Origin of the sequence: Pseudomonas sp. Z4-7 (assembly GCF_051131965.1) — a bacterium.
GTDB lineage: Bacteria > Pseudomonadota > Gammaproteobacteria > Pseudomonadales > Pseudomonadaceae > Aquipseudomonas.
On sequence record NZ_CP071642.1, the window covers coordinates 5,175,511 to 5,406,196 of the forward strand.

A 230,686-nucleotide genomic window follows, 5' to 3' on the forward strand; every position below is an offset into this window, starting at 1 on the left:
TATCCATAACTGCTAAACTCCCGCGCCTCATTTCCTTAAGGCGCGCCCGGCATGTCTTCCTTGAATCTGGCGCTGCGCGCCGCCCTCGACCAGCGTCAGGACCTGCTTGGCCAACTGCATCAGCAGGGCACCGATTGCTATCGCCTGTTCCACGGCAGCCAGGAAGGCGCTCCCGGCCTGACGGTCGACCGCTACGGCCCGCAGCTGCTGGTGCAGAGTTTTCATCAGTCACTGGAGCGCGAGGCCCTGTTGCAACTGCACGGCATCGTCAATCAACACTTGGGGCTGGATACCCTGCTGGTCTACAACGACCGCGCCCGGGGCAACTCGCGCATCGACCGCCAGGACAGCATTTATCAGCCTGACGAGGCTGCCTTGCAAGACCTGGTTGGCCATGAGTGGGGGTTGAATTACCGGGTTCGCGGACGTCACGCCGGGCAGGATCCGTTGCTGTTTCTCGATCTGCGCAACGCCCGGGGCTGGGTCAAGGACCACAGCCGGAACAAAAGCGTGCTGAACCTGTTCGCCTATACCTGCGGCGTCGGCCTGAGCGCCGCGGCGGGCGGAGCGCGCGAGGTGTGCAACCTGGACTTCGCCGAGGGCAACCTGGCGGTGGGCCGCGAGAACGGCCTGCTCAATCCCGACCTGCCGACGATGGAATTCGTCCAGTCGGATTATTTCCCGGCGATTCGCCAACTCGCCGGCCTGCCAATCAGTCAACGCCGCGGGCAGAAGCTGCCCGCTTACGTGCGTCTGGAGCAACGCCAATATGACCTGGTGCTGCTCGACCCGCCGGCCTGGGCCAAGAGCGCTTTCGGCACAGTCGACCTGTTGCGCGATTACCAAAGCCTGCTCAAGCCGGCACTGCTCACCACCGCCGAAAATGGCGTGCTCATCTGCTGCAACAACCTGGCGAAGGTGTCCATGGACGACTGGCGCGAGCAGGTATTGCGCTGTGCGGAAAAAGCCGGCCGCCCGGTTCGCGAGTGGAGCGTGCTGACACCTGGCAGCGATTTTCCCTCGCAGGATCAACAACCGCCGCTCAAGACGTTGATCCTCCAGCTCTGAGCCCCCATGAATTCCCACGAATAAAACGGACAATTCTCATAAAACACAGTGGCTTCGGAACCGTAATCACATGCCATACTCCAAGGCACTCCGATTCACACCAGATGAAGCCACACATGCCCAAAGGATTGATTCGCGCTTTCGGCGCCCTGTTGACCGCACTGGCCCTCTACAGTCTGTTGGGTTTTCTGATACTGCCGGGCATTGCCCTGCGGATCGCCAATCAGCAACTGGCCGCCCATGCGACGGTGCCGGCGCAAATCCAGCGCATCGAGCTCAATCCTTTCAGCCTTGAAGTGACCTTGTGGGGGCTGGTGATCGGCGAGCCTGGCAAGGAACAGGTCGGTTTCGAACGGCTCTATGCCAACCTGCAACTCGACAGTCTGTGGTCCGGCGCCCTGCACCTGGCCGACGTCGAGCTGGACAAGCCCAGGACCGAGATCGCGTTCGCCAAGGACGGCCAGCTGAATCTGCTGGGCCTGTTCAAGCTGCCGCCCAGCGAACCGACTCCGGCGGATCCCGACGCCAAGCCGTTTCCCTTGCGAGTCGAGCGGATCAAACTGGCCAGCGGCTACGTGCACTTCCAGGACCTGCGCCCCAGCGAACCCATCGAGTTCCTGTATGACACCCTCGACTTCGAGCTGAAGAACCTCAGCACCCTGCCCGACGACAGCGCCGACATGACCCTGGTGGCCGTCGGTCCCGAGGGTGGGCAGATCGACTGGACCGGTAATTTCAGCCTCGCGCCGATCGCCTCCGAGGGCACGCTCAAGGTGACCGGGGGCCAGATGAAAGCCTGGTGGCCCTACGTGCGAGACGCAGTGCCGCTCGTTCTGGAAAACGGCGTGCTGAACCTCAGCACCGAGTACAAGCTCAACCTCGCCAAGGGCACGGAACTGCTGCTCAATAACGCGTCGGTCAGCGTCGCGCCCTTCGCCATCAAGGCGCCCGACGGCCGTCCGCTGGCAAGGCTGGAGCGCCTGGACGTCAGCGAAACCTCGCTGGACCTGGGCAAGCAGCAGGTCATCGTGGGCAAGATCCGCAGCCACAAACTCGAGACCTGGGCCGCTCGGGAAGCCGACGGGCAGTTGGACTGGCAGAAGCTCTTCGCCAGCCAGGCAGCCAGACCCAAGGTCAAGGCCGAACCGGCCTCGGCCCCGGCCGCCGCCGACTCGCCCAAGCCTGAGCCGACAACACCGCGCAAGCCTTGGCAGGTGATGCTGAAGGACGTGCAACTGCGCGATTACCAGGTACACCTGGCCGACCGCCAGGCGCAGCCGGCCGTGGCGCTGGACCTCGGCCCGCTGAACCTCGACCTGCAGAACTACGACACACTCAACGGCTCGCCTTTCAAACTCAAGCTGGACACCGGGCTGGGCAAACAAGGCAAGCTGCTCGCCGATGGCGAGGTCAATCTGAACCCGGTTGCCGCGAAGCTCAACGTCAAGACCCAGGACATCGACCTGCGGGTCGCCCAGGCCTACATCAACCCGTTCATCCGCCTGGAGCTACGCTCCGGGATGCTCGGCAGCGATCTGGCGGTGGACCTGAAAAGTACCGAACCGCTGGCGTTCGCCGTGACCGGCCGCGCCCAGGTCGATCAGTTGCATACCCTCGACACGCTCAAGACCCGTGACTTCCTCAAATGGCAGCGCCTGGTACTCCAGGGGCTCAATTACCAGCATGGCGACAGCCTGTCGATCGACAAGGTCAACCTGTTCCAGCCCTATGCACGCTTCATGATCAACGATGATCGCACCACCAACGTCGACGACCTGCTGATTCCTCAACCCGCCGACGCCCCGGCCAGAAACACCGCGGCCAAACCGGCACCCAAGGAAAAACCGCTGGGCATTCATGTCGGCGGAATCGCCATCAATGACGGTTCGGCCAATTTCGCCGACTTCAGCCTGACGCCGAACTTCGCCACAGCCGTCCAGCAGCTCAACGGCGAGATCGGCACCATCGACAGCCGCCAGGCCAAGCCCGCCACAGTTGATGTGAAAGGCAAGGTCGATCGCTACGCGCCTGTCACGATCAAGGGCGCGGTCAACCCCTTCGACCCGATGGCCAGCCTCGACATCGCCACCAGTTTCAAACGGGTCGAGCTGACCACCCTGACGCCGTACTCCGGCAAGTTCGCCGGCTATCGCATCCGCAAGGGCCGGCTCAATCTCGACCTGCATTACCGGATCACCAAGGGCCAGCTCCAGGCCGACAACAAAGTCGTGGTCGAACAACTGCAACTGGGGGAAAAGGTCGACAGCCCGGACGCCGTGAGCCTGCCGCTCAAGCTCGCCGTCGCCTTGCTGAAAGATTCCGAGGGCAGGATCTCCATCGAGCTGCCGGTTTCCGGCAACCTCAACGATCCGCAGTTCAGCGTCATGCCGATTGTCTGGCAAACCCTGCGCAACCTGGTGGTTCGCGCGGCACAAGCGCCGTTCAAGCTGATCGGCGGGCTGGTGGCCGGCGGCGGCTCGGAAGACCTGGGCAGCGTGGCGTTCGCGCCGGGCTCCAGTGACCTGAGCAAGGAAAACGAAAACGCTCTGCTCAAGTTGTCCGAAGCCCTGGGCAAACGGCCAGAGTTGAAGCTGGAGATCGAAGGCACCGCCGCCGAAAGCAGCGACGGCCCGCTGCTCGCCGCCCAGCGCCTGGAACGCGAATACCAGTACAACTACTACAAGATGCTGCAGCGCAGGGGCGACAAGGTCCCGGCCAAAGCTTCGTTGCTGGAAGTACCGGAAGACGAAAAAGCCCCGCTGCTTGAAGGCATCTATCGCACTCGCCTGAAGACTCAACCACCGGCCGAATGGACACAACTGGATAAACAGGCCCGCATCGAAAAACTCCGTGAAGGGGTCATCAGGTTTTGGAGCGGCAGTGACCTGCTGTTGCGCGAACTGGGGCAGGAGCGGGCCAGCAGCATCAAGGATTTCCTGGTGGACAAGGGCAAGCTGGCCGATGACCGCGTGTACTTCATCGACGCCAGCCTCGGTCAGGCCGAAAGCGACGGTAGCGTCATTACCCCTATGCATCTGGATGCCGAATGAAAATGAAGTGTCTGTCTGGAATCGGCCTGGTCCTGCTGCTTGCGACCGGCCATGCATCAGCCGCCGAGACCCTGCGCTGCGGCAGCCAATTGATCAGCGTCGGTGATCGCTCCAGCGAGGTGCGGCAGAAGTGTGGCGAGCCCACGGCGCGCGATGACCTGGGCTACCAACGCAGCGCCAATCGCCGGGAAGAGTACCCGGTGGAGGAATGGACCTACGGGCCCAACAACGGCATGTACCAATACTTGCGCTTCGTGGGGAATCGGCTGGTGGAGATCACCAGCAAGCGTGGGCGGTGATTGTGCCTCTGGGACAGGCATTTCTCATGCATAGCGCCGACGCCTTCGCGAGCAGGCTCGCTCCCACGTTTGACTGCATTTTTGCCTGACGAAACTCGGTCCAGTGTGGGAGCGAGCCTGCTCGCGAAAAGAACAACCCGGTTTCCTGGCCGTACACCAGGTTTTCTCCCCAGAATAGAACAGGCCCCCGGCACGAATGCCGGGGGCCTGTAATGGCCACGTCCCTGTGGCCTTTCGCATGAACTCCAAAGCAACGGCATACGTATATCTCAGCCCGCGTGCCGTGCCTTCTCCCGTTCAGGCGAGAAGCCTAGCCTTACTCGGCTTTCAGACCGTCAGCCGATACGGCTTTGACGCCTTTGATTTTCTTGGTGATTGCCACAGCGGTGTCTTTTTGTGCCTCAGTAACCTTGGTCATAGAAGACAGGGACACAACGCCTTTGTTGGTTTCAACCTTGATGTCGGAGCCTGGAATGCCTTTCTCGGTGACCAGGTCAGCTTTGACCTTGGTGGTGATCCAGGTGTCGGAAACGTCTTCCTTAGCCTCTGTCACTTCGCCAGCAGCCAGCATCATCGGTGCCTGAGTCGCTTGAGTGGTCTCGGCAAATGCGTTAGCCATGGTCAGGGTCAGTGCAGTGGCAGCAGCGGCAGTGATAGCGAACTTCTTCATACGAGTAACTCCTGTTTTTCTCAGAAACTGCCGAAAGTGCATCGCGGCAGGTTGTCAGGAGTAGTGCGAAGGCTGTGCCAGTTTTGAAACAATCAGATTTCCCTTTAAATTCATATAGTTAAGCGAAGCGGCATTTTTCACAATCATGCAATTTGCATGACCGGATGATTTGGTACATGCAAGTTGCGGGTTTTGGCCCGGTTGCTAACTCCATGAATTGCGTAAACATTTCTCACCCAATAAAAAGCCCCGCTATAAAAGCGGGGCCAAGTCATACGGCATGGTCTATGCCCCGTCACAACCTGCTGGCAAGAATTCTTGAGCAGCGGTTGAAGTACAGGTCCAGACCCCTGTAGCCGCCCGACTGAGCGTAATAGTCCTGCCGAGTACAGGAGCAGGTGCGTTAACAAGAGTGCAAACGATCGCGCCTACTCCAGTGTTAGCCACGCCTTCCGCCGTAATAGTGCAGTTGCTGGTAGGGGATGTGCCGCCAATGTTGGCCAGCGTGGGGGCCGTTCCTTGATTCATGACATCTTCGAACGCCACCCTCAAGGTAGAAATTTCCGCCAAGCCCGCTGTCGCCTTTGCCCGCGCCTGGTACCTCGAATACTGCGGCAACGCAAACGTCGCCAGGATGCCGATGATCGCCACCACAATCAGCAGCTCGATCAAGGTGAAACCCTTTTGCCTGTTCATAGTCATCTCCCTTGTATGAGTCGGATCTCATGCGATGACACGAGCATTGCACGGCACATGCCAACCACCGCGGCCCCGCCAGCCGAAGCTTTTCCAGCGACATACGAGCAAGGTCCTACCCCAACAACCGCACTATCTGACGCTTTTTGTCACCTCTGCTCGCTGGTGAGGCACCGATGCTTGACTAGGCTATAAATCATGAACAGTCCGCCACCGGTATTCCCATGAATGACATCGCCCTCAGCGGCCTGGCCAAGCAACTGGTGCTGGCCGAACTGATCACTGAACAAAGCGCGCAGCAGGCCTACCAACAGGCGCAGCGCAATCGCACGCCCCTGGTCAGCTATCTGGTGCAGAACAAACTCGTCCAGAGCCGCCAGGTGGCGGAAATCGCCTCGGAGCATTTTGGTATCGCCCTGCTGGACCTCAACAGCCTCGACAAGGACAACCAGCCCGCTGGCCTGGTCAGCGAGAAACTCGTGCGCCAGCATCACGCCCTGCCCCTGTGGCGGCGTGGCAACAAGCTGTACGTGGGCATTTCCGATCCGACTAATCACCAGGCCATCAACGACATACAGTTCAGCACCGGCCTGACCACCGAAGCCATACTGGTGGAGGACGACAAGCTCAGCGATGCCATCGAGAAGTTCTTCGAGTCCAGCAGCACGGGCCTGGAAGGCATGGCCGACGTCGACCTCGACGGCCTCGACATCGAGTCGATCGATGACCGCAAGCAGGATGCCATCGCCGGCCAGGACGGCGACGATGCGCCGGTGGTGCGCTTCGTCAACAAGATGTTGCTGGACGCGATCAAGGGCGGCTCTTCCGACCTGCACTTCGAACCCTATGAAAAGACCTATCGGGTACGCGTGCGCACCGACGGTATGCTGCGGGAAGTCGCAAAGCCGCCCATCCAACTGGCCAACCGCATTGCCGCGCGCCTCAAGGTGATGGCGAGCCTGGACATTTCCGAACGACGCAAGCCCCAGGACGGACGGCTGAAGATGCGCCTGTCAAAGACCAAGTCCATCGATTTCCGGGTCAACACCCTCCCCACGCTTTGGGGAGAAAAGGTGGTGATCCGGATCCTCGATCCCTCCAGCGCGCAAATGGGCATCGACGCCCTGGGCTACGAACCGGAACAGAAAGACCTGTACATGGTGGCCCTCAAGCAACCCCAGGGGCTGATTCTGGTAACCGGGCCGACCGGCTCGGGCAAGACCGTGTCGCTGTATACCGGCTTGAACATTCTCAACACCGTGGACATCAATATTTCCACCGCCGAGGACCCGGTGGAAATCAACATGGAAGGCATCAACCAGGTCAACGTGAATCCGCGCCAGGGGCTGGATTTCGCCCATGCACTGCGCTCGTTCCTGCGCCAGGACCCGGATGTGATCATGGTCGGCGAGATCCGCGACCTGGAAACCGCCGAGATCGCCATCAAGGCGGCCCAGACCGGACACCTGGTGCTGTCCACGCTGCACACCAACAGCGCCGCCGAAACCCTGATCCGGCTACAGAACATGGGCATCCCAGGTTTCAACATCGCCACGGCAGTGCACCTGATCATCGCCCAGCGCCTGGCGCGCAAGTTGTGCATGCACTGCCGCAGAGCCATCGAGATTCCCGAGGAAACCCTGCTCAAGGAGGGCTTCCCGCGGGAACGCATCGGCTCATTCACGATCTATGAGCCGGTCGGTTGCGAACAGTGCAACAACGGCTACAAGGGTCGCGTGGGGGTCTACGAAGTGGTCAAGAACACGCCGGAGCTGCAGCGGCTGATCATGGCCGAAGGCAACTCCCTGGAAATCGACCTGCAAATGCGCAAGGACGGCTTCAATGACTTGCGCACCTCGGGGCTGGTCAAAGTGATGCAAGGCGTCACCAGTCTCGAAGAAATCAACCGGGTCACCAAGGATTGAGCATGGCGGTCAAGGCAGCAAAAACCGACGTCTACACGTGGGAAGGCAAGGACCGCAAAGGCACAAAAATGTCCGGCGAACTGACCGGCCAGAGCCCGGCATTGGTCAAGGCGCAGCTGCGCAAGCAAGGGATCAACCCGGGCAAGGTACGCAAGAAGTCCACTTCGATATTCAGCAAGGGCAAACGCATCAAGCCGCTGGATATCGCGCTCTTCACCCGTCAGATGGCGACGATGCTCAAGGCCGGCGTTCCTCTGCTGCAGGCATTCGACATCATCGGCGAAGGCTTCGACAACGCCAACATGCGCAAGCTGGTGGACGAAGTGAAGCAGGAAGTCGCCGCCGGCAACAGCTTCGCCGCCTCGCTGCGCAAATGCCCGCAGTATTTCGACGAGTTGTACTGCAACCTGGTCGATGCCGGTGAGCAGGCCGGTGCCCTGGACACGCTGCTGGACCGAGTCGCGACCTACAAGGAAAAGAGCGAAGCCCTGAAGGCAAAGATCAAGAAAGCCATGACCTACCCCGCAGCGGTGATCGCCGTCGCGGCGGTGGTCACCAGCATCTTGCTGATCAAGGTCGTGCCGCAGTTCGAGTCGGTATTTTCCGGCTTTGGCGCGAAGCTGCCGGCCTTCACGCTAATGGTCATCGGCTTGTCGGAGTTCCTGCAAGACTGGTGGTGGGTGCTGCTTGGCGGAGTGGTGGGCGGATTTTTCGGGGTGAAATATGCCCTCAAGCGCTCCCAGGCGTTTCGTGACTGGCGAGACAAGTGGCTGCTCAAGCTGCCCTTGGTCGGCACCTTGATGTACAAGTCCGCCGTGGCGCGTTACGCGCGCACGCTCTCGACCACGTTCGCCGCCGGCGTGCCGCTGGTCGAAGCCCTCGACTCCGTCTCGGGCGCCACCGGCAACGTGGTATTCAAGCGTGCCGTGCAGCGGATCAAGCAGGACGTCTCGACCGGCATGCAGTTGAACTTCTCCATGCGCACCTCAGGCATTTTTCCGAACCTGGCGATCCAGATGACCGCCATTGGCGAAGAGTCCGGTGCGCTGGATGACATGCTCGACAAAGTGGCGAGTTTTTATGAGGCCGAAGTGGATAATCTGGTGGACAACCTCACCAGCCTGATGGAACCCTTCATCATGGTGATCCTGGGGGTGGTCGTCGGCGGCCTGGTGGTTGCCATGTACATGCCCATCTTCCAACTCGGCTCTGCGATCTGACATGCCCCTGAGCGAATTTTTCGTGCTTTACCCGCTGGCCTTCGTACTGACAGCGCTGCTGCTCGGGTTGATCATTGGCAGCTTTCTCAACGTGCTGGTGTGGCGCCTGCCGAAGATGCTCGATCGCGAGTGGCGCCTGCAAGCCCAGGACTTGCTCGGCCTGCAGGCCGACGCCCCCGGTCCGGTCTACAACCTGATGCTGCCCCACTCCCAGTGTCCCCATTGTGGCCATCGCATCCGCGCCTGGGAAAATATTCCGCTGTTGAGCTACCTGATGTTGCGCGGCCGCTGTTCCAGCTGCGCCGTGCCCATCGGCAAGCGCTACCCGCTAACCGAACTGGCCTGTGGCGTCCTGTCGGCATTCATTGCCTGGCATTTCGGCTTCGGCTGGCAGGCCGCCATGGCGATGCTGCTGAGCTGGGGCCTGCTGTCCATGAGCCTGATCGACGCCGAGCACCAGTTGCTGCCCGACTCCCTGGTGCTGCCATTGTTATGGCTGGGCTTGATCGTCAACAGCTTCGGGCTGTTCGTCTCGCTGAACCAGGCTTTGTGGGGGGCGGTAGCCGGCTATCTGGCGCTGTGGTCGGTGTTCTGGCTATTCAAGCTGCTGACCGGAAAAGAAGGCATGGGCTACGGCGACTTCAAGCTGCTGGCGATGCTCGGTGCCTGGGGCGGCTGGCAGATTCTGCCGCTGACGCTGCTTTTGTCGTCGCTGGTGGGCGCCATTATCGGCGTCATTGTGCTGCGCACGCGCGGCGCGCCGACGTCGACCCAGATCCCGTTCGGACCTTATCTGGCCATTGCCGGCTGGATTGCCTTGCTCTGGGGTGGTCAAATAACCGACTTCTATTGGCAGTCAGTCGGTTTCTAATGAACAGCTCTGCGAAAAAACCCTGGATCCTCGGCCTGACCGGTGGCATCGGCAGCGGCAAGAGTGCGGCGGCCGAGCACTTCATCGACCTGGGTGTGCACGTCATCGACGCCGACCATGCGGCGCGCTGGGTCGTTGAGCCCGGGCGCCCGGCGCTGGCAAAAATCAGCGAACACTTCGGCCCTGGTGTATTGCAGGCAGACGGTACGCTCGATCGGGCAGCGCTGCGCAGGCTCATCTTCGAAAATGCCGAGGAACGCCGCTGGCTGGAGGCATTGCTGCATCCGCTGATCGCCGAAGAAATCGTCCATCACCTGGGCCAGGCGCAATCGCCGTACGCGATTCTGGTATCGCCACTGCTGATCGAATCCGGGCAGTACGCGATGACCCAGCGGATCCTGGTGATCGACGCTCCGGAACAATTGCAGATCGAACGCACCTTGCAGCGCGACCAGACCAGCGAACAGCAAGTCCAGGCGATCCTCAAAGCCCAATCCAGTCGCCAGGACCGTCTGATCCATGCCGACGATGTGGTGGTCAACGACCGCGACCTCGCCTGGCTGCACAGCGAGGTCGAACGCCTGCATCACTTCTACCTTACTTTGCGTGGAGGCCAACCATGAGCCAAACCCCAACCGTTGATTGCCCAACCTGCGGCGCCCCTGTCGAATGGACCCCGGAAAGCAAATTCCGGCCGTTCTGCTCCGATCGCTGCAAGCTGATCGACCTGGGCGCCTGGGCGTCGGAAGAACACAAGATCCCGGTCGCACCGGATGCCGAGGATGAATTGTTCAGCGAAGACTTCAACCCTCGCTCCCATCACTAGGTTTTCCATGGCATGAGGGCCTGAAGGCGGTGCAGCCTAGAAGTGAATCAAGGCTTGTCGTCATCGTTCCAGGGGGCCGACAGGTAGCGCGTACGGTTGAAGGTTTCCAGCCATTCGGGGCTGAACACCACCAGCGCGCTGACCACCATGCCGTTGATGAAGGCCTCGGGAAAGATCATCAGCCAGAGATAGCCGATGAAATCCTCCAGCCAATAAGGCATCGCGAAGATGCCGTCATACCACAGCAGGCCAAGCCCCAGCAGTAGGCACGCCAAAGCCGACAATGCGGCGGCGAGGAATCCCGAACAGAAGATATACACGAACAGATTGCGCGGCTGGGCACGCTCCACCAGGATCGCGCAGCATTCGGTCACCAGTACCGGCAGGAGAACCAGCAGCGCGCCATTGGCCCCGATGGCCATCATGTCCTGGCGCCCCAACAGCACCAGCGCAAGCTGGGCAAATAACCCGCCAAGGATCGCCAGCGGCCAGTCCAGCAACAAGGTGACGGCGGTCAGGCCAATGAAGTGGTACGAGACCCCCGTATCGAAATCCCGTCGCACCATCCACAACAGGATCAGCGCGAATACCGTGCCGAACAAGAGATGCTGGCGGCGACTATCTGTAAACAGCTCGACCCACGGTGCCTTTGCCACCGCCCAGGCCAACACCGGTACGTAGATCAACCAGCCGACCGCCAGGGTCTGCGAGGAGAGCAACTCGGCACCGATCATCGACGTACTCCTTTGGCGTGCCCCTGCATCAGAGACCCCATGATCGCCCTGAGATTCAAGCCGGCAGTCTACACCCCCGCCCGACCGCGATTAATCAACGCAACGCTTTCGGCTTGTCGTAATTGAACGCTAAGCTTGGGCTCATGGATGATTCCGATTATTTACGCTTGTTGACCATCGCGGCCGAACAAGCCAACGCCTTCCTCTCCAATGCCCGCAAATGGGAGCGTGAGCGTTGGGTCTGCCAGCGCCTGCTGCAAGGGCTCAACGTGCCCTATCGCGCCGATGAGTTCGCGCCCGCCGGGGAGCCGCCGGACGTGTTGTTTCGCGACGCCAATTTCGAAGTGTTTTTTGTCCTCGATGAAGGCCGTCGCCTCAACGATGAATGGCGCGACGAACTGCAACGCCGCCGTAGCGCCTTTTCCCTGAGCCAACTGGTGCGTCGCGAGGCCAAGCCAAGACGGATTCCGGCCAACGAGTTCCTGATGAGACTGGCCCCGACCCTGCGCAAGAAAGCCCATAACTACACCGAGCGCGGCATGGACCTGGGGGAGCTGGATATCATCGCTTTCGCCAGCCTCAAGCGCGAAGTCCTCGACCTCAACAGCCACTTCCCGCCGCCCACCGAGTACCTGCGCCAAGGGTGGCGCTCGTTGTCGCTGGTGGGCCCGACCTTTGCCCGCGTGCTGTTCGCCCATCCCGATGCACCCGACTTCCTGCGGGGCAACCTGGGCCGCAGCATCGTCTTCGATGTGGGGATCAGCCTCTGAGCCCGTTACAGGAACTGATCGCCGCCGTGCCGCAGCGGGGCCGGGTACGCTGGATCGGCGTGCGCCCCGCAGGGCATGCACCGATGATCGAGCTGGACGCCGTCGAGGCACGACTGGAAGCCGGCCTGACCGGCGATCACGCTCGCCCCGGCGTGCGCAATGCGCGGCAAGTGACGTTGATCCAATGGGAACACCTGGCCGTGATCAGCTCGCTGATGGGCCGTCCCGAAGAACAACCGGTGCGTCCCGAGGAGCTGCGCCGCAACATTGTGGTCAGCGGCATCAACCTGTTCAGCCTCAAGGGTCGGCGTTTTCGCATCGGCCAGGCGATCTTCGAAACCACCGGCTGGTGCCAACCCTGCGCGCGACTTGAGCGAAATCTTGGCGAAGGCACGTTCCAGGCCGTACGCGGCCATGGCGGAATCACCGCCCGGGTGTTAAAAAGTGGAATCATTCGCCTGGACGACAGCCTGATCGTCGAGCCCGTCCCGGCAACCGGCTACGCTGCTTTTAACGCCGGATAGCCGGACGCTGTAACGTCTGCACCTTTCGCAACGTCTACCTGACGAGGCCTTTATGACCAGTCGCCTGAACCCAGAAGACCAGAAGCATGTCGAAGAGTACCTGCAACTGTCCCAGCACCGAGTCGAGCGCCGGCCTTTCCGGCCGTGGATGCTCCTGGTGGTGGTACTGGCCATCACGATTGGCCTGGGCCTGTTGAGCCGATTGATCAGTTACCTGACGCTATGAGCCGATTGATGCTCGCGCGGGTAACGGCACCAAATTCCTTTAGCCTTGCGAGATATCCCCATGACTCATCGTATTGTCATCGTTGGCGGCGGCGCCGGCGGTCTGGAGTTGGCTACCCGTCTGGGTAAGACTCTTGGCAAGCGTGGCACGGCCAGTGTGATGCTGGTCGACGCGAACCTGACCCACATCTGGAAACCCTTGCTGCACGAAGTGGCCGCCGGTTCCCTGAATTCTTCCGAAGACGAACTCAACTATGTCGCCCAGGCGAAATGGAACCACTTCGAGTTCCAGCTCGGGCGCATGAGCGGCCTGGACCGTGAGCGCAAGCGCATCCAGTTGGCCGCCACCTACGACGAAGCAGGCCTGGAGTTGTTGCCGGCCCGCGAGCTGGGCTATGACACGCTGGTGATCGCGGTCGGTAGCACCACCAATGATTTTGGCACCGAGGGCGCGGCGCAGCATTGCCTGTTCCTCGACACTCGCAAACAGGCCGAGCGCTTCCATCAGCAGTTGCTGCACCACTATCTGCGCGCCCATGCCGGGCAGACTGACGTGGTCGAGCGCATCAGCGTCGCGATTGTCGGCGCGGGCGCCACCGGTGTCGAACTGGCAGCCGAGCTGCATAATGCCGCCCATGAATTGCACGCCTATGGACTGGACCGGATCAAACCGGAAAACATGCACATCACTCTGATCGAGGCCGGTCCACGGGTCTTGCCGGCGCTGCCGGAGCGGATCGGCGGGCCAGTGCACAGGACTCTGGAAAAACTCGGGGTCAAGGTCATGACCAACGCGGCCGTCAGTCAGGTGACTGCCGACAGTCTGATCACCGCAGATGGCAAAGTGATCGACGCGAGCCTGAAAGTCTGGGCCGCCGGGATTCGCGCGCCGGAGTTCCTCAAGGACATCGACGGCCTGGAAACCAACCGGATCAATCAGTTGCAGGTGCTGCCTACACTCCAGACCACCCGCGACGAGAATATCTTCGCCTTTGGCGACTGCGCCGCCTGCCCGCAACCGGACAGCGACCGCAACGTTCCGCCCCGTGCCCAGGCCGCGCACCAGCAGGCCTCGCTGTTGGCGAAATCGCTGAAGCTGCGGATCGAAGGCAAGGCCCTGCCTGACTACAAATACACCGACTACGGCTCGCTGATCTCGCTGTCGCGCTTCTCGGCGGTCGGCAACCTGATGGGCAACCTCACCGGCAGCGTGATGCTTGAGGGCTGGCTGGCGCGGATGTTCTACGTGTCGCTGTACCGCATGCATCAGATGGCGCTTTACGGCATGTTCCGCACGGCGATGCTGATGCTGGGCAGCAAGATAGGGCGTGGGACCGAGCCTCGGTTGAAGTTGCATTGAGGCCTTACTGACGATTGTGCTGGATCAGCAGTATTAGTGCTGACTGATCCACCGTCATCGCGAGCAAGCTCGCTCCCACAGTTGATCGCGGTCATCCTGTGGGAGCGAGCTTGCTCGCGATGAGGGCGGTACAGTCAGTACTTAATCTCGATCAAACCTGAAACCGCTGCACCATCGTGCGCAGCGAGTTCGCCAACTGCGAAAGTTCATGGCTGGACGCGCTGGTCTGGTCGGCCCCAGTGGCCGAGCGCACGGACAAATCACGGATATTGACCAGGTTGCGATCCACCTCGCGGGCCACTTGTGCCTGCTCTTCGGCGGCGCTGGCGATCACCAGGTTACGCTCGTGGATCTGATGCACCGACGCAGTAATGGTTTGCAGCGCCTCCCCCGCGCGCTCGGCCATTGCCAGGGTACTGGCCGCACGGCTGGAGCTGGCCTGCATGGAATCCAGGGCCTGGGTGGCACCGCTGCGCATGCCTTGGACCATCTGCTCGATTTCCTGGGTCGATTGCTGCGTGCGATAGGCCAATGCCCGGACTTCGTCGGCGACCACGGCAAAACCACGGCCGCTCTCTCCCGCCCGCGCCGCTTCGATGGCCGCGTTGAGCGCCAACAGGTTGGTCTGCTCGGCAATGGCCCGGATCACATCCAGCACCTTGCCGATGTCCTGGGACTGGCTGGCCAGGGATTGCACCAGGCCGCCGGTGATTTGCACATCGCTGGCGAGGGCGCTGATCGCGTTGACGGTATCGCTGACCCGCTCCTGGCCCAACATCGCCGACTCGCTGGATTGGCGTGTCGCATCGGAGGTGGATACCGCGTTGCGCGCGACCTCTTCCACGGCGGTAGTCATTTCGGTGACCGCAGTGGCGGCCTGCTCGATTTCGTTGTTCTGCTGTTGCAGGCTTTGAGTGCTATCGAGCGTGACGGCGTTCAATTCATCGGCAGCGGTCGCCAGTTGCGTCGCCGAGCCGCTGATGCCCTGCAGGGTTTGCCGAAGGTTCTGCTGCATGGTGGCCAACGCCTTGAGCAGGCGACTCACTTCATCATTGCCATGGGTCTCGATCGGCCGGGTCAGGTCACCGCGGGCCACACTCTCCGCGGCAGTCAGCGCCTCGCCCAGCGGCTTGACGATACTGCGGGTCAGCAACATTGCCAGGACCACCGTGGCCAGAGCCGCCAGCACCACGAACAGACTGACGATCATCCGCGAGTTGACGTAGTGCTCCTGGGATTTCTGGCTCTCGATGGACACCTGCTTGGAGAACAGTTGCGCAAGGTCGTTGAGCTGCTTGCCCGAGCCATCCACCACGGTTTTCATGTCCACCAGCAACAACTTGATCAATTCATCCCGCCGCCCCTGCTCCGCCAGGGTGAATGACTGGGCGATCCCCGCGCGGTAGGCGGTGAAGGTCTGCTTGAACTGTTCGTAGAGCGCCTTGCCTTCCGGTGTCACCACAAGCTTGTCGTAACTGGCGATTTTCTCGCTGAGTTCCTTGTCGCGGGTATCCATCTGCCCGCGATACACCGGGATGTTCTTCGGGTCTTCATCCAGGGCCATGCGCAGGGAAATGGTGCGAATGCGCAACATCAATTCGCGGATCTCGTCGCCGCCCCGGATACTCGGCAGCCATTGGGTTTCCACCGCGACCTCGCTGTCGCGAATACTCGACATCTGCCCCAGCGCAAATACGCCGAGCAGCGCCACCAGCACGGCGATCAAGGCGAAACCCAGCGCGGCGCGGGGGGCGATATTCAACTGACGAAGAAACATAACGGGCGCCTTTTCTTGTTATCGGCCTGAAGAGAGGGCGATCGTTCATGCCCCTGTCGGCGGGTTATCGGCAAGTTGTATGATGACTTGAAGGGAAGAGGCTTTCCGGCGGGCAAAAAAAAATCCCCGTATCTTTCGATACGAGGATTTTTAATATGGTCGGGGTAAGGGGATTCGAACTCCTGACATCCTGCTCCCAAAGCAGGCGCGCTACCGGACTGCGCTATACCCCGGTAAAAAAAAGGCGACCTTCGCAAGTCGCCTTCCTCGATCAGCGCTTTTGGCCTCTGATCTTAAGATTCGATTCCAGCGAACTGGTTTCAAAAATGGTGGGTCGTGTGGGATTCGAACCTACGACCAATTGGTTAAAAGCCAACTGCTCTACCAACTGAGCTAACGACCCAAATATGGTCGGGGTAAGGGGATTCGAACTCCTGACATCCTGCTCCCAAAGCAGGCGCGCTACCGGACTGCGCTATACCCCGATTGAAATGGCTCCGTGACCAGGACTCGAACCTGGGACCCAATGATTAACAGTCATTTGCTCTACCGACTGAGCTATCACGGAACTGATATTTCAAGTTACTGCTATTTACCGCTACAGCGTTGAAGCTTGCTGCAACCTCTTCGACCCGTTTGCATCGCTGCGTTCGTGTGTCTGAGGCGCGCTATTCTACAATCTTCAAAACCTCTGTCAACCCCTTAAATTGCTTTCAAGACAATGATTTGCAACTTATTTTGGATTCCTTCTCAGTGAGAAGTCGCCCTCGGGGTGACGTACTGCGGGGCGCACTTTACAAGCCTTTTCCTTTGAGTTCAACGGCCTGATGAAAAAAATGGCCTCGCCAGGCGAGGCCATTTCAATCACCGGCTGTTGCGGCTTTCAGTTGAAGACGATCTCGTCGTTTTCCACGGTGCCGATCACGGTTTCGCCGGGCATGAAGCGACCGGACAGAATCAACTGCGCCAACGGGTTTTCGATCCAGCGCTGGATGGCCCGTTTCAGCGGCCGTGCGCCATAGACCGGGTCGTAACCCACCGCGATCAGCTTGTCCAACGCCTCGTCGCTCAGTTGCAGCTTCAGCTCACGCTCGGTGAGACGGCTGCGCAGGCGACCCAGCTGGATCTCGGTAATACCGGCGATCTGATCACGGGCCAGCGGCTCGAAGATCACCACTTCGTCCACCCGGTTGATGAACTCGGGACGGAAGTGCGTGGAAATCGCGTCCATCACCGCAGCGCGTTGCGCCTCGCGATCGCCGACCAGTTCCTGGATCTGCGTCGAGCCCAGGTTGGAGGTCATCACGATCACCGTGTTGCGAAAATCCACCGTACGGCCGTGGCTGTCAGTCAGGCGACCGTCCTCAAGCACCTGCAAGAGAATGTTGAACACGTCCGGGTGGGCCTTCTCGACCTCATCGAGCAGGATCACCGAGTAGGGTTTACGCCGCACGGCCTCGGTCAGGTAACCGCCCTCTTCGTAGCCGACATAGCCTGGCGGCGCACCGATCAAGCGGGCCACGGAATGTTTCTCCATGAACTCGGACATGTCGATGCGCACCATGGCCTCTTCGGTGTCGAAGAGGAATTCAGCCAGCGCCTTGCACAGCTCGGTCTTGCCCACGCCGGTCGGGCCGAGGAACATGAACGAGCCGCTCGGACGGTTAGGGTCCGACAACCCGGCACGGGACCGACGCACGGCGTTGGAGACCGCCACCACGGCTTCTTCCTGGCCGATCACGCGCTGGTGCAACAGGCTTTCCATCTTCAGCAGCTTGTCGCGCTCGCCTTCAAGCATTTTCGACACGGGAATGCCGGTCCACTTGGAAACCACCTCGGCGATTTCCTCTTCGGTGACCTTGCTACGTAGCAGCTGGTTTTCGCTCTTGCCGTGCTGGTCGACCATCTGCAAGCTGCGCTCAAGGTCCGGGATCACCCCGTATTGCAGCTCGGCCATGCGGTTGAGATCGCCCTTGCGGCGGGCCGCTTCCAGTTCCTGGCGAGACTGCTCGATCTTCTGCTGGATCTGCGCCGAGCCCTGGACTTCGGCTTTCTCCGAATTCCAGATTTCTTCGAGATCGGAATACTCGCGCTCGTGCCGGACAATTTCTTCCTGCAATCTTTCCAGGCGTTTCTTCGCGGCCTCGTCGCTCTCTTTTTTCAGGGCCTGGGACTCGACCTTGAGCTGAATCAAGCGCCGCTCCAGACGATCCAGTACCTCAGGCTTGGAATCGATTTCCATGCGGATGCGGCTGGCGGCCTCGTCAATCAGGTCGATGGCCTTGTCCGGCAATTGCCGGTCAGTGATATAGCGGTGGCTGAGCTTCGCTGCCGCGATGATCGCGCCGTCGGTGATCGCCACCTTGTGGTGAACCTCGTAGCGCTCCTTCAGGCCGCGCAAGATCGCGATGGTGTCTTCTTCGCTCGGCTCCTCCACCAGCACCTTCTGGAAGCGCCGTTCCAGAGCCGCATCCTTCTCGATGTACTGGCGGTATTCGTTGAGCGTGGTCGCGCCAACGCAATGCAACTCGCCACGGGCCAGCGCAGGCTTGAGCATGTTGCCGGCGTCCATCGAGCCCTCGCCCTTGCCGGCCCCAACCATGGTGTGCAATTCGTCGATGAACAGGATGATCTGCCCTTCCTGCTTCGACAGTTCATTGAGCAAGGCCTTGAGCCGCTCCTCGAATTCGCCGCGGTACTTGGCGCCAGCGATCAGCGCCCCCATGTCGAGGGACAGCAAGCGCTTGCCCCGCAGGCCGTCGGGCACTTCGCCATTGATGATGCGCTGGGCCAGGCCCTCGGCGATGGCGGTCTTGCCCACGCCAGGTTCACCGATCAGCACCGGGTTGTTCTTGGTGCGACGCTGCAGGACCTGGATGGTGCGGCGAATCTCATCGTCACGGCCGATCACCGGGTCAAGCTTGCCTTCCTCTGCGCGCTTGGTCAGGTCGACGGTGTACTTGTCCAGCGCCTGGCGCGCTTCCTCGTGGTTGGGGTCGTTGACCGCATCGCCACCACGCAGGTTGTTGATGGCATTTTCCAGGGCTTTCTTGCTCACGCCCTGGCCGAGCAGCAACTTGCCCAGCTTGCTGTTCTCGTCCATCGCGGCGAGCAGCACCAGTTCGCTGGAAATGAACTGGTCGCCCTTCTGTTGGGCCAGGCGATCGGCCTGGTTGAGCAGCCGCGCCAGGTCCTGGGACATGTTCACGTCACCGGTCGGATTCTGGATCTTGGGCAGTTGGTCGAGTTCTTTGGCCAACTCTTTGCGCAGGCTATTGACGTCAAAGCCCACCTGCATCAGTAGTGGCTTGATGGAGCCGCCTTGCTGTTCGAGCATGGCCTGCATCAAGTGCGCCGGTTCGATACCGGGATGGTCCAGGCCGACGGCCAGGGACTGGGCATCGGACAAGGCCAATTGCAGTTTGCTGGTTAAACGATCAATACGCATGGGTCACCTTCCTAATGAGCAGGCCGGACCTGGAAAAACATCCTGAATGAAGAAACCTGCCAGATACCGCTATAGATGTGGCCGATTCTGGAAGATTCAAGCAGTGCGCGGTTGATACAGATCAGCAGAGTCTAGCGTTCAAGCCAGATCAGGGAAGCGAAGCGACCGGTGCGGGCGCTGCGACGGTAGGAAAAGAAGCGCGGATCGGTCACGGTGCACAGGCCGCCACCGTACACGGCGGTGACGCCGCGAGCCGCGAGACGCAGCCGCGCCAGCGCATAGATATCCGCCAGGAACTTCCCGGCATTGTGGCTGGGCATGAAGGCTTGTTGCGACTCGGGCAGTTGCGCAACAAAAACCTCACGCACCTCCGGCCCCACTTCGAACGCTTGCGGGCCGATGGCCGGGCCGAGCCAGGCGAGGATTTCTTCGGCCGGTACTTGCAGACGATCGAGGGCGGCTTCCAGGACTCCGTTGACCAACCCGCGCCAACCGGCATGGGCTGCCGCGACGCGGGTGCCGGCGCGGTTACAGAACAATACAGGCAGGCAGTCGGCCGTCATTGCCGCGCAGGCGATGCCTGGCGTGGCGGTCCAGCTGGCATCGGCGACAGCCACCTCGGCCGGGTCAGCTTCGACCACCTCAATACCGTGGACCTGCTGCAACCAGGCCGGACGCATGGCGAAACGATCGGTGAGGCGACGACGGTTTTCGGCGACGGCCGCAGGCTCATCGCCGACATGGTCGCCAAGATTGAGGCTGTCGAACGGCGCCAGGCTGACGCCGCCCTCGCGGGTGGTGACACAGGCCTTGACCCGGGCCGGCGCGGGCCAGTCGGGTATCAGCCAGTCACTCATCCGATGAACGCCTCGCGATCCTGCTTGAGCAGCGTCAGCAGCCAGACGAAGTCATCCGGCAACGGCGATTCCCAGCTCATGCGCTTACCGGTCGTCGGGTGGTCCAGCTCCAGGAAGCGCGCGTGCAGCGCCTGGCGCGGGAAGTTTTTCAACGATTCGACCATGGTCTGGCTCGCGGCCGGCGGAATGCGGAAGCGACCGCCATAGGCCGGGTCGCCCACCAGCGGGAAGTTGATATGGGCCATGTGCACGCGAATCTGGTGGGTCCGGCCGGTTTCCAGCTTGACCCGAACATGCGTGTGCGAACGAAAACGCTCCAGCACGCGGTAATGGCTGACCGCCTGCTTGCCACCTTCCATCACCGCCATGCGCTGGCGCTGCTGGCCGTGACGGCCGATCGGTGCGTTGATCTTGCCACCGGCGGTGACCACGCCGATTACGATGCATTCATAGATGCGGCTGACGCTGCGGCTTTGCAGCTGTGTGACCAGCTGTGTCTGCGCCTGGATGGTCTTGGCGACCACCATCAGGCCGGTGGTGTCCTTGTCCAGGCGGTGCACGATCCCGGCGCGGGGCACATTGATGATGTCCGGCACATGGTGCAGCAAGGCGTTGAGCAGGGTGCCATCGGCGTGACCGGCCGCCGGGTGGACCACCAGGCCCGCGGGCTTGTTGATCACCAGGATGTCGTCGTCTTCGTAGACGATGTCCAGGGCAATGTCCTGGGCGACCCATTCTCCCTGGGCCTCCTGCTCGGCGGTCAGTTCGAGGATGGCGCCACCATGGACGATGTCGCGCGGACGGATCACCGCCCCGTCCACTGTCAGGCGACCGTCCTTGATCCAGGCGGAAAGGCGCGAGCGCGAGTGCTCGGCGAAGAGTTGGGCGGCGACTTGATCGAGGCGTTGGCCGCCCAATTCGGACGGCACCTCTGCGCGAAGTTCTATTTTATCGGACATGCTCGGACTGGGCGTCGGCACAGCCTTTGGTTTCGGCTGCGCGCTTGTGGTTAAATACGGCGTCTTTTGCCCCGAGGCTTTCAACGGGGCGCTCATCATAACAGGACGGCCCCGCCCAAGACAGCGGCCGTCATAGGGACGCAAGCCGCCATGCAAGTGAAACACCTGCTGCTGATCGCCATCCTCGCATTGACTGCTGCTTGCTCGTCGAAGGAAGTCGTAGACGAAAACCTGAGCGAAGTCGAACTGTACCAACAGGCGCAGAACGACCTGGATAACAACAGCTATACCAGCGCCACCGCCAAGCTCAAGGCGTTGGAGTCGCGGTATCCGTTCGGTCGCTACGCCGACCAGGCGCAGCTGGAGCTGATCTACGCCAACTACAAGAACGCCGAGCCGGAAGCTGCCAAGTCCGCCGCCGAGCGTTTCATTCGTCTGCACCCGCAGCACCCGAACGTCGATTACGCTTACTACCTCAAGGGCCTGACCTCCTTCGACCAGGACGTCGGCCTGCTGGCGCGCTTCCTGCCGCTGGACATGACCAAGCGTGACCCGGGCGCCGCGCGCGACTCCTACAACGAGTTCGCCCAGCTGACCAGCCGCTTCCCCAACAGCCGCTATTCGCCTGATGCCAAGCAGCGCATGATCTACCTGCGCAACCTGCTGGCGTCCTACGAAATCCACGTGGCTGACTACTACCTGACCCGCCAGGCCTACGTCGCCGCTGCCAACCGTGGCCGCTACGTGGTGGAAAACTTCCAGGAAACCCCATCGGTTGGCGACGGCCTGGCTGTCATGACCGAAGCCTACCAGCGCCTGCACCTGGATGACCTCGCGGCCACCAGCCTGGAAACGCTGAAGCTGAACTACCCCGATCACCCATCGCTGGTCGATGGCCAGTTCACCCCGCGGGTCGATGAAGCCGACAACCGTTCGTGGCTGAGCAAGGCGACCCTCGGCCTGATCGAATCCCGTCCGCCGCTGCCGCCGGGAGAAACCCGCGCCAACCAGGACGTCCAGCGCCAGTTCCAGGACGCCAAGGAAGCCATTCCGAACGAGCTCAAGCCCAAGGACGAAAATGGCGACGTGATCGAAGAAGAAGAGCCGGAAAGCGAATCCAGCGATCGCTCCTGGTTCAGCTACATGACCTTCGGCATGTTCGACTGAAAGCCAAGGCACCATAAAAAGGGAGACCCTGGGTCTCCCTTTTTCATGCCTGCATTTTATTGCGCTGTGCGCCGTTCCTGTCCTTGGCTAAACTGCCTGATCTCTAGCCAAAAAGCCGCCCATCATGCTTCGTTTACTGTTCTGGATCGCCCTGATTGCCGCCGCGATATGGTTGTGGCGCAAGTTCAAGGCAACCTCCGCCACATCGAACACCTCGCGTGACCATGACGCGCGCCCCATGGTGCGTTGCGCCCAGTGCGGGGTGCACCTGCCGCGCGACCGGGCGCTGGCCCTCGACCAACAATGGTATTGCAGCCAGGCTCACCTCGAGCAAGGCCCGGGTACTCGTGATCGCTGAGGCCTCGCGTCCCCGCGTCAAACAGGCGCAGCGTCTGCTGCGCCTCTATCACCTGTACCGCCTGAGCATCGGCATCACCCTGGTGCTGCTGATCACCAGCAACATGGACAACCGGCTGCTGGAGTTCGCCAACGACGACCTGCTGCGCAGCGGCAGCTGGTTGTATCTGGTGCTGAACATCCTGCTGGTGGTGTTCCTTGAAAATACGCGTCGCCCAGCCCGGCTGTTCGGGCTGGCGCTCACCGACGTATTGCTGCTGTCGTGGCTGTTCTTCGTCGCGGGTGGCGCCCCCAGCGCCATCGGCAACCTGATCATTGTCTCGGTAGCCATCGGCAACACCTTGCTGAAGGGGCGCATCGGCCTGCTGATCGCTGCCGTCGCCACCCTTGGCATCGTCGGCTCGACATTTGTCCTCGGCCTCAGCGACGCGAGCCGCCCCAGCAGCTATCTACAGGCAGGCACCCTGGGCGCCTTGTGTTTTGCCGCCGCTTTGCTGGTGCAAGGCCTGACCCGACGCCTGGAAGCCAGCGAAACCCTGGCCGAGCAACGGGCCAGCGAAGTGCTCAGCCTCGAAGCCCTCAACGCCTTGATCCTGCAACGCATGCGCACCGGCATCCTGGTGCTTGATCACCAGCACCGGGTGCGACTGGCCAACGAAAGCGCCTTGAACCTGCTGGGCATGCACGACCTGGTCGGCCAGCAGATAGACGATTATTCCAGCGCCCTGGTCGAACGGCTGCAATCGTGGCGGAACAACCCCAGCCTGCGCGCGCAAAGCCTGACCATCAGCGGCACCGGCCTGACGCTGCAACCCAGCTTCATCGCCCTCGGCCCTCTGGATCAGCAGCAGATCCTGGTATTTCTCGAAGACCTGGCCCAAGTGGCCCAACATGCCCAGCAACTGAAACTCGCCTCCCTCGGGCGCCTCACCGCGGGTATTTCCCATGAAATCCGCAACCCTCTGGGCGCCATCAGCCACGCCGCGCAATTGCTCGGTGAATCCGAGGAACTGAACAACGCCGACCGACGTCTGACGCAGATTATTCAAGACCACTCCCTACGAATGAATCGCATCATCGAAAACGTCCTGCAGCTGTCCCGCCGCCAGCAAACCGCGCCGCAACGCCTGGATTTACGCACATGGCTGGAGCAATTCGTCCGGCAGACCCGGGAAAACGCGGCCGAACCCCAGCGATTGCACCTGAGCATCGACCCGGGCGACTACATCACACTCATGGACCCCGACCAACTGGCCCAGGTGCTCGACAATCTGCTGCGCAACGCCTGGCGTCATAGCGCAATGGTCCATGAACAGGCCGAGGCCTGGTTGAAGCTGTTTGTCGACCCGCACAGTCAACTGGCCACGCTGGACATCATCGACAACGGCCCTGGCGTAACGCCGGAGCAGCAGGCGCACTTGTTCGAACCCTTCTTCACCACCAGCAGCCAGGGCACCGGCCTCGGGCTCTATCTGTCCCGTGAGCTGTGCGAAAGCAACCAGGCCCGCCTAGACTTCAAATCACGCCAAGGCGGCGGTTGCTTTCGCATCACCTTTGCTCACGGACGGAAACAGATTTGAATACACGCTCACGGCAACGAATCCTGATCGTCGATGACGAACCGGACATCCGCGAACTCCTGGAAATCACCCTGGGAAGGATGAAACTCGACACCCGCAGCGCCAAGAACCTCGCCGAGGCCCAAGCCCTGCTGGCAGGTGAAACCTTCGACCTGTGCCTGACCGACATGCGCCTGCCCGATGGTACCGGCCTGGAACTGGTGCAACACATCCAGCAACGCGTTCCTCAACTGCCGGTGGCGATGATCACCGCCTATGGCAGCCTGGAAGTCGCTATCGACGCGCTCAAGGCCGGCGCCTTCGACTTCCTGACCAAACCGGTCGACCTGGGGCGGCTGCGGGAGCTGATTGGCAGCGCCTTGCGCCTGTCGCCGGGTGCTGCGCCGAGTACGACCGTCGAGCGCTGCCTGTTGGGCGACTCGCCACCCATGCGCAGCGTGCGGCGACAGATTGAAAAACTCGCCCGCAGCCAGGCGCCGGTCTACATCAGCGGCGAATCAGGCTGCGGCAAGGAACTGGTGGCGCGCCTGATTCATGAACAAGGCCCTCGCTACAGCCAGGGGTTTGTGCCGGTCAATTGTGGGGCCATTCCAACGGAGTTGATGGAAAGCGAGTTTTTCGGCCATCGAAAAGGCAGCTTCACCGGCGCCATCGAAGACAAGCCCGGCCTGTTCCAGGCGGCTCACGGCGGAACTCTGTTCCTCGATGAAGTCGCCGACCTGCCACTGGCGATGCAGGTCAAGCTGTTGCGTGCCATCCAGGAAAAAGCCGTGCGCGCGGTGGGCGGGCAACAGGAAGAAGTGGTGGACGTGCGAATCCTCTGCGCCACCCACAAGGACCTCGGCGCAGAAGTCGCCGCTGGTCGCTTTCGCCAGGACTTGTATTACCGGCTGAATGTCATCGAACTGCGCGTCCCGCCCTTGCGTGAACGCCGGGAAGACATCGAGCTGCTGGCCAACCACATGCTCCAGCGCCTGGCCACCTACGCCGGCAGCCCAGTGGCGACGCTCCATCCGCAAGCCCTCAAAGCGCTGCAGAACTACCGCTTCCCGGGCAACGTGCGAGAACTGGAGAACATGCTCGAACGGGCCTACACCCTGTGCGAGCACCAGCAGATCGAGGCCGATGACTTGCGTCTCGCCGAACACAACGGGGCTGGCGAGGCGGGCAATCCTGATCTGATGCAGGTCGACAATCTGGAGGACTACCTGGAAGACGTCGAACGCAAGGTCATCCTCCAGGCCCTGGAGGAAACCCGCTGGAACCGCACCGCAGCGGCGCAGAGATTGAAGTTGTCGTTTCGGTCGATGCGGTATCGGTTGAAGAAGTTGGGGCTGGATTGAAGCCAGCGCTCATCCCGTGGCGAGGGAGCTTGCTCCCGCTCGGCTGCGCAGCAGTCGTAAAAACATCCTGCTGTTTCCCAGATGCACCTTGCTGAATGATTTTGGGTCTGCTGCGCAGCCCAGCGGGAGCAAGCTCCCTCGCCACGGGATTTTTGGTTGCTGCCGCAGCTGCGCTCCCACAGGAAAAGCCGAACCTACAGCCGCCCTGCCGGGGCATACGGCGCAGGATCAATCACCGGCTCACGCCCCAGCATCACGTCGACGAACAACCGGCACGAAGCCGGCGCCAGCACCAGGCCATTGCGGTAATGCCCGCAGTTCAGCCACAGTCCCGCAAACCCCGGCACTTCGCCAATGTAGGGAATACCCTCCGGCGATCCTGGGCGCAACCCGGCCCAATGCCCCACCAACTCGGCGTCGGCCAACGCCGGGATCAACTCCAGAGCCGAAGTCTTGAGGCTTTCCAGCGCCGCATCGGTCGGCGTCTTGTCGAAGCCTTCATGCTCCAGCGTACTGCCGATCAAGATGTGCCCGTCACGACGCGGAATCGCATAACGGCCCTTGGCCAGGACCATGCTCGGCAAGAAATCGGACACGCACTTGTACAGGATCATCTGGCCCTTCACCGGCTCGACCGGCAACTCCAGCCCCAGCGTTCCAAGCAACTCGCCGCTCCAGGCCCCCGCAGCGAGAACCACTTGATCACCGCGTATCTCCCCCGCTGAGCTCTTCACGCCACTGACACGCTCACCGTCGCGAATGAACCCGCTGACTTCGCAATGCTCATGAAGCGTGACATTCGGCATCGTCTGCAACGCTGCCTTGAGCGACTTCACCAGCCGCGGATTACGCACGTTCGCCACATCGGCCATATGGATCGCCCGGGAAAAGCCCGAGCCCAATACCGGAACCGCATCATGGACCGCGGAGATATCCACAGCCCGCAGCGGGCGCCCTTCCCGCTCGGCCCAGGCCAGTGCTTCGGCCTGATCGTCGAGGTCCAGCCAATACAGGCCGGTGATATGCACTTGCGGATCGATCCCGGTCGCGGCAAACAAGGACTCGCCCAGCTGTGGATAAAAATCCTGCGACCAGTGGGCCAGCGCGGTGACCGCCGGGCTATAGCGCCATGGGTACAGCGGCGAAACAATACCGCCGCCGGCCCAGGATGATTCCTGGCCAACGCCGGAGCGGTCCAGCAGCACCACCCGCTGGCCTTCGGAGGCGAGATTGAATGCCGTCAGCAGGCCGATGACTCCGCCGCCGACTATCACCACTTGCTGTTGCCTGGTCATGTTCTGTTTCGACTCACAAGACAGAGGGCGCTCGTCCGCACCCGGATAAAAAACTCAACGACCCCAGCAATCCTTGGTGGTCACGCCGGCAGCGAAGTTGATATTGGCCCGCTTGCCCGTGTTGTCGATCGTAAAATCACCGCACTTGTCCGTCGCCATGGACGAGCCACTTCTGCGTAGTGCGGTCAGGGTAAAGCTCTGCTCCGTCGGCGTCAGGTTAATAGTGTAGAAATCGTTGCCACTGCTCAGGCCAGTCGCGTTGGTATAGACGTTGGTCTTCGAATAGTGGCGCTCGAGGATTTGCGCCTGTTCCGACAGTAGCCCGGCGATTTCGGCCCGCCGTCCCTTCTTCATGTATTCGGTCAGGCTGGGATAGCCGATGGTGATCACGATACCGATGATCGCGATGACAATCATGATTTCGATCAAGGTGAAACCCCGGTTGGATTTGCGCATGCCTTACCTCACTGTATTTGCCGCCACATGATACGACGGCTGCCACCGACGGACTTGGTCAGCAGGTCGGTGATTCCACCACCGGAGTCATTCACCACCATATTGGTTGCTCCATTGGCGCTGACAACGGCACTCAAGGTCGGGATCCCCCCCGTGAACACCACGCCAGCGGAAATCGTGTCGAGGGTATTGATCGAACCATCGTTGTTGGTATCGAGCACCGCGTAGTTGAGCATCTTACCGTTGAACGCATCCACTTCGATCAGCTTGCCGGTACCGAAGCTCGCGCATGGGTCAGTGGTATCAACGGCGGCGGTCGTGAAGACAACACGCCCAAGTACCAGGCTGGCCGGGTTGATCACCCGCTCCCCGGTCAGCGCGTTGTTGTATATCAGCGGTAGATACCAGCCTTTTTGCGTGGGATAGGCCACGTTGTTCTGGCTGGTGGTCACGAATTGCCCGGTAGTACCGGAAAAAATGCTGGTGATCGACTGGGCCTGCAGGTTCGCCACGGTAATCTGCCCGGCGCCACCGCTAGCGTCCCAGATCGAATAGAACCCTTGCAGGTCCTTGTTGAGCTTGTCCGCCGATTCATTGAACTTGCCCGTGCCGAAAAATACCTGGATGCCGCCCTGGGGGTTCTCCGCCAGCAGCGGTTGCGCGGTGATCGGCTGTGTCGCCCCACCTGGAGCGGTGAACAACGGCTGGCCGGCAAACGCCAGGCCCCAGGTATTCGGCGAAGTTGCGCTGAGGTCGAATTTCCACATCCGTCCTTTCAGGTCGCCGCCATAGGCCGCCTGCACAACGTTCTGGGCGTTGACCCGCAGTTTGACCGACGAAAGGCCATTATTGGTGTCGGGGCTGTTGACGACTATCTTGCGAATCAGCGAACCGTCGCGAACGTCCACCACGTACAGCGCCGCCACGCCGGTATTACTGCCATAACCATTGGCGATGAACGCCGCCCAGCGACCGTCCGCAAGGCGTGCGACTTCAGGGCGCGCGTAGGCGTAGCCCAGGTCATTGAAGGCATTGGCTGCGTTGGCGATGGTCGGCGCGCTGATCTCCCACAGTGCCCGGATCGCGTTGCCTGCCGCTGCGTCGAACAGTTGCACCGCGTAAAACGCCCGGCCGCCCGCGCCGGTGCCACCCAGGGCCAGCGTTTTCCAGACGCTGCCCAGTTGCGCATCGAATACGGCAACCTGTCCGTCCACCAGGAATTTATGACTCACGCCATTGATGTAGCCGGGATCAGCGATGAGCTGCAATGAGGGAAGCACGGTCGACGGCATATATGCGTAACGGCGGGTTCCGTTGGCGCTGTTGATGACACTAAAGAAACCATCATTGCCATTCACCACCAGGCTGCTGCTCATGTTTGCCGCCTTGGTCGTCAGGTAATTGCTGTAACTGGTGTCGTTCAGCAGGTCCGAGGCGGTCTGGTCAGTGGGCGAGGCCAGGACCAGCGGCGAATTGATAATGTCCCCCAGCAGGACGCTGCGCACCTTGAGCCCGGTCCTGTTGACGCCCTTGCTCCATTCCACCAGATCGCTGCCGGTGATCCCCGTGGGCAGGCCCTGGCTCAGGCTGGTTTGCTGGGCCGGCGAAAAGTTGCCATAGGCCAGGGTCACCGGCACGTTGGTCGCGGTGTTCCAGGACTGGTAGATCGGCGGTGTGGCACCGGGAACGATAGCGGTGTCAGTGGTCCACTGCGCTGCTGCGGTGTTCACCGTTCCAGTGGAATTGAAGCCGAATGCCTTGATGGTGCCGCGCCAGTCCCTGGGGTCGTAGGTGGTCTGGTAAAAACTGGAAGTGCTGGAGAGCGTCGCGCCATTGCTGGTGCCGCCGCCTCCGGAACCGGCCTTGGAGGTGATGTCGCTCAGGGCCGACGACAGGGCCGAGTTCAGGCCTTCACTGTCGGTGGCCGGATAATATTTGCCCGCACCGTAGCGAGCGGCGTCGGAAAGCATCTGGTTGGTGACAGCAAAACCCACAGTATAAGTATTGAGGTACTGCCGGCGGAATTCGGCTCCATCCCAGCTTTTCCCGGTGACGTCGGTGCCGGTGGAACGCATGTCGGTGTCGAAGGCGAATTTGGCGATGTCATCCAGATACAGCGTGTCACCCTCTCCGTCCCCCCTGGGATCGGCGCCATCGTTGGCGCTGATGCCATCCCAGTTTGGCAAGCGGCTTCCCCCGGACGGATCATCGGTAGGAAACGTTCGGTCAAAAGTGGGCAAACCATCAGTGATCACCACGCCAAAATTTTTCTGGCATCGGTACTGAATCGGACTGGTATAGGTACTTGGGGTGCTGTTGTAATAAGGCGCCATACCTCTGAAATAACGAGTGACTTCGTAGTAACTCTCAGCCAGCGGCGTATTGGCGACGGCGCCTAGAGCGTTTATGGCGCTGATCAAGGCGCTGTAGTTAGTATTCGCCTGCGTCTGGGTGACACTGCCACTTACCGGCGACAGATCGCTGATCGCACGAGCAATATAGCCGCCAGGGCCGGAATTGAAGCTGTTGGGCGAATTGAAAGTGGCAAGGCCGATGCGCAGGGAGCGATTGTTGCCGACCAGATCAGTCGAAACATTCCTTGCTACGTTTATTCGATAGTCTCTCGGGATTGAGCCGTTGGTGAAGTCCCGGCTTGAACCGTTGGCAAGGGTGACTAGATAAGATAAGTACTTAGCTGTGTAGCGAGTATTCTCGCCGCCAACCGGATCGGGTAACCGCAGGCAAACCTGACCAAAGCCAGTTCGGTAGAAGCCATACCAGCCATTTAAACAATCGCCGCGGAACAGACTCGCAAGCAAGACGTTCCCGTCGTTTGCCGCAAGCAGCGCCCTATTGCTGCTGCTACAACTTCTGTCGTCAGTGCATATAGAAATCGGTGGTTGCGTTGCCGCCGGATCAAACCCCGCCGCCCAGATAATGTTGTTCATGCTCCCCGAATCATCGATCAGCAGCATCACGTTGGGCGTCACCGCCGCCGCACTCAACAGCGGTGATTCCGACGGTGTGAAGCCATAGACCGGGGCCGTCAGGTAAAGGCTGAGCAACATCCCCCACAACGCCTGGCGCCAGCCCCGAGGCACTCTAATATTTCGCATAGATGCTCTCCACCACGCTGCGCTGGTTGTTGCCCACCACCGCCACCGCCGTGATCCGGTACAGCGTCGCCGAGGTATTGAGCGGCACGTTGACTGCCGTAAGGGTTGTGCCGATATTCTGCACGCCGTAAAACCCACCGGCGGCGGCCACCCAGAGCACCCCCGACGAGGAATAACGCCCCGCCACCGTCACTGTTGCCGACTCAGGCGGTGGCGCGCATTGGGCGGCGGTACAAACCGGCAACGAATAACTTTCTGCCTGCACCGCGCTTTCTCCGATCCTCAGCGCCGCCTCGGCCATCTGGAACGACTGGTTGCGCTGCATGACGCTGCTGGTCATCTTTTCCTGGAGCGTGGCGCTCTGCATCGATGACAAACCAATCAGTGTCAGCAGCAGCAAAAAGACCAGGCTGACCAGCAAGGCCATGCCACGCTGGCGATACCCGAAACCTGTCGACCTCATCAGTCGCCCCCTCATAGCAGCCGGTTGCGCAAGGCAGCAACCACGTTGAAGGTCTGCTCGCGCACGGTATTTTTCGGGTCGTACAGCGTCAGCGTCAGGCGCACGCTGCGGATCAGCGCCGGGTCGCTCGGGTTGCCGCTGTAGCTGGTGGCCGCGATGTCCGTCGCGCTGCCGGCCACGCCGAAGGTCACGTCGAATGCCCGCACGTTATCCACCAGCACCGCCATGGTCGGGTTGCCAGCGCCGCTCCCCAGCAATAACTGATTGTTGTTGAAACCATAGATCAGCCGCCGGACCGGAAAGGCCATCTGCCCGCTCGCGGGTGCTCGCGTTCCGGTGTAGGCGGTGGCCGTATTGCGGCAATCGGAAACGATGGTCCAGGTCGGCGCACTGCCGCTATTGCCGATATCCGCCGTGACCAGGGTCAACCTGCGGGTGGCGTTGTCCCAGCGAATCGGGGTGATCTGGCTGGCGGCGAAATCATTGTTCGAAGACGCATCGGTGACCGTCGCCAGGCAGCCGAACATGCCCACCATGCGAATTTCCTGAACCATTTTGCTCAAGGCAAACCGTGCATCTTCTTGCATTACCGCGGCGGCACTCTGGCTTACGTAAGTATTTTTCGCGGCGATGAAAATCTGCACGACGCCCAGCACGACGATCAGGCTGATGACCAGCGCGATCATCAATTCGATCAGCCCGAAACCTCGGCTATGCCGGTTCATGGCGTCGTCGCCAATGGATCGACAGCGACCCGGCTGGTCAGCACAAAGCTGCGTCGCGCCTCGGCCGCGTTGGTCGTGTTGGCAGCCCGGGCGTCGTCCCAGGAAATGGTGATGGTGTAGACCCGCTGGTTCAGCGCAACCGTACCGGTGGCCGTGGCGCCGCCGAAAGCGACGATGTTGGTCTTGAAGTCATAAAGATCCTGGTCCCGGGCCACGTTGAGGTTCGGCGAGCTCGGCGGCGTGATGGTGTAGTCGGCACCGGAATTGGCCCGGATGCGGTCCAACAGGTCGTAGGCGATGAAGCTGGCCTGGCTGGTCATACGCGAGCTGTCGGTGTATTTGAGGGCATTGAGCTGGACCATCGCCGCGCCCAGCAAACCCACGCCAAGAATCAGCATCGCCACCAGCACCTCGATGAGCGTCATGCCCTCCTGCGCCGTTTTACTGCAATCCTTCATCCGCAATTTCCACCCAATACGATTCGTCCATTGAGGCAGACATTGAGCGTCCTGCTCTGCGCCCCTCTCACGTAATTGAAGCCCACCGGCGTGGTCGGTGCCGATAACCCGCCCAGGTTGTTGAAATCAATGTTGGTCACTTCAGAGGTTAGCGTCAGAGTCACGCCGCCGCCCATTGCTGGAACAACCCGCAATACATTGGTCGGATTGGCCGGGTTGCCCGTGTTGTCATACACCATCAATTCACCGCTCCAGGCACCGCCCTGCGTGGTGGGACGAATCCGCGTGGTGATGCCACGGTTGATCGCTTCCATTCGCGCGAAATTCAAGGCTCGGCGCAGGTCGTCGATCTCGGTATCGGCCTTGGTATTTTGCAGCGAGCCGGTGAATGACGGCACCGCCATGGTGATCAGGATCAGCAGCACGCCGAGGGCCACCAACACCTCGATCAGCGTGAAACCTTTTGTACGAAGATCCATCGATGCCCTCCGTTGCCGTCGGCTATACCTGCTTCTACACGCTAGAACAAACCGTCGCCGTATGCGAAGTGCCACAACGATTCATAAGCCTTAAATCCGCTTCACGCTCTCCAGGGAGGAGACGTCATGCATCAACAGGGCTTCAGCCTGATCGAACTGCTCATGGGACTGGCGATTGCCGCAATTGTTCTGCCGTGGGCCGGTGCAAGCTACAAAGAGCTGATCGAGTCCATCGAACGCGAGGATACCGCCCGGTTGCTGATCAGCGGGTTGCGTTTTGCCCGCAGCGAAGCCATCACGCGCAACCGCCGCATCTTGATCCAGGGAATCGACAATGATTGGGGCAAGGGCTGGCGAATCACGCTGGACAACAAGGAGCAAACCTTGCTGAGGGAGCGCAGCGGTCATGCTCGAGTGGTTGGCAACTCACCAGTGAAACGCCGGGTGAGGTTCGGCGGCCAGGGAGAAGCCCTGCACCCCGACGGCGCGTTCCAGGCAGGCACGCTGCATGTCTGCGCCAGACGCGGGCCGGTCAGCCATCACCAAGTGATCCTGGCGCCCTCCGGCCGCGTCCGCCTGGAAAGTGTCAAGGCCGAGCAGGCCCTCTGTGAAAAAGGACTCAAAGCAGGGAGCGGACCCGCAGCTCTTTCGGCATCGAGAACGTAATGTTTTCCTCGCGACCCGCCAGCTCGTCAGCGCCCGTTGCGCCCCAGGCCTGCAATTGCTCGATCACCCCGCGTACGAGGACTTCCGGCGCGGAGGCGCCGGCGGTGATGCCGATCCGCTCGACACCGTCGAACCAGCTGCGCTGCATGTCCTCGGCACCGTCGATCAGGTAGGCCGGGGTCGACATGCGTTCGGCCAGCTCGCGCAAGCGGTTGGAGTTGGAGCTGTTCGGGCTGCCGACCACCAGGACCACATCGCACTCGTTGGCCAGTTGCTTGACCGCGTCCTGACGGTTCTGGGTCGCGTAGCAGATGTCGTCCTTGCGCGGCCCGCCGATGGCCGGGAAGCGCGCGCGCAGGGCGTCGATCACCCGGCTGGTGTCGTCCATGGACAAGGTAGTCTGCGTAACGAAAGCCAGCTTTTCCGGGTTGCGAACCTGCAAGGCCGCGACGTCTTCTTCGTCTTCGACCAGGTAGATCGCCCCGCCATTGCTGGCGTCGTACTGACCCATGGTGCCTTCAACTTCCGGGTGGCCTTCATGGCCGATCAGGATGCATTCGCGACCGTCACGGCTGTAGCGCGCCACCTCGATGTGGACCTTGGTAACCAGTGGGCATGTGGCATCGAACACTTTCAGGCCACGGCCAGCCGCTTCGGTACGCACCGCCTGGGAAACGCCGTGGGCGCTGAAGATCACGATCACGTCGTCCGGTACCTGGTCCAGTTCTTCGACGAAGATGGCCCCACGGCTGCGCAGGTCCTCGACGACGAACTTGTTGTGGACCACTTCATGGCGCACATAGATCGGCGGTCCGAAGACTTCCAGGGCGCGGTTGACGATTTCGATCGCCCGGTCCACGCCAGCGCAGAAGCCACGGGGGTTGGCGAGTTTGATTTGCATTCTGTGCCTCGTGTCTGTGGGAGCGAGCCTGCTCGCGATGCGGTGGTTCAGTCAACTCGGTGGCGACCGTGACGCAGCCTTCGCGAGCAGGCTCGCTCCCACAGGTATTGTGGGTGCGGTAATTGCTGTTAAACGTTAAACCGCCTTCACTTCAAGGATTTCCACCTCGAAGCTCAAGGTCTTGCCCGCCAGTGGGTGGTTGAAGTCCACGGTCACCTCGGCATCGTCAAAAGCTTTCACCACACCCGGCAGCTCGGCGTTGGCCGCGTCGTTGAAGATCACCAGCAGCCCCTCGGACAGCTCCATGTCCTGGAACTGCGAGCGTGGCATGGTCTGCACGTTTTGCGGGTTGGGCTGACCAAAGGCATGTTCCGGCGCAACCACCACGGTGCGCTTGTCGCCGGCCTTGAAACCGAAGATCGCCGCTTCAAAACCCGGCAGCAGGTTGCCGTCGCCGACCTTGAACACCGCCGGCGCCTTGTCGAACGTGCTGTCGACGGTGTCGCCGTTTTCCAGGTGCAGGGCGAAGTGAAGCTTCACTTCGGTGTTTTGAGCGATACGCTGCTCAGTCATGGACGGCTTCTCCGGTTTTCTTGCTCTTGAACATATCCAGGGCGAGCATCACGGCGCCCACGCTGATAGCACTGTCGGCAATATTGAACGCCGGGAAGTACCAGCGGTTCTGCCAATGCACCAGGATGAAATCGATCACATGGCCCAAGGCAATCCGGTCGTACAGGTTGCCCAGCGCGCCACCCAGGACCAGCGCCAGCGCCACGGCCAGCCAGGTCTCGTCACGCCCCAGGCGCTTGAGCCAGACCACCAGCACGGCGCTGACCACGACGGCAATAAGGGCGAACAGCCAACGCTGCCAGCCCGAACTGTCGGCCAGGAAGCTGAATGCCGCGCCGGTGTTGTAGGCCAGCGTCCAGCTGAAGTAATCGGGGATGACCACGATCTGCTGGTACATGGTCAACGAACTCTCGAAGTAGTACTTGCTGGCCTGGTCGATGACCAGTACCAGCACACTCAACCAGAGCCAGCCCAGCCGTCCGAAACGGCCCGCTGCGTTGGGCGCCAAATCAGGCATAGTGGCGAACCTCGCCCGAACCGCTGAAGTTGTCGACGCAACGACCACAGATTTCCGGATGCTCCGGGTTCACGCCGACGTCTTCGCGGCAGTGCCAGCAACGGGCGCACTTGACGAAGCTCGACTTGACCACCTTGAGCTTCAGGCCGCTAACCTCGGTGACCACCGCATCGGCCGGCGCCTGCACCAGCGGCGCGACGCTGGCGGTAGAGGTGATCAGCACGAAGCGCAGCTCGTTGCCCAGCTTGGCCAGATCGGCGCCCAGCGCCTCTTCGGCGTAAAGGGTCACTTCAGCCTGCAGGTTGCCGCCGACAGCCTTGGCCGCCCGCTGGATTTCCATTTCCTTGTTGACCGCCGCCTTGACCGCCATGATCCGGTCCCAATACGCACGGTCCAGCTCGAAGCCCTGCGGCAGTTCGGTCAGGCCTTCGTACCAGGTGTTGAGCATCACCGATTCGTTGCGCTCGCCCGGCAGGTATTCCCACAGCTCATCGGCGGTGAACGCCAGGATCGGCGCGATCCAGCGCACCAGCGCCTCGCTGATGTGGAACAGCGCGGTCTGGCACGAACGGCGCGCCTTGCTGTTGGCGCCGGTGGTGTACTGGCGGTCCTTGATGATGTCGAGGTAGAAACCCCCAAGCTCCTGCACGCAGAAGTTATGGATCTTCGAGTAGACGTTCCAGAAACGGTATTCACCGTAGTGTTCCTGCAATTCGCGTTGCAGCAACAGGGTGCGGTCCACGGCCCAGCGGTCCAGCGCAAGCATGTCTTCGGCCGGCAGCAGGTCGGTGGCCGGGTTGAAACCGGTCAGGTTCGAGAGCAGGAAACGCGCGGTGTTGCGGATCCGCCGGTAGGCGTCCGCGCTGCGCTGCAGGATCTGCTCGGAAACGGCCATCTCGCCGGAATAATCGGTGGACGCGACCCACAGGCGCATGATGTCGGCGCCAAGGGTGTCGTTGACTTTCTGCGGCGCGATCACGTTGCCCAGGGACTTGGACATCTTGCGGCCGGCCTCATCAACGGTGAAACCGTGGGTCAGCAGCTCGCGGTACGGCGCGTGGTTGTCGATGGCGCAACCGGTCAGCAAGGACGAGTGGAACCAGCCACGGTGCTGGTCCGAACCTTCCAGGTACAGGTCGGCGCGCGGGCCGTTCTCGTGGCCCATCGGATGCGAGCCGCGCAACACGTGCCAATGAGTGGTGCCGGAATCGAACCAGACGTCGAGGGTGTCGCTGATCTTGTCGTACAGCGGCGCTTCGTCGCCGAGCAGCTCGGCGGCATCGAGCTTGAACCAGGCTTCGATGCCTTCGGCTTCAACGCGCTTGGCCACTTCTTCCATCAGTTCGACGGTGCGCGGGTGCAGCTCGCCGCTTTCCTTGTTCAGGAAGAACGGGATCGGCACGCCCCAGTTGCGCTGGCGGGAGATGCACCAGTCCGGACGGTTGGCGATCATCGAGTGCAGGCGCGCCTGACCCCAGGCCGGAACGAATTGGGTCTCTTCGATGGCCTTGAGCGAACGCTGGCGCAGGGTGTCGCCGCTGGTTGGCTGCTTGTCCATGCCGATGAACCACTGCGCGGTCGCGCGGTAGATCAGCGGAGTCTTGTGGCGCCAGCAATGCATGTAGCTGTGTTCGATGACGGTGGTGTGCAGCAGCGCGCCGACTTCGGTCAGTTTGTCGACGATGGCCGGGTTGGCTTTCCAGATGAACTGGCCGCCAAAGAATTCCAGCGACGGCACGTAGACGCCATTGCTCTGCACCGGATTGAGGATGTCATCGTTGACCATGCCGTATTTCTTGCAGGTCACGAAGTCGTCGACGCCATAGGCCGGCGCGGAGTGAACCACGCCAGTGCCGGCGCCCAGCTCCACGTAGTCGGCCAGATACACCGGCGACAGGCGGTCATAGAACGGATGACGGAAGTTGATCAGCTCCAGCGCCGAACCTGGCGCGGTGGCAATCACCGAACCTTCCAGGCTGTAGCGAGCCAGGCAGGATTCGACCAGCTCTTCGGCCAGCACCAGCAGTCTGTCGCCGACGTCGACCAGGGCGTAGTTGAATTCCGGATGGACGTTCAGCGCCTGGTTGGCCGGGATGGTCCACGGGGTGGTGGTCCAGATCACGATGGCGGCCGGCTTGGCCAGCTTGCCCAGGCCGAAAGCGGCGGCAAGCTTGTCTTCATCGGCGATCGGGAACGCGACATCGATGGTCGAGGACTTCTTGTTCTCGTACTCGACTTCCGCCTCGGCCAAGGCCGAACCACAGTCGAAGCACCAGTTGACCGGTTTCAGGCCCTTGAACACGAAGCCGCCCTCGACGATTTTCGCCAGGGCACGGATCTCGCCGGCTTCGTTCGCAAAGTCCATGGTCTTGTACGGGTTGGCGAAGTCGCCCAGCACGCCGAGACGGATGAATTCGGACTTCTGCCCTTCGATCTGCTCGGTGGCGTAGGCACGGCACAGCTCGCGGGTCTTGTCGGCGCCCAGGTTCTTGCCGTGGGTGACTTCAACCTTGTGCTCGATCGGCAGGCCGTGGCAGTCCCAGCCCGGGACATACGGCGCGTCAAAACCCGACAGGGTCTTGGAGCGGATGATCATGTCCTTGAGAATCTTGTTCAGCGCGTGACCGATGTGGATGGTGCCGTTGGCGTACGGAGGGCCGTCGTGCAGGACGAACTTCGGACGATCCTTGCCAATTTCGCGCAACTTTCCGTACAGGCCAATGCTGTCCCAACGCTGCAGAATCTGTGGTTCGCGCTGAGGCAGGCCGGCCTTCATTGGGAAGGCGGTGTCCGGAAGGTTTAGCGTGGCTTTATAGTCGGTCATTTAAGGCTCTTCATTAGCGATTGGCGCTGGTTGCGACAAGGGCACGGGCGGCGGCGATATCTGCATGGATCGCCGTCTTGAGCGCCTCCAGAGAGGCAAAACGCTGCTCTTCACGCAGCTTCTGGTGGAAAACCACCGTCAAACGCCGGTCATACAGATCGCCGGCAAAATCCAGAATGTGTACTTCGAGATGGGCCTTGCCATCCCCCTGCACCGTGGGACGTACGCCGATATTGGCGACGCCGGGCCAGGTCTTGCCGTCAATGTCGACACTCACCAGGAACACCCCGGTCAACGGCACACGACGGCGCTTGAGTTGCACGTTGGCCGTCGGTGTGCCCAATTGGCGCGCCAGTTTCTGCCCGTGCAGGATCCGCCCGGCAATCCGGTACGGCCGGCCGAGCAAGCGCTCGGCCAATTCGAAATCCGCCGCCGCCAGGGCATTGCGGACCTGGGTGCTGCTGACGCGCAGACCGTCCATTTCGACGGTCTGTGCCGCTTCGACGGTGAATCCCTGGGCGATGCCGGCCTGTTGCAGGTAATCGAAATCCCCTGCCCGGTCGCAGCCGAAACGGAAATCGTCGCCGACTTCCAGATGCTTTACGTCGAGACCGTCCACCAGGATGGTATCGACGAACTCGGCGGCGCTGAGCTGGCTCAGGCGCTGGTTGAAAGCCAGGCAGAGGACCCGATCGACGCCTTCGGCGGCCAGCAGTTGCAGTTTGTCACGCAACCGGGCCAGACGCGCCGGAGCGGTGTCCGGGGCAAAGAACTCCCGGGGCTGCGGCTCGAAGATCACCACGCAGCTGGGCAGGCCCAACTCCAGCGCACGCTCGCGTAGCCGCGCCAGGATAGCCTGGTGGCCACGGTGAACACCGTCGAAGTTGCCAATAGTGGCGACACAGCCCCGATGCCGGGGACGCAGGTTGTGGAGGCCTCGAACCAGCTGCATAACGCGCTTCTTGCTCATAAAGTGGCCGATTATAACCACACCCGGCGGTCGGCGACAGGCAACACCGTAACCCAAAGTGATCGAACCGACAAAACCGCCGTCCGGCCCGGGATTATCGAAGGCAACCGTTCAGCTCAAGGCCTTGCGATTGAAGTCGCGCAGACGGAATCCCATTAGCAGCAACATACCGAAATAAGCCACCACGCCGGCCACGACCAGCACGCCCAGGCGCAGGAAGCGCTCAAGCATCTGCCCTTCGCCCCAGGCCGGCATGAAATGCATCCCCGCCAGCAACACCGCCGACATCACCGCCACGGCGACCAGCAGCTTGAGGCCGAACCTGGCCCAGCCGGGCTGCGGCTGATACATCTTCTGTTTGCGCAACTGGTAGAACAGCAGCCCGGCGTTGAGGCAGGCACCAGCGCTGATCGCCAGGGCCAGGCCGGCATGGGCCAGGGGTCCGATGAGCAGCAGGTTGAACAGCTGGGTCATCACCAGGGTAAAAATCGCGATCTTCACTGGCGTGCGGATGTTCTGCTGGGCGTAGAAGCCCGGCGCCAGGACCTTGATCACGATGATTCCAAGCAAGCCCACCGAATAGGCGATCAGCGCGCGCTGGGTCATCAAGGCATCAAACGCATTGAACTGCCCATACTGGAACAGCGAAACCGTCAGCGGCTCGGCAAGGATCCCCAGCGCCAGCGCACAAGGCAGGACCAGCACGAAGCACAGGCGCAGGCCCCAGTCGAGGATGCGCGAGTATTCATGACGGTCCTGGCTGGCGTAGGTCTTGGCCAGGGTAGGCAGCAGAATCGTGCCCAGCGCCACGCCCAGTACGCCGGAAGGCAGCTCCATCAAGCGGTCGGCGTAGTACATCCACGAGACCGAACCGGCCACCAGGAACGAGGCGAAGATAGTGTTGATGATCAGGGAAATCTGGCTCACCGATACCCCGAGAATGGCCGGCAACATTTGCTTCATGACGCGCCACACGCCACTGTCGCGCAAGTTCAGGCGCGGCAGTACCAGCATGCCGATTTTTTTCAGGTGGGGCAGTTGATAGAGCAATTGCGCCAGGCCGCCGACCAGCACCGCCCAACCCAGGGCCATCACCGGCGGATCGAAATACGGCGTCAGGAACAGCGCGAACACGATCATGCTGACATTGAGCAGCGTCGGCACGAAGGCCGGCACCGAGAAGCGGTTCCAGGTATTGAGGATCGCCCCGGCCAGCGATGACAGGGAAATCAGCAATATATAAGGAAAGGTCACCCGCAACAGGTCGGAGGTGAGCTGGAATTTTTCCGGCGTGTCGGTGAAACCTGGCGCGGTGGCCCAGATCACCCAAGGCGCGGCGAGCATGCCGGCCGCGGTGACCAGCGCCAGCACCAGCGTGAGCAAACCGGTCACATAAGCGATGAAAGTGCGGGTCGCCTCGTCGCCCTTCTGGCTTTTGTATTCAGCCAGGATCGGCACGAAGGCCTGGGAAAAGGCCCCTTCGGCGAAGATCCGCCGCAGCAGGTTTGGCAGCTTGAAGGCGATGAAGAAGGCGTCGGTGGCCATTCCGGCACCGAATATCCGCGCGATCAGCGTATCGCGAACGAATCCCAGAACCCGGGAAAGCATCGTGATAGAGCTGACGGCAGCCAACGATTTGAGCAGATTCATGAAAAGAGTTTGTGCCTGTCGATAAACAGCAGGCGAACAACGCGCCCACTTGTGCGATACTTCGCGCCGCTAAACAGCACAGCGCCAAAGCCCGCGAGTTTACAGGTCGCACGCCGGAAAGAAATCATTCGGTGCGCCGCACCTGCCATTCAGCGGAACGTGTCACCCGCCCTTGACAACACGTCAACTCATCGGCATGATTCGCGGCCTATTTTGTTTGCTATTTCCTAAAAAGTCTTTCGAGGAGCTCGACGGTGGCCAACTCACCTTCCGCCAAAAAACGTGCAAAACAGGCTGAGAAGCGTCGCAGCCACAACGCCAGCCTGCGTTCCATGGTCCGTACCTACATCAAAAACGTAGTCAAGGCCATCGACGCAAAAGACGCTGAAAAAGCACAAGCTGCTTACGTTCTGGCTGTGCCAGTTATCGACCGCATGGCCGATAAAGGCATCATCCACAAGAACAAGGCTGCTCGCCATAAGAGCCGCCTGAATGGCCACGTAAAGGCCTTGAACGTTGCCGCTGCTGCCTAAGCGACGCGCTCGTTAAAAAACCGACCCCAGGGTCGGTTTTTTATTGCCTGGGATTTGTCAGGCGCACCACAAGCAAGAAATGTGGGAGCGAGCCTGCTCGCGAATACGGTGTGCCAGACAGCATCAATGTCACTGGCAGACCGCATTCGCGAGCAGGCTCGCTCCCACAGTGGTTTTTGCGTGGTTATTGAGCCTTGGCCCACGGCAGGATCGGAATCGCCGTCACCGCATTCTGCGGGCTACCCTCGATCACACGGTCGCTGTAGACCAGGTACACCAGCGTATTGCGCTTCTTGTCGAGAAAACGCACCACCTGCATGGTCTTGAACACCAGCGAGGTGCGCTCCCTGAAGACCTCCTCGCCATCCTTGAGCTCGCCCTTGAAGCTGATCGGCCCGACCTGGCGGCAGGCGATGGACGCCTCGGCGCGATCTTCGGCCAGCCCCAGGCCACCTTTTACGCCGCCGGTCTTGGCCCGCGACAGATAGCAGGTCACGCCATCGACCCTGGGATCATCGAACGCCTCGACCACGATCCGGTCGTTTGGCCCGACAAACTTGAACACCGTGGACACCTGCCCGATTTCCTCGGCAGAGGCCAGCAGCGGCAGCGCCACCAGCAAGCCGATCAATCCTTTTGCCAAACCCATGATTTTTCCTTAGACGAGGATCAGGTTGTCACGGTGAACCAGCTCAGGCTCAGCCATGTAACCCAGCAGACCAACAATCGCATCAGACGATTGGCCGATGATTTTCTGTGCTTCCAGCGCGCTGTAGTTGGCCAGGCCCCGGGCAATCTCTCGACCATCCGGCGCTACGCAAACGACCATTTCGCCGCGGCGGAAGCTGCCCTGGACCAGCTTCACGCCTACCGGCAGCAGGCTTTTGTTACCTTGGGACAGCGCCGACACGGCACCGGCGTCCAGCACCAGCGTGCCCCGGGTTTGCAGATGCCCGGCCAGCCACTGTTTGCGCGCCGCCAGCATGCCGCGCTCAGGCGACAACAGCGTGCCGATGCGCTCCCCGGCCTTGAGGCGATCCAACACCCGCTCCAAACGACCACCGACGATGATGGTATGAGCACCGGAACGTGCCGCCAGACGCGCCGCGCGCAGCTTGGTCTGCATGCCGCCGCGCCCCAGGGCTCCGCCAGTGCCACCCGCCACCGCATCCAGCGCGGGATCGTCGGCTCGAGCTTCGTAGATCAGCTTGGCATCAGGGTTATTGCGCGGATCGGCGTCGAACATGCCGTCGCGATCCGTGAGAATCACCAGCAGGTCGGCTTCCACGAGGTTGGCTACCAGCGCCGCGAGCGTGTCGTTGTCGCCGAAACGGATCTCATCGGTGACCACCGTGTCGTTCTCGTTGATCACCGGGATGACTTTCAGCTCCACCAACGCTCGCAGCGTGCTACGGGCATTGAGGTAACGCTTGCGGTCGGACAGGTCGTCGTGGGTCAGCAGGATCTGCGCCGTGTGGCGATCATGCTCGGCAAAGCTCGACTCCCACGCCTGCACCAGACCCATCTGGCCAATGGCGGCAGCGGCCTGCAGTTCGTGCATCGCGCTGGGTCGCGACGTCCAGCCCAAACGGCTCATGCCGGCCGCCACAGCACCCGAGGAGACCAGTACCAGCTCGACGCCCGCCTCATGCAGGGCCACCATCTGCTCGACCCACACCGCCATCGCCTGGCGATCCAGGCCCTTGCCATCCGCCGTCAGCAGTGCGCTGCCGATCTTCACGACCCAGCGTTGCGCACCCGTCACCTTGCTCCGCATTTTCTTCAACCTTTGCCAGCGAACAGCGCGACCCAGCGCCACTCATGGGATTATTCGTATTTGCGTTTTTCAGATACCAAAACGCCGCTCGAATGAGCGGCGCCTTGAAAACCGGCCGACTGCGATGATAACACCGCGCCGAAACACTTGAACCTGCTCCCCATGCCAGCTACCCGAGAAACCTTGTGGGAGCGAGCCTGCTCGCGATGGCATAGGGTCAGCGGCATGAATGCAAAATGACACACCGCCTTCGCGAGCAGGCTCGCTCCCACAGGTTCTGATCTCAAGCGGCCTGCATCAGCACCAGATCAGTCGCGAACGTAGATGATTTCCGGACCGTCTTCGTCATCCACATCCTCTTCGTCCCAATCGTCATCACCGATGTCATGGACCGACTTGACGCCGCTGCGGCGCAGGGCACGCTGATCATCCAGCGCCTGCAACTGGGCGCGCGCCTCGTCTTCGATGCGCTGGTCGAGCTCGGCCAGTTCTTCCTTGTAGGCCGGATCATTGGCCAGGCGATCAGCACGATCTTCCAGGTAGCGCATGATGTCGTGGCAAAGGCGCTCGGTGCCTTCCTTGGCAATGGCCGAGATCACGTAGACCGGACCTTCCCACTCCAGGCGATCAACGATTTCCTTGACCCGCTCTTCGTGCTCTTCCTCGAGGATCTGGTCGCACTTGTTCAGCACCAGCCAACGGTCGCGCTCGGCCAGGGCCGGGCTGAATTTGGTCAGCTCGTTGACGATGACCTCGGCGGCATCGGCGGCATCGGTTTCATCCAGCGGCGCCATGTCGACGAGGTGCAGCAACAGACGGGTACGGGACAAATGCTTGAGGAAACGAATCCCCAGGCCAGCACCTTCGGAGGCACCTTCGATCAACCCCGGAATGTCGGCGATCACGAAGCTTTTCCAGCGATCGACACTGACCACGCCCAGGTTCGGCACCAGGGTGGTGAACGGGTAATCGGCGACTTTCGGCTTGGCCGCCGACACCGAGCGAATGAACGTACTCTTACCCGCGTTCGGCAGGCCCAGCAGACCCACGTCGGCCAGTACTTTCATTTCCAGCTTCAGGTCACGCTGCTCGCCTGGCTTGCCCGGCGTAGTCTGGCGCGGCGCGCGGTTGGTACTGGACTTGAAGCGGGTGTTACCCAGACCGTGCCAGCCGCCATGAGCCACCAGCAGGCGCTGGCCGGCCTTGGTCAGGTCGCCGATGACTTCCTGGGTGGCGGAGTCGATCACTGTGGTACCGACCGGCACACGCAGGATCAGGTCTTCGCCCTTCTTGCCGGTGCAGTCGGTGCTGCCGCCGTTGGAACCACGCTCGGCATCGAAATGCCGGGTGTAACGGTAATCCACCAAGGTGTTGAGGTTTTCATCGGCGAGCATGTAGATCGAGCCGCCATCGCCCCCGTCACCACCGTTCGGACCACCGTTTTCAATGAATTTTTCCCGACGGAAACTCATGCAACCATTGCCGCCGTCGCCAGCCTTTACTCGAATCGATACTTCATCAACAAACTTCATGACACACGCCTCTCGCCGTACGGACGAGCCAAAAAAACAAGACATAAGACTCTTGCAAAAATGAGCGCAGCGACCTGAAAACACGCCCCAACCGCAGCGCCGACAGCCCATACAAACAGTTTTGCAAGAGACTCACCCCACAAACGAAAAAGCCCCGTCGCAAGACAGGGCTTTTCCAGCGGTCTCGCAATTAAGCTGCGATAACGCTTACGTAACGACGACCGAAGGCGCCTTTTACTTCGAACTTGATCACGCCTTCGACTTTAGCGAAGAGGGTGTGATCCTTGCCCATGCCAACGCCGTAGCCAGCGTGGAATTGGGTGCCGCGCTGACGCACGATGATGTTGCCCGCTTTGATAGCCTGGCCGCCATACATCTTCACGCCAAGGCGTTTGGCTTCTGAGTCGCGACCGTTACGGGTACTACCACCAGCTTTTTTGTGTGCCATGAGTTCAATTCTCCTAGTGAGGAATTAGGCTGGAATTAAGCCTGAATACCGGTGATTTTGATCTCGGTGTACCACTGGCGGTGGCCCATACGCTTCATGTGGTGCTTACGACGACGGAACTTGATGATGCGGACTTTATCGTGACGACCTTGGGAGATCACTTCAGCCACAACGGTAGCGCCAGCAACGACTGGAGCGCCGATATTCACGTCGTCGCCATTGGCGACCAACAGAACGCGATCAAAAGTCACGGATTCGCCGGTAGCGATTTCCAGTTTTTCGATCTTCAGGTATTCACCTGGGGCGACCTTGTATTGCTTGCCACCAGTAACAATTACTGCGTACGACATGGTATTTCTCCGATAATCCTGCTCACCCAGCGCTTTATAAGAAGAGGTATTGGCTGGCATGGCTGCATGGGCTGGAAGGCCCGGATGCAATTGCGTAAGGCAGGTGCTGCCCAGGAAGTTCAGGGTGCGCGATTGTACGCAAGCCGGTCGAGCCTTGCAAGTGGCCGTCTATCGCGCCTTGACAGGCCTGGACGTGGGTCCTAGCATGCCGCGCAACCCTTCTGGAGCGCCTGTCGCTGATGCAACCCCAAGCTTTCTACCGCGCTGTGGCGGACGATTTTAGCGCCGTCGACGGTATCATCAAGAAGCAGCTGACTTCCCGAGTGCCGCTGGTATCTAAAATCGGCGACTACATCACTTCGGCCGGGGGCAAGCGCCTGCGTCCTCTGTTGGTGCTTTTGTGCGGCAAGGCCCTGGGTCGCGAAGGCGACGACATGCGCCTGCTGGCCGCCACCATCGAATTTTTGCACACCGCGACGCTGCTGCATGACGACGTGGTCGACATGTCCGGCATGCGCCGTGGCCGCTCGACTGCCAACGCGATGTGGGGCAACGCCCCAAGCGTACTGGTCGGCGATTTCCTGTATTCGCGCTCGTTCGAAATGATGGTCGAACTGGGCTCGATGCCGGTGATGAAGATTCTGTCCCAGGCCACGCGCATCATCGCCGAAGGCGAAGTGTTGCAGTTGTCCAAGGTCCGCGACGCCAGCACCACTGAAGAAACCTATATGGAAGTCATCCGCGGCAAGACCGCGATGCTCTTCGAAGCCTCGACTCACAGCGCCGCCGCCCTGGCCGGCGCCACCGCCGAGCAGAGCGAAGCCCTGCGCACCTTCGGCGATCACTTGGGCGTGGCGTTCCAACTGGTAGACGACCTGCTGGACTACAAGGGCGACGCCGACACCCTGGGCAAGAACGTCGGTGACGACCTGGCCGAAGGCAAGCCAACCCTGCCGCTGATCTACACCATGCGCGAAGGCACGCCGGAACAGGCCGCGCTGGTCCGCCAGGCGATCCAGAAAGGCGGGATCGAAGATCTGGAAAGCATTCGTGCGGCGGTTGAAGCCTCCGGCTCGCTGGACTACACCGCCACCCTGGCCCGGGACTACGTTGCCCGTGCGATCAAGTGCCTTGACGCCCTGCCGGCCAGCGAATACCGCGACGCGCTGGTGGAACTGAGCGAGTTTGCGGTTGCCCGCACCCATTGATTGCATGAAAACGGCGAGCTTTAGTGGCGAGGGAGCTTGCTCCCGCTCGGCGGCGCAGCCGGCGTAAAACCGGCTGACGCGATCCGCCTGAATGATCGCAGCAATCCAATCGGGGCTGCTTCGCAACCCAGCGGGAGCAAGCTCCCTTGCCACAAAAGCCCCATATCACCCTCCTTGCGACAAAACCCTATACAATGTGCGCCCTTTTGACCTCCTGATACCCAAGGAACCTTAGTGAGCACGTTGCCTCCCTGCCCGAAATGCAATTCCGAATACACCTATGAAGACGGTACTCAACTGGTCTGCCCGGAGTGTGCCCACGAATGGTCCGCCAGCGGCGAAGCTGAAGCGCCGTCCGACGATACGGTGAAAAAAGATTCGGTCGGCAACGTCCTGCAGGACGGCGATACCATCACCGTGATCAAGGACCTCAAGGTCAAGGGCACTTCGCTGGTGGTCAAGGTCGGCACCAAGGTGAAGAATATCCGCCTGTGCGATGGCGACCACGACATCGACTGCAAGATCGACGGCATCGGCCCGATGAAGCTCAAATCCGAGTTCGTCAGAAAGGTCTGAACCTGTCACACGCCCATCCCGCGTCACGCGCGGGATGCTGCTTGGCCCCCTCCGTTTCGCCAGGCCCGCCAGTTGCGGATGACCTGAGCCATCCCAACCCATCGTCAGAAAAACCAGCGTTGCGCCAATAGAGACTTGCTATTTAGCGAATAAGAATTATTCTCATCGAACCCCATCAAGGAGATGAGAACCATGACTTATTTGATCGATGCCTGGCTGGACCGCCCACATCCCTACCTCAGGATCCTGCATCGGGAAACCGGCGAAGTCTGTGCGGTGCTTGAAGAAGAAGCCTTGAACGAGCTGCAGGACCAAGGCGACCTGGACCTCAACAGCCTCAATTCCAGTGAGCCGCTGGTGCTCAAGGAGCTGGTGCGTAACCTGTTCCTGTTCTGCTACGCCCGGGCGTTGCGCCCGACCGGTGATTTCAGTGGCAGGTTCCATGGATGAAGCAGCAAACCCTGTGGGAGCGAGCCGGCTCGCGAAGACGGTAGGTCAGTCGATATCAATGTTCGATGACACACCGCTTCGCAAGCAGGCTCGCTCCCACAAAAGGCAGTTGCCTTACAGAACGTCCAACAGCTCGACGTCAAACACCAGCACGCTGTGCGGTGGAATGCTGCCAACGCCCTGGGCGCCGTAGGCCAGTTCGCTCGGCACGTACAGGCGCCATTTGCTGCCGGCGTTCATCAGTTGCAGCGCTTCGGTCCAGCCCGGGATCACGCCACCTACCGGGAATTCGGCTGGCTGGCCACGATCGTAGGAGCTGTCGAACACAGTGCCGTCGATCAGGGTGCCATGGTAGTGAGTACGCACCTGGTCTTCGCGAGTCGGCTTGGCGCCTTCGCCCTGGGTCAGCACTTCGAACTGCAGGCCGGACGCCAGGGTGGTGATGCCTTCGCGCTTGGCGTTTTCGGCCAGGAATGCACGGCCTTCGCCAGCAGCGGCTTCAGCCTTGGCGGCAGCTTCGGCCTGCATGATTTCGCGGATCACCTTGAAGCTTGCGGACATCTCGTCCTGGCCCACGCGGCTCGGCTTGCCGGCGAAAGCGTCGGTCAGGCCGGCGAGGATCGCGTCCAGGCTGACGCCCGGCGGCGGGTTGTCGCGCAGTTGGTCGCCCAACTGACGGCCGATGCCGTAGCTGACGCGGGTTTCGTCGGTGGACAGGTTAACTTCGGACATGATGCTGCTCCGCTGTGCGGACGGCTCGGGAACGTGCCGTGCGTGACACAGCGCCTCCCGGAGCGCCCGGAACCAAAAGGGCGAGCAGACTAGCACAGATGCCGCCGCCCGTGACGAACCTCAATGCTTGGTCAGTTTGTCCAGATAGCCCATGGCGAATGCCGAGACCACGAACGTCATGTGGATGATCACGTACCACATCAGGTGCTCGGGATCGACGTTCTTGGCGTCCATGAAAATACGCAGCAAGTGGATGGACGAAATGGCAACGATCGACGCCGCGACTTTCATCTTCAGCGACGAGGAATCCATGGTGCCCAGCCAGTTGAGCTTTTCCTTGTCGGAGTCGATGTCCAGTTGCGAGACGAAGTTCTCGTAGCCGGAAATCATCACCATCACCAGCAGGCCGCCTACCAGCGCCATGTCGATCAGCGACAACAGCACCAGGATCAGCTCGGACTCGGCCATGGCAAATACGTTGGGAATGATATGAAAGACTTCCTGGAAGAATTTCAGTGCCAGGGCCAGCAAGCCCAGGGACAGCCCGAAGTAGATCGGCGCCAGTAGCCAACGGGAGGCATACATTGCATTTTCGATAAAGCGTTCCATTGAGTCTCACACCTGGGCTGAAAAATCGCGGCGAGTATATCAGCCACGACCCGCCCCACAAACGCCGCCCCCTTCCTGGGGCCCGACGCTTGTGTCAAGACTTTACCGCGCAGAAGGCTCAATGCAGCGGGCGATATTCGACGCCGCCGACGTTGCGACACCGGCCTCCGTTGATTTCCCGTAGCTGTGCCTGCATGTGCAGCGACCAGATCTGCGGATCATCAGCCAGCTCATAACCGTGCAATGTCAGGTTCTGGACGATGGTGTCGAGGAGGGTTTCAGCGGCAGTCGGGCCAGGGAACGGCCCTTGGGCCTTGATCGCGGTAGGTTGCTCGCCGGCCATTCCGGCGGCGAACAGTACAGTCCACATGCCGGTGTCGCCAGCGAGCGGACGAACGGCGCATTCGATACGGGTCACCAGACCCAGGCAGTGGCGAGTAAGACAAAGGTTGCGCGACATGGCGGCGCCCCTCGGTAGATCCGGTATTCAGCCTGGGAAGGCTGTTTCGATCCAATGATGGCTCTCGTTATCCTTGAACTGAGGATAGGAGAAAAGTTCCGGCCGCAAGGGATTTCGAGACCAGAATGCGCTGAGCGGTCATAGTGTGAATATTGACGCCAAACTGGTGACGCAACACCCAGATTGACCAAACAATGTGGGAGCGAGCCTGCTCGCGAAGACGGTGTGTCAGCCAACAACAATACTGGCCGACAGTCCGCTTTCGCGAGCAGGCTCGCTCCCACAAGGGTACCTGCGACACTCAGGAAAACATCAGGCCGGCTTCGCCTCCGCCAGGGCCTGCTGGGCCATTTCCTTTTCCGCTTCCTTGATGTCGTCTTCGCTGATCATTTCCGCGATCACCCGCAGCCGCTCCACCACGCGAGCGTTGACGCTGCCCTCCGGGAACTCGCCATTTTCATCCGGCTCACCGGCAGGCTCGCCCACCAGCAGGCTCAATGCCTCGTCGGCCTGGCGCACGGCATAGACGTGGAACTGCCCCGCTCGCACCGCGGCCAGCACCTTCTCGTCGAGCATCAGGGTCGCAACGTTGGCCTGGGGGATGATCGCACCCTGCTCTCCCGTCAGCCCGCGGGCTTCGCAGAGGCGGAAGAACCCTTCGATCTTCTCGTTGACCCCGCCGACCGCCTGCACTTCGCCGAACTGGTTGATCGAACCGGTGATGGCGAAGCACTGCTTCAACGGCGTCTTCGACAGGGCCGAGATCAACGTGCAAGCCTCGCCCAGGGAGGCGCTGTCACCGTCCACATAACCGTAGGATTGCTCCAGGGCGATGCTGGCCGAAATCGCCAGGGGGAACTCCTGGGCATAACGGCTGCCCAGGTACCCGGTAAGGATCATCACACCCTTGGAGTGGATCGGCTGGCCGAGGTTGACCTCACGCTCGATGTCGACGATACCGCTGCCGCCGGGGTACACCGTGGCGGAAATCCGCGCCGGCACGCCAAACGCCGAATCCCCCACTTCCAGCACGGTCAGCCCGTTGCACTTGCCCACGGCCGCGCCGTCGGTATCGATCAGGATGATCCCGGCCAGCATGTCGTCGAGGATCCGCGCCGAAACCCGTCCGGTGCGAGTCGCCTTGGCCTTGAGGGCGCGCTCGATGTGGCCGGCATCGGTCATGTCATCGCCGGCCAACTGCCGGATGAAGTCCGCTTCGCTGACCAATTGGAACAGATCACCGATCCGCGCCGACAGGCGCCCCTGGTGCTCCGCCAGGCGCGCGCTGTAAGTGGCCAGGCGCGCCACCGCATCGGCGGTCAGCGGGGCCATGCCCTCCTCCGAGGTTCGGGTCTTGAGCAACTGGGCAAACTGTTCCAGGCTCTCGTCGCCCATCGGGATGTCTTCGTCGAAGTCCACCAGCACGCGAAACATTTCCTGGAAGTCCGAATCCAGGTCCTGCAACGCGTAGTAAAGCTGGCGGGCGCCGATGATCACCACCTTGACCTGCAACGGAATATGTTGCGGCGTCAGGGTGACCGTCGCCAGCCGCCCCAGCTCACCCAACGGCGACTCCATCTTCAGCTTGCGCGATTGCAGGGCGCGCTTGAGCGCATCCCACACGAACGGCTCGCCAAGCATCTTTTCCGCCTCAAGAATCAGGAACCCGCCGTTGGCTCGGTGCAAGGCACCCGGGCGCAACTGCCGATACGTGGTGTAGAGCGCGCCCTGATCAGTGCTGTACTCGATGCGCCCGAACAGGTTGTCGTAGGTCGGGTGCGGTTCGAACACCACCGGCGCGCCACCGCTCGCCGGATGCCCGACCACCAGGCTCGGCGCGTATTGCTCCTCGAGCAATTTGCGGGCGACGGCGTCGGTCTTGCTGTCGTCGACCAATTGCTCGACCACGGTCTTGAGCAGGTAGACCTGCATGGCCTGCAGGTAGCCGCAGACGGCGGCATTCTCGGCGTATTTTTCCGAGAGCGGCGCGAGCAACGGCTGCAAGGCCAGGGTGATGGTTTCTTCGTTGAGCTGGCGCAGCTGGTTGTTGGATTCGCGTTTCCACTGCGGCAGGCTGGCGAGCTCTTCGTTCAGACGCTCCTCCAGACTGGAAATGTCCTCATGGAAGCGCTCGCGATCGGCCTCCGGCAACTGGGCGAACTCCGCTTCATCCAGGGCCTTGCCTTCGCTCATCGGCGTGAAGGCGATGTTGCTGCTGTCACGGTACAGCGCGACATCCTTTTCCAACGCCAGGCGCTCGATCACATCGAGGGCGCGGTCGTAGCGCTGATTGAAGGCGCGGTCGATCGCGCTTTTTTTCTGTTGGTAGGATGGATGCTCGAACACCGCCGGGAAAGTCGCCAGCAGATTGTCGATCAGGCCATTGATGTCGGCGATGAAAGCCCCGGCCGTGCCCGACGGCAATTCCAGGGCACGCGGTTCGCGAGGCTCGTCGAAGTTATTGACGTAGACCCAGTCCGCCGGGGTCTGCATGCGCTTGCCCTCGGCCTTGAGGTAGCGTTTGACGAACGAGAACCGACCGGTGCCGGGCTCGCCCATGACAAAGACGTTGTAACCGGGGCGTGGCATCGCCACACCGAACTGCAAGGCTTCGACCGCGCGTTCCTGGCCAAGCACACCGCGAAAGGGCTCCAGATCATTGGTGGTAGAGAAGCTGAACTGTTCAGCGGAAAACGGACGGGTCAGCGCTTCGGGCGCTAGACGCAAGCTGGCAGCAACAGGATCAGGCATCGGGCTTCCTTACATCAGGCGGGGCAGATAGCGGCATTCTGGCGCTGCCCATGCCTGACTGGCAAGGAGCGCCTCAGGCCGAAGCATAGTCGACGGCCCCACCACCGGCAGAAGCCCGTAAACAGGTGATTTCAAATAATGTTTTTGCAAAATGTCACGGAACCCTCGGAACGTGCCTAAACTCCAAACTGCGCGGCTGGAACAATAACCGGCCCACTGGCTGCTGTAGTGGCCAGACCCTGTCCATTGGTATGCACATAAAGAGAACATAGCTATGAAACGGATTCTTCTCGGTACTCTCTTCACCGCTGTATCCATCAACGCCATGGCTCAGGCCCCGGGCGGCCCGGATTGCGGTTGGGGCAACATGCTGTTCGAAGGCCAGCGTGGCACCCCGGCGCACTTCCTCGCATCCACCACCAACGGCACCTCCGGCAACGCCACCTTCGGCATGACCTCCGGCACCAACGGCTGCTCGACCAACGCGGCACTGACCTACGGTGGCAAGTCCTGGCTGGCCATGAATGGCATGATGAACGAGCTGTCCGAAGACATGGCCAAGGGTCAGGGTGAAGCACTGACCACCTACGCCGTGGTACTGGGCGTGGCGCCGGAAGACCGCGCGCACTTCTCCGCTGTGACTCACGAGCACTTCCAGCAGATCTTCAGCAAGGCTGACGTGACCGCCGAAGACGTGCATACCAACACCCTGGCCGTGCTGAAAAACGACCCTCGCCTGGCCAAGTACGCTACTCAAGCTTAAGCTCGATATCACTCGCTCCTTTCGGGGAGCGGGTTTTTTCTTTTTGGGGCCCCTTCGGTCTTTATTTTTCGACTTTCCAAGTAGCCGACTATGCTCAAACGCCTTGCCTGGCTGGCGCTCTGTGTGTGCGCCCCGCTGTCCGCCGCGCCTCATGTCGATCCTCAACGTTTGCAGCAACTGGCCAATGACCGCTTCTGGATTTCCCTGGGTCACTACGAAACGGCCAAGCTCGGTGGCTGGCGCAGCTATGTCAGCGATCGCAAGTTTTTCCTCGCACCCGACGGCAATGAACATCCCGACCGTGAGCTGACCGCCACGTTGCAAGCCTTGTACGGCCCGGCCAGTGCCGGCCAGCAACATGCCCAGTGCGTGTACCCGGCGCGAACGCGCTGGCTCAAGGCGCAGCTCAACCTGACGGACCTGCCGGCGGTCAATTGCAGCGAATTCACTCAGTGGTTCAAGGACGTATCGCCCCACAGCGCGGTGATGATTTTCCCCGCCGCGTACCTGAACAGTCCTTCCTCGATGTTCGGCCATACCTTGCTGCGCATCGACCAGGCCGACGTGCAAAGCGACAAGACCGCCCTGCTCAGCTACGCAATCAACTTCGGCGCCTACATCGAGGGCTCCGACAACAGCCTGCTCTACGCCTGGAAGGGCTTGATGGGCGGCTATCCCGGTCTGTTCGCCCTGGTGCCGTACCAGGAAAAACTCTCCGAGTACCGTAGCCTGGAGAACCGCGACCTGTGGGAATACCGCCTCAACCTGAGCCAGGCGGAAACCGAACGCATGGTCGAGCATGTGTGGGAACTCAAGCAGATCCAGTTCGACTACTTCTTCTTTGATGAAAACTGCTCCTACCGCCTCCTCGAACTGCTGCAGGTGGCGCGTCCGAGCCTGCGCCTGACCGAGCAGTTCCCGCTGACGGCGATCCCCACCGACACTGTGAAGGCAGTGAAGGAAGCCGGACTGGTGGAAAGCACCCAGTACCGGCCGTCCCGCGAGCGAGAGCTGCTCAGCCGCGCCGAGCCGCTCAGCGACGACGAGCAGCAATGGGTACAGAAAGTCAGCGCCGACCAGCAGCAACTGCAAGCGCCGGCATTCAAGGCGCTGCCGCGTCAGCGCCAGGCCCTGATCATCGATGCGGCCTATCGCCTGGAGCGCTATCGCGCCAACGGCCAGGAACGCGACCCACAGCGGGCCCAGCGCAGCTTCGAACTGCTGCGGGCGATCAACCGCAATCCCGCGCCGGAACTGGACATCCCGCAACCCGGCCTGCCCGAGGATGGCCATGAATCGCGCACCTGGCAGGCTGGCCTGGGTACGCGAGGCGATCGTGCGTTCGGTGAATACGGCTTGCGCATGGCCTATCACGACCTCAACGACAATGCCGAGAGTTTCCCGCTCGGCGCACAGATCGAGATCCTGCAATTGAAGCTGCGCCAGTACGAAGGCAACGATTGGCAGCTACAACAACTGGACCTGGCGACCATTCGTTCACTGACCCCGCGCAATGAGTTGCTACAGCCGCTGTCCTGGCAGGTTACCGGTGGCCTGGAGCGGGTGCCTGGCAAACACGACGATGAAACCCTGGTCAGCCACGTCAACGGCGGCGCCGGTGGTACCTGGGCCTTGGGTGAGGATGTGCTGGGCTTTGCCCTGGGCACGGTGCGGGTCGAGCACAATAACGACTTCGCCCAGTTCATCGCCCCGGCCGCCGGCTTCAACAGCGGCGTGCTGTGGAAAAACCCACTGGGCAACCTGAGCCTCGAAGCCAAGGGCGATTACTTCGTCAACGGCGAAGTGCGCCGTAGCGTGAGCCTGAATCAGCAGTGGGAATTGTCGCGCAACCTCGGTCTGCGCCTGAGCGCCCAGCGCGAATTCAGCCAATTGGCTTCGCCGGAAACCGAGGTGATGCTCGAAGTGAAGTGGTACCACTACTGAACGAACGGAATGATCACCGCGCTTTCACGCCTTTCTGACGAATCCGCTTCTAGACTTGCCTTACAAGTGGCTCCGGCAGGCAGGCAGAACATGAGGCGCGCGGCAGTGGTACTGGGTGTGTTGATGTTGCTCGGTGGCTGCGAAACCACCCACGAGGATCTGATCGCCCGAGGTTATCCACCGGCCTTCGCCGATGGCTTCGATGACGGTTGCAGCAGTGGCCGGCAAGCGGCCGGCGTGATTACTGGCCAATTCAGGAAAGACGTGCCGCGTTATCTCAAGGACGCCCACTACGCCGAAGGCTGGAGCGATGGCTTTCGGCAGTGCCAGGCCATGCGCGAGAGCGAAGAGCGTGACGCTTACCGCGAGCGCCATTGGGACGACCGCGAGCGGGCCTGGCAACAGGAGAAAGATCGGGACGCCGCCAGGGCTTATCGCTCGCCGTGAGTCGCGTACAGACATTCGTCGAAACCAAAACCCTGCGACCATGGCCCAAACTCCAATAGAGGAGAATGCCATGAGTCGCGCCTTCGTCAACGAAGACAACGCCGCCGCCCAGGCCGATCAACCGGTCGAGCGCCAGGTCAGCCCGCAACCCAATTACGTCACGCCCGCCGGGCTTGCCCAGCTACAGGCGCGAGTCGCCGAGTTGCAAGCACTGCACAGCCAACAGACAGCCCAAGGCGAGCAGGCGGACAAGCAGCGTATCGCCGACCTCGAACGGGACCTGCGCTATTTCAATCAGCGGCTGCAAAGCGCGCAGGTCGTCACCTTGAGCAAATGTGATCAGGTGCGCATCGGACATTGGGTGACATTCGCCGATGAGCACGACCAGGCGCAACGAGTGCGACTGGTCGGTGAAGACCAGGCCGATGCCGCCAATGGATTGATCAATTGGGGCTCGCCGCTGGGGCGGGCCTTGCTGGGGGCGAAGATCGGGGATGAGGTGGTGTGGAAGCGGCCGGTGGGGGATGTGGCGATCGAGGTGCTGGAAATAGAGCTTGGGTGATGTCGCTCCCACAGGGTTCGATGTCAGCCAGATATCTTGCGGCAAACCTAAAACCAATGTGGGAGCGAGCCCGCTCGCGAAAGCGGTGGGTCAGTCAATTATCTTTCAACTGATCTGACGCCTTCGCGAGCGGGCTCGCTCCCACAGGATTCGATGTCAGCCAGGTATCTTGCGGCAAACCCAAAACCAATGTGGGAGCGAGCCTGCTCGCGATGGCGGTGGGTCAGTCAATTATCTTTCAACTGATCTGACGCCTTCGCGAGCGGGCTCGCTCCCACAGGGTTCGATGTCAGCCAGATATCTTGCGCCCCCCCAAAAAACAATGTGGGAGCGAGCCTGCTCGCGAAAGCGGTGGGTCAGTCAATTATCTTTCAACTGATCCGACGCCTTCGCGAGCAGGCTCGCTCCCACAGGATTCGATGTCAGCCAGATATCTTGCGGCACCCCCAAAACAATGTGGGAGCGAGCTTGCTCGCGATGACGGTGGGTCAGTCAATTATCTTTCAACTGATCCGACGCCTTCGCGAGCAGGCTCGCTCCCACAGGATTCGATGTCAGCCAGATATCTTGCGCCCCCCCAAAAAACAATGTGGGAGCGAGCCTGCTCGCGAAAGCGGTGGGTCAGTCAATTATCTTTCAACTGATCCAACGCCTTCGCGAGCAGGCTCGCTCCCACAGGATTCGATGTCGCCCAGATATCTTGCGGCAACCCCAAAACAATGTGGGAGCGAGCTTGCTCGCGAAAGCGGTGGGTCAGTCAATTATCTTTCAACTGATCCGACGCCTTCGCGAGCGGGCTCGCTCCCACAGGGCTACTGCTTAGCCGGGCGAATCAAGCCAGCTTCTTGTGCCGTACACGATGCGGCTGGGCAGCGGCTTCGCCGAGGCGCTTCTTGCGATCGGCTTCGTACTCGGTGTAGTTGCCTTCGAAGAACACCGCTTGCGAGTCGTCTTCGTACGCCAGGATGTGCGTCGCGACGCGGTCAAGGAACCACCGGTCGTGGGAGATCACAATGGCCGCGCCCGGGAAGTCCAGCAGGGCCTCTTCCAGGGAACGCAGGGTTTCGACGTCGAGGTCGTTGGACGGTTCGTCGAGCAGCAGGACGTTGCCACCCTCCTTCAAGGTCAACGCCAGGTGCAAGCGACCACGCTCACCACCGGACAGGTCCTTGACGAATTTCTGCTGATCGCCACCCTTGAAGTTGAAGCGCCCCACGTAGGTACGCGACGGAATTTCGTAGCTGCCGATGCGGATCTGGTCAGAGCCGTCGGAGATCTGCTGGAACACCGTCTTGCTGCCGTCCAGGTCCTCGCGGCTCTGGTCGACGCAGGCCAACTGCACGGTTTCACCGATTTCGATGGTGCCCGAATCCGGCGTTTCCTTGCCCATCAGCATGCGGAACAGCGTGGACTTACCTGCGCCGTTACCACCGATCACGCCGACGATGGCGCCCTTGGGCATGGAGAACGACAGGTTGTCGATCAACACGCGATCACCGTAGCCCTTGGTGACGTTCTTGAACTCGATGACCTTGTCACCCAGGCGTGGGCCGGCCGGGATGTAGATCTCGTTGGTTTCGCTGCGCTTCTGGAATTCCTGGGACTGCATTTCCTCGAAGCGTTGCAGACGCGCCTTGGATTTGGACTGACGAGCCTTGGCGCCTTTGCGCACCCACTCCAGTTCTTCCTTCATGGCTTTTTCATGCGCCGATTGCTGCTTGGACTCCTGGGCCAGACGATCGGATTTGGCCTCCAGCCAGCCCGAATAGTTGCCTTCGTATGGAATGCCTGCGCCACGGTCGAGCTCCAGGATCCAGCCGGCAACGTTGTCCAGGAAGTACCGGTCGTGCGTGATCGCAACCACGGTGCCGGGGAAATCGTGCAGGAAGTGTTCGAGCCAGGCGACGGAATCGGCGTCCAGGTGGTTGGTCGGTTCGTCGAGCAGCAGCATGTCCGGGGCGGACAGCAGCAAGCGGCACAGCGCCACGCGGCGCTTTTCACCGCCGGACAGGTGCTCGACCTTGGCGTCCCAGGCCGGCAGGCGCAGTGCATCGGCGGCGACTTCCAGCTGACGGTCCAGGTTGTGGCCATCGCTGGCCTGCAGGATCGCTTCGAGCTTGGCCTGCTCGGCGGCCAGCTTGTCGAAATCGGCGTCCGGATCGGCGTAGGCGGCATAGACCTCGTCCAGGCGCGCCTGGGCGTCCTTGATCACGCTGACCGCTTCCTCGACCACTTCGCGAACGGTCTTGGTCGGATCCAGCTGAGGTTCCTGCGGCAGGTAGCCGATGTTCAGGTCAGGCATCGGACGGGCTTCGCCGTCGAATTCGTTGTCGACGCCAGCCATGATTTTCAGCAGCGTGGACTTGCCCGAACCGTTGAGGCCCAGCACGCCGATCTTGGCGCCGGGGAAAAATGACAGCGAAATGTTTTTCAGGATTTCCCGCTTCGGCGGAACAACTTTGCTCAGCCGATGCATGGTGAAGACGTATTGAGCCATGGTGAACCTAGCGTCAGTGAGAGGTGAAAAGAACGAGCCAGGCCATGCGCGGCGCGGGCACTTGATGTTGATCAATGCCTGCGGGCCGATTGAGCCTGGGAATCTGGAGCCGGAGCGCTCTTGTTTGACCGGCAAAGCTACCTCAACCGTCGGTCAAGGTCCAGCCGCCCAGGGCTGGCACTTTGCCACAAGTCAAGGCATGCTAGCCGCCCTTCGGGCGTCCGGCTTATAGTGCACGTCGCGCCAGTCCAGCAAACTGCAGGATTACAGCTTGTCCAACGTCACTCCGTCCCCGTCCCCGCGCGCCGCCCCTGCTGTGCCTGGCGTGCCCCTGCGCGGGACATTGAAGGGCGCGCTGGCCTCGCTGGTGCTGTTGCTGCTGGGCCTGCTTTTCTGGCAATTGCTCGACCAACTGCGCGAAACCCAGCAGCAACAGCGCCAATACACCATCGACTACACCGCCGACCTGGCCGCGCAAGTCAGCCTGAACATGGCGTTGAATGCGCAGATTGCACTCAATCTGCTACCGATCGTCGAACAACCGCAAAGCGCCGACGAACAACAGGCGCTGCTGCGCAAACTCCAGCAATCGTTGCCCGAATTACGCAGCCTGGCACTGCTGAGCCCTTCCGGCCGGGTGCTCAGCGACAGCGACGCTACCAGCGAGGATGCCGGCTACCTGGCCGAACTGGTACGGCGCAGTCATGCCCAGGCGCATTATTTCAGTAATGCCGAGGACGGTTCCGTGGTGCACCTGCTCTTGCATCAGGCCAGCGGCAGTAGTCGCGGTTATTGGGCGTTGCGCCTGACCCCGAGTTTTTTTGCGACATTGACCAAACAGGCCGATACCGGGCTGCGCCCGCTGTGGCTGGTGGAGAACCGGCTCAACCAGCAAATCGTCAGCCGTGACGAGGCCCCGCCCGCGCTCAACCCGACCCGATTGACCGAGCAAGACCTGAGCAACACCGTGTTGACCGTGCCCCTGAGCAGCAGTGACTGGCAGCTGCGCGGGTTGTTCGATCGCAGCCAGGTGTTTGAACAGTTGCTGCCCGCGTTCATCGGCAAATGCCTGCTGGGCCTGGCGTTTTCGCTGCTGCCGGTGATCGCGCTGCTGAACATGCGTCGCCGCCAGCGTCAGTTGCATGAGGGGCGCCGCCGCTACCAGGACATTTTCGAGGGCACCGGCGTGGCCCTCTGTGTACTTGACCTGTCCGGGCTCAAGGGCTTTTTTGCCAGGGCCGGCCTGCATGATGGCGAGCAGTTGCGCGCCTGGCTGCAGGTCCCCCAGCAGCTCGAGCAGTTACAGCAGCAAGTGCACGTCACCGAAGTCAACCAGATGGCCTTGAAGCTGCTCAATGTCGACTCCTGCGAACAGGCCTGGCAACTGCTGGTGGGCAACGCGGCAAAAGACAACAACCCGGTTGGCTCGAAACTGCTCGAAGCGCTGCTTGACCAGCACAAACAACTGGAACTGGAAATCAGGCTCCAGGACGCCCATGGTCGTGACCAGCATTTGTGGCTGGTGTTGCGCCTGCCGGAAACACAGGACGACTATAACGCCGTCATCCTGAGCATCAGCGATATCACCAGCCGCAAGCTGATCGAATTGTCGCTGCTTGAGCGCGAAGGCTTCTGGTCCGACGTGGTGCGCACCGTCCCGGATCATCTTTACGTACAGGACGTCATCAGCCAGCGGATGATCTTCAGCAACCACCACCTGGGCCAGACGCTCGGCTACGACCGTACCGAGTTGCACCAGATGGGCGAATATTTCTGGGAAATCCTGCTGCACAGTGACGATGCCGATCATTACCACCATCTGCGCCAGGAACAGCGCCGCGGCGGTTACACGCAACTGCTGCAATGCCAGTTACGCTTTCGCCATCGCAACGGCAAATGGCGACGTTTCGAGGTCCGTGAACAGGCTCTGGCCCGGGACCGCCATAATCAGGTCACGCGGATCATCGGCGTGGCCAAGGACATCACCGAGCAGATCGAAGCCAGCGAATCGTTGCGCGACAGCGAGCAGCGCTACCGGATGCTCGCCGAAAGCATCAGCGACGTGATTTTCTCCACCGACAGCAAGCTCTCGCTCAACTATGTCAGCCCGTCGGTCCAGGCAGTGCTGGGCTACACCGCCGACTGGATCTTCCAGCATGGCTGGCAGTCGACCATCGCCAATCCGCAACAACTGACCGGCATCTACAGCCTGATGGACCGGGTCAGCAAGGCCCTCGACAAGCCTGGCCAACTGGCCGAGCTGCGCAACCAGTTGCAGACCCAACTGTTCCTGTTCGACTGCCTGCGTGCCGACGGGCGCAAGATTCCCATCGAGCTGCGGCTGGTGCTGGTGTGGGACGACAACGGCGCGTTCGAGGGGGTATTGGGCGTCGGCCGCGACATCAGCCAGCAGCGCCGAGCGGAAAAAGACCTGCGCATGGCCGCGACGGTATTCGAGCATTCGACCTCGGCGATCCTGATCACCGACCCGGCCGGCTACATTGTCCAGGCCAACGAAGCCTTCAGCCGCGTCAGCGGCTATGCGGTGTCGCAGGTGCTGGACCAGTTGCCCAACATGCTGACCGTGGACGAGCAGCAGGAAGCCCACCTGCGCTACGTACTCAAGCAGCTGCAACAGCACAGCACCTGGGAAGGCGAAGTCTGGCTCAAGCGCCGCAACGGCGAGCACTATCCGGCCTGGGTCGGCATTACCGCGGTGCTCGACGACGAAGGCGACCTCGCCAGCTACGTGTGCTTCTTCAGCGACATCAGCGAGCGCAAGGCCAGCGAGCAGCGCATCCACCGCCTGGCTTACTACGACGCCCTGACCCACCTGCCCAACCGCACGCTGTTCCAGGACCGCCTGCATACCGCGCTGCAATCGGCGGAACGGCAGAAGAGCTGGGTGGTGCTGATGTTCCTCGACCTGGACCGCTTCAAGCCGATCAACGATTCCCTCGGCCACGCCGCCGGCGACCGGATGCTCAAGGAAATGGCCACGCGACTGCTTGGCTGCGTGGCCGATGACGACACGGTGGCGCGCATGGGCGGCGACGAGTTCACCCTGTTGCTGCAACCGCGCGCAAGCCGCGAAATGGCGCTCAACCGGGCGATTACCGTGGCCGAGCAGATCCTTGCCAGCCTGGTCCGGCCGTTTGTGCTCGAAGGCCGGGAGTTCTTCGTCACCGCCAGTATCGGTATCGCCCTGAGTCCACAGGACGGCAACGAGCTGAGCCAACTGATGAAAAACGCCGACACCGCCATGTACCACGCCAAAGAGCGCGGCAAGAACAACTTCCAGTTCTACCAGGCCGACATGAACGCCAGCGCCCTGGAGCGCCTGGAGCTGGAAAGCGACTTGCGCCATGCGCTGGAACAGAACGAGTTCGTCCTGTATTACCAGCCACAGTTCAGCGGCGACGGCAAGCGCTTGACCGGGACCGAGGCCTTGCTGCGCTGGCGCCATCCGCGACGCGGGCTGGTGCCGCCAGGGGACTTCATCCCGGTGCTCGAAGAACTCGGGCTGGTGGTGGACGTCGGCGACTGGGTCATCAGCGAGGCCTGTCGCCAGCTCAAGACCTGGCACCAGGCCAAGGTCCGGGTGCCGAAGGTCTCGGTCAACATTTCCGCCCGGCAGTTCTCCGACGGCCAACTCGGCACGCGCATCGCCAATATCCTGCGCAGCACCGGCCTGCCGCCGGCTTGCCTGGAACTGGAGCTGACGGAGAGCATTCTGATGCGCGAAGTCAGCGAGGCGATGCAGATCCTGGCCGGCTTGAAGAATCTGGGCCTGAGCATCGCGGTCGATGACTTCGGCACCGGTTATTCATCGCTCAACTACCTCAAGCAATTCCCCATCGACGTGCTGAAGATCGACCGTACTTTCGTCGACGGCCTGCCGTCCGGCGAGCAGGATGCACAGATCGCCCGGGCAATCATCGCCATGGCCCATAGTCTCAACCTGGCGGTCATCGCCGAGGGTGTCGAGACGCACGAGCAACTGGATTTCCTCCGTGAACATGGCTGCGACGAGGTCCAGGGCTACCTGTTCGGCCGCCCGATGCCGGCCAACCGGTTTGAAGCGCAGTTCAGCAATGATGCGCTGTTCATGCTCGACTGAAATCTCTGCTGCCTGGACTGGCCCCATCGCGAGCAAGCTCGCTCCCACAGGGTTATGTGTACGCAGATCCGGTGTGGGAGCGAGCTTGCTCGCGATGGGGCCAGCCAGGACGACACAGAGCCCCCATGAAACCCATTCGTCCAGGACATGACGTCCTTTCATATGCCTTCCAAAACCGGTTGGGTTAGAATGCCCCCTTTTCTGCCCCCGATCCTTGAGGACCGCCATGTTCAGCCGTGATTTGACTATTGCCAAGTACGACGCCGATCTCTTTGCCGCCATGGAGCAAGAAGCTCAGCGCCAGGAAGAGCACATTGAGCTGATCGCTTCGGAAAACTACACCAGCCCCGCGGTGATGGAAGCTCAAGGCTCGGTACTGACCAACAAGTACGCCGAAGGCTACCCGGGCAAGCGCTACTACGGCGGTTGCGAGTACGTCGATGTGGTCGAACAACTGGCCATCGACCGCGCCAAGCAACTGTTTGGCGCCGATTACGCCAACGTCCAGCCGCACGCAGGCTCCCAAGCCAACGCCGCCGTCTACCTGGCGTTGCTGTCGGCCGGCGACACCATCCTGGGCATGAGCCTGGCCCACGGCGGTCACCTGACCCACGGCGCCAGCGTTTCGTCCTCGGGCAAACTGTATAACGCCATCCAGTACGGCATCGATGGCAACGGCCTGATCGACTACGACGAAGTCGAGCGCCTGGCGGTCGAGCACAAGCCAAAAATGATCGTGGCCGGTTTCTCCGCCTACTCGCAGATCCTCGACTTCCCGCGCTTCCGCGAAATCGCCGACAAGGTCGGTGCCTACCTGTTCGTCGACATGGCTCACGTTGCGGGCCTGGTCGCCGCGGGCGTCTACCCGAACCCGGTGCCGTTCGCCGACGTGGTCACCACCACGACCCACAAGACCCTGCGTGGCCCACGTGGCGGCCTGATCCTGGCACGCGCCAACGCCGACATCGAGAAGAAGCTGAACTCGGCCGTATTCCCTGGCGCCCAGGGTGGCCCGCTTGAGCATGTGATCGCGGCCAAGGCGATCTGCTTCAAGGAAGCTCTGCAACCTGAGTTCAAGGCCTACCAGCAGCAAGTGGTGAAGAATGCCAAGGCCATGGCCGGCGTGTTCATCGAACGCGGCTTCGACGTGGTCTCCGGCGGTACTGAAAACCACCTGTTCCTGCTGTCGTTGATCAAGCAGGACATCTCCGGCAAAGACGCTGACGCCGCATTGGGCAAGGCGTTCATCACCGTGAACAAGAACTCGGTGCCGAACGACCCACGCTCCCCATTCGTCACCTCGGGCCTGCGCTTCGGCACCCCGGCCGTGACCACTCGCGGCTTCAAGGAAGCCGAGTGCAAGGAACTGGCCGGCTGGATCTGCGACATCCTGGCGGACCTGAACAACGAAGCGGTGATCGATGCCGTTCGCGAGAAGGTCAAGGCCATCTGCAAGAAGCTGCCGGTGTACGGCGCTTAACAGCAGTAGCAACAAAAAACCGGCCCCTGCGGCCGGTTTTTTTTGGCGGTATGAAAATCCAGGCGCAGGCGCGGATGGTCAGAGGAGTGCGGCGTCGAAACCTTCGCGGATCTTCTCTTCAGGCAATTCATCGGCAATGAACACGATCACGCTTTCCCGAGCTTCACCCTCGGCCCATTCGGTGTCCCAATCAAAACCGTACAGCTTGAGTACGCCCTGGAATACCAGTCGGCGGGGTTCGCCGGCAATGTTCAGCACACCTTTGTAGCGCAGCAATTGCTTGCCGTGCTCTTCCAGCAGCTGATTCATGAACGCACTCAGCTTGTCGATATCCAGCGGCTTGTCGGTGCGCAGCACGAGGCTGCTGATGCGATCGGCCGTGGTGGCCTTGGCGACCGGGCGAAGGCTGAGCCCGCCGCCCAGGTCGGCGTTGAGATTGAAGCCGCGAATGTCGAGCAACTCGGCCAGATCAATCTTGCCGTGCTCGACCACTCGGATCGGCGCCCGTCGGTTAATCCGAGTCAGGCGCTCGGCAAGTGCCTCGACATGAGCGGCGTCCACCAGGTCGGTCTTGCTCATGAGCAGCCGATCGGCAAACCCGACCTGGGCCTGGGCAATGGCCTGGGTCAGGTGGATCTCGGCGTGAGCGGCGTCCACCAAGGTCAGGATACCGTCGAGGATGTAGCGTTCGCGCAGGTCTTCATCGATGAAGAAGGTTTGGGCCACTGGGGCTGGATCGGCCAGGCCGGTGCATTCGATCACCAGGCGGTCGAAGGCGATTTCACCGCTGTCCAGCCGCTCGAGCAACAGATACAGGGCCTTGGTCAGATCGGTGTGAATGGTGCAGCACACGCAACCGTTGGCCAGGGTCATGACTTGCACCGGATCGTCGCCCAGCAACTGGGTGTCGATGCCGGCATCGCTGAACTCGTTCTCGATCACGGCGATTTTCAGGCCGTGCTCGGCCTTGAGCAGATGACGCAACAACGTGGTCTTGCCAGCACCGAGAAAGCCGCTGAGGATCGTGACCGGGATGGGAGAGGACACACTGGATCTCCTGCTTCGAAATTAAAATAAGGCAAACAAACTCCTGTGGGAGCGAGCCTTTGTAGCGCATGCGAAGCCTGAGTCTGCCCCAAAAACAACTGTGGGAGCGAGCTTGCTCGCGAAGGCGTCCGCTCAGTCGACATCTTCATCGACTGACACCCCGCTTTCGCGAGCAGGCTCGCTCCCACAGGGGCATCTGTGGCACACGCAAATCCTGAGTCCAACCCAAAACAACTGTGGGAGCGAGCTTGCTCGCGAAGGCGTCAGGTCAGTCGACATCATCCTTGACTGACACTCCGCTTTCGCGAGCAGGCTCGCTCCCACAGGGGATTACTTCAGTTCAACAGCATTTGGGGCCACCCTTGCCACCGTAGCGGGCTTCCTGGCGTTCTCGGAAGAACGCCTCGTAGTCCATCACCGGCTTGTCGGGGTGCTTGGTTTGCATGTGCTCGACGTAGTTGTCGTAGTCGGGCATGCCGACCATCAGGCGGGCGGCCTGACCGAGGTATTTACCGAGGCGACTCAAGTCATTGAACATCGTTGCAATCCCCTATCAAGCGTCCGGCAGCGCCTGGAATGGCGCTTCCTTGTCCGTGCGTTCTTTCGTGCCCCAGGCGGCGATGCCGACCTTGAGCGCGTAGAACAGGATGCTGAAGACCACGAACAGGAACAACACCGTCAGCGTTGCGTTGGTGTAGGCGTTGAACACCACGTGCTGCATCTGCTCGATGCTCTTGGCCGGGGCCAGGATCTGGCCGGCGGCCAGGGCATCGTTGTATTTGCGCGCCAGGGCCAGGAAGCCGATCGCCGGGTTGGCGTCGAACAGCTTGATCAGGCCCGCGGTGGTGGTGCAGATCAGCAGCCAGCTGGCCGGCAGCAGCGTGACCCAGACGTAGCGCTGGCGCTTCATCTTGATCAGCACCACGGTGGCGAGCATCAGCGCGATACCGGCCAGCATCTGGTTGGAGATGCCGAACAGCGGCCACAAGGTGTTGATGCCGCCCAGCGGATCGATCACGCCCTGGTACAGCAGGTAGCCCCACAGCGCGACGCAGCCGGCGGTGGCGATCAGGTTGGCGGTCCACGATTCGGTGCGCTTGAGGGCCGGCACGAACGAGCCGAGCAGGTCCTGCAGCATGAACCGCCCGGCACGGGTGCCGGCGTCTACCGCGGTGAGGATGAACAGCGCTTCGAACAGGATCGCGAAGTGGTACCAGAACGCCATGGTGTTCTCACCCGGCAGCACCGAGTGAAGGATCTGCGCGATACCCACCGCCAGGGTCGGCGCACCGCCGGCACGGGCCAGGATGGTGGTCTCGCCGATGTCCTTGGCCACCGCTTGCAGCGCGTCGGGGGTGATTGCAAAACCCCAGCTGCTGACGGTCTGGGCCACAGCCACCACGTCGGTGCCGACGATCGCCGCCGGGCTGTTCATGGCGAAGTACACGCCCGGCTCGATCACCGAGGCCGCGACCATCGCCATGATCGCCACGAACGACTCCATCAGCATGCCGCCGTAACCGATGTAGCGGGCGTTGGTTTCGTTATCCAGCAGCTTGGGCGTGGTGCCCGAGGAGATCAGCGCGTGGAAACCCGAGACCGCGCCGCAGGCGATGGTGATGAACAGGAACGGAAACAGACCGCCCTTCCACACCGGCCCGGTGCCGTCGGTGAACTGGGTCAGCGCCGGCATTTTCAGCTCGGGCATGGTCACCAGGATGCCGATCGCCAGGGCGATGATGGTGCCGATCTTGAGGAATGTGGACAGGTAGTCCCGTGGCGCCAGGATCAGCCACACCGGCAGCACCGCGGCGACAAAACCGTAGCCGATCAGCATCCAGGTGATCTGGATCCCGGTGAAGGTGAAGGCCTTGGCCCAGACCGGGTCGGCGGCAATCTGCCCGCCCAGCCAGATCGAACCGAGCAGCAACAGCACGCCGATGAGCGAGATTTCACCGATGCGGCCCGGGCGGATGTAGCGCATGTAGATGCCCATGAACATCGCGATCGGGATGGTCGCCATCACCGTGAAGATGCCCCACGGGCTCTCGGCCAGGGCCTTGACCACGATCAGCGCCAGCACCGCGAGGATGATGATCATGATCAGGAAGCAGCCGAACAGCGCGATGGTGCCGGGGATGCGGCCCATTTCCTCGCGCACCATGTCGCCCAGCGAGCGACCGTTGCGGCGGGTCGACAGGAACAGGACCATGAAGTCCTGCACCGCACCGGCCAGCACCACGCCGGCGATCAGCCAGAGCGTGCCGGGCAGGTAGCCCATCTGCGCCGCCAGCACCGGCCCGACCAGCGGCCCCGCGCCGGCAATGGCCGCGAAGTGGTGGCCGAAGAGGATGTGTTTGTTGGTCGGGACGTAGTCCAGGCCATCGTTGTTGAGCACGGCGGGCGTGGCCCGGCGCGCATCGAGTTGCATCACGTTGTTGGCGATGAAGAGGCTGTAGTAGCGGTAGGCGACCAGGTAGATGGCCACGGCTGCGACGACGATCCAGAGGGCGTTGATCGGCTCTCCGCGGCGCAGGGCCACGACGCCAAGGGCGCACGCGCCTACGACGGCCAGCAGTAGCCAGGGCAGATGGCGTAGCAGGCTATTATTGTTTTTCATTTTTTTATTCCAGCCAGGGTGGACAAGAAAGACAGCCACCCGAGTTTAGCGCTTACCGGCGTAAAGGCCATACCCGACATTCGTCTGCCAATGGCCAAACGGGCACGATGCTGCGCCAGCAGGGTCTATAGTCAGTGAATCTCCAGAGGGATTGCGTAATGAGCGAACGCCGCCGCTTCGTACGAATTGAGTTCCATGCCAAGACCGAACTGAGCCAAGGGCCGTTCATCTGGCCGGTAAAGCTGCTGGATCTATCTCTCAAGGGGCTGCTGATCGAAAAGCCCGAACCCTGGATTGGTGACCCCGAAAAGTCCTTCATGGCTGATATTCATTTGAGCCCCGAGGCTGAGGTCAAGATGGAAGTCCGGCTGACTCACGACGACCATGGTCACTTGGGCTTTGTCTGTGAACACATCGACCTGGATTCCATTGCGCATCTACGTCGGCTGGTAGAGCTGAATCTGGCCGACCATGACGAGCTGGAGCGGGAGCTGGCGGCGCTGATTCATATCTGACGGCACCGACTCCCCAGGCGAGGGAGCTTGCTCCCTGGCCACAAAAGACCTGCACAAGCCGCTACTCGAACAAAGCATCCAACGCCTGCTCCAACCGCGTCACGGCAATGATCTGCAACCCCGCGGGCGCTTCCTTCGGCGCGTTCCCCTTGGGCACGATGGCGCGCTTGAAGCCATGCTTGGCAGCCTCCTTGAGCCGCTCCTGCCCGCTCGGCACTGGCCGCACTTCACCCGAAAGCCCGACTTCACCGAACACCAGCAAATCATGCGGCAGCGGCCGATTGCGCAGGCTGGACATCACGGCCGCCATCAACGCCAGGTCGGAGGCGGTCTCCAATACCTTCACCCCGCCCACCACGTTGAGGAACACATCCTGATCGTGGGTAGGGATGCCGCCGTGTCGGTGCAAGACAGCCAACAGCATGGCGAGCCGGTTCTGATCCAGGCCCAGGGTGACCCGGCGCGGGTTCGCCAGGTGGCTGTCGTCCACCAGTGCCTGGACCTCCACCAGCATCGGTCGAGTGCCTTCCCATGTCGCCATGACCACGCTACCCGGAACTTCTTCCTGGGCACGCGTGAGAAAAATCGCCGAAGGGTTGGAGACCTCCTTCAGGCCCCGGTCAGTCATGCCGAACACGCCCAATTCGTTGACGGCGCCAAAACGGTTCTTCACCGCTCGCAACAAACGCAGGCGACCGTCCGATTCGCCTTCGAAATACAATACCGTATCGACCATGTGTTCCAGCACCCGAGGGCCCGCCAGCGCGCCTTCCTTGGTGACGTGGCCGACCAGGAAGATCGCCGTGCCACTCTGCTTGGCATAACGCACCAGCAACGCCGCGCTTTCGCGTACCTGGGACACGCCGCCCGGTGCCGATTGCAGCTGTTCGGTGAAGATCGTCTGGATCGAGTCGATCACCATCACCTTGGGTTTCTCCAGGCGCGCCGTGGCGATGATGGTTTCGATGCAAGTCTCGGTCATGACGCGCAACTGATCCTGGGGCAACCCCAGCCGTCGTGCGCGCATCGCGACCTGTTGCTGGGACTCTTCGCCAGTGACATACAGCGCCGGCATGCGAGTGGCGAGATTGCACAGGGTCTGCAGCAGGATGGTGGATTTGCCGATGCCCGGATCTCCGCCGATCAGTACCACCGAACCATCCACCAGACCGCCGCCCAGCACGCGATCCAGTTCGCCGGACGCCGTGGAAAAGCGCGGGATTTCTTCGACGCTGACCTCGGCCAGGGTCTTGATCTGGGCTTGTTGCCCAGCCCAACCCGTGCGCCCGGTGGGTGCCGCCGCCCCGCCGCTTTCCACCATGGTTTCGGTCAGGGTATTCCAGGCCCCGCATTCACTGCATTGGCCAGCCCATTTGGGAAAGGTCGAGCCGCACTCGGTGCAGCCGTACATGCGCTTTGCCTTGGCCATCTGAACTCCGGGGAAAAACCGCGATGATAGCCTAGCCAGGCTTTACTGCGGGGCCGGCATTCTGATTTCGCCCTTCGCCAGATCCGCCGCGCTATTGCCCAGCGGATCCCTGGCCTCCAGGTCGGCGCCCCTGGCCTTCAAGGCATCGAGCAATTCGTCACGCTTGAACAGGCCCGCATACATCGCAGCAGTCTGTCCGGCGCCGTTGCGTTGGTCCGGACTGCACTCGGTGGACAATAACCGGCGGGCGATCTGGACTTCACCCTTGAAGATGGCACCCATCAACGCAGTATTGCCGCGTTTGTCCTGGGCGCAGGCATCGGCGCCAGCGGCCAACAGCCGCTCCACCGCGGGCGCGTGGCCGTGATAAGCCGCCAGGATCAGCGCCGTGTAGCCCTTTTCATCCCGGGTGTCGAGCGAGTAACCGGCCTCGATGAACGTATCGAGCATCGGCACATCACCCCGGCGTGCGGCGTCGAAATAATAGCCTTGCAGCTGTTCCCGCACCGCAGCCGGATCGACGGGTACAGCCTGCTCGGCCAATACGCCCACCGACCAGGTCATGAATACCAATAGAAGAAAATTACGCATCAGGCTTCTCCTTATGCAGCAGACCCGTGGGAGCGAGCCTGCTCGCGATCAGGCAACCCGGCCTGCCGGACACCGCATCGCGAGCAAACTTGCTCCCTACAGATCGATCAGTCGCTCAGCTTCTCGGCCAGCGCCTTGACCCGCGCCAGGTCGCCTTTGGCGACACGAGCCACGCCGGTGCCGTATTCGGGGTCAGCCTTGTAGAGATACGACAGGATGATGTGCTTGCTCTCATCGTCAGTCGTTGCCAATGACCCACCGAAGCTTTCGATCAAGTCATTGCGCTCCTTCTGATTGAACGAGCGGTACAGATCACCCGCCTGCTTGAAGTTCTGCTCGCGCTGGATTTTCGCTTGCTGGGTGCTGCCGGTCAGCGCTGCCTGGCTATAGCGCGCCGCAGGTTGCTCTTCGCGCGGCATCAAGCGACTCGGCTGGTAGTTCACGCCAGTGCTGGTGCTGCCGAAATTCATCGCACCGTCCTGGTTGCCATTGTTTACCGCGACCTTGGGCGCGTTGATGGGCAACTGCAACGCGTTCGGCCCGACCCGGTACATTTGCGTATCGGCATAAGAGAAGACCCGACCCTGCAACAGGCGATCCTCGGAAGGCTCGATACCCGGGACCAGATTGGCCGGGGCCATCGCGACTTGTTCGGTTTCCTGGAAAACATTCGCCGGATTACGATTCAACACCATCTGCCCAACTTTTCGCTCAGGCACGTCCGGCCAGATCTTGGTGGCGTCCAGCGGATCGAAATCGAACTTCGACAAGTCTTGCGGCTTGAGCACCTGAACGTACAGATCCCACTTTGGAAAGTCACCCTTGTTGATATGACTGACCAAATCATTCGTCATATGGCTGTAATCCTGCCCTTGAACTTTCACTACTTCTTTTGGATCGAGGTTTTTCAACCCCTGCAAACTTTTCCAATGGAACTTCACGTAACTGATATCGCCCTTGGCGTTGATCAGTTTGTAAGCGTGCACGCCATTGCCGTCCATTTCGCGATAACTGGCCGGGGTACCGGAGTTGGAATACAGCTCGGTCAGCGTGCGGGTGGCTTCCGGTACGTGGGAAAAGAAATCGAAACGACGCGAATCATCGTCCAGGTTGGTCCGAGGGTCGGGCTTGAACGCATGGACCATGTCGGGAAACTTGATCGCATCACGGATGAAGAACGTCGGGAAATTATTCCCGACCAGGTCCCAGTTACCATCGGCCGTGTAGAACTTGGTAGCGAAGCCTCGAGGATCACGCAGCGTCTCAGGCGAATGATTACCGTGCACCACGGCGGAAAAACGGACGAACACCGGCGTGACCTGTCCGGCGGCGAATACCTTGGCCTTGGTCAGGTCGCTCAGGTCATTGGATACCGTAAACTCGCCATGCGCACCGGTACCACGGGCATGCACCACACGCTCGGGGATCCGTTCACGGTCAAAACGCTGGAGCTTCTGGATCAGTTGCACATCCTGCAGCAGGGTCGGGCCGTTGGGGCCGGCGGTCTGGGAGTTCTGGTTGTCGCCCACTGCCGCGCCATTATCCCGGGTCAGGGTGGCGGCATTGACGGACAGGGAAAACAGGCTGGCGGTCAGCACAACGAGGGTATGGCGGTTGGAAAAAGCACCAAGGCCAAGGGAAGTGTTCATGTGAGTTTCCTCTGATTTTATAGAGCGCATCCATGTGCGCCTTTCAGAGGCTAGTGCTCGACAAACCGAAACCTAAATAGAAATGCCGTACCGACCTGATAGAAAAAACAATATGGGGAATCGGCCTTGAACCGCGTATCACGCGCGATTGGTGGCACTTTGTAAACTTTTTGCGAGGTGCTGGGTCGATAACTGGCAAGCTTTGTAAGCATGCATGTCAGGCAAGACCCGTTTAGCTGACTTACACTGCGGCTATAAATCTCATCTGTCACAAGGAACAACTCATGGGCGTGCTAAGCGAGTTCAAGGCCTTCGCGGTCAAAGGCAATGTCGTCGACATGGCCGTCGGGATCATCATTGGTGCTGCTTTTGGCAAAATCGTTTCGTCATTCGTTGGCGACGTGGTCATGCCACCGCTCGGGCTGCTGATCGGCGGAGTGGACTTCAGTGACTTGGCGATCACGCTCAAGGCGGCCGAGGGAAATACGCCAGCGGTGGTGCTCGCCTATGGCAAATTCATCCAGACGACAGTGGATTTCATCATCGTGGCTTTCGCCATTTTCATGGGCGTCAAAGCCATCAACCGCCTGAAGCGCGAAGAGGCCGTCGCTCCGAGCGCGCCGCCTGTTCCTACCAAGGAAGAACAATTGCTCAGCGAGATCCGCGACCTGCTCAAGGCTCAGAACGAGAGGCCTTGAGCATTCTCGCCGGCCCAAAAATGGCGTCCCACGGACGCCATTTTTTTCACCAGTAATTTTCCACCGCCACCTGGCCGGGCCGCCGCGTGAGGCTCAGTTGCAAGCCCCTGGCCTTGAGCAACTTGCGCGTGTCGTCAATCATCTGCGGGTTGCCGCACAACATGACCCGCGAATGCTCTGGCGTCAGCGCGACACCGGCGGCCTGTTCCAGCTCGCCATTTTCGATCAGTGTGGTGATGCGTCCGTTGAGGGCGCCAGGGTGTTGTTCACGGGTAACGGTCGCAATGAAGCGAAACTTATGGGCGTATTCCGCCAGATAGTCTCGCCGGGGCAACGCATCAATCAAGGCCTGATAGGCCAACTCCCGTGACTCGCGGACGCTGTAAACGAGGATGATTCGCTCGAATTTCTCCCAGACCTCGAAGTCCTGCAGGATAGAAAGAAACGGGGCGACCCCTGTCCCGGTGGACAAAAGCCACAAATCGCGACCGTCAACAAAACGGTCCAGCGTCAGGTAACCAAAGGCCTGGCGCTCGACCAACAAGCTGTCCCCCGGCCTCAACCGGCTGAGCTCGCTGGTGAATTCGCCGTCCGGGACGACGATGGAAAAAAACTCGAGAAACTCGTCGAACGGCGAAGACACCATGGAATAAGCCCGCCAGACGGCAGTGCCGTCCGCCTTCACCACCCCCAGTCGAGCAAACTGACCAGCCCGGAAACGAAAGCCGCGATCCCGGGTGGTACGCAGGGTAAACAGGTGAGGCGTCAGGGGCTGCACATCGATCAGGGTTTGGCGGGTAAACTTTTCTGCGCTGTCGGTCATGAGCCTCTCCAATGGGACGAGGACCGTATTGTCCCGTAAACCAAGCACGTTAACCACTTACGATCAGTAATGGTATTGAACTGAACATTAAACATTGATGGAGGAATCTTTCATCAGCCTTATACAAAAACTAAACAGCGTATCGAAAAACATCGTAAAAACTCGACCCAGTCCATAAACAACTAACATCGACAAAAAAATACCTAACATTGAGGAAATCTCCTACACTAATTTTTCGCAGCTTCAATGGGATCCACGACACTCAGGAGAACGCCATGGATACATGGAAAGATTTGCAATTGCGAAAATTATCGTGCGAACAGGATTTGCAAAAAGCCTATCGCCTCGTACAAAACTTCTTTAATTATCAGGGATTTGAATACTGCGCCTTCGCTGCATACCCGACTTTTACGGACAGACACAGGCATCAGATCAATATCAACAACTACCCTTACGGATGGAACAAGCTGTACAAACAAAACGGTTATGCCGCGAACGACCCAATACTGGCACACTGCAATCATTCATCATTGCCAATTCTTTGGAGTGAAGATGTTTTTTGCGAGGCTCCCGAGTTATGGCAAGAACTGGAACACCAAGGGCTCAGCCATGGCTGGACCCAAGCCGTCCATGAGGAACGGGGCACCTATTACAGCCTGTTCAGTCTCGCCAGGATGCAACGCCCCATCGACCCGGAGGAGCTTTATGGCAACCTGGGCTATGCCATTTTCACCAGCCAACGGTTGCATGCGCTGGCGGGCCGGCGAATGTCCGACGCCGAGCCTTCGTCACAGACAGTCCATTTGTCGCCAAGGGAAATTGAAGTATTGAGATGGTCCGCCGAAGGCAAGACGGCATCGGAAGTCGGCAGGATCCTCTGTCTTTCCGAGCGCACCGTGAATTTCCATGTCAATAGCTGCATGCGGAAACTGAACGTGACCAACAAAATCTCGGCGGTTGCCAAGGCGGCCCATATCCATGTGATCTGATCAGCAAGGCAGAACAGCCCGCTGAAAAACCCACGAGTATTACCCGGCAAAAAAACGTACCATTTACGGTTCCACTTGAATGATGACGTGCCAGGCACGCAACGCAGTTCATTCAGGCGGTCCCGTTGAGACACCTGCCCCCAGGCAGCGGGACATTCGTTGATTTGCCAGAGTCCCCGCCATGCCCTTGCTAGACAGTCCCTTCGCCCAACTCGACCTGATCCGCCAACCCGAACAGCAGAACGAACCGCTGCAGGCATTCGACGCAGCCGATGAATATCTGCTTGCGTACCTGGCCGAACAGCAGCCGGGAGCGGATACCCGGGTTCTGGTACTCAATGACGGCTTCGGGGCCCTGGCGGCGAGCTTGGCCGGCAAGGTCAAGGTCACCAGCAGCGGCGACTCGTTCCTTGCCCTACAGGCATTGGAGAAAAACCTGGCGCGCAACGGTTTGCCCTTCGATGCGGTACCGATCGTGCCCGCCAGCGAACCGCTGACAGGGCTGTTCGACCGTGTCCTGATCAAAGTACCCAAGGCCCTGGCCCTGCTGGAAGAGCAATTGATCCGGCTGCAAGAGCAACTGGCTCCAGGCGCTCAGGTCATAGCCGCCGCGATGGTCAAGCATCTGCCACGGGCCGCTGGCGATCTGCTGGAGCGCTATATCGGCCCGGTACAGGCCTCGTTGGCGGTGAAGAAGGCTCGCCTGTTGATTGCCACGCCACAAACCAGGACCACCACCGCCTCTCCCTACCCCACTCGCTATTGGCTGGATGAGCCGAAAATCGAGTTAATCAATCACGCCAACGTATTCTGTCGCGAAGGGCTGGATATCGGCACGCGCGCCTTTTTGCCACACCTGCCAAAGAACCTCGGCGCGGCGCGGGTGGCGGACCTGGGGTGTGGCAATGGCGTGCTGGCTATCGCCAGCGCCCTGCACAACCCGCAGGCCCAGTACACGTTGGTGGATGAGTCGTACATGGCGGTCCAATCAGCCGCTGAAAACTGGCGAGCGGCCCTGGGCGAGCGTGAGGTGACCCTGCGGGCCGGCGATGGACTCGCCGGACAAGCGCCGCAATCTTTGGATGTGGTGCTGTGCAACCCACCCTTCCATCAGCAGCAAGTGGTCGGCGATTTCCTCGCCTGGCGGATGTTCCAGCAAGCCCGCGAGGCGTTGGTGGTTGGCGGCGCGCTGTACATCGTCGGCAACCGGCACCTCGGCTACCACAGCAAGCTGGCTCGGCTGTTCCGGGGAGTCGAGCAGGTCGCCGCCACGCCAAAATTCGTGATTCTCAAGGCCCGCAAGTAGCCCTGGCATTCAGTGCGGTCCGCTCAATGAGTCGTCAGCCCGGCGGCGTTCATGAACATCCGCATCAGGCTGGCGACGATAAACAGCGCCAGCACACTCCCGGCCCAGATCATCACCAGCCAGCCGAGCCGCTGCCATAATGGTTTTTTCTCAGCGGCTTCGATGTCTTTCAAGTCAGGCTTGGCCATTCTCGGCACCTCGCAGGTCGGTCAATGGTAGCCATCGTCATGGGTGACCTTGCCGCGGAACACGTAGTAACTCCAGAAGGTGTACACCAGGATCAACGGAATGATGAACAGCGTGCCGACCAGCATGAAGCCCTGGCTCTGGGGCGGTGACGCGGCGTCCCAGATCGAAATGGATGGCGGCACGATGTTGGGCCACAAGCTGATGCCGAGGCCACTGTAGCCAAGAAAGATCAACACCAGCGTCAGGATGAACGGCGTGTAGTTGGCGTTGCGGGCCACGGCGCGGAACAAGCCGTACATGGTGACGAGCACCAGGATCGGCACCGGCAGGAACCAGAACAGGTTCGGCAGGGTGAACCAGCGTGCCGCGATGTCGGCGTGAGCCAGCGGCGTCCAGATGCTGACGATGCCGATCACGGCGAGCACCACGAATGCCAGTGGTCTGGCCAGGTCGTGCATCTGCTCTTGCAGCTTGCCTTCGGTTTTCATGATCAGCCAGGTACAGCCGAGCAAAGCGTAGGCGGCGATCAACGCCAGGCCGCAGAACACCGTAAACGGCGTGAACCAATCCAGGGAGCCGCCGGCAAACTGGCGATTGACCACCTCGAAACCGTCGATGAATGCCCCCAGCGCCACGCCCTGGAAAAAGGTCGCCGTCAGCGAACCACCGATGAACGCCTTGTCCCACAAATGCCGCTTCTCGGCCTTGGCCTTGAAGCGGAACTCGAATGCCACGCCCCGGAAGATCAGGCCGACAAGCATCAGGATCAACGGCAGGTACAGCGCCGAGAGCACCACCGAATAGGCCAGCGGAAACGCCCCGAACAGCCCGGCGCCGCCCAGCACCAGCCAGGTTTCGTTACCGTCCCAGACTGGCGCGACGGTATTCATCATCACGTCGCGGTCGCGTTCGCCCTTGACGAAGGGGAAAAGAATGCCGATCCCCAGGTCGAAGCCGTCCATGATCACGTACATCATGATGCCGAAGATGATGACCACGGCCCAGATCAGCGGAAGATCAATACCCATGACTCAATTCCCCTTGTGCGAGCTGTCGTTGTGGTCCACTTCGTCGTCGCCTTCGTTGGCGGCCGACAATGGACGGGCCGGGGTGCGTTTCTGGCCCGGACCGCCATCGCTCGGCTCGGCTTCGTGAGCCACTGGGCCCTTGCGCACCAGGCGCAGCATGTAGCTCAGGCCCGCACCGAACAGCGCGAAATACACCACCACGAACATGATCAGGGTAAAGCTCATTTGTGCAAAGCTGTGGCCAGAGGAGGCATCCGCCGTGCGCATCAGACCGTAGACCACCCAGGGTTGGCGGCCGATTTCAGTGGTGAACCAGCCCGCGAGAATCGCAATCAAGCCCGACGGTCCCATCCACAGCACCAGGTGCAAAAACGGCCGGGATTGGTAGAGCCGTTCACCACGCCGCAGCCAGAGGCTGCACAGGCCGGTGAAAATCATCAGCAGCCCCAGGCCCACCATGACCCGGAACGACCAGAACACGATGGTCGAATTCGGCCGGTCCTCCGGCGGAAACTCCTTCAGGGCCGGCACTTGATCGGTCAGCGAGTGCGTCAGGATCAGGCTGCCCAGGTAAGGGATCTCCACGGCAAATCTGGTTTCCTCGGCTTCCATGTCCGGCCAGCCGAACAGAATCAGGGGCGTGGGCTCGTCGCCGACGTTTTCCCAATGCCCCTCGATCGCGGCGATTTTTGCCGGCTGATGCTTGAGCGTGTTGAGCCCGTGGAAGTCGCCAATGACCGCTTGCACCGGTGCCACCAGCAGGGCCATCCACATCGCCATGGACAGCATCCGGCGAATGGCCGGATTGTCGCGACCACGGAGCAAATGCCAGGCTGCCGACGACCCGACGAAGAACGCCGTGGCAACAAATGCCGCAACCGACATGTGCAACAGGCGGTAAGGGAACGAGGGGTTGAACACCACCGCCAGCCAGTCCACCGGAATGACGCGGCCATCGATGATTTCGTAGCCCTGCGGAGTCTGCATCCAGCTGTTGGAGGAAAGAATCCAGAAAGTCGAGATCAGGGTGCCGATCGCCACCATGACCGTGGAGAAAAAATGCAGTCCCCTGCCGACGCGGTTCCAGCCGAACAACATTACCCCGAGGAAACCCGCCTCCAGGAAGAATGCCGTGAGCACCTCATAGGTCAGCAATGGCCCGGTGACCGCACCGGCGAAGTCCGAAAAGCGGCTCCAGTTGGTGCCGAACTGATAGGCCATGACCAGCCCGGACACCACGCCCATGCCGAAGTTGACGGCAAATATCTTCGACCAGAAGTGGTACAGGTCGCGGTAGGTGTCGTCACGCGTCTTCAGCCACAGCCCTTCGAGCACCGCCAGGTAACTCGCCAGGCCAATGGTGATGGCCGGGAACAGGATGTGGAACGAGATGGTGAATGCGAACTGGATTCGGGCGAGATCGAGCGCCTCCAAACCGAACATAAGTCTTCCTCTGTCAGGTAAAACCGGCTGCGGGCGGGGCTTGCATCACAGCTCCCTGGGGATATGGAGTGCGATGTTTTTCAAATCGTTCTTTTTTAGAACCGTCACAACGCAGGATTCTGGCCGGGTGGCCCCAGCGCAACGCCTTGGCAGGCATTGATCTGGATCAAGCAATGCTCAAAGAGTAGACCCATATTTGCCGATGGACGGCGTGGTCTTTTGTCGCGTGGCAGGTTGTCTCAGTGCTGTCATCCTGTTCCAAGTCTGGATTTCCCGAACCTGCACGGCCCCCGTGGCGAGGGAGCTTGCTCCCGCTCGGTTGCGTAGCGACCGTCAAAATCGAGGGCCGCTGCGCAGCCCAGCGGGAGCAAGCCCCCTCGCCACAATAGCCCGCATCAATTTTGAATTGATGTCTGGCTAACTATTTTTCCAGCCGCCGCAACTTCCAGTTACATGTCGGTGATAATCTCGCTCTTCACGTCACCGGACCCGTCATAGATGCCCAGCCAAGCGCCCTTGCTGCTCCGTCACCACCGACCTTTCATCGCCTTCTGGCTGGCCCGGATCTTTACGGCGAGCGGCTTCCAGATGCTCACCGTGGCCATTGGCTGGAACCTCTATCAACTGACCGGCAACGTCTTGGACCTGGGTCTCGTAGGGCTGGTCGAGTTCGCACCGCGGGTGCTGTTCATGCTGCACACCGGGCATGTCGCCGATCGGTATGACCGGCGCAAGGTCGCGGCCATCTGCCAATCCTTGCAGGCGGCGATTGCCGCGGCGCTGGTGATCGGCAGCGCCACCGATAATGTTACGCGCGAGATGATCTTCATCCTGGCGTTCCTGCTGGGCGCGGCCCGATCCTTCGAAATGCCGACGACCCAGGCGCTGCTGCCGAGCATCGTGCCTTCCGCGCTGTTTCCCCGCGCCGTGGCCGCTGCGCAGTCGGCACAGCAATCGGCGACCATCGTCGCACCCGCGCTGGGCGGTTTGCTGTACGCCTTCGGCAGCGTCTGGGTCTACGGACCGACCGTGCTGCTCTACCTCATCGCCTGCGGCCTGATGCTCAACCTGCCCGCGCGGCAGACGCCGTTGAACAAAGGCAAGGCGACCCTGGATTCGCTGCTGGCGGGCATCCGCTTCATCCGCAGCCGGCAGGATATTCTCGGGGCGATTTCCCTGGACCTGTTCGCGGTATTGCTGGGGGGCGCGACGGCGTTGCTGCCGGTATTCGCCAAGGACATCCTGCTCACCGGCCCCTGGGGCCTGGGCCTGTTGCGCTCGGCACCGGCGGTGGGCGCCTTGCTGATGTCGTTGTGGCTGGCGCGATTTGCCGTCGAGCGCAAGGTCGGCCGGGTGATGTTCACGGCGGTGGGCGTGTTCGGCGTCGCCACGATTGCCTTCGGCCTCTCCACTTCGTTCTGGTTTTCCTTGGCGGTGCTAGTGGTGCTGGGCGCGGCGGACATGATCAGCATGGTCATCCGCGCCTCTTTCGTGCAATTGGAAACGCCGGATGAAATGCGTGGCCGGGTCAGCGCCGTGAACGGCCTGTTCATCGGCGCCTCGAACCAGTTGGGTGAATTCGAGTCCGGCCTGACCGCCCACTGGTTCGGCACGGTGCCGGCGGTGGTCATGGGCGGCGTCGGCACGCTGCTGGTGACCGGGGCCTGGATCAAACTGTTCCCGACCCTGGCCAACCGCGACCGCATGCACGAACCGGTGGACGAAGCAAAAGCCTAGAGCAACTTATCCACCGTGATCGGGAAATTCCGGACCCGTTTGCCCGTGGCATGGTAGATCGCATTCGCCACCGCCGCGGCCACGCCGACAATGCCGATTTCACCGACGCCCTTGGACCCGAGGGCGTTGACGATGTCGTCCTGTTCATCGACAAACACCACGTCGATGTCGCCAATGTCGGCGTTAACGGGCACGTGGTATTCGGCCAGATTGTGGTTCATGTGACGGCCCAGGGCGTGATCGGTCAGGGTCTCTTCGTGCAAGGCCATGCCAACGCCCCAGACCACGCCACCGAGAATCTGGCTGCGGGCGGTTTTCGGGTTGATTACCCGCCCGGCCGCGATGGCGCTGACCACGCGGTTGACCTTCACCGTGCCCAGGTCTTCGTCGACCAGCACCTCGACGAACACCGCCGAGTGCGTAGCAGTGGCATAGGCCTGGCGTTTCTCATCCGGCTGGGCCGTGACTTGTGCCTGCAACGGCGTCTCGCCGCTGTTCCGAGCGAGCTGCGCCAGGGTGACACTGGCCTCCCCCATGCGCAGTTCACCGTCGACAAACGTGACTTGCTCAAGGGTTGCGCCGCTGAAGGCCGGACAAGTTTGCCGAGCCACGGCGAGCAGTTTTTCCCGCAGCGCCTCACAGGCTTGCTGCACTGCGGTGCCGACTGACGAGACGGTAAACGAACCGCCCTGCAGCGGTGCGGTCGGCAGCGACGAATCGCCAAGCACAAAGGTGACATTCTCCAAGGAAACGCCTGACGTCTCGGCAGCAATCTGGGTCATGACGGTATAGGTGCCGGTGCCGATGTCAGTGGTCGCGCTGCTGACGGTCAGCTTGCCGTTGGGATCCAGCGACGCTCGGGCGCTGGCCTTCTGCTGCATGGCCTCCCAGACACCGCCGGCCATGCCCCAACCTACCAGTTGCCGCCCTGCGCGCATGCTGCGCGGCTCCGGATTGCGCTTGCTCCAACCGAAACGGTCGGCTCCCTGGGCGTAACATTCGCGCAACTCCTTGCTCGAATACGGCTTGCCTTCGTTCTCGTTACGTTCGGCATAGTTGATCAAGCGCAGCTGGACCGGGTCGATGGCCAGGGCGCAGGCCAACTCGTCCATGGCGCACTCCAGACCGATCAGTCCAAGGGCGGCGCCGGGGGCACGCATGTCCAGCGGCGTGTAGACGTCCAGGGGCACCAGCTTGTAGCTCAATTCGACGTTATCGCAGTGATAGAGCATGCCGCTCCACTCCACCACATGCTCGGTGAAGTCCTCGAAGCGCGACGTCTGGCCTACGGCGCTATGGGCCACCGCGAGCAAACGTCCGTTGGCCGCAGCTCCCAGTTGCACGCGCTGGAAGGTCCGGGGCCGGTAGCCGAAGGTAAACATTTGCTGACGGGTCAGGCTGACCCGCACCGAGCGCTTGAGCGTCAGCGCGGCCATTACCGCCAACGGCAACTGGTACTGCGGGCGCAGCCCGGAACCGAAAGCGCCGCCAACGTAGGCGGCAAACACCCGCACCTGTTCTTTTTCCAGCCCGAACACCTCTTGCACGTAGGCCTGGCAATTCTGAGTGCCCTGGGTTTTGTCGTGAATGTGCAAGCTGCCGTCGGGTTGGTACAGAACGGTCGAAGCGTGGGGCTCCATCGGGTTGTGATGTTCGATCGGCGTGCTGTAGGACACATCAACGCTGAGTGCCGAGCTGGCGTACTCCCCCTGAAAATTTCCGCGGGGCTTGGGCAATTCGGCCGGTGCCGGATGCGCTTCGTTTTGCAAGATCGTCAGATCGGTCTGATGGTCCTGAGTCTCGTAGTCGATCTCAACGAGCGAGCCGGCATAACGCGCCAACTCGAGATTTTCCGCAACCACCAGGGCGAGCGGCTGGCCGCTGTAGAGGACCTGGTCGTTGAACAACGGCCGGAACGGCGAACCCTCCGCGGCATCGGCATCCTGGTAGGGCTCGTCGTAACTGGCGATCTTCGGGCGGTTGGTATGGTCGATCACCGCGACGACGCCCGGCAGCGCCAAGGCTCGGGAAGCATCGATGCGCACGACCCGGCCACGGGCAATACCGCTGGAGACGACGCTGCCGTGCAGCAGGCCATCTTCGGGGTACTCCCCGGCGTATCGGGCCCGACCGGTGACCTTGAGCAGGCCATCGGTCCGGTCAAGCGGCTTGCCTATGGTTTTGCTCAATGCATTCATCGGGTGGTTCCCCCCACCAGCGCGGCATCGCTCAAGGCGCGGATAATTGCCCGGCGTGCCAGTTTGACTTTGAAGCCGTTGTGCTCCAGCGGCTCGGCGTTCTGCATTAACGCATCGGCAGCCGCCGTAAAGGTTTCGCGACTGACGGGTTGGCCGACCAGCCAGTTTTCCACGGCCTTGTCGCGCCACGGTTTGTGGGCTACACCGCCGAGGGCCAGCCGAGCCTGGCGAATCACCGGCCCATCAAGCTCCAGCGCCGCCGCCACCGAAACCAGCGCAAAGGCGTAGGAGGCCCGGTCACGGATCTTCAGGTAGTGGCTATGTTCAGCAAAACCCGCTGGGGGCAACTCGATGTAGGTGATCAGCTCGTCATCGGCCAATTGGTTGTCCCGATCCGGTGCGTCACCGGGCAGACGGTGAAAATCAGCGAATTCGATGGTCCGCGCGCCGCCCCGTCCCAGCACATGAACAACCGCCTCAAGCGCCGCCAGGGCCACGCACATGTCCGACGGATGAGTCGCCACACACTGATCACTGGCGCCGAAAATCGCGTGGATCCGGTTCAGGCCGCTTCGGGCCGGGCAACCGCTGCCTGGGCGCCGCTTGTTGCAGGGCACGGAGGCGTCATAAAAGTAATAGCAGCGCGTGCGTTGCAGCAGGTTGCCGCCGGTGCTGGCCATATTGCGCAACTGCGGCGAGGCACCCGCCAGGATGGCTTGGGCGAGCAGCGGATAGCGCCGTTGAATCCACGGATGCCAGGCCAGATCGGCATTACTCACCAATGCGCCAATCATCACCCCGCCCGACGGGGTCTCGCTGAGGTCCGTCAAAGGCAGTCCGGTGATATCGATCAAGTGCTGGGGGCGGCTGAGATTTTCCTTCATCAGGTCCAGCAGGTTGGTGCCGCCAGCGATGAAGCGCGAGTTCGCACTGGACAATTCGACGGCCGCCTGCACGGTGTCGGGCTTGCTGTAGCTGAAGGGATTCATCGCTCGCCCTCCGTTGGCTGGCATAGCGGAAGCGCTTCCTCGATGGCGTCGCGAATATTGTTGTAGGCGCCGCATCGGCAGAGGTTGCCGCTCATCAGTTCGCTGATTTCGGCGCTGGTCTGCGCCCGGCCCTCGTTGGCCAGCCCTACCGCCGAACAGATCTGCCCCGGCGTGCAGTAGCCGCACTGGAACGCGTCATGCTTGATGAACGCCCGCTGCATGGGGTGCAGCTCATCGCCATTGGCCAAGCCCTCGACGGTGGTCAACTCGGCGCCGTCGCACATCACCGCCAGGGTCAGGCAGGCGTTGATACGCTTGCCATCACGCAACACCGTGCAGGCGCCGCATTGGCCGTGATCGCAGCCTTTTTTGCTGCCTACCAGGTCCAGTTGCTCGCGCAGCAGGTCCAGCAGCGTGGTCCAGGGCAGCACCTGCAGCTCACGCACGGCGCCATTGAGTGTCAGACGTATCGGATGACGGACGAAGGACGCCTGCGTCGCTTCGGACAAGGTCGCGCTCATGGAACACCTCACGGTTGGTCGTACTCGCGGCGTTTTAGGAAACCGCCGTCATAAGGGGTACGACTTCGAGGTGGGGTGAGCGTTCAAGGCAATTGGGCGACGAAACGCCAGCGGCCGCTGCGCAGCCGAGCGGGAGCAAGCTCCCTCGCCACAGGGCTACTCTCGATTAAAGGAAAGATCAGGCCAGCAACTCCGCCGCCACCACGCCTCTCACACCCTTGCCGGCGAGTTGCTCCACCAGCGTCAGGGCAAATATCAGGGCGGCGGCCGAGCCTTGGGCGGTGATGCAGTTGCCATCCACCACCACCGGCTGGTCGACGAAGCTGCATCCGGACAGCTGCTGGCTCACGGCGGGCAGGCACGTCATGCGGCGCTGGCGTAGCACGCCGAACGCCTGGAGTACCAGCGCTGGCGCTTCGGCGATGGCGGCAAAAAATCGCCCGGCGGCAGCCTGGTCCCTGACCAACTGCTGCAACGGCTGGTGGGCGGCCAGATGCTGCGCGCCAATGATGCCGCCCGGCAGGACGATCAGGTCGAAATCCTGGACCAGCATGTCCACCAGCATGCCGTCGGCGGTCAGGCGCGTGCCGCGTGCACAGGTGAGCATGCGTCGGCCCTCGATACTCGCCACCACCACTTCGAGCTGCGCACGACGCAACACATCGATCAGCGTCACCGTCTGCAAATCGTCGACGCCTTCAGCCACGGCAATCAGGGCTCGGGGGATCTTGGTTCCAGGAATCATGGGCGCTCTCCGCTGGGTGATTCCCTCAAGACTAGCCAGCTTTGCCGGGCCGTGTCAGGTGAAGGTCGCCCGTGACGTGGTCATTTGATGTAGAGCTCGGTCGCCATCCGGTTCCCCGGCGCGTTGATCGACACATTACTGAAGCTGAAAGTGCCTTCCTGCTTGCCCTTCAGATCGAAGATGTACAGGTAACCGACCACCTTGGTGCTTGTCGAACAGTCGTTGAGATTGCCATTGCTGAACGCACACACCGGCGAGCGGGTGCCGTCGACTTCGAAGCCGTCCAGCGTGACATGAGGCTGGCGGCCATAACCGACCTCCAGCACGTAGACCTTGATATTCGGCCCGCTATGATCGCAACGGGTCTGCGTCTGCCCCGCCGCGACATCCTCGAAACCACAGGTCGGCGATTCGACCTTGAGCACCTTGACCTCGCTCAGCGGCGGCGCGGAGGCGGCGTGCGCCGCCGGTTCGAGCAGCGCCAGGTTCAACGCGCAGGTCCATGCGAATTTTTTCATGCGATACATACCGACCTCCCCGGAATCGCGCGCAGTATGGCCCAACTTTTGCGTCTGCACACTTTGCGACGCACACCGAGGATCGCAGCCTCATCGCCGCGCTGCTATGATGCGCGGCTTTTTCCGACCCGCAGAAAATCCCGGGCGCCCCTGGCGCAGTGTGCTTTGCTGTTGAGGTCGATACATTCACGGCGCCGCGCGCGCCACGGGGAGCAGACATGCTGGAAAGGCTGTTTCAACTCAAGGCACACAACACCAACGTGCGGACCGAGATCCTGGCGGGCGTCACGACCTTCCTGGCCATGGCCTACATTCTGTTCGTCAACCCGAGCATTCTCGGCGAAACCGGCATGGACAAGGGCGCCGTCTTCGTCGCCACCTGCCTGGCGGCGGCCATCGGTTCGACGGTCATGGGCCTGATCGCCAACTACCCGATCGCCCTCGCACCGGGCATGGGCCTGAACGCCTTCTTCACCTATACCGTGGTCTTGCACATGGGCCACACCTGGCAAGTGGCGCTGGGTGCGGTATTCGTTTCAGCCGTATTGTTTTTCCTGCTGTCGATCTTTCGTATTCGCGAATGGATCATCAACAGCATCCCGCTGCCACTGCGCTCGGCCATCGCCGCCGGTATCGGCCTGTTCCTGGCGCTGATCGCCTTGAATAACGCTGGCATCGTGGTGAAAAACCCGGCGACCATGGTCGGTCTGGGCGACCTGAAACAACCGGCGCCGATCCTGGCGACCCTGGGCTTCGTCCTGATCGTCGCCCTCGAAGCACTGAAAGTGCGCGGCGCCGTGCTGATCGGCATCCTGGCGGTCACCGTCGTCTCGATCGTGATGGGCTTCACGCCGTTTGGCGGGATCATTTCCGCGCCGCCCTCCCTGGCCCCGACGTTTTTGCAGCTGGACATCAAGGGCGCCCTGGACATCGGCCTGGTGAGCGTGATCTTCGCCTTCCTCTTCGTCGACCTGTTCGACAACTCCGGCACCTTGATCGGCGTCGCCAAGCGCGCCGGGCTGATGGGCAAGGACGGCCACATGCCGAAGATGGGCCGCGCGCTGATCGCCGACAGCACGGCCGCCATGGCTGGTTCGCTGCTGGGCACCTCGACGACCACCAGCTACATCGAGTCGGCGGCAGGCGTCAGCGCTGGCGGACGCACCGGCCTGACCGCCATCGTCGTGGCGATCCTGTTCCTGCTGGCGCTGTTCTTCTCGCCGCTGGCCGCCAGCGTCCCGGCCTTCGCCACCGCGCCGGCCCTGTTGTTTGTAGCCGTGTTGATGACCTCCGGCCTGGCCGAGATCGACTGGGACGACATCACCGTCGCCGCCCCGGTGGTGATCACGGCGCTGGCAATGCCGTTCACCTACTCCATCGCCAATGGCATCGCCTTCGGCTTCATCGCCTGGACCGCCATCAAACTGGTGTCGGGCCGTGGCCGTGAGCTGAACCCGGCGCTGGTCATCCTGTCGATCCTGTTCGTTATCAAGTTGGGTTGGTTCAACGCATGACTTTTGATTCCCAGGCCTACGCCGCCCAGTTGCAGGACAAGGTCACGCGCTTGCGTGACTTGCTGGCTCCGTTCAATGCACCCGAGCCCGAGGTATTCGACTCGCCCTTGCAGAACTTCCGCCTGCGCGCCGAATTCCGCCTGTGGCGCGAAGCTGGCGAACGCCACTATGCGATGTTCTCCCAGGACGACAAGCGCACGCCGATTCTGATCGAGGAGTTCCCCATCGCCAGCCTGCGCATCAACCAATTGATGCCGCAGCTCAAGGCCGCCTGGCAGGCCAGTGCGCCCTTGAGCCACAAGCTGTTCCAGGTGGAGTTCCTGACCACCCTGGCCGGCGACGCGATGATCACCCTGTGTTATCACCGCCCGCTGGATGAACACTGGCACGCCGCGGCGTCGCAACTCGCGACCGACCTTGGCGTCAGTATCATCGGGCGCTCCAAAGGCAAACGGGAAGTGATCGGCCACGATTACGTGGTGGAAAAACTTGAGGTGGGCGGCCGTGCCTTCAGCTATCGCCAGCCCGAAGGCGCCTTCACCCAGCCCAACGGCACGGTAAACCAGAAGATGCTTAACTGGGCTTATGAAGCCTTGGGCGATCGCAGCGACGATCTGCTGGAGCTTTACTGCGGCAACGGCAACTTCACGTTGCCCCTGGCCACCCGCGTACGCAAAGTGCTCGCCACTGAAATCAGCAAGACATCGGTCAGCGCCGCGCTGAGCAACCTCAGCGAAAACGCTGTGGATAACGTCACGTTGGTACGGCTTTCCGCCGAGGAACTGACCGAAGCCTTGAACGAAGTCCGCCCATTCCGCCGCTTGCAGGGTATCGACCTGAAAAGCTACGAATTCGGCAGCGTCTTCGTCGACCCACCTCGCGCCGGCATGGACCCGGACACCTGCGAACTGACCCGACGCTTCGACAACATCCTCTACATCTCCTGCAACCCGGAAACCCTCGCCGCGAACATCGCGCAGTTGAGCGACACCCACCGCATCACGCGCTGCGCGTTGTTCGATCAGTTTCCGTGGACTCATCACATGGAATCCGGGGTGTTGTTGACTCGGCGTTGACCTACGCAAACCGTCGTGGCGAGGGAGCTTGCTCCCGCTCGGTTGCACAGCAACTGCAAAAACCTGGGGCTGCTGCGCAGCCCAGCGGGAGCAAGCTCCCTCGCCACAACTGCCCTCTCCTTATAACGGCAATGTTCGATCATCGAACAGTTATTGCCCGATGACCGCTGCTTTATTTGACCAAATTAACCATCTAGTACAATTTATCCCCACAGGCTGAACTACAGCCCACACCAACAATAAAAATGTGGAGAAATTGCGATGCCTCCGATCGTTCTGGTGCTCAACGGCCCGAACCTGAACCTGCTCGGCACACGCGAGCCGGCCACCTATGGCCACGAAACCCTGGCTGATATTTCCGCGCTGTGCGGCCGTGCCGCCGAGGAGTTCGGCCTGGCCGTGGAGTTCCGCCAGACCAACCAGGAAGGCGAATTGCTTGACTGGATCCACGGCGCCCGTGGCCGGTGTGCCGGGATCATCATCAACCCGGCGGCCTGGACCCACACTTCGGTTGCGATCCGCGACGCGCTGGTGGCCAGTGAAGTCCCGGTGATCGAAGTCCACCTGTCCAACGTCCACGCCCGCGAAACCTTTCGTCACCACTCCTTTGTCTCGTCAGTCGCCATCGGCGTGATGTGCGGGTTCGGCAGCCATGGTTATCGCCTGGCCCTGGAACATTTCAGTCAGCGGTTGAAGGGTTGATGAATATGTCCAACGTCACTGTACTGGCCGGCCTGATCGGCGCGGGCATCCAGGCCTCTCGCACGCCGGCGCTCCACGAACACGAAGGCGATGCCCAAGGCATGCGTTACCTGTATCGGCTGATTGATCTCGATGCGCTGAAACTCGACAGCGACGCCCTGGCCGATTTGCTGGTGGCTGCCGAACGCATGAGTTTTACCGGGCTGAATATCACGTTTCCCTGTAAACAGGCGATCATCCCGCTGCTGGACGAGTTGTCGCCCGAAGCGCGTGGCATCGGTGCGGTAAATACCGTGGTGCTCAAGAACGGCAAACGCATCGGCCACAACACCGACTGCCTCGGCTTCGCCGAGGGCTTTCGGCGTGGCCTGGGCGATGTTACCCGTCGCCATGTCGTCCAGATGGGCGCAGGGGGTGCCGGGGCCGCCGTTGCCCACGCGCTACTCGCCGAAGGCGTGGAGACGCTGAGCATCTTTGATGTCGAGACCAGCCGTGCCGAGGCGCTGGCGAATAACCTGAACCAACAGTTCGGCACCGGCCGTGCTCGCGCCGGGCATGACCTGCCCACCGCCATGGCCGAGGCCGACGGGCTGGTGAACACCACGCCCATGGGCATGGCGAAACTGCCGGGCATGCCAGTACCGGTGGAGCTGTTGCGAGGCGATCTGTGGGTCGCGGAAATCGTCTATTTCCCGTTGGAAACCGAACTGCTGCGCAACGCCCGCGCCCTCGGCTGCCGCACGCTGGATGGCGGCACCATGGCGGTGTTCCAGGCGGTGAAGGCGTTCGAACTGTTCAGCGGCGTGGCGCCCGATGCGGGGCGGATGCTGGCGCATTTTCAGCGCATGGATCACTGAAGCCTGATCACAATCCCTGCTTACCTTGTGGGAGCGAGCTTGCTCGCGATGGCGGTGTTCCAGTCACCACTGGTGCTGGCTGATCGGCCGCTATCGCGAGCAAGCTCGCTCCCACACAGGCTAGCTTCCACATAAGGTTCGGTGTCAGGCCTGCAAGTACCGCAACACCGATTCACAGACCATCTGCCGATGGCGCTGCTTGACCGCTTCGTCCGACAGATCGATCTGAAAGATCTCACCGAACGTCTGGCGGTTGGACACCCGGTAGAAGCAGAACGAACTGATCAGCAGGTGCACATCCAGCGGCTCGAGGCCGGCGCGGAATACGCCCTCCTCGGCGCCTCGGCGCAATATCACACCGAGGGAATCGAGGATGGTGTTGGTCATCGCCTTGATCGCGCCAGACTGCTTCACGTATTCGGCGTTGTGGATGTTCTCGATGCAGACGATACGCACGAAGTCCACATTGCGGTCATGGTGGTCGAAAGTGAATTCCACCAGGCGCCGGATTGCGTCGACCGGCGCCAGCTCCGCCAGGTGCAGGCGGCTTTCGGTAGTGCGGATATCGCCGTAGAGTTTTTCCAGCACCTCGACGTACAGCTGCTCCTTGCTGCCGAAGTAGTAATAGATCATCCGCTTGGAGGTGTGGATGCGCTCGGCGATGGCGTCGACCCGCGCGCCGGCCAGGCCCTGCTGGACGAACTCGACGATGGCTTCCTGAAGAATATTTTCCCGGGTCTTTTCCGGGTTGTTCTTGCGACTCTTGCGCGGCGCGGCGACAGGTTCGTCGAGGGCTGCGGAAAGCTCTGGATTCATAGTCATTACGGGCTCACGGCCATCACTGCACAGGTTCGCGATTATGGGCCGCACCGCACAGTGAAGGAAGCCACGGCGTTGCCCTTTACCGCCGCGCTTACGATTTCCCTACAACTTGGCGTGCCGCAAGCCGCCGCTGCGGGACTTGGCCATGGCCGCCAGCCGCACCGCGACGTTGGCCGCGCCGTAGCCGGCATAACCGTTCTTGCGCTGGATGATTTCGAAGAAAAACCGCCCTTCGAACGGTTCGGTATAGACGTGAAACAACTCGCCGCCTTGGGCGTCACGGTCGTACAACACGTTGAAATAGGCCAGCTCGCTGAGAAACTCATCGTCGAAATCGAAACGTGCCGCCAGGTCATCGTAGTAATTGAGCGGAATGTCCAGCAACGGCACCCCGGCCTCCTTCGCACGGCTGACCTGGGCGAAGATAGCGTCGCAGTCAAAGGCGATATGGTGCACGCCGGAACCGCGATAACTCGACAGCGCGTGTGAGATCGCGGTGTTGCGGTTCTCGGAAATGTTCAGCGGCAAACGAATCGAACTGCAACGGCTGCGCAACGCACGGCTTTTCACCAGGCCATAGGGGTCGGGCAACACCACTTCATCGTCAGCTTCGAAATCCAGCAGGCTCTTGTAGAACAGCACCCAACTGTCGAGGCTGTCGGCCGGCAGCGCCATCGCCATGTGGTCGATGCGCTTGAGCCCGGCGCCGATGACCGCACCGGGCTGCAAGTTGAAATCGGTGCCATAGACATCGGCGTCCTGGTCCACCAAGTAGATCAGGCTGCCATCCGGCGCTCGCACCGCCGCCAGCTCCAGCTCGTTGGGCCCGACCAGGCCACGATAAGGCTGGCCCTTGTAGGCCACCGCCCGCTTGAGAGCGCTGGCGCTGTCCTTGACCCGCACGGCGGTGGCGCACAACGATGGACCGTGGGCTTCAAAAAAGCTGTGGGCGAAGGAATACGGCTCGCAATTGAGGATCAGGTTGATATCGCCCTGGCGCAACAGGCTGACGTTCTTGGAGCGATGCTGGCCGGCCTTGACGAACCCCAGCCGCTCCAGCCAGTGGGAAAGCTTGGCGCCGAGGTTGTCATCCACGGCGAACTCCAGGAATTCAACGCCGTTGTATTCGCTGGCCGGCGCTGTCGCGAAGAGGATATCGCTGTTCTGGGCAGGCGCTTGCGCGGCCAGGCGCTCACGGGTTTTCTCTTCCAGGTACAGCAGCGAACGCAAACCGTCGGCGGCGTTGGCCCTGGGCGGCGCGGCGCGAAACCCGTCGTTGAAGATCTCCAGCGACAGCGGCCCGGTGTAGCCGCTCTGGATGATCGGCGCGAGGAAACCCGGCAGGTCGAATTCGCCCTGGCCCGGGAAACAGCGGAAATGCCGGCTCCACTCCAGGACGTCCATCGCCAGGATCGGTGCGTCGGCCATCTGCACGAAAAAAATCTTCTCCCCGGGAATCTCGGCGATGGCGCTCGGGTCGCCCTTGAGGGACAAGGTGTGGAAGCTGTCGAGCAGCACGCCCAGGCTGGGGTGATCGGCCTGGCGCACGATGTTCCAGACCTGTTGATAAGTATTCACGTGGCGGCCCCAGGCCAACGCTTCATAGCCGATGCGCAGGCCCCGCGCACCGGCACGCTCGGCCAGCAGCCTGAGGTCATCAATCAGGACCTGCTCGTCGCCGACACTGTCGGCCGAGGCATTGCTGCACACCAGCACCAGATCAGTGCCCAGCTCCTGCATCAGGTCGAATTTGCGCTCGGCGCGGTCAAGGTTGCGTGCCAGACGATCCCGGCGGCAGCCTTCGAAATCCCGAAATGGCTGGAACAAGGTGATGGCGATACCCAGGTCGGCGCACATCTGCCTGATTTCCCGAGGGCTGCCGTCGTAATACAGGAGGTCGTTCTCGAAAATTTCCACGCCGTCGAAACCAGCGGCGGCAATCGCTTCGAGTTTTTCCGGCAGGGTACCGCTCAAGGAAACAGTGGCAATGGAACGCTGCATGACTTCGGCTCCCGGGACAGGCATCGGCTACACAAGGTGCGCCGCTTTTTGAAAGAGTCAGCCGATTATTGAGCGGTCGGTTTTTTTGGGCAATTTAATATGTACCATCCGGTTAGTTTTTTGGGCGATTATCGAACACAATGCCCGATCAGCGAATTGACGATTTTTTGTCCACTGCGCACCATCGACCCCACATTGACGCCGGGTTGCGGCGCGAGCCTCAATGCAGACCCAGACCACACCATAAGAATTTCAAGAACGGGTGCACCTTATGATTCCTTCCCAGAGTTCCCGCCTGGCCCCCGGCCTGAGTGCCGCCCAAGACGGCATCGGCGACAAGATCCGTGGCGCCATGGCCGTGGGCAAGACCCGTTGGGGCATGCTTGCCCTGGTGTTTTTCGCCACCACCCTGAACTACATAGACCGCGCCGCCCTGGGGGTCATGCAGCCGATCCTGGCCAAGGAGATGAGCTGGACGGCGATGGACTACGCCAATATCAACTTCTGGTTCCAGGTCGGTTATGCGGTCGGCTTCCTGCTGCAAGGTCGCCTGATCGACCGGATCGGCGTCAAGCGTGTGTTCTTCTGCGCCGTGCTGCTCTGGAGCCTGGCAACCGGCGCCCATGGCCTGGCCACTTCGGCGGTGGGCTTCATGGTCTGCCGCTTCATCCTCGGCCTGACCGAAGCCGCCAATTACCCGGCCTGCGTCAAGACCACGCGGCTGTGGTTCCCGGCCGGCGAACGGGCCGTGGCCACCGGCATCTTCAATGCCGGCACCAACGTTGGCGCGATGTTCACGCCGATGCTGCTGCCGCTGGTCCTGCACGTGTGGGGCTGGCAGGCCGCGTTCCTGTGCATGGCCGCGCTGGGCGGGATTTGGTTGCTGTTCTGGGGCCTGAAATATTTCAACCCGGAAGATCACCCCAGCGTCAAACAGTCGGAACTGGACTACATCCAGGCCCAGGAAGAACCGGACCAGGTCCGCGTACCGTTCTCCCGTATCCTGCGCATGCGCGGCACCTGGGCCTTCGCCCTGGCCTACTCGATTACCGCGCCGGTGTTCTGGTTCTACCTCTACTGGCTGCCGCCGTTTCTCAACCAGCAATACAACCTGGGCATCAACGTGACCCAGATGGGCATCCCGCTGATCATCATCTACTTGACCGCCGACTTCGGCAGCGTCGGCGGCGGGATCCTGTCCTCGTTCCTGATCGGTCGCGGGGTCAACCCGATCAAGGCGCGACTGGTCTCCATGCTGCTGTTCGCCTGCTGCATCGTTGGGGTGATCATGGCCGCCGGCTCCAGCAGCCTGTGGGTGGCGGTGTTTGCCATTTCCCTGGCCATCGGCGCGCACCAGGCCTGGACGGCAAATATCTGGAGCCTGGTGATGGATTACACGCCCAAGCACATGATGAGCACGGTGTTCGGCTTCGGCGGCATGTGCGCCGCCGTCGGCGGGATGTTCATGACCCAGTTGGTGGGGCACATCCTGACCGTCACCAATAACAACTACACGGTGCTGTTCACCCTGATTCCGGCGATGTATTTCATTGCGCTGATCTGGATGTACTTCATGGCGCCGCGCAAGGTTCCGACCCTGGAAAACTGACCGTGAACTAACGGACAGCGATTTACCCGTGGCGAGGGAGCTTGCTCCCGCTCGATTGCGCAGCAATCGCAAAAAAGCGAGGGCCGCTTCGCAGCCCGGCGGGAGCAAGCTCCCTCGCCACGAGAGGCCTGTGTAACCAGAGGAAGGGTTGTGCTGGCCACCAGGATTCAAGCCATCAAGGGTGTGTACAGCCCGTCACTTGCGTCGCTGCTGCCACGCCGCTGCCAATCCACTCAAGCAGATCAGGACGATACCCACCACCGTGGTCAGCGTCGGCGTATGGCTGAACAACAGCCAGCCGAGCAGCCCCGCGAAGATAATCTGGCAATACCCGAATGGCGCCAGCAACGCCGGGGCGGCGAAGCGGAAGGCCTGGGTCAGCATCAGGTGCGCGGTCATCCCGCAGGCACCCAATGCGAGCATCATCAAGCCGTGGGTCACGCTGGGCACTTGCCAGAAGAACGGCACCAGCGCGCTCATCACCAGGGTATTGCACAGTCCTGCAAAAAAGTTGCTGGTGGTCGGGCTGTCGATCTCACTGAGCTTGCGCGTGAGCAATTGGTAGAAGCAGAAAAACAGCGCCGAACAGAACGGCAACAGCACCGCCGGCGTGAACAGATCACCACCCGGATGGACAATGATCAGCACGCCGATGAAACCGAAGATCACCGCGATCCACTGACCGCGCGTCACGTGTTCGCCCAGCAACGGCACTGACAGCGCGGTGACCAGCACGGGGGCGAGGAAGTTGACCGCGGTCGCCTCGGCCAAGGGGATGTACATCAGCGCCGTGGTGAAAAACAGACTGGTGCCCAACAGGCACAACGCCCGGGCCAGTTGCCACAACGGACGCTTGGTCCGCAGCACCCGCAGCCCAGAGCGCGGCAGGAAAATGCCCGCCATCAACAACGTGTGCACCACGTAACGGGCCCAGACCACCATGATGATCGGATAAAAACCCGAGAGATATTTGGACAACGCGTCGTGACTGGAGAACAGGAACGTTGCGACCAGAATAAGCACGATGCCCTTGAAAGCCTGGTTGACGCCGGAGAGCGGAGTGCTGACGGTCATGAGGGAAACCTGCGTTGCTTGATGAAAGGCCGTGATCCTTGATGCACTTGTTGGGCCAGCGAGGATTCCGATAGTTCTGATCCGAAGTGTAATGAAAATTCCGCCCTCGGGCAGGACCGGCGCACCGATGAACCAAAATCCCTGTCAGTTGCCTGAAAGCTCAAGCATGCGCGCACCTTGCGCTCCTGAAAGCTAGACTCTTCGCCACAGCAGCCATTTTTCGCACGGTCATTCAGAGGATTTCCCCCATGTTATGGAAAAAAGGTCGCCGCAGTGACAACGTGGTGGACGCCCGCGGTGACGGTGGGGGCGGCGGCGGGATGCGTTTTGGTGGCGGCAAGGGCTTGAGCCTGACGGCCATTATCCTGATCGTCGGCATCGGCTGGATCACCGGCCAGGACCCCATGCAGATTCTCGGGCAACTGACCGGGCAGATGGACCAGGCTTCCGCGCCCGCTCCTTCGCAAACGCGCCAGGCGCCACCGGCCAACGACGAACAGGCTGAATTCGTGCGCTCCATCCTGGGCGATACCGAAGACACCTGGAGCCAGGTTTTCCAACAGGCCGGGCGCCAGTACCAGCAACCGAAGCTGGTGCTGTTCAGCGGTCGGGTCAACTCGGCGTGCGGCCTGGCTTCCTCGGCGACCGGCCCCTTCTACTGTCCGGCGGACCGGCAGGTTTACCTGGACATGAGTTTCTTCAAGGAAATGTCCCAGCGTTTTTCGGCCGCCGGGGATTTCGCCCAGGCTTACGTCATCGCTCATGAGGTGGGCCACCACGTGCAGACGCTGCTCGGCGTGTCGGCGAAAATCCAGGAAGCGCGCCAGCAAGGCCGGCAAATGGAAGGCGACGGTGGTTTGCTGGTGCGCCAAGAGTTGCAGGCCGATTGCCTGGCGGGCGTCTGGGCCAACCACGCACAAAAGCGCCTGAACTGGCTTGAACCGGGGGATATCGAAGAGGCCTTGACCGCCGCGAATGCCATTGGCGACGATCGTCTTCAGCAACAAGGCCAGGGCCGCGTGGTGCCAGACTCGTTTACTCACGGCACTTCGGCACAACGGGTGCGCTGGTTCAAGACCGGTTTTTCTCAAGGCCAGGTCAGCCAGTGCGACACCTTCGCGGCGAAAACCCTGTAGATGAAGTGGCGGGCATTGATCGGGCTGGTGCTGTGCTGCGCCGTAGCCCAGGCCGAGGAACACGGCGTCAAGGTGATCGCCGAGGGACGCTTGCAGATCAGGGGCGGCGCCATGGCCGTCGGTGTCAGCCCGCCACCGGCCTCGATCGAGCGGGTGCTGATCATCCTCCATGGTCGGCTGCGCAATGCCGATACTTACTTGCACAGCGCTGAAAAAGCCGCGGCACAGGCCAGTCAGTCGGCGACGACGACGTTGATCATTGCCCCACAATTTCTCAACGAACATGACGTAGCGCGCCATCAGTTGCCTGCTGAAATCCTGCGCTGGCAGGGCAACGACTGGATGGCGGGCGGCCTGTCCACGGGGCCGAAACCGCTCAGTTCATTCCAGGTGCTGGACGACATCGTTGCGCGGGTCAGCGACCGCCAGCAGTTTCCCGCAGTGAAAGACATCGTCATCGCCGGCCACTCCGGCGGCGCCCAAGTGGTGCAGCGCTATGCCCTGCTTGCCCATGGCACTTATCGCATCAGCCCACGGTTCGTGATCGCCAACCCTTCGTCCTATGCCTACCTGGACGCACAGCGGCCCATGGCGTTCGACCCGGTCAGTTGCCCAGGCTTCAATCGCTGGAAATACGGCCTGGAAAACCTGCCCGCCTACGCTACCGTGCAAACGCCCGCCCAGCTCGAGGATCGCTACATCAAGCGCGACATCGTCTATCTGCTTGGGCAACAGGACATCGACCCGGAACATCCGGCGCTGGATAAAGGTTGTGAAGCGCAGACACAAGGGGCGTATCGGCTGCTACGGGGGCATTTCTTTTTTGACTACCTGACCCGACGCCACCCGCAAGGGTTGAACCAGCGACTGATCGAAGTGCCCGGGGTTGGACATGATGGGGATGGGATGTTCAATTCGCCGGAGGGGTTGAAGGTGCTGTTTGGGCAGTGAGCGTTGTGGTGACTTTCAGGGCCTCATCGCGAGCAAGCTCGCTCCCACAGGGGATTCCTGTGGATCACAAAATCCATGTTCGCCGTAGTTCCACTGTGGGAGCGAGCTTGCTCGCGATGGCGGTCGATCAGTCAACCAACCTCTCAAACCGAAAGCATCCGCCGCAACTCGGCGCAATCACGCGCATGCCAGTCCGTCAGCTCAGGCCAGGGATTGTCCGGCAGATTCACCAGCACCGTCCGCGCCCCAGCCGCGCGGCCGCAGTCGAGGTCAAAGCGGTAGTCGCCCACCATCACCATGGTCTCGGGCGCCACGTCCCAGGCCTCGGCCAGTTTCAACAGGCCACCGGGATGAGGTTTGGGCGGCGCTTCATCACGACCGAGAACGTCTCCCACGGCAAAACAATCGGCCAGGCCGATCACCTCAAGCGTCACGTGGGCGAGCTCGCGTGCGTTGCGCGTCAGGATGCCCAGGCGATAACCACGCCCGGCCAACTCGCGGACCAGCTCCACCGCCCCCGGCGCGGGCCTGGAGCCCAGCGCCAGGTCCCGCTCGTGTTCCAGCAACCAGGCATGTTTGGCCGCGGCTTCTTCAGCGGGCAATCCCGCCAGATGCGTGAGGATGTCGTCTTCAGGCGGAATCGCCAGGGCCACGCGGATCGCGGCGAAATCATGCACGGCGATGGTCAGCGTGCCGTCCATGTCGAACACCCAGTGCCGCACATCGGCCAGGCTCATGCCCAGTCCTTGCGATGGCGGATCAGGCCTTCCTGGGTCACCGAGGCCACCAGCTGCCCGGCGCGATTGAACACACTGCCACGGGAGAAGCCACGGGAATTGCCGGCCCAGGGGCTGTCCATGGCATAGAGCAACCAGTCATCGGCACGCAGGTCAGCGTGGAACCACAGCGCGTGGTCGAGGCTGGCGACCTGCATGTCCTTGTGCCAGACCGATTTGCCATGAGGCAGCAACGAGGTAGTCAGCAGGCCGAAATCCGACGCATAGGCCAGCAGGTATTTATGCAGGGCCGGGGAGTCAGCCAAGGCGCCATCGGCACGAAACCACACGTACTTGACCGGATCGGCCGGTTGCGGGTTGTACGGGTCCTTTTCGGTGACCGGGCGCACCTCGATCGGCTTGGGGCACAGCAGTTTTTCACGCATGTGTTCAGGCAACAGGTGCGCGCGCTGCTGGGTCAGTTCCAGTTCCGACGGCAGGTTCTCCGGCCCGACGACCTGCGGCATGGTGCTCTGGTGCTCGAAGCCCTGCTCGTCGTACTGGAACGACGCGCTGCAGGTGAAGATCGGGTTGCCCTTCTGGATCGCCGTGACCCGTCGGGTGCTGAAGCTGCCGCCATCACGCACGCGATCTACCTGGTAGACCACCGGCAACGCCGCATCGCCCGGACGCAGGAAGTAGCCATGCATCGAATGCACATGGCGCGCCTCTTCCACGGTCTGGCTGGCCGCCGACAGCGACTGGCCCAGCACTTGGCCGCCGAACAGCTGGCGAAAGCCCAGGTCCTGGCTGCGACCGCGAAACAGGTTCTCTTCGATCGGTTCCAGGGTCAGCAGGTCGACCAGATCTTCCAACACGTGGCTCATTCAGATTTTCCTCACACAGCACAAAACCGCGCAGGCTGTGCTGCGGCGGCGGATCGATAATTGGCCCGGGCCATTTTGGCGGGCATTGTAAACGTCCGTGTCGGTTAACCGTGAAGGGTCTGCAACCATTGCTCACGATTGATGCGATAGAGCACATGGTGACGCAATGGATGACCGACCGCGAGCTTTGGGTGTTCGAAATCATCGTCCGGATCGTGCTGCATGCCGATGGCCTGCATGACCTTCTGCGAAGGCAAGTTATCCACAGCGGTAAAAGCCACCACTTCATCCAGGCCCAGGCGGTCGAAAGCGCAACGCAACGCGGTCCATGCGGCTTCGCTGGCATACCCCAGCCCCCAGTGTTCGCGCGCCAGGCGCCAGCCGATTTCCACCGCCGGGGTGAAATGCGCATCGAACCCGACCACGCCCAGCCCGGTAAAACCGATGAAGGCACCGGTGTCCTTGCGCTCCAATGCCCACAAACCAAAACCATGCTCGGCAAAATGCCCGCGCACCCGGCCGATCAACGCAGCGCTTTCCAGGCGACTCAGGGGGGCCGGAAAATAACGCATCACTTGCGGATCGGCACACATCGCCGCAAACGCCGGCAGGTCTTCATCGCGCCACTGCCGCAGAATCAGCCGTGCGCTTTCCACTTCCAGTATCGGCTCCATCTTCACTCCCTTTCCATGCCCAGAGTCTACATCGCTGGTAGGATCCGTCACTCACCCGCCACTGAAAACACCATGCCGCTACCGCTGATCTACCACGAAGACTACAGCCCCGAATTCCCTGCGGAGCACCGTTTCCCCATGGACAAGTTCCGCCTGCTGCGCGATCACCTGGTGGACAGCGGCCTGGCCCGGGACGCGGACCTGCTGCGTCCGGCCCTATGCCCGCCGGACATCCTTGCCTTGGCCCACGATCGCGCCTATATCGAACGCTACATGGGCGGCGAGTTGTCCCGCGAAGACCAACGGCGCCTCGGCCTGCCCTGGAGCGAAGCCTTGGCTCGCCGAACGGTACGCGCCGTCGGCGGATCACTGCTGGCCGCCGAGCAGGCCCTCGAACACGGACTGGCCTGTCATCTGGCCGGCGGTACGCACCACGCCCACTACGACCACCCGGCCGGATTTTGCATCTTCAATGACCTGGCGGTGATCAGCCGCTATTTCCTCGCCAGCGGTCAGGTCTCGCGAGTGCTGATTTTCGACTGCGACGTGCACCAGGGCGACGGTACGGCTCGAATACTCCATGACACTCCCGACGCCGTGACAGTTTCCTTGCACTGCGAAAAGAATTTTCCTGCACGCAAGGCGCAAAGCGACTGGGATATTCCCCTGCCGATGGGCATGGAGGACGCCGCCTACCTGAAAGTCGTCGATGACGCGCTCAATTACCTGCTGCCGCTCTATCAGCCCGATCTGGTGCTCTATGACGCCGGCGTCGATGTACACAAGGACGATGCCCTCGGTTACCTGAAGCTGACCGACGAAGGCCTCGCCGCCCGGGACGAGAGCGTCATGCGCCATTGCCTGGGCCGGGACATTCCGGTGGTCGGCGTGATCGGCGGTGGCTACAGCAAGGACCGCAAGGCCCTGGCCCGCCGGCACGGAATCCTGCACCACAGCGCACAGAAGGTCTGGACGTCATCAGGTTGTCACTGAAGTCTGCGCGTTACCCACAATGCCTGTGGAGCGGCCTGTGGATAACCTGAGCGAAAGGGCCTGCAACCTATGCCCTCTATAGCTCGCAAGAGCTTGGCTGTTTTTTGATCACTCTTATTGAAAAACACCACCTACCCTTGTGGGAGCGAGCTTGCTCGCGATGGCGGTGTTTCAGAGGCGTTGATGTAACTGGTTCACCGCAATCGCGAGCAAGCTCGCTCCCACAGGGATATCAGTGAAGCGTGCTGGTAGAATGCCCCGCCTACTCCTGCCCCCACAGCCCGATCATGACCTCGACCACCAAGCCTTCCACTCCAAACATCGCCATCATCGGCGGCGGCCCCGCCGGCCTCATGGCGGCCGAGGTGTTGAGCCAGGCCGGCCTCCAGGTCGACCTGTACGACGGCATGCCATCGGTGGGCAGGAAATTTCTGCTGGCCGGTGTCGGCGGCATGAATATCACTCACTCGGAAGCTTTCCCGGCGTTCCTCTCCCGCTACGGCGAACGCACGCCGAATATCGCCCCGCTGCTGCGGGCATTCGGCGCCGATGAGTTGTGCGAATGGATTCACGGCCTGGGCATCGACACCTTTGTCGGCAGCTCCGGGCGGGTATTTCCTACCGATATGAAGGCCGCCCCGCTGCTGCGCGCCTGGCTCAAGCGCCTGCGCGACGCCGGCGTGGTGATTCATACGCGCCACCGCTGGCTTGGCTGGAATGCCGACGGCAGCCTGCGCATTGCCAGCCCGGACGGGGAAAAGGCCCTACAGCCCGACGCGACCTTATTGGCGCTGGGAGGCGGCAGTTGGTCACGCCTGGGCTCCGACGGTGCCTGGATGTTGCCGCTGGAACAGCGCGGCGTCCTCCTCGCGCCCTTGCAGCCAAGCAACTGCGGGTTCGATGTGCCGGGCTGGAGCGATCTGATGATCGCCAAATTTGCCGGCACCCCACTGAAGAACATTGCCATCGGCCTCGACGATGACGTGCCACGCCTCGGCGAATGCGTCATCACCGCCACCGGCATCGAGGGCAGCCTGATCTATGCGCTATCGGCGCGGATTCGTGAGGCTATCAACCAACACGGCAGCGCGACCATTCATCTGGATCTTCTGCCGGGCCGGCCTGTGGACAAGATTCTCCTGGCATTGAGCAAGCCGCGCGGTTCTCGCTCGATGGCCAAGCATCTGCACAGCCAGTTGGGGCTCGACGGGGTCAAGGCAGCGTTGTTACGGGAACTGACTTCAGCCGATTGTTTTGCCGACATGGCGCGGCTGGCCCAGGCGATCAAGGCATTGCCGGTCACGCTGGTGAAAACCCGTCCGCTGGACGAAGCCATTAGCAGTGCCGGCGGCGTGACCTTCGAGGCACTCGATGAGCGACTGATGCTCAAGCAAGTGCCCGGCGTTTTCTGCGCGGGAGAGATGATCGATTGGGAAGCGCCGACTGGCGGATACTTGCTTACGGCATGCTTTGCCAGCGGTCGTGCGGCGGGGTTGGGGATGGTGGAGTGGCTACAGCGCCAGGCTTGAAATCTTTGTTGCCGCCTTCGCGAGCGGGCTCGCTCCCACAGGGATCGGGCGCTGGACACCAGAGCGGTGAACACCACAGAGCCCTTGTGGGAGCGAGCCTGCTCGCGAAAGCAATCTATCCGACGCAGCAAATCATCAAGGCTTACGCTTGCGCGGCCCGGTATTGAACACTGGCACTTTTCGCACAGGTTTCACCGAAGGCTCCACCGGCCCCGAGTCGCCACTGTCCACCCACTTGCCAAGGTTGCGCTTGCCGCCACCGCCGGAAGCTTTCGGTTTCTTCGGCTTTTTCGGTTTCTTGATCACCTGGCCGCTGGCATCGGTTTCCGGCACGCGATGCTCAGGTTCGAAATCATGTTCCATCTGCCGGGGCAATGCCTGGCGGGTCAGGGTTTCAATGGCCGACAGCAGATTCACTTCATCGGCGCAGACCAGGGAAATCGCCTGCCCGGTGGCACCCGCACGGCCCGTACGGCCGATACGGTGGATGTAGTCCTCGGCGACGATCGGCAAATCGAAGTTCACCACCAGCGGCAAGTCCTCGATGTCCAAGCCACGGGCCGCGACGTCGGTGGCCACCAGGATCTGCACTTCGCTGGCCTTGAAACGATCCAGCGCACGCTGGCGGGTCGCCTGGGGTTTGTCGCCGTGGATGCCATCGGCGTTGACGCCCAGGCCCTGGAGTTTTTCCACCAGTGCATCGACGCCGTTGCGGGTCTTGGCAAATACCAGCACCTGCTTCCACTTGTGCTTGCGCATCAGGTGGATGAACAGTTCCGGCTTGCGCTTCTTGTCCACCGTCACCACCCATTGCTTGACGGTGTTGGCGGCCACGTTGCGCGGGCTCACTTCGATGCTCAGCGGGTCGTTGAGCATCTGCCCGGCCAGTAGGCGGATCGCATCGGAGAAGGTCGCCGAGAACAGCAAGGTCTGGCGCTTCTTCGGCAGGGCCTTATAGATGTTCGCCAGTTCCTCGGAGAAGCCCAGGTCGAGCATGCGGTCGGCCTCGTCCAGCACCAGGGTCTGCAACTGATTGAACTTCAGCGCGTTCTGGCGGAACAGGTCGAGCAAGCGGCCCGGCGTGGCGACCAACAGATCGACGCCTTTGCGCAGCTTCATCATTTGCGGGTTGATGCTGACACCGCCGTACACGGCGTAGGTGCTCAGCGGCAGGTTCTGGGCGTACTGGCGCACGCTTTCGTGGACCTGCTCGGCCAGCTCGCGGGTCGGCACAAGGATCAGCGCGCGCACCGAGTTGGCGGCAACTTTCGGCCCTTCGGTGGTCAACAACTGCAACAGCGGCACGGCGAAACCGGCGGTCTTGCCGGTGCCGGTCTGGGCTGCGGCCATCAGGTCGCGACCGGCGAGCACCGCCGGCATGGCTTGGGCCTGGACTGGGGTCGGCGTCTGGTAGCCGAGCGTCTCGAGGGCGCGCAGCAGGGGTTCGATCAGGCCAAGAGTGGCGAAAGTCATGGAGATACCGTAGGAAAAATCAGCGCAAGGTGTGCAATGCGCGGCAGTTTACCCTAAATCATGATTCGGCCGGTGCGGGCTTGGGCTTGCGCCACTGCGGCAACCCGATCAGGACCACGGCGCTGATAATCACCAGCATCGCCAAGGCCTCTTCGATACCGATGGTTTCCCCGGCGAAGACGATCCCCAGCAACACCGCCACCGCCGGGTTGACATAGGCGTAGCTGGTGGCTGCGGCCGGACGCACATGCTTGAGCAAGTACATGTAGGCGTTGAAGGCGATGATCGAACCGAAACCGATCAGATAGACCAGCGCGAACCAGCCTTCCAGCGGCGGCATGCTTTCCAGGCGCTCGCCACTGGCGAAGCTGCCGATCAACAGCACCACGCCGGCCACCAGCATCTCCACGGCGCTGGCCATCGCTCCCGCCGGCAACGGCAGGTGTTTGCTCAACACCGAGCCGAAGGCCCAGGAAGCCGCCGCAAACACCAACAAGGCCGCCCCCATCGGGCTCGATTGCAGGTTGGAACCGAGGTTGAGCATGGCGATACCGATCAGCCCCAATACAATCCCGGCCCATTCCAGACGGGTATTACGCGCGCCCCAGAAATATCCGCAGAGCAAGGTAAACAAAGGCACCGTCGCCACGGCCAACGCCGCCACGCCCGAGGCCACGCCCATATGCTCGGCGATACTCACCGCGCCATTGCCGAACGTCAGCAACAACACCCCAATCAGCGCCCCGGCCTTCCACTGCGCCCAGGTCGGCGCCGGTGCCCCGCGCCAGCGCAGGAAGCCATACATCAACGACCCGGCGATCACGAAACGAATCCCGGCCAGCAGCAAGGGCGGCCAATGCTCGACGCCGATGCGAATCACCAGATAGGTCGATCCCCAGATGACGTACAAAGCGAAGAAGGCAGCGATCAATGGCAACGGAAAACGGCGTGGGCCAGGCATGTTCAGCTCGAAGTCAGGACGATGAAACCTGTCATTCTAAAAAGGCAATCGACGGAAATTAAGTTACAAAATCTGTTTATCCGAGCCATACACTTTTCATTGTGGGAGCGAGCCTGCTCGCGAAGGCGTCCGCCCTGCCAACATCTGTGGTGGCTGACACACTGCTTTCGCGAGCAGGCTCGCTCCCACAGGAGAGTTGTGCAGTGTTCAGAACCCGCGATGGCGCTTGAGATGCTCGTTGATCTTCGCTGCCGGCACCTTCTGCAAGCTGCACAGCAGGTCATGGGACAGCTCTCGCAACCCATGCTTTTGCCGCAGCTCCGAGGCCAGGTGCGCGGTGAGGTTGGCGGCCATTTCGGCGTCGGCCATGGCCCGGTGAGCCTGGCCGGTGTGAGGCAGGCCGGCGAAAGCATTGAGCGTGCCGAGCTTGTGGTTCGGCGCCGCTGGCATCAGGCGTCGGGCCAACAGCAGTGAACAGGCAAAATTCTGCAGGCGGGTGCGCTTGATTCGTCCCAGTTCGAAGTCCCAGAACTTCTGGTCGAACGCGGCATTGTGAGCCAGCAGCGGCGTGATGCCGACGAACTCGTTGACCTCGTTCATGACCTTTTCCGCTGGCGGTGCGCTGCGCAGCATGGCATTGCTGATACCGGTCAGTTGCTCGATGAAGGCCGGGACGCGCACGCCGGCGTTCATCAGGCTCTGGTAACGGTCGACTATCCGGCCTTGCTCAAGTATCACCACGGCAATTTCGGTGGCCCGGCAACCGCTGCTCGGGGTGATGCCGGTGGTTTCAAAGTCGATGACTGCGATACGTTCCAAACCGGTGGGGCTCCTTGAAAATCAGTTCTTGAGCAGCAACGCGCCTTCGATCGGCACGTAGCGGCTGGCGGCGCGGATCAGCGAGTTGGCGGTCAACCCAGGGACTCCATAGGCCACAGCCTGCACGCCGTGTTTGCTGATGATGCGTTCGAGCAACATGTCGAAATCGCCATCACCGGAGGCCAGGACCACCTCGTCGACATGGTCGGCGGCGTCCATGATGTCCAGGGTGATGCCCACGTCCCAGTCGCCCTTGGCCGAGCCGTCGCTGCGCTGGATATAGGGCTTGAGTTTCACGGTGAACCCCAGGTTGCGCAGGATCTGCTGGAACTGCTGTTGCTTGCTGTCACCGCGATCGATCGCGTAGGCATAGGCCTCGACGATCTGCCCCTGCTTGCTCACATCGGCCCACAGCGCGGCATAGTTGAAGTGGCAACCATAGGCCTGGCGCACGGTGTAGTAGAGGTTCTGGACATCGGCGAACACTGCGATTTTTTTCACCGCGTTTCCTCTTGAATGCACACGCGCGCAGGCCACCCGGGCCGAAAAGTCGCCCAGTATGCCAGTCTCGAGGAGCGTTCCGCGAATAATCGGCCCGAGGCGCCAGGGCGCCCCGGACGAACGGCGGATCAGACGAAAGAGTCGTCGTCGCCGAACAAGGACGAATCGTCGCTGTAGTCGGCGTCGCTGAAACCGCCCTGGTCGTTGCCATAGCTATTGTTGCCGTCGCTAACGCTGTCGGCCACGCGCTGATCATCGCCCCAACCGGTGCCACCGTTGTTGGCGGCGTCATTGACCGGCTGGGCCGGCTCTTCCTTGAGGACCTCGACGATCTCCTGGGGTTGATTGCTGTGGAACAGGCTACTGATGCCCTGGGCGAGCATCACACCACCGGCCACGCCCGCCGCGGTTTTCAAGGCGCCACCGAGAAAGCTGCCCGCCGCCGGGGCCTGCTGTTGCGGCGCGGCATAGTTGCCGGGCGCAGCGCCAAAGCCTGGCTGGGCCGGTGTGCTGAAGGAAGGCCGCGCAGGTTCGCGCCAGCCGCCACCGCTGGATGCCGGTGCGCTTGCTGGTCGTGAATCACGGTTGCTGCCACCGAAGATACTCGAAAGGAAACCACCGCCGCCGCTTGGCGCCGAAGTCTGGCTTCGGGCCTGCTGCAATTCGCCCTGCAATTGCTCGACCTGTTGGGCGAGCTGTCTGTTCTGCTCGTCCAGGCGCTTGATCGCCGCCTCTTGCACCAGGATCGCCTGGGCCATGAAATAGCCCGCCGCAGGCTGGTTGGCCAAGTGTTCCTTGATCCGCGCCTCGGCCTGGGCGTCGCGCGGGGCTGAATCCTTTTCGGCCTGCTGCAGCCGTGAAAACAGTCCATCGATCAGGGTTTGTTCTTCGCTGTTCATGGCGACCTCATCAGATTGCCGGATTAAAACCAGGCCGGTCGCAAAGACCGGTGCGATTCAGTAATGGGGATGCGCAGGAAGCTTTCAATGGTCTTTACCTGATGTTTACGTTTGCTTGTGCGGTCGCTTCATCGGTTAAAGTGTCGGACCGCTTTTTCGAACTGCGATACCGACTCATGAATCCGTTAGAAGTACTGCGTGACTCCTTGTATTTTTTCAAGCGCAACCTGGGCCGGATCGCCCAGCTGTGCCTGCCGCTGGTAATACTTGAGGCGGTCCTCCAACAAGGGGTGGACAGCGCCATCGGCGCCGACGGTTTCTCCGGCTACAGCGTGATCGTCGGTCTCCTCGTGTACCCGCTGTATACCGCGGCGTTGATCCTGTTTCTCGATGCCCGCAGTCGCGGCGAAGCCCCGCGTGCCCGTGACTTGCTCGCGGCAGCCCTCCTCCAGTGGCCGCGCTTCGCCTTGCTGACCGCCCTTAATACGTTGCTGATCCTGATCGGCATTTCCTTGTACTTCCTGCCGGGGTTGTGGCTGATGGTCGTCCTCGCCTTCGGTGAATACCTGTTGGTTTTGCAGGGCATGGCGCCCTTGGCGGCCATGAAGGAAAGCGCGCGCCTGAGTCGAGGCAATTTCTGGCGAATCCTGTTATGCATCCTCGCCGTAATGGTCCCGTTGTGGCTGCTCAAGGGCGCCAGCGTCTCGGTGTATCCGCCGCCGCAGAACCCCTTCATCAGTTTGCTGATCGACAGCGTCCACAGTTTCCTGCAACTGTTCACCACCGTGGTGCTGTTCCGAATGTTCATGTTGATTGCAGAAAAACCCGAGCCATGACCCGTCTGCTGCGATACACCTTGCTGGGCCTGTTGTTGCTCGTCGGCATTGCAGCCTTTTCCATCTATGGCCCGACCTGGCGCCCACAGGCCCGGGAAGCGATGCCCGTCAGCTGCGCCGCGAACGCCCCACCGCTGGTGCCCGGCCAAGCCCTGAAGGTGATGACCTGGAACGTCCAGTTCCTGGCTGGCAAGCGCTACGTGTTCTGGCACGACCTGGCCGAGGGCGACGATGAAAGCCCGACCCCGGAAGACATGGCCTTCAGCCTCGACGAAGTGGCACGGGTCATTCGCGACGAACAGCCGGACGTGGTGCTATTGCAGGAACTCGACAACGGCGCCAAGGCCAGCGACTACCAGAACCAGCTCAAGCTCTTGCAGGAACGGCTGGCCGACCTCTATCCCTGCGGCACCAGCGCTTTTGACTGGAAAGCCGACTTCATTCCCAGCCCACATATCTTCGGCAGCGTTGGCCGCCAGTTGGCGACGCTGAGCCGCTATCGCATCGACCACGCCGAGCGGGTGCAATTGCCGGTGGCCGAGGCGAACTTCATCACCCGCCAGTTCCAGCCGAAAAATGCCTTGCTGGTGAGTTACCTGCCCCTGAGCGGCGGCGGCCAACTGGCGGTGCTCAATACACATCTGGAGCGGGCCACCCAGCCGGACGACACTGCGCGCGCGCAAGTCAGCGCGATAGCCAAGGCCTTGGACAAGCTTGAATCCGCCGGCACTCCCTGGCTGGCCGGGGGAGACTTCAACCTGTTACCCCTGGGCCAATACCGACGCCTGCCCACCGAGCAACGCTCACCCTACTCCGCCGACAGCGAATTGCACCTGCTGTGGGACAAATACCCGATGATCCCCACCAACAACGAGGCCAGCGGCATCGACCGCGCAAACTGGCTGACCCACTACCCCAACGATCCCGGCCTCAACGGCCCCGACCGGACCGTCGATTACCTGTTCTACAGCCCCCGCCTCAAACGGGTCGAAGCCCAGGTCCGGCAGGACGATACGTTGCGCATTTCCGATCATTTGCCGGTGATCGCGCGGTTTCTGTTGCCGGCGATGCCCTGACCGCAGTGACCAGCAGCGCAAAAATTTAAAGCTGCGCACCCTCTATGCAGACAATCACTTGCAATATCCAGAACCACATACCTGCAACTCATTTATTCCTGCCAACTAAGCAAGGGGCTAATATCTGCAAACCCAATAAGAGTTCAACCGATGATTACTCCAGTCGACGCGGCGCCCAACCCCCACACAGAAAGTCTATGCAGCGCGCCTAAATACGCTTGGGCAAAGTCCATACTATTTGTACAGAACTATCAGGGAACCGGTGGCACCGAAAATATTGGAAACATGTTGGCCCAGCACAACAGCGGAGCCAAAGGTGCCCAGCTGAAACTCAGTAACGCGACACTTATTGATGTCACCCTGAAGGGCGACGGTAGTAAATTCCCTCTGCACAACCACATCACGCAAACCGACCAGAACGGTATCACCAGAACAACGCTGGAAGTGATAGCCTGGGATTCGAACAGCGACTTCAGCGACATACAGTCACAAGCGGGGCGCCATATCGGAAGGGGGCCATTCGGGCTGGCAATAGAAAAAATCTGTCTGAAAAACTATTTCCTGAACCTGGGTCACAAGACGACAAAATCCGAAACAACAACCAACGCCCAGAGCAATGCCAATCGACTTGACGGCGTACTTATAAAATCGCCGGACGGCTTCGAATTGAACCCGTCAGCGATCGCCAGCATGAAGGAGGCCATAGAGGACGCCGCGCCTCATGTCGTTTATGTTGCACAAGACCATGCCACTACGCTGGTCACTGAGGCAATCAAGCAGCTGAACGATGTTCGGCCAATTGGGGAACGGATTGGAATAGTCTACGGTATCCACCGGGAAGACCTTTCAGTAGAGGACACGTTGAACAATGAAAAGGACTTCTGCGTGGCAACAAATATGCGGGCATCTTATGGCGCTATCCAGGTCGCAGTGGTCTGTTCTCGCTCGGCGGGACAAAACTATGCAAGTGTCGGTGGCAACCCATACGCATTGAAAGAAGTTGAAAACGGTACCGATTGCGAAAAATTTGCTCGTAACGATAAAGCACGCCACCAATTCAGAGAACAGCATGATATTCCACAAGACGCCAAGGTCATCACCTTGGCCGGCAGATACTCGCCCGAAAAAGACATGACTGCATGCGTCAGAATAATCAGCGAAGTGTTACAAAGACCAGGTAATGAAGCCGTACATTTTGTCGGATGCGGCGCGATGTTAAGTTCGGATAACCGCGATCTGCAAAATCTGCTGAAAAATACGCTGGGCGACCTTCAGTCATTAAAGGAGCGCATTCATTTTCTCGGCTTTCAGGACATGCCAGCGGTGATGTCCGCGACGGACATCGTCCTTTCTACTTCCCGGACCGAATCCTGGGGCCTTACATTGCTGGAGGCAGCGGCCGCGGGGTGTATAGCCGTTTATTCTGACCTACCCGGTACACGCAATGCCATGGGCCGCCTCGCTGAAGATTACAGCCTGTGTGTCAAACGACAGCAGGCCGAAAAAACCGACCCGCTTTTTCCGAACTACAGAATGCTATCCGATGAATCCATTGGTGAGTTTGTCGATAAATTGCAGGAAGCGCTGGCGTTAAGCGAAGATCCTGAAGCCAGACAAGCGCATCTGGATCGGGCCAGGGAAACCGATATATCAAAGATGTATGACGGCTACCTCGAAGCATTCCAGCAGGCCTATCAGAAAGCCAATTCAACCTTGGCTGGTTTCCCGTTTTGAAAACTAGCGTCTAGGCTTGGCCCGCGCCGTCGCCTCCGCCACCAGCGGGTCGTCCGGCCAGTAGTGCTTGGGATACCGTCCTTTGAGATCCTTCTTCACCTCGGCGTAAGTACTACGCCAGAAGTTCGCCAGGTCCTGGGTCACTTGCACTGGTCGGCGCGCGGGCGATAGCAGGTGCAGCTTGACCACCTGCCGACCACCGGCGATACGTGGGGTGTCGGCCAGGCCGAAAAGCTCCTGCAAGCGCACCGCCAGAATAGGTGGGTGTTCGCTGTAATCCAGGCGAATCGATGAACCGGAAGGCACGCTCAAGTGCTGCGGCGCGAGTTCGTCCAGCCTTTGCGGCAGAGGCCAGGGCAACCGGTTACGGACGATGCTCGACAGATCCAGGTTGGCAAAATGACTAAGGCGCGACACCCGGCCCAGATATGGCATCAACCAGTCTTCAAGACTGAGCAGCAACGCCGCATCGCTGACGTCCGGCCACTCGCTGTCGCCCTTGGTATCCAGGTCGAGCCGACGCAACAGCGCCACCCGCGCCTGCCACTGACGCAGCTCCAGCGTCCACGGCAACAACTCCAACCCCTTGCGCCGTACCAGGTTCACCAGCGCCCGGCTGCGGGCAGATTCATCCAGGCCGGTCAATGGCTCGCGGCTAAGCACCAGTTCACCGACCTTGCGCTGGCGCTCGGCCCGCAGCACGCCTTCGCGCTCGTCCCAATCCAGTTGGTCTTCGGTACGTACTTGCTCTGCCAGCACCGAATCGAACAGCAGCGGATCGAAATCCGTCGCCAGGTAGATCCGTTCTTCCCGCTGGCCTTGGCGACTTCCCAGTTCGGCAATCACCAACCACGGTTGCTTCATCAAGCTGTCGGCCTCGGCAAACAGCGCCGCGCGCCCATTCGCCAGGCGATATTCCGCGCCGCCGGGTCGCCGCTGTTGCGCGACGCGATCCGGATAGGCCAGCGCCAACAGCGCGCCAAGCCAGCGCGGATGCTCGGGATCGGCGACCGCTTCCTCGGCCTTTCCGCGCAAGTAGCCACGATATTGCCGGGCCAATTGCCGCGCCCGCTGCACACCGCCCTGAGCGCCGCGTGCCGCTCGTTCCTCGCCGGACAGCAACGCCAGGCGACTGTGCAAATCCGCGCCGGCGCCTCGAAGAATGTCGCGCTCGCCCAACAGCGCCGCGACATTGCAGGCCATGTCCGCCAGCCCCAGCGCCTGGCCCCGCAGCAGCAAGTGCGCGATGCGCGGATGGGCCGGCAGCTCGGCCATGGCCTGGCCGTGCCGAGTCAGTTGTCCACCGTCCAGCGCACCCAGGCGCTGCAATAAGTCCCGCGCCTGGGCATACGCGGCGGTTGGCGGGACGTCGAGCCACGTCAACTGCTGCGGCGTCACGCCCCAGCGGCTCAATTGCAGGGCCAGCCCGGCCAGGTCCGCCGAGAGAATCTCGGCGCTGCCGTAGGCCGCCAGCTGTTTATGCTGGTCTTCGGACCACAACCGGTAACACACCCCCGGCTCCAGTCGCCCGGCCCGGCCGGCCCGTTGGGTGGCGCTGGCGCGGGAGATACGCTGGGTATCGAGGCGGGTCATGCCACTGCCCGGGTCGAAGCGCGGTACGCGGGCGAGCCCGGCATCGACCACCACCCGCACACCGTTGATGGTCAGGCTGGTCTCGGCGATGTTAGTAGCGAGCACCACTTTGCGCTGGCCGGGCGGTGCCGGATCGATGGCGGCGCGCTGGGCGGCCAGGTCCAGCTCGCCATGCAGCGGACACAGCAACACGTTGCCGCCCTCGCCCAAGGCTTCGGCCAATTGTTGATGAACGCGGCGAATCTCCGCCTGCCCCGGCAGGAACACCAGCACGCTGCCGGTTTCGTCGTGCAGCGCTTCGAGGAGGGTCTGCACCAGTCGCGGCTCGATGAATTCGCCGGGCTGGAATGGCCGGCCCCAGCGCACCGTCACCGGGAACATGCGTCCTTCGCTGCGCAGGATCGGCGCATCGTCCAGCAACCCGGCCAGGCGCTCGCCTTCCAGGGTCGCGGACATCAGCAGGATTTTCAGCGGCTGCTCGTCACGAAACAGCTCACGGCCATTGAGGCTCAAGGCCAAGGCAAGGTCGGCGTCGAGGCTGCGCTCGTGGAATTCATCGAAAATCAACAGCCCCACGCCATCCAGTGCCGGGTCATCCTGTAGGCGACGGGTGAGGATGCCTTCGGTGACCACTTCAATGCGGGTTTTCGGCCCGACCTTGCTGTCGAGGCGAATCCGGTAGCCCACGGTTTCGCCGACCTTTTCCCCCAGTTCGCTGGCCAGGCGCTCGGCCGCCGCCCGTGCCGCCAGGCGCCGGGGTTCGAGCATCAGAATGGTCTGCCCGGCCAGCCACGGCTCGTTCAACAGGGCCAAGGGAACACGGGTGGTCTTACCGGCACCGGGGGGCGCTTCGAGCACCGCTTCGTGGCGCGACGCCAAGGCTTGGCGCAGGGCCGGTAGAACTTCATCAATCGGCAAAGAAATCATGCTGGCTCCAAAACAGAGGGCCGAGTATAACGGCGAACTGTTTAGCGTGGTCTGGACTCCAACCAGCAACGCCCTTACCTGCTCAGGAGATTGTTATGCGTATTCCCTTTCGCGTGATCGGCGGCGTGCTGGTCGCCAGCCTGCTGACCCAGATCAGCGCCTGTGGCTCGATCTTCTACCCCGACCGTCGCGGCCAGATCGAGGGCAAGATCGACCCGGCCATCGCCGCGCTCGACGCCGTCGGCCTGCTGTTCTACATCATCCCCGGCCTGATCGCCTTTGCCGTGGATTTTGCCACCGGCGCGATCTATTTCGAGCCGGGCAGAAGCGTGCAGATCGAACCGGAGAAACTCAAGCCGGCCATCAACGCCGACGGCACGGTCAATAATCAGAAGCTGCAAGCCATCCTGGAGCGCGAGCTGGGCCGCAGCTTCCCGCTGGACGACCCGCGCCTGATCCAGCACAAGGGCAACGTGCAACAACTGGCCACGCTCGGTCTCGTACCCGCCGCGTAAGAGGCGCAGCCCAAGGAAGACCGCGCCATGACCACCAGCGCCGAACATGCTCGCCTGCTACGCCTGGCCACCCGCGCATCGGTGGCCGTGGCGTGCATTCTGATCATTGCCAAGGCGCTGGCCTGGTGGCTCAGCGGCTCGGTGAGCATGCTCGCCGGCCTGACCGACTCGGCGCTGGACGGCGTCACCTCGTTGCTCAATCTGCTGGCGGTGCATTACGCCCTGCGACCGGCGGATGATGATCATCGCTACGGGCATGGCAAGGCTGAATCGTTGGCCGGCATGGCCCAGGCACTCTTCATCGGCGGCAGTGCGGTGCTGATCGCGTTGCAGGCATACGAACGACTCAAGCAGCCGCTGCCGGTCGAGGCGCCCTGGCTCAGTGTCGGCGTGATCGTGTTTTCCCTGGCACTGACCCTGGCGCTGCTGGCGTTGCAGCATCGGGTCGTGCGCGCCACCGGCTCCAACGCCGTGCGCGCCGACTCGCTACACTACCGCTCGGACCTGTTGCTCAACGGCAGCATCCTGGTAGCCCTGGTCCTGGCAGGGTTCGGCTGGTACCAGCTCGATGCCTGGTTCGGCCTGGGCATCGCCGCGTACATCCTCTGGAGCGCAGTGCAGATTGCCCGGGAAAGCTTCGCCGTGCTGATGGATGAAGAGCTGCCGCCGGACGTCAGCCGGCACATGCTCGAACTGGCCTGCGCGGTGCCCGGCGTGGTCGGCGCCCATGACCTGCGCACACGAATCTCCGGCAACCACTGGTTCGTGCAGTTGCACCTGGAATTGCCGGGCGAGCTGACCCTGTCAGTGGCCCACGGCATCAGCGACCAGGCCGCCGATGCGATCCATCGCGCTTATCCGAAGGCCGAGGTGCTGGTGCATGCCGATCCGTTGGAGGTAGTAAAGCGCACCGACGCTTGATGCCGTCACCGTGGCGAGGAAGCTTGCTCCCGCTCGGTTGCGCAGCGACCGCAAGATCTTAGGGCCGCTGCGCAGCCCAGCGGGAGCAAGCTCCCTCGCCACGGGGAGCTGTTTTTTCTATTTCGAGTAATCAGTACGTCACCTGATACCCACGACTGCTCAAGCAATCACCTTGGGCCCGGCGATAGGTCTGCACCACTTCCGGCGCCGGTGGGTAGGTATAGGTGCGCGGGTCGAAACCACTCTGCTGCACCGCCCAGCGATAGCAATCGTAGCCGTCCTGGTTGACCTGCTCGGGCGACTGGCCGTTGGCCGGATAAGCCACCACGTCGAAGCTGTTGCCCTGGGGCTGCGGCTGCGGATTGGCGACCGGCGCCTCGACCACGACGTAGTCCCGGGTGTTGGCTTCATAAATGTAATAGGCACCGGCGGCGAGGAAAAACAGCGAGCTGCCGATCCAGACCTCACGGGCATAATCGGGCAGATAGCGGGTACGAATGCCCCGAGGCGGCTGCACCACGACATAACGCGGCCCTTGCGGGCGATACCAGTAGCCACCCGAGTAAAAATAATCCTGGCCGCGATAAGGCACGCGGTAATTCCGATCCGGGAAACGATCGATCACATACCCTGGCCGATATTGCGGCCCCTGCCCCCAACCGTTGCCATGGCCGTCCGGCCGACCGGGCCAGTGCTGATCGGGCCGATTGTCCTGGCCTGGACGCGGCCCGCCGTTCGGATAACCGTCGTTGCGCCGTGGAATGTCGCGGTAGTAGCCCGGTCGCGGCTCCTGGGTCTGGGTCACGCTGTCGGGCCGGCCCTGGATCGGCAGATTGTTGCCCGGTTGCTGTTGCGGCGGGCGGTTGTGTACGTTGGGGTCCTGCGGTGGACGCTCGTAGTGTTGCCCACCTGGAGATTGTGGCTGGACCTCGAACTGTCGGCTGTTATCGCCACGAATGATCTCGTTGCTTTGCGGCCGGGGCTGGCCTGAATAACCCGGGCCATTACCGTTTGGGCCGCCACGGTTCTGCTGATCATCCGCCATTCCCTGCGCACTGACACTTGCCCACAACAGACCAACACCTGCCAAACGCCAGATGCGCGACTTCATGAAATTCCTCACAGCGGTTCGGGGGCCTGAAAATAAGACTGGAAAAGCCCAGGCCGGTTCTGCGACAGGTTATCAGGCGCGGGGTTTATTTCGCAGGCATAAAAAAGGGAGGCCCGTCGGCCTCCCCTTGAGAATCTAGTCCGTGCGCGACGCTTGTGGCATCGGCTCACCTCACGCCGTCTTCTGGACAGTGTGCAGCTCGGGGGTCTGCCAGTACCTATGGGTACTGCGACCGCAGCCGGCCTGATTGGGCGGGCTGCACTGGACTGTTTGTCCGAGCAGTGATCTTGGTGGTAAGCATAGGCCCGAGGCGCCGGCAGATGATTGCTAAGATTGCTTGAATAAACACTACTTGCGCAATTTTTACCCTTGGATGGATAATCTTCCGCAATTAACCGGATAAAGGCCCGCTCAATGAGCAAACTCGACCGTTACGACCTGAGCATCCTGGCGGAATTGCAGCGCGATGCGCGCATCTCGAACCAGGAATTGGCCGAGCGCATCGGCCTGTCGCCCTCCCCCTGCTCGCGGCGGGTCAAGCAATTGGAAGACGATGGCTACATCACCCGCCAGGTTGCCCTGCTCGATCGCAAGATGCTCGGCCTGAGCCTGACGGCCTATGTGCTGATTGGCATGGACCGCCACACCCCCGACCGCTTCGAGACCTTCGAAGCCGCGATCCGCAACCTGCCGCAAGTGCTTGAATGCAGCCTGGTGACCGGCATCGACGCGGATTACCAACTGAAGGTGGTGGTGCCGGATATGGATCATTACCAGAAGCTGCTGCTGGGCCACCTGACCCGGATCGAAGGCGTCACCAGCGTGCGTTCGAGTTTTGTGCTGAACCAGGTGCTCAACAGTACCGAGCTGCCGCTTACCCACCTGCGCAGCTGAGAGCTTCTGTGGCGAGGGAGCTTGCTCCCGCTGGGTTGCGCAGCGACCCCAAATCTCCACTGGTTTTCGACTGCTGCGCAGTCGAGCGGGAGCAAGCTCCCTCGCCACAAAAAACAGCCCATGATTATCCGGGCTGCGACACACCGCCGCAGTCCGATCCTGCGCCCCGCCGCCATGCCGTATACTCGCCCTGCCTTTTCAACCCCGCCCACGCCGGAGTGCGCCGATGGATCCTGCTGTTTTCGAAGAGTGGATGATGACCGGACTGGTCAGCATCCTGATCATTTTCATGGGGTTCATCGTCTGGGACCTGGCGAAGAAATCCAAGGCCGGGCGTTTCGGCTCGTTCATCCTGTTTTTCGTGCTTGGCCTGGGCGTGGCGGCATTCATCATCAAGAGCGTGGTCATCGGTCTGATCGAATCCGGCTCGTTATAAACGCGCCGGTACCTCTTTCCACTGGCCCTGGTCGAGCCCTTCGATCGTCCAGTCACCGATCCTGACCCGCACCAGGCGCAGGGTCGGCAGGCCCACCGCGGCGGTCATGCGCCGCACCTGGCGGTTGCGCCCTTCACGTATCACCAGTTCCAGCCAACTCGTCGGCACGCTTTTGCGAAAGCGCACCGGTGGATTGCGCGGCCATAGTTGCGGTTCGTCCAGCTGACGGGCCTCGGCCGGCAGCGTCATACCGTCGTTCAACTCGACCCCATCACGCAAACGCTGCAGTTGCTCGTCGCTCGGCTCACCCTCGACTTGTACCCAGTACGTCTTGGCCAGTTTGTGCTTGGGATCGGCGATGCGCGCCTGCAACTGGCCGTCATTGGTCAGCAACAGCAATCCTTCGCTGTCGCGGTCCAGCCGACCGGCCGGGTAGATGCCCGGTACGTCGATGAAATCCTTGAGCGTGGCGCGCCCTTCGCCGTCGCTGAATTGCGTCAGCACGTCAAAAGGCTTGTTGAACAGGATCAGTTTCGCTTCGGCCGGCGGCGCCTTGGCCACACGGCGCGGGGTGGAAGCGGGAGGCTTCGCGCCAGGGCGGCGGGAAGCGGGGCGTGGAGGACGGGGCATGGCGGCAAGAATATCCAACGGTCGAGGCCGACATGCTAGTGGCCCGACCGTTAAATAACCACCGTTCAGGACGGCATCAGCGGAACGGCGGCTCGTCGAAGCTGCGCAGTTTGCGCGAGTGCAACGAGTTGAGTTCGTTGCGCAGCAGATCCAGCGCCGCGATCCCGATCTTGAGGTGCTGGTTGACCGCCCGCTCATAAAACGCGTTGGCCGAGCCCGGCAGCTTGATCTCGCTGTGCAGCGGCTTGTCCGAGACGCACAGCAACGTGCCGTATGGAACCCGCAAGCGGTAACCCTGGGCAGCGATGGTGCCGCTTTCCATGTCCACCGCCACGGCGCGGGACAGGTTGATCAATGGACGCTCCTGGGCCCAGCGCAATTCCCAGTTGCGGTCGTCGTAAGTCAGCACGGTGCCGGTGCGCAGGCGTTTTTTCAGCTCGTCGCCTTTTTCGCCAGTAATGTTCGCCGCCGCCTGCTGCAGCGCCAACTGCACTTCGGCCAGGGCCGGGATCGGGATGTTCGGCGGCACCACGCGGTCGAGGATGCCATCGCGGCGCATGTAGGCGTGGGCCAGGACGTAATCGCCGATCGTCTGGGACTGACGCAGGCCGCCGCAGTGGCCGATCATCAGCCAGCAATGCGGACGCAGCACGGCCAGGTGATCGGTGATGTTCTTGGCATTGGACGGACCAACGCCGATGTTCACCAGGGTCACGCCGTGGCCATCGCTGGCTTGCAAGTGATAGGCCGGCATCTGGTAGCGATGCCAGACCACGCCAGCGGCGATGGCCGAGGCTTCGCCGTGATCCATGTTCTTGTCGATGATCACGTTGCCCGGCAGCACCATGCGCACGAAACGCGGATCGCTGCGCAACTGCTCCAGCCCGTGGACGATGAACTGGTCGACATAGCGGTGATAGTTGGTCAGCAGAATCCAGGGCTGCACATGGCGCCAATCGCTGCCGGTGTAATGCACGAGCCGGCGCAGGGAGAAATCCACCCGCGCGGCGTCGAACAGCGCCAGGGGCAGCGGGTCGGTGTTTTCCCAATCGTAGAGGCCATCGGCGATGCCATCGGTGGCGGCCGAGAGATCGGTGCTGGGGAACACCCGCGCCAGCACCGCCGCCGTCACACCGGAACCGGCCAGTTCATCGCCCTGCTCCACCACATACGGGTACGGAATGTTCTGCTCACTGACGCCCACCTCGACGGTGACGGTGAAGTCGTGCATCAGCGGGACAAGCTGCTCGAGCAGGTATTTTCGAAATGCCGCCGGGTGGGTGACGGTGACGCTGTAGGTGCCCGGCAGCTGGACCTTGGCGTAGGCGCGGGTGGTCTGCGGGACTTCGCCATGGCAATGGTAGGTCAGGCGCAGGGCTGGATAGCGGAACAATGCGCGTTGCTCGGCATCCGGCTCGATGCGGTCCTTGAGATAACGCTTGAGCGCCTGGTTCAGCGCGGTGGTCGCACGCTCGTGCAGGGCCGCCAGCCGGTCCACGGCTTGCTCGGCGGTTTGAACGACAATAAACGCTTCGGTCACGATCAGCTTCCTGTGTTCTGACTTGCAGGCCTTCATCTTGCCTGCATCGTGGGCCGACGGGAACAGTGGCGTATTAGTTGCCCTTGCGCGGAGCCTTTTGCGGGAGCGGGCTTGCTCGCGAAAGCGGTGTATCAGCCACCATCGACGCTGAATGTACTGACGCCTTCGCGAGCAGGCTCGCTCCCACAGGGTTTGATGTTTACTCAGAAGTTGCGTGCTGCACAGGTCCACTGTGGGAGCGAGCTTGCTCGCGATAGCGGTGTATCAGGCAACATCGATGCTGAATGTACCGACGCCTTCGCGAGCAGGGGTATGGGTTGTTTAGAAGCCGTGCGGGGTCGAGCGGGCGACAATGGCTTCGACATTCAGGCCGCGGGGCAACGCGCCGTAGACCCGGCCGGTGGAACCCAGCCGGCTGGCGATGAAGGCATCGCTGACGTCGCTGTTCCCCGCTTCCAGCAACAGCCTGGCTTGCAGGCCGACGGCGATGTCTTCGGTCAATTGCCGGGCACGATACTGGATGTCATCGGTGTCCTTGAACGCTGCGTGCAACCGGTCGATATGGGTCGCCAGGCGATTGTCCCCATGGCCGTCGCCCAGTTCGTCGAACAGCACTTCCAACACGCCCGGCTCCTTGGACAGAGCGCGCAAGACGTCAAGGCACTGCACATTGCCGGAGCCTTCCCAGGTCGAATTGACCGGTGCCTCGCGGTACAGGCGCGGCAGGATGCTGTCCTCGACATAGCCGGCACCGCCCATGCACTCGGCCGCCTCGTTGATCATTGCCGGGGCGCGTTTGCAGATCCAGTATTTGCCCACCGCCGTCACCAGCCGGGCGAACTTGGCTTCATGCTCATCGTTCAGATGATCCATCGCCCGGCCCATGCGCAAGCTCAGCGCCAACGCAGCTTCGCTTTCCAGCGCCAGGTCGGCGAGTACGTTCTGCATCAGGGGCTGCTCACTCAACAACTTGCCGCCGACCTTGCGGTGCGCGCAATGGTGACTGGCCTGGGTCAGGGCCTGGCGCATAAGGGCACTGGAGCCGACCATGCAATCGAAGCGGGTCATGGCGACCATCTCGATGATCGTCGGCACGCCTCGGCCCTCTTCGCCGACCATCCAGGCCAGCGCACCACGGAACTCCACCTCGCTGGAGGCGTTGGAGCAATTGCCGAGTTTGTTTTTCAAACGCTGGATGTAGAACTGGTTGCGGGTGTCGTCCGGGCGGTGGCGCGGCAGCAAAAAGCAGGTCAGGCCCTTGTCGGTCTGGGCCAGGGTCAGGAAGGCATCGCACATCGGCGCCGAACAGAACCACTTGTGGCCCACCAGCTCATAGGCCTGGCCCGGGCCGCTGGCGCCTACCGGATACGCCTTGGTGGTGTTGGCGCGCACATCGGTGCCGCCCTGCTTCTCGGTCATCGCCATACCGAGAGTGACCCCGGCCTTGTGGGCCATGCCGACGTTACGTGGATCGTATTCGGTGGCGAGCACTTTCGGCACCCAGCGCTCGGCCAGGTCCGGTTGCAGGCGCAGGGCCGGCACACTGGCAAAGGTCATGGTCAACGGACAACCGGTGCCGGCTTCGGCCTGGCTGTGCAGGTACGTCATCGAGGCGCGGGCGACATGCGCGCCAGGTTGCGGGTGGGCCCACGGCAGGCTGGGCAGGCCATGTTCGATGGCGGTGCGCATCAGCTCGTGATAGGCAGGATGAAATTCCACCAGGTCGATACGATGGCCGTAACGGTCGTGGCTGGAAAATATCGGCTTGTTCTGGTTGGCCAGGAACCCCGCCTCCATCAACGGCCCGCCGGCCAGGGCACCATAGGCGTCAATCCGCGCCTGTGCCCACCCTGCGCCGAAACGCCGCGACCATTCTTGCAGCGGCAGGTCGATACGGTACAGGTTGGCGCCATCCAGGGACGGCGGCTGATTGGTGACGTCGTGGGTTTCGGCGAACTGGTGCAGGTTCATGACGGGGCTCCTTGGTCGGCCAGCAGAGGTCAGTTAAGCACCGCCTCCTGGCCGATCAAAGTGGCATATCCGCCTAAATACCGGCGCTTTCACCCTGCTTCGGACAAAGTACCCGTCGTTGCAGAATCGCCTGCAGTGCTTCGAATTTCACCGGTTTGCTCAGGTAATCGATCAGGCTACCCGCAGGGCAATGCGCCTGGTCCACGTTCGGGCTGACCACCAGCACGGGTAAGTCCTCGCAACCTGACATCGCGCGGATCTGACAGCAGACCGACACCCCATCCGATGGTGTCGACTGGCAATCGAGCAGCACCGCGTCAAAACTGTCGCCCTGCAGCAGCTCCAGCGCCGCGCGGCCACTGTCGGCGGTACGTACTCGGTAGCCAAGCTTGAGCAACATGCCGCGCATCACCAGTTGGTCGATGTTGTCGTCGTCGGCCAGCAGCACCGTGCAATCCTGGGGCAAGCGCGCAGCCCGGCGTGCGCTGCCAGGAAACGTTGCCGGGACGGCCACAGGCAATGCGATGTCAAATTCCACGTCCAGCTGGAAACGACTGCCGCGCCCCGGCTCCGAGGTATGGGTCAGGCGCCCGCCGAGCAATTCGACCAGTTGCCGACAAATCGCCAGGCCGACGCCGAGGCCGCCGTATTCGCGGGTCATCGAGCCGTCGAGCTGGAAGAAACGCTGGTACAGGGTCGCCTCCCCCAGATCGGTAAAGCCGATGCCGGTATCGATCACGGCGAAAGACAGCACCAGGCGATCGAGCTCCGACGTCCGGCCACTGACCCGCAGCGCGATGCCACCGACGCGGGTGAACTTGATGGCATTGTCCAGCAGGCATTCCAGGCACTGGGCCAATTTACCGCTGTCACCCAACAAACGGTCCGCCAGGCCGGGCGCTACGTCGACCTTGAAATCCAGGCCCTTGGCCGCCGCGTTGGCGCCGAACTGCACCTGCAGGGCCTCTATCACGCTGCGCAGGCTGAACGGCGCCGGATAGACCTTGAGCTTGCCGGCCTGCAACTCGGTGAGGGTGAGCATGCCGTTGACCATGCGCATCATGTCCCGCGCCGAACCGGCTGCGGTCTGCTGATATTGGCTGAGTTCCTCGTCCATCTCGACGGTTTCCATCAGTTCCAGGCAACCGATCACACCATTCATCGGCGTGCGCAACTCATGGGTCAACGTGGCGAGGAATTCGTCCTTGAGCTTGTTGCCCTGGGCCAACTGCTGGTTCAGCACTTCGAGTTTCTGCCCGGCGTCGAACAGCGTCTGCGCCTGCTGTTCGCGCATGGCGTTGATGCGGTCCGCAAGGGCCAGGGACAACAGCGCCACCTCGATGGCAGAGCCGATCTGGCTGGCATACATGGTCAGGAAGATGTTCGGCAGGTAACCCAACACCATCATCGTATTGACGACGCCCCCCAGCAGAAACGCCGACCAGGCAATAATGAAGTAACGCGCCACCCGCAGCCCCCGCCACCAGGCGAACAAGCCGGCGGCGAAAATCACCACGGTGAACACCAGGGCCAGCGCCGTCGCCAGGCGCAGCGCCAGCGCATAGCTGGTCATCAACGACAGGCCCACCACCACCGCGCCGTAGGCAATCAGCGCGAGCAGCAATCGGTCGAGCCAGCGGCTGTGCTGGGCGGTTTGCAGGAAGCTGCGGGCGAACTGACTGCCAAACACCCCCGCGCAACCAATGAAAAACGGCGTCGCGGCGTTGGCCCACCAGGGGTTGTCCGGCCAGAAATACTCAACCGCCGCGCCGTTGACCGACAATTGATAGAGGCCGAACGAGGCGATATAGAAAATGTAATAGAGGTAACTGGTGTCGCGCACGCTCAGGTAGATGAACAGGTTGTAGACCAGCATCCCCAGCAGTACGCCGTAGATGATGCCCAGCACATACAGGCGCACCGGCTGCTGTTCCAGGTACGCGGTGCTTGACCAGAGCGTCAACGGAGCCTGGATCGAGCCCTGGCTTTGCAGGCGCAGATACACGGTCTGGCGTTGATCGGGTTGGAAATCCAGGCTGAACAGGTAGTTGTTCTGGCGCACCTCGCGACTGGCGAACGGCAAGGCATCGCCGGTCTGGCGAACCAGGCGATAGGCACCTTGCGCATCGGCCAGATACAGGTCCAGGCGGTCCAGCGGCGGATACGCCAACTCCAGCAGCCAGGTGCGCTGGGCGCCGGGATTGCCCGGGCGGTAGTGCAAGTCGATCTTCAGCCAGAACGCCGAGCGCGAATACCCTGCGTTCAGCGTGGCCTGGTCGTGGGGTTTGAAGCGCCCAGCCGCGGCCTGGGCCAGGACATCCTCGAGGGTGGCCGTGCCGCTGGCGTCTTCAAACACCTGCAAGGCATGGCCCAAAGGCAGGCTTCGGGTAGATTCATCGAATTCAAGGGCGCTTGCCAAGGGGGACAAGCACAGCAGCAACATCAGCAAATAGCGCATTAAAGCCCCAGCGTGGCCTGTCCGGTTGAGTCAGGAAGCCCCCCATTCCCTGAGTAGACGTAAAACCGGCATTACCTGTTATTGGTTGGATCCATCCGTAGCATAGCCGTTGATGGCCAATTTGCACCATTGAAATTTTTCCGACAAAAGGCTCTAGCACGGGCGTCTCAGCGCCAAGCGTTGAGATAGAGCTGTTGCTTTGGTCAGGTTGGTACTGGCGGGCCATTCGTGGCGAGGGAGCTTGCTCCCGCTCGGTTGCGTAGCGACCGCAAGATCTCGGGGTCGCTTCGCGCCCCAGCGGGAGCAAGCTCCCTCGCCACAAAAACAGTCTCCAGCAGGAAACGTCGCGTAAAACCCTCAGAGCCCGATCACCGATAAATGGGGTTTGGTGATAAGCTCGCGCACCATGAATATCTACAACTCCCGCCCCGTTGTCCTCTGTCTCTCCGGCCACGACCCCAGTGGTGGCGCCGGCTTGCAGGCAGATATCGAAGCCCTGCTCGCCCAGGGTTGTCATGCCGCCCCGGCCGTTACCGCGTTGACCGTGCAAGACACGGTCAATGTCAGCGATTTCCGCGTACTCGATCGCGAGTGGGTAATGGCCCAGGCCAATGCCGTGCTCAACGATTCGCCCGTCGCGGCGGTCAAGCTGGGGATGCTCGGTTCGCTGGAAATGGTCGACACAGTGGTCGAGCTGCTCCAGGCGCGTCCACATCTGCCGATGGTCTGCGACCCGGTGCTGCGCGCCGGTGGTGGCGGTCGGCTGGGCAAGGATGAAGTCGGCTACGCCATGCGCGAGCGCCTGCTGCCGCTGGCGATCATCGCCACGCCCAACCTTCCTGAAGCACGCATTCTCGCCGAACTGCCGGAAGGCAGCGCCGATGAATGCGCCGAAAAACTGCTGCCCTTCGTCAAGCACCTGCTGATCACCGGCGGTCACGGCGATGAACATGAAGTCCACAATCGCCTGTACAGCCGCGACGGACGCCGCGAGACCTTCACCTGCCAGCGCTTGCCCGGCAGCTATCACGGTTCCGGCTGCACCCTGGCCAGCGCCCTGGCCGGCCGGCTGGCCCAGGGTGAACAGCTCGCCAGCGCGGTGAAGACCGCGCTGGATTACACCTGGCGAACCCTGCGCGATGCCGAACAACTGGGCAAAGGCCAGTTCGTCCCGCGTCGCCTGCCGCTGGATTTCTGCTCGTAGCAAAGGAGCCGTGGAATGAAATTACGTGGCCTTTATGCCGTCACCGACAGCCAGTTGCTGGCCGGCAAGTTCCTCGCCTATGTGGAAGCCGCGCTGGAAGGTGGCGTGACTCTGCTGCAATACCGCGACAAAAGCAGCGACGAGGCCCGGCGCTTGCGCGAGGCCGAGGCGCTGCGCAACCTGTGCGAGCGCTACAAGACCCAACTGATTATCAACGATGACGCCGAACTGGCCGCACGCCTCGGCGTCGGCGTCCACCTGGGCCAGACCGATGGCCCGCTGGCGCCGGTGCGGGCGTTGCTGGGGCACAAGGCAATCGTCGGCGCCACTTGCCACGCCAGCCTGGAACTGGCCGAACAGGCCGTCCGGGAAGGCGCCAGCTACGTCGCGTTCGGGCGCTTCTTCAATTCCAATACCAAGCCCGGGGCGCCCGCCGCAAACCTTGAACTGCTCGAACAGACCCGTATCAAACTGCATATACCGGTGTGCGCCATCGGCGGCATCACTCTGGAAAACGCCGCCCCGCTGGTGGCCCATGGCGTCGACCTGCTCGCGGTGGTCCATGGCCTGTTCGGCGCCGACAGCACGGCTGAGGTGACGCGCCGCGCCCGCGCCTTCAACGACCTGCTGCAAACCAAATAGTCATTTCCCGATTTCGAGAGCCCTACCATGTCCCGTTCCGAAACCCTGTTTGCCAACGCTCAGAAACACATCCCCGGCGGCGTGAATTCACCTGTTCGTGCGTTCAAGAGCGTCGGCGGCACCCCGCTGTTCTTCAAGCACGCCGAGGGCGCGTATGTCACCGACGAAGACGACAAGCGCTACGTCGATTACGTGGGTTCGTGGGGCCCGATGATCCTCGGCCACAGCCATCCGGACGTGCTGGACGCGGTGCGCAAGCAACTGGAGCACGGCTTGTCCTATGGCGCGCCGACCGCGATGGAAACCGAAATGGCCGATCTGGTCTGCTCCATCGTGCCATCGATGGAAATGGTGCGCATGGTCAGTTCCGGCACCGAGGCGACCATGAGCGCGATCCGCCTGGCGCGCGGCTACACCGGGCGCGACAGCATCATCAAATTCGAAGGCTGCTACCACGGTCATTCCGACAGCCTGCTGGTCAAGGCCGGCTCAGGCGCGCTGACCCAAGGCGTGCCCAGCTCGGCGGGCGTACCGGCGGCATTTGCCAAACACACGCTGACCCTGCCGTTCAACGATCTTGAAGAAGTCGAGAAAATGCTCGGGGAAGTCGGCCAGGAAGTGGCCTGCATCATCGTCGAGCCGGTGGCCGGCAACATGAACTGCGTGCCGCCAGCGCCAGGTTTCCTCGAAGGCCTGCGCAGCCTGTGCGACCAGCACGGCGTGGTGCTGATTTTCGACGAAGTGATGACCGGCTTCCGCGTCGCCCTCGGCGGTGCCCAGGCTCATTACGGCGTAACGCCGGACCTGAGCACCTTCGGCAAGATCATCGGCGGCGGCATGCCGGTAGGCTGCTTCGGCGGCAAGCGCGCGATCATGGAATGCATCGCCCCGCTGGGCCCGGTCTACCAGGCCGGGACCTTGTCGGGCAATCCGCTGGCCATGGCCGCCGGCCTGACCACCCTGCGCCTGATCAGCCGTCCGGGTTTCCACGCCGAGCTGAGCGACTTCACCACTCGCCTGCTCGACGGCTTGCAAGTACGCGCCGATGCGGCAGGCATCCCGTTCGTCACCACCCAGGCCGGCGGCATGTTCGGCCTGTACTTCAGTGGCGCCGATGACATCGTGACCTTCGACGACGTGATGGCCAGCGACGCCGACCGCTTCAAGCGCTTCTTCCACCTGATGCTCGAGGGTGGCGTCTACCTGGCGCCAAGCGCGTTCGAAGCCGGCTTCACCTCCATCGCCCATGGCGAGGCCGAGTTGAAGATCACCCTCGACGCGGCCGAGCGGGCCTTTGCTGCGCTGAAGTAAACGTGTGGACGACTGACGCTGGCTGACACCAGCGCCAGTGATTGCCCATTGCCTCGGGATGCCTTTTTCCAGGTATTTGCCCAACAAGCGGCCGCTATCGTTCCCTCGCAGCAGAAAAACGAGTAAAGACTTTGTAAGGATGGCCCTGCTTATTTCATAATGCGCGCTTATTGGATCCCCCGGAGGGTCCACGCGCCCCTCAGAGGTAAGTCGATTCCCATGAACCGCACCGGCCGCACCCTTGCCTTGGGCTGCCTGTTGCTCCTTCAGCCCCTGCTCGCCAACGCACAGGCAGGCGGCAACTCGTTGTTGATCCCGGCGATGGGCCGTTGCACGCTCAACACCCAGCCACAAGATCTGGCACCGGCACTCGACGCCTGTCGAAAAGCCGCCGACGAGGGCGATGCCCAAGCGCAATTTGAGCTGGGCGAGTTCTACTATGACGGCAAGGCCGCGCCCCGCGACCTCAAGCAAGCCCTCGACTATTTCGAAAAAGCCTCGCTGCAAGGCCACGCCCAGGCGCAATTCAAGCTTGGCGGCATGTTCTTCCATGGCGAAGGTGTGCAGGCCAACAACGTCCAGGCTTACATCGTCTTGAAGATGGCGGCGGTCAATGGCGCCGAAGAGGCACTGGACACCGCCGACGAAGTTGCCGAGCAGATGCCCCGCGACGAGCTGGAAGTGGCGACCCAGGTGCTGGGCCAGATCTTTCGCAAATACCTGATGGAATTGCAGAACGCCGACGGGCGTACGCCGTTCTCGCCGCTGCCCTGATTATTGCTTCAGCCTGGATGGCCTCATCGCGAGCAGGCTCGCTCCCACAGTTGGAATCCCTGTAGACACAAAATTTGTGTACACCAGCAATCCATTGTGGGAGCGAGCCTGCTCGCGATTGGGAGCAACTCGGTGTTGAGCCTTACTTCTCAGGCATCGGCATCGGAAACGGCATGACATTGCCGACCGCGCCACGGGCTTCGCTGATTTTCGGCGTGCCCAGGCGCTCGACCTCGTCGATGCGCACGATCGAGTGCATCGGCACGAAACTGCGCACCACGCCTTCGAACTGCGCCTTGAGCTTTTCTTCGCTCGGGTCGACGACCACTTGCGTGCGCTCGCCAAAGACGAATTCCTCGACCTCCAGGAAGCCCCACAGATCACTTTGATAGATCTGTTTAGCGTACATTTCGAACACTTGGCCCTGGTTGAGGAAAATCACCTTGTAAATTGGAGCTTCACGTTTGGTCATGGCTGGCGAAACACATCGGCGGGTAAAAATGAGGGCGCGAACTATAGCATAGCCACTGCTCGCGCGAATTAGCCACACAGCCCACTATTTCCCTATAATGCGCGGTTCTTTGAATCACGTGATGAACCCGTCCATGGCCAAGAAGCTTTACATCGAAACCCACGGTTGCCAGATGAACGAGTACGACAGCTCGCGCATGGTCGATCTGCTGGGTGAACACCAGGCCCTGGAAGTCACCGCCCGCGCGGAAGACGCGGACGTGATCCTGCTCAACACCTGCTCGATCCGCGAACGCGCCCAGGACCGCGTGTATTCCCAGTTGGGCCGCTGGCGTGAACTGAAGCTGGCCAACCCGGACATGGTCATTGCCGTGGGCGGCTGTGTCGCCAGCCAGGAAGGCGCGGCCATTCGTGACCGGGCGCCCTACGTGGACGTGGTCTTTGGCCCACAGACCCTGCACCGCCTGCCGGAGATGATCGACGCCGCACGCATTACCAAGCTGCCGCAAGTAGACGTCTCGTTCCCGGAAATCGAAAAATTCGATCACCTGCCCGAACCGCGTATCGACGGCCCAAGTGCCTACGTATCGGTGATGGAAGGCTGCAGCAAGTACTGCACGTTCTGCGTGGTGCCGTATACCCGCGGCGAAGAAGTCAGCCGCCCCTTCGACGACGTGATTGCCGAAATCATCCACCTGGCGGAAAACGGCGTGCGCGAAGTGACCCTGCTGGGGCAGAACGTCAACGGCTACCGCGGGCTGACCCATGACGGTCGCCTGGCGGACCTCGCAGAACTGATCCGCGTCGTGGCGGCGGTGGACGGCATTGACCGCATCCGTTACACCACCTCACACCCGCTGGAGTTTTCCGACAGCCTGATCCAGGCCCACGCCGAGGTCCCCGAACTGGTCAACCACCTGCACCTGCCAGTGCAATCGGGTTCCGACCGGATCCTCGCGGCCATGAAGCGCAACCACACGGCGCTCGAATACAAATCCAAGCTGCGCAAACTGCGCGCGGCGGTCCCGGGGATCTGCATCAGTTCGGATTTCATCGTCGGTTTCCCCGGCGAAACCGAGAAGGATTTCCAACAGACCATGAAGCTGATCGAGGATGTGGGCTTCGATTTCTCCTATTCCTTTGTCTACAGCCAGCGCCCCGGCACGCCGGCGGCGGACCTGGTGGACGAGACGCCCGAGGAAGTGAAGAAGGAGCGACTCAACGCGTTGCAACACCGCCTGAACCAGCAAGGTTTCGAGATCAGCCGACAAATGGTCGGCTCCATCCAGCGGATCCTGGTGACCGATTACTCGAAAAAAGACCCGGGCGAATTGCAGGGGCGCACCGAGAATAACCGTATCGTCAACTTCCGCTGCGACACTCCGGCATTGATCGGCCAGTTCGCCGACGTGCACATCGACGCCGCGCAACCGCACTCCCTGCGCGGCTCGCTGGTCCAGTAACAACACCACGCCATGTGGGAGCGAGCCTGCTCGCGAAAGCGCTATTACGGTCAATATCGAGGTTGGATGTGACAGCGCTTTCGCGAGCAGGCTCGCTCCTACACTGGTCGTGGCGAGCCTGTTGTCAGATTGCGCCGCTTAAGAGCTTTCGCACCCAGCCTACTGGCGTTATCCTTGATTTCATCTTAATTGCCCCTGGGCGGCTAAAAACGACCTTGAACGCACCCATCGAACCACATCGTTTCATTCTCGAGCCCTTCGAGGCTCGCCGCTTCGCCAATCTGTGCGGGCAATTCGACGAGCATCTGCGCTTGATCGAACAGCGCCTGGCCATCGAGATCCGCAACCGCGGAAACCAGTTCGAACTGATCGGCGAACCCAAGCACACCTCCTCCGCGGAAAACCTGCTGCGCCGCCTCTATCGGGAAACCAAGGCAAGCGAGCTGTCGCCGGATCTGGTCCATCTGTTCCTGCAGGAGTCGGCTGTCGAGGAACTCGACAACCCAGCCCCTGCGGAAGCTGCGGTGGCCCTGCGCACGAAAAAAGGCATGATTCGCCCGCGCGGCCTGAATCAGCAGCGCTACGTGAAGGAAATCCTCGCCAACGATATCAATTTCGGGATCGGCCCGGCCGGCACCGGCAAGACGTACCTGGCCGTGGCCTGTGCGGTCGATGCGCTGGAGCGCGAACAGGTGCGACGCATCCTGCTGGTGCGCCCGGCGGTCGAAGCCGGGGAAAAGCTCGGGTTCCTGCCCGGCGACCTTTCCCAGAAAATCGACCCGTACCTGCGCCCGCTCTACGATGCACTGTACGAAATGCTCGGTTTCGAATACGTTGCCAAGCTGATCGAACGCCAGGTCATCGAGGTTGCGCCACTGGCCTACATGCGTGGCCGCACCCTGAACAACAGCTTCATCATCCTCGACGAAAGCCAGAACACCACCGTCGAACAGATGAAGATGTTCCTGACCCGGATCGGCTTCGGCTCCACCGCCGTCATCACCGGGGACATCACCCAGGTCGACCTGCCCCGTGGCACCAAGTCCGGGCTGAACCATGTGATCCAGGTGCTCAAGGATGTCCCGGGCATCAGCTTCACGCATTTCATGCCCAAGGACGTCGTGCGCCATCCGCTGGTGCAGCGCATCGTCGAAGCCTATGAACGCTTCGAGAATCGCCAGGAAGACGCGCCCGCCGCCAAGGGCAACAGCCACGATGCTTGAACTCGACCTGCAACTGGCCAGCGAACATGCAGCCCCCGGCGAGGCCCAGTTCCGTCAATGGTGCGAACTGGCCCTGCGTCAGCGTAGCGCCGACTCGGAGCTGACCATCCGCCTGGTGGACGAAGCCGAAGGTCGCGAGTTGAACCACACCTGGCGGCAGAAGGACTACGCCACCAACGTGCTGTCCTTCCCCGCCGACGTGCCCGACGAGCTGCTCGATATCCCGCTATTGGGCGACCTGGTGATTTGCGTCCCCGTGGTGGAGCGTGAAGCGGCGGAACAACACAAGACCCCTGAGGCCCACTGGGCTCACCTGGTGATTCACGGCTGCTTGCATTTGCTCGGTTACGACCATATGGAAGATGACGAAGCCGAGGAAATGGAAGCACTGGAACGAACGTTGCTTGCCGAGCTGGGTCATCCCGACCCTTATGCCGGCGACGAACACTGATACATCAACCTGTAACGACAAAGGATTCAGAGTAATCGCTATGAGCGAAGATCGATCGACCAACGGGCAGAAGTCATGGCTGGGCAAGCTCACCCAGGCTTTTGCCCATGAGCCGAAAAACCGCCAGGAGCTGCTGGAGCTGCTGCGCGATGCACACCAGAACAAACTGTTGGACAGCGAAGCGCTGGCCATCGTCGAAGGCGCCATCCAGGTCGCTGACCTGCAAGTGCGGGACATCATGGTCCCGCGCTCGCAGATGGTCAGCATCAAGGCGACCCAGACTCCCCGCGAATTCCTGCCGGCCGTGGTCGATTCCGCTCACTCGCGCTACCCGGTCGTCGGCGAGAGCCATGACGACGTCATGGGCGTGCTGCTGGCCAAGGACCTGCTGCCGCTGATCCTCCAGGAGAACGGCGACAGCTTCAACATCAAGGACTTGCTGCGTCCGGCCACCTTCGTGCCCGAGTCCAAGCGCCTTAACGTGCTGCTGCGCGAGTTCCGCGCCAATCACAATCATATGGCCATCGTCATCGACGAATACGGTGGCGTGGCCGGGCTGGTCACCATCGAAGACGTGCTTGAGCAGATCGTCGGCGACATCGAGGACGAACACGATGTCGAGGAAGACAGCTACATCAAGCCACTGCCCAGCGGTGACTTCCTGATCAAGGCCCTGACGCCCATCGAGAACTTCAACGAGTTCTTCGACAGCGAGTTTTCCGACGATGAGTTCGATACCGTCGGCGGCCTGGTCATGAGCGCTTTCGGGCACCTGCCCAAGCGTAACGAAACCACCGAGATCGGCTCCTGGCGCTTCCGCATCCTGAATGCCGACAGTCGCCGGATCCATCTGCTGCGCCTGTCACCCATTGCCCGTTAACCCCTGCGAGACCCGCTAAGGAAATACATGCGCTGGATAACCCGCCCCGGCTGGCCCGGTAACCTGCTGGCCGTGGCGGCCGGCGCGATCACCACCCTGGCGTTGGCACCCTTCGACATCTGGCCGCTGGCATTGCTCGCGGTCGGGTTGTTCTACGCCGGCTTGCGCGAACTCTCGCCCCGCCAGGCCCTGGGCCGTGGTTGGTGTTTCGGTTTCGGCCTGTTTGGCGCCGGCACCAGCTGGATCTACGTCAGCATCCACAACTTCGGCGGCGCCTCGGTGCTGCTCGCCGGTCTGTTGATGCTGTTGTTCATCGCCGCCATCGCCTGGTTTTTCGCCCTGCCCGCCTGGCTGTGGGCGCGCTGGCTGCGGCGCAACGAGGCGCCCCTGGCCGACGCACTGGCCTTCGCCGCGCTGTGGTTGGGCCAGGAAGCTTTCCGCGGCTGGTTCCTGACCGGTTTCCCGTGGCTTTATTCCGGCTATAGCCAGCTCGACGGCCCGCTGGCGGGGCTCGCGCCGCTGGGCGGGATGTGGCTGATATCCTTCACCCTCGCCCTGACCGCCGCGCTGCTGTACAACGTGCCCCGGCTGCTGCGCGCCGGGCGCAAGGGCTTCATCGCTGCGGGCCTGGTGCTGCTGGTCGGTCCGTGGGTCGCCGGCATGGCGCTCAAGGGCCACGCCTGGACCAGTCCTTCGGGCGACCCGCTGAGCGTGGCGGCGATCCAGGGTAATATCGAACAAAGCATGAAGTGGGACCCCGAACAGCTCAACGCGCAGTTGGCGCTGTACCGCGACATGAGCCTCAGCTCCAAGCGCGTCGACCTGCTGGTCTGGCCGGAAACCGCGGTGCCGGTGCTCAAGGAGTCCGCCCAGGGTTACCTGGACATGATGGGCAGCTTCGCCGCCGAGCGGCATTCGGCGCTGATCACCGGCGTGCCGATTCGCCAACTGGTGCGCCACGAGAGACGCTACTTCAACGGCATCACCGTGACCGGAGAAGGCGATGGCACCTACCTCAAGCAGAAACTCGTGCCCTTCGGCGAGTACGTGCCGTTGCAGGACCTGCTGCGCGGGCTGATCGCATTCTTCGACTTGCCCATGTCGGATTTCGCCCGGGGCCCGGCCGACCAGCCGCTGCTGCAAGCCAAGGGTTACCAGATCGCTCCATTCATTTGTTACGAAGTGGTCTACCCGGAATTCGCCGCCAGCCTTTCGGCGCGCAGCGACCTGCTGCTGACCATCAGCAACGACACCTGGTTCGGCACTTCGATCGGCCCGCTGCAGCATTTGCAAATGGCGCAGATGCGCGCGCTGGAAGCCGGCCGCTGGATGATTCGTGCCACCAACAACGGGGTGACCGGCCTGATCAACCCCTTCGGCCAGATCACCGTCAGCATCCCGCAATTCGAGCGCGGCATCCTCTACGGCGAAGTGGTGCCGATGCACGACCTGACGCCCTACCTGCAATGGCGTTCGTGGCCGTTGATCATCTTGTGCGTGTTGCTGCTGGGCTGGGCGTTGATGGCCGGACGGATGGCAAAAACCGTTTGACACATCTCTTGTAGGGCTGGATATCTCTGTGGCGAGGGAGCTTGCTCCCGCTCGGCTGCGCAGCAGTCGCAAAACCGGACAGTGCGTTTTACCTGGAGCACTGCTGGGGCCTGCTTCGCAGGCCAGCGGGAGCAAGCTCCCTCGCCACAATAGCGTTCACCTTGATAAGTCAGCGGTAGAACAACCAATACCCTACCAACCCCACCGCTTCATTCATCAACTGTCCCGACTGCCAGATCGACTTGAACTCCGGCATCCAGCCGCCCAATGGCCGGGCATTATCCTGGCCGAGAAACCCCATCGGCGCCGGTACCACCTCGAAGCCCGCACGCTGGAAGCTCCAGACCGCGCGTGGCATATGCCAGGCCTGGGTCACGACGACCACGCGCTTGACGCCTTCAGGCAACAGGATCTGCGCGCTCATCTGGGCATTTTCCCAGGTCGTGCGGCTGCGCTCTTCCAGCCAGCGTACGGTCACCCCGTGATCATCGAGCATCGCGTCGGCCATCAGCTTCGCTTCGCTGGGCGCAGTACCATAGTGCAAGCCACCAGTAGTCAGCACAGGCAGGCCGGACGCCTTGGCCAGGCGCGCCGCATAGCGCTGGCGCTCCAGACCGATACCGGTGGGCTGGTCAGTGCCCCAGGCCAGGTCGCCACGCTCACGACCGGACCCCAGCACCACGATGGCGTCGGCACGCTGAGCCAGGGTCGCCCATTCACTGCGCGGCAGTGGCGGCTCACGCTCCAATGCCCCGGCGCTCCACTGCACCACCACCGGCAGGCTCATCAGCCAGAAACCACCGAGGCCCGCCGCAAAACACAGGCGAGCCAGGCGCGGCCGGGAGTCGCGCCACCACCAGGCAAGCGCCAGCAGCAGTAAAAGAATGCCGGGCGGCAATAGAAGTTGTTTGATGAAATAACGAAACGGCATCGGGCATCTCCAAAGATGCCCGAAGCCTAGGTGGGTTGACGCAATGCGACAACAGATTCGAAAAAAGCCGAATCAAAAAAAGCGACACGCGTGGATCCGGCTTCACTTGAACTGCAGCGACCGGACCTTTACAGCATCCTTGTCGGGCGTCCGGTCCTTGAGCCAGACAACCTTGGCCGGACGGGGCGCATCGAGACGCTTGTTTGCCTGGACACCACTGGAGGAGGCCTGGTGCCCGACTTGCTCAAGGTAAGCCTTGACGACTTCGAACTCTGCGGGGCTCAAGCCGCGTAGTTCCAGCTCTGCCGGGCGTTCATCACGCAAGCGACCGGCGGTTCTTGCCGCGTCCAGGGCCACCCCGAGACGATCGATCAGTTTTTCGTACAGCTCAGGTGTAGCGACTTTTCGTTGTGATTCAACCATCCCTCACCTCATTGAAGATAAGACTCACTCCCCATTGAGAAGCTTAGCTTCGCTGGGCAAACCGGCAGGACGCCGCGACCAACGGCCCTGAACGCCGGCCGTCGGCAATGGTCGGCAACGCCTGGACACGCAATCAAGGTTTCCCTCGGCAGAGCGCGGTCATGTATGCTACGGCGCTTCCTGTAACTCCACTTCCAGCCTGGCTGGGCATCGAAAACGCCGCATCCGGCGTCGTCTGCGTCCAGCATGGCAATGAAGAGGATTGGGCCACCCCATTCAGTACAAAAGTAGCCATGCACGAACACTACCAGCCCCGTGAAATCGAAGCCGCCGCCCAATCGTTCTGGGACGAGCAAAAGTCCTTTGAAGTCAGTGAACAGCCAGGCAAGGAGACGTACTACTGCCTGTCGATGTTCCCTTACCCCAGCGGCAAGCTGCACATGGGGCACGTGCGCAACTACACCATCGGCGACGTGATCTCCCGCTACCAACGCATGCAGGGCAAGAATGTCCTGCAACCGATGGGTTGGGACGCCTTCGGCATGCCGGCGGAAAACGCCGCGATGAAAAACAACGTGGCCCCTGCCAAGTGGACCTACGAAAACATCGCCTACATGAAGACCCAGCTGCGCAGCCTGGGCCTTGCGGTGGACTGGTCTCGCGAGGTCACCACCTGCAAGCCCGAGTACTACCGCTGGGAGCAGTGGCTGTTCACCCGCCTCTTCGAAAAAGGCGTGATCTACCGCAAGAACGGCACCGTGAACTGGGACCCGGTGGACCAGACCGTACTGGCCAACGAGCAGGTCATCGACGGTCGCGGCTGGCGCTCCGGCGCGCTGATCGAAAAGCGCGAGATCCCGATGTACTACTTCAAGATCACCGCCTACGCGGATGAACTCCTGGAGAGTCTCGACGAGCTGACCGGCTGGCCCGAGCAGGTCAAGACCATGCAGCGCAACTGGATCGGCAAGTCCCGGGGCATGGAAGTGCAGTTCCCGTACGACGTCGCCTCCATTGGCGAGGCCGGCACCCTGAAAGTCTTCACCACCCGTCCGGATACCCTGATGGGCGCCACCTACGTAGCCGTGGCCGCCGAACATCCGCTGGCGACCCTCGCAGCGCAGAACAACCCCGAGCTGCAGGCGTTCATCGCCGAATGCAAGGGCGGCAGCGTCGCCGAAGCCGATGTCGCCACCCAGGAAAAGAAAGGCCTGCCGACCTCGCTGTTCGTCGAACACCCGCTCACCGGCGAGAAACTGCCGGTGTGGGTCGCCAACTACGTGCTGATGCACTATGGCGACGGCGCCGTGATGGCCGTGCCGGCTCACGACGAACGCGACTTCGAGTTCGCCCACAAGTACAACCTGCCAGTCAAACCGGTCGTGCGCACCAGCGCCGGTGACCAGACCCCGGCGCCATGGCAGGATGCCTATGGCGAGCACGGTGAGCTGATCAATTCCGGCGAGTACAACGGCCTGGATTTCGCCGGCGCATTCGATGCCATCGAAGTCGCGCTGATCAAGAAAAACCTCGGCGCCTCGCGCACCCAGTTCCGCCTGCGTGACTGGGGCATCAGCCGCCAGCGCTACTGGGGCTGCCCGATTCCGATCGTGCATTGCGACGCCTGCGGCGATGTACCGGTACCGGAAGACCAGTTGCCAGTGGTCCTGCCGGAAGACGTCGTACCCGACGGCGCCGGCTCGCCTTTGGCACGCATGCCCGAGTTCTACGAATGCAGTTGCCCGAAATGCGGCGCACCGGCCAAGCGTGAAACCGATACCATGGACACCTTCGTCGAGTCCTCGTGGTATTACGCCCGCTACGCCTCGCCGCATTATGAAGGCGGCCTGGTGGAAAAATCCGCGGCCGACCACTGGTTGCCGGTGGACCAGTACATCGGCGGCATCGAACACGCCATCCTGCACCTGCTCTACGCGCGCTTCTTCCACAAGCTGATGCGCGACGAAGGCCTGGTGAGCTCCAACGAGCCGTTCAAGAACCTGCTGACCCAAGGCATGGTGATCGCCGAGACTTACTATCGTCGCGAAGCCAATGGTGCCTATACCTGGTTCAACCCGAGCGACGTCGAGCTCGAACGCGACAGCAAAGCCAAGGTCATCAGCGCCAAGCTGATCGCCGACGGCCTGCCGGTGGAAATCGGCGGTACCGAAAAAATGGCCAAGTCGAAGAACAACGGCGTCGACCCACAATCGATGATCGACCAGTTCGGCGCAGACACCTGCCGCCTGTTCATGATGTTCGCGTCGCCACCCGACATGAGCGCCGAATGGTCCGACTCCGGCGTCGAAGGCTCGCACCGCTTCCTCAAGCGCGTCTGGCGCCTCGCCCAGGCTCACGTCAACCAAGGTCTGCCGGGCAAACTGGACCTCGCCGGCCTGAACGACGATCAGAAAGCCATTCGTCGCTCGATTCACCTGGCGATCAAGCAGGCCAGCCATGACGTCGGCCAGAACCACAAATTCAACACGGCCATCGCCCAGGTGATGACGCTGATGAATGTGCTGGAAAAAGCCGCGCAAGACACCGAACAGGATCGCGCGCTGGTTCAGGAAGGCCTGGAAGCCGTGACGCTGCTGCTCGCACCGATCACCCCGCACATCAGCCATGAGCTGTGGAATCAGTTGGGTCACGCCGACCCGGTGATCGATGCCGGTTGGCCGGTGGTGGACGAAACAGCGCTGGTACAAGACAGCCTGACCCTGGTCATCCAGGTCAACGGCAAGCTGCGCGGCCAGATCGACATGCCGGCCGCCGCCACTCGCGAAGAAGTCGAAGCCGCCGCACGCGCCAACGAAAACGTACTGCGCTTCGTCGATGGCCTGACGATCCGCAAAGTGATCGTCGTGCCCGGCAAACTGGTCAATATCGTCGCAAGCTAATTGGATCGGGCGTCCAGGCCATCGGCCGGACGCCGAATATGACCTGCGGGGCCGCACAGTCGGCCCCTGGGTTTCAAGGGGAGCAACAAGATGATCAAACGTAATCTGCTGGTTATGGGCCTGGCGGTCCTGTTGAGCGCCTGCGGCTTCCAGCTGCGCGGCACTGGCACCACCGAGCTGGCCATCAAGGAACTGGACCTCAGCGCGCGGGACGCTTATGGCGATACCGTGAAAATGCTGCGTCAGACCCTGGAAAACAGCGGTGTGAAAGTCTACAGCGGCGCACCGTACAAGCTGGTATTGGCAAGCGAACAGCAAAGCCAGCGCAGCCTCAGCTATGCCGGCGCCGGTCGTTCGGCCGAGTACGAGCTGACCAACGTGTTGAACTACGAAATCCGCGGCCAGAATGGTCTGTCGCTGCTGGATGACAAGCTGCAGGTGCAGAAGGTCTACCTGCACGACGGCAACAACATCACCGGCTCCGACCAGGAGTCCGTCGAAGTACGCGGCGAAATGCGCCGTGAACTGGTCCAGCGCATGATGCTGCGCCTGCAACAGCTGAGCCCGGCTCAACTGGACCAGTTGCAACAGACCGCCAATGCCCGTGCCAAGGCCGAAGCCGAAGCGCTGGAAGCGGCACGCAAGGCTGAGGCGGAAACCCCGCAACAGTCGCCGTTGCAGATCCCGGCTCAATAAGCCTTGCGGGGCGCTCCGGCGTCCCGCTCGCCTGCGCCTATGAAGCTCGCTCCCGCTCAACTCGGCAAACACCTGCAAGGCGCGCTCGCGCCCGTCTATATCATCAGCGGCGATGACCCGCTGCTGTGCCAGGAAGCCGCCGACGCCATCCGCTCTGCCGCCCGCCAACAAGGTTTCGACGAACGCCAGGTGTTCGCCGCCGACGCCAGCTTCGATTGGGGTACGTTACTGCAGGCCGGGGCAAGCATGTCGCTGTTCGCCGAGAAACGCCTGCTGGAACTACGCTTGCCCTCCGGTAAACCCGGTGACAAGGGCGCCGCCGCGCTGATCGAATATTGCTCGCGGCCCGCCGAGGACACGGTATTGCTGATCAGCTTGCCGAAACTCGATGGCAGCGCGCAGAAAACCAAGTGGGGAAAGGCACTGGTCGAAGGCCAGCAGACTCAGTTCGTGCAAATCTGGCCGGTGGATGTCAGCCAGTTGCCCAGTTGGATCCGCCAGCGCCTGTCCCAGGCCGGCCTGTCGGCCAGCCAGGACGCGGTCGAGCTGATTGCTGCCCGGGTCGAAGGCAACCTGTTGGCCGCCGCCCAGGAGATCGAAAAGCTCAAGCTGATGGCCGAGGGTGGCCAGATTACGGTGGAAACGGTCCAGGCGGCCGTGGCCGACAGCGCACGCTTTGATGTCTTCGGGCTTACCGACGCGATCCTCAACGGTGAAGCCGCCCACGCCTTGCGCATGCTTGAAGGCCTGCGGGGCGAAGGCGTCGAACCGCCAGTGATTCTCTGGGCGCTGGCCCGGGAGTTGCGCCTGCTCGCGAACCTGTCGTTGCAATACAGTCAGGGCGTGCCGCTGGACAAAGCCTTCAGCCAGGCCCGGCCGCCGGTATGGGACAAACGCAAACCGTTGATGAGCAAGGCGCTGCAACGTTACTCGGCATCACGCTGGGCGCAATTGCTGCTCGAAGCCCAGCGCATCGACGCACAGATCAAGGGCCAGGCCGCAGGCTCGCCGTGGATGAGCCTGAGCCGGTTGTCGCTGTTGATGGCCGGCCAACGGCTGTCATTACCCGCTGAATAAACCGGTACCTGTGGCGAGGGAGCTTGCTCCCTCGCCACAAAAGCCGCTCATTCAGGTGACATATCCTGCACAGCGCAGGGACTGGACAAAACCCCAGCCCTGACCCATCATCTGCCCCGCTAAACCCAACCTGTGAGAGATCCCGTCATGAGCAAAAAGCCATCCAGGCATGGCCCCAACAAGGCCAAGTCCATCGTCGCCCAGCCCCTGTTCCGCAGCCGCCAGGAACGACCCGCCAAGGGCAAAGGCAGCTACCGCCGCGAAGCCTTCCAGTCTGACAACTGGGAGGCTTCTTGCTTTCTGGCAGCTTGAAACACTCGAACAAGCTCTACAGCCCCTGCCCATGTTAAGGTCAGCACTTGATTCGTTTATCTGGACCCGTGCATGCCCCTTTGCCTTTCCCGTCGTTGGCCACTGCGCCAATTGATAGCTTCCGCAAGCGTTGCGTTATTGGTCGCCTGCGCTGAAAAACCCACCGCCGCCGACGCCCAACCGCTCAAGACCCTGCCTGCCGTGACCGCACCGGCCATCGTGCCGCCCGTAGTGCCGACCGGGGAGAACCTGGATATTGCGCCGACCCAGACCTTCGCCGAATGGCAAGCCGGGTTTCGCAAGGAAGCACTGGCCGCCGGGATCCGGGCCGACCTGTTCGACCGTGCCTTTATCGGCGTCAGCCCGGACATGAGCGTGATCAAGGCGGATCGCAGCCAACCTGAATTCAGCCGGCCGGTATGGGAATACCTCGATGGCGCCTTGTCACCTTTGCGGGTGCGCAAAGGCCAGGCCTTGCTCCAGCAGCACGCCGACATCCTGCAAAGCATCGAACAGCGCTACGGCGTTGATCGCCAGGCGCTGGTAGCGGTGTGGGGCATGGAGAGCAATTTCGGCCAGTTCCAGGGGACCAAGTCAGTGATCAATTCCCTGGCCACCCTCGCCTACGAAGGACGGCGCCCGGGCTTTGCCCACGCACAACTGATTGCCGCGCTGCAAATTCTGCAACAGGGCGATATCACCCCGGAAAAAATGCTCGGCTCCTGGGCCGGCGCCATGGGCCAGACCCAGTTCATTCCCACCACCTACAACACCCATGCGGTGGACTTCGATGGCGATGGGCGTCGTGATATCTGGGGCAGCGCCACCGATGCCCTGGCCTCGACCGCGCATTACCTGCAGAGCTCCGGCTGGCAGCGCGGCCAACCGTGGGGGTTCGAGGTGTCGCTCGGTGAAGGCTTCGACTACACCCTGGCCGACGGCACGATTCGCAAGCCCGTCTCCGAATGGGAGCGCCTGGGCGTTTCCGAATATGGCGGCTTGCCGATTGCCCCGGATGAGAAACAGCTCTCGGCTTCCCTTCTCCTGCCGGCAGGCCATCGCGGCCCGGCATTCCTGATATTCGATAACTTCCGAGCCATCCTCAAGTACAACAACTCATCGTCCTACGCCTTGGCGGTTGGGCTGTTGTCGCAGCGCTTCGCTGGCGCAGGCCTGGTCTACGGCCAGTGGCCAAAGGAGGACCTGCCACTGAGCCGCAGCGAACGTATCGAACTGCAGACCCTGCTGGGCAAGCACAACTACGATGCGGGCACGCCTGATGGCATTATCGGCGCCAACACCCGCAAGGCGATCCGCGGCGCCCAGCAGTCGTTTGGCTGGCCGGCGGATGGGTATCCGACACACAAGTTGCTGGAGGCGTTGCGTAGTCGCTGAATCGATGTATGGCGGCTGACGCCATCGCGAGCAAGCTCGCTCCCACAGTGGCTGCGTTCCGTCAGGGAAACTCGGTCGAATGTGGGAGCGAGCTTGCTCGCGATGACTGACTTGCAGGCGCTACAAGACTAGCGGCTGACCACCACATCCTGCTCCAGCACCAGCCTCTTCTCCCCCGCATCCAGCGTCACCAGCGCGCCCATCGGCAACGTCAGGTTCGGATCGCAATGCCCGCTGCGCCAGCCGGACAACACCGGAATACGCAGTGGTTCGAAGGTCTGCTTGAACAAGCGGTTCAGCGCATCGCCATCCACACCGGCGACATCCCCCAATAGCACGCCTCGCAGCTTCGCAAGGGTGCCTGCCAGCCGCAATTGGGTCAGCAGACGGTCGATGCGATAGAGCGGCTCATTGACGTCCTCGACCAGCAGGATTACACCTTCGGCATCAATTTCGTAGGGCGTGCCCATGGTTGCGGCGATCATCGACAGATTGCCGCCCAGCAGGCGCCCTCGGGCAACGCCGGGTTCCACGGTGGTCAATGGATAGGCTGCGGGATGGCTCAGTACGTCGCCCGCCTTCAATTGGCCGCGCAGCAGGCTGAAAAAGGACGTGACGGTCGGGGGCTCCTTGTCGCTCAGCAGGTCGGCGTTGAGCAACGGTCCGTGAAAGGTCACGAAGCCGGCGTAACGGCTGATTGCCAAGTGCAGTGCGGTGATGTCGCTGTAGCCGACGAAGGGCTTGGGGTTTCGTTTAATAAGCTCGAAGTCGATGCGATCGAGCAGGCGGGGGGTGCCGTAGCCTCCGCGCAGGCAGATGATCGCGTTTACCTCTGGGTCGGCGAAGGCGGCGTGCAGGTCGTTCAGTCGTGTATCGTCGCTGCCGGCCAGGTAGCCGTCTTTTTCGTAGACGCCGGGGAAGATTCGCAGATCATGGCCTCTGGCGCGCATCCATTGGATGGCTTTTTCCGTGTCCAATGGGGCCGGGCCGGCGGGGGCGATCACGGCGATCAGGCCTTCGGGCGGGAGGGCTGGGACGGGGTGATGGGGGGTTAGGGTCTGGACCATGGAGCTCCCGGCTTTGAGACTTAGATATGTGTGTATATCCGTTGCTGCGGTAACGGCTGCTTATGGTTCCGCTCTTACAGCGGCTCACTTTTGGAGAAGCGCCAAAAGTAAGCAAAAACGCTTTGCCCCACCACTCGGCACCTCGCCTAGGCTCGGTGTGCCCTCACTCCGGCATTGCTCCGTGGGCCCGCCGCGAAGGGCCATCCATGGCCCAGCGCGGCTATCCCGGCATCCATGCCGGGATGCCCACTGCGCAATGCCTGCGTTCGGCCAGCGTGGTTTAACGGGGCGCTTAGATCAAGAGCAAAAGCAAAAGCAAAAAGCAAAAAGCAAAAAGCAAAAAGCAAAAAGCAAAAAGCAAAAAGCAAAAAGCGGTTGGGGCTGGTATTTATGGGGCTGAACCACCGCTTTCGCGAGCAAGCTCGCTCCCACATTGGATTTTCAATACACCGCAAAACCCTGTGGGAGCGAGCCTGCTCGCGAAGAGGCCTGTACACCCAACATCACCGCAAACTGACACACCGCCTTCGCGAGCAGGCTCGCTCCCACAGGAGAAACGCGATCCATCAGAAACCAGGTCGGCCCCAAAGCCGCCTGGGTTTTTGCTTTTGCTTTTGCTTTTTGCTTTTGATCTGAACCGCCCCGTTAACCACGATGGCTGAATGAAGGCATTGCGCAGTGGGTAACCCGGCATGGATGCCGGGTTAGCCGCGCTGGGCCATGGATGGCCCTTCGCGGCGACCCACGGAGCGATGCCTTCATTCAGGCATGCCGAGCCTAGGCGAGGCACCGAGTGGTGGGGCAAAGCCTTTTTGGTTACTTTTTTGGCGTCTGAAAAAAGTGACCCGCCGTAAGGGCGGAACCATAAGCCGCCGTTACGCTAAAACGGATATACACACCACCCAGAAAAACCCAACGCCAAATCAGGACCCAAGCAACTCAGCCTTGACCAACTTAGCCTGCTCATCCGCATGATACGAAGACCGCACCAACGGCCCCGAAGCAACGTTCTTGAAGCCCATCTTGTACCCCTCCTCCGCAAACCAGGCAAAGGTATCCGGATGCACAAAGCGCTGCACCGGCAAATGGCTACGGGAAGGCTGCAGATATTGGCCCAGGGTCAGCATGTCGATGTCGTGCTCACGCATGCGCTTCATGACCTCGATGACCTCCTCATCAGTCTCACCCAGGCCCAGCATCAAGCCAGACTTGGTCGGAATATGCGGCATCATCTGCTTGAAACGCTGCAGCAGGGTCAGCGACCACTGGTAGTCCGAACCCGGGCGCGCAGCCTTGTACAGGCGTGGCACGGTTTCCAGGTTGTGGTTGAACACATCCGGCGGCTCGGCGGCGGTGATTTCCAGGGCAATGTCCATGCGGCCACGGTAATCAGGCACCAGGGTTTCCAGTTGCACGTTCGGCGACAGCTTGCGAATCTCGCGGATGCAGTCGGCGAAGTGCTGGGCACCGCCGTCACGCAGGTCGTCACGGTCCACCGAGGTGATGACCACGTATTTCAGCTTCAGGTCGGCGATGGCGATGGCCAGGCTTTCCGGCTCGTTGGTGTCCAATGGCTTCGGACGGCCATGGCCGACGTCGCAGAACGGGCAACGACGGGTGCAGATGTCGCCCATGATCATGAACGTCGCGGTGCCGCCGGAGAAGCACTCGCCCAGGTTCGGGCAGGAGGCTTCTTCGCAGACGCTGTGCAGCTTGTGCTTGCGCAGCAGGGCCTTGATCCGGTCGACTTCCGGAGAGACCGGGATGCGCACGCGGATCCAGTCGGGTTTCTTCGGCAGTTCGGTGGTCGGGATGATCTTGACCGGAATGCGTGCAACCTTCTCGGCGCCGCGCAGCTTGACGCCGGCCTCTACCTTGGCACGCGGGGCCGGACGTTCGGTGACGTCCAGCGTCGGGATCATGGTTTGCACTGCATCAGTAGTCATATCAGTCGATTCCGCCCGTGAGGGTCGTCTGCTCAGCATAGTCGAGGTGTTTGACGAGCTGCGCGCGCAGCCGGGCACTTACCTCGGCAAATTCAATCGATCCTGTGTGATCGCGCAGCTGGGTCATTGCCAGCCCTGCATAGCCACAGGGATTAATCCGTCTAAACGGTTCAAGATTCATGTCCACGTTCAGCGCCAGGCCATGGAACGAACAGCCATGGCGGATGCGCAAGCCGAGCGAGGCGATCTTCGCCCCGTCGACGTAGACGCCCGGTGCATCCGGCTTGGCCGCCGCGGTCACACCGTAGCTGGCGAGCAGCTCGATCAGGCATGTTTCCATGCGAGTGACCAGCTCGCGCACGCCGAACCCCAGCTTGCGCACATCCAGCAACAGGTAGGCAACAAGTTGGCCGGGGCCATGGTAAGTCACCTGCCCGCCTCGGTCGACCTTCATCACCGGGATATCGCCCGGTAGCAGCAAGTGCTCGGCCTTGCCGGCCTGGCCCTGGGTGAACACCGGCGGGTGTTCCACCAGCCAGACTTCGTCGTCGGCGCTGGTGCCACGTTCGTTCGTGAAGCGCTGCATGGCATGCCAGACCGGCTCGTAAGCCATGCTGCCCAGCTCGCGAAAGCCTAGCGTGCCCGGCATCACAACACCATGTGCACGAAACCGGTCGCTCGCAGCTCGCTGTTGATGTCGTAGAGCTGTTCCTGGCCGGTGGCAATGATGTGCAACTGGATGGTCGTGTATTTGCCGTTGGTACTCTGGCGCTCGGCCAGGGTCTTGTGGTCAACGGTGGCGTGTTTTTCAAGGATCGCGATGATCTTGTCCTTGAAGCCCACACCGGTATCGCCGATTACCTTGATCGGATAATCCGCGCAGGGAAATTCGATCTTTGGCGCTTTTACTTCGGAGTCTGTCATGGCGTAACGGCCTCGCAAGCCGTGATAACGAACATGGCCCCGCACCGGAAAGGAACGGGGCCATGCAGGTCAACACTCGAAATCAGTTGAACAAGCCGTAGAAGAATAGACGGATGCTATCCCACATGCGGCGGAAAATACCACCTTCCTCGACCGCGTCCAGCGCGATCAGGTCGGCGCTGTGCACCACCTTGTCGTCCAGTTTGACTTCGACCTTGCCGATCACGTCACCCTTGGCGATAGGCGCGGTCAGCTGAGGGTTCATGGTCATGCTGGCGGCAAGCTTCTTGAGCTGGCCTTTAGGCAAGGTCATGGTCAGGTCCTGCGCCAGGCCGGCTTTCACCTGGTTGCTGGTGCCTTTCCACACCTGGGCCTGGGCCAGTTCGGTGCCCTTCTGGTAGAAGGTCTGGGTTTCGAAGAAACGGAAACCGTAGGTCAGCAGCTTCTGGGTCTCGGCGGCGCGGGCCACTTCGCTGTTGGTGCCGAACACCACGGCGATCAGGCGCATGCCGTCACGAACCGCCGAAGACACCATGCAGTAGCCAGCCTCCTCGGTGTGGCCGGTCTTCAGGCCATCGACGGTCTTGTCGCGCCATAGCAACAGGTTGCGGTTAGGCTGCTTGATGCCGTTCCAGAAGAATTCCTTCTGGGAGTAGATGGCGTAATGCGCAGGGTCTTCGTGGATGATTGCCCGGGCCAGGATCGCCATGTCGTGAGCCGAGGAATAATGCTCGGGGTTCGGCAGGCCGGTCGGGTTCATGAAGTGGCTGTTGGTCATGCCCAGGTCGGCGACCGTCTTGTTCATCATGTCGGCGAACGCGTCTTCGCTGCCGGCGATGTGCTCGGCGAGGGCGACGCTGGCGTCGTTGCCGGACTGGATGATGATGCCGTGCAGCAGGTCGCTGACGGTCACTTGCGAACCGACCTTGATGAACATCCGCGAACCGCCGGTGCGCCAGGCGTTTTCGCTGACGGTCACCGGATCGTTTTCACCGATCTGGCCGCGACGGATCTCCAGCGTGGCGATGTACGCGGTCATCAGCTTGGTCAGGCTGGCCGGTGGCAGGCGCTGGTCACCATTGTTCTCTACCAGCACATTGCCGCTGCTGGCATCCATGAGGACATAGGCTTTGGCCGCCAGTTGCGGAGGCGAAGGCATCATCTCGACCGCGAACGCGGCCGGAGAAAGAAGCAGCGGGACTAGCAGGCAAAGGCGTTTGGCAAAGGTGGTGATGTTCATCCGTCTCTCGAAATCGCTAATGGGACTGCCCGAAGGCAAAAACTGAACTGGCAATTCTACAAGGATCTGCCGCGTATTTAAGTTGCTCACTCACAACCCTTGCCGGGTTTTTGTTATTCGTGGGCCAACAACCTGACCCGCCCAAACCACGAGCGGGCCCTCAATCAATCATTCGGACGTGACCAGGCTCGGCGAACCGAGATTGGCCAGGCGCACGCTATTTTGCACTTGCTGGACCTCACCCGGAGAACCGATCGGCCCCAGGCGCACCCGATGCAGGGTCTGCTGGTTGCGCACGATCGAGCTGATGAACACCGGCGCGCTGACCATCGAGCTCAGCTTCGACCTCAACAGTTCTGCAGCGTCCGGGTTGGCGAACGCGCCCACTTGCAGATACTGGCCAGACGCTGTTGCAGAAGCGTTTTTTTTTGCATCGATCTGCACCGGCACCACCGCCGCGGCGTGTTGCTGCGGCGGCGGGGTCCATTGCTCGACCGTGCCGGTGGAGGCCGTCACGGTCGGCGCGGCATTTTGCGCCACTTTCGGCTCGTTGAGCATCAAAGGCGCCGGACGGCCACGCTGGGCCCACCATTCCTGCGGATCGATGCCTTCGACCTTGACCCGGGCGGTGCCGGTTTCAGCGTAACCGAGCTTCTTCGCCGCCGCGTACGACAAATCGATGATGCGATCGGAATAAAACGGCCCACGGTCGTTGACCCGCAGGATCACCGTCTTGTTGTTGTCCAGGTTGGTTACCCGTACATAACTGGGCAGCGGCAAGGTTTTATGGGCCGCGCTCATGCCGTACAGGTCGTACACCTCGCCATTGGCAGTGTTCTGGCCGTGGAACTTGGTGCCGTACCAGGACGCCGTGCCCGAAGCGACGTAGCGCTTGGATTCGGCGATCGGAAAATAGGTCTTGCCCAGCACCGTATATGGATTGGCCTTGTAGGGGCCGGTGTGCAGGGTCGGTGTCGCGTCGGGAATGCGCGAGACATCGACATCCCACCACGGCGCGCCATCCTTGTGGGCCCGGTTGATGTCCAGGCCCGGTGTGGCCCGCACGACGTTGGGACTTTTCTGGGTCGGTGCGCGACTGGTCGAACAGCTCACGACCAGCAAAGACAGCGCCGCCAATGCCACCAGCTTGAGGGGCCTGGCTTTCAGGGGTTGATAGGTAGGCATTGCCCGCATTATTTGACGCCCCGTGCTTTGACCAGCTCTTCAGACAGTTGATATACGGCCATGGCGTACATCACGCTGCGGTTATAACGCGTAATCGCGTAGAAATTCTTCAGGCCCATCCAGTATTCGGGGCCCTGCTCGCCTTCCAGGCGCATCGCGGTGACCGGCATGTCGTCACGCAGCGCATCATGACTCGACCAGCCCAGCGCTCGCAACTCCCCGACGGTTTTTGTCGGCTCGATGCCCGTGGTCAGGCCTTGGTCCACCTGGTCGCCACGCACGTCCGCAAGGCTGACCACAGGCTCGCCGGCCTCCCAGCCATGCCGTTTGAAATAACTGGCAACACTGCCGATGGCATCGGTCGGGTTGGTCCAGATATTAATGTGGCCGTCGCCGTCGAAGTCCACCGCATAGGCGCGGAAACTGCTGGGCATAAACTGTGGCAAGCCCATGGCCCCGGCGTAGGAGCCCTTGAGGGTCAGCGGATCGACCTGCTCTTCACGGGCCAGCAGGAGGAATTCGCGTAGCTCCTTGCGGAAGAACTCGGCGCGCGGCGGGTAATCGAAGCCCAGGGTCGACAAGGCGTCGATCACTCGGAAATTCCCGGTGTTGCGGCCGAAGAAGGTCTCGACGCCGATGATGGATACGATGACCTGGGCCGGTACGCCATATTCCTGCTCGGCGCGGGCCAGGGCGGCTTCGTGCTGGCGCCAGAAGTCCACACCCCGGGCGATACGCGCCTCGGTGATGAACATCGGCCGGTACTCGCTCCACTGCTTGACCCGCTCGGCGGGCCGGGAAATCGCGTCGAGGATCGACTGCTTGCGCTCGGCCTCGCGAAACACGCCCATCAGCTGTTCACCGGCAAAACCGTAGTCGCGAGTCATCTCACCGACGAATTCGGCCACCTGCGGCGAGCCTTCGTATTCGCCGGCCAGGGCCTGCGGCGCACAGCCCAGGAAGCCGACCAGGCCGACCCACGGCGCATATCGCGTCGACCAGCCACGCATTGCTTGCATTGAACTCTTCACCTTATTCAAACCTGCGCGATCCACTTGCGATGCGTATGGATCGACATCAAAACCCCAAACGCTGACAGTAGCGTCACCAGCGAAGTTCCTCCGTAGCTAATGAACGGCAACGGCACCCCCACCACCGGCAGCAGGCCACTGACCATACCGATGTTGACGAAAACATAAACAAAAAACGTCATGGTCAGGCTGCCCGCCAACAACTTGCCGAACAGCGTCTGGGCCTGGGCGGTAATCACCAGCCCGCGCCCGATCAACAGCAGATAGATCAGCAACAGCACGCAAATGCCCACCAGGCCGAACTCCTCGCCCATCACGGCGATGATGAAGTCGGTGTGGCTTTCTGGTAAAAAATCCAGGTGCGACTGGGTGCCCATCAGCCAGCCCTTGCCGAATACCCCGCCGGAACCGATGGCGGCCTTGGACTGGATAATGTTCCAGCCGGTGCCCAGCGGATCGCTTTCCGGGTCGAGGAAGGTCAGTACCCGCTGCTTCTGGTAGTCGTGCATCACGAAATACCACATGGCCACCGACACCGGCACGGCTGCAGCGATCACGCTGAGGATCCAGCGCCAGCGCAACCCGCCCATGAACAGCACGAACGCACCCCCGGCGAGGATCAGCAGCGAGGTGCCGAGGTCCGGCTGGCGGACGATGAGAATGAACGGAATGCCGATCAGCAACAGACTGATACACACATGCTTGAGCTGCGGCGGCAAGGACCGCTTGGACAAGTACCAGGCGATGGTCGCCGGCATGATGATCTTGAGAAATTCCGAAGGCTGGAAGCGGATCACCCCGGGGATGTTGATCCAGCGGGTGGCACCCATGGCGTTGTGGCCCATGATGTCGACCACTACCAGCAAACCCACGCCGACCACATAAGCCAGCGGCACCCAACGCGCCATGAACCGTGGTTCGAGCTGGGCAATGACGATCATTGAAACCAGGCCGATGCCGAACGAGGTGGCCTGCTTGGCCAGCAGGTCCCAGCTCTTGCCGCTGGCCGAATACAGCACGAACAGGCTGCCGGCGGCCAGCGTCAGCAACAGGATCAGCAACGGACCGTCGATGTGCATGCGCTGCAGCAAGGTGGCGCGACGGCGCATCACATCTTCGCTGGAGAGGATACGGTCGAAATTATTCTTCACGGGCCGTAGCCTCCGCGCTGATGGGGCTTGCGAATTCGGGCTTGAGCTGGCCGTGCTCATCCAGCAGCCAGGCGTCCATGATCTGGCGCACCACCGGCGCGGCGACGCCGGAGCCGGATTCACCGTTCTCGACCATCACCGACACGACGATCTTCGGGTTCTCGGCGGGCGCGAAGCCAACGAACAAGGCGTGGTCGCGATGGCGTTCCTGGACCTTGGAGCGGTCGTACTTCTCGCCCTGCTTGATCGCTACCACCTGGGCGGTACCGCTCTTGCCGGCAATGCGGTATTGCGCACCGATGGCCGCCTTGCGCGCGGTGCCCCGGGCGCCGTGCATGACCTGCTGCATGCCGTTGTTGACCTTCTGCCAGTCCGACGGGTTGCGCAGGATGATGTCCGGCATCGGGTCCGGGTCCACCGGTTTCTGGCCTTCGATGGTCTTCGCCAGGTGCGGCCGATACCATTTGCCTTTGCTCGCCACCAGCGCCGTGGCCTGGGCCAGTTGCAGGGGCGTGGCCTGCATGTAGCCCTGGCCGATCCCCAGGATCAGGGTTTCGCCGGGGAACCAGGCCTGGCGGCGAGTCGCTCGCTTCCATTCCCGGGACGGCATCAGGCCCGGGGATTCTTCGAACATGTCCAGGGAGACTTTCTGACCAAGGCCGAACTTGTTCATGTAGGACGACAACCGATCGATCCCCAGCTTGTGGGCCAAGTCATAGAAGTAGGTGTCGTTGGACCGCATGATCGCCGCTTCCAGGTCCACGTAGCCGTCACCGGTGCGGTTCCAGTTACGGTACTTGTGGTCGTAGTTGGGCAATTGGTAATAACCCGGGTCATAGACCCGGCTCGACGCGGTCACCACTCCGGCATCCAGCCCGGCAATCGCCACGGCCGGCTTGATGGTCGAACCTGGCGGATAAAGGCCACGCAGCACGCGGTTGAACAACGGCCGGTCGATGGAATCGCGCAGCTCGGCGTAGGCCTTGAAGCTGATGCCGGTGACGAACAGGTTCGGGTCGAAACTCGGCTGGCTGACCATCGCCAGGACTTCGCCGGTGTTCGGGTCCAGCGCAACCACCGCGCCACGTCGTCCACCCAGCGCCGCTTCGGCGGCTTCCTGCAACTTGATGTCGAGGCTCAGGACGATGTCCTTGCCTGGAATCGGGTCGGTACGCTTGAGCACGCGCAGCACGCGGCCGCGAGCGTTGGTCTCGACCTCCTCGTAGCCGACCTGGCCGTGCAGCTCGGCCTCGTAGAAGCGCTCGATGCCGGTCTTGCCGATATGGTGGGTGCCGCTGTAGTTGACCGGGTCGAGGGTCTTGAGCTCTTTTTCGTTGATTCGCCCCATGTAACCGACCGAGTGGGCGAAGTGCGGTCCCTGGGGATAATGCCGCACCAACTGCGCCACCACCTCGACGCCCGGCAGGCGGAACTGGTTAACCGCGATCAGGGCGATCTGTTCTTCGGTCAGCTCGAACATGATCGGCACCGGCTCGAAGGGGCGCCGGCCCTGGCGCATGCGCTTCTCGAAGATCGCCCGGTCCTCGGGGGTCAGTTGCAGCACTTCGACGATCACGTCGAGGACTTTCTGCCAGTCACCGGACCGCTCGCGGGTCATGCTCAGGCTGAAGCTCGGCCGGTTATCGGCCACCACCACGCCATTGCGGTCGAAAATCAGCCCGCGGGTCGGCGGGATCGGCTGCACATGCACGCGGTTACTTTCCGACAGGGTCGAGTGGTACTCGTACTGGATCACCTGGAGGAAATACAGCCGCGCGATCAGCACGCCGATCAGCGTGACCACCGTAATGGCGCCGAACACGACGCGGCCCCGCACCAGGCGGGCGTCTTTTTCGTGGTCCTTGATGCGGATCGGCTGAGGCATGAGTGCAGGATTACTTGTGATAAGGGTGCCCGGACAGGACTGTCCAGGCACGATACAACTGTTCACCGATCAGGATCCGCACCAGCGGATGCGGCAACGTCAGGGGCGACAACGACCAGCGTTGATCGGCCCGGGCGCAGACTTCCGGCGCCAGCCCCTCCGGACCGCCGACCATGAAATTGACCGTGCGCGAATCCAGCCGCCAGCGATCGAGCTCCACCGCCAGTTGCTCGGTACTCCAGGGCTTGCCATGAACTTCGAGTGTGACGATGCGCTCGTTCGGCCCGACCTTGGCCAGCATGGCTTCACCTTCCTGGCGGATAAAGCGCGCCACGTCGGCGTTCTTGCCGCGGGTATTGAGCGGAATTTCCACCAGTTCCAAAGCCAGCTCGGACGGAAGACGCTTGGCATATTCATGCCAGCCTTCTTCCACCCACTTGGGCATGCGAGAACCGACGGCGATCAGGCGCAGTCGCACAGCGATCCCTTATTGCTGGTCTTTGTTGAGCTTGGTGAAGTGCTCATGGGTGTTTTCCGGGCTGTGGTGCGCGGCGCTGGCCGAACGGCTCTGCTCGGCACCGGCCCACAGGCGCTCCAGGTCATAGAACTGGCGCGCCGAGGCGGTCATCATGTGCACGATGACGTCGTCCATGTCCAGCAGGACCCAGTCGCTGTCGCCCTTGCCTTCTTCGCCCAACGGCTTGACGCCCTGGGCCTTCACCGCTTCGCGGACCTTGTCGAGCATCGCGCCGATCTGGCGGTTCGAAGTACCGGTGGCGATGATCATGTAGTCGGTGATGCTCTGCTTTTCGCGAACGTCGATCACCTGGATGTCCTGGGCCTTGACGTCTTCCAGGGCCGCCACGGCCACCTTGACCAGTTCTTCACCGACCAGCGCCACGCCGGTTGGCGCTTCTACCGGCAGCGGGGCGCTCTTGAAAGTGCCCTTGCGCTTTACTTTGTTCAGGTCTTTGTCAGTCATATAAAACTCGTTTTGCTCGTATGTTCGGGCGCTTCGGTACACGTTGATTCGTGTCGGCGGAGCACGCCTTGTTCAGTTCGACGCACGGTACAGACCGTGCGCATCGATGTAGGCCAGGACCGCGTCGGGCACCAGGAAACGTACCGACTTACCGCTGGCCAGCAGTTGACGGATCTGGGTGGCGGATACCGCGAGCGGCGTCTGCCAGACGAATGCAATCTGTCCGCTCGGCCCCTTGAGGGCCAGCGGGTCGCTCACCGAGCGCGCCGCCAGCAGGTTGCGCAAGGCATCCGGCGGTTCGCTGTCGGCATCCGGGCGTTGCAGCACCAGGATGTGGCAATGCTGGAGCAACTCTTCCCAGCGGTGCCAAGTGGGCAGGCCGCAAAATGCGTCCCAGCCCAGAAGCAGGAAAACCTGGGCATCGGCGGCCAACTCGGCGCGCATCAGCTCCAGGGTATCAATGGTGTAGGACGGTTTGTCCCGCTGCAATTCGCGGGCGTCCACCACCAACGGCGCCACACCGGCCACCGCGCACTCGACCATCGCCAGGCGATCCTGCGCCGACACCTGCGGCGTATCCCGATGAGGTGGCCGGGCGCTGGGCGTCAGGCGCAGCTCATCGAGGGCCAGGGCATCGGCGACTTCCAGCGCACCGCGCAAATGGCCGATGTGCACCGGGTCGAACGTACCGCCCAGGATACCGATGCGCTTTGGCGCGGTCGCCGTCACAGCGGGCGTAGTCATGGAGGCCAGTGGGTCGAGGTCGCCCAAGTCAGGCTGGCTCCTGTCCGCGCAACTGGCCGTCGCCGACCACGATGTACTTCTCGCAGGTCAGGCCTTCCAGGCCCACCGGGCCACGGGCATGCAGCTTATCAGTAGAAATGCCGATCTCGGCACCCAATCCGTATTCGAAGCCGTCGGCAAAACAGGTCGGGGTGTTGATCATCACCGACGCCGAATCCACTTCAGCCACGAAGCGCCGGGTTTCGCCCTGGTGCTCGCTGACGATGGAATCGGTGTGGTGGGATCCGTGGCGATTGATGTGCTCGATGGCCTGGTCCAGCCCGTCCACCACGCGGATCGACAGGATCGGCGCGAGGTATTCGGTGTCCCAGTCCTCTGGCGTGGCGACTGCGGCCTCGATGATCGCCCGGGTCCGCTCGCAGCCACGCAGCTCGACGCCTTTTTCGCGGAACTGGGCCGCCATCGATGGCAGGAAATCCCCGGCGACGGCCTGGTCCACCAGCAGGGTCTCCATCGCGCCGCAGATGCCATAACGGTAGGTCTTGGCATTGAAGGCGATGCGCTGGGCCTTGGGCAATTCGGCGTGGGCGCTGACGTAGACATGGCAGATGCCGTCCAGGTGCTTGATCACCGGTACGCGGGCGTCGCGGCTGACTCGTTCGATCAGCCCCTTGCCGCCACGCGGGACGATGACGTCGACGAACTCGGGCATGGTGATCAACGCGCCGACCGCGGCGCGGTCGGTGGTTTCCACCACTTGCACGACCGCCGCCGGCAGGTTGGCTTCGGCCAGCCCGCGCTGGATGCAGGCGGCAATCGCACGGTTCGAATGGATCGCCTCGGAACCGCCGCGCAGGATGGTCGCGTTACCCGACTTCAGGCAAAGGCTCGCGGCGTCGATGGTCACGTTCGGCCGCGACTCGTAGATGATCCCGACCACACCCAGGGGCACGCGCATCTTGCCGACCTGGATACCCGACGGCCGATAGCTCATGTCGCGGATCGCCCCGACCGGGTCCGGCAGAGCCGCCACCTGACGCAGACCGACGATCATGCCGTCGATGCGTGCCGGAGTCAGCGCCAGACGCTCGAGCATGGCCGGTTCGAGCCCATTGGCCCGGCCGGCGGCCAGGTCCAGCTCGTTGGCGGCGGACAGCTCGGCGCGCGCAGCGTCCAGCGCATTGGCGGCGGCCTGCAGGGCGCGGTTTTTCTGCGCGGTGCTGGCACGACCGATGATGCGCGACGCTTCGCGGGCGGCGCGACCCAGGCGGGTCATGTAGTCAAGAACGGACTCAGTCATGGTCTGTGTGGTCTTGGCAAAGAGGAAAGCGGCAGATTATAGCTGTCGTAACCCGCGACTAACAGCATGGACTGACAGCGGTGACCGGCGGAGAAGCAAAACCGGCATGAATCGCTAGTGTTTCCGTGAATGTTCAGCGGTAATTAAGCTTTCCATTGTTATCATCTCGCTACTTTTGGCCTTGTTCCGTCCATGACCATGACCGATTCGCCTCCGATGCCCACTGCTTTGCCATACGCTTTTTTTGACCGCGACGCCCAGGAGCTTGCCAAGGATCTGCTGGGCAAGGTGATTCGCCACAAGGTTGGCGACCTGTGGCTGAGCGCGAGGATCATCGAGACCGAAGCGTATTACTTCGCCGAAAAGGGCAGCCACGCCTCGTTGGGCTACACGGAAAAGCGTAAGGCTTTGTTTCTGGATGGTGGCCACATCTATATGTACTACGCGCGGGGCGGCGATTCGCTGAATTTCAGCGCCCAAGGCCCGGGCAATGCCGTATTGATCAAATCGGCGTATCCCTGGGTGGACGCCATAAGCGGCCCGGCAAGCCTGGCGCAGATGTTGTTGAACAACCCCGATGCCCAAGACCGGCCACGCACGCCGCAGAAACTTTGTGCCGGACAGACCTTGCTGTGCAAGGCGCTGGGCCTGAAAGTGCCGGACTGGGACGCCAGACGCTTCGATCCTGAACGGCTGCTGGTGGAGGATGTGGGGGTGCCGACGGTCAATGTGATCCAGACCACTCGCCTGGGCATCCCGCTGGGGCGAGATGAGCACCTGCTTTACCGCTTCGTCGACGCCGCCTATGCGCCATGGTGCACCCGCAACCCGTTGCGACGCGGGCAGGTCGAGGGACGGGATTATTTTCTGCTTTCGTGAATCGAAAATTTCCCCTGTGGGAGCGGGCCTGCTCGCGAAGAGGACAGTCCTGCACCATTGATGTTGACTGATACTCCGCCATCGCGAGCAAGCTCGCTCCCACATTGGATTTCCTGTGGACGCAGATTTTGGCTACACCCGGAATTACCCTGTGGGAGCGAGCTTGCTCGCGATGGCGTCAGGCTTGTGAAGTGAAGGCTGGCTGACACACCGCTTTCGCGAGCAGGCTCGCTCCCACGGTAAAAAAACATGCGGTTTGAACAATAAATGGAGTTGTCCTTATGGGCCCTTGGCTCGATAGCATTACCGGCTGGCTGACCGTCAACCCGCAATGGCTGGCGGTGGCGGTGTTTGTCGTTGCTTGTATTGAATGCCTGGCCATCGCCGGGTTGATCGTGCCGGGCACCGTGCTGTTATTCGCGATTGCGGTGCTGGCCGGCAGCGGCGCTTTGTCCCTGGGCGAGACGTTGTTGCTGGGCCTTCTGGGTGGGCTGCTGGGGGATCTGGTGTCCTATTTCCTCGGCCGGCATTTCCACCAGAACATCCGGCGCCTGCCGGGGCTGCGGCAACATCCGGAATGGATGAGCGCGGCCGAGAGCTACTTCCAGCGCTATGGCATCGCCAGTCTGCTAGTGGGGCGGTTTATCGGGCCGTTGAGGCCGATGCTGCCGATGGTAGCCGGGATGTGCGACATGCCGTTCCCACGCTTCGCCGCCGTCAGCGTGCTCGCCGCGGCGGGCTGGACCGTGGCCTACCTGCTGCCGGGCTGGGCCACCGGCGCGGCGTTCCGCCTGCCGTTGCCCGAAGGTTTCTGGCCGCAGGCCGGCGTGGTCATCGGCAGCATCGCCGTGATGCTCGGGCTGAGTGTCAATAGCAGCCTGCGTCGTCATCGCCATGCCTCAGCGATCATCGCAAGTGTCGGCCTGGCGATCCTGATCGGCCTGTTTGTCGGCTTTCGTTACCTCACAGCCTTCGACCAGGGCCTGATCGCCCTGGTGCAGGAGCATCGCAGCGCGACCCTGGACGAGATCGCCGTGACGTTCACGCTGATCGGTGAATTCCGCTACATGTTGATCGTCTGCAGCCTGGTGACCGTGTTGCTGCTGTTTGCACGACAATGGCGGCAGGCAATCTTTGCCGGCGGCACGATGCTGCTTACGGCCCTGGCCAACACTGGCTTGAAACTGTTTTTCGCCCGCGTGCGCCCTGAGATTCTCAGCGAACCCTTGACCAGCTACAGCATGCCCAGCGGCCACGCCTCCGGCGCTTTCGCCCTGTTCCTGAGCCTGGCGATACTGGCCGGTCGCGGCCAACCACCGCGCCTGCGCCTGACCTGGCTACTGCTCGGCTCGTTGCCGGCGCTGGCGATTGCCTTGTCGCGGGTGTACCTCGGCGCCCACTGGCCGAGCGACATTGTTGCCGGGGCCGTGCTCGCCGCCACGGTCTGCGCCACTGTCCTGTGGCTGAGCCAGCGCCAGGAACCGTTGCGCGCCATGTCGCCGAAAGTCTGGTGGCTGGTCCTGCCGGCGCTGGCGGCGGCGTTCAGCTTCTTCGCCCTGCGGCACCTTCCGCATGCGATGTTGCGGTATGCCTACTAAAGCGCAGGCGCCGCCCCAACCTGTGGGAGCGAGCCTGCTCGCGAAAGCGGAGTGTCATTCAGCACATCCGCCAGCTGATCCACCGCTTTCGCGAGCAGGCTCGCTCCCACAGAGGTCCGCGTTGATCTGACGGTATAAGCACCTTAGGCAAACAGCTCACCCTGCAACTCATCCAGCAAGGCCTGGATCGCATCCAGGCGCTGCTGCGGGTCGTCGAGTTGCAGCAGGTCGATCTTGTCCAGTTCGTTGAACGGCAGCAGGTAAGCCAATTGATTGGCCAGTGACTGCTGACCGGTAGCCTCGGTGCCCATGTTCAGCGCCTCGACCATCGGGTGTTCCGCCAGGGCCCTGAGCAGCGCCACCAGGTCGGCATCCTCGTCCTGCAGCGGTTGCTCCGGCTCGTCTTCCAGCCACTCGATTTCAGCGACAGTCAGTTGATCCGGCTGGACACGGCTGGCATGCACGATGAAGCGCCGGCCGCCCTGCACACGAATGCCCAGCAGGCCGTTGTCCTGCTGGGAGAAGTCGGTAATCAGCGCCTCGCAGCCCACCCGGGCATAACCGTCGGGCGCGATACCGACCTCTTCGCCGTCAAGGATGCAGACCACCCCGAAGCCTTCGCCTTTTTTCATGCAGCGCCCGATCATATCGAGGTAACGCGCCTCGAATATCTGCAGGTCGAGGATGCAACCGGGAAAAAGCACGGTGTTCAATGGGAAAAGCGGCAAGCTCATAACCTGCTCCTTAGACCGTCATCGACACCACCAGCGGCAGCAGCACCGCCGTGGCCACGCCCATCAGACTCATCGCCAGCGCCGCGAAGGCACCGGACTCCTCGCTTTCCTGCAAGGCCACCGACGTACCCACCGCATGGGCAGTCAGCCCCAGGGCGATGCCCCGGGCCTCAGGGCTATGGACACCGAGCCGGGTCAGAATGCTCGGGCCGAGGATCGCGCCAAGCACCCCGGTGATCAGCACGAACACCGCCGCCATCGCCGCCACGCCACCGATCTGCTCGGCCACCAACATGGCGATCGGCGAAGTGACCGACTTGGGCGCCATGGTCATCAGAATCATGTGTTCGGCGCCAAAAGCCCAGCCCAGCACCACCGCAGAGCCGGTGGCAAACACCCCGCCTATCACCAGCGTAGTAAAAATCGGCCAGAACAATTGGCGGATCCGGCGCAGGTTCAGGTACAACGGCACCGCCAGCGCCACGGTCGCGGGGCCCAGCAAAATGCTGAGAATCTCGGTGCTTTTGCGGTACTCCGCGTAGCTGATGCCGCAGCCGACCAGCACGACAATCAACAGCACCATCGACATCAATACCGGCTGCAGGAACACCCAACGGGTCTTTTCGTACGCCGCCAGCACCAACTGGTAGGCGCCCAGGGTAATGCCGATGCCGAACAATGGATGGTGAATCACCGACGTCCAGGCCCCCTGCCAATCGAACATCATCGGGCATCCTCAGGCTCGACGATATGACGCCGGGCCAAACGTTGCATCAGCACGCCCGTCAGCGCCACGGAGAGCACCAGCGACAACACCAGCGCGCCAACGATGGCCCAGAAGTCGGCAGCGATCGCCCGGGCATAGACCATCACCCCCACCGCCGGCGGCACCAGCAGCAACGGCAGATAACGCAGCAGGCTGCTGGCGGCAAGGTTCAACGGCTCGCTGACTTCGCCACGGGCGATCAGATAGCCCAGCAACAGCAGCAGCCCGATGATCGGTCCCGGCAGGATCGGCAGGAACAAATGATTGATGGCGGTGCCCAGCAATTGGAACAGCACCAGCCAGGTCAGGCCCCGTAGCAACATCCGTTCTCTCCCCTGTAACACGTGTTCAAGCATGCGCGCCCATTATAAACACGCCCGCGCTATGGGTCGGCATTCGTAAAAAGCATGGTCGATGACCTGCCCCGCCGGTCATGTTGATCTACAGTGGTTTGCGGGGACACAGATCCCCGTTCCAGAAAAATAGAACAGATGACCCCAGGAGAGTCTCAATGCCCTACGTTCCCGTTGCAGAGCTCAAGGATTATGTCGGCAAGGAACTTGGATACTCCGACTGGCTGACCATCGACCAGGAGCGTATCAACCTGTTCGCCGAAGCCACCGGCGACTTCCAGTTCATCCACGTCGATCCGGTCAAGGCCGCGCAGACCCCGTTCGGCAGCACGATTGCCCACGGGTTCCTGTCGCTGTCGCTGATGCCCAAGTTGATGGAAGACATCCTGCTCCTTCCTGAGGGGGTGAAGATGGTGATCAACTACGGGCTGGACAGCGTGCGCTTCATCCAGCCAGTGAAAGTCGATTCCAAGGTCCGGCTCAAGGTCGACCTGGTGGACGTTACCGAGAAGAAACCTGGCCAATGGCTGCTCAAGGCCACCGCCACCCTGGAAATCGAAGGCTCGGAAAAACCGGCCTACATCGCCGAGCCGCTGTCACTCTGCTTCGTATAGGCCCTCGCGGTCGCGAAACCGCTCATGCAGTTTCGCATCGCTTCAACGCGCATAGCTGCGGCATACTCGTCGCCTGATTATCTGGATCCCGTTATGCGCGCACTTGTACCCCTGACCCTGACCCTCCTGCTCACCGCCTGCGGAAACGGCGAATCACCGCTGCCCCCAGACGCACGCCTGCCCGATGGCGGACGCTATCGCGGCGATCTGGTCGACGGGCTGTTGCAGGGCCAGGGCCGCATCGACTATCCCAACGGCAGCTGGTACGCCGGGCAGTTCGACAAGGGCCAGTGGCACGGCACCGGGGAATGGCATGGCAGCAATGGCGAGGTCTATCGCGGCCAGTTCCAGCATGGCCTGTTCCACGGCCAGGGCAGCCTGACCACACCGACCAGCAGCTACACCGGCGGTTTCAAGTTGGGCCGGCGGGACGGTGAAGGCACGCTCAAGGAAAACGGCGTGACCTACCGGGGCGAGTTCAAGGCCGACCGCTACTCCGGTCTCGGCCGCCTGGAACTCGACGACGGCAGCCAGTACCAGGGCCCGTTCGTCAACGGCAAGCCCAACGGCGAAGGCCAGCGCTTCGACGCCAGCGGCAACCAGTTCACCGGCCATTTCGTCGACGGCCAGCTCCAGGGCAAGGGCACGTTCAACAGCGCCGAAGGCGACGTCTACATCGGCGGCTTCAGGAATAACCAGCTCAACGGCCGCGGTCGCTACGAAAACGCCGATGGCGATGTCTGGATCGGCCAGTTCAAGGACGGTGCGCTGACCGGCAAGGGTGAACTGATCGGCGCCGATGGCAGCCACTACCGCGGGCGCTTCAATGACTGGCGCTTCACCGGCGAAGGTCGCCTGAACCTGCCCGACGGCAGCTTCTACATCGGCCAGTTCGAAGGCGACAGCTACCACGGGCGCGGCACGCTGGTGCTGACCGACGGCACCGTGCAGAGCGGCACCTGGGCCAACGGCCAACGAATACGTGACGCCGACGGCAGGCTGTTGCCCGATGTGCTCGAACTCGGCCTGCTGGCCCAGGGTCGCCTGCTTGACGAGGCCCTCGCCAACATCCCGGCCTCGACGTCGGCGGTGGAACTGTACAGCCTGACCCTGGGCGGCGATGGCAAGCAAAGCGTGTTCCTGCGTGAGTCCGACTACGTCGCCAACATGCTCGCCAGCCGTTTTGGCGCATTCGGCCAGATTCGCCTGGTGAACCATCGCGATCACCTCGGCGACCGGCCCATGGCCACTCGCGAAAACCTGCGCCGTGCCGCCGCCACGCTGGCCGAACGCAGCGGTCCGGAAGACCTGGTGTTCATCTACCTGACCAGCCACGGCAGCAGCGAACATGAACTGGTACTCGACCAGCCGCGCATGGAGCTGGCCGACCTGCTGGCTGACGAATTGGCCGCAGTGCTGGCGCCGCTGAAGAATCGCGACAAGATCATCGTGATCTCGGCCTGTTATTCCGGCGGTTTCATCCCCGCGCTCAAGGACGAACGGACCCTGATCATGACCGCCTCCCGGGCCGACCGGGTGTCTTTCGGCTGCTCCGAGGAGGCCAACTTCACCTACTTCGGCGATGCCTTGTTCGCCCAGGCGCTGAACCAGACCGACGATCTGGAACAAGCTTTCAAGCGGGCCAAGGGCATCGTTGCCGAACGGGAGCAGGCGGACAATTTCGAAGCGTCCGAACCACAGATGTGGGCGCCCCGGACCGTGCTTTCTCACTGGCAGCTGTTGCGCAAGCAACAGGCGCGAAAAGCATTACAAAGTGCTGCGTTGAACGACGAGGCTAAAAAGAGCAACTAAGCTGAACCGTATCAAGGGGGAAACACTATGTACTTGACGCCTCAGCATGTTTTGCTCGCCGGCGCGACCGGATTGACCGGGGAACATCTACTGGACCGGCTGCTGAACGAGCCGACCATCACGCGGGTACTGGCGCCTTCCCGCCGGCCATTGGCCGAACACCCGCACCTGGAAAACCCGGTTGGGGAACCGGCCGAACTGCTGCCACGGCTTGGCGGCCAGGTCGACATCGCCTTCTGCTGCCTCGGCACGACCATCAAGAAAGCCGGCTCCGAATCGGCCTTTCGCGCGGTCGACCTGGACCTGGTGGTGGCCTTCGCCAACCGCGCGCGTGAACTGGGCGCACGGCACCTGGTGGTGATCAGCGCCCTCGGGGCCGACCCGAAATCTTCGATTTTCTACAACCGGGTCAAGGGTGAAATGGAAGCTGCGCTCCGCGCGCAGCATTGGCCGCAACTGACCATCTGCCGACCTTCGTTGCTGTTGGGCGACCGGGTTGAACCACGCCTGGCCGAGCAACTGGCCGGCCCGTTGTCCAAGCTGATCCCCGGCAAATACCACGGCATCGAAGCCTGCCAACTGGCCAGGGCCATGTGGCGACTTGCGCTGGAGGAGCAGGATGGGGTGCGGGTAGTGGAGTCGGATGAGTTGCGCAAGCTGGGCAAATGATCATGTGGTGCCTGGCCGGGCGCCTTCGCGAGCAGGCTCGCTCCCACAAGGATCGCATTCAACGAGGCCCTGTGGGAGCGAGCCTGCTCGCGAAGGGCGCAGCACCGATCCAAAGCCAGGTACTCATCGTGGCTTCTATTACATCCCACCGGTCGCTTGAAACCCCACGCCAATCACTGTCAGCAACGACAACGGCAACAACAACGTATCCAGCAGCGCACTCCCCGGCAGATCGAGACCCGGATAGCTCGGCGCCTCGGCGCCAAAACGGTCCTTGGCGCAGCAACCGCCGTTGAGCGCGTACATGTCCAGCCGCGTCCCCGCATACACCACCGGCGCTCCCGGCTTGGCGGCGTCGAGGGTGCGGGCAGTGGCGCAGCCGGTCAGTTGCAACACCAGCAACACCGCCAGCAGCTTATTCATCGCTGCCCGGATGATGCTCGCCCCAACGTGGCAGCATGTCTTGCGGGAGGTTCAGCAAGTTGAGGATCCGCGCGACCACAAAATCGATCAGGTCGTCGATGGTCTGCGGCTGATGGTAGAAGCCCGGCGAGGCCGGCAGGATGGTCACGCCCATGTTCGACAGCTTGAGCATGTGCTCCAGGTGAATGCTCGAATACGGCGCTTCCCGCGGCACCAGGATCAACTGGCGGCGTTCCTTGAGCGTGACGTCCGCCGCCCGCTCGATCAGGTTGTTGCAGGCCCCGGTGGCGATCGCCGACAGCGTACCGGTGGAACACGGCACCACGACCATCGCCGCCGGCGCGCCGGAGCCCGAAGCCACCGGTGACATCCAGTCTTCCTTGCCATACACACGAATCTGCCCTGCCGCCGCACCGGTGTACTCGGTGAGAAAGGCCTGCATCATCTGCGTCTTGGGTGGCAACGTCACGTCAGTCTCGGTGGCCATCACCAACTGCGCGGCCTTGGAGATGAGGAAGTGCACCTCGCGATCCTCACGCACCAGGCAATCGAGCAGGCGCAAGCCGTACTGGGCGCCGGAAGCGCCGGTCATTGCCAGCGTGATGCGTTCGGGGCCGTTGCTCTCCAAGCGAGTATTCATTTCAGTGCCTCGGCGAGTTTGCCGTGCAGGCCGCCGAAGCCGCCATTGCTCATGATCACCACATGGGTGCCGGGCTGGGCCTGGCTCTTCACGCGCTCGATGATGCCCTCCAGGGAATCGCTGACAATCGACGGCACCGTGCACAGCGCAGCCGTGGCGCCGAGGTCCCAGCCGAGGTTGGCCGGCGCGTACCAGATCACCTGGTCGGCATCGACCACGCTTTCCGGCAGGCCGTCGCGGTGAGCGCCGAGTTTCATGGAATTGGAGCGCGGCTCGATGATCGCAATCAGCGGCGCATCGCCGATGCGCTTGCGCAGACCGTCGAGGGTGGTGGCAATAGCGGTCGGATGGTGGGCGAAGTCGTCATAAATGGTGATGCCGTTCACCTCGGCGACTTTTTCCATCCGCCGTTTCACACTCTTGAACGCGCTCAACGCGGCGATGCCCATGGACGGGACCACCCCGACGTGCCGGGCCGCCGCCAGCGTCGCCAAGGCGTTGGCGACGTTGTGCTGGCCGGTCATGTCCCATTCGACCACGCCTTGGGACTGACCTTCGAACATGACTTCAAACGCCGAACCGTCATCCTTGAGCAGCTTGACCTGCCACTGACCGCCCGCCCCGGTGGTCTGCACCGGGGTCCAGCAGCCCATTTCAATGACCCGCTGCAAGGCCGGCTCGGTGGTCGGGTGGATGACCAGGCCTTCACTTGGGATGGTCCGCACCAAATGGTGGAATTGGCGCTCGATAGCCGGCAGATCGGGGAAGATGTCAGCGTGGTCGAACTCAAGATTGTTGAGGATCGCCGTGCGCGGACGGTAGTGGACGAATTTCGAGCGTTTATCGAAGAACGCGCTGTCGTATTCATCGGCCTCGATCACGAAGAATGGCGTGCCACCGAGGCGCGCCGACACCGAAAAGTTCTGCGGCACGCCACCGATCAGGAAACCCGGGCTCATGCCCGCATGTTCCAGCACCCAGGCGAGCATGCTGCTGGTGGTGGTCTTGCCGTGAGTACCGGCGACGGCCAGGACCCAACGGCCCTGCAACACATGATCGGCCAGCCACTGCGGCCCCGACACGTACGGCAAGCCTTTGTTGAGCACGTATTCCACCGCCGGGTTGCCACGGGACATGGCGTTGCCGATGACCACCAGGTCCGGCGCCGGGTCCAGTTGCGCCGGGTCGTAACCTTGGGTCAGCTCAATGCCCTGAGCCTCCAGCTGTGTGCTCATCGGCGGGTAGACGTTGGCGTCGGAACCGGTCACATGATGGCCCAGTTCCTTGGCCAGGACCGCCATCGAACCCATGAAAGTGCCGCAAATACCGAGAATATGGATGTGCATAGTCGACCTCGTAAAACATGGCCGCAGGTTAGCGTAGGGAGGGGGAAATCGCACCTTGTGTTTCGAACTTATCCGCGCCAGAACACCGCAGACTCCTGCTGGAGCACAGGTTTTTGTGGCGAGGGAGCTTGCTCCCGCTGGGCTGCCCAAAGCAGCCCCCAAGCTTCCTTCACTCTGAAACCAAAGGCGACTGCTGCGCAGCCGAGCGGGAGCAAGCTCCCTCGCCACAAAGGCAGTCAGTGGTTTATCGGGCGATGGCGTGCTTGCGCAGCTTGCGGTAGAGGGTATTGCGGCTAATCCCCAGCTGTTCGGCGGTGTGGGTCATGTGCCAACGCTGACGTTCCAGCGCATCGAGCAACGCCAGGCGCTCGGCATCTTCCAACGGATGCTCGGTCGGGGTTTCGACCACCGCAACCGGGCGTTGGCGAATCATCGCCGGCAGATCCTCCAGCCCAATCCGCCCGCCGTCGCACAACGCCGCAAGAGTCCGCAGCACATTGCGCAACTGCCGCACGTTGCCCGGCCAGTCGAACGCCAGCAGCGCCTGGCGCGCCGGTTCATCGATGGACACCGTCTCGGCACCGCTCTCCTCGGCCAGAAGGAAATCCAGCAACTGGGATTTGTCGCTGCGCTCGCGCAATGCCGGAAGTGGGATTTCCAGGCCGTTGAGGCGGTAATACAAATCCTCGCGAAAACTGCCGTCGGCCACGCGGTCGAGTAATTGCCGGTGAGTCGCACTGATGATGCGCACGTTCACCGCCTCGGGTTCGCCGCCGATGGGTACTACCTGACGATCCTCCAGCACCCGTAGCAAGCGGGTCTGCAAGGCCAGGGGCATATCGCCGATCTCATCGAGAAACAGCGTGCCGCCGTCGGCCTGTTGCAGCTTGCCGCGCATGCCTTCCTTGCGCGCGCCGGTGAAGCTGCCGCCGCGATAACCGAACAACTCGCTCTCGATCAGACTTTCCGGAATCGCGGCGCAATTGAGCGCGACGAAGTCCTTCCCGGCGCGCTGGCTGGCGTGGTGCACGGCCTTGGCAAACGCCTCCTTGCCGGAACCGGTTTCGCCCTGGATCAGCAGGGGCACATCGCGCTCGAACACCCGCAAAGCCTTGCGAAAATGTTCCTGCAACGCCGCATCCCCCAGGCAGATGCCCGGCAGACGGGCGGGCTCGACAGCCTTGAGCGCAGGCGCGACCGCAGCCGGCACGCTACGAGCTTGCCCACGCAGGACCGCGAACAAGTGCCGACCGTCACGGGTGCGCAGCGGCCAACTGGCACTGGCCTGGGCGCTGGCCCGGCCCAGCAACTCATCCAGCGAACAGTCGAAGAAGTCCTCGACCCGCTGGCCGAGCAAGCCACCGCGAAGGTGCCCAAGCAGGTTCAGCGCGCTCTGGTTGACTGCACAGATGCGTCCTTCGCCGTCGAACGCCAAAAGCCCTTCGCTGAACAACCCCACGGACTCGGCCTGCAGATGAAAGCGCAGCAGCCATTGATTGTCGAAACAACGAAGGAAATAACAGCTCTCGATCATCTTCGCCGAGAGATTGACCAGGGCCATGGTGTGGAACTGGCTCTGGCGCGATACGTCCGGCCGCGCCGAAGACACGTCGAGCACCGCCAGCAGCTCGCCATGAGGGTCGAACACCGGGCTCGCCGAGCAGGTCAGGCCGGTGTGGCGGCCGCGAAAATGTTCTTCCTGGTGGATGGTCAGGGCCTGGCGTTCCACCAGGCAGGTACCGATGCCGTTGGTGCCTTCACAGGCTTCGCTCCAATCGGCGCCGAGCCAGAGGCCGGCCCGTTCGAAAATCTTCCGTTCGCTGGGGGCGGTGACGCAATTGAGGATCACGCCCCGGGCATCGGTCAACAGCACGGCATGGCCGGCGCCGGACAATTGTTGGTGCAGGCTGGTCATCTCGGTACCGGCGATATGCAGAACCTGCTGCAAGCGCTCGCGGCTTTCCAGCAACCGGCCATGCTCGAGCACGGTCGGCGCCAGGTTCTGCGCCGGGTCGAGGTGATAGTCCTCCAGGCAGCGCAGCCAGGAACGGGCAATCGAAGGATCGCTGCCAGGCCCCTGCAAATGGGCCTTGCCCTGAGTGACCGTGAGGACTTGCCGGGCATGGCGACTCAAATGGTTGCTGTGCATTTCTTATTGTTCTCCCGAAGGACCCTTTGGACCTGCCGACACCTTACCCGTGGCGAGGGAGCTTGCTCCCGCTGGGCTGCGCAGCAGACCCAAAACCTGAGCACGCGGTGCATCAGGCTGACCGAGTTGGCTTTGGGGGGGACCGCTTCGCGGTCCAGCGGGAGCAAGCTCCCTCGCCACGAAAAGCGGTCCGTCCATAGACTTGGCTTCGACGCCAGCATCCTCCAGCCCACCGACCTTTGCAATGCTGGCGCGACCTGTCGGTCACAGACCGTCTCAACCATGGCACAAACTGTCACACCCGCCGTATCGCAACCGTGACACAGCCCCTCCGTTTGTCCGACCAGCTCCTCCCAAAGTCTTGATTTCCGGGCCCCACAAGGCAATGGCCCGACCTTTGCTCTAGGCTTGAGTACCAGCGCGTTTTTTGCGCGGCTCCCTAATAAGCACAAAAGCCAAGGAGAACTCATCATGCGTTACGCTCACCCCGGTACTGAAGGCGCTATCGTTTCGTTCAAGGCCAAATACGGTAACTACATCGGCGGCGAGTTCGTCGCGCCTGTCAAAGGTCAGTACTTCACCAACACTTCCCCGGTCAATGGCCAGCCCATTGCAGAATTTCCGCGTTCCACCGCCGAAGATATCGACAAAGCCCTCGACGCTGCCCACGCGGCCGCTGATGCCTGGGGCGCCACGTCGGTCCAGGCGCGCTCGCTGATCCTGCTGAAAATCGCCGACCGCATCGAACAGAACCTCGAAACCCTGGCGATCACCGAATCCTGGGACAACGGCAAGGCCGTGCGTGAAACCCTCAACGCCGACATCCCCCTGGCCGCCGACCACTTCCGCTACTTCGCCGGTTGCCTGCGGGCCCAGGAAGGCGCCGCCGCCGAGATCGACGGCAACACCGTGGCCTATCACATCCATGAACCGCTGGGCGTGGTCGGGCAGATCATCCCGTGGAACTTCCCGCTGCTGATGGCCGCCTGGAAGCTCGCGCCGGCCCTGGCCGCCGGCAACTGCGTGGTGCTCAAGCCCGCCGAACAGACCCCGCTGGGCATCTGCGTGCTGATGGAGCTGATCGGCGACCTGCTGCCGCCGGGCGTGCTGAACGTGGTGCAAGGTTTCGGCAAGGAAGCCGGCGAAGCCCTCGCCACCAGCAAGCGCATCGCCAAGATCGCCTTCACCGGCTCGACACCGGTCGGCTCGCACATCATGAAATGCGCCGCCGAAAACATCATCCCGTCCACCGTGGAACTGGGCGGCAAGTCGCCGAACATCTTCTTCGAAGACATCATGCAGGCCGAGCCGAGCTTCATCGAAAAAGCCGCCGAAGGCCTGGTGCTGGCGTTCTTCAACCAGGGTGAAGTCTGCACCTGCCCATCCCGGGCGCTGGTGCAAGAGTCGATCTACGACGAATTCATGCAAGTGGTGATGAAGAAGATCCAGCAGATCAAGCGCGGCGACCCGCTGGACACCGACACCATGGTCGGCGCCCAGGCGTCCGAGCAGCAATTCGACAAGATCCTGTCTTATCTGGAAATCGCCCGGGGCGAAGGCGCCGAGCTGCTGACCGGCGGCAAGGTGGAAAAACTCGAAGGCAACCTGGCCAGCGGTTATTACATCCAGCCGACCCTGCTCAAGGGCACCAACAAGATGCGCGTGTTCCAGGAAGAAATCTTCGGCCCGGTGGTGAGCATCACCACCTTCAAGGATGAAGCCGAAGCCCTGGCGATCGCCAACGACACCGAGTTCGGCCTCGGCGCCGGCCTCTGGACCCGCGACATCAACCGCGCCTACCGCATGGGCCGGGCGATCAAGGCCGGACGCGTCTGGACCAACTGCTACCACCTGTACCCGGCGCATGCGGCGTTTGGCGGCTACAAGAAGTCTGGCGTGGGGCGTGAGACGCACAAGATGATGCTCGATCATTACCAGCAAACCAAGAATCTGCTGGTGAGCTACGACATCAATCCGTTGGGGTTCTTCTAAGCCAGAGAGGGCGAGACAGGCTTTCCTGCTTCGCCCTCTGGATTGCTTTCGCGAGCAGGCTCGCTCCCACAGAAGTTGTTTTGTACACGCAACCAGTGGGAGCGAGCCTGCTTGCGAAGGCGGCGGTCCAGCTTGCATCCATGCTGCATGCAACACACCGGTTCCAAGAGCAGCCCCGCTCCAACAGGGCCAAAAAACAATAAAAACAGGTAAACCCTTATGCCAAGCGATCATGCAAACCCGCAACCGGCAACGTCCTCGGTCGACTTTGAAAAAGTCGGCTCCGAATATTTCCAACAACGCGAGCTGAAAAAAGGCGCGGCAGGCTGGGTCCTGCTCGTGGGACTGGGGGTGGCATATGTCATCTCCGGCGACTACGCCGGCTGGAACTTCGGCCTGGCCCAGGGCGGTTGGGGCGGGATGTTCCTCGCCACGCTGCTGATGGCCGCGATGTACCTGTGCATGTGTTTTTCCCTCGCCGAACTGTCCTCGATGATCCCCACCGCAGGCGGCGGCTACGGCTTTGCCCGCAGCGCATTCGGGCCCTGGGGCGGATTTCTCACCGGCACGGCGATCCTGATCGAGTACGCCATCGCCCCGGCGGCGATTGCCGTGTTCATCGGCGCGTATTGCCAATCGTTGTTCGGGATTGGTGGCTGGATGATCTACCTGGCGTTCTACATCATCTTCATCGCCATCCACATATTCGGGGTCGGCGAAGCCCTCAAGCTAATGTTCATCATCACTGCTGTCGCCGCCTTGGCGCTGGGGGTTTTCCTGGTGGCGATGGTGCCGCACTTCAACGTCGCCAACCTGCTGGACATCCCGGTCACCGAGGCCAAGGGCGCCAGCCCGTTCCTGCCGTTCGGCTACGTCGGCGTCTGGGCGGCGATCCCTTACGCGATCTGGTTTTTCCTCGCCGTCGAGGGCGTGCCACTGGCCGCTGAAGAAACCAAGAACCCCAAGCGCGACCTGCCACGTGGCCTGATTGGCGCCATGCTGGTGCTGGTGGCGTTCGCCCTGCTGATCCTGGTGATCGGCCCCGGCGGCGCCGGCTCCAACGCGCTGATGACCTCGGGCAACCCACTGGTGGAAGCCCTGGCCAAGGCCTATGGCGGCTCGACCTGGATGGGCAGCTTCGTCAACCTCGTCGGCCTGGCCGGTCTGATCGCCAGTTTCTTCTCGATCATTTATGCCTACTCGCGGCAGATCTTCGCCTTGTCCCGCGCCGGCTACCTGCCGCGCAAACTCTCGGAAACCAATAAAAGCAAAGCACCGGTGTTGGCACTGGTGATTCCCGGCATCATCGGTTTCGGCTTGTCCCTGACCGGCCAGGGCGACCTGCTGATTCTGGTGGCGGTGTTCGGCGCGACCATCTCCTACGTGCTGATGATGGCCGCGCACATCACCCTGCGCATCCGCCGCCCCAAAATGGACCGGCCGTACCGCACGCCGGGCGGGATCTTCACCTCGGGCGTGGCGCTGGTATTGGCTTGCATCGCCGTAGTGGCGGGCTTCCTGGTGGACCCACGAGTGGTGATCGGCGCCGCGATCATCTATGGAGTGTTAATTGCTTACTTTGCTTTCTACAGTCGGCATCACTTGGTAGCAGGCACGCCCGAAGAGGAATTCGCGGCCATTCAAAAAGCCGAAGAAGCCCTGCACTAAGCCGTAACGTGCCGAAAACCACGGCGCCGCCCAGCGGCGCCGTCACGGAGAACCTGTATGGCCAGCTTTGCACACACGGTCGGCGCCCAGACCTACCGCTTCGACAGCCTCAAAGACCTGATGGCCAAGGCCAGCCCGGCGCGTTCCGGGGACTTCCTGGCCGAGATCGCCGCGCTCAACGATGGCGAGCGGGTGGCCGCGCAAATGGCCTTGGCCGACTTGCCACTTAGCCATTTCCTGCAGGAAATGCTGATTCCCTACGAGGCCGACGAGGTCACCCGGCTGATCGTCGACACCCATGACAAACAAGCCTTCGCCGCCGTCAGCCACCTCACGGTCGGCGGCTTTCGCGACTGGCTCCTCAGCGACGCCGCCGACGAACACAGCCTGCGGGCGCTGGCTCCCGGGCTGACGCCGGAAATGGTCGCCGCCGTCTCGAAGATCATGCGCGTGCAGGACCTGGTACTGGTTGCACAGAAAATCCGCGTGGTCACCAAGTTCCGCGGCACCCTTGGCCTGCGCGGGCGCCTGTCCACTCGCCTGCAACCGAACCATCCTACCGACGAACCCGCCGGCATCGCCGCGAGCATCCTCGACGGCCTGCTCTTCGGCAATGGCGACGCCATGATCGGCATCAACCCGGCCACCGACAGCACGGCCTCGATCTGCGCGATGCTGGAAATGCTCGACGCCATCATCCAGCGCTACGACATCCCGACCCAAGGCTGCGTGCTGACCCACGTCACCACCTCCATCGAGGCGGCAAACCGCGGCGTGCCGCTGGATCTGGTGTTCCAGTCCATCGCCGGCACCGAAGCGGCCAACGCCAGTTTCGGCATCAGCCTGAGCCTGTTAAAAGAAGGCTACGAAGCCGGGCTCAGCCTGAAGCGCGGCACCCTCGGCAACAACCTGATGTATTTCGAAACCGGCCAGGGCAGCGCGCTGTCGGCCAACGCCCACCACGGCGTCGATCAACAGACCTGCGAGACCCGAGCCTACGCCGTGGCGCGCCATTTCAACCCGTTCCTGGTGAACACCGTGGTCGGCTTCATCGGCCCGGAATACCTGTACAACGGCAAACAGATCATCCGCGCCGGCCTCGAAGATCATTTCTGCGGCAAGCTCCTGGGCGTGCCGATGGGTTGCGACATCTGCTACACCAACCACGCCGAAGCCGACCAGGACGACATGGACACCCTGCTGACCCTGCTGGGCGTGGCCGGGATCAACTTCATCATGGGCATCCCCGGCTCCGACGACATCATGCTCAACTACCAGACCACCTCGTTCCACGACGCCCTCTACGCCCGCCAGACCCTGGGCCTGAAACCGGCGCCGGAATTCGAGCAATGGCTGGCGAACATGGGCATCTTCACCCAGGCCGATGGTCGGGTGCGGTTCGGTGACAACCTGCCGCCGGCGTTTCGTCACGCCTTGGCGCATTTGGGATGAGCTGCATTTATGAGTGAGTTGCCCATGGATAAAAAACCTGTCGAGCCACAAAACCCCTGGCTGAATCTGCGCAACCTGACCCCGGCACGCATCGCCCTGGGCCGCACCGGCACCAGCCTGCCGACCTCGGCGCAACTGGACTTCCAGTTCGCCCACGCCCAGGCCCGCGACGCCGTGCACCTGGCGTTCGATCACCAGGGCATCCGTGCACAACTCACGGAGCGCGGCCACGAAAGCCTGTTGCTTCACAGCGCGGCGGCAGATCGAAACAGCTATCTGCAGCGTCCGGACCTGGGCCGACGGCTCGACGATGCTTCCGTACAGATCCTGCAGGACTACGCGGCGGCCCATCCGGGCGGCGTGGATTTGGCTATCGTGGTGGCTGACGGCCTGTCGGCGCTGGCGGTGCATCGCCATACGCTGCCGTTCCTGGCGCGGCTGGAAGAACAGATCACCGCTGAAGGCTGGTCTGTGTCGCCAATCGTTTTGGTGGAACAAGGCCGGGTGGCCGTGGCCGATGAAGTGGCCGAACGGCTCGGCGCCAAGATGTCGGTGATCCTGATCGGCGAACGCCCCGGCCTCAGCTCCCCCGACAGCCTGGGACTTTATTTTACCTACGCTCCCAAGGTTGGCCTGAACGATGCCTATCGCAACTGCATTTCCAATGTCCGCCTCGAAGGCCTGAGCTACGGCATGGCGGCCCATCGCCTGATCTACCTGATGCGCGAGGCCTGCCGCCGGCAGCTTTCGGGGGTCAATCTGAAGGACGAAGCCCAGGTTCACACTCTAGAGGCGGAAAACGGTGCCGATATGAAAGGTAATTTCCTACTGGCGCCGCCCCCAAGCTGATCCGTTTGGCCAATTGCGTTTTTGATCCGCTTTCAGGCAGCATCTTGGCACGGTAGTCCGCCGTTGTTGTCGGACGCCATGTCGACCCTTGCAGACGAGACCTACCATGCGGATTATCCAAGCGACGCTGGAACACCTGGACCTGCTGACCCCATTGTTCGTCAAATACCGGGAGTTCTATGGCTCGCTGCCCTATCCGGACTCGTCCCGGGCGTTCCTCGAAAAACGCCTGCGCCGCAAGGAATCGGTGATCTACCTGGCCCTGCCGGATGACGACGACAGCCGGTTACTGGGGTTCTGCCAGCTCTACCCAAGCTATTCGTCGCTGTCGCTCAAGCGCGTCTGGATCCTCAACGACATCTACGTCGCCGAAGACGCCCGCCGCCAGCTCGTCGCCGACAACCTGATCCGCACCGCAAAAAAAATGGCCAAGGAAACCAACGCCGTGCGCATGCGCGTCTCCACCAGCAGCAACAACGACGTGGCGCAGAAAACCTACGAATCGATCGGCTTCAAGGAAGACACCGAGTTCAAGAACTACGTGTTGCCGATCAGCGAAGGGCTTTGATCCCTCTGCAGACCCCTTGTGGCGAGGGAGCTTGCTCCCTCGCCACAAAAGCGGCCGACGTCTTACCCAGCCATTCCCCAGACATCCCCAGCTACAAACTCCCCCCGCTCATCACCCTCCACCCCGTATAATTCCGATCTTCCCGGCTTGTAAGAAAAAGCTGCACACGCTGTAGTCTTACTCCAAGCCAGACCCACTAGCCCGCCGAGCCGGGCCGCCACCAAGGTGTCATTCATGGATTTCAACCCCCTCGACCTCATTCTGCATCTCGACGTCTACCTCGACATGCTCGTGACCAACTACGGGACGTGGATCTACGCCATCCTGTTCCTGGTGATCTTCTGTGAAACCGGCCTGGTGGTAATGCCGTTCCTGCCAGGCGATTCCCTGTTGTTCATCGCCGGCGCGGTGGCAGCCGGTGGCGCCATGGACCCGCTGCTGCTAGGAGGGCTGTTGATGCTTGCGGCCATCCTCGGCGACAGCACCAACTACCTCATTGGTCGCACCGCCGGCGAGAAGCTGTTCAGCAACCCGAACTCGAAAATCTTCCGCCGCGACTACTTGCAACAGACCCACGACTTCTACGACAAACACGGCGGCAAGACCGTAACGCTAGCGCGCTTCCTGCCAATCATCCGCACCTTCGCGCCCTTCGTCGCCGGCGTCGGCAGAATGCCCTACCCGCGTTTCTTCGGCTTCAGCGTCCTCGGCACTGTGCTCTGGGTCGGTGGCCTGGTGACCCTCGGCTACTTCTTCGGCAACGTGCCCTTCATCAAGCAGAACCTGTCGCTGCTGGTAGTGGGCATCATCCTGCTGTCGCTGCTGCCGATGATCATCGGCCTGGTACGCAGCAAAATGAGCCAGCGCGGCTCGAAAGCCGAGACGCGCTGATCGGCCATGTGGTCTCTCAGCACTTGGCGTCGCCGCCGCACCCTGGCCAAACACCCCGTTGCCGACGAAACCTGGCAGCGGGTGCGTCATCAACTGAGCTTTCTCGACGGCATCAGCGCCGAGGAAGACCGATGGCTGCGTGACGCCAGCGTGCTGTTCCTGCACGACAAACACCTCACCGCCCTGCCCGGCGTCGAACTGCACCAGGAACAACGCCTGTTGCTTGCCGCCCAGGCACAATTGCCGCTGATGCACCTCGGCGAATTGAACTGGTACCAGGGCTTCCACGAAATCGTCCTCTACCCGGACGACTTCCTCAGCCCCCAGCGCTACCGCGACGCCAGCGGCATCGAGCACGAATGGGACGGCGAACACAGCGGCGAAGCCTGGCCCCAGGGCCCGATCATCCTGGCCTGGGACGGCGTGATGGCGAGCGGCGGCTGGGAAGGCTACAACCTGGTGATCCACGAACTGGCGCACAAACTCGACATGCTCAACGGCGACGCCAACGGCCTGCCGCCGCTGCACGCCGACATGCGCGTCAGCGACTGGGCGCAAGCCATGCAAGAGGCCTTCGACGACCTCAACCGCCAACTGGACCTGAACCCCGACGCAGAAACCGCCATCGATCCCTACGCGGCGGAAAACCCGGCGGAGTTCTTCGCCGTCACCAGCGAGTATTTCTTCAGCGCCCCGGACCTGCTGCATCAGGCCTACCCAAAGGTGTACGAACAGCTCAAGGCGTTCTACCGCCAGGACCCGTTGGCCCGGCTGCGGCAACTTCAGGCCGAAGATCCGGTCTATCAGGCGTCATACTAAGGTCTCTAGGGTTTGTACGAAAAGTCGCCGAGCGGCGATCAGGCAAGGCGAAAACAGGCGAGGAAGCGGAGTTGACTGGTTGTCAATGAGCATTCCGAGCCTGTTTTCAACGCAGCATGATCGTCGCGCAGGCACTTTTCGTACAAAGCCTAAGACCCTGGTAGCGTGGCATCAGCGGCCGAATATGCCTATAATCGCCGCCACTTTTTGGTCAATCCGACCAGTCATCTGGTCAACTAACGGGGGCACCGCCCAATGAGCTACAGCAAGATTCCGGCTGGCAAAGACCTGCCGAACGACATCTACGTCGCGATCGAAATCCCGGCCAACCACGCCCCGATCAAATACGAAATCGACAAAGACAGCGATTGCCTGTTCGTTGACCGTTTCATGGCCACCCCGATGTTCTACCCGGCCAACTACGGTTACATCCCCAACACCCTGGCCGACGACGGCGACCCCCTCGACGTACTGGTCGTGACCCCTTACCCGGTTGCGCCAGGCTCGGTCATCCGCGCCCGTCCTGTCGGCATCCTGAACATGACCGACGACGGCGGCGGCGATGCCAAAGTCATCGCAGTACCACACGACAAACTGTCGCAACTGTATGTCGACGTGAAGGAATACACCGACCTGCCAGCCCTGCTGATCCAGCAGATCGAACACTTCTTCGAGAACTACAAAGACCTCGAAAAAGGCAAGTGGGTCAAGATCGAAGGCTGGGCCGGCGCCGACGCCGCCCGCGAAGCGATCACCAAGTCGGTTGCCGCCTACAAGGGCTGAAACTGCAAGTAAAAGAACCCCGGTATGCACCGGGGTTTTTTTATGCCTTAATGCCGCTTAATACGTGAAAGTATTAACAAGGCCGCGCAGTTGTTTATTTATGTTTAACTTGCCTAGTTCCATTCACGCAAACGGAAAGATCATCTTATAAATCGGAACGACATGTTTATTGCTGAAAACACTGTCGACCCTAAACTTTCCGTTTATGAAAATCATATCCAGCGGCGATCGCTTCAGAGCCCTTCTCAAAGAAGCCAACATCCGATCTGTCGACTTCGCCAGGCTTTACGGCGTGAAGTCGCAGCACGTAAACAACTGGTTCAACCGCGGCATCCCGCCGGGGCGCATCCACAACATTGCCCGCATGCTGACCGTCAGCCCTGAATGGCTCGCCAGCGGTGAAGGCCCGCAAACCCCGTTGGGGCTCGGCCCGGGCATTACCTACGACGCCGCGGAAACCCAGGGCGTCTACAGCGTGCCGGAAACCCTCGACATTGAGCTGCCCTTCCACAAGGAAGCACCCATCGCCCCCGGCGAAACCACAACGCACATCATCGAAGACCCCGACCAGTCCATCCGTCTGCCCCGCAGCCACCTCGAATCCCTCGACATCAACCCCAACGACGTCATTTGCATCACCATGGTCGGCGACAGCATGGCCGAACGCATCGAAGACGGTTCCACCGTCGCCATCGACCGCGGCCTGACCCAAGTCGTCGACGGCCAGATCTACGCCCTCGAACACGACGGCATGCTCCGCATCAAATACCTGCACCGCATCCCCGGCAACCGACTGCGCCTACGCAGCCAGAACAGCGCCGCCTACCCCGACGAAGTCTTCAGCGCCGAACAGATCGAAGCCCAGCACATCCGCGTGATCGGCTGGGTCTTCTGGTGGTCCACCCTCTCGAAAAAACGACCGCAGGTGTTCGATTGACCCACGCGGCTCCTACCAACACAGCTCCCCCGTGGCGAGGGAGCTTGCTCCCGCTGGGCTGCGCAGCAGCCCATGCTTTTTACCTGCATTCCGCTAACCCAATGATTCCACACCACTTACTACTGGGATTCCGAAGAAAACCCGCGTATCCTGCGCCCCACATTTGCGAGCCCACGCCTCGCACTGACAAGGCAGATCACTTTCTGACCAAGTCCCACAGCCGGCCGCAAGAGCCGGATGTACGTTTTGAAGGCTGGTAAGGTTTGTCAAAAACGAACTGAATCAGTCAACGAGAAGCCGGCCATAAGCCGGCTTTTTAATGTCTGAGATCTTTACTTGTCTTCGCAGCGACGGCATTTAAGCTTAAGCATCCGGGCATCCTGTCTTGCGCCACCCAACCTGCCCCCCGTACAACCGAGACTGCTCAGTGCCGAGCTTGGATTGGGATACAATCCCCGGCATTTAATACCATCAGGATCGGCATCCGCTCCTGAATGTCCACAAGAGATTCCGCAATGCCCCTCACGCTGCAACAACTGGAACGCCATCTGTTCAAGGCTGCCGATATTCTGCGCGGCAAGATGGATGCCTCGGAATTCAAGGAATACATTTTTGGCATGCTGTTCCTCAAGCGCTGCTCCGACGTATTCGATGAGCGCTATGAGCAGGTCGTTGCCGATGCGATAAACGCCGGCAAGAGCAAGGCCGAAGCCTTTGTCACGGCGGAAAACCCGCGCTGGTACAAGCGTGACGGTAATTTTTGGGTGCCCAGCCATTCGCGCTTCAAATATTTGCTCAACGAAGCGCACATCAACGTCGGCAACCTGCTCAACAAGGCGCTGGGTGGCATTGAGGAAAATAACGTCTCCCTGGAAGGGGTACTGGAGCACATCGACTTCACCCGCAAGGTAGGCCAGAGCAAGATTTCCGATCAAAAGCTGCGCCAACTCATCACCCACTTCGGTGACGTGCGCCTGCGCAACAGTGACTTCGAATTCCCTGATCTACTCGGCGCAGCCTACGAGTACCTGATCGCCGAGTTCGCCGACTCGGCCGGCAAGAAAGGTGGTGAATTCTATACGCCGCGCTCTGTTGTGCGGCTGATGGTGCACCTGCTCAAGCCGACCCTGGCTCACGATGTCTATGACCCCTGCTGTGGCTCAGGGGGTATGTTGATCGCAGCCAAGGAATATATGGAAGAGCACGGCGAAGACGGCCGCAAGGCCAACCTGTTCGGCCAGGAATTCAACGGCACCGTCTGGTCCATCGCGCAGATGAACATGCTGCTGCACGGCATCAGCAACGCCTGGCTGGAGAACGAAGATACCCTGGCCGACCCTCGGCATATCGAGGGCGGAGAACTGCGCCGCTTCGACCGCATCCTCACCAACCCACCGTTTTCCATCAACTGGGGCCATACCGAGAAAAGCCCGGATGGCAGCCTGGCCTGGAACCCGACATTCCGCGAGCAGCGCTTCCGTTTCGGCGAAGTGCCGCTGGGCTCGAAAAAGGCCGACCTGATGTTCCTCCAGCACATGCTCGCCGTCACCCGTGACGAAGGCATGATCGCCACCGTACTGCCCCATGGCGTGCTGTTCCGGGGCGGTGAGGAGCGCGGCATCCGCGCTGGAATTATCGAAAACGACCTGCTCGAAGCCGTGATCGGCTTGCCGGCCAATCTGTTCTATGGCACCGGCATTCCGGCATGCATCCTCATCCTGCGCCAGCAAAAGCAGGAAGGCGCCAACCGTGTCAGCGCCAAGCCTGCCGAGCGCCAGGGCAAGGTGCTGTTTATCAACGCCGACCGCGAGTACTTCGAGGGCCGTGCGCAGAACTACCTACTGCCCGAGCACATCGAGAAGATCACCACCGCCTTCGACGAATTTGGCCGGATCGACGGTCTTAGCGACGTGGTGGATATCGCCACCCTACGCACCAACGACTACAGCCTGAACATTCGCCGCTATGTGGATAACGCACCACCACCCGAGCCACATGACGTGCGTGCCCACCTGCTGGGCGGTGTGCCCAAGGCTGAAGTCGAAGCGAAAGCTCCGCTGTTCACCGCCCACGGTCTCAACCCGCACAACCTATTCGTGGCGCGCGATGCGCACTATTTAGATTTTCGCAGCGAGCTGACCCGCCGCGCCGACCTTAAGCCAGCCATCGAAGGCGATGCCGGACTGCAGGCCAAGGAAGCCGCGTTGCGGGAGGCATTCGAGCGCTGGTGGCACGAACACAGCCCGCGTGTCACCGCCCTGGCTGGGAAGCTGGACAACAGCGCAGCCCTGGTCGAGTTGCGCGGCGAACTGCTGGCCAGTTTTAGCCAGACGCTGGAAGGCATCGGCCTGCTCGACCCCTTCCAGGTTCGGGGCATCGTCGCCGGCTTCTGGTACCAGAGCAAATACGACTTCCTTGGCTTGATGGCTCGCGGTAGCCGGGGCGTAATCGACGCTTGGCGGACCAGCATCATCACGGCTCTGGAAGACAAGGCCAGCAAGCAAAGCCCGCTGGAGCACAAACTGGTGAAATTCCTGCTCGGTGATTTTGTTGCCGATTTGGCCGAGCTAGAAGTAAAAAAGATCGAACTGGATAGTCAGCTCAAGGCCGCGTCCCCAACCAAGGGGGAAGAGGCTGACGAGGCCGACAACGCGACGGATACCTATGACGAAGAAAACACCGTCGACGAAGCCCAGCTCAAGGCCTGGAAAGCCGAGTTGACCAAGTTGAAGAAACAGCTCAAAAACCGGCAGGAGAACTTCGCCAACCAATTGAATCAGGCAGTCGACTGGCTGAACGAGCAGCAAGCAGCCGAACTGCTGCTGACCATCCTGCACAACGACATGCAGGCCATCGTCGAGCGCTATATCGCCGCGCAGCGCAAGCAAATCGTCGCCACCTTTGAGAATTGGTGGGATAAATACCGGGTGACGCTAAATGAGATTGAGCGCAAGCGTGATTCGGCGGCCGTGGCGTTGGAGCGGTTCTTGAAGGGGTTGGGGTATGTCTGACTGGCGACGAGGGACCATAGGCGAGTTGGCCAACGGGTACCGTGGCGTTACTTACTCCGCAGGCCAGCTTCGTGAGTTCAAAGCGCATGACACTGTCACCTTGCTGCGCTCGAACAATATTTCTGGCGGGCAGCTCAACGTCAAAGACGTCCAAATTGTCTCGAAGCGGATTGTCAGTGATCACCAGTTCCTGACGCCGGGTGATATTGCCGTTTGCATGTCGAATGGCTCGAAAGCGCTTGTCGGAAAATCTGCCCAGCTTTTAACTGCTAGTGATGAACGCTTCACTGTTGGTGCGTTTTGCTCGGTTTTTCGGCCTCAAGCGTCAGTAAACAGCCGCTTTTTGGCTTACGTCTTCCAGTCGATCAGTTTTCGAAGCAACCTTGATCTGGCTTTGGCAGGAACTGCGATTAACAACCTACGGAACGCGCAGGTTGAAGCTTTTGCTTGTGAAATTCCTCCATATGAAGAGCAAAGTAAGATTGCTCAAATCCTCGACACCCTCGACACCGCCATCCGCGAAACCGAGGCGCTGATCGACAAGCTCAAGGCCATCAAGCAGGGCCTGCTGCACGACCTGCTGACCCGCGGTGTCGACGCCAACGGCCAACTGCGCCCGCCACAAAGCGAAGCGCCGCAGCTTTACAAGGAGTCGCCGCTGGGCTGGGTTCCCAAAGAATGGACGGTGGCAGGGCTCGCTTCTGCTGTTCAAAAGGACCGCTCCGTAATCCGAACAGGCCCGTTCGGTTCCTCCCTAAAAGGGGAGCACTGGCGTGAAAGCGGACGCCCGGTTGTAACGATTGGATCACTTGGCGATGGGGCTTTCATAGAGAGCGAGCTGCTTTTTATTGATGAAAAGACAGCGAAGCAGTTGGTGGACTTTGAGCTGTGTACTGGAGATATCGCCTTTTCTCGCGTTGCAGATGTTGGCCGATCCGTTGTTATAACCGAGGAGCAACGCGGCTGGATCATGTCGTCTAACTTCATGCGAATTTCAGTCGACAGTGCAAAAGCGCGACCACGACTGCTTCAGCTTCTATTGGCATCCAGCATTCTGGTGCGCAAGCAGATCAGGATGACTGTGAATTCAGCCGGTAGGGATGTGGCTAATAGTGCGGTTCTGATGGCTCTTCGTTTCCCTTGGCCTATGCCTGAGGAACAAGATCAAATCATTGAAAGAGTTGAGTCCTTTGAAAGGAAGATCGCTATGGAAGAGGCTCAGCATCAGAAGTTACTTGCTGCAAAAGAAGGCCTGATGGACGACCTGCTGAGCGGCCGCGTGCGCGTCAACTCGCTGCTGGAGGCTGCGCAGCAGGCTGCTGCACCAATAGTCCACCAGTCTGTTGGACAACCGGGAGCCTGATATGCCCCAGCGCCTGCCACCTCGCGAATCCCTCACCGTCGAGTTCAAGAGCGACCGAAGCAAGCTCCCCGACCGGGAGTTGATCGAGGCGCTGGTCTGTCTGGCCAACGCCGAGGGCGGCGAGCTATGGCTGGGTGTCGAGGACGACGGCACACCCACCGGCCTCCATGCAGAGCATCGTCTGCTGGTGGGCTTGGCCGGCATGGTCGCAGCGCGCACCTCGCCGTCGCTGAACGTCCAGGCCGAGGCGTTCGACCTGGACGGCGTGACCATAGCGTGCATCCATGTACCTAAGGCCCACGGCGAGGTGGCCACCACCAGCGGCGTCTACCTGCGCCGCCGCTTGAAGCACGACGGCACTCCCGAATGTATAGCCATGCTGCCCCATGACCGCAGCAGCCGCGCAAGCAGCTTCGGCCTGCTTGATGTCTCCGCCCAGCCGGTGGCCGGCGCCACCCTGGCGGACCTCGACCCGCTGGAACGTGAGCGTCTGCGCCAGGCGGTTCAGCAATACGGCGGCGACCGCGTGCTGCTGGAACTGGACGACGAAGCCCTCGACGGCGCGCTGCTGCTCACCGTGCGTCAGTCCGATGGCTCGCGCGTGCCAACCCTCACCGGCCTACTACTGATCGGAAGGGAAACCTCCCTGCGCCAACTGGTGCCCACCCACGAGTTCGCTTTCCAGGTGCTGGCCCAGCAGGCAGTGCGCTTCAACGAGTTTCGCCGCTTCCCATTGCTCAAAGCACTGGACTGGCTGGAAACCAACTTCCGTCCCTACAACCCAGAGGAAGAACTGCAGGTCGGCCTGTTCCGCGTGCCAGTGCCCAAGGTTGACCTCGGCGCCTTCCGCGAAGCCGTAGCCAATGCCTTGGTGCATCGCGATTACCACGGCAGAGGCGCGGTGCATGTGCGCCTGGAGGACGATGCTCTGGTGGTCAGCAACCCCGGCGGTCTGGTCGATGGCGTGACCCTGGCCAACCTGCTGGTGACCGAACCGCGTCCGCGCAACCCCGCCCTGGCCGATGCCATGAAGCGGGTCGGCGTGGTCGAACGCTCCGGCCGAGGCGTGGACAAGATTTTCCGCGGCATGCTCAAGTTCGGCCGGCCGGCCCCGGACTACAGTTACACCACCGCCCAAAGCGTAGTACTGCGCCTACCCACAGCCGAGGCCGACCTGGACTTCCGCCGCCTGGTAGTCGAGCACGAGCGCGCCACCAATGCCGAGTTGCCCATCGACAGTCTGATCGCCCTGGCCGCCCTGCGTGAAACCAAGCGCGTCACGGCCGACGAACTGGCCGTACAGATCCAGCGCGACACCGCCAGTGCCAAACGCACCCTGGAAGCCCTGACCGAAGCCGGCTTGGTCGAGGCCCACGGTTCTACCCGAGGGCGCAGCTACACCCTGTCAGCCAGTCTGTACCAAGCCGTGGGCGACAAGGCGGGCTATACCCGCCAGGCAGGCTTCACATCCATTCAACATGAGCAGATGGTGTTGAACTACGTGCAGCAGCATGGGCAGATTCAGCGCGCTGAAGTAATGGATCTTTGTCGGCTCTCGCCTGATCAAGCGGCAAAACTGCTCAAGCGCATGAAAGACCAGGGCGCACTGATACAGCAAGGTGAACGACGCTGGTCGGTCTATAAGCTCGGCTAAAAATTCTATGAGCTGCTATGAGCCGCTATGAGCCTGTATGAGCCCATACACGCCTGAACTGGATTAAAGGAGTAACCATGGGCTGGGAATTGGATGACGTCGAAAAACCCTTTGTGACTCAGCTACAGGGGCTGAACTGGAAGCATACCGAGGGCAGCCTCGACGACCCGGCCATCACTGGCCGCAGCAGTTTCAGTGAAGTGATTCAACGGGCCGCACTGGCCGAGCGCTTGTGTGCCCTCAACCTGCGCGACGGTCAGCCCTGGCTGGACGAGCAGCGCATTGCCGAAGCATTGGCGGCTATTACCCGCGTGAGTGCCGGCAAGCTGATGGAAGCCAACCAGACAGTCACTGAGCTGCTGCTCAAAGGCATCACTGTCGACGGCCTCCCGGGCTGGGAAGGCGGGCGTGGCCAGACCATCCAGTACATCGACTGGGCCACCCCGGCCAATAACCACTTTAGTGTGATCAACCAGTTCCGAGTGGATTGCCCGCCAGGCTATAACAGCGGCAAGAAATTTATCGTCCCGGATCTGGTGTTGCTTGTGAACGGTATCCCTCTGGTGGTGGTGGAGTGCAAGAGCCCCTCCATTCCAGAACCGCTGGCCGAGGCTGTCGATCAATTGCGCCGCTACAGCAACCAGCGCAAGGCAGCCTTCGAAGTAGAGGACAACGAGGGCAACGAAACACTGTTCGCTAGCGTGCAGCTGCTGGTCGCCAGTAGCTACGACGAAGCACGGGTGGGCTGCATTGGGGCCGGCTTCGGACATTTCTCCCAATGGAAAACCGTGGTTGGCCCGGAGGGTAACGGCAGCGAGCAGTCAGTAGCCGAGCAGTTGGGCAAAGCCAAACTGTCCGAGCAGGAGCGCTTGGTGGCTGGCATGCTCACGCCGGCCCACCTGCTCGATCTGATCCGGCATTTCATGCTGTTTATGCAGGTTGGCGGGCAGACCATCAAGACGGTCTGCCGCTACCAGCAGTACCGCGCGGTAAACCGCACGGTGATCCGTATGAAACGCGGGCAGACACGCCTTGAGCATGGCGAGAGCGACCAGCGCGGCGGCATCGTTTGGCACACCCAGGGTTCGGGCAAGAGTCTGACGATGGTATTTCTGGTGCGCAAGATGCGCACGGATACACAGCTGCGCCGCTTCAAGATCATCGTGGTCACTGACCGTAAAGACCTGCAAAACCAGCTCGCTGCCACCGCCACGCTGAGCGGTGAACTGCCGGAGGTGGCCTCCAATATCGAGGGTGTTAAAGCCTTGGCACGTCGCCAAGGCCCCGGTCTCGTATTCGCCACCATCCAGAAGTATCGCAATCCCGAACAGGAGGATGGGGAGGCGCTGATCCCTGCGGAAGCTGCGACATCCCTCAAAGCCGCCGAAAAGCGCGCGCCCTATCTGGTCAGCAAACCATTCGAGGTGCTCAACCACGACGAGAGCATTCTGGTATTGATTGATGAGGCGCACCGCACCCAGGCCGGCGATCTGCAGGCGAACCTGCTGGCGGGCCTGCCCAACTGCGTGCGCATCGGCTTCACCGGTACACCGATCATCATGGGCGATAAGAAACGCACCCACGAAATTTTCGGCGCGTTCATCGACAAATACACCATCAAAGAAGCTGAGGCAGATGGCGCAACAGTGCCGGTGCTCTACGAAGGACGCACTGCCCAGGGCGCATTGAAAGATGGGGCGAGTCTGGATGAACTGTTCGAGGATTTGTTCCGCGAACACAGTCAGGAAGAGCTGGAGCTGATCAAGAGAAAGTACGCCACCAAGGGCCATATCTTTGATGCCCCCGCGCTGATCGCTGATAAGGCGCGCGACATCCTCAGACATTACGTCATCAATATCCTGCCCAATGGCTACAAGGCGCAGGTTGTAGCCTATAGCCGGATTGCGGCAATCCGCTATTTCCACGCGCTGCATGCTGCCCGCGATCAGTTGCTGGCCGAGGCCGAAGCGTTGCCAGCAGCCGACAAGGACCTCGACGATGAAGCACTGTGCCAGCGTCCACCCAAGCTGCAGGCGCGCGTGCAGGCGTGGCGCTATCGCGACAGGCTACGCTGCCTGGAGTTCGCACCGATTATTTCTGGCTCAAATAACGATCCGGCCGAGTGGAAAACCTGGACGGATGGCAGCAAGCACGAGCTGCTGATCCAGCGCTTCAAGAAGCCCCTGAATCATGAGCAGCCGGGCAAGGCCGACCCGCTGGCTTTCCTGATCGTTAAGTCTATGTTGCTCACCGGCTTTGATGCCCCCATCGAAGGAGTCATGTACCTTGACCGGCCAATCAAGGAAGCCGAGCTGCTACAGGCCATTGCGCGGGTCAACCGTACTGGTTTCGGCAAGCGCTGCGGCATCGTGGTCGACTACTACGGGGTCGCCAACCACCTGCGCGAAGCCCTGGCAGCCTATGCCGACGAGGATATCGAAGGTGCGCTGAGCAGCATCAAGGACGAGGTCCCGGTGCTGCGCGATCGTCATCTTCGCGTGGTGGATGTGCTGCGTCGCCAGGGCATCGAGTCGCTGGAAGATGCCGAAACCTGCATTGCCGCACTGGAGTCGGAAAAGGTGCGCGCCGAATTTGCGGTAAAACTCAAAGCGTTCCTCAACTCATTGGACACCGTGCTGCCACGTCCCGAGGGCCTGCCCTTCGTCAAGGATGCCAAGCGCCTGGCCTATATCCATGCACGTGCACGCGGGCGTTACAAGGACCTGCCACAACTGGGCAAGGATGTCGGCGCCAAGGTGCGCAAGCTAATCGACGATCACGTTATTTCGCTGGGCATAGACCCGAAGATTCCACCGATCCAGCTCACCGACGCAGACTTCGAGAAGCAGTTGTCGCGTAGCGTCAACGACCGCGCCAAGGCCTCAGAGATGGAGCACGCTATTCGCTCGCATGTGCGCAAGCATGCCGATGAAGATCCGGTGCTTTATCGCAAGCTGTCCGAACGCCTGAACGAGCTGCTCAAGTCGTTGGGCGAGCAGTGGGATCAGTTGGTTGAGCAGATGCAGAAGATCATCAACGAGCTGCACAGCGGTCAAATGAGCAATGACTACAGTCCCCTGGATTTGCCCGAGCACTATGCCCCCTTCCTGCGCACCCTGCTGGATGTGGTGTGTGCCGACGCCAATCCAAAGCCCGCCGAGCTGCTGCGTTTGAAGGATGTGACAGCGGAACTGGTCGATCTGTTGGTGGGCGAACTCCAAAGCCACCGCGATATCTGGAGCCCGCGCAAGCGAGCGGCACAAGAGGAGCTGGCCGGGCAGCTATTCGATTACCTGATGCGACTGCGCCCTCCCTTGGTGGATAGCGATACGGCGGGGGTGCTGTCTGACCGCCTGATGGATCAAGCGAGAGCCAGCCATGAACGGTTGATGCAGCTGTGAGCAATCAAACCCTCACCGTAAACGATCTGCAACTGACGCTACGCCGCAGCGCGCGGCGCAAGACGTTACAGATCACTGTCGAGCGTGACGGCGCACTTATTCTGTCTGCCCCGCCAGAGGTTGAGGAGCACGCGCTGCGGCAATTCGTAGCGGAAAAAAGCTTCTGGATTTACTCGCGCCTAGCCGAAAAGGAACGCCTGCAGCGCTCAATCCCCACCAAGGAATACGTCGACGGAGAGGGGTTTCTTTACTTGGGGCGAAGTTATCGTCTCAAACTGGTTGATGTGCAGGATGTGCCACTGAAACTTTCTGCCGGTCGCTTCCGCCTGCTGCGTAGCGAACTGCCACGAGCCCGAGAACATTTCATCCGTTGGTACAGCGAACATGCCCGCAACTGGCTGGCCTTACGCGTCAAGAACCACCAAGCCCGCATGGATCTGATCCCCAGCGGTGTGCGTGTGCAGGATCTGGGCTATCGCTGGGGCTCCTGTGGCAAAGGCGCACAGCTCTATTTCCATTGGAAAACAATCCTGCTGCCCAAGCCCATTGCGGAGTATGTGGTGGTGCATGAGATGGTGCACCTGCAAGAACCACATCACACCCCAGAATTTTGGCTCCGCCTGGAGCGCGTCATGCCTGACTACGCACAGCGCAAGACATGGTTGGCAGAACATGGGATCGAAGTTGAAGGAGTCTGAAGCGCTTCTCTGCTCGTGACCTTTCGAACTCCAGGCTTAAGGTCGATCACGCCACCAAAACGCAGCTGGGGAACACACCCTGCGCAGATCAGGCAGGCATCCACTAATACTACAGACGTTCGATATCAGTAAGTCTCCGGCCCAGCCACACCAGTCACTATTTTGGGTGAAGGTCTGGGCGCACGACAACCAGGATCCGCACCTGCTTTAATACACCCCGGCAACTGAACAGGAAGTTATCTATGCCCATCCCTGATTTCCAAAGCGTCATGCGACCGATACTGGCCACCGTCGCCGACAATACTCCGCTAGCCCTGAGCGAACTTCGCGAGCGCATCGCTAACGAGTTTCAGCTCAGCGAGGAGGAGCGCAGCGAACGCCTACCTTCCGGCAAGCAAACGGTGATCAACAATCGAGTCGGTTGGGCGCGTACCTATCTGAATAAGGCGGGGCTGCTGAGCATTCCGTCCAAGGGATTGGTGCAGATCACTGAACGCGGTCGTGAGGCGCTGAACAGCGGGCCGGCACGTATTACCGTTAGGTGGCTCAAGCAATACCCTGAATTCGCCGCGTTCCATACCACCAGTCCCGCCGATGATCCAGCGTTCACCTTGCAGAGCGAACCCGTCGAACAAGCTACTCCCGACGAGCAATTGGCCTCAGCACACCAGGCATTAACGCAATCATTGGCGGATGAACTGCTGGCCCTGGTACGTGCCGCTTCGCCAACTTTTTTCGAGCAACTGGTAGTCGACCTGATGATCGCCATGGGTTATGGCGGTTCACGCAAGGAAGCAGGACGCGCGACGCAACAAACCAACGACGACGGCATAGACGGCATCATCAAGGAAGACAAGCTCGGTCTGGACGTCATCTACCTCCAAGCCAAGCGTTGGACCAACACCGTACACCGCCCGGAAATCGACAAGTTCATCGGAGCCCTCACCCGCCAACGCGCCCGCAAGGGGGTGTTCATTACCACTTCGGACTTTTCCAGCGGAGCCCGCGAAGCCGCCATGAGCCTGGATATCAAAGTGGTGTTGATCGATGGGTTGGAGCTGGCGCGGCTGATGGTCGAAAACAATCTGGGCTGCAACGTCAAACAGGTTTACGAAGTGAAGCATTTGGATAGCGATTACTTCGTGGAGGATTGACCGCTGCTTCCGACGACACAAAAAAGGCCTTGCTGAGCAAGACCTTTTTCTTTCAAAGGACGAGTGACTCGTCCTCCTACCTCATCTCAACAACATCCAATGCCCGATTAGCCAACAACTCACTTAGCTCAATCAACTGCAAGATCCCCAACGCGACATGCCGTCGCGAGCCTTCCAGGTCGAACGCCAGATCATTGATCATCGCATTGGCAGAAGCCAGGCTTTCGCTCAGGTTAGCGAGCAGGCACTCCATATCCACATCAGGTGCGACGGTAAATAAGGCGTCGGGCTTATCGGACGTTTCATCATCGATTTTCTTGTTGCGAGCAGACTGAGCGCGAGACTCATGTCCCTCTGTAGCTGGGGAGTTCGGTGTGATTTTGGCCATTGACTTAGGTTCCTGTAAGTGACGCTGCAACCACCTCGCGACTAAACGAGAGGGCGGCAGCTGTGCGCAGGTTAGTCGACCGGTGAACCTAAGAATCCCGGCGCGCCCGGGGGCGCCCTGCGCACAGCCACCATCATTACAGGAACAGCAAAGCCTGTCCGACGGGGACTTGGTACGCCTTAGGTTGAGACGGGCGACTAAACCCGATCACTGATGAGCAGTGACAGGACCCAAGCTACCGACCAACCCCAAGCCGCACAAGCCGGCCGATTCTGGCGTATTCGTAGGCAAAGGCGCAAGGCTGCGTCGGCCCCCTTCCAGATCCCACGAGCCTGATAAACACCCTAGGGTGAGTCGCCTCCATTTCAGCGCTTCGGCTTGCCCCCGACAACGTAGCGGCAATTAAAGAAACGCCCTACACGCGCTGCTTCTTTTCCTGACTTATTTCCTTTGCCGCCCCCGGCAAAGTCTCGCGTCTACCCTGCGCCGCGAGATGCCTGCATGCCCTTCTACGAGAAAATCCTTGCCCAGGGCAACGTCATTGGTTCGCTGGTGATGGCAGTCATGGACTCGGACCGTCCCGATGTCGAGGTGGTGCTGGAGGATTTCCGCCAATGCCTGAGCGACTACGACACTTGGGCAGAAGATTTCTGGGCCGGCCGGACGCTGGACATCAAGCAGGCGTTCAAGGTGGGCGACGAGGTCGCGCTGGCGCCTGCAAGAACTGGCGGCAAGCAGGTCAGCTCTATGGTGGCACGGTGTCCGGCGCAGGGCCCGTTGACGCTCGTGCATATGTTCCAGGCCTCGCGTTTCGTGCCAATCGGCGACACGCCGATGATGCTGGAGCCAATCCTTGGCGGCGAGCCGGGGAAGGAAACGTTTGGCGAGGCAGTCCGTCACGACATCGGCCCCAGCGGCATCCTGGAAATACCTGAATGCGACCGCGGTCGGCGTTATCGCATCACCTTTTTTCCTGATCTGACGACCGATCACGTCACGGCACTGTACGCGTCCTACCAGCAGGTGATCGTCGAGCTCGAAGGCTGGCTGAAAGCCGAGTGGAACGAGCTTCAACCACTGTGGAAGGAATTTTCCGAAAGCAGTTTCCTCAAGCGCGTCGACGTATTGCAGCAGGCTCAGTTGCGCGGCTTTGAAAACGCGCTGCATGGGCTATGGGACGACATCAAGCAGGTCTTCGATCTGTTGGCGGACCTGCAGGCCAATAGCGAAAAGTTGCTGGAGTACCTCACCGAGCTCGAGCTTGAGCAGCTGCTGAAAGCCCCGGCAGAGGCGATAGCCAAAGCCTTGATGATCTTGAGCGACGAGCCGTTGCTCTTGGTCTACACGGCGGCCTTCACCAGTTGGCTGCGGATGTTGCCGCCGCAGTACATGGCTGAAGTCATGGGCGAAATACGCGCCGCCATTCTGATCAACTTTCTGTTGGCGCGTTTTACTGGCGGCCTGGGTCTGGGTCTGCGCCTGACCGGCAAAGTGTTGCGCCATGTCCGCTCGGAACGCGCCCGCGAGTGGTTGCAGGCATCCAGCCAGCGATTGGGCCAACTCGGCGGCGGCAGCCTCGACAAACACGCCGATGTACTGAAACCGCTGGTGATCGGTGGCAGAGGGCCGTCGGTGGGGCCGGCGCCCGTCACGCCGTTGCAGATCACCACTGGGGATTCCGCGCCGCTGTCGGTCAGACATCCGGCTCCGATCGTGCGGGAAAAGTCCCAGGCAGCTGCACGGCTGAGCAAGTACGAACCCCACGACGACGCCCCCACCCCATCGAAAAACCCCAACGGCGACCCCGCCGACAGCGCCGCCCAGACCCGCACCGACGGCTGCCCGGTGTCGATGGTCACCGGTGAGGAACTGCTGACCCTGGAGGACGGCACCCTCGACGGACGTTTGCCGTTCATCTTCACCCGCCTCTACCGCACCAGCGCCGCCGAGCTGGACATCGGCCTCGGCCGTGGCTGGAGCCATGGCCTGGCCCATCGCCTCGTGATCGAGGGTGAGCAGGTGATCTGGATCGATCAGGAAAACCGCCGCACAACCTTCCCTCGCCCCAGCCTTCAGCGCCCGGCGATCCACAACAGCCTGGCCCGCGCGGCGATCTACCTGAGCCGCGAGCCGGACGAACTGATCATCGCCCAACCCGGCGAAGACGCCCCTTTCCTGCACTTTCGCGACGGTCATCTGACGGCGCTGAGCGATCGGTACGACAACCGCCTGACCGTCCAGCGCAACATCTACGGCGACATCAGCCGCCTGGACAACGGCGCCCGGCGCGGCCTGCGGTTGCGCTACGAGCATCGCCACCTGGTCGCCATCGACTATCAGAGCTTTGACCCGCAACAGCATCCGGACGAAGCCTGGCGCACCGAACAGACGCTGGTGACCTACCGCTACGACGGCCGTTTCCGACTGATCGAGGCGACCAATGCCGCCGGCGAAAGCGAGCGCTACGACTACGACGACCAGCACGTCATCCTCCAGCGGCAACTGGCCGGCGGCGCGAGTTTTTACTGGGAATGGCAAGGCCTCGGCCCAGCGGCGCGCTGCGTGCGGCACTGGGCGTCCTTCGCGCAGATGGACAGCCACTACAGCTGGGGCGAAGACGGCAGCGTCACGGTCCGGCATCTGGACGGCAGCCAGGAGGTGTACGTCCACGACGACCGGGCGCGGCTGGTGCGCCAGGTCGATCCCGCTGGTGGCGAACAGCTCAAGGCCTATGACCAGCAGGGCCGGCTGACCGCCGAGCAGGATCCTTTGGGCGCGGTGACCAAATACCGCTACGACGAAGCCGGACGGCTGGTGGCGCTGATTCCGCCTGAAGGCGAGCCGACGTCCTACGAATACCGCAACGGTTTCCTGCACGCCCGACAGCGCGGCAAAGCCGTGTGGACCTACCGGCGCAATGCCCAGGGCGATGTGGTCGAGGCCATCGATCCGGATCGTCACAGCACCCGATACGCCTATGACGCCCATGGGCAACTGCTCTCGATCCGCTATCCGGACGGCGGCACCCATCATTTTGTCCGCAATAGCCAGGGCCAGCTGACCGAAGAAACCCTGCCCGACGACAGCCAGCGGAGTTTTTCCTACGACACGTTGGGGCGGCTGCTGACCCGCAAGGACGAACATGGGGCGATTACCCACTACCAGTGGGATGCCGTCGGCCGCCTGCTGCAAACCACCCTGCCCACCGGCGCCACCCGCGCCTGGAGCTACAACGCCTACGGCAAGGTCACCGCCGAACGCGACGAACTGGGGCGCATCACCCGCTACGAATACGCCGACGACCTGCACCTGATCAGCCGGCGGCTCAATCCCGACGGCAGCGAACTGAAGTATCGCTACGACTCGGCGCGGCTGCTGCTCACCGAAATCGAGAATGAATCCGGCGAAAAATATCAGCTGGCCTACACGCCCAACGGATTGATCCGACAGGAAACCGGCTTCGACGGCCAGCGCACCGGCTACGCCTACGACCTCAACGGCCACCTGCTGGAAAAGACCGAGTTCGGTGCCGATGGCAGCCAGCGGCTCACCGCTTACCAGCGCGACAGCGCCGGCCGCCTGTTGCGCAAGACCTTGCCCGACGGCAAACCGGTCGAGTACCGCTACGACGCCCTCGGCCGGCTGGTCAGCGTCGACGACGGCCACTGGCCGCTGGCCTACGAATACGACAACCAGGACCGCCTCGTCGCCGAACACCAGGGCTGGGCCACCCTGCACTATCGCTACGACGAGGCCGGCCGGCTGACCTACTGCCGCCTGCCCGACCGCAGCACCCTCAATTACCGCCACCTCTACGGCGGCGCGCTGCTGGCCATCGACCTCAACGGCCAGTGCCTGACCGAGCACCGCTTCACCGGCACCCGCGAACGCCAGCGCCAGCAAGGCCTGCTGCTCAGCGACTACAACTGCGACGAACAGGGCCGTCTCAAGGCCCAGACCGTGTGGCAGACCCAGCAGAAGCAACTGTTCTGGCGCGACTATTCCTACAGCGCCAACGGCAACCTCGCCACGCTGTCCGACACCCGAAACCGACGCGCCTACCACTACGACCCGCAAGATCGCCTGCTGCGCATCGACTACGCCCACAGCCAGCCCCCGGAGCACTTTTCCCACGACCCGGCCGGCAACCTGCTACTGCACGACCGCCCCGGCCCGACCACCCTCAAGGGCAACCGCCTGCTGATGGAGGGCGACCGCCACTACGACTACGACGCCTACGGCAACCTGGTCCGCGAACGCCGCGGCAAAGCCCAGTGCCTGGTCACCGAATACCGCTACGACAGCCAGCACCGCCTGATCGGCCTCACCACCCCGGACGGCAACGAAACGTCTTACCGCTACGACGCCTTCGGCCGACGCATCGAAAAGACCGTGGACGGCCAGACCACCGAATTCATCTGGCAAGGCGACCAGCTCATCGCCGAAAGCAGCGACCACCATTATCAAAGCTACGTCTACGAGCCCGGCACCTTCCACCCCCTCGCCCTGCTCGAAGGCCAAGGCCCAAAAAACGCCACGCCGTTCTACTACCACAACGACCACCTCGGCACACCGCAGGAACTGACCAGCCACCAGGGCGAAATCGTCTGGGCGGCGCGTTACACCGGCTACGGCAAACTCACCAAACTCGCCCACGGCGCCGGCAAGCGACTGAACCAACCGCTGCGTTTCCAAGGCCAATACCACGACCTGGAAAGCGGCCTGCACTACAACCGACATCGCTACTACAATCCGGACACGGGGCGGTACCTGACAGCGGATCCGAGCAAGCTGGCGGGTGGGCTCAATGGGTATCGGTACACCCTGAACCCGACGGGGTGGGTGGATCCGTTGGGGTTGGACGATTGTCCGGGAGATGGATGTAAGAAGCCGGCGGTTGGAGAGCAGGATCCGGCGGCGAAGGTTTCGGTTGGCCAAACAGAACCTAAGCTACCTGTTCCTAAAAAAGAAGAGGATTTTCTGTATCGCGGTGACGCGCGAGATCCCGAAGATGTTTTTGAAAATGGGTTTAAAAGCAAAGGTAACAGTAAGGACCTTTTTCTGCACTCTATAGATAGTGATTGGCCTCCTAGCTATTACATTAGTACGTCCCCGTCAAGAAACGTGGGAAAGAAATTTGCCACCAATGATCATACAAGAATAGGGTACTTATATACACTGCAAAAAATTCCGGGACACGATCTAAAAAAGGAGCTAGGGGCCGCATACATATTCGGAGCGGAAGAAGAGATTGCAATTCCAGACCGAATAAAAAATGAAGATGTGCTCGGAGCCACTTTGATACTTGAAAACGGAAAAGAGTTTGGCTATTCCATACCCAATCCCAACAGGAAAATAAAGAAATGATTTCCAAAGTAGAGGTGTACATATCCAGAGGGAAAACAAAAGAAAAAACCCATCTTGTGTGCGACTCAAAAAAAATTACGATAACTTTCACCACAGAAGGCCACATTGAAAAAACTTATGTGGGCAGCAATTTTTATAAGTGCTTTTCGAGTCTTCGGCGAGACAATCCGGATGTGATTTTTTTCTGTAAGGGTTCTAAGACGAATGTTCACCCCTCCGGCATGTCAGCGCAGATGTCTTTGGGGTTAAAAGCATATGAACTCAACATGGGTATCGCTCCAGCACTCGACAATATAGTTTATATATTTGATTATGACGATAGCAACTTGGCTAGCGACCCGGACAAACAAGAAGCTTTTTTCAAGAAGTGGATTGAATCTCGTTTATTGTAGTTTTTACCACATCGACATCCCTAACTTTAGATAGGATAAAAGATTCTCAGGACAATTTACGCAAAATCACAGAAGCCACCTCGCATGGAAAGGGGACCGGAAAAGGGGACGGATTTATTTTTTAATAAATCCGTCCCCTTTCCCCCTCTCAAGCCACTGGCAGCTTAACTTCAAAGAAGCTAGCAATAGCGAAAATCAGACTCAACTGGTTTTTCCTGAATGGGCTATTGATGAATTTTTCTACGAGAACCTTATCTCAGGCGACGATCACGCTGAGGCTGTTTTCAAAAGATATAGAAAAATCTTGGACGCAGAGTAGCTAGGACCGCGTGTTGGTCTGTATTTTAGGCAGGCAGTCCCATAAGATAGAAATAGAACTTGAAAGAAACGGCAATGAACGTTGATAACACCGTAGTTCGACTTCCTCAAGGAACGATAACAAAATTAAAATAAAAATAAATTCGGTAAGAAAAACCGTCAGCCATGTGCATATTACCTTTTCGACAGCTATTGGTACTGGAGCGGCTACCTGGAAAGACGGGATACCAGAAGCAGGAGAGGAATGGGAAGTCGAACTAGAAATTAACGATGAGTTTGTGTATGGAGAAAATGCCAAAGAAGTTAATGAATCTTATTCTTTGTCAATGGAAAAGGAGGTGGTCAACCTTAATGCTCGGCTAATCTCAATTGCCGAGGATAAAATAGCCATACTTGATATAAATGGAACAAAAGTAATGATTGATTTGATTGACTGCCCTTCGAATCCACCCCGCTTCATACATTTGAGTTTCAAAGGCTTGAACCTATATCCCGTCCACCTATGAAAATTTTGCCTAGCCCTCACTCCGAACCACTCGTAGGCTTGGAGCAACTTTAGCTACCGCCCTAACTATAGCTGCAAAGCCGATTTGGCAAGATATAAATACCGCCTAATTGTAGAAGTGCGCTTACCGGCACCAGCGCCAGATCAGTTAACTTGATTCCAGCTCACACACCGCCATCGCGAGCAAGCTCGCTCCCACAAGGGATCGCCTAAATCCAGATGCCCACTCCAAGCCGATCATCGCGTTGTGCTGTGCAAAAACGGAACCCAATCCCAACGCGCCCCTCAATCCCAAAGAGACCACGTATCAATCGGAGCGCCCAGCCATGAACCACCCCACCCTAACCTTCGCCCAACTCCACCCCGGCGATCGCTTCACCCAACCCGCCGATCACCGCCTGTTCACCAAACTCACCGACAACACCGCCCGTGAGCACAGCGTGCATTCGATCAATCTGAAGGAGGAAGGCTTTGGCTACACCGAAGACCCCATCGAAACGTTGCCCGGGGATGCCCCGGTCGAGTACGTCCCGGTCGGAGGGCCGCTGCGTGCTGGGGGCTAGGGCTTATAAAAATCATAAACACCGCGCCATGAGCCATTGCTCCTTGCCCCAAGCCTCGAAGCGCTCCAGCACTTCCCAGCCCAGCCTGGCGTAATAATCCCGTTGGCTGTGGGTGTGCAGGAACAAGGTGGTGAAGCCTGCCTCTTTCGCATGGCTACAGATGCCGTCGATCAACTGCGCCGCAAGCCCTCTGCGGCGGGCATTCGGGCTGGTGAATACGCAGGCCAGCCAAGGGCCGAGGTCGGGGCGCTCAGGCAGATCGTCTCCCGCCAGCGAGGCGCCGCCCAACAACTGGTCGTGTTCCAGGGCGATCAGGCATTTCCAGCGGCCATCGCGTTGCCCCGCTGCAAACTCTTCCTGCCAACTGGCGAGCGACTGCTGCGCAAATTCATAGCTGAACTCTCGATAAAGCCACTCGGCCATCAGGTTGCACTTATCCATGTGGTTGATGAGCCAATCCACTCGCAGCATTTCAGCAGTCCTTTTGTAGTCGGTTTTCCAGCGCAAACACCCGCGCAGATGCCTACCCGCGCGCATTCCCAGTAAATACCCACCTGCAACGCCTCAACCTATCGTAATCTCGCATCTGCACAAGCCCTGCCCCGAATCCGGCCGAGATCCCATTTCAAATGCCTTCCATTTATCAACTCAAACCCGCCTTCCAGAATTTGCTTCGCCCCACCGTCCAACGTCTTTACAACAAGGGTGTCACCGCCAACCAAGTCACGCTTCTGGCGGGTGCTGTGTCGGTGTTGGTGGGGGCGGTAATTGCGTGGTTCGCCAGTCATCCGTGGGTTTTTATCCTGGTACCTGTGTGGATGTTCCTGCGCATGGCCTTGAACGCGGTGGATGGCATGCTGGCGCGGGAGTTTGGTCAGCAATCGAATCTGGGCGCGTACCTCAATGAGCTATGCGATATCATCGCCGACGCTGCCTTGATCCTGCCTTTTGCCTTGTTTGCCGATACCAGCCTGTTGCTCGTGTTGTTGGTCACGCTGTTGGCGTTGTTCAGCGAATACGCCGGCGTGCTGGGGGCGATGGTCGGGGCTTCGCGGCGTTATGACGGGCCGATGGGCAAGAGTGATCGCGCCTTTGTGTTCGGCGTGCTCGCGACCGGTATTGCCCTGGGTTGGCTTGGGGCGCTGTGGGTTGATGGTGTGATGGCGGTGGTTGCCGCCCTGCTGGTTTATACCTTGGTCAATCGGGTCCGTCATGGCCTGAGCCAGGTGTCGGAAAACGCTCCCTCAGCATAAGGAAGTTGCAATGCGCGAAGCCCAGGAACTGACGTTCACCACCCACGATGGCGTGGAGTTGTTCTACCGGCACTGGCCGGCTGTCGAGGCCGCGACGGGTGAACCCCGTCAGGCTGTGTTGTTGTTTCACCGCGGCCATGAACACTCCGGGCGCATCGCGCATCTGGTGGATGAGCTGGATCTGCCCGGGTTCGAGTTTTTCGCCTGGGACGCACGCGGCCACGGCCAGTCGCCTGGCGAACGCGGCGACAGCCCGAGTTTTGCCACCAGCGCGCGGGATGTGCAGACCTTTTGTGACCACATCGGCGCAACGCACCAGATCGACGAACAGAACATCGCCGTAGTGGCGCAAAGCGTCGGTGCGGTGATCGCATCCACCTGGGTCCACGATTACGCACCGCGCATTCGTTCGCTGGTGTTGGCGTCGCCGGCCTTCAAGGTCAAGCTCTACGTGCCGTTTGCCCGTCCGGGCCTGGCATTGATGCGCAAGTTCCGTGGCAACTTTTTCGTCAACAGCTACGTCAAGGCGAAGTTCCTCAGTCATGACCCGGAGCGGGTGGCGTCCTACGACAGCGATCCGCTGATCACCAAGGCCATTTCGGTGAATGTGCTACTGGGTCTGTACGAAGCGGCCGACCGGGTTGTCGCCGACGCGCAGGCAATCCAGGTGCCGACGCAACTGTTGATCTCCGGTTCCGACTTCGTGGTGCATCGCAAACCCCAGGAGCAGTTCTTCGAGCGGCTGGGCAGCCTGCACAAGGAAAAACACATCCTGCCGGGTTTCTTCCACGACACCCTCGGCGAGAAAAATCGCGCCCCGGCGATTGCCAGTGCCCGACGTTTTATCCTGCAAAATTTTGCCCGACCGCTGGAGCGCCCTTCCCTGCTGGACGCCGATCGCCTGGGCGTGACCTGCGCCGAAGCCGAAACCCTGGCCACGCCGCTGCCCCACAACTCGTTGCGCGACCTTTACTGGCGCATGACCCGCGCCAGCATGCGTTTTGGCAGCAAGTTGTCCGCCGGGGTGAAGCTGGGCTTCGACACCGGATTCGACTCCGGCAGTACCCTGGATTACGTCTATCGCAACCGGCCCACCGGCACGTCTGCGCTGGGCAAGATGATCGACCAGAACTACCTGAACTCCATCGGCTGGCGTGGCATTCGCCAACGCAAGTTGCACGTCGAAGAATTGCTGCGCCTGGCGATGGGCAAATTGCGCGAGCAGGACCGCGAAGTGCGCATCGTCGACATCGCCGCCGGACACGGCCGTTACATTCTCGAGGCGCTGCAAGGCGTCAGCCCGTTGCCGGAGTCGATCCTGCTGCGCGACTACAGCGACATCAACGTGCGCGACGGCAGTGCGCTGATCGTTGAAAAAGGTTTGGGCGATATCGCTCGATTCGTCAAAGGCGATGCCTTCGACCGTCAGGATCTCGCAGCCCTGGAACCCAAGCCGACCCTCGCCGTGGTGTCGGGCCTGTATGAGTTGTTCGCCGATAACCAGATGGTCGCGGGCTCTCTGGCCGGCCTGGCCGAAGCGGTCGAGCCCGGTGGTTTCCTGGTCTACACCGGCCAGCCGTGGCACCCGCAGCTGGAATTGATCGCCCGCGCCCTGACCAGCCACCGCGCTGGCCAGGCCTGGGTGATGCGTCGGCGCACTCAAGCGGAAATGGACCAACTGGTTGAGGCGGCGGGTTTCCGCAAGATCACCCTGCGGGTCGATGAGTGGGGCATCTTCAGCGTTTCGCTGGCTCAGCGAGTCCAGTAATGAGCGCGGTCATTGCTCCGGTCCGCGAACCCGCGCTGCTGAAACCGGCGGTGCTCTGGCTGCTGTTGCTGGCACCGCTGTTCTTCAGCACCTACGGCTTCGCCACCTGGGTAACGTCCCAGCGTGACGATGTCGGCACGCTGGTGTTCGCTTGGGAAAGCCACATGCCGTTCCTGGCCTGGACCATCGTGCCGTACTGGTCGATTGACCTGCTCTACGGCCTGTCCCTGCTGCTGCCCAACAGCCGCGACGAACTCAAGCGCCACGCCCTGCGCCTGCTCACGGCTCAGGTGATTGCCGTCAGTTGCTTCCTGCTCTGGCCGCTGACGTTCACCTTTCCCCGGCCGGAAATGGACGGGGTGTTCGGCTGGATGTTTGACGTGCTGGCCGGCTTCGACAAGCCGTTCAACCAGGCGCCGTCCCTGCACATCGCGCTGCTGGTGGTGCTCTGGGTCTGCTACCAACGTCACCTGCAAGGCTTCTGGCGCTGGTTGATGCACGGCTGGTTCGCCTTGATTGGCGTGTCGGTGCTGACCACTTACCAACACCATTTTGTCGACGTCCCCACCGGTGCGTTGGCCGGTTGGTTGTGCGTCTGGCTGTGGCCGCTGGACCGACCGAGTCCACTGCGAAGTGCACGCCTGACGCGCGACCCGGCGCGCCTGCGACTGGCCTTGCGTTATGGCGTGGGCGCCGCAGTCTTTTTCACGTTGGCGTTCGCCTTCGGCGGCGCGTGGCTCTGGCTGATCTGGCCGGCGGTCGCGGTGCTCATGGTGGCGTTGAATTACCTGACGTTTGGCGCCAGTGGCTTCCAGAAGCGTGAAGATGGCCGGCTGAGCCCGGCGGTGCGCTGGTTGCTGGCGCCCTATCTGGCCGCGGCGTGGATCAATTCCCGCGTGTGGACGCGCAAACATCCGCAGCCGGACCAGGTGGCAGATGGCGTCTGGCTCGGACGAATTCCTACCTCGGCGTCGCTTAAAAGCAGCCCGTTTACTGGCGTGCTCGACCTCTGCGCCGAGTTGTCGATGGACAGCACCGCAATCGCCTATCGCAGCTTGCCGGTGCTCGACCTGACGGCACCGACCGCCGAGCAGTGCCTGAACGCGGCGCAGATGATTGAGCAACTGCGCCAGCACGGGCCGGTACTGGTCTGCTGCGCCTTGGGTTATTCGCGTAGCGCCACCGTCGTGGCGGCGTGGTTGCTGCACAGCGGTCGGGCCGACAGTGTCGAGGCGGCCATCGCCCGGATCCGCCGTGCGCGCCCGGGTGTCGTATTGCACCCGGCCCATCGCCAGGCGCTGGAACAAATGTCCACAGGTTCGGGGAGTCGTCATGAGCAGTGACATGGAACTGCACACCGTGGCGAGCCTGCTGCGCCGCGGTCACTCGCTGGACCAGCTCTCCACCGGCCTGACCTTGCTGGCGGCGCTGATCGGCCTGGGTCAATGGCTGGTGGGCAGCATCGATCCATGGCTGCTGTTGCTGAGCTTTGGCGTGTTCGTCCTCGGCCTGCAGGAAAAATATCTGGCGTTTCGCGTGGCCTTTGATGCCGATCTGTTTCAGATCGTCGCGGATGCTGGCAAGCCGCTGACCGAACGCACCCAGGCGCTGGACGCCGCCCTCGCCAACCTCGGCCTGCAACCGGTCGAGCGTGGCGGGCGGTCATGGCCCGAGCGCAGCCACGGTTCCATGCGCCTGCTTCGCCGCCAAGCCTGGCTGGTGGCGACGCAAGCGCTGTTGACGGTGAGCTTCGTACTGGCGAGCCCCTGGTTGGTTTACTCGGGTCTGGGTGTTTAAAAACAGCAAGTGAATGGCCTTTGTGGCGAGGGGATTTATCCCCTCGCCACAGTGATGTATTCCGGCCAGTAAGCGTTGTGCAGATATTTATGTTTCTCAGGACAAGGAATCCTCATGTTCGAACCCGTGGTCGCCAACCTCATCACCTCCGCCGCGCGGATGGTCACCGGTGCTCGCAGCCTGTGGCTCGGCTGCGCGCCCACGCCGGTGCAGCGGATCTATTTCGCCAACCACAGCAGCCACGGCGACTTCGTGCTGCTCTGGGCCTCGCTACCGCCGGCGCTGCGCAAACTGACTCGGCCCGTCGCTGGCGCCGACTATTGGCAAACCAGCCCGATGCGCCGCTACATCATCAACCGGGTGTTCAACGGCGTGCTGGTGGATCGCGAGCGCAAGGACCCTTCCTACAGCCCATTGCAGCCAATGCTCGATGCGCTGGAGAACGGCGACTCGCTGATCATCTTCCCCGAGGGCACGCGTAACCCGGATGAAGGCCTGCTGCCGTTCAAGAGCGGGATCTACCACCTGATGAAAAGCCACCCCGAGGTCGAGGTGATCCCGGTGTGGATCGCCAACCTCAACCGCGTCATGCCCAAGGGCCGCGTATTGCCCTTACCGCTGCTGTGCACCACCAGTTTCGGCGCGCCGCTGTGCATCGAAGAAGGCGAAAGCAAAGAGCAATTCCTTGAACGCAGCCGCGCCGCACTGCTGGCGCTGGCCCCGGAGCACGTCTGACATGGATCGATATACCCTGATGTTGTTTGGCGGGATCGGCGCGATTCTGCTGCTGGCTTCGCTGGTCGGTTTCATACTCAAGCTGCGGACCAAAGGCGCACCGAACTCGGTCATCGAGAACCTCAATGCGCGGATCAATGCCTGGTGGATCATGGTGCTGGTGATCGGCATCGCGTTCTGGCTGGGCAACGCGGCGGTGATCCTGTTGTTCTACGCCGTGTCGTTCTACGCGCTGCGGGAATTTCTCACGCTGACGCCCACCCGGCGCAGCGATTACCCAGCCTTGGTGGCCGCGTTCTACCTGGCGCTGCCGCTGCAATACTTGCTGATCTATTACGACTGGTACGGGCTGTTTTCGATCTTCATTCCGGTGTACGTGTTCCTGCTGCTGCCGATCCTCGCGTCCCTTGGCGGCGACAGCACGCACTTCCTGGAACGCGCCTCCAAAGTCCAGTGGGGCTTGATGATCGCGGTGTTCTGCATCTCCTTTGTACCGGCGTTGCTGACCTTGGACATTGCCGGTTTCGAAGGGCGCAACCTGCTCTTGATCGCCTATCTGGTAATCGTGGTGCAACTGTCGGATGTGTTGCAGTACGTGTGCGGCAAGTTGTTCGGCAAGCACAAGATCGCACCGAACCTGTCACCGTCGAAAACCGTCGAGGGCTTTATCGGTGGCATTTTCCTGGCCTCGCTGATTGGCGGCGCGTTGTGGTGGATCACCCCGTTCAACCCATGGCAGTCGTTCCTCATTGCCTTGCTGATCAACCTGCTGGGGTTTGCTGGCGGCATCGTCATGTCGGCGATCAAGCGCGACCGAGGCGTCAAGGATTGGGGGCACATGATCGAAGGCCACGGCGGCATGCTCGACCGCTTGGATTCGGTGTGCTTCGCCGCACCAATCTTCTTTCATCTGGTTCGGTACTGGTGGACTTGAGATAACTGACATACCGCACACCCCTGTGGCAGCTCGCTCCCATAGGGGTGCAACGCTTGGCCAAAAGCTGTGTGCAGGTAATCAGTCGAGAATCAGATGCGGCAGGAACCGGCTGGAATCCTTGGTGATCAGGCTGTTGTCTTCGCGCACGCCGATGCCGGCCGCCTGGTCGCCGATGACCCAGGAGCCGATCAGGGTGTAGCTGTCGCCAAAGCGCGGCAATGGCGCGAATTCCTGGAGGATGAACGGTGCGTCGGTATAAGGGCCGTCTTCCTTGACGATCAAACCGTCAGCAGTCTGCAGCTCGATGTTGGCGCCTTCCCGGGAAAAGAACGGCTTGCGCACCCAGCCCTTGGGCACGGCTTTGCTCGTGTCGGTATCCAGGTGGGCCGCGAGCAGGTTCGGGTGGCCTTTGTTGAATTCCCACAGCAGCGGCAGAATGCCCTTGTTGGAAATGATCGACTTCCAGGCCGGCTCGAAAAACTGCGTATCGCATTGGGCGATCGCAGCGCCAAACGGCTCGTGGAAGATGAACTCCCAGGCGTGCAGCTTGAACAGGTGTGGAATCCAGCGCTCCTCCAGGTCGACGAAACGCCCGTCACTGTTGAGGCCGATGTCTTCGATATCGATGTGCCGCGATTCGATGCCGACTTTTTCCGCAATCAGGCGCAAGTAGTCCGTGGTGCCCTTGTCTTCCACCGAACCTTTCATCGAGGCGAAATAAAACGGTTCCTTGAGCTGCAACTGGGCAAAGGCCTGGTGCAGCTTGGTATCGATGCTGTTGAACTGGTCGGCATGGGCCGGCAGCACGCCGCGCTCGATGCATTGCTCCAGCCAGCCCCACTGGAACGCCGCCGCTTCGTAGAGGCTGGTCGGCGTGTCGTAGTTGAGCTCCAGCAGCTTGGCGGGGCCGCTGCCGTTGTAGGAGAAATCCATACGCCCGTACAGGTGCGGGTGGCCTTCAAGCCATGAAGTGCGAACCAGGTCGAAGAACGGCGCGGGAATGCTCAGGCGCTCCAGCAATTCTTCGCTCTGGACCACGCGGGCCACGAGGTCCATGCACATCTCATGGATCTCGGTCGTCGGGTCTTCCAGGTCATCCTCGATCTGCTGGAGGGTGAACTGGTAGTACGCGCTTTCGTCCCAATAAGGCTCGTCGTCGATGGTGTGGAACAGAAAGCCGAGCTGCTCGGCCGTCTGTTTCCAGTCAGGACGTTCTGCGCACTGGATCTTCTTCATGGTGCTGGTTCCTCAACCGCCGGAGCTGCTCGATCCGCCCCAACCGCTGCGGGCGCTGGAACTGCTGCCGAAACCACCGCGAGACGTGGAGGAAGCAACGGACATCGGCTTGCTGGTCTTGATGGTGTCGGTGTAGCTGCCGTACCGCGCCTGGTTGGACTTGGTAAAAGTCGAGCCCCTGGAGACACGCTGGCTGAGGGTCGAGGACCCGAAGCTGCCGCGATCATCGCGGTAACGGTAGACCGGCTCGGAGTAATAGCTGTTGCGGTTGCTGCTCAACATGTTGCCGATCAGCATGCCCGTCAGCAGGTTGCCGAAGCCTGAACCACCGACGTTCGCTTCCGAAGCGGGCAATTGGGCCCTGGCGGCGTCCACCTGGGATTGGGTGACTTCGCCATCGGCGCTCAGCTCGAAACCGCCCAGCCTGGGAATGAACTGGCCAGACGAGTCCTGCTGGCACCAATCGGGGACGAAGTCGGCATCGCAATCGGCCTGGCTGGCGTACGTCGGCGCGATGCGACGATGCTCGGCCATGGCGGTCATGTAAGCGTCGGCGCAAATGTCCACCGGCAGCTTTTCATCGACACATTGCTGGACGGACTGGAAGTTGTACTTCTTTTGCAACTTGTAGGTTTTTTCCGTTGGCCCGCAACCGGATATCGCCAGGGCGACCGACGCAGCCAGCGAAAGCTGGACGTACTTGCTTCGTTTCATCGGGATCTCCGTGGCGCAATCAGTTCGTGGAAGGCGTCATGCATGCGGCGTTCAGCATGCCGACGCTGATGGCCACGGCGGCGATGTAAATACCGGCGGCGATCTCACCATTCTTGATACGCGCGGAGGCGCCCTTGAGCACCAGGCTAGTCACCAGGAAGGCCAGCAACTGGACGGCTGCGGCGATCACCGCCCAGACAACGAAATCCAGCAGGCTGATCGAGTAGGCGATCACGTTGCTCGCAGGAATGGCGAAACCAACCAGGGCACCGCTCAGGGCGATCGCCGCGGCCACGTTGCCCGAGCGGATCAGCTCGAACTCTTTGTGCGGCGTGACATGGATGTAGATGAACTGAAACAGCGCGAACAGCACGGCCGCGCCGAGGATGTACAGGACGAAGCCGAACACGGCAGCCTTGTTCAGGGAAATGGAGAGCGCTTCAAGCATGGAATTCTTCCTTATTCAAAGAGTGTTCAGGTCAGTGGTGTACAGCGAAATACCCAGCGAAGTGCTCAGGCTGACGGTGCCTTCGGCGTCCTCTTCGACAGAGAACAGCAGGAATTCCCGGCGATCGGTCAGGCCGGTGTCGCGGGCGTACAGCATCGAGCGGTGCTCGACGCTGTAGGACTCTTGCGGATTGCTCACGCGCTCGGTCAACGCCACCAGTTCTGTCTGGCCAGCTTCGGAGCCCCATTCACGGGTGTATTCGACACCGTCGTGGGTGTAGGTCGGCAGGCCGATCAGGCTTTCCGGGCCAGCCAGCCGACGCAACTCCGCTTCGCTGTTGATCGTGACGTAGCTGAGGTAATTGAACAGGATCACCGACTCGACCTGCCCGGCGACGTCGCCGCTGGTGTGAACTTGCAGCCAGTAGTCTTCGTCGTTCATGTAGCAGCGCGACAGCCAGTTCGACTGCCCGAGGTCGACGATGCCCAGGCTCCAGATCTGTTGGGAGCCGGGGATGACCACGGTGCTGTTGCCGTCGAGCAACAACTTGAGCGTGGCATCGAACATGACCTGCTTGCCGGAGGCCAGGCCCAGCGGACCGCTGACGGGCGAGTCATGGCTGGCTGTCTTGTTCGCGTTCGGGGCCTCAAGCCCCATCAACTGTTTAAACCACCCCATGGGCAATTTCCTTGAGCCGCGCGGACGCGATGTAGAAGAGTTCTCCACCCGCGATGCGCGTGGTGCCAGGCGGATTGATCGATGGGTGTCGGGCACCCTTGGCGCGGTAGCCGATCAGCGTAGCGTTGTGCTGCTCTTTCATTCGGCCGTAGAGGTCGCCGAACGTCGCTTCAAACGCATCGGGCAATTTCATCAGGTATTGGGTGGCGCCTTCGCCGACACAGAGCAACTCGTTGATGACCACTGACGAGCCCGGATCCTGGGAGGCCCGCACGAGCATTTCGATGGCCATGCTGGAGGTGCATTCCAGGCTCGGCGCATAGGCGCTGGCGAGGGCGGCAATTTCGCTGTCATTGAAGTGGGCGACCACATGCCCGACGGGCCCCAGCCGATTGACCGCCAGCACCGTGGCCAGGGTCAGGTCGTCGGAATGGGTTCGCACCAGCACGCGCTCGGCGCCGGGTACGCCGGCGCGCTGCAACAGGGCGACCGAGGACAGGCTGTCGCCCTTGATGAACGAGGCCTTGCCGGGCATGGGGTTTTCTTCGAGGTCGCAATCGCAGATGACGATCAGGTTGTCATTGGACGTTTCGTCCTGCAGCAATAATTCAATGACCCGCTCGCTGGAGGCGCCCTCCCACCCGATGAGAACCGTGTGGCCGACCTGGCCAGTGAAATCGCCTTTGCCTTTCATGCCTTTTCTCCATACATCGATGACGCTGCTGGTGGTTTTGCCGATGGCTGCCGTCAGCAGCGCAATGCCCCCGAGCATCACCCAGGTAGCCACGAACACCCGTCCCGCCGCAGTCTGCGGCGCGAGATCGCCATAGCCGACGGTGAGCGTGGTGGTGAGATAGAAGTAGGTGAACGTGGCGGCGGCGATAAGGTGCTGCTCGCCCAGCAACACCAGGCCGATCCAGGCCGTGGACAGGTGCACACCCAGCGCAATGGCCAGGCCGGCCCAGCCGAATCGATGGAAGAACGACGAAGCGTACGCGCGCAACAGAAGGAAAATCGACATTTCGTCCCTGACTCCGTGGGGCTTCGTTCCTGGCGAGATAATCGCTCGGGCAGCTGGGTGCTCGAGCGTAGTGGCCGGACAGCATTAAACCTGTTGTGCGGCCTGGATAGAAGTACCTTGGCGACAATAAATCCGACGAGCAGGCAGGCCGAGCACAGTCCTTGTGGCGAGGGAGCTTGCTCCCGCTGGGGCGCGAAGCGGCCCCCAAAGAATGGGACTGCTGCGCAGTCCAGCGGGAGCAAGCTCCCTCGCCACGGGTTCACTCAGGACAACGTGTACCGATCACTCAGCCGATTTTTTCTTCAGGCGTTCCAGGATCGCGTTGGCGCTGCCTTCGTTCGGCGTGATGCCGGCGTCACGCAGCTTGCGCTCCAGGTCGGAGCCGGTCGAAGCCTCCGCCAATTCGTCCTGGGCTTGCAGTTCAGCGGCCCGCTGCTGTTGCTTGGCTTGCAGGCGATTGAGTGTACCGACCGCTGTTTCCAGCTTGCCATTGGCGCCGCCGCTGGCAATCGAGGCACTGACCTGGGCCTTTTGCACGCTTTCCCGGGCCTTGGCCATGTCCACTTGCTGACGCAGGCTTTTGATGCGGCTTTCGGCCTTGGTGATGTCCTTGCGCATGTTTTCCGCGTAACCGCCAAATTCCGTTGCGTGCTTTTGCTCGGCGTCCAGTTCGTTGGTCAGGGTCGAAATGGCTTCGGCCACCTCCAATGCCAGATCCTCGCGGTTGGCCTGGATCGCGGCCAGGGCCTTGGCTTCGAGGTCCTTGATCTTGGCGTTGTATTCGCCGACGCGATCGGTCGCCAGCTTGTGCTTGGCCATGATCGTGACCAGCTCGCGCTTGGCGTTGGCCAGCGCGGTGTCGGCGTCGCGAATTTCCTGGTCGAGGATGCGCAGGGCCTGTTGATCGACGATCGATTCGCCGACTTCATTGGCACCGCCACGCAGCGCGGTGAACAACTTGCTCCAGATGGACTGAGTCATTGGATAGTTCCTGTTGGCGAATTAATTGAAGAAGCGGTCGAAGGCTTCGCTGGCACGCTGCACATTGTCAACGAGGGTTTTGACCTCGGTGACGATGTTGGTGAGGCTGGAGTCGGAACTCAGCGCACCGAACATGTTGTAGACGACCTGGCCGTTGGGCATGGTCTCGATGCCGATGGACGACAGCGGAAACATCTCCCGGCTGCGCAACACGGCGTCGTTGAAGGCCGCTACATCCTTGATCGACTCGACATCCACCAGGACGGTGTCGACGATGATCTGGTCGCCGACCACGGCGATGTAGATCGGCAAACCGCCGAAGTCATTCATTTCCAGCTTGATGCTGGATTCGGAGCCTTGGACGAGGCTCAGGGTGATGTCGTTAGCGACCACTTCGTCCAGGGCCTGAAGGGCGCTGTAGAGGCGGTCGATGTTCCAGTTATTACCTGCGCTCATGTAATTCTCCGACATGAATGAGCCAGCCAGAATCGGTTGGCGTAGCTGTTTCTCCATTTGCTTGAGCAGGCCTCGATTTTCGGGAAGCACCCAAGTCTCGTGTTTTACATAGCCTGCGGCACTCAGGCCCGCGCGCATCTGCTTCATGTAGAAGCTCGACGGTTTTTTCGCCGAGGGCTTGGCGCGATCTTCCGTGCGGCTCACTGACTCGGTCACAGAGCCGTCAGGTGGATCTGCTGGAGAGCTGGTTGGCATGGCATTGACCCCACTGTGAAAAACTCACGCGTGAGAGACACTACAGGTACTTTCCAAACCCCACAATAGCTCACGCGTGAGATTTTTTCGTCACAAACACACTGATGCCACCTGTGGGAGCGAGCCTGCTCGCGAATCGGTGGGTCAGCTTGCATTGATGTTGAATGTGCCGCCGTCTTCGCGAGCAGGCTCGCTCCCACAGGATTTCCGAGGGTCCACAAATCAGGCGTCAACCCCAGAATCCCTTGTGGCGAGGGAGCTTGCTCCCGCTGGGCTGCGCAGCAGCCCCCCCTCCTGTCCCCTCACGGATAGCTGAAGCTCTTGATCAACGTCAGCTCCCCGACCGCCCGCATCGGCACCACGAACGTTTCCATCTTCTCGCTCGGTGTGCCCTCTTCAGTAATCACCGTCACCTGCGCCGTGGTCAGGGCCTGTTGCGCCTGTTCCACCTGCTCGCCGTCGCCCTCCTCATCCTCGTCACTGCGGTAGCCGCCGCCGTAATAATTCACGTACACCAGGTACTGGCCTTTGATCGGCGCGGGCATGGCGAAGATTTCCGGGCCGTAGCCGGTGGTGACGTCGACGTCGAGCGCGGCGCCGTTGGCGACGGCGCGGTCGCCGTACCAGATGTGGGCGCCATCGGGCGTCACCAGGTGCAGGTCGAGGTCGGTGCCGTCGCTATCCCAAGTCAGCAGGACCCGTAGCTTGGCCGGGGTGGCGCCGCCGGTGGTGTTGAGGAACTGCGTGCGGTGGCGCTGCTGACCATCGGCGCTGCGCACTTCAACGCTGTTGCTGCCATTGGGGAATGAGAACGGTCGGTCGAAACGGCCTTCTTCATCTGTTTTCAGCGGCAGGCTTACGCCGTTGACGATCAATTGTCCTGGTGCGTTGCTGTCCTTGGGCGCGCCTTTGATCTGGCCGCTGATGCGTGCGGTGTCGGCCTGGCCCGGGGGCGTATTGACCGACGAGGCCGGGTAGTTGACGGTCTGGCTGAAGCTTTCGCCCTCGCCCCCCGGCGCACCGCTGCGCCAGCCGCCGACGGGTGTGTCGAGCTTGATGGGGTCGGCAGCCATGGCCGGTGGCAACGCGGTCAAGGCACAGAGCAACAACAAGACCTGTGGATAACGGAGTGTCATGGTCTATTCCAGCAAGAGGTGACGGGCGAGCCCTTCGATATAGGTTTCGTCCTGGCCGTTGGGGTGAGCCTCAAAGGCCAGGTGCAGGTATTCATGTGTGAGGTCGAGGCGGTCTTGCAGCGACAGCACGCCACGTACGTAGATGCGCTGGCGCTCGCGGTCGACATACGGCCGGCCGAAGGCGACGCGGCAGACCGCGAAAGCGCTGATTTCGTTGTAGCCCACTTCGCTTTCCAGGCGCTGGCGCCAGCCACGGCGCTGTTTCAGCAACCAGTCCTGGGCCGCGGGCAACGCTTCGCAGGACGCCACCGGATTGTCCCAGCGGCTGAGGCTGGCACGCGGATACGCATGCAGCAGGATGGCGTCGTAGCGTTGGCCGCCGTTGGCTTGTTCAACGGCTTGGGCCCAGGACAATTTGTCCGGGCCCGGTTGATCGGAGTGGTAAGTGACGTCAGTGCCGGCCAGGACCAGATCAGTGGTCCACGCGGCAATCGCGCGGGTTTCAGGCGCCGCCGGACGCGGGGCGACGCGCTGGCGGTGACTGCTGTCATCGATGCTCAGGCAATCACCATTGCGCCCGGCGTTTTGCAGCAGGTAGGTGCGAATCGCCACGGCCAATGCCTTGGCCGCTTCGACCGGTTCGGCCTTGGCTTCGCGTTGCAGGACCCGGGCGACGTATTCTTCCCGATCCAGTCGCGCGACCAGCTTGCCAGGCAGCAAGAACAGCTCGCCGTCGCTGTGGATATCCAATTGGTTGCCATTGGTGAACTCGACACGGTAATCGCCGCGCAGCTGACCCGGCGTGGCAGGACGGTCGCCAGCCATGACCCGCTGCAACGGATAACGGGCAAACAGGCCTACTTCCACGCAACGCCCGGTTTCCGCCGGCCAGCGCGACGGCAATGCCGTGGCCAAGCCATCGCCATACTTCTTCAGCACCTGCTGGCTGGTACCGCGGCCGCCGGCCCAGACGGGCGTGCCATCGGCCAGCCAACCGGCGAAACCGCCCTGGCGCGACGCTGGGCCCCGGTCACCCAGCCAGCTCCAGGTCTTGACCCGCAGGCGACCGCCCAACTGACCGACCAGTCGCCCATCCGCAGCGCCGAGCACCACGTCGAGTAATACCCGCCGGGCCTGATCCTGGGCCGGCAACGTGGCCAGCGCCTTGAGCAGTTCTGCAACGGGTACCTGGGTTTGCGGCTGCAAGGTCGGCAAGTCCAGCAACCAGTTCGGCGCCCGGCGCGCTTGCCAGTAATCTCGCCAGTCCGGCGCCGAAAGCCCGAGCCGTTGCGGTTCGAAGTACAAGCCGCAGGACTTCACCAGCGCCTGATCACGGCCGATGCTCTGCCCGGCATTGCAGCAATAGACTTCTTCTTTCGATTCGCCGCGACATTCATAGACCGGCTCGCGGGCATCGGTGTCCACCAGCCAGGCGTAGACGAAGAGCTTCCACAGGCTGCCCAACGGTGCCGTCAACGCGTCCGGCAACGGCTGGCGATCCAGCACCTGGGTCTGGCTCACTCGCAACAACTGACCGTCGAAAGCCAGGCGCAAGGGCTCCTCCTGCGCTGTCGCCAGCGCAGGAATCAAGCACAACAGCCACCAGCCCCAAGGCTTGCGCATGTCAGTTGACCGTCACCTGACCGAGCGCCGGTTTCTGTTCGCGAGCCTGGTTTTGCGGCGCATACACCTGGGTGAAACGCACCGGCGGCAGGGTGAACTGGCCCTTCTGGGAGAAACGCACCAGGTGCCGCAGGCGCAGTTCGCCACTAAGGGCATCCACCGGGACCGCGTAAGCCATCTGGCCCGGTTCGAAACGGGCCTTTTCCAGGGACGTTGGTTCGCTGTCGGCCTTGCCCAGCAACTGGATGCCCCACGTGGTGCGCTCCACATCAGCGCCCGGCGGCAGCGGCACTTCGAGCATGCCGTAGCGCAGCGGCGTTGAGGCCTTGCTGTTGATGATCACTTCATCCAGATAGAGGCTGTCGCTGGACAACGGCTTGTTGCCGACGGCTTCGAGCTTGAAGGTGAACGCTTCGTCGCCCGGCACGAGGCGCGACAGGCGACGCGTGATGGACACCGCCATCGGCGCAATTGGCGCTTGCTGGCTCTGGAAGCTCAATGACGCCTGCACCGGACGCGCCTGGGCACTGGTCAGGGTCAGCATCGTTGGTAGCTGCGCGCCCTGCCACTGCCAGTAGGTTTCACCGGTCGCGCCCTGCTTGGCTGCCCAGCCTTCGGCCGGTTCCAGGGTTGTGGCCGCCGGCGCCTGTTCGATACTGCGCTGCAACCAGGTCAGGGCCAGGGCACGTTCCAGCGTGGATTGCTGTGGCAACACGCGCTGCAGCAACGCGGCGGCGCGCGCCTGATCGAAGCTCTGCAACGACAACAGCAAGGCCTCGACGAACGGCTGGGAGCTGAGTTCCAACTGCTGTTGCGCGGCGTCTGCCTGGCGACTGAAGGCCGCCGGCATTGGCACTTTTACCTGCTTGGCCAGCGATGCCGTCAGGACACGGGCGCTGGCCAGGCCGAGGGCTGAATCCGGCGCGTACATGACGAGGCTGTCCTCGCCACTGTCCAGCACGCTCTCGGTGCTGTCTTCGCTGGCCTTCGCCAGGTCGTCCATCAAACCGCTGATCAAGGTGTTCACCGGCAGCTGCATCTGTTTGGCAAACGACAGGATCAGGGCACGTTGCAGCAATGGCGTATCACCGGCCTGCTTGGCATAGACCTCCAGCACTCGCTGCCAGTGTTCCGGCGGCAGGTTCAGGTCCAGCGCCTTGCTGGCGTGCCAGTCGGCGTAATAGGCGTAGGCGGTGAGGAATGCATCCGGCTCGCCATCCTGGCCCCACCAGGTGAAGCTCGCCGACGGGCCGGCCATTTGCACCAGGCGCAAGCGACTGTTCTGCATGATCAAACGCAAGCGGTCACGGATCTGTGGGTTCGACGCCAGGGACGGGTAGGCAATGCTCAACGGCAACAAGCGGCTGGCGGTCTGTTCGACGCCGCCGTACGGGTAGCTCAGCAGGTCGTCCAGGGCCGAACGGAACAGCGCTTGCGGGCTGTCATCCAGACGCAGGCGAATGTCACTGGCGTCGGCCGGCAGGCTCAGTGGCGTGGCGTCACTCATGACGTCGAGGCGCTGGCTCTGGGTGACTTGCCAACCGTTGCCGCTGGCATTGAGGTGCATGGCCAGGGAGTCCTGGGTTTCGCCATTGAGTTGCAACTGCACGGTCAAGTCGCCGTTGCTCAGTTCCATGGTCGGCAGCGCGACGTAGTTGATGCCATTTTTCAGGTCCGCGACCACACGCTGTTCGGCGCCGGCGTAGCGGATCAACAGTTCGGCCTTGAGCGGTTTTTCCGACTGGCTGAAGACGAACAGGCCCAGTTGCGGCTTGTCGCCCACGCGGAAGCGGGTCGGGCCGCTCCACTTCAGGTACAGCGGTTTTTCCGAGGCGATGAACTGCTTCTTCTGCCCCACCTGGCCGTCGTCAGCGATTGCCTTGGCGGTGATGCGCCAGCGGGTCAGGGAGTCCGGCATCTTGAAGGTAAAGCGGGCCTTGCCGTTGGCGTCGGTGACCAACTCCGGTTGCCATGCGGCGGTGTCGACGTCTTCGCGACGCGGCCGTTCCAGCACCTTGACGCCGCGCTCGCTGCGGTTGGCCTTGCCCGGCGCGCCAGGGCTGCCCGGCAGCGCCACGTCGTAGCTGATGAACGACAGGCTGGCGCTGGTGCGCACGTTGTTGCGGCGGGGGTGATAGAAGAACTGGTCGATAGTGGGCGCCACTTCCGGTTGCAGGGCATAGACCATTTCATCGACGACGCTGACGGTCAGGTGCGCCGGGATCGCCTTGCCGGCGAACTGGGTGCCCAGGTCCACGGTTACGGTGTCGCCCGGGCGATACGTGGCTTTATCGGTGGTGATGGCCACGTCGATCTGCGGCGCAACCACCTTGATCCCGGCGTTCTGGAAGCTGTACTGGCCGCCCTTGGTGTACAGCACCGAGAAGGTCAGGTTCGGCGCAAAGTTGTCTTTCACGGCAATGCGCGCGCGGTATTGGGTGTCGCTGAGCTTTTCCATCTTCAGCCAGTCGGCGCCCTTGGTCAGCAGCGCGGTAGCCTCGACCTTGTCCCGCTCCAGGGACAGCAGCGCGTCGCTGACCGGTTCCGGGAAAGTGATCAAGGCCAGGGCTTCGTCACCGGTCTTGTATTCAGGCTTGTCGAAGACGATCTCGACCGTGCCCGGCACGGCCTTGATACCTTCACCGGTTACCGCATGCGCGGCGGCGCCAATGACCCGGCCGTGGTCGTCCTTGAGCGTCAGGTTGTAGGTGCCAGGACGCTCGAAGGACAGGCTGAAACCCTTGTCCTTGGCCGCCAGCTTGCCTTCGCCGGTGCTCTGGTCTTCCAGGCGTACCCAGGCGTAGCTGCCCGGTGTCACGGCCTTGGCCTGCTCGTTGCCGCCTTCGTTGGCGTAGCTGAACGACACTTTCTGGCCGACGGCGCTGAACCGCTGGGGAGCGCTCAGGCGGAAATTCGCCGCGCCACGATCGATGAGGATTTCCTTGCTGGTCTTGACCCGATAGGCCGCGCCATCGCTGGCGAATACGGTAAGTGTGTAGCGGCTTGGCTTGTCGGCGGCCGGCAGGTCGAGGACGGCGTTGCCCTTGGCGTCGGTGGTCACTTCGCTGCTGGTCAGCTCCACCGGGAATTGCCCCAGGTATTGCAGCTCGTTATCCACCATCGACAGTTGCTGGGCGCGCAGACTCAGGCTGACCTTGGCGTCCGCCACGGGCTTGCCGTCCGGGTACAGCAACACCAGATTGCCCTTGACCGGCTCGCCGGTGCGGTAATCCTGCTTGGCGAGGTTCAGGGCGATTTCGAAATGCGGCTTGACGTATTCAGCCACGCGAAAGGCGCTGCTGTAGAGCTGATCCTTGTAGCTGAAGCGCAACTCATAACCACCGGCCACGGCATTTTCCGGCAATTGGAAACGGCCCTGGGTGCCGGCCTTGGAGTCGAGCTTCAGGGCCAGGGTTTGCAGCGCGGTGCCGGTCGCGTCCAGCACCGTGACGTTGACGTCGGCGGCGGTCGGTTGCACCGAGTCGCGGGCGTTCTTGAACTCCCGGCCAACGATCTTCAGTGACACCCAATCCCCCGGCCGGTACAGCGGCCGGTCAGTGAACGCGTAAAGCTTGGTGTCGTAGATTTCGCTGTCGTAGTAGAAGTTTTCCGAGACGAACACCCCGCCCTCTTCGTCCTCGCCAATGACGAACGAACGCTCCGGGCTGACGTGCTTGAGGCGCAGCAGGCCGTCCTCATCGGTGGCACCGCTGCTCATCACGCCCAGGCCGTCGGTCCACAGCACGTTGACCTTGGGCACCGAACGGCCCTCATGCTTGCGCGCGGCCCAGACCAGCAATTCGTCGCCGGCAATCTTGCTCACGGCCACGGTGTTGGAGACAAAGACCATCGTCGTCGCCCGGTACTTGCCGATCAGCGCTTCCACCAGGTACAGGCCCGGCTTCAACTGGCCCAGCGGCACGTAGACATTGCCCGGCGCGACGCTGACAAAGTCGCTGGACGAACCGGCCAGGTCGACGCCGGCCGGTGGCTGGATCGGTTTGGCCTGCCACAGCGGATAGCGGAACTGGCTGACCACCGGCAAGCCGGGGATCAAGGCGAATTGCGCTGGAGCGTCGTACGGGGTCGGCGCGATCAGGGCATTGCCGACCTTCAGCTCCGGCACTTCTTCAGTGACTTGCTGGCGGGACTCGTAGGAGAACGCCCGCTGCATCACCCGGCGGGACTTGCGATACCAGTTGTCCCACAGGTACGCGAGGGTATTGGACAAGCCTTCGCCCTTGAACTGGCCGTCGCTGACCACGCGATGCAGGTTCTTCTGGCGCTTGAGGAACTCCAGTGGCTTTTCGATGCGATAGACGCGGATATCGGCGCCGCCGTAGGGCTCCATGCGGAACCGGCGGTAGTCGCGACCCGGCGCTTCGAGACGGACCATCGCCTGCTCGTCGCTGGCGAAACTGCTGTCGGCCAGCAGGAAGAAGCTTTCACCGGACACCGGCGTGTAGCCGCTGGGCTCCACGGTGTCTTCGGCATTCACGAGAGGTGCCAGCAACAGAGCAAACAGCAGGGGCAGTTTCGAACACAAGCGCAGCATGCGGGCACCGGTCATTGGGTGAGAAAGTTGAGTCGATAGACGCCGATGAAGTTGGGGTTGGCTGCGTCGGGTATCCATCGGGTGTCCTTCCAGTTCATGAGTTGTTGCAGGCTTGCGGAACGCATGCCGTTGTCAGTGGGGGTGGTAGTGCCGGTGTGATAGGCGATGTAGCGGCCCATCCAGATCATCAGGTGCTGATCGTCGCCCTGGTCGAAGAACATCAGGTCGCCGGGCCGGGCCTGGGTGACATCGCGGCCCACCAGACGGCTGTTGAACTGGATCAGCTTGATCGCGTTGACATAGGGCCCGACCTTGCCGCCGCCCTGTTGCCATTGCTGGGCGAGGCGCCGTTGCGCATCGCTCAGCGGCAGCTCCGGCGGCAGGTAGCGGTTGGACAGGCCATTGCTGCGCAACCATTTCTGGTCATGGACTTTCAGCGCTTCGTTGGCAGCGAAACGCACCAGTCCGGCGCAGTCCTGCTGGTACCAACGCGGGCTCGGGCCTTTGCTCAGTTGCTCCTGGGCGATGCGCACGAACCAGGCCCGAAAGACCTGGGATTGTTGCGCATCCAGCGGCGGCGCCTCGTCGGCGAACGCCCGCGCGCCGAGCAGCAATGCCAGCAGCAGCGCCAATCCGGGAATGCGGATCAGTCCTGTCACAGCGCTTTCCATTCCAGCGGCAACCATTGCCAATGGCCGTCCGGCTCGCTGCCTGCAGGCAAGGTCAGCGCGTATTTGCCGTAGCCGCCGAGGGTGCGCAGTTTCGGAATCAGGTAGGTTTGCGCGGCGTTGTAGAACACCGGTTCCATGTCCTGTGGCAGGCTGTCGAGGGTTTCGCGCTGCATCAGTTGCGCCATGGAGTCGGGGCCAAAGTAGACCGGCATCAATTGGTCCTTGGGCACTACATCGGCCATGGGCGGGAAGCGTTTGTCGAGGGTGCCGAGGGCCTTGTCGACCAGTTTGTCGTCAAGGGAGAACAGCAGGGTCGAACCGTGGCGCGCCAGGCTGACCCGCATGAACGCCTTGCCGGTGATCGACTCGGGCTGCTCAGCGTCCTTGGCCAGGTAGGGGCCGAAGTTGGAGCTGACCTGGCGTTGCCATTGGTGCATCGCACCTTGCTGCTTCTCTACAACCGGGAACGCATGTTCGGCGACATTGTTTTCATAGGCGCCCACCATCGAACCGAACAGCTTGCCCAGGTCGGCGTCGAGCTTGCCGTCGTCTTCGTTCAGGCTTGCCACCAGCAGCGGGGTGTACAGGCGCGACTCGGCGTACCAGCACAGGCCCGCCGCACCCGCCACGTGATCAACCATGGCCTGGGCGGCTTTTTCGTCGGCACCGAGTTTTACCAGCAGGGGCTTCTGCTGCTCGGCGGCCAGGGGCAAGGCCACGCAGGCGCTGGCGCCCATCGGCATGGCTTGCCAGATTGGCTTGAAATCGAAGTCCGGCTGGTTCTCCAATTCGTCCATGGCCAGGAAGCTGTGCCAGCCCTTGTCGTCCATGTCGAAACGCAAGCCGGCGAAGTTCGGAATGAAACGCTGGTAACCCATGGCGAGCACGCTGGCGTTGACCGAGATGCGCTGCTTGACCTGCGGCGCCTTGGGCGGCAGGCCGAAGGCTTCCGGGAAGAGTTTCTCACCGGCCAGCAACGCTTCGAGGGCCTGGGTCGAGATCATGCCCGGTTCGTCGGTAGGGCCACTGCCCCGGTCGTAGAGCTTGGTCGGGTTGGACAGCACCACCAGCTTGTCGCCATGGGACGCGAAGACCAGGGATTTGCTGGCGTTATAACTCAGTTGATAGAGCGCGACTTCATCGCCGCCCACCTTCAGGTCGCCGAGCTTGCTCAACTGGGTGTCGTCCAGGGCGACTTTCGCCAACGGCTCCAGCACCTTCGCCAATCCGCCACGGTCCATCACCAGCAGGAAATCCTTGAGTCGGCCGTCCGCACCGCGCCACAGCGCGACGTCGGCTGGCTGGTCGAAAAGCTGCTCGATCAGGCTGTCCTGCAGCTTGAGATCATGCTCGTAAATGATCCGGCGCAGGCTGCCAATCAGGCCGAGGCGGTCGGCGTGAGCTTCGTAATAGAAGACGAAATCCTCGGTGAGCGTGGCCTTGAGGAACGGCACGGCCAGCAGGTCCTTGGGCAATTGGCTCAAGGAGTGCGCCTCGAGCAGACCGTCGGGACGGCTCACGCCGAGCTTTTCCAACGCCAGCTCCGTGGGCGGCGCCTTGGGCTTGGTCATGAACCAGCCCAACCCGGCGGCCACGCCGGTCACCAGGCATAGCCCGATCAGTATCGCCGGCCAGCGGCGCACTGGTTTGGCGACAGGGGTCGGCGTGGTCGGGGAAGCAGTGTTGTCGCTCATATTCACAAGGGCCTGTTCATCCGTGGAGCTTAGTAATTGAAAGTCTTGACCAGCAACAGATCGCCAATGGCGCGCAGGGGCACGACAAAGGTCTCGCGTTTTTCATCGACGGTGTTTTCGTTGAGCACCAGGTTGATCTGCGAGGTGATCACCTCGTTCTGGTTGCTCGTTTCATCGAAGTTGTAGCCGCCGCTGCCGTAGTTGCCCCAATAGTTCACGTAGACCAGGTAGGTACCGTGCATCGGCGCGGTCATGGTGAACATCTCGGGGCCGGGGCCATCGACGCCGTCCGGGTCGAGGCCGCCGCCATTGCTCAGCGCCGGCTGGCCGAAGAATGCATGTTGGCCATCGGGTGTGACGATATGCAGGTCGAGTTCGGCCTTGGGGTCGTCCCAGCCCAGCACCACGCGAATTTGCGCCGGGGTGCGCAGGTTGTTGGCTTCATAAAATTGCACGCGCTTGAGGGACTGGCCTTCGGAGCTGCGCACCTCGACGCTGTTGGAGCCGGCGCCAAAGGCATACGGCCGGGCAAAACGCCCCTCGTCGTCGGTATAGAGATTCAACGGGTTGCCGTTGACTGCCAGGCTGTGGGGCTGGCGCGCCGTGCCCATGTCCTTGATCCGACCTTGGATCATCGTGCGATTGCGCTGGATGCCTCGGTCAATGGGCGGTGTCGGATAGGCGACCTGAGGGTTTTCCGTGCGATCGAGCAAGCCGCTATAACGCCAGCCACCGACCGGCTCCGACAACTCGGCCGAAGGCCCGGCCCACGCCAACGGCGCACCGAGCAGCACGATCGATAAAAAAAGAAAACGCACGTATGCCTCCTGCCATGCACAACGCAACCCGGCGCCCTTCCCCGGGCGCTGTTCGTCATTATTCGGGTTACGTCTGAAGGCCCCGTTACAAGGGGCCGTAGATGGCGCGAAGAGTAGCCATTTGACGGATTTTTCACAATCGGGGAACGCGCGATTCTGTGTGCGAAATCACGGACTGAGAATAGCGTGAGCCGAATAGGAATTTTATTCGGCTCACTAAATGAGCCGAATAGCGCTATTATTCGGCTCACTCACTTTCGGACAGACTCATGGCAGCTTATTGGATCTGGCAGCAGGCCGAATGGCCCGACTTTCACTGGCAAGCTGAAGCATTGGCGCCGGCGCTAAGGGAATGCGTGCAGGCCCAAGGCCAACTGCTTGGCATGACGGGCGCGGTCACGGCTTCGCTCAGCGCTCAAAACGAGTTGAACGCCTTGCTGCAGAACATCGTGACCTCCTCGGCTATCGAAGGAGAACAACTGAATGTCGGCTCGGTGCGCTCGTCCCTGGCTCGCCGTCTGGGCCTGGAACCCGTAGACGACAATCCGGCCAGCCCGCGTAGCGAGGGCTTGGCAAACCTGCTGCTGGATGCGACCCGGCATTTCAATCAGCCCCTGACTGTCGAGCGCTTGCTGGATTGGCATGAGTGGTTGTTTCCTGATCAAACCAGCAACCTGGCTCATCGGCGGATCCGCGTCGGCGCGCTACGCGGTGATGAACCGATGCAAGTGGTTTCGGGCCGGTTGGACCGCCCTACCGTTCACTTCGAGGCACCGCCTCGCCAAGGCCTTGAACAGCAATTGCAAAGGTTTGTCGATTGGTTCGAGGCAAGTCGTCAACAGATCGATCTCGACCCATTGCTGCGAGCCGGCATCGCTCATTTCTGGTTTGTCACTCTGCACCCATTCGACGATGGCAATGGTCGCTTGACCCGCACCTTGACCGACCTGGCACTGGCCCAGGGCGAGGCCCAGGCGATCCGTTTCTACGCGATGTCCGTAAGCATCCTGGACGACCGCGCCGGCTATTACCGAATCCTGGAAAACAGCCAGAAAGCCACGCTGGATATCACCGACTGGTTGACCTGGTTCCTGCAAACGCTTTTGCGCAGCCTGCAGAAGGCAATGACCAATATCGAAAGTGTTCTGGGCAAGACGCGTTTCTGGCAAGTCCATCGCGATTCGGCGCTCTCACCGGAACAGATCAAAGTGCTGAAACGATGGCTCGACGGTGGTGAAAGGGGATTCGAGCAGGGCATCAGCGCAGCTCTGTACCAAGCCGTGGCCAAGGTTTCCAAGGCAACGGCCACGCGACACCTGACGGAGCTGTTGGAGAAGGGCTGCCTGGAGCGGATGCCCGGCGGGGGACGCAGCACCCGTTATCGCATCAATTATCCCGCTGACTGAATACCCCGTGGCGAGGGAGCTTGCTCCCGCTCGACTGCGCAGCAGTCGCAATCTGGGTAAGCCTGCGCAGCGTTGGGTCTGCTTCGCAGCCCAGCGGGAGCAAGCTCCCTCGCCACAAAAGCCGTCTGTCTCAGCTCACCCGTTGCGCCGCGATAAACCCGACCCTGATTTGCCCCAAACCCCCATGTCTGCTAGTGTCGCGCCGGTTTAACAGTCAACCGGAATAGCCGCCATGGCCCGCAAGAAAGCTGCACTGGATTTCGAACAATCTCTGGCCGACCTGCAAGCGCTGGTCGAACGCCTGGAGAACGGCGAACTGTCGCTGGAAGACTCGCTGACCGCTTTCGAGCAGGGTATCGGCTTGACTCGCGACTGCCAGGCGGCGCTGGCCCAGGCCGAGCAGAAAGTGCAACTGCTGCTGGAACGCGACGGCGAGCTGACCGAAGAACCGTTCGACGCGGAACAGCCTGAATGATCGGCGCGTATCAGGCCAGCAGTCAGGCCCGGGTCAATGCCGCGCTGGACAGTTTGTTCGCCGCCCCGAGCCCTGAACTGGCGCGGCTCTACGAAGCCATGCGCTATAGCGTGATGAACGGCGGCAAGCGCGTGCGTCCGTTGCTCGCCTATGCCGCGTGCGAAGCTCTTGGTGGCGCTGCCGAGCAGGCCAACGGCGCGGCCTGCGCGGTGGAACTGATCCACGCCTATTCGCTGGTGCACGACGACTTGCCGGCCATGGACGATGACGACCTGCGTCGCGGCCAGCCGACCACGCACAAGAAATTCGACGAAGCCTGCGCGATCCTCGCGGGCGACGGTTTGCAAAGCCTGGCTTTCAGCGCCCTGCTGGACCCGGCCCTGAGCAATTGCCCGGCAGAGGTTCGCCTGGACATGGTCAGCGCCCTGGCACAAGCGGCAGGCCCGGCTGGCATGGTCGGCGGCCAGGCCATCGACCTCGGTTCGGTGGGCTTGAAACTCGACCAGGACGCCTTGGAATACATGCATCGGCACAAGACCGGCGCGCTGATCGAAGCCAGCGTCCGGCTCGGCGCCCTGGCCAGCGGCCGGGCCACGCCTGAACAGCTGCAAGCCTTGCAGACCTACGCGCGGGCCATCGGCCTGGCCTTCCAGGTGCAGGACGACATCCTCGACGTCGAAAGCGATACCCAGACCCTCGGCAAACGCCAGGGCGCCGACATCGCCCGTGACAAGCCGACCTACCCGGCCCTGCTCGGACTCGAGGCCGCCAAGGCCTACGCGCTGGAGCTGCGCGACCTGGCCCTGGACGCGCTGCGACCCTTTGACGCGGCCGCCGAACCGTTGCGCGAGCTGGCGCGTTATATCGTCGAACGACGCAGCTGATACACGGTCAACCCAATTACATGTGCGTATCGGCCAAGTTCCGGCCAACGCGTGGGCAGCTTGCGATGCATAAGGTAAACTGCCGCCTCTTTTATACCTATAACGATTCGCCTGATGCCCACGACGTTCCAAGAGATTCCCCGCACACGCCCGTCCACGCCCTTGCTGGACCGCGCCAACACGCCGGACGGCCTGCGTCGGCTGGGTGAAGCCGAGCTGGAAACCCTGGCCGATGAGTTGCGCCTGGAATTGCTCTACACGGTCGGCCAGACCGGTGGGCATTTCGGCGCTGGCCTGGGCGTCATCGAGCTGACCATCGCCCTGCATTACGTCTTCGACACTCCGGACGATCGCCTGGTGTGGGACGTTGGCCATCAGGCCTACCCGCATAAAATCCTCACAGGCCGCCGCGACCGCATGGGCACGCTGCGCCAGAAGGACGGCATCGCGGCTTTTCCGCGCCGTTCCGAGAGCGAGTACGACACCTTTGGCGTCGGTCATTCCAGCACCTCCATCAGCGCTGCCCTTGGCATGGCCATTGCCGCCCGCCTGCAGAACAGCGAACGCAAGGCGATCGCCGTGATCGGCGATGGTGCGTTGACGGCGGGCATGGCCTTCGAGGCGCTGAACCACGCCCCTGAAGTCGACGCCAACATGCTGGTGATCCTCAACGACAACGACATGTCGATTTCGCGCAATGTCGGCGGCTTGTCCAACTACCTAGCGAAGATCCTCTCCAGCCGCACCTATGCGAGCATGCGTGAAGGCAGCAAGAAGGTCTTGTCGCGCCTGCCCGGCGCCTGGGAAATCGCCCGCCGTACCGAAGAATATGCCAAGGGCATGCTGGTCCCCGGCACGCTGTTCGAAGAGCTGGGCTGGAACTACATCGGCCCCATCGACGGCCACGATCTGCCGACGCTGATCGCCACCCTGCGCAACATGCGCGATCTCAAGGGCCCGCAGTTCCTGCACGTGGTCACCAAGAAAGGCAAAGGCTTCGCTCCGGCGGAAGTCGACCCGATCGGCTATCACGCGATCACCAAGCTCGAACCCCTGGATGCCCCCGCCGCCGCGCCGAAAAAGGCCGGCGGACCGAAGTATTCCGGCGTGTTCGGCCAATGGCTGTGCGACATGGCCGACGCCGACCCGCGCCTGGTGGGCATTACCCCGGCGATGAAGGAAGGTTCGGACCTGGTGGCGTTCAGCGAACGTTACCCGCAGCGTTATTTCGACGTGGCAATTGCCGAACAGCATGCCGTTACGCTCGCCGCCGGCATGGCCTGCGAAGGCGCCAAACCGGTGGTGGCGATCTATTCGACGTTCCTGCAACGCGGCTATGACCAACTGGTGCATGACGTCGCCGTGCAGAACCTCGACGTGCTGTTCGCCATTGACCGCGCGGGCCTGGTGGGCGAAGACGGTCCGACCCATGCCGGCAGCTTCGACCTGTCCTACCTGCGCTGTATCCCCGGCATGCTGGTGATGACGCCGAGCGATGAGAATGAATTGCGCAAGATGCTCACCACCGGCCACCTGTTCAACGGTCCGGCGGCGGTGCGCTACCCGCGTGGCACCGGCCCGAATGCAACGATCGAAAGCGACCTGGAGCCGATCGAGATCGGCAAGGGTGTGATCCGCCGCCACGGCAAGCAAACCGCCCTGCTGGTGTTTGGTGTACAGCTGGCGGAAGCCTTGAAGGTCGCCGAAAAACTCGACGCCACCGTGGTGGACATGCGTTTCGTCAAACCGCTGGACGAAGCCCTGGTGCGCGAGATGGCCGGCAGCCACGAACTGCTGGTGACCATCGAGGAAAACGCCATCATGGGCGGCGCTGGCGCGGCGGTCAGCGAGTTCCTGGCCCGGGAAAACATCCTCAAGTCAGTGCTGCACCTGGGGTTGCCGGACATCTACGTCGAGCACGCCAAGCCGGCGCAGATGCTCGCCGAATGCGGGCTGGACGAGGTGGGGATCGAAGCGGCGGTGCGGCTGCGGTTGCAGTTGCTGGGCTTGTAAGTACAGCCAACACAAGCCCCTGTGGGAGCGAGCTTGCTCGCGATAGCGGTGTATCAGCCGAGCATTAGTTGACTGACACTCCGCTATCGCGAGCAAGCTCGCTCCCACATTGGTTTTATGTGGACCCAGTCATAACGGAACACCCATGAAACTCCGCCTCGCCCTCGCCCTCTCTCTGCTACCCGCCGCCGACCTGCTCGCCGAGACCTTCGAACGCGACCAGGCCCTCAAGCTGCCTGACATCCTGATCAGCGCCAATCGCCAGGTCGAGGCGCGCAATGACAGCAGCGCCGCCAACACAATCTTCACCCGCGACGACATCGAACGCCTGCAACCGGCCACTGTCACCGACCTGCTCAGCCGCGTGCCCGGCGTACAGGTGGCACCGTTGGGCGGGCGCGGCAGCCTGCCGGGAATCTACATTCGCGGCACCAAGTCGGCCCAGAGCCTGGTGCTGGTGGACGGCCAGCGCATCGGCAACGCGACCTCCGGCGACAGCAATCTGCAACGCTTGAACATCAACCAGATCGAACGGGTGGAAGTGCTGCGCGGTTCGCGCTCGGTGATCTACGGCGCCGATGCGGTGGGCGGGGTCATTCAGATTTTCACCCGTCGCGGCGCCGAACAAGGCCTACAGCCACGCCTGCATATGGGCGTCGGCAATCATCAGACCTGGGAGCGCAGCCTCGGTCTGTCCGGTGGCGACGAGCAGACCCGTTTCAACCTGGGCGCCAGCCTCGACGAAAGCGAGGGGAGCAATCGGACCCATGAGTCCTACGCCAGCGATCGCGACGCCGATGCCAACCGCAACCAGTCCTTCAGTCTCAGCCTGAGCCATGCAGCCAGCGACGACCTGGAAGTTGGCCTCAACCTGCTGGATAACCGTGGCAAAAGCGAATACGACAACCCGTTCGGCCGCTTCGACTCCAACACTTTTGAGTCGCTGCCCCAACAGCCCTACAGTGAATTTGCGGTCAGCAGTTTCAGCGGTTATGTCGATGGGCGGATCAACGACGCGTGGAAATCCCGCCTCGAGCTGGGCCACAGTGAGAACCGGGAAAAAACGTTCGACAAGCTCAGCGATGTCCGGGAGGTGTTCAACACTTATCGCGACTCGCTGACCTGGCAGAACGACGTGACCCTGGACGAACGCAACAGCCTGATCCTCGGCGGCGACTGGTACCAGGACCGCGTCAACAGCACCACGCCGTTCGACGAAGACAGCCGCTGGAATCGTGCGGCATTCATCCAGCACCGCTTCCAGGCCGAAACGTTCTCGACCGAACTGGGCTTGCGCCGCGATCAGAACCAGCAGTTTGGCGGCCAGAACAGCTGGAGCGGCACCCTTACCCTGCCTGTCAACCCGACCAACGACGTGTTGCTGACCTACAGCGAAAGCTTCCGCGCGCCGACCTTCAACGATCTTTACTACCCGGACTTCAGCAACCCGGACCTGAAACCCGAGACGGCCAGAAGCTACGAATTGCAATGGCGCAGCCAACTGAGCGACAGCGCTCGCCTGGAAGCGTCCCTGTACCGCACGAACCTGGAAGACGCGATCATCTTTGGCAGCAACTCACGGCCGCAGAACGTCGCTTCGGCGCGGATCAACGGTTTCGAAATGGCCTACCGGCAGGAACTGTTCGGCTGGCAGGGCAACCTCGGCCTGGCGATCATCGACCCGCGCGACCGCGACAGCGGCCACACCCTGGCACGCCGCGCCCGCCGCACGTTGAGCCTGGACCTGGACCGGCAATTCGACCGCCTCGGCCTCGGCGCGAGCTGGCAAGCGGTGAGCAGCAGTTACGACGATGAAAACAACCGCAACGCCTTGGGCGGCTATGCGCTGCTCGGAGTGCGCGGCAGTTGGGCGTTGAGCCGGGAAGTGAAGCTTGAGATGAAGGTCGATAACCTGCTGGACCAGAATTACAGCCGGGCGCTGTATAGCCATGACGGGGGACAGTATGGGTATCGGGAGGAAGGGCGGGCGTGGTTGTTTGGGGTGACCTGGACGCCTTCCCTCTGATCCAGAATTTATGGTGCCCGGCCTGGCCTCATCGCGAGCAAGCTCGCTCCCACAGGTGATCTGTGGCGGATATGAAATCAGCGTTCGCCACGAATCCCTGTGGGAGCGAGCTTGCTCGCGATTGGGAGCCCCGCGGTCTACCGGTCTGGCGCAATCAACTCACACAACCGCGCCGTCGCCTCGATCATCTGCCCGCTGGCCCGCTCCAGGCCTTTATCCTTGACCAGCAACAACCGCCCCTGCGCCACCGGCCAGGCTTTCCAGGCGTCAAGCTGCGCCTGCTCCGTAGCCAGGATCACCTGCGGTTGGCGCTGCAATACCGACTCCACGCTCACCTGCGGCGCCGGCAGGTCCAGGTCTGCAAAGACGTTGCGCGCGCCGCACACTGACAACGCATCACTGATGATCTGTCGGCCGCCCACGGTGTACAGCGGCCGATCCCAGACCTGATAGAACACCGGCAACGGCGTCTCCCGTCGATAGCGCTGGCGTAATGCCTCAAGACGCTCACGCAATTGCGCCGCCCGTTGCACGCCCCGCTCCGGGCGGCCGAGCTGGGCGGCGATGTCTTCGATTTGGTGGAGGAGCTGGTCGAGGCTGTGGGACTCGGCGATATAAATCGGGATGCCCAGGCCCTTGAGCTGTTCGCGCTGGGCCGGGCCGATACTGCCGGGCCAGAGCAGGAGCAGGTCAGGCTTGAGGCTGAGCAAGCGCTCCATGTCCAGCTGGCCGTAACGCCCCACCGACGGCAGGTCCTTCAGGACCGGTGGACGATCGCCACCGTCCAACACACCCACCAGCAGGTCGGCGGAGTCCAGTTCAACGACGATTTCAGAGAGCGACGGCGCCAGGCTGACGACACGATTGGCCGCCGCCGTCGAAGCGCTGGCGGCTAGCAACAGAACCGCCAGCCAGAGACGCATCAGCCGAGCTGGCGTGGGATGCGATACAGGTAGAACAGCACCGCAGTGGATAACGTCAGGAGCATCAGCGGTACCGCTTCCAACCCGACAAACACCGCCAGCGCGCCAATCCACGCCGGTAGGCCTGCCGCCAGGAAGGCCGCACGACGCCGAGCGGCGAGGGTGATCCAGGCTTCAGGCTCCTCCGGTGTACCGAGGGATTTCTGCGTGGCGATCAGTGCGTTTTTATAACCGCCGAAAAATCGCAGGCTGACAAACATCGACGCCACGCCGGCGATAAACAACGGCATCGCCAATACCGGCAGAATCGCTTCGCCCTGACCAAACACCGCGTTGATCACGAACAGCGGCAGCAACGCCAGCGCCAGGTATTGCCACCAACTGACGGCCAGCCGCCGCCGAACCTGACCACGCGTCACGCCCGGTCGACCTCGCCCTGGTGCTCGTTGCCCATCATGTGGTCGAGCTTGCTGGCCTTGGTTGCCAAGTAAAGCTTGTTGTGCGGGTTGTGCCCGGTATGCAGCGGCACGCGCTCCGCAACCACTACGCCCATGTCGGTCAATGCCTTGACCTTGCGCGGGTTGTTGGTCATCAGTCGCAAGGACTTGATGCCCAGGTGTTCGAGCATCGGCTGGCAAATGCTGTAGTCACGCAAGTCGGCGGCAAACCCGAGGCGCTCGTTGGCTTCGACAGTATCGGCGCCGCCGTCTTGCAGCTCGTAGGCACGGATCTTGTTCAACAGGCCGATGCCGCGGCCTTCCTGGCGCAGGTACAGCAGTACGCCACGGCCCTCGCGAGCAATGGCTTGCAGGGCCGCTTCGAGTTGCGAGCCGCAGTCGCAGCGCTGGCTGAACAAGGCATCGCCCGTCAGGCATTCGGAGTGCAGGCGACCGAGTACCGGAGCGCCGTCGGCGAAATCACCCAGGCTGAGCACGACGTGCTCGCGGCCGGAGGCTTCATCGAGAAAACCATGCATGGTGAATTGCGCAAAGGGTGTTGGCAGCTTGGAAGCGGCAACAAAAACGACAGGCACCGGTGTGCTCCTGATCTAGTACTGGAGATTCGCAGAGGCGGGCATTGTAACAGCACGATCCGACAGACGCTTAGGCTGAATTATCAACCATTACCATCGAAAAGTTTGATCACGGCTTTGGTGGCTTGCCGCTCTCGTCGAAGGGATAGGGCTGCTTCCACCGTTCGAAAATCGGCTTCAATTGGCCGCTTTTCACCAGCACGTCCATGCGCCGGTCGAACAGTGCACGCAAGGCACGTCCGTTTTCGGTGTCGGCAAAGCCCAGGTACAGCGGCAGGTTGATCAGCGCAGAGAGCTTGAACTGCTGGGGGTCGTCGGCCTTGGCGAGTACATCCTGGATTTCCATCAACGCATCGATATAAAAATCGGCACGGTCGTGGACCAGCATCGGCAGGATCCCCACGGAGCGGTGGATTTCATTGAAGCGCCGGATGTTCGGCAGGTAATTGTTGTATTCGTACCCGCGCATCCACACCAGCCGGTAATTACCCACCGTGGCCAACGTGGGAGAGGGCTTTGACGCCAGGCCCAACGCATAGATGTGATCGACGTCGTAGTGCCAATTGGGGTAGAGCACCCCCTCGGATTCGTCGCGATAGGCACCGACCTGCACGTCGACTTCGCCACGCTGCACCAGGCCGATCGAACGGGTGTAAGGCACGCTGCGGGTTTCCAGCTTGACGCCTTCGGGTTCGAACACCTCGCGCAGGATATCCCAGGCCATGCCCTGGCCATCCGCCTGGGTGTAGTCGGCCCACTCCTCGCTGGCCGCGCGGATCTTGCCGGGCAACGGCGCCGACTCGGCCACGCGAACACCGAGCAACGCCCCGAGACACAACAACAGCAACAGTGTGCGGCTTACGCCCATGCCTGGTTCCCTCAGGTAAAACACCACACCAACCCTTGCATTGCCAGCCAGGCGAACACGCCGGCCAATACGTCGTCGAGCATGATGCCTACCCCGCCGTGTACATGCCGATCGATCCAGCGGATCGGCCACGGCTTGAGGATATCGAAGAAGCGGAACACCAGGAAACCCGTCAACAACCAATACCAGCCTTCCGGTACCAGCCACAGGGTAATCCACATGCCGACCATCTCGTCCCAGACGATGCCTTCATGGTCGTGCACCCGCAAATCATCCGCCACTTTGCCGCACAGCCAGAAGCCGAACAGCATGGTGATGCCGAGCATCAGCCAGTAGCCCCAATCCGGCAACATCTGCCACAACGGTATGAAGGGTAGCGCAACCAGCGAGCCCCATGTGCCTGGCGCTTTGGGCAACGTGCCCGAACCGAAGCCAAACGCCATGAAATGCCAGGGATTGCGCCAGACCGAGGGCGGAACGAATTCTGCCGGAACCTGGTTGGGATGATCTGTCACGGTGTCTCCCGAAAATGTTGATAGCCCCGGATTGGCGGGGTGATGTCCTGTCCAAGACTGTCGACCAGCATGACGCCCTGCCCCGCCGTGACACTGCCGACCACATGAATCGGCCAGCCTTCGGCGAGAAGTGCCGACAATCGGACCGGCGGCAGGGTGAACAGCAACACATAGTCGTCGCCGCCACTCAGGGCGGCGTGTTGTGCCTGCTTGAGACCAAACGCCAACAGAGCGTTGGACAACGGCAACCGGTCCCGTTCAACCCGTAACGCCACACCGGATGCCAGCGCGATATGCCCGCAGTCCGCCAACAACCCATCGGAAATGTCCATTGCCGCGCTGGCCTTGCCCCGTAGCGCCAGGCCAAGGCCGATCTGCGGTTGTGGCGACCAGTAATGCGCCAGCAGCGGCTCGGCGATAGCAGGCTCAGCGCTGCGCTCGTCGAGAACCAGCGGCAACGCGCCAGCGGCGTTGCCCAGGTCACCGCCGACGCAAAGCAGATCGCCGGGTTGCGCGCCGCTGCGGGTCAGCGCCTGGCCGGACGGCACGCAGCCGAACACGGTCATGGTCAGGCTCAACGGCCCGCGGGTGGTATCGCCCCCCACCAGTGCTACACCACAGGCCTGGGCCATCTGGTTCAAGCCACGGGCATACGCCTGCAGCCAATCGGCGGCCACCGTCGGCAAGGTCAGGGCAAGGGTAAAAGCGAGAGGACTGGCGCCCATGGCGGCCAGGTCGCTGACCGCCACGGCCAGCGAGCGCTGGCCGAGCAGGAACGGGTCGCAAGGGTCTGGAAAATGCACACCGGCCACGAGCGTGTCGGTGGATACCGCGAGCTGTTCCCCGGGAGGAACGGCCAGCAGGGCGCAATCGTCGCCGATTCCGAGCGCAACGCCCTCGCCGCCCTGCGCACACGCAGCGGCAGCGAAGTACTTACGGATCAGCTCGAACTCACCCATGGGATTTCAAGCGCCAATCAGCGCTTGAACGCCTTCACTTCGGCTTCACGCAGACGCGGGGCGAGCTTGTCGAGTACGCCGTTGACGAACTTGTGGCCATCGGTGGAACCGAAGACTTTCGCCAGCTCGATCCCTTCGTTGATCACCACGCGGTAAGGTACGTCGACGCGCTGCATCAGCTCCCAGGTGGACAGGCGCAACACGGCCAGCTCGACCGGGTCCAGTTCATCGATCGTCAGGTCCAGGCAAGGTGCCAGGGCCGTATCGATTTCGGTCTTGTGGGCCGGGACGCCATGCAGGATCTCGCGGAAATACGCGCCATCGACATCGCTGAAATCGTTATCGACGCGAAACTGCGCTTCGATCTCGTTCAGCGACTGCTTGGCCATGTGCCATTGGTACAGGGCCTGGGTCGCGAGCTGACGGGCTTCGCGGCGCTTGACGCTCTTCGAAGGCTTGCCGGCGTCGGCCGGTTTTGGCTCGCGCGGATTGAAACGATCGCTTTCGTCGCTAATCACTTGGCCTCCAACTGCGCCAGCAGGCTGACCATTTCCAGGGCGGACAGGGCAGCTTCGGCACCTTTGTTACCGGCCTTGGTGCCGGAACGTTCGATGGCTTGTTCGATGGAATCAACGGTCAGCACGCCGAAGGCAACCGGTACGCCGAATTCCATGGACACCTGGGCCAGGCCCTTGGTGCATTCGCCAGCCACGTATTCGAAGTGTGGAGTACCGCCACGAATGACCGCGCCGAGGGCGATGATCGCCGCAAACTCGCCCTTTTGAGCGACTTTCTGCGCTACCAGCGGAATTTCGAAGGCGCCAGGGGCACGGATGATGGTGATGTCGCCTTCGCTCACGCCATGGCGAACCAGGGCATCGACCGCACCGTCGACCAGGCTCTCAACCACAAAGCTGTTGAAACGGCCGACTACCAGCGCGTAGCGGCCCTTGGGGGCGATGAAGGTACCTTCGATGGTCTTCAGGGTCATTCGTCAGTTCTCTTAAAGAGCCGGAGCACGTTCTATACGTACTCCTCAGTGATATTAGTCTCGAATACAGCGCCGTGGATCCGTCATCTCGTTCACTTGCACGTCTTCTGTGGCGAGGGAGCTTGCTCCCGCTTGGGTGCGCAGCGCCCATAATAGGGCCGCTGCGCAGCACCCCCAAGAAGGGCCGCTACGCAGCCCAGCGGGAGCAAGCTCCCTCGCCACAGATGAATCTAACAAGCCGCAAGTGAACAATAATGCCGGAATCCGCAGGCCATTATTCGGAGGGCACGTATTCTACAACTTCCAGATCGAAACCGGATATCGCATTAAATTTCATCGGTGCGCTCATCAGGCGCATTTTGCGTACGCCCAGGTCGCGCAGGATCTGCGAACCGGCACCGACGATGCTGTAGGTGGTCGGTTTTTTCACCGGTTGATGTTCGGTGGTTTCGCGAATGTGCGCCAGCAGCACGTCGCCATCGAGCGGGTGCCCGAGCAACAGCACCACGCCGCTGCCGGCCTCGGCCACCGCGGCCATGGCCGCGCGCAGGCTCCAGCGGCCCGGCTGCTTGACCATCAGCAGGTCACGCAGTGGGTCCATGTTGTGCACGCGAACCAGAGTCGGTTCTTCGGCGCACACGGTCCCCAGGGTCAGCGCCATGTGCACGTCGCCTTCCACCGAATCGCGGTAGGTCACGAGGTTGAACTGGCCCAGTTCGCTGTCCAGCGGCTGCTCGGCAATCCGCTGAACGGTACGCTCGTGGATCATCCGGTAGTGGATCAGATCGGCAATGGTGCCGATCTTGATGTCGTGCTCGGCAGCGAAAGCCTCAAGCTCGGCGCGACGGGACATGGTGCCATCGTCGTTCATCACTTCGCAGATGACGCCGGCGGGCTCGAAACCGGCCATACGCGCGAGGTCGCACGCCGCTTCGGTGTGGCCGGCGCGGGCCAGGGTGCCGCCGGCCTGGGC

At 61.6% G+C, this 230,686-nt stretch carries 207 protein-coding genes, 4 tRNA genes and 1 pseudogene (1 of these 212 cut by a window edge); 99 read left to right on the plus strand and 113 right to left on the minus strand.

Going from position 1 to position 230,686, the window contains the following annotated elements:
• The first annotated feature begins 51 nt into the window (after positions 1-51).
• From J3P91_RS23220 to J3P91_RS23230, 3 genes are all read left to right on the plus strand, one after another.
• The gene (locus tag J3P91_RS23220; protein ID WP_434601860.1) at positions 52-1,068 is read left to right on the plus strand and encodes a class I SAM-dependent rRNA methyltransferase; all 1,017 of its coding nucleotides are present in this window, start codon (positions 52-54) and stop codon (positions 1,066-1,068) included.
• Between the two features lie 116 nt (positions 1,069-1,184).
• Complete coding sequence (locus tag J3P91_RS23225; protein WP_434601861.1) at positions 1,185-4,118, plus strand: DUF748 domain-containing protein; 2,934 nt, start codon at positions 1,185-1,187, stop codon at positions 4,116-4,118.
• Between the two features lie 2 nt (positions 4,119-4,120).
• Positions 4,121-4,417, plus strand: a complete 297-nt coding sequence (locus J3P91_RS23230) for a DUF2845 domain-containing protein (RefSeq protein WP_434574095.1) — start codon at positions 4,121-4,123, stop codon at positions 4,415-4,417.
• Between the two features lie 316 nt (positions 4,418-4,733).
• Here the strand turns inward: J3P91_RS23230 and J3P91_RS23235 are convergent, their stop codons facing one another.
• Together J3P91_RS23235 and J3P91_RS23240 are read right to left on the minus strand one after the other, a co-directional pair.
• Positions 4,734-5,087, minus strand: a complete 354-nt coding sequence (locus tag J3P91_RS23235; RefSeq protein WP_305498762.1) for a BON domain-containing protein — start codon at positions 5,085-5,087, stop codon at positions 4,734-4,736.
• A 285-nt stretch (positions 5,088-5,372) separates the two neighbouring features.
• Positions 5,373-5,783: a pilin gene (locus J3P91_RS23240; protein ID WP_434571767.1), complete on the minus strand. Its 411-nt coding sequence runs from the start codon at positions 5,781-5,783 to the stop codon at positions 5,373-5,375.
• 224 nt (positions 5,784-6,007) lie between these two features.
• Here J3P91_RS23240 and pilB point away from each other — a divergent pair, with 224 nt between their 5' ends.
• The 5 genes from pilB to yacG are packed head-to-tail and all read left to right on the plus strand — an operon-like array spanning position 6,008 to position 10,625.
• Positions 6,008-7,708: a type IV-A pilus assembly ATPase PilB gene (pilB, locus tag J3P91_RS23245; protein WP_434571765.1), complete on the plus strand. Its 1,701-nt coding sequence runs from the start codon at positions 6,008-6,010 to the stop codon at positions 7,706-7,708.
• 2 nt (positions 7,709-7,710) lie between these two features.
• Positions 7,711-8,928 carry a type II secretion system F family protein gene (locus J3P91_RS23250; RefSeq protein ID WP_434601862.1) on the plus strand — a complete coding sequence of 406 codons (1,218 nt, stop codon included), beginning with the start codon at positions 7,711-7,713 and terminating at the stop codon, positions 8,926-8,928.
• 1 nt (position 8,929) lies between these two features.
• Positions 8,930-9,799: a prepilin peptidase gene (locus J3P91_RS23255; RefSeq protein ID WP_434571761.1), complete on the plus strand. Its 870-nt coding sequence runs from the start codon at positions 8,930-8,932 to the stop codon at positions 9,797-9,799.
• Positions 9,799-10,422 carry a dephospho-CoA kinase gene (coaE, locus tag J3P91_RS23260; RefSeq protein ID WP_434601863.1) on the plus strand — a complete coding sequence of 208 codons (624 nt, stop codon included), beginning with the start codon at positions 9,799-9,801 and terminating at the stop codon, positions 10,420-10,422. The genes J3P91_RS23255 and coaE overlap by 1 nt, the downstream gene beginning before the upstream one ends.
• Positions 10,419-10,625: a DNA gyrase inhibitor YacG gene (gene yacG, locus J3P91_RS23265; protein WP_434571758.1), complete on the plus strand. Its 207-nt coding sequence runs from the start codon at positions 10,419-10,421 to the stop codon at positions 10,623-10,625. The genes coaE and yacG overlap by 4 nt, the downstream gene beginning before the upstream one ends.
• Before the next feature lie 47 nt (positions 10,626-10,672).
• Here the strand turns inward: yacG and J3P91_RS23270 are convergent, their stop codons facing one another.
• Entirely contained in the window at positions 10,673-11,359 is a 687-nt protein-coding gene (locus J3P91_RS23270; RefSeq protein WP_434601865.1) for an energy-coupling factor ABC transporter permease, read from the minus strand.
• A gap of 143 nt (positions 11,360-11,502) precedes the next feature.
• On the opposite strand from J3P91_RS23270, the gene J3P91_RS23275 reads away from it, so the two are divergent.
• Genes J3P91_RS23275 through J3P91_RS23290 form a run of 4 tightly spaced genes read left to right on the plus strand, consistent with a single transcriptional unit; the run spans position 11,503 to position 14,238 of the window.
• On the plus strand, positions 11,503-12,129 hold the full coding sequence (locus J3P91_RS23275) for a DUF1780 domain-containing protein (RefSeq protein ID WP_030140261.1): 627 nt from the start codon (positions 11,503-11,505) through the stop codon (positions 12,127-12,129).
• Positions 12,126-12,653 carry an MOSC domain-containing protein gene (locus J3P91_RS23280; protein ID WP_434571754.1) on the plus strand — a complete coding sequence of 176 codons (528 nt, stop codon included), beginning with the start codon at positions 12,126-12,128 and terminating at the stop codon, positions 12,651-12,653. Before J3P91_RS23275 ends, J3P91_RS23280 begins: the two co-directional genes overlap by 4 nt.
• 52 nt (positions 12,654-12,705) lie before the next feature.
• Positions 12,706-12,879: a DUF3094 family protein gene (locus J3P91_RS23285; protein ID WP_076386361.1), complete on the plus strand. Its 174-nt coding sequence runs from the start codon at positions 12,706-12,708 to the stop codon at positions 12,877-12,879.
• Between the two features lie 60 nt (positions 12,880-12,939).
• A complete protein-coding gene (locus J3P91_RS23290; protein ID WP_434571751.1) occupies positions 12,940-14,238 on the plus strand; it encodes an NAD(P)/FAD-dependent oxidoreductase in 1,299 nt (432 codons plus the stop codon).
• Between the two features lie 151 nt (positions 14,239-14,389).
• Here J3P91_RS23290 and J3P91_RS23295 read toward each other — a convergent pair whose 3' ends face one another.
• The 8 genes from J3P91_RS23295 to rluD all read right to left on the minus strand — a co-directional run bounded on the left by J3P91_RS23295 (position 14,390) and on the right by rluD (position 21,279).
• The gene (locus J3P91_RS23295) at positions 14,390-16,015 is read right to left on the minus strand and encodes a methyl-accepting chemotaxis protein (RefSeq protein ID WP_305498740.1); all 1,626 of its coding nucleotides are present in this window, start codon (positions 16,013-16,015) and stop codon (positions 14,390-14,392) included.
• Positions 16,016-16,171: 156 nt separating this feature from the next.
• Positions 16,172-16,248 (minus strand) — tRNA-Pro (locus J3P91_RS23300).
• A 94-nt stretch (positions 16,249-16,342) separates the two neighbouring features.
• Positions 16,343-16,418, minus strand: a tRNA-Lys gene (locus J3P91_RS23305).
• 5 nt (positions 16,419-16,423) lie between these two features.
• Positions 16,424-16,500 (minus strand) — tRNA-Pro (locus J3P91_RS23310).
• A gap of 7 nt (positions 16,501-16,507) precedes the next feature.
• Positions 16,508-16,583: transfer RNA gene (locus J3P91_RS23315), tRNA-Asn, on the minus strand.
• A gap of 315 nt (positions 16,584-16,898) precedes the next feature.
• Positions 16,899-19,463, minus strand: a complete 2,565-nt coding sequence (gene clpB, locus J3P91_RS23320; protein WP_434601866.1) for an ATP-dependent chaperone ClpB — start codon at positions 19,461-19,463, stop codon at positions 16,899-16,901.
• Positions 19,464-19,594: 131 nt separating this feature from the next.
• The gene (gene pgeF / locus J3P91_RS23325; protein WP_434601867.1) at positions 19,595-20,320 is read right to left on the minus strand and encodes a peptidoglycan editing factor PgeF; all 726 of its coding nucleotides are present in this window, start codon (positions 20,318-20,320) and stop codon (positions 19,595-19,597) included.
• Positions 20,317-21,279 (minus strand): 23S rRNA pseudouridine(1911/1915/1917) synthase RluD, encoded by a 963-nt coding sequence (rluD, locus tag J3P91_RS23330; RefSeq protein ID WP_003205696.1) that lies wholly within the window; start codon positions 21,277-21,279, stop codon positions 20,317-20,319. The genes pgeF and rluD overlap by 4 nt, the downstream gene beginning before the upstream one ends.
• A 150-nt stretch (positions 21,280-21,429) precedes the next feature.
• Here rluD and J3P91_RS23335 point away from each other — a divergent pair, with 150 nt between their 5' ends.
• The 4 genes from J3P91_RS23335 to J3P91_RS23350 all read left to right on the plus strand — a co-directional run bounded on the left by J3P91_RS23335 (position 21,430) and on the right by J3P91_RS23350 (position 25,726).
• Positions 21,430-22,446 carry an outer membrane protein assembly factor BamD gene (locus J3P91_RS23335; protein WP_305498735.1) on the plus strand — a complete coding sequence of 339 codons (1,017 nt, stop codon included), beginning with the start codon at positions 21,430-21,432 and terminating at the stop codon, positions 22,444-22,446.
• 124 nt (positions 22,447-22,570) lie between these two features.
• The gene (locus tag J3P91_RS23340) at positions 22,571-22,804 is read left to right on the plus strand and encodes a PP0621 family protein (protein ID WP_434601868.1); all 234 of its coding nucleotides are present in this window, start codon (positions 22,571-22,573) and stop codon (positions 22,802-22,804) included.
• Positions 22,794-24,383: a two-component system sensor histidine kinase NtrB gene (locus tag J3P91_RS23345; protein ID WP_434601869.1), complete on the plus strand. Its 1,590-nt coding sequence runs from the start codon at positions 22,794-22,796 to the stop codon at positions 24,381-24,383. Before J3P91_RS23340 ends, J3P91_RS23345 begins: the two co-directional genes overlap by 11 nt.
• Entirely contained in the window at positions 24,380-25,726 is a 1,347-nt protein-coding gene (locus tag J3P91_RS23350) for a sigma-54-dependent transcriptional regulator (RefSeq protein WP_434601870.1), read from the plus strand. The genes J3P91_RS23345 and J3P91_RS23350 overlap by 4 nt, the downstream gene beginning before the upstream one ends.
• Positions 25,727-25,920: 194 nt before the next feature.
• Here the strand turns inward: J3P91_RS23350 and thiO are convergent, their stop codons facing one another.
• The 7 genes from thiO to J3P91_RS23385 are packed head-to-tail and all read right to left on the minus strand — an operon-like array spanning position 25,921 to position 32,718.
• Complete coding sequence (thiO, locus tag J3P91_RS23355) at positions 25,921-27,021, minus strand: glycine oxidase ThiO (RefSeq protein ID WP_434601871.1); 1,101 nt, start codon at positions 27,019-27,021, stop codon at positions 25,921-25,923.
• A 54-nt stretch (positions 27,022-27,075) separates the two neighbouring features.
• Entirely contained in the window at positions 27,076-27,477 is a 402-nt protein-coding gene (locus J3P91_RS23360) for a type IV pilin protein (protein WP_434601872.1), read from the minus strand.
• Between the two features lie 8 nt (positions 27,478-27,485).
• A complete protein-coding gene (locus tag J3P91_RS23365) occupies positions 27,486-30,593 on the minus strand; it encodes a pilus assembly protein (protein WP_434601873.1) in 3,108 nt (1,035 codons plus the stop codon).
• Complete coding sequence (locus J3P91_RS23370; RefSeq protein ID WP_434571733.1) at positions 30,580-31,056, minus strand: pilus assembly PilX family protein; 477 nt, start codon at positions 31,054-31,056, stop codon at positions 30,580-30,582. The genes J3P91_RS23365 and J3P91_RS23370 overlap by 14 nt, the downstream gene beginning before the upstream one ends.
• Before the next feature lie 11 nt (positions 31,057-31,067).
• Positions 31,068-31,781: a PilW family protein gene (locus tag J3P91_RS23375; RefSeq protein WP_434601874.1), complete on the minus strand. Its 714-nt coding sequence runs from the start codon at positions 31,779-31,781 to the stop codon at positions 31,068-31,070.
• Positions 31,778-32,239 carry a type IV pilus modification protein PilV gene (gene pilV, locus J3P91_RS23380; RefSeq protein WP_305498723.1) on the minus strand — a complete coding sequence of 154 codons (462 nt, stop codon included), beginning with the start codon at positions 32,237-32,239 and terminating at the stop codon, positions 31,778-31,780. Before pilV ends, J3P91_RS23375 begins: the two co-directional genes overlap by 4 nt.
• On the minus strand, positions 32,236-32,718 hold the full coding sequence (locus J3P91_RS23385) for a GspH/FimT family pseudopilin (RefSeq protein ID WP_434601875.1): 483 nt from the start codon (positions 32,716-32,718) through the stop codon (positions 32,236-32,238). Before J3P91_RS23385 ends, pilV begins: the two co-directional genes overlap by 4 nt.
• A 126-nt stretch (positions 32,719-32,844) precedes the next feature.
• Between J3P91_RS23385 and J3P91_RS23390 the strand changes: the two genes are divergently transcribed.
• Positions 32,845-33,384: a GspH/FimT family pseudopilin gene (locus tag J3P91_RS23390; protein ID WP_434601876.1), complete on the plus strand. Its 540-nt coding sequence runs from the start codon at positions 32,845-32,847 to the stop codon at positions 33,382-33,384.
• Here J3P91_RS23390 and ispH read toward each other — a convergent pair.
• The 6 genes from ispH to murJ all read right to left on the minus strand — a co-directional run bounded on the left by ispH (position 33,338) and on the right by murJ (position 40,819).
• Positions 33,338-34,285 (minus strand): 4-hydroxy-3-methylbut-2-enyl diphosphate reductase, encoded by a 948-nt coding sequence (ispH, locus tag J3P91_RS23395; protein ID WP_305498716.1) that lies wholly within the window; start codon positions 34,283-34,285, stop codon positions 33,338-33,340. The two genes, J3P91_RS23390 and ispH, sit on opposite strands and share 47 nt — an antisense overlap.
• A gap of 135 nt (positions 34,286-34,420) precedes the next feature.
• Positions 34,421-34,858, minus strand: a complete 438-nt coding sequence (fkpB, locus tag J3P91_RS23400) for an FKBP-type peptidyl-prolyl cis-trans isomerase (protein ID WP_434601877.1) — start codon at positions 34,856-34,858, stop codon at positions 34,421-34,423.
• Positions 34,851-35,375: a signal peptidase II gene (gene lspA, locus J3P91_RS23405; protein WP_434601878.1), complete on the minus strand. Its 525-nt coding sequence runs from the start codon at positions 35,373-35,375 to the stop codon at positions 34,851-34,853. The genes fkpB and lspA overlap by 8 nt, the downstream gene beginning before the upstream one ends.
• Positions 35,368-38,199, minus strand: coding sequence for an isoleucine--tRNA ligase (ileS, locus tag J3P91_RS23410; RefSeq protein WP_434601879.1), 2,832 nt, complete (start codon positions 38,197-38,199; stop codon positions 35,368-35,370). The genes lspA and ileS overlap by 8 nt, the downstream gene beginning before the upstream one ends.
• 13 nt (positions 38,200-38,212) lie before the next feature.
• On the minus strand, positions 38,213-39,151 hold the full coding sequence (ribF, locus tag J3P91_RS23415; protein WP_039593898.1) for a bifunctional riboflavin kinase/FAD synthetase: 939 nt from the start codon (positions 39,149-39,151) through the stop codon (positions 38,213-38,215).
• Between the two features lie 129 nt (positions 39,152-39,280).
• Positions 39,281-40,819, minus strand: a complete 1,539-nt coding sequence (murJ, locus tag J3P91_RS23420; protein ID WP_434601880.1) for a murein biosynthesis integral membrane protein MurJ — start codon at positions 40,817-40,819, stop codon at positions 39,281-39,283.
• Positions 40,820-41,073: 254 nt separating this feature from the next.
• On the opposite strand from murJ, the gene rpsT reads away from it, so the two are divergent.
• On the plus strand, positions 41,074-41,352 hold the full coding sequence (gene rpsT / locus J3P91_RS23425) for a 30S ribosomal protein S20 (protein WP_020798646.1): 279 nt from the start codon (positions 41,074-41,076) through the stop codon (positions 41,350-41,352).
• A gap of 184 nt (positions 41,353-41,536) precedes the next feature.
• On the opposite strand, the gene J3P91_RS23430 is transcribed toward rpsT, so the two are convergent.
• The 5 genes from J3P91_RS23430 to rplU form a co-directional block, all read right to left on the minus strand.
• Positions 41,537-42,001 carry a CreA family protein gene (locus J3P91_RS23430; RefSeq protein WP_305498707.1) on the minus strand — a complete coding sequence of 155 codons (465 nt, stop codon included), beginning with the start codon at positions 41,999-42,001 and terminating at the stop codon, positions 41,537-41,539.
• Between the two features lie 9 nt (positions 42,002-42,010).
• Positions 42,011-43,129, minus strand: coding sequence for a glutamate 5-kinase (gene proB / locus J3P91_RS23435; RefSeq protein WP_305498706.1), 1,119 nt, complete (start codon positions 43,127-43,129; stop codon positions 42,011-42,013).
• A gap of 308 nt (positions 43,130-43,437) precedes the next feature.
• Complete coding sequence (cgtA, locus tag J3P91_RS23440; RefSeq protein ID WP_060740551.1) at positions 43,438-44,661, minus strand: Obg family GTPase CgtA; 1,224 nt, start codon at positions 44,659-44,661, stop codon at positions 43,438-43,440.
• A 190-nt stretch (positions 44,662-44,851) separates the two neighbouring features.
• Entirely contained in the window at positions 44,852-45,109 is a 258-nt protein-coding gene (gene rpmA / locus J3P91_RS23445; RefSeq protein WP_003205738.1) for a 50S ribosomal protein L27, read from the minus strand.
• Positions 45,110-45,144: 35 nt separating this feature from the next.
• The gene (rplU, locus tag J3P91_RS23450) at positions 45,145-45,459 is read right to left on the minus strand and encodes a 50S ribosomal protein L21 (RefSeq protein WP_003176051.1); all 315 of its coding nucleotides are present in this window, start codon (positions 45,457-45,459) and stop codon (positions 45,145-45,147) included.
• 239 nt (positions 45,460-45,698) lie between these two features.
• On the opposite strand from rplU, the gene J3P91_RS23455 reads away from it, so the two are divergent.
• The 3 genes from J3P91_RS23455 (at position 45,699) to J3P91_RS23465 (ending at position 47,693) form a co-directional block, all read left to right on the plus strand.
• The gene (locus tag J3P91_RS23455; protein ID WP_305498703.1) at positions 45,699-46,667 is read left to right on the plus strand and encodes a polyprenyl synthetase family protein; all 969 of its coding nucleotides are present in this window, start codon (positions 45,699-45,701) and stop codon (positions 46,665-46,667) included.
• A gap of 234 nt (positions 46,668-46,901) precedes the next feature.
• The gene (locus tag J3P91_RS23460) at positions 46,902-47,243 is read left to right on the plus strand and encodes a zinc ribbon domain-containing protein YjdM (RefSeq protein ID WP_030140290.1); all 342 of its coding nucleotides are present in this window, start codon (positions 46,902-46,904) and stop codon (positions 47,241-47,243) included.
• A 192-nt stretch (positions 47,244-47,435) separates the two neighbouring features.
• Positions 47,436-47,693: a PA4570 family protein gene (locus J3P91_RS23465; protein WP_003205743.1), complete on the plus strand. Its 258-nt coding sequence runs from the start codon at positions 47,436-47,438 to the stop codon at positions 47,691-47,693.
• A gap of 114 nt (positions 47,694-47,807) precedes the next feature.
• Here J3P91_RS23465 and J3P91_RS23470 read toward each other — a convergent pair whose 3' ends face one another.
• The 4 genes from J3P91_RS23470 to J3P91_RS23485 all read right to left on the minus strand — a co-directional run bounded on the left by J3P91_RS23470 (position 47,808) and on the right by J3P91_RS23485 (position 52,245).
• Positions 47,808-48,425, minus strand: coding sequence for an FKBP-type peptidyl-prolyl cis-trans isomerase (locus tag J3P91_RS23470; RefSeq protein ID WP_003205746.1), 618 nt, complete (start codon positions 48,423-48,425; stop codon positions 47,808-47,810).
• A 120-nt stretch (positions 48,426-48,545) separates the two neighbouring features.
• Positions 48,546-49,034: a TIGR00645 family protein gene (locus J3P91_RS23475; RefSeq protein WP_047230159.1), complete on the minus strand. Its 489-nt coding sequence runs from the start codon at positions 49,032-49,034 to the stop codon at positions 48,546-48,548.
• A gap of 118 nt (positions 49,035-49,152) precedes the next feature.
• Positions 49,153-49,494, minus strand: a complete 342-nt coding sequence (locus J3P91_RS23480) for a hypothetical protein (protein ID WP_305498700.1) — start codon at positions 49,492-49,494, stop codon at positions 49,153-49,155.
• Positions 49,495-49,806: 312 nt separating this feature from the next.
• Positions 49,807-52,245: a Lon protease family protein gene (locus J3P91_RS23485; protein WP_434571712.1), complete on the minus strand. Its 2,439-nt coding sequence runs from the start codon at positions 52,243-52,245 to the stop codon at positions 49,807-49,809.
• 274 nt (positions 52,246-52,519) lie between these two features.
• On the opposite strand from J3P91_RS23485, the gene J3P91_RS23490 reads away from it, so the two are divergent.
• From J3P91_RS23490 to J3P91_RS23510, 5 genes and pseudogenes are all read left to right on the plus strand, one after another.
• Positions 52,520-53,008: a DUF3015 domain-containing protein gene (locus J3P91_RS23490; protein WP_030140293.1), complete on the plus strand. Its 489-nt coding sequence runs from the start codon at positions 52,520-52,522 to the stop codon at positions 53,006-53,008.
• 90 nt (positions 53,009-53,098) lie between these two features.
• Complete coding sequence (locus J3P91_RS23495) at positions 53,099-54,952, plus strand: Lnb N-terminal periplasmic domain-containing protein (RefSeq protein ID WP_434601881.1); 1,854 nt, start codon at positions 53,099-53,101, stop codon at positions 54,950-54,952.
• Positions 54,953-55,042: 90 nt separating this feature from the next.
• Positions 55,043-55,399, plus strand: coding sequence for a hypothetical protein (locus tag J3P91_RS23500; protein WP_434571709.1), 357 nt, complete (start codon positions 55,043-55,045; stop codon positions 55,397-55,399).
• A gap of 70 nt (positions 55,400-55,469) precedes the next feature.
• Complete coding sequence (locus J3P91_RS23505) at positions 55,470-55,961, plus strand: GreA/GreB family elongation factor (RefSeq protein WP_434601882.1); 492 nt, start codon at positions 55,470-55,472, stop codon at positions 55,959-55,961.
• Between the two features lie 57 nt (positions 55,962-56,018).
• A pseudogene (locus J3P91_RS23510) lies at positions 56,019-56,720 on the plus strand (hypothetical protein); the annotation flags it as partial.
• A 73-nt stretch (positions 56,721-56,793) separates the two neighbouring features.
• Here J3P91_RS23510 and ettA read toward each other — a convergent pair.
• Positions 56,794-58,458 (minus strand): energy-dependent translational throttle protein EttA, encoded by a 1,665-nt coding sequence (ettA, locus tag J3P91_RS23515; protein WP_434571705.1) that lies wholly within the window; start codon positions 58,456-58,458, stop codon positions 56,794-56,796.
• A 271-nt stretch (positions 58,459-58,729) separates the two neighbouring features.
• On the opposite strand from ettA, the gene J3P91_RS23520 reads away from it, so the two are divergent.
• Positions 58,730-62,578, plus strand: a complete 3,849-nt coding sequence (locus tag J3P91_RS23520; RefSeq protein ID WP_434601883.1) for a bifunctional diguanylate cyclase/phosphodiesterase — start codon at positions 58,730-58,732, stop codon at positions 62,576-62,578.
• Between the two features lie 226 nt (positions 62,579-62,804).
• Positions 62,805-64,058, plus strand: a complete 1,254-nt coding sequence (gene glyA, locus J3P91_RS23525; protein WP_305498691.1) for a serine hydroxymethyltransferase — start codon at positions 62,805-62,807, stop codon at positions 64,056-64,058.
• Between the two features lie 78 nt (positions 64,059-64,136).
• Here the strand turns inward: glyA and yjiA are convergent, their stop codons facing one another.
• From yjiA to J3P91_RS23540, 3 genes are all read right to left on the minus strand, one after another.
• Positions 64,137-65,105 carry a GTPase gene (yjiA, locus tag J3P91_RS23530; protein ID WP_434571701.1) on the minus strand — a complete coding sequence of 323 codons (969 nt, stop codon included), beginning with the start codon at positions 65,103-65,105 and terminating at the stop codon, positions 64,137-64,139.
• Between the two features lie 340 nt (positions 65,106-65,445).
• The gene (locus tag J3P91_RS23535; protein WP_008371622.1) at positions 65,446-65,643 is read right to left on the minus strand and encodes a YbdD/YjiX family protein; all 198 of its coding nucleotides are present in this window, start codon (positions 65,641-65,643) and stop codon (positions 65,446-65,448) included.
• A 15-nt stretch (positions 65,644-65,658) separates the two neighbouring features.
• Entirely contained in the window at positions 65,659-67,725 is a 2,067-nt protein-coding gene (locus J3P91_RS23540) for a carbon starvation CstA family protein (RefSeq protein ID WP_434571699.1), read from the minus strand.
• A gap of 158 nt (positions 67,726-67,883) precedes the next feature.
• Between J3P91_RS23540 and J3P91_RS23545 the strand changes: the two genes are divergently transcribed.
• Positions 67,884-68,240, plus strand: a complete 357-nt coding sequence (locus J3P91_RS23545) for a PilZ domain-containing protein (RefSeq protein WP_434571697.1) — start codon at positions 67,884-67,886, stop codon at positions 68,238-68,240.
• 61 nt (positions 68,241-68,301) lie between these two features.
• Here the strand turns inward: J3P91_RS23545 and radA are convergent, their stop codons facing one another.
• From radA to katB, 3 genes are all read right to left on the minus strand, one after another.
• The gene (gene radA / locus J3P91_RS23550) at positions 68,302-69,669 is read right to left on the minus strand and encodes a DNA repair protein RadA (protein ID WP_030140305.1); all 1,368 of its coding nucleotides are present in this window, start codon (positions 69,667-69,669) and stop codon (positions 68,302-68,304) included.
• Between the two features lie 42 nt (positions 69,670-69,711).
• On the minus strand, positions 69,712-70,260 hold the full coding sequence (locus J3P91_RS23555; RefSeq protein WP_434571694.1) for an ankyrin repeat domain-containing protein: 549 nt from the start codon (positions 70,258-70,260) through the stop codon (positions 69,712-69,714).
• A 107-nt stretch (positions 70,261-70,367) separates the two neighbouring features.
• Positions 70,368-71,909, minus strand: coding sequence for a catalase KatB (gene katB / locus J3P91_RS23560; protein WP_434571692.1), 1,542 nt, complete (start codon positions 71,907-71,909; stop codon positions 70,368-70,370).
• A gap of 284 nt (positions 71,910-72,193) precedes the next feature.
• Here katB and mscL point away from each other — a divergent pair, with 284 nt between their 5' ends.
• Entirely contained in the window at positions 72,194-72,607 is a 414-nt protein-coding gene (mscL, locus tag J3P91_RS23565; RefSeq protein WP_434571690.1) for a large-conductance mechanosensitive channel protein MscL, read from the plus strand.
• Between the two features lie 46 nt (positions 72,608-72,653).
• Here the strand turns inward: mscL and J3P91_RS23570 are convergent, their stop codons facing one another.
• Positions 72,654-73,430, minus strand: a complete 777-nt coding sequence (locus J3P91_RS23570) for a ferredoxin--NADP reductase (RefSeq protein ID WP_434601884.1) — start codon at positions 73,428-73,430, stop codon at positions 72,654-72,656.
• 275 nt (positions 73,431-73,705) lie between these two features.
• On the opposite strand from J3P91_RS23570, the gene J3P91_RS23575 reads away from it, so the two are divergent.
• On the plus strand, positions 73,706-74,419 hold the full coding sequence (locus J3P91_RS23575) for an autoinducer binding domain-containing protein (protein WP_434601885.1): 714 nt from the start codon (positions 73,706-73,708) through the stop codon (positions 74,417-74,419).
• A 181-nt stretch (positions 74,420-74,600) separates the two neighbouring features.
• Positions 74,601-75,725 (plus strand): methyltransferase, encoded by a 1,125-nt coding sequence (locus J3P91_RS23580; RefSeq protein ID WP_434571685.1) that lies wholly within the window; start codon positions 74,601-74,603, stop codon positions 75,723-75,725.
• 23 nt (positions 75,726-75,748) lie between these two features.
• On the opposite strand, the gene J3P91_RS23585 is transcribed toward J3P91_RS23580, so the two are convergent.
• Genes J3P91_RS23585 through J3P91_RS23595 form a run of 3 tightly spaced genes read right to left on the minus strand, consistent with a single transcriptional unit; the run spans position 75,749 to position 78,385 of the window.
• Positions 75,749-75,913 carry a DUF2474 domain-containing protein gene (locus tag J3P91_RS23585; protein ID WP_305498675.1) on the minus strand — a complete coding sequence of 55 codons (165 nt, stop codon included), beginning with the start codon at positions 75,911-75,913 and terminating at the stop codon, positions 75,749-75,751.
• A 21-nt stretch (positions 75,914-75,934) separates the two neighbouring features.
• Positions 75,935-76,942 (minus strand): cytochrome d ubiquinol oxidase subunit II, encoded by a 1,008-nt coding sequence (cydB, locus tag J3P91_RS23590; RefSeq protein ID WP_434571683.1) that lies wholly within the window; start codon positions 76,940-76,942, stop codon positions 75,935-75,937.
• Positions 76,943-76,945: 3 nt separating this feature from the next.
• Complete coding sequence (locus tag J3P91_RS23595) at positions 76,946-78,385, minus strand: cytochrome ubiquinol oxidase subunit I (RefSeq protein WP_434601886.1); 1,440 nt, start codon at positions 78,383-78,385, stop codon at positions 76,946-76,948.
• Between the two features lie 498 nt (positions 78,386-78,883).
• Here J3P91_RS23595 and J3P91_RS23600 point away from each other — a divergent pair, with 498 nt between their 5' ends.
• Complete coding sequence (locus tag J3P91_RS23600; RefSeq protein ID WP_434571679.1) at positions 78,884-80,122, plus strand: MFS transporter; 1,239 nt, start codon at positions 78,884-78,886, stop codon at positions 80,120-80,122.
• Here the strand turns inward: J3P91_RS23600 and J3P91_RS23605 are convergent.
• The 5 genes from J3P91_RS23605 to J3P91_RS23625 all read right to left on the minus strand — a co-directional run bounded on the left by J3P91_RS23605 (position 80,119) and on the right by J3P91_RS23625 (position 85,093).
• The gene (locus tag J3P91_RS23605; RefSeq protein WP_434601887.1) at positions 80,119-82,320 is read right to left on the minus strand and encodes a xanthine dehydrogenase family protein molybdopterin-binding subunit; all 2,202 of its coding nucleotides are present in this window, start codon (positions 82,318-82,320) and stop codon (positions 80,119-80,121) included. The two genes, J3P91_RS23600 and J3P91_RS23605, sit on opposite strands and share 4 nt — an antisense overlap.
• On the minus strand, positions 82,317-83,309 hold the full coding sequence (locus tag J3P91_RS23610) for an FAD binding domain-containing protein (RefSeq protein ID WP_434601888.1): 993 nt from the start codon (positions 83,307-83,309) through the stop codon (positions 82,317-82,319). The genes J3P91_RS23605 and J3P91_RS23610 overlap by 4 nt, the downstream gene beginning before the upstream one ends.
• The gene (locus J3P91_RS23615; RefSeq protein ID WP_434571674.1) at positions 83,306-83,830 is read right to left on the minus strand and encodes a (2Fe-2S)-binding protein; all 525 of its coding nucleotides are present in this window, start codon (positions 83,828-83,830) and stop codon (positions 83,306-83,308) included. The genes J3P91_RS23610 and J3P91_RS23615 overlap by 4 nt, the downstream gene beginning before the upstream one ends.
• A gap of 178 nt (positions 83,831-84,008) precedes the next feature.
• Positions 84,009-84,575, minus strand: coding sequence for a DJ-1 family glyoxalase III (locus J3P91_RS23620; RefSeq protein ID WP_434601889.1), 567 nt, complete (start codon positions 84,573-84,575; stop codon positions 84,009-84,011).
• Between the two features lie 80 nt (positions 84,576-84,655).
• A complete protein-coding gene (locus J3P91_RS23625; protein ID WP_434601890.1) occupies positions 84,656-85,093 on the minus strand; it encodes a DUF4879 domain-containing protein in 438 nt (145 codons plus the stop codon).
• A 218-nt stretch (positions 85,094-85,311) separates the two neighbouring features.
• Between J3P91_RS23625 and J3P91_RS23630 the strand changes: the two genes are divergently transcribed.
• The 4 genes from J3P91_RS23630 (at position 85,312) to J3P91_RS23645 (ending at position 89,242) form a co-directional block, all read left to right on the plus strand.
• Positions 85,312-86,607, plus strand: a complete 1,296-nt coding sequence (locus J3P91_RS23630) for an NCS2 family permease (protein WP_305498657.1) — start codon at positions 85,312-85,314, stop codon at positions 86,605-86,607.
• Positions 86,604-87,683 (plus strand): tRNA (uridine(54)-C5)-methyltransferase TrmA, encoded by a 1,080-nt coding sequence (trmA, locus tag J3P91_RS23635; protein ID WP_434601891.1) that lies wholly within the window; start codon positions 86,604-86,606, stop codon positions 87,681-87,683. The genes J3P91_RS23630 and trmA overlap by 4 nt, the downstream gene beginning before the upstream one ends.
• 261 nt (positions 87,684-87,944) lie before the next feature.
• The gene (gene aroQ / locus J3P91_RS23640) at positions 87,945-88,385 is read left to right on the plus strand and encodes a type II 3-dehydroquinate dehydratase (protein WP_305498655.1); all 441 of its coding nucleotides are present in this window, start codon (positions 87,945-87,947) and stop codon (positions 88,383-88,385) included.
• Between the two features lie 5 nt (positions 88,386-88,390).
• Positions 88,391-89,242: a shikimate dehydrogenase gene (locus J3P91_RS23645; RefSeq protein WP_434601892.1), complete on the plus strand. Its 852-nt coding sequence runs from the start codon at positions 88,391-88,393 to the stop codon at positions 89,240-89,242.
• Positions 89,243-89,386: 144 nt separating this feature from the next.
• Here J3P91_RS23645 and J3P91_RS23650 read toward each other — a convergent pair whose 3' ends face one another.
• On the minus strand, positions 89,387-90,064 hold the full coding sequence (locus J3P91_RS23650; RefSeq protein WP_320389482.1) for a TetR/AcrR family transcriptional regulator: 678 nt from the start codon (positions 90,062-90,064) through the stop codon (positions 89,387-89,389).
• A gap of 102 nt (positions 90,065-90,166) precedes the next feature.
• Positions 90,167-92,065 (minus strand): 3-dehydroshikimate dehydratase QuiC, encoded by a 1,899-nt coding sequence (gene quiC / locus J3P91_RS23655; protein WP_434601893.1) that lies wholly within the window; start codon positions 92,063-92,065, stop codon positions 90,167-90,169.
• Positions 92,066-92,336: 271 nt separating this feature from the next.
• Between quiC and J3P91_RS23660 the strand changes: the two genes are divergently transcribed.
• The gene (locus J3P91_RS23660; RefSeq protein WP_434601894.1) at positions 92,337-93,674 is read left to right on the plus strand and encodes an MFS transporter; all 1,338 of its coding nucleotides are present in this window, start codon (positions 92,337-92,339) and stop codon (positions 93,672-93,674) included.
• Between the two features lie 195 nt (positions 93,675-93,869).
• Here the strand turns inward: J3P91_RS23660 and J3P91_RS23665 are convergent, their stop codons facing one another.
• Positions 93,870-94,748 (minus strand): DMT family transporter, encoded by an 879-nt coding sequence (locus tag J3P91_RS23665; protein ID WP_434571664.1) that lies wholly within the window; start codon positions 94,746-94,748, stop codon positions 93,870-93,872.
• A 248-nt stretch (positions 94,749-94,996) separates the two neighbouring features.
• Between J3P91_RS23665 and ypfJ the strand changes: the two genes are divergently transcribed.
• Together ypfJ and J3P91_RS23675 are read left to right on the plus strand one after the other, a co-directional pair.
• The gene (ypfJ, locus tag J3P91_RS23670; RefSeq protein WP_434601895.1) at positions 94,997-95,884 is read left to right on the plus strand and encodes a KPN_02809 family neutral zinc metallopeptidase; all 888 of its coding nucleotides are present in this window, start codon (positions 94,997-94,999) and stop codon (positions 95,882-95,884) included.
• The gene (locus J3P91_RS23675; protein WP_434601896.1) at positions 95,885-96,835 is read left to right on the plus strand and encodes an alpha/beta fold hydrolase; all 951 of its coding nucleotides are present in this window, start codon (positions 95,885-95,887) and stop codon (positions 96,833-96,835) included.
• A gap of 143 nt (positions 96,836-96,978) precedes the next feature.
• Here J3P91_RS23675 and J3P91_RS23680 read toward each other — a convergent pair whose 3' ends face one another.
• The 3 genes from J3P91_RS23680 to J3P91_RS23690 form a co-directional block, all read right to left on the minus strand.
• On the minus strand, positions 96,979-97,572 hold the full coding sequence (locus J3P91_RS23680; protein ID WP_434601897.1) for an HAD family hydrolase: 594 nt from the start codon (positions 97,570-97,572) through the stop codon (positions 96,979-96,981).
• Positions 97,569-98,438 carry an acyl-CoA thioesterase II gene (tesB, locus tag J3P91_RS23685; protein WP_072411434.1) on the minus strand — a complete coding sequence of 290 codons (870 nt, stop codon included), beginning with the start codon at positions 98,436-98,438 and terminating at the stop codon, positions 97,569-97,571. The genes J3P91_RS23680 and tesB overlap by 4 nt, the downstream gene beginning before the upstream one ends.
• A gap of 104 nt (positions 98,439-98,542) precedes the next feature.
• Positions 98,543-99,112 carry a GNAT family N-acetyltransferase gene (locus J3P91_RS23690; RefSeq protein ID WP_434601898.1) on the minus strand — a complete coding sequence of 190 codons (570 nt, stop codon included), beginning with the start codon at positions 99,110-99,112 and terminating at the stop codon, positions 98,543-98,545.
• 72 nt (positions 99,113-99,184) lie between these two features.
• Between J3P91_RS23690 and J3P91_RS23695 the strand changes: the two genes are divergently transcribed.
• Both J3P91_RS23695 and J3P91_RS23700 read left to right on the plus strand, forming a co-directional pair.
• On the plus strand, positions 99,185-100,105 hold the full coding sequence (locus J3P91_RS23695) for a histone deacetylase family protein (RefSeq protein ID WP_434571656.1): 921 nt from the start codon (positions 99,185-99,187) through the stop codon (positions 100,103-100,105).
• Between the two features lie 287 nt (positions 100,106-100,392).
• Entirely contained in the window at positions 100,393-101,634 is a 1,242-nt protein-coding gene (locus J3P91_RS23700; protein ID WP_434601899.1) for a TIGR03862 family flavoprotein, read from the plus strand.
• Positions 101,635-101,769: 135 nt separating this feature from the next.
• Here the strand turns inward: J3P91_RS23700 and J3P91_RS23705 are convergent, their stop codons facing one another.
• The 5 genes from J3P91_RS23705 to J3P91_RS23725 all read right to left on the minus strand — a co-directional run bounded on the left by J3P91_RS23705 (position 101,770) and on the right by J3P91_RS23725 (position 106,287).
• Positions 101,770-103,107 (minus strand): DEAD/DEAH box helicase, encoded by a 1,338-nt coding sequence (locus J3P91_RS23705; RefSeq protein ID WP_434571654.1) that lies wholly within the window; start codon positions 103,105-103,107, stop codon positions 101,770-101,772.
• Between the two features lie 58 nt (positions 103,108-103,165).
• Entirely contained in the window at positions 103,166-104,068 is a 903-nt protein-coding gene (gene yedA, locus J3P91_RS23710) for a drug/metabolite exporter YedA (RefSeq protein ID WP_434571653.1), read from the minus strand.
• Between the two features lie 207 nt (positions 104,069-104,275).
• A complete protein-coding gene (locus tag J3P91_RS23715; RefSeq protein WP_434571652.1) occupies positions 104,276-104,887 on the minus strand; it encodes a 3'-5' exonuclease in 612 nt (203 codons plus the stop codon).
• Between the two features lie 21 nt (positions 104,888-104,908).
• Complete coding sequence (locus tag J3P91_RS23720; protein ID WP_030140338.1) at positions 104,909-105,388, minus strand: NYN domain-containing protein; 480 nt, start codon at positions 105,386-105,388, stop codon at positions 104,909-104,911.
• Between the two features lie 128 nt (positions 105,389-105,516).
• The gene (locus tag J3P91_RS23725) at positions 105,517-106,287 is read right to left on the minus strand and encodes a DUF2076 domain-containing protein (protein WP_434601900.1); all 771 of its coding nucleotides are present in this window, start codon (positions 106,285-106,287) and stop codon (positions 105,517-105,519) included.
• A 176-nt stretch (positions 106,288-106,463) separates the two neighbouring features.
• Here J3P91_RS23725 and J3P91_RS23730 point away from each other — a divergent pair, with 176 nt between their 5' ends.
• From J3P91_RS23730 to J3P91_RS23740, 3 genes are all read left to right on the plus strand, one after another.
• Positions 106,464-107,123, plus strand: a complete 660-nt coding sequence (locus tag J3P91_RS23730) for a YciC family protein (RefSeq protein ID WP_434601901.1) — start codon at positions 106,464-106,466, stop codon at positions 107,121-107,123.
• Positions 107,120-108,199: an endonuclease/exonuclease/phosphatase family protein gene (locus J3P91_RS23735; protein ID WP_434601902.1), complete on the plus strand. Its 1,080-nt coding sequence runs from the start codon at positions 107,120-107,122 to the stop codon at positions 108,197-108,199. The genes J3P91_RS23730 and J3P91_RS23735 overlap by 4 nt, the downstream gene beginning before the upstream one ends.
• Before the next feature lie 150 nt (positions 108,200-108,349).
• The gene (locus J3P91_RS23740; protein ID WP_434601903.1) at positions 108,350-109,933 is read left to right on the plus strand and encodes a glycosyltransferase family 4 protein; all 1,584 of its coding nucleotides are present in this window, start codon (positions 108,350-108,352) and stop codon (positions 109,931-109,933) included.
• 3 nt (positions 109,934-109,936) lie between these two features.
• Here J3P91_RS23740 and hrpB read toward each other — a convergent pair whose 3' ends face one another.
• On the minus strand, positions 109,937-112,453 hold the full coding sequence (hrpB, locus tag J3P91_RS23745; RefSeq protein ID WP_434601904.1) for an ATP-dependent helicase HrpB: 2,517 nt from the start codon (positions 112,451-112,453) through the stop codon (positions 109,937-109,939).
• A gap of 95 nt (positions 112,454-112,548) precedes the next feature.
• On the opposite strand from hrpB, the gene J3P91_RS23750 reads away from it, so the two are divergent.
• A complete protein-coding gene (locus J3P91_RS23750; protein WP_434571645.1) occupies positions 112,549-112,968 on the plus strand; it encodes a polyribonucleotide nucleotidyltransferase in 420 nt (139 codons plus the stop codon).
• 27 nt (positions 112,969-112,995) lie between these two features.
• Positions 112,996-113,889 (plus strand): cation diffusion facilitator family transporter, encoded by an 894-nt coding sequence (locus J3P91_RS23755; RefSeq protein WP_434601905.1) that lies wholly within the window; start codon positions 112,996-112,998, stop codon positions 113,887-113,889.
• A 130-nt stretch (positions 113,890-114,019) separates the two neighbouring features.
• On the opposite strand, the gene J3P91_RS23760 is transcribed toward J3P91_RS23755, so the two are convergent.
• Positions 114,020-115,000, minus strand: coding sequence for a DUF6515 family protein (locus J3P91_RS23760; RefSeq protein WP_434601907.1), 981 nt, complete (start codon positions 114,998-115,000; stop codon positions 114,020-114,022).
• A 414-nt stretch (positions 115,001-115,414) separates the two neighbouring features.
• On the opposite strand from J3P91_RS23760, the gene J3P91_RS23765 reads away from it, so the two are divergent.
• Together J3P91_RS23765 and J3P91_RS23770 are read left to right on the plus strand one after the other, a co-directional pair.
• Positions 115,415-115,894 (plus strand): Lrp/AsnC family transcriptional regulator, encoded by a 480-nt coding sequence (locus J3P91_RS23765; RefSeq protein ID WP_305498616.1) that lies wholly within the window; start codon positions 115,415-115,417, stop codon positions 115,892-115,894.
• Between the two features lie 226 nt (positions 115,895-116,120).
• Positions 116,121-116,330: a DUF2788 domain-containing protein gene (locus J3P91_RS23770; protein ID WP_305498615.1), complete on the plus strand. Its 210-nt coding sequence runs from the start codon at positions 116,121-116,123 to the stop codon at positions 116,328-116,330.
• Here the strand turns inward: J3P91_RS23770 and J3P91_RS23775 are convergent.
• From J3P91_RS23775 to J3P91_RS23790, 4 genes are all read right to left on the minus strand, one after another.
• On the minus strand, positions 116,325-116,891 hold the full coding sequence (locus J3P91_RS23775) for a pseudouridine synthase (RefSeq protein WP_434574092.1): 567 nt from the start codon (positions 116,889-116,891) through the stop codon (positions 116,325-116,327). The genes J3P91_RS23770 and J3P91_RS23775 overlap by 6 nt on opposite strands.
• Before the next feature lie 145 nt (positions 116,892-117,036).
• Positions 117,037-118,536 (minus strand): AMP nucleosidase, encoded by a 1,500-nt coding sequence (gene amn, locus J3P91_RS23780; RefSeq protein WP_305501175.1) that lies wholly within the window; start codon positions 118,534-118,536, stop codon positions 117,037-117,039.
• Between the two features lie 285 nt (positions 118,537-118,821).
• Entirely contained in the window at positions 118,822-120,471 is a 1,650-nt protein-coding gene (locus tag J3P91_RS23785; protein ID WP_434601908.1) for an acyl-CoA dehydrogenase family protein, read from the minus strand.
• A 73-nt stretch (positions 120,472-120,544) separates the two neighbouring features.
• Positions 120,545-122,929, minus strand: coding sequence for a hybrid sensor histidine kinase/response regulator (locus J3P91_RS23790; protein WP_434601909.1), 2,385 nt, complete (start codon positions 122,927-122,929; stop codon positions 120,545-120,547).
• A gap of 406 nt (positions 122,930-123,335) precedes the next feature.
• On the opposite strand from J3P91_RS23790, the gene J3P91_RS23795 reads away from it, so the two are divergent.
• The 4 genes from J3P91_RS23795 to J3P91_RS23810 all read left to right on the plus strand — a co-directional run bounded on the left by J3P91_RS23795 (position 123,336) and on the right by J3P91_RS23810 (position 126,860).
• Positions 123,336-124,133, plus strand: a complete 798-nt coding sequence (locus tag J3P91_RS23795) for a hydroxymethylpyrimidine/phosphomethylpyrimidine kinase (protein WP_434601910.1) — start codon at positions 123,336-123,338, stop codon at positions 124,131-124,133.
• 15 nt (positions 124,134-124,148) lie between these two features.
• Complete coding sequence (gene thiE, locus J3P91_RS23800; RefSeq protein ID WP_434571635.1) at positions 124,149-124,775, plus strand: thiamine phosphate synthase; 627 nt, start codon at positions 124,149-124,151, stop codon at positions 124,773-124,775.
• A 27-nt stretch (positions 124,776-124,802) separates the two neighbouring features.
• On the plus strand, positions 124,803-126,086 hold the full coding sequence (hemL, locus tag J3P91_RS23805) for a glutamate-1-semialdehyde 2,1-aminomutase (RefSeq protein ID WP_434571634.1): 1,284 nt from the start codon (positions 124,803-124,805) through the stop codon (positions 126,084-126,086).
• Between the two features lie 219 nt (positions 126,087-126,305).
• The gene (locus tag J3P91_RS23810; protein ID WP_434601911.1) at positions 126,306-126,860 is read left to right on the plus strand and encodes a tetratricopeptide repeat protein; all 555 of its coding nucleotides are present in this window, start codon (positions 126,306-126,308) and stop codon (positions 126,858-126,860) included.
• Positions 126,861-127,002: 142 nt separating this feature from the next.
• Here J3P91_RS23810 and J3P91_RS23815 read toward each other — a convergent pair whose 3' ends face one another.
• Positions 127,003-127,332: a DUF1820 family protein gene (locus tag J3P91_RS23815; protein ID WP_003185742.1), complete on the minus strand. Its 330-nt coding sequence runs from the start codon at positions 127,330-127,332 to the stop codon at positions 127,003-127,005.
• Positions 127,333-127,465: 133 nt separating this feature from the next.
• Here J3P91_RS23815 and miaB point away from each other — a divergent pair, with 133 nt between their 5' ends.
• From miaB to lnt, 5 genes are all read left to right on the plus strand, one after another.
• Positions 127,466-128,794, plus strand: coding sequence for a tRNA (N6-isopentenyl adenosine(37)-C2)-methylthiotransferase MiaB (gene miaB, locus J3P91_RS23820; RefSeq protein WP_434601912.1), 1,329 nt, complete (start codon positions 127,466-127,468; stop codon positions 128,792-128,794).
• 215 nt (positions 128,795-129,009) lie between these two features.
• Positions 129,010-130,017 (plus strand): PhoH family protein, encoded by a 1,008-nt coding sequence (locus J3P91_RS23825; protein WP_434571629.1) that lies wholly within the window; start codon positions 129,010-129,012, stop codon positions 130,015-130,017.
• Positions 130,010-130,468, plus strand: a complete 459-nt coding sequence (gene ybeY, locus J3P91_RS23830) for an rRNA maturation RNase YbeY (RefSeq protein WP_434571627.1) — start codon at positions 130,010-130,012, stop codon at positions 130,466-130,468. The genes J3P91_RS23825 and ybeY overlap by 8 nt, the downstream gene beginning before the upstream one ends.
• A gap of 40 nt (positions 130,469-130,508) precedes the next feature.
• Positions 130,509-131,348, plus strand: a complete 840-nt coding sequence (locus J3P91_RS23835) for an HlyC/CorC family transporter (RefSeq protein WP_186610826.1) — start codon at positions 130,509-130,511, stop codon at positions 131,346-131,348.
• Positions 131,349-131,375: 27 nt separating this feature from the next.
• Positions 131,376-132,899: an apolipoprotein N-acyltransferase gene (gene lnt / locus J3P91_RS23840; RefSeq protein ID WP_434571625.1), complete on the plus strand. Its 1,524-nt coding sequence runs from the start codon at positions 131,376-131,378 to the stop codon at positions 132,897-132,899.
• A gap of 169 nt (positions 132,900-133,068) precedes the next feature.
• Here lnt and J3P91_RS23845 read toward each other — a convergent pair whose 3' ends face one another.
• Both J3P91_RS23845 and J3P91_RS23850 read right to left on the minus strand, forming a co-directional pair.
• A complete protein-coding gene (locus J3P91_RS23845; RefSeq protein WP_434601913.1) occupies positions 133,069-133,830 on the minus strand; it encodes a YdcF family protein in 762 nt (253 codons plus the stop codon).
• A gap of 102 nt (positions 133,831-133,932) precedes the next feature.
• The gene (locus J3P91_RS23850; RefSeq protein ID WP_434571622.1) at positions 133,933-134,253 is read right to left on the minus strand and encodes a hypothetical protein; all 321 of its coding nucleotides are present in this window, start codon (positions 134,251-134,253) and stop codon (positions 133,933-133,935) included.
• A 293-nt stretch (positions 134,254-134,546) separates the two neighbouring features.
• On the opposite strand from J3P91_RS23850, the gene leuS reads away from it, so the two are divergent.
• From leuS to J3P91_RS23875, 5 genes are all read left to right on the plus strand, one after another.
• Complete coding sequence (leuS, locus tag J3P91_RS23855; protein ID WP_434601914.1) at positions 134,547-137,153, plus strand: leucine--tRNA ligase; 2,607 nt, start codon at positions 134,547-134,549, stop codon at positions 137,151-137,153.
• 90 nt (positions 137,154-137,243) lie between these two features.
• A complete protein-coding gene (lptE, locus tag J3P91_RS23860; protein WP_434601915.1) occupies positions 137,244-137,849 on the plus strand; it encodes an LPS assembly lipoprotein LptE in 606 nt (201 codons plus the stop codon).
• Between the two features lie 39 nt (positions 137,850-137,888).
• Entirely contained in the window at positions 137,889-138,926 is a 1,038-nt protein-coding gene (gene holA, locus J3P91_RS23865) for a DNA polymerase III subunit delta (RefSeq protein ID WP_434571617.1), read from the plus strand.
• 147 nt (positions 138,927-139,073) lie between these two features.
• A complete protein-coding gene (gene arfA / locus J3P91_RS23870) occupies positions 139,074-139,238 on the plus strand; it encodes an alternative ribosome rescue factor ArfA (RefSeq protein ID WP_030140368.1) in 165 nt (54 codons plus the stop codon).
• A 72-nt stretch (positions 139,239-139,310) separates the two neighbouring features.
• Entirely contained in the window at positions 139,311-140,633 is a 1,323-nt protein-coding gene (locus J3P91_RS23875) for a lytic murein transglycosylase (RefSeq protein WP_434601916.1), read from the plus strand.
• A 128-nt stretch (positions 140,634-140,761) separates the two neighbouring features.
• Here J3P91_RS23875 and J3P91_RS23880 read toward each other — a convergent pair whose 3' ends face one another.
• Positions 140,762-141,700 (minus strand): S66 peptidase family protein, encoded by a 939-nt coding sequence (locus J3P91_RS23880; RefSeq protein WP_434601917.1) that lies wholly within the window; start codon positions 141,698-141,700, stop codon positions 140,762-140,764.
• 256 nt (positions 141,701-141,956) lie between these two features.
• Here J3P91_RS23880 and J3P91_RS23885 point away from each other — a divergent pair, with 256 nt between their 5' ends.
• A complete protein-coding gene (locus J3P91_RS23885) occupies positions 141,957-142,100 on the plus strand; it encodes a hypothetical protein (protein WP_434601918.1) in 144 nt (47 codons plus the stop codon).
• Positions 142,101-142,623: 523 nt separating this feature from the next.
• Here J3P91_RS23885 and lipA read toward each other — a convergent pair.
• The 12 genes from lipA to J3P91_RS23945 form a co-directional block, all read right to left on the minus strand.
• Positions 142,624-143,646: a lipoyl synthase gene (lipA, locus tag J3P91_RS23890; protein WP_014340371.1), complete on the minus strand. Its 1,023-nt coding sequence runs from the start codon at positions 143,644-143,646 to the stop codon at positions 142,624-142,626.
• Between the two features lies 1 nt (position 143,647).
• Complete coding sequence (gene lipB / locus J3P91_RS23895; protein ID WP_434601919.1) at positions 143,648-144,295, minus strand: lipoyl(octanoyl) transferase LipB; 648 nt, start codon at positions 144,293-144,295, stop codon at positions 143,648-143,650.
• Positions 144,295-144,570 carry a DUF493 domain-containing protein gene (locus tag J3P91_RS23900; RefSeq protein ID WP_053125656.1) on the minus strand — a complete coding sequence of 92 codons (276 nt, stop codon included), beginning with the start codon at positions 144,568-144,570 and terminating at the stop codon, positions 144,295-144,297. The genes lipB and J3P91_RS23900 overlap by 1 nt, the downstream gene beginning before the upstream one ends.
• A gap of 82 nt (positions 144,571-144,652) precedes the next feature.
• A complete protein-coding gene (locus tag J3P91_RS23905) occupies positions 144,653-145,810 on the minus strand; it encodes a D-alanyl-D-alanine carboxypeptidase family protein (protein WP_434571608.1) in 1,158 nt (385 codons plus the stop codon).
• 168 nt (positions 145,811-145,978) lie between these two features.
• Complete coding sequence (locus J3P91_RS23910; RefSeq protein WP_434601920.1) at positions 145,979-147,004, minus strand: septal ring lytic transglycosylase RlpA family protein; 1,026 nt, start codon at positions 147,002-147,004, stop codon at positions 145,979-145,981.
• Positions 147,004-148,014: a lytic murein transglycosylase B gene (gene mltB, locus J3P91_RS23915; RefSeq protein ID WP_305498581.1), complete on the minus strand. Its 1,011-nt coding sequence runs from the start codon at positions 148,012-148,014 to the stop codon at positions 147,004-147,006. The genes J3P91_RS23910 and mltB overlap by 1 nt, the downstream gene beginning before the upstream one ends.
• Positions 148,015-148,031: 17 nt before the next feature.
• Positions 148,032-149,135, minus strand: coding sequence for a rod shape-determining protein RodA (gene rodA, locus J3P91_RS23920; RefSeq protein WP_305501174.1), 1,104 nt, complete (start codon positions 149,133-149,135; stop codon positions 148,032-148,034).
• Positions 149,136-149,166: 31 nt separating this feature from the next.
• Entirely contained in the window at positions 149,167-151,062 is a 1,896-nt protein-coding gene (gene mrdA, locus J3P91_RS23925; RefSeq protein WP_305498579.1) for a penicillin-binding protein 2, read from the minus strand.
• 10 nt (positions 151,063-151,072) lie between these two features.
• Positions 151,073-151,540, minus strand: coding sequence for a 23S rRNA (pseudouridine(1915)-N(3))-methyltransferase RlmH (rlmH, locus tag J3P91_RS23930; protein ID WP_003185785.1), 468 nt, complete (start codon positions 151,538-151,540; stop codon positions 151,073-151,075).
• 9 nt (positions 151,541-151,549) lie between these two features.
• Positions 151,550-152,044 (minus strand): ribosome silencing factor, encoded by a 495-nt coding sequence (rsfS, locus tag J3P91_RS23935; RefSeq protein ID WP_434571605.1) that lies wholly within the window; start codon positions 152,042-152,044, stop codon positions 151,550-151,552.
• 72 nt (positions 152,045-152,116) lie between these two features.
• Positions 152,117-152,788 (minus strand): nicotinate-nucleotide adenylyltransferase, encoded by a 672-nt coding sequence (gene nadD, locus J3P91_RS23940; RefSeq protein WP_434574088.1) that lies wholly within the window; start codon positions 152,786-152,788, stop codon positions 152,117-152,119.
• A 28-nt stretch (positions 152,789-152,816) separates the two neighbouring features.
• Complete coding sequence (locus tag J3P91_RS23945; protein WP_434601921.1) at positions 152,817-154,088, minus strand: glutamate-5-semialdehyde dehydrogenase; 1,272 nt, start codon at positions 154,086-154,088, stop codon at positions 152,817-152,819.
• A gap of 198 nt (positions 154,089-154,286) precedes the next feature.
• Here J3P91_RS23945 and J3P91_RS23950 point away from each other — a divergent pair, with 198 nt between their 5' ends.
• On the plus strand, positions 154,287-154,967 hold the full coding sequence (locus tag J3P91_RS23950) for a DNA-3-methyladenine glycosylase (RefSeq protein ID WP_434601922.1): 681 nt from the start codon (positions 154,287-154,289) through the stop codon (positions 154,965-154,967).
• Between the two features lie 281 nt (positions 154,968-155,248).
• Positions 155,249-156,565, plus strand: coding sequence for a bifunctional DedA family/phosphatase PAP2 family protein (locus tag J3P91_RS23955; RefSeq protein ID WP_434571599.1), 1,317 nt, complete (start codon positions 155,249-155,251; stop codon positions 156,563-156,565).
• Between the two features lie 143 nt (positions 156,566-156,708).
• Here the strand turns inward: J3P91_RS23955 and J3P91_RS23960 are convergent, their stop codons facing one another.
• The 3 genes from J3P91_RS23960 to J3P91_RS23970 are packed head-to-tail and all read right to left on the minus strand — an operon-like array spanning position 156,709 to position 158,388.
• A complete protein-coding gene (locus J3P91_RS23960; protein ID WP_434601923.1) occupies positions 156,709-157,299 on the minus strand; it encodes an LON peptidase substrate-binding domain-containing protein in 591 nt (196 codons plus the stop codon).
• Positions 157,300-157,309: 10 nt separating this feature from the next.
• On the minus strand, positions 157,310-158,026 hold the full coding sequence (locus J3P91_RS23965) for an LrgB family protein (RefSeq protein WP_305498569.1): 717 nt from the start codon (positions 158,024-158,026) through the stop codon (positions 157,310-157,312).
• The gene (locus J3P91_RS23970; RefSeq protein WP_434571594.1) at positions 158,023-158,388 is read right to left on the minus strand and encodes a CidA/LrgA family protein; all 366 of its coding nucleotides are present in this window, start codon (positions 158,386-158,388) and stop codon (positions 158,023-158,025) included. The genes J3P91_RS23965 and J3P91_RS23970 overlap by 4 nt, the downstream gene beginning before the upstream one ends.
• A gap of 188 nt (positions 158,389-158,576) precedes the next feature.
• Here J3P91_RS23970 and J3P91_RS23975 point away from each other — a divergent pair, with 188 nt between their 5' ends.
• From J3P91_RS23975 to J3P91_RS23985, 3 genes are all read left to right on the plus strand, one after another.
• Positions 158,577-159,032, plus strand: a complete 456-nt coding sequence (locus J3P91_RS23975; RefSeq protein ID WP_305498567.1) for a MaoC family dehydratase — start codon at positions 158,577-158,579, stop codon at positions 159,030-159,032.
• Positions 159,033-159,125: 93 nt separating this feature from the next.
• The gene (locus J3P91_RS23980; RefSeq protein WP_434601924.1) at positions 159,126-160,844 is read left to right on the plus strand and encodes a C13 family peptidase; all 1,719 of its coding nucleotides are present in this window, start codon (positions 159,126-159,128) and stop codon (positions 160,842-160,844) included.
• 27 nt (positions 160,845-160,871) lie between these two features.
• Positions 160,872-161,513 (plus strand): oxidoreductase, encoded by a 642-nt coding sequence (locus J3P91_RS23985; RefSeq protein WP_434601925.1) that lies wholly within the window; start codon positions 160,872-160,874, stop codon positions 161,511-161,513.
• Positions 161,514-161,651: 138 nt separating this feature from the next.
• Here the strand turns inward: J3P91_RS23985 and J3P91_RS23990 are convergent, their stop codons facing one another.
• The 4 genes from J3P91_RS23990 to J3P91_RS24005 all read right to left on the minus strand — a co-directional run bounded on the left by J3P91_RS23990 (position 161,652) and on the right by J3P91_RS24005 (position 166,071).
• Positions 161,652-161,936: a YceK/YidQ family lipoprotein gene (locus tag J3P91_RS23990; RefSeq protein ID WP_434571586.1), complete on the minus strand. Its 285-nt coding sequence runs from the start codon at positions 161,934-161,936 to the stop codon at positions 161,652-161,654.
• Positions 161,929-162,576, minus strand: a complete 648-nt coding sequence (gene ubiX, locus J3P91_RS23995; RefSeq protein ID WP_305498563.1) for a flavin prenyltransferase UbiX — start codon at positions 162,574-162,576, stop codon at positions 161,929-161,931. Before ubiX ends, J3P91_RS23990 begins: the two co-directional genes overlap by 8 nt.
• On the minus strand, positions 162,573-163,922 hold the full coding sequence (mpl, locus tag J3P91_RS24000; protein ID WP_434601926.1) for a UDP-N-acetylmuramate:L-alanyl-gamma-D-glutamyl-meso-diaminopimelate ligase: 1,350 nt from the start codon (positions 163,920-163,922) through the stop codon (positions 162,573-162,575). Before mpl ends, ubiX begins: the two co-directional genes overlap by 4 nt.
• Positions 163,923-164,166: 244 nt before the next feature.
• Complete coding sequence (locus J3P91_RS24005) at positions 164,167-166,071, minus strand: sigma-54-dependent Fis family transcriptional regulator (RefSeq protein WP_434601927.1); 1,905 nt, start codon at positions 166,069-166,071, stop codon at positions 164,167-164,169.
• A gap of 471 nt (positions 166,072-166,542) precedes the next feature.
• On the opposite strand from J3P91_RS24005, the gene exaC reads away from it, so the two are divergent.
• From exaC to J3P91_RS24080, 15 genes are all read left to right on the plus strand, one after another.
• Entirely contained in the window at positions 166,543-168,063 is a 1,521-nt protein-coding gene (gene exaC, locus J3P91_RS24010; RefSeq protein WP_305498559.1) for an acetaldehyde dehydrogenase ExaC, read from the plus strand.
• Positions 168,064-168,282: 219 nt separating this feature from the next.
• Complete coding sequence (eat, locus tag J3P91_RS24015; protein WP_434601928.1) at positions 168,283-169,731, plus strand: ethanolamine permease; 1,449 nt, start codon at positions 168,283-168,285, stop codon at positions 169,729-169,731.
• Positions 169,732-169,788: 57 nt separating this feature from the next.
• Complete coding sequence (locus J3P91_RS24020; RefSeq protein WP_434601929.1) at positions 169,789-171,183, plus strand: ethanolamine ammonia-lyase subunit EutB; 1,395 nt, start codon at positions 169,789-169,791, stop codon at positions 171,181-171,183.
• Between the two features lie 24 nt (positions 171,184-171,207).
• The gene (gene eutC / locus J3P91_RS24025; RefSeq protein WP_434574086.1) at positions 171,208-172,032 is read left to right on the plus strand and encodes an ethanolamine ammonia-lyase subunit EutC; all 825 of its coding nucleotides are present in this window, start codon (positions 171,208-171,210) and stop codon (positions 172,030-172,032) included.
• 106 nt (positions 172,033-172,138) lie between these two features.
• The gene (locus tag J3P91_RS24030; RefSeq protein ID WP_186641436.1) at positions 172,139-172,600 is read left to right on the plus strand and encodes a GNAT family N-acetyltransferase; all 462 of its coding nucleotides are present in this window, start codon (positions 172,139-172,141) and stop codon (positions 172,598-172,600) included.
• Between the two features lie 234 nt (positions 172,601-172,834).
• Complete coding sequence (locus J3P91_RS24035; RefSeq protein ID WP_305498554.1) at positions 172,835-173,491, plus strand: DedA family protein; 657 nt, start codon at positions 172,835-172,837, stop codon at positions 173,489-173,491.
• Between the two features lie 6 nt (positions 173,492-173,497).
• A complete protein-coding gene (locus J3P91_RS24040) occupies positions 173,498-174,310 on the plus strand; it encodes a zinc-dependent peptidase (protein WP_434571575.1) in 813 nt (270 codons plus the stop codon).
• A gap of 255 nt (positions 174,311-174,565) precedes the next feature.
• Complete coding sequence (gene ppa, locus J3P91_RS24045; protein WP_024780093.1) at positions 174,566-175,093, plus strand: inorganic diphosphatase; 528 nt, start codon at positions 174,566-174,568, stop codon at positions 175,091-175,093.
• A gap of 205 nt (positions 175,094-175,298) precedes the next feature.
• Positions 175,299-176,030 carry a LexA family transcriptional regulator gene (locus J3P91_RS24050; RefSeq protein ID WP_434601930.1) on the plus strand — a complete coding sequence of 244 codons (732 nt, stop codon included), beginning with the start codon at positions 175,299-175,301 and terminating at the stop codon, positions 176,028-176,030.
• Positions 176,031-176,545: 515 nt separating this feature from the next.
• A complete protein-coding gene (locus J3P91_RS24055; RefSeq protein ID WP_434601931.1) occupies positions 176,546-179,041 on the plus strand; it encodes an N-6 DNA methylase in 2,496 nt (831 codons plus the stop codon).
• Positions 179,034-180,404, plus strand: a complete 1,371-nt coding sequence (locus J3P91_RS24060) for a restriction endonuclease subunit S (RefSeq protein WP_434601932.1) — start codon at positions 179,034-179,036, stop codon at positions 180,402-180,404. Before J3P91_RS24055 ends, J3P91_RS24060 begins: the two co-directional genes overlap by 8 nt.
• Position 180,405: 1 nt before the next feature.
• Entirely contained in the window at positions 180,406-182,058 is a 1,653-nt protein-coding gene (locus tag J3P91_RS24065) for an ATP-binding protein (RefSeq protein ID WP_434601933.1), read from the plus strand.
• 77 nt (positions 182,059-182,135) lie between these two features.
• Complete coding sequence (locus J3P91_RS24070) at positions 182,136-185,459, plus strand: type I restriction endonuclease subunit R (protein WP_434601934.1); 3,324 nt, start codon at positions 182,136-182,138, stop codon at positions 185,457-185,459.
• Positions 185,456-186,157 carry a M48 family metallopeptidase gene (locus J3P91_RS24075; RefSeq protein WP_434601935.1) on the plus strand — a complete coding sequence of 234 codons (702 nt, stop codon included), beginning with the start codon at positions 185,456-185,458 and terminating at the stop codon, positions 186,155-186,157. Before J3P91_RS24070 ends, J3P91_RS24075 begins: the two co-directional genes overlap by 4 nt.
• A 242-nt stretch (positions 186,158-186,399) precedes the next feature.
• Positions 186,400-187,311 (plus strand): restriction endonuclease, encoded by a 912-nt coding sequence (locus tag J3P91_RS24080; protein WP_434601936.1) that lies wholly within the window; start codon positions 186,400-186,402, stop codon positions 187,309-187,311.
• A gap of 76 nt (positions 187,312-187,387) precedes the next feature.
• Here J3P91_RS24080 and J3P91_RS24085 read toward each other — a convergent pair whose 3' ends face one another.
• Positions 187,388-187,699 (minus strand): DUF6124 family protein, encoded by a 312-nt coding sequence (locus J3P91_RS24085; protein ID WP_434601937.1) that lies wholly within the window; start codon positions 187,697-187,699, stop codon positions 187,388-187,390.
• A gap of 501 nt (positions 187,700-188,200) precedes the next feature.
• On the opposite strand from J3P91_RS24085, the gene J3P91_RS24090 reads away from it, so the two are divergent.
• The 4 genes from J3P91_RS24090 (at position 188,201) to J3P91_RS24105 (ending at position 194,844) form a co-directional block, all read left to right on the plus strand.
• The gene (locus tag J3P91_RS24090) at positions 188,201-193,066 is read left to right on the plus strand and encodes an RHS repeat-associated core domain-containing protein (protein ID WP_434601938.1); all 4,866 of its coding nucleotides are present in this window, start codon (positions 188,201-188,203) and stop codon (positions 193,064-193,066) included.
• Positions 193,063-193,458 carry a hypothetical protein gene (locus J3P91_RS24095; RefSeq protein ID WP_434601939.1) on the plus strand — a complete coding sequence of 132 codons (396 nt, stop codon included), beginning with the start codon at positions 193,063-193,065 and terminating at the stop codon, positions 193,456-193,458. Before J3P91_RS24090 ends, J3P91_RS24095 begins: the two co-directional genes overlap by 4 nt.
• Before the next feature lie 485 nt (positions 193,459-193,943).
• The gene (locus tag J3P91_RS24100) at positions 193,944-194,282 is read left to right on the plus strand and encodes a hypothetical protein (RefSeq protein ID WP_434601940.1); all 339 of its coding nucleotides are present in this window, start codon (positions 193,944-193,946) and stop codon (positions 194,280-194,282) included.
• A 325-nt stretch (positions 194,283-194,607) separates the two neighbouring features.
• Positions 194,608-194,844 (plus strand): hypothetical protein, encoded by a 237-nt coding sequence (locus J3P91_RS24105; RefSeq protein ID WP_434601941.1) that lies wholly within the window; start codon positions 194,608-194,610, stop codon positions 194,842-194,844.
• A gap of 12 nt (positions 194,845-194,856) precedes the next feature.
• Here the strand turns inward: J3P91_RS24105 and J3P91_RS24110 are convergent, their stop codons facing one another.
• Complete coding sequence (locus J3P91_RS24110) at positions 194,857-195,315, minus strand: GNAT family N-acetyltransferase (protein ID WP_434601942.1); 459 nt, start codon at positions 195,313-195,315, stop codon at positions 194,857-194,859.
• Between the two features lie 158 nt (positions 195,316-195,473).
• On the opposite strand from J3P91_RS24110, the gene J3P91_RS24115 reads away from it, so the two are divergent.
• The 6 genes from J3P91_RS24115 to J3P91_RS24140 all read left to right on the plus strand — a co-directional run bounded on the left by J3P91_RS24115 (position 195,474) and on the right by J3P91_RS24140 (position 201,331).
• Positions 195,474-196,097, plus strand: coding sequence for a CDP-alcohol phosphatidyltransferase family protein (locus J3P91_RS24115; RefSeq protein ID WP_434571567.1), 624 nt, complete (start codon positions 195,474-195,476; stop codon positions 196,095-196,097).
• A 10-nt stretch (positions 196,098-196,107) separates the two neighbouring features.
• The gene (locus J3P91_RS24120) at positions 196,108-197,865 is read left to right on the plus strand and encodes a bifunctional alpha/beta hydrolase/class I SAM-dependent methyltransferase (RefSeq protein ID WP_434601943.1); all 1,758 of its coding nucleotides are present in this window, start codon (positions 196,108-196,110) and stop codon (positions 197,863-197,865) included.
• Positions 197,865-199,208, plus strand: coding sequence for a phosphatase PAP2/dual specificity phosphatase family protein (locus J3P91_RS24125; RefSeq protein ID WP_434601944.1), 1,344 nt, complete (start codon positions 197,865-197,867; stop codon positions 199,206-199,208). The genes J3P91_RS24120 and J3P91_RS24125 overlap by 1 nt, the downstream gene beginning before the upstream one ends.
• A complete protein-coding gene (locus tag J3P91_RS24130) occupies positions 199,198-199,662 on the plus strand; it encodes a hypothetical protein (RefSeq protein ID WP_434571561.1) in 465 nt (154 codons plus the stop codon). Before J3P91_RS24125 ends, J3P91_RS24130 begins: the two co-directional genes overlap by 11 nt.
• A gap of 114 nt (positions 199,663-199,776) precedes the next feature.
• Positions 199,777-200,397, plus strand: coding sequence for a lysophospholipid acyltransferase family protein (locus tag J3P91_RS24135; protein WP_434571559.1), 621 nt, complete (start codon positions 199,777-199,779; stop codon positions 200,395-200,397).
• Between the two features lies 1 nt (position 200,398).
• On the plus strand, positions 200,399-201,331 hold the full coding sequence (locus tag J3P91_RS24140) for a phosphatidate cytidylyltransferase (RefSeq protein WP_434601945.1): 933 nt from the start codon (positions 200,399-200,401) through the stop codon (positions 201,329-201,331).
• Positions 201,332-201,412: 81 nt separating this feature from the next.
• Here J3P91_RS24140 and J3P91_RS24145 read toward each other — a convergent pair whose 3' ends face one another.
• From J3P91_RS24145 to J3P91_RS24205, 13 genes are all read right to left on the minus strand, one after another.
• Positions 201,413-202,570 (minus strand): glutathionylspermidine synthase family protein, encoded by a 1,158-nt coding sequence (locus tag J3P91_RS24145; protein WP_434601946.1) that lies wholly within the window; start codon positions 202,568-202,570, stop codon positions 201,413-201,415.
• 12 nt (positions 202,571-202,582) lie between these two features.
• Positions 202,583-203,284, minus strand: a complete 702-nt coding sequence (locus tag J3P91_RS24150) for a DUF1190 domain-containing protein (protein WP_434601947.1) — start codon at positions 203,282-203,284, stop codon at positions 202,583-202,585.
• A 19-nt stretch (positions 203,285-203,303) separates the two neighbouring features.
• Positions 203,304-203,732, minus strand: coding sequence for a DUF350 domain-containing protein (locus J3P91_RS24155; protein ID WP_434571556.1), 429 nt, complete (start codon positions 203,730-203,732; stop codon positions 203,304-203,306).
• 15 nt (positions 203,733-203,747) lie between these two features.
• A complete protein-coding gene (locus J3P91_RS24160; RefSeq protein WP_434601948.1) occupies positions 203,748-204,410 on the minus strand; it encodes a DUF2491 family protein in 663 nt (220 codons plus the stop codon).
• Positions 204,397-205,431, minus strand: a complete 1,035-nt coding sequence (locus J3P91_RS24165; RefSeq protein WP_434571554.1) for an ion channel — start codon at positions 205,429-205,431, stop codon at positions 204,397-204,399. Before J3P91_RS24165 ends, J3P91_RS24160 begins: the two co-directional genes overlap by 14 nt.
• Positions 205,432-205,713: 282 nt before the next feature.
• Positions 205,714-206,412: a PspA/IM30 family protein gene (locus tag J3P91_RS24170; protein WP_434601949.1), complete on the minus strand. Its 699-nt coding sequence runs from the start codon at positions 206,410-206,412 to the stop codon at positions 205,714-205,716.
• A gap of 21 nt (positions 206,413-206,433) precedes the next feature.
• A complete protein-coding gene (locus J3P91_RS24175; protein ID WP_434571551.1) occupies positions 206,434-207,015 on the minus strand; it encodes a YjfI family protein in 582 nt (193 codons plus the stop codon).
• Positions 207,016-207,425: 410 nt separating this feature from the next.
• Positions 207,426-208,259: a YfaP family protein gene (locus J3P91_RS24180; RefSeq protein WP_434601950.1), complete on the minus strand. Its 834-nt coding sequence runs from the start codon at positions 208,257-208,259 to the stop codon at positions 207,426-207,428.
• Between the two features lie 3 nt (positions 208,260-208,262).
• Positions 208,263-209,882 (minus strand): DUF2300 domain-containing protein, encoded by a 1,620-nt coding sequence (locus tag J3P91_RS24185; protein WP_434601952.1) that lies wholly within the window; start codon positions 209,880-209,882, stop codon positions 208,263-208,265.
• A gap of 1 nt (position 209,883) precedes the next feature.
• Positions 209,884-214,452, minus strand: a complete 4,569-nt coding sequence (locus tag J3P91_RS24190) for an alpha-2-macroglobulin family protein (protein ID WP_434605213.1) — start codon at positions 214,450-214,452, stop codon at positions 209,884-209,886.
• Positions 214,449-215,108: a DUF1175 domain-containing protein gene (locus J3P91_RS24195; RefSeq protein WP_434571546.1), complete on the minus strand. Its 660-nt coding sequence runs from the start codon at positions 215,106-215,108 to the stop codon at positions 214,449-214,451. The genes J3P91_RS24190 and J3P91_RS24195 overlap by 4 nt, the downstream gene beginning before the upstream one ends.
• Entirely contained in the window at positions 215,093-216,802 is a 1,710-nt protein-coding gene (locus J3P91_RS24200) for a DUF2138 domain-containing protein (protein WP_434601954.1), read from the minus strand. The genes J3P91_RS24195 and J3P91_RS24200 overlap by 16 nt, the downstream gene beginning before the upstream one ends.
• Before the next feature lie 29 nt (positions 216,803-216,831).
• The gene (locus J3P91_RS24205) at positions 216,832-217,620 is read right to left on the minus strand and encodes a YfaP family protein (RefSeq protein WP_434601956.1); all 789 of its coding nucleotides are present in this window, start codon (positions 217,618-217,620) and stop codon (positions 216,832-216,834) included.
• A 269-nt stretch (positions 217,621-217,889) separates the two neighbouring features.
• Between J3P91_RS24205 and J3P91_RS24210 the strand changes: the two genes are divergently transcribed.
• The 5 genes from J3P91_RS24210 to J3P91_RS24230 all read left to right on the plus strand — a co-directional run bounded on the left by J3P91_RS24210 (position 217,890) and on the right by J3P91_RS24230 (position 224,424).
• The gene (locus tag J3P91_RS24210; protein ID WP_434601958.1) at positions 217,890-219,026 is read left to right on the plus strand and encodes a Fic family protein; all 1,137 of its coding nucleotides are present in this window, start codon (positions 217,890-217,892) and stop codon (positions 219,024-219,026) included.
• A gap of 232 nt (positions 219,027-219,258) precedes the next feature.
• Complete coding sequence (locus J3P91_RS24215; RefSeq protein ID WP_305498501.1) at positions 219,259-219,501, plus strand: exodeoxyribonuclease VII small subunit; 243 nt, start codon at positions 219,259-219,261, stop codon at positions 219,499-219,501.
• Positions 219,498-220,385, plus strand: a complete 888-nt coding sequence (gene ispA, locus J3P91_RS24220; protein ID WP_434571540.1) for a (2E,6E)-farnesyl diphosphate synthase — start codon at positions 219,498-219,500, stop codon at positions 220,383-220,385. Before J3P91_RS24215 ends, ispA begins: the two co-directional genes overlap by 4 nt.
• Before the next feature lie 114 nt (positions 220,386-220,499).
• Positions 220,500-222,398, plus strand: coding sequence for a 1-deoxy-D-xylulose-5-phosphate synthase (gene dxs / locus J3P91_RS24225; protein ID WP_434601960.1), 1,899 nt, complete (start codon positions 220,500-220,502; stop codon positions 222,396-222,398).
• Between the two features lie 145 nt (positions 222,399-222,543).
• Positions 222,544-224,424: a TonB-dependent receptor domain-containing protein gene (locus J3P91_RS24230; protein WP_434601962.1), complete on the plus strand. Its 1,881-nt coding sequence runs from the start codon at positions 222,544-222,546 to the stop codon at positions 224,422-224,424.
• 137 nt (positions 224,425-224,561) lie between these two features.
• On the opposite strand, the gene J3P91_RS24235 is transcribed toward J3P91_RS24230, so the two are convergent.
• The 9 genes from J3P91_RS24235 to ribBA form a co-directional block, all read right to left on the minus strand.
• Complete coding sequence (locus tag J3P91_RS24235; RefSeq protein ID WP_434601964.1) at positions 224,562-225,347, minus strand: cobalamin-binding protein; 786 nt, start codon at positions 225,345-225,347, stop codon at positions 224,562-224,564.
• Positions 225,347-225,766 carry an MFS transporter gene (locus J3P91_RS24240; RefSeq protein ID WP_434601965.1) on the minus strand — a complete coding sequence of 140 codons (420 nt, stop codon included), beginning with the start codon at positions 225,764-225,766 and terminating at the stop codon, positions 225,347-225,349. Before J3P91_RS24240 ends, J3P91_RS24235 begins: the two co-directional genes overlap by 1 nt.
• Complete coding sequence (gene ribA / locus J3P91_RS24245) at positions 225,763-226,380, minus strand: GTP cyclohydrolase II (protein WP_434601966.1); 618 nt, start codon at positions 226,378-226,380, stop codon at positions 225,763-225,765. Before ribA ends, J3P91_RS24240 begins: the two co-directional genes overlap by 4 nt.
• A gap of 109 nt (positions 226,381-226,489) precedes the next feature.
• The gene (locus J3P91_RS24250) at positions 226,490-227,248 is read right to left on the minus strand and encodes a substrate-binding periplasmic protein (RefSeq protein WP_434601967.1); all 759 of its coding nucleotides are present in this window, start codon (positions 227,246-227,248) and stop codon (positions 226,490-226,492) included.
• 11 nt (positions 227,249-227,259) lie between these two features.
• Complete coding sequence (locus J3P91_RS24255) at positions 227,260-227,763, minus strand: phosphatidylglycerophosphatase A family protein (protein WP_030140455.1); 504 nt, start codon at positions 227,761-227,763, stop codon at positions 227,260-227,262.
• Positions 227,760-228,722, minus strand: a complete 963-nt coding sequence (gene thiL / locus J3P91_RS24260) for a thiamine-phosphate kinase (protein ID WP_434601968.1) — start codon at positions 228,720-228,722, stop codon at positions 227,760-227,762. The genes J3P91_RS24255 and thiL overlap by 4 nt, the downstream gene beginning before the upstream one ends.
• 17 nt (positions 228,723-228,739) lie before the next feature.
• Positions 228,740-229,240: a transcription antitermination factor NusB gene (gene nusB, locus J3P91_RS24265; protein ID WP_305498485.1), complete on the minus strand. Its 501-nt coding sequence runs from the start codon at positions 229,238-229,240 to the stop codon at positions 228,740-228,742.
• Positions 229,237-229,713 carry a 6,7-dimethyl-8-ribityllumazine synthase gene (gene ribH, locus J3P91_RS24270; RefSeq protein ID WP_039594266.1) on the minus strand — a complete coding sequence of 159 codons (477 nt, stop codon included), beginning with the start codon at positions 229,711-229,713 and terminating at the stop codon, positions 229,237-229,239. The genes nusB and ribH overlap by 4 nt, the downstream gene beginning before the upstream one ends.
• Before the next feature lie 274 nt (positions 229,714-229,987).
• Positions 229,988-230,686: the 3' portion of a bifunctional 3,4-dihydroxy-2-butanone-4-phosphate synthase/GTP cyclohydrolase II gene (gene ribBA / locus J3P91_RS24275; RefSeq protein WP_305498480.1), read on the minus strand. 393 nt of this gene lie beyond the right edge of the window; the window shows 699 of its 1,092 coding nt (coding positions 394-1,092); its start codon lies off the right edge, out of view; the stop codon is at positions 229,988-229,990.

Coding starts and splice junctions, on each gene's coding strand:
- J3P91_RS23220 (WP_434601860.1), top strand. CDS start 52: ATGTCTTCCTTGAATCTGGCGCTGCGCGCCGCCCTCGACCAGCGTCAG.
- J3P91_RS23225 (WP_434601861.1), top strand. CDS start 1,185: ATGCCCAAAGGATTGATTCGCGCTTTCGGCGCCCTGTTGACCGCACTG.
- J3P91_RS23230 (WP_434574095.1), top strand. CDS start 4,121: ATGAAGTGTCTGTCTGGAATCGGCCTGGTCCTGCTGCTTGCGACCGGC.
- J3P91_RS23235 (WP_305498762.1), bottom strand. CDS start 5,087: ATGAAGAAGTTCGCTATCACTGCCGCTGCTGCCACTGCACTGACCCTG.
- J3P91_RS23240 (WP_434571767.1), bottom strand. CDS start 5,783: ATGAACAGGCAAAAGGGTTTCACCTTGATCGAGCTGCTGATTGTGGTG.
- pilB (WP_434571765.1), top strand. CDS start 6,008: ATGAATGACATCGCCCTCAGCGGCCTGGCCAAGCAACTGGTGCTGGCC.
- J3P91_RS23250 (WP_434601862.1), top strand. CDS start 7,711: ATGGCGGTCAAGGCAGCAAAAACCGACGTCTACACGTGGGAAGGCAAG.
- J3P91_RS23255 (WP_434571761.1), top strand. CDS start 8,930: ATGCCCCTGAGCGAATTTTTCGTGCTTTACCCGCTGGCCTTCGTACTG.
- coaE (WP_434601863.1), top strand. CDS start 9,799: ATGAACAGCTCTGCGAAAAAACCCTGGATCCTCGGCCTGACCGGTGGC.
- yacG (WP_434571758.1), top strand. CDS start 10,419: ATGAGCCAAACCCCAACCGTTGATTGCCCAACCTGCGGCGCCCCTGTC.
- J3P91_RS23270 (WP_434601865.1), bottom strand. CDS start 11,359: ATGATCGGTGCCGAGTTGCTCTCCTCGCAGACCCTGGCGGTCGGCTGG.
- J3P91_RS23275 (WP_030140261.1), top strand. CDS start 11,503: ATGGATGATTCCGATTATTTACGCTTGTTGACCATCGCGGCCGAACAA.
- J3P91_RS23285 (WP_076386361.1), top strand. CDS start 12,706: ATGACCAGTCGCCTGAACCCAGAAGACCAGAAGCATGTCGAAGAGTAC.
- J3P91_RS23290 (WP_434571751.1), top strand. CDS start 12,940: ATGACTCATCGTATTGTCATCGTTGGCGGCGGCGCCGGCGGTCTGGAG.
- J3P91_RS23295 (WP_305498740.1), bottom strand. CDS start 16,015: ATGTTTCTTCGTCAGTTGAATATCGCCCCCCGCGCCGCGCTGGGTTTC.
- clpB (WP_434601866.1), bottom strand. CDS start 19,463: ATGCGTATTGATCGTTTAACCAGCAAACTGCAATTGGCCTTGTCCGAT.
- pgeF (WP_434601867.1), bottom strand. CDS start 20,320: ATGAGTGACTGGCTGATACCCGACTGGCCCGCGCCGGCCCGGGTCAAG.
- rluD (WP_003205696.1), bottom strand. CDS start 21,279: ATGTCCGATAAAATAGAACTTCGCGCAGAGGTGCCGTCCGAATTGGGC.
- J3P91_RS23335 (WP_305498735.1), top strand. CDS start 21,430: ATGCAAGTGAAACACCTGCTGCTGATCGCCATCCTCGCATTGACTGCT.
- J3P91_RS23340 (WP_434601868.1), top strand. CDS start 22,571: ATGCTTCGTTTACTGTTCTGGATCGCCCTGATTGCCGCCGCGATATGG.
- thiO (WP_434601871.1), bottom strand. CDS start 27,021: ATGACCAGGCAACAGCAAGTGGTGATAGTCGGCGGCGGAGTCATCGGC.
- J3P91_RS23360 (WP_434601872.1), bottom strand. CDS start 27,477: ATGCGCAAATCCAACCGGGGTTTCACCTTGATCGAAATCATGATTGTC.
- J3P91_RS23365 (WP_434601873.1), bottom strand. CDS start 30,593: ATGCGAAATATTAGAGTGCCTCGGGGCTGGCGCCAGGCGTTGTGGGGG.
- J3P91_RS23370 (WP_434571733.1), bottom strand. CDS start 31,056: ATGAGGTCGACAGGTTTCGGGTATCGCCAGCGTGGCATGGCCTTGCTG.
- J3P91_RS23375 (WP_434601874.1), bottom strand. CDS start 31,781: ATGAACCGGCATAGCCGAGGTTTCGGGCTGATCGAATTGATGATCGCG.
- pilV (WP_305498723.1), bottom strand. CDS start 32,239: ATGAAGGATTGCAGTAAAACGGCGCAGGAGGGCATGACGCTCATCGAG.
- J3P91_RS23385 (WP_434601875.1), bottom strand. CDS start 32,718: ATGGATCTTCGTACAAAAGGTTTCACGCTGATCGAGGTGTTGGTGGCC.
- J3P91_RS23390 (WP_434601876.1), top strand. CDS start 32,845: ATGCATCAACAGGGCTTCAGCCTGATCGAACTGCTCATGGGACTGGCG.
- ispH (WP_305498716.1), bottom strand. CDS start 34,285: ATGCAAATCAAACTCGCCAACCCCCGTGGCTTCTGCGCTGGCGTGGAC.
- fkpB (WP_434601877.1), bottom strand. CDS start 34,858: ATGACTGAGCAGCGTATCGCTCAAAACACCGAAGTGAAGCTTCACTTC.
- lspA (WP_434601878.1), bottom strand. CDS start 35,375: ATGCCTGATTTGGCGCCCAACGCAGCGGGCCGTTTCGGACGGCTGGGC.
- ileS (WP_434601879.1), bottom strand. CDS start 38,199: ATGACCGACTATAAAGCCACGCTAAACCTTCCGGACACCGCCTTCCCA.
- ribF (WP_039593898.1), bottom strand. CDS start 39,151: ATGCAGCTGGTTCGAGGCCTCCACAACCTGCGTCCCCGGCATCGGGGC.
- murJ (WP_434601880.1), bottom strand. CDS start 40,819: ATGAATCTGCTCAAATCGTTGGCTGCCGTCAGCTCTATCACGATGCTT.
- J3P91_RS23430 (WP_305498707.1), bottom strand. CDS start 42,001: ATGGGTTTGGCAAAAGGATTGATCGGCTTGCTGGTGGCGCTGCCGCTG.
- proB (WP_305498706.1), bottom strand. CDS start 43,129: ATGCGGAGCAAGGTGACGGGTGCGCAACGCTGGGTCGTGAAGATCGGC.
- cgtA (WP_060740551.1), bottom strand. CDS start 44,661: ATGAAGTTTGTTGATGAAGTATCGATTCGAGTAAAGGCTGGCGACGGC.
- rpmA (WP_003205738.1), bottom strand. CDS start 45,109: ATGGCACACAAAAAAGCTGGTGGTAGTACCCGTAACGGTCGCGACTCA.
- rplU (WP_003176051.1), bottom strand. CDS start 45,459: ATGTCGTACGCAGTAATTGTTACTGGTGGCAAGCAATACAAGGTCGCC.
- J3P91_RS23455 (WP_305498703.1), top strand. CDS start 45,699: ATGCAACCCCAAGCTTTCTACCGCGCTGTGGCGGACGATTTTAGCGCC.
- J3P91_RS23465 (WP_003205743.1), top strand. CDS start 47,436: ATGACTTATTTGATCGATGCCTGGCTGGACCGCCCACATCCCTACCTC.
- J3P91_RS23470 (WP_003205746.1), bottom strand. CDS start 48,425: ATGTCCGAAGTTAACCTGTCCACCGACGAAACCCGCGTCAGCTACGGC.
- J3P91_RS23475 (WP_047230159.1), bottom strand. CDS start 49,034: ATGGAACGCTTTATCGAAAATGCAATGTATGCCTCCCGTTGGCTACTG.
- J3P91_RS23480 (WP_305498700.1), bottom strand. CDS start 49,494: ATGTCGCGCAACCTTTGTCTTACTCGCCACTGCCTGGGTCTGGTGACC.
- J3P91_RS23485 (WP_434571712.1), bottom strand. CDS start 52,245: ATGCCTGATCCTGTTGCTGCCAGCTTGCGTCTAGCGCCCGAAGCGCTG.
- J3P91_RS23490 (WP_030140293.1), top strand. CDS start 52,520: ATGAAACGGATTCTTCTCGGTACTCTCTTCACCGCTGTATCCATCAAC.
- J3P91_RS23495 (WP_434601881.1), top strand. CDS start 53,099: ATGCTCAAACGCCTTGCCTGGCTGGCGCTCTGTGTGTGCGCCCCGCTG.
- J3P91_RS23500 (WP_434571709.1), top strand. CDS start 55,043: ATGAGGCGCGCGGCAGTGGTACTGGGTGTGTTGATGTTGCTCGGTGGC.
- J3P91_RS23505 (WP_434601882.1), top strand. CDS start 55,470: ATGAGTCGCGCCTTCGTCAACGAAGACAACGCCGCCGCCCAGGCCGAT.
- ettA (WP_434571705.1), bottom strand. CDS start 58,458: ATGGCTCAATACGTCTTCACCATGCATCGGCTGAGCAAAGTTGTTCCG.
- glyA (WP_305498691.1), top strand. CDS start 62,805: ATGTTCAGCCGTGATTTGACTATTGCCAAGTACGACGCCGATCTCTTT.
- J3P91_RS23535 (WP_008371622.1), bottom strand. CDS start 65,643: ATGTTCAATGACTTGAGTCGCCTCGGTAAATACCTCGGTCAGGCCGCC.
- J3P91_RS23540 (WP_434571699.1), bottom strand. CDS start 67,725: ATGAAAAACAATAATAGCCTGCTACGCCATCTGCCCTGGCTACTGCTG.
- J3P91_RS23545 (WP_434571697.1), top strand. CDS start 67,884: ATGAGCGAACGCCGCCGCTTCGTACGAATTGAGTTCCATGCCAAGACC.
- radA (WP_030140305.1), bottom strand. CDS start 69,669: ATGGCCAAGGCAAAGCGCATGTACGGCTGCACCGAGTGCGGCTCGACC.
- J3P91_RS23555 (WP_434571694.1), bottom strand. CDS start 70,260: ATGCGTAATTTTCTTCTATTGGTATTCATGACCTGGTCGGTGGGCGTA.
- katB (WP_434571692.1), bottom strand. CDS start 71,909: ATGAACACTTCCCTTGGCCTTGGTGCTTTTTCCAACCGCCATACCCTC.
- mscL (WP_434571690.1), top strand. CDS start 72,194: ATGGGCGTGCTAAGCGAGTTCAAGGCCTTCGCGGTCAAAGGCAATGTC.
- J3P91_RS23570 (WP_434601884.1), bottom strand. CDS start 73,430: ATGACCGACAGCGCAGAAAAGTTTACCCGCCAAACCCTGATCGATGTG.
- J3P91_RS23575 (WP_434601885.1), top strand. CDS start 73,706: ATGGATACATGGAAAGATTTGCAATTGCGAAAATTATCGTGCGAACAG.
- J3P91_RS23580 (WP_434571685.1), top strand. CDS start 74,601: ATGCCCTTGCTAGACAGTCCCTTCGCCCAACTCGACCTGATCCGCCAA.
- J3P91_RS23585 (WP_305498675.1), bottom strand. CDS start 75,913: ATGGCCAAGCCTGACTTGAAAGACATCGAAGCCGCTGAGAAAAAACCA.
- cydB (WP_434571683.1), bottom strand. CDS start 76,942: ATGGGTATTGATCTTCCGCTGATCTGGGCCGTGGTCATCATCTTCGGC.
- J3P91_RS23595 (WP_434601886.1), bottom strand. CDS start 78,385: ATGTTCGGTTTGGAGGCGCTCGATCTCGCCCGAATCCAGTTCGCATTC.
- J3P91_RS23600 (WP_434571679.1), top strand. CDS start 78,884: ATGCCCAGCCAAGCGCCCTTGCTGCTCCGTCACCACCGACCTTTCATC.
- J3P91_RS23605 (WP_434601887.1), bottom strand. CDS start 82,320: ATGAATGCATTGAGCAAAACCATAGGCAAGCCGCTTGACCGGACCGAT.
- J3P91_RS23610 (WP_434601888.1), bottom strand. CDS start 83,309: ATGAATCCCTTCAGCTACAGCAAGCCCGACACCGTGCAGGCGGCCGTC.
- J3P91_RS23615 (WP_434571674.1), bottom strand. CDS start 83,830: ATGAGCGCGACCTTGTCCGAAGCGACGCAGGCGTCCTTCGTCCGTCAT.
- J3P91_RS23620 (WP_434601889.1), bottom strand. CDS start 84,575: ATGATTCCTGGAACCAAGATCCCCCGAGCCCTGATTGCCGTGGCTGAA.
- J3P91_RS23625 (WP_434601890.1), bottom strand. CDS start 85,093: ATGAAAAAATTCGCATGGACCTGCGCGTTGAACCTGGCGCTGCTCGAA.
- J3P91_RS23630 (WP_305498657.1), top strand. CDS start 85,312: ATGCTGGAAAGGCTGTTTCAACTCAAGGCACACAACACCAACGTGCGG.
- trmA (WP_434601891.1), top strand. CDS start 86,604: ATGACTTTTGATTCCCAGGCCTACGCCGCCCAGTTGCAGGACAAGGTC.
- aroQ (WP_305498655.1), top strand. CDS start 87,945: ATGCCTCCGATCGTTCTGGTGCTCAACGGCCCGAACCTGAACCTGCTC.
- J3P91_RS23645 (WP_434601892.1), top strand. CDS start 88,391: ATGTCCAACGTCACTGTACTGGCCGGCCTGATCGGCGCGGGCATCCAG.
- J3P91_RS23650 (WP_320389482.1), bottom strand. CDS start 90,064: ATGACTATGAATCCAGAGCTTTCCGCAGCCCTCGACGAACCTGTCGCC.
- quiC (WP_434601893.1), bottom strand. CDS start 92,065: ATGCAGCGTTCCATTGCCACTGTTTCCTTGAGCGGTACCCTGCCGGAA.
- J3P91_RS23660 (WP_434601894.1), top strand. CDS start 92,337: ATGATTCCTTCCCAGAGTTCCCGCCTGGCCCCCGGCCTGAGTGCCGCC.
- J3P91_RS23665 (WP_434571664.1), bottom strand. CDS start 94,748: ATGACCGTCAGCACTCCGCTCTCCGGCGTCAACCAGGCTTTCAAGGGC.
- ypfJ (WP_434601895.1), top strand. CDS start 94,997: ATGTTATGGAAAAAAGGTCGCCGCAGTGACAACGTGGTGGACGCCCGC.
- J3P91_RS23675 (WP_434601896.1), top strand. CDS start 95,885: ATGAAGTGGCGGGCATTGATCGGGCTGGTGCTGTGCTGCGCCGTAGCC.
- J3P91_RS23680 (WP_434601897.1), bottom strand. CDS start 97,572: ATGAGCCTGGCCGATGTGCGGCACTGGGTGTTCGACATGGACGGCACG.
- tesB (WP_072411434.1), bottom strand. CDS start 98,438: ATGAGCCACGTGTTGGAAGATCTGGTCGACCTGCTGACCCTGGAACCG.
- J3P91_RS23690 (WP_434601898.1), bottom strand. CDS start 99,112: ATGGAGCCGATACTGGAAGTGGAAAGCGCACGGCTGATTCTGCGGCAG.
- J3P91_RS23695 (WP_434571656.1), top strand. CDS start 99,185: ATGCCGCTACCGCTGATCTACCACGAAGACTACAGCCCCGAATTCCCT.
- J3P91_RS23700 (WP_434601899.1), top strand. CDS start 100,393: ATGACCTCGACCACCAAGCCTTCCACTCCAAACATCGCCATCATCGGC.
- J3P91_RS23705 (WP_434571654.1), bottom strand. CDS start 103,107: ATGACTTTCGCCACTCTTGGCCTGATCGAACCCCTGCTGCGCGCCCTC.
- yedA (WP_434571653.1), bottom strand. CDS start 104,068: ATGCCTGGCCCACGCCGTTTTCCGTTGCCATTGATCGCTGCCTTCTTC.
- J3P91_RS23725 (WP_434601900.1), bottom strand. CDS start 106,287: ATGAACAGCGAAGAACAAACCCTGATCGATGGACTGTTTTCACGGCTG.
- J3P91_RS23730 (WP_434601901.1), top strand. CDS start 106,464: ATGAATCCGTTAGAAGTACTGCGTGACTCCTTGTATTTTTTCAAGCGC.
- J3P91_RS23735 (WP_434601902.1), top strand. CDS start 107,120: ATGACCCGTCTGCTGCGATACACCTTGCTGGGCCTGTTGTTGCTCGTC.
- J3P91_RS23740 (WP_434601903.1), top strand. CDS start 108,350: ATGATTACTCCAGTCGACGCGGCGCCCAACCCCCACACAGAAAGTCTA.
- hrpB (WP_434601904.1), bottom strand. CDS start 112,453: ATGATTTCTTTGCCGATTGATGAAGTTCTACCGGCCCTGCGCCAAGCC.
- J3P91_RS23750 (WP_434571645.1), top strand. CDS start 112,549: ATGCGTATTCCCTTTCGCGTGATCGGCGGCGTGCTGGTCGCCAGCCTG.
- J3P91_RS23755 (WP_434601905.1), top strand. CDS start 112,996: ATGACCACCAGCGCCGAACATGCTCGCCTGCTACGCCTGGCCACCCGC.
- J3P91_RS23760 (WP_434601907.1), bottom strand. CDS start 115,000: ATGAAGTCGCGCATCTGGCGTTTGGCAGGTGTTGGTCTGTTGTGGGCA.
- J3P91_RS23765 (WP_305498616.1), top strand. CDS start 115,415: ATGAGCAAACTCGACCGTTACGACCTGAGCATCCTGGCGGAATTGCAG.
- J3P91_RS23770 (WP_305498615.1), top strand. CDS start 116,121: ATGGATCCTGCTGTTTTCGAAGAGTGGATGATGACCGGACTGGTCAGC.
- amn (WP_305501175.1), bottom strand. CDS start 118,536: ATGAAGGCCTGCAAGTCAGAACACAGGAAGCTGATCGTGACCGAAGCG.
- J3P91_RS23785 (WP_434601908.1), bottom strand. CDS start 120,471: ATGAACCTGCACCAGTTCGCCGAAACCCACGACGTCACCAATCAGCCG.
- J3P91_RS23790 (WP_434601909.1), bottom strand. CDS start 122,929: ATGCGCTATTTGCTGATGTTGCTGCTGTGCTTGTCCCCCTTGGCAAGC.
- J3P91_RS23795 (WP_434601910.1), top strand. CDS start 123,336: ATGAATATCTACAACTCCCGCCCCGTTGTCCTCTGTCTCTCCGGCCAC.
- thiE (WP_434571635.1), top strand. CDS start 124,149: ATGAAATTACGTGGCCTTTATGCCGTCACCGACAGCCAGTTGCTGGCC.
- hemL (WP_434571634.1), top strand. CDS start 124,803: ATGTCCCGTTCCGAAACCCTGTTTGCCAACGCTCAGAAACACATCCCC.
- J3P91_RS23810 (WP_434601911.1), top strand. CDS start 126,306: ATGAACCGCACCGGCCGCACCCTTGCCTTGGGCTGCCTGTTGCTCCTT.
- J3P91_RS23815 (WP_003185742.1), bottom strand. CDS start 127,332: ATGACCAAACGTGAAGCTCCAATTTACAAGGTGATTTTCCTCAACCAG.
- miaB (WP_434601912.1), top strand. CDS start 127,466: ATGGCCAAGAAGCTTTACATCGAAACCCACGGTTGCCAGATGAACGAG.
- ybeY (WP_434571627.1), top strand. CDS start 130,010: ATGCTTGAACTCGACCTGCAACTGGCCAGCGAACATGCAGCCCCCGGC.
- J3P91_RS23835 (WP_186610826.1), top strand. CDS start 130,509: ATGAGCGAAGATCGATCGACCAACGGGCAGAAGTCATGGCTGGGCAAG.
- lnt (WP_434571625.1), top strand. CDS start 131,376: ATGCGCTGGATAACCCGCCCCGGCTGGCCCGGTAACCTGCTGGCCGTG.
- J3P91_RS23845 (WP_434601913.1), bottom strand. CDS start 133,830: ATGCCGTTTCGTTATTTCATCAAACAACTTCTATTGCCGCCCGGCATT.
- J3P91_RS23850 (WP_434571622.1), bottom strand. CDS start 134,253: ATGGTTGAATCACAACGAAAAGTCGCTACACCTGAGCTGTACGAAAAA.
- leuS (WP_434601914.1), top strand. CDS start 134,547: ATGCACGAACACTACCAGCCCCGTGAAATCGAAGCCGCCGCCCAATCG.
- lptE (WP_434601915.1), top strand. CDS start 137,244: ATGATCAAACGTAATCTGCTGGTTATGGGCCTGGCGGTCCTGTTGAGC.
- holA (WP_434571617.1), top strand. CDS start 137,889: ATGAAGCTCGCTCCCGCTCAACTCGGCAAACACCTGCAAGGCGCGCTC.
- arfA (WP_030140368.1), top strand. CDS start 139,074: ATGAGCAAAAAGCCATCCAGGCATGGCCCCAACAAGGCCAAGTCCATC.
- J3P91_RS23875 (WP_434601916.1), top strand. CDS start 139,311: ATGCCCCTTTGCCTTTCCCGTCGTTGGCCACTGCGCCAATTGATAGCT.
- J3P91_RS23880 (WP_434601917.1), bottom strand. CDS start 141,700: ATGGTCCAGACCCTAACCCCCCATCACCCCGTCCCAGCCCTCCCGCCC.
- J3P91_RS23885 (WP_434601918.1), top strand. CDS start 141,957: ATGCCTGCGTTCGGCCAGCGTGGTTTAACGGGGCGCTTAGATCAAGAG.
- lipA (WP_014340371.1), bottom strand. CDS start 143,646: ATGACTACTGATGCAGTGCAAACCATGATCCCGACGCTGGACGTCACC.
- lipB (WP_434601919.1), bottom strand. CDS start 144,295: ATGCCGGGCACGCTAGGCTTTCGCGAGCTGGGCAGCATGGCTTACGAG.
- J3P91_RS23900 (WP_053125656.1), bottom strand. CDS start 144,570: ATGACAGACTCCGAAGTAAAAGCGCCAAAGATCGAATTTCCCTGCGCG.
- J3P91_RS23905 (WP_434571608.1), bottom strand. CDS start 145,810: ATGAACATCACCACCTTTGCCAAACGCCTTTGCCTGCTAGTCCCGCTG.
- J3P91_RS23910 (WP_434601920.1), bottom strand. CDS start 147,004: ATGCGGGCAATGCCTACCTATCAACCCCTGAAAGCCAGGCCCCTCAAG.
- mltB (WP_305498581.1), bottom strand. CDS start 148,014: ATGCAAGCAATGCGTGGCTGGTCGACGCGATATGCGCCGTGGGTCGGC.
- rodA (WP_305501174.1), bottom strand. CDS start 149,135: ATGCGCCGTCGCGCCACCTTGCTGCAGCGCATGCACATCGACGGTCCG.
- mrdA (WP_305498579.1), bottom strand. CDS start 151,062: ATGCCTCAGCCGATCCGCATCAAGGACCACGAAAAAGACGCCCGCCTG.
- rsfS (WP_434571605.1), bottom strand. CDS start 152,044: ATGACTGACAAAGACCTGAACAAAGTAAAGCGCAAGGGCACTTTCAAG.
- nadD (WP_434574088.1), bottom strand. CDS start 152,788: ATGACTACGCCCGCTGTGACGGCGACCGCGCCAAAGCGCATCGGTATC.
- J3P91_RS23945 (WP_434601921.1), bottom strand. CDS start 154,088: ATGACTGAGTCCGTTCTTGACTACATGACCCGCCTGGGTCGCGCCGCC.
- J3P91_RS23950 (WP_434601922.1), top strand. CDS start 154,287: ATGACCGATTCGCCTCCGATGCCCACTGCTTTGCCATACGCTTTTTTT.
- J3P91_RS23955 (WP_434571599.1), top strand. CDS start 155,249: ATGGGCCCTTGGCTCGATAGCATTACCGGCTGGCTGACCGTCAACCCG.
- J3P91_RS23960 (WP_434601923.1), bottom strand. CDS start 157,299: ATGAGCTTGCCGCTTTTCCCATTGAACACCGTGCTTTTTCCCGGTTGC.
- J3P91_RS23965 (WP_305498569.1), bottom strand. CDS start 158,026: ATGATGTTCGATTGGCAGGGGGCCTGGACGTCGGTGATTCACCATCCA.
- J3P91_RS23970 (WP_434571594.1), bottom strand. CDS start 158,388: ATGTTGCTACGGGGCCTGACCTGGCTGGTGCTGTTCCAATTGCTGGGC.
- J3P91_RS23975 (WP_305498567.1), top strand. CDS start 158,577: ATGCCCTACGTTCCCGTTGCAGAGCTCAAGGATTATGTCGGCAAGGAA.
- J3P91_RS23980 (WP_434601924.1), top strand. CDS start 159,126: ATGCGCGCACTTGTACCCCTGACCCTGACCCTCCTGCTCACCGCCTGC.
- J3P91_RS23985 (WP_434601925.1), top strand. CDS start 160,872: ATGTACTTGACGCCTCAGCATGTTTTGCTCGCCGGCGCGACCGGATTG.
- J3P91_RS23990 (WP_434571586.1), bottom strand. CDS start 161,936: ATGAATAAGCTGCTGGCGGTGTTGCTGGTGTTGCAACTGACCGGCTGC.
- ubiX (WP_305498563.1), bottom strand. CDS start 162,576: ATGAATACTCGCTTGGAGAGCAACGGCCCCGAACGCATCACGCTGGCA.
- mpl (WP_434601926.1), bottom strand. CDS start 163,922: ATGCACATCCATATTCTCGGTATTTGCGGCACTTTCATGGGTTCGATG.
- J3P91_RS24005 (WP_434601927.1), bottom strand. CDS start 166,071: ATGCACAGCAACCATTTGAGTCGCCATGCCCGGCAAGTCCTCACGGTC.
- exaC (WP_305498559.1), top strand. CDS start 166,543: ATGCGTTACGCTCACCCCGGTACTGAAGGCGCTATCGTTTCGTTCAAG.
- eat (WP_434601928.1), top strand. CDS start 168,283: ATGCCAAGCGATCATGCAAACCCGCAACCGGCAACGTCCTCGGTCGAC.
- J3P91_RS24020 (WP_434601929.1), top strand. CDS start 169,789: ATGGCCAGCTTTGCACACACGGTCGGCGCCCAGACCTACCGCTTCGAC.
- eutC (WP_434574086.1), top strand. CDS start 171,208: ATGGATAAAAAACCTGTCGAGCCACAAAACCCCTGGCTGAATCTGCGC.
- J3P91_RS24030 (WP_186641436.1), top strand. CDS start 172,139: ATGCGGATTATCCAAGCGACGCTGGAACACCTGGACCTGCTGACCCCA.
- J3P91_RS24035 (WP_305498554.1), top strand. CDS start 172,835: ATGGATTTCAACCCCCTCGACCTCATTCTGCATCTCGACGTCTACCTC.
- J3P91_RS24040 (WP_434571575.1), top strand. CDS start 173,498: ATGTGGTCTCTCAGCACTTGGCGTCGCCGCCGCACCCTGGCCAAACAC.
- ppa (WP_024780093.1), top strand. CDS start 174,566: ATGAGCTACAGCAAGATTCCGGCTGGCAAAGACCTGCCGAACGACATC.
- J3P91_RS24050 (WP_434601930.1), top strand. CDS start 175,299: ATGAAAATCATATCCAGCGGCGATCGCTTCAGAGCCCTTCTCAAAGAA.
- J3P91_RS24055 (WP_434601931.1), top strand. CDS start 176,546: ATGCCCCTCACGCTGCAACAACTGGAACGCCATCTGTTCAAGGCTGCC.
- J3P91_RS24060 (WP_434601932.1), top strand. CDS start 179,034: ATGTCTGACTGGCGACGAGGGACCATAGGCGAGTTGGCCAACGGGTAC.
- J3P91_RS24065 (WP_434601933.1), top strand. CDS start 180,406: ATGCCCCAGCGCCTGCCACCTCGCGAATCCCTCACCGTCGAGTTCAAG.
- J3P91_RS24070 (WP_434601934.1), top strand. CDS start 182,136: ATGGGCTGGGAATTGGATGACGTCGAAAAACCCTTTGTGACTCAGCTA.
- J3P91_RS24080 (WP_434601936.1), top strand. CDS start 186,400: ATGCCCATCCCTGATTTCCAAAGCGTCATGCGACCGATACTGGCCACC.
- J3P91_RS24085 (WP_434601937.1), bottom strand. CDS start 187,699: ATGGCCAAAATCACACCGAACTCCCCAGCTACAGAGGGACATGAGTCT.
- J3P91_RS24090 (WP_434601938.1), top strand. CDS start 188,201: ATGCCCTTCTACGAGAAAATCCTTGCCCAGGGCAACGTCATTGGTTCG.
- J3P91_RS24095 (WP_434601939.1), top strand. CDS start 193,063: ATGATTTCCAAAGTAGAGGTGTACATATCCAGAGGGAAAACAAAAGAA.
- J3P91_RS24105 (WP_434601941.1), top strand. CDS start 194,608: ATGAACCACCCCACCCTAACCTTCGCCCAACTCCACCCCGGCGATCGC.
- J3P91_RS24110 (WP_434601942.1), bottom strand. CDS start 195,315: ATGCTGCGAGTGGATTGGCTCATCAACCACATGGATAAGTGCAACCTG.
- J3P91_RS24115 (WP_434571567.1), top strand. CDS start 195,474: ATGCCTTCCATTTATCAACTCAAACCCGCCTTCCAGAATTTGCTTCGC.
- J3P91_RS24120 (WP_434601943.1), top strand. CDS start 196,108: ATGCGCGAAGCCCAGGAACTGACGTTCACCACCCACGATGGCGTGGAG.
- J3P91_RS24125 (WP_434601944.1), top strand. CDS start 197,865: ATGAGCGCGGTCATTGCTCCGGTCCGCGAACCCGCGCTGCTGAAACCG.
- J3P91_RS24130 (WP_434571561.1), top strand. CDS start 199,198: ATGAGCAGTGACATGGAACTGCACACCGTGGCGAGCCTGCTGCGCCGC.
- J3P91_RS24135 (WP_434571559.1), top strand. CDS start 199,777: ATGTTCGAACCCGTGGTCGCCAACCTCATCACCTCCGCCGCGCGGATG.
- J3P91_RS24140 (WP_434601945.1), top strand. CDS start 200,399: ATGGATCGATATACCCTGATGTTGTTTGGCGGGATCGGCGCGATTCTG.
- J3P91_RS24145 (WP_434601946.1), bottom strand. CDS start 202,570: ATGAAGAAGATCCAGTGCGCAGAACGTCCTGACTGGAAACAGACGGCC.
- J3P91_RS24150 (WP_434601947.1), bottom strand. CDS start 203,284: ATGAAACGAAGCAAGTACGTCCAGCTTTCGCTGGCTGCGTCGGTCGCC.
- J3P91_RS24155 (WP_434571556.1), bottom strand. CDS start 203,732: ATGCTTGAAGCGCTCTCCATTTCCCTGAACAAGGCTGCCGTGTTCGGC.
- J3P91_RS24160 (WP_434601948.1), bottom strand. CDS start 204,410: ATGGGGTGGTTTAAACAGTTGATGGGGCTTGAGGCCCCGAACGCGAAC.
- J3P91_RS24165 (WP_434571554.1), bottom strand. CDS start 205,431: ATGTCGATTTTCCTTCTGTTGCGCGCGTACGCTTCGTCGTTCTTCCAT.
- J3P91_RS24170 (WP_434601949.1), bottom strand. CDS start 206,412: ATGACTCAGTCCATCTGGAGCAAGTTGTTCACCGCGCTGCGTGGCGGT.
- J3P91_RS24175 (WP_434571551.1), bottom strand. CDS start 207,015: ATGAAGCAGATGCGCGCGGGCCTGAGTGCCGCAGGCTATGTAAAACAC.
- J3P91_RS24180 (WP_434601950.1), bottom strand. CDS start 208,259: ATGACACTCCGTTATCCACAGGTCTTGTTGTTGCTCTGTGCCTTGACC.
- J3P91_RS24185 (WP_434601952.1), bottom strand. CDS start 209,882: ATGCGCAAGCCTTGGGGCTGGTGGCTGTTGTGCTTGATTCCTGCGCTG.
- J3P91_RS24190 (WP_434605213.1), bottom strand. CDS start 214,452: ATGACCGGTGCCCGCATGCTGCGCTTGTGTTCGAAACTGCCCCTGCTG.
- J3P91_RS24195 (WP_434571546.1), bottom strand. CDS start 215,108: ATGGAAAGCGCTGTGACAGGACTGATCCGCATTCCCGGATTGGCGCTG.
- J3P91_RS24200 (WP_434601954.1), bottom strand. CDS start 216,802: ATGAGCGACAACACTGCTTCCCCGACCACGCCGACCCCTGTCGCCAAA.
- J3P91_RS24210 (WP_434601958.1), top strand. CDS start 217,890: ATGGCAGCTTATTGGATCTGGCAGCAGGCCGAATGGCCCGACTTTCAC.
- J3P91_RS24215 (WP_305498501.1), top strand. CDS start 219,259: ATGGCCCGCAAGAAAGCTGCACTGGATTTCGAACAATCTCTGGCCGAC.
- ispA (WP_434571540.1), top strand. CDS start 219,498: ATGATCGGCGCGTATCAGGCCAGCAGTCAGGCCCGGGTCAATGCCGCG.
- dxs (WP_434601960.1), top strand. CDS start 220,500: ATGCCCACGACGTTCCAAGAGATTCCCCGCACACGCCCGTCCACGCCC.
- J3P91_RS24230 (WP_434601962.1), top strand. CDS start 222,544: ATGAAACTCCGCCTCGCCCTCGCCCTCTCTCTGCTACCCGCCGCCGAC.
- J3P91_RS24235 (WP_434601964.1), bottom strand. CDS start 225,347: ATGCGTCTCTGGCTGGCGGTTCTGTTGCTAGCCGCCAGCGCTTCGACG.
- J3P91_RS24250 (WP_434601967.1), bottom strand. CDS start 227,248: ATGGGCGTAAGCCGCACACTGTTGCTGTTGTTGTGTCTCGGGGCGTTG.
- thiL (WP_434601968.1), bottom strand. CDS start 228,722: ATGGGTGAGTTCGAGCTGATCCGTAAGTACTTCGCTGCCGCTGCGTGT.
- ribH (WP_039594266.1), bottom strand. CDS start 229,713: ATGACCCTGAAGACCATCGAAGGTACCTTCATCGCCCCCAAGGGCCGC.